General features: G+C 70.1%; 209 protein-coding genes, 2 tRNA genes and 13 pseudogenes (1 of these 224 only partly in view). 133 read left to right on the forward strand and 91 right to left on the reverse strand.

What is annotated here, in order from left to right; genetic code table 11:
- Positions 1-338: 338 nt before the first annotated feature.
- Together QA802_RS21930 and QA802_RS21935 are read left to right on the forward strand one after the other, a co-directional pair.
- Positions 339-1508, forward strand: coding sequence for a sensor histidine kinase (locus tag QA802_RS21930; protein ID WP_334525380.1), 1170 nt, complete (start codon positions 339-341; stop codon positions 1506-1508).
- A gap of 124 nt (positions 1509-1632) precedes the next feature.
- Positions 1633-1845: a DUF4287 domain-containing protein gene (locus QA802_RS21935; RefSeq protein WP_334525383.1), complete on the forward strand. Its 213-nt coding sequence runs from the start codon at positions 1633-1635 to the stop codon at positions 1843-1845.
- A gap of 42 nt (positions 1846-1887) precedes the next feature.
- Here the strand turns inward: QA802_RS21935 and QA802_RS21940 are convergent, their stop codons facing one another.
- On the reverse strand, positions 1888-3465 hold the full coding sequence (locus QA802_RS21940) for a DEAD/DEAH box helicase (RefSeq protein WP_334525386.1): 1578 nt from the start codon (positions 3463-3465) through the stop codon (positions 1888-1890).
- 103 nt (positions 3466-3568) lie between these two features.
- Positions 3569-3772, reverse strand: coding sequence for a cold-shock protein (locus QA802_RS21945; protein ID WP_057577999.1), 204 nt, complete (start codon positions 3770-3772; stop codon positions 3569-3571).
- A gap of 266 nt (positions 3773-4038) precedes the next feature.
- Between QA802_RS21945 and QA802_RS21950 the strand changes: the two genes are divergently transcribed.
- Positions 4039-4395, forward strand: a complete 357-nt coding sequence (locus QA802_RS21950) for a DUF952 domain-containing protein (protein ID WP_334525389.1) — start codon at positions 4039-4041, stop codon at positions 4393-4395.
- 79 nt (positions 4396-4474) lie between these two features.
- Here the strand turns inward: QA802_RS21950 and QA802_RS21955 are convergent, their stop codons facing one another.
- Entirely contained in the window at positions 4475-5530 is a 1056-nt protein-coding gene (locus QA802_RS21955) for an SCO2400 family protein (RefSeq protein ID WP_334525392.1), read from the reverse strand.
- A gap of 432 nt (positions 5531-5962) precedes the next feature.
- Between QA802_RS21955 and QA802_RS21960 the strand changes: the two genes are divergently transcribed.
- A complete protein-coding gene (locus tag QA802_RS21960; protein ID WP_334525395.1) occupies positions 5963-7540 on the forward strand; it encodes a right-handed parallel beta-helix repeat-containing protein in 1578 nt (525 codons plus the stop codon).
- Positions 7541-7628: 88 nt separating this feature from the next.
- Here QA802_RS21960 and QA802_RS21965 read toward each other — a convergent pair whose 3' ends face one another.
- Positions 7629-8708 (reverse strand): Rieske 2Fe-2S domain-containing protein, encoded by a 1080-nt coding sequence (locus QA802_RS21965; protein WP_334525397.1) that lies wholly within the window; start codon positions 8706-8708, stop codon positions 7629-7631.
- A gap of 209 nt (positions 8709-8917) precedes the next feature.
- On the opposite strand from QA802_RS21965, the gene QA802_RS21970 reads away from it, so the two are divergent.
- Positions 8918-9799 (forward strand): polysaccharide deacetylase family protein, encoded by an 882-nt coding sequence (locus tag QA802_RS21970; RefSeq protein WP_334525399.1) that lies wholly within the window; start codon positions 8918-8920, stop codon positions 9797-9799.
- Here the strand turns inward: QA802_RS21970 and QA802_RS21975 are convergent.
- Positions 9796-12276 (reverse strand): SpoIIE family protein phosphatase, encoded by a 2481-nt coding sequence (locus QA802_RS21975; protein ID WP_334525401.1) that lies wholly within the window; start codon positions 12274-12276, stop codon positions 9796-9798. The two genes, QA802_RS21970 and QA802_RS21975, sit on opposite strands and share 4 nt — an antisense overlap.
- Before the next feature lie 336 nt (positions 12277-12612).
- On the opposite strand from QA802_RS21975, the gene QA802_RS21980 reads away from it, so the two are divergent.
- Positions 12613-13557, forward strand: coding sequence for an RNA polymerase sigma-70 factor (locus QA802_RS21980; protein WP_334525403.1), 945 nt, complete (start codon positions 12613-12615; stop codon positions 13555-13557).
- 222 nt (positions 13558-13779) lie between these two features.
- On the forward strand, positions 13780-15051 hold the full coding sequence (locus QA802_RS21985) for an NAD(P)/FAD-dependent oxidoreductase (RefSeq protein ID WP_334525406.1): 1272 nt from the start codon (positions 13780-13782) through the stop codon (positions 15049-15051).
- Between the two features lie 481 nt (positions 15052-15532).
- Here QA802_RS21985 and QA802_RS21990 read toward each other — a convergent pair whose 3' ends face one another.
- The gene (locus QA802_RS21990) at positions 15533-15871 is read right to left on the reverse strand and encodes a helix-turn-helix domain-containing protein (RefSeq protein WP_319165949.1); all 339 of its coding nucleotides are present in this window, start codon (positions 15869-15871) and stop codon (positions 15533-15535) included.
- A gap of 318 nt (positions 15872-16189) precedes the next feature.
- Here QA802_RS21990 and QA802_RS21995 point away from each other — a divergent pair, with 318 nt between their 5' ends.
- Positions 16190-16561, forward strand: coding sequence for a GvpU-like protein (locus QA802_RS21995; RefSeq protein ID WP_334525409.1), 372 nt, complete (start codon positions 16190-16192; stop codon positions 16559-16561).
- Positions 16562-16690: 129 nt separating this feature from the next.
- Here QA802_RS21995 and QA802_RS22000 read toward each other — a convergent pair whose 3' ends face one another.
- From QA802_RS22000 to QA802_RS22010, 3 genes are all read right to left on the reverse strand, one after another.
- Entirely contained in the window at positions 16691-17011 is a 321-nt protein-coding gene (locus tag QA802_RS22000; RefSeq protein ID WP_443042161.1) for a CBS domain-containing protein, read from the reverse strand.
- Positions 17012-17135: 124 nt separating this feature from the next.
- Positions 17136-18611: a DEAD/DEAH box helicase gene (locus QA802_RS22005; protein WP_334525412.1), complete on the reverse strand. Its 1476-nt coding sequence runs from the start codon at positions 18609-18611 to the stop codon at positions 17136-17138.
- A gap of 178 nt (positions 18612-18789) precedes the next feature.
- On the reverse strand, positions 18790-18993 hold the full coding sequence (locus tag QA802_RS22010; protein ID WP_057577987.1) for a cold-shock protein: 204 nt from the start codon (positions 18991-18993) through the stop codon (positions 18790-18792).
- A gap of 609 nt (positions 18994-19602) precedes the next feature.
- Between QA802_RS22010 and QA802_RS22015 the strand changes: the two genes are divergently transcribed.
- Positions 19603-21015 carry a phosphatase PAP2 family protein gene (locus QA802_RS22015; RefSeq protein WP_334525415.1) on the forward strand — a complete coding sequence of 471 codons (1413 nt, stop codon included), beginning with the start codon at positions 19603-19605 and terminating at the stop codon, positions 21013-21015.
- A 42-nt stretch (positions 21016-21057) separates the two neighbouring features.
- Here the strand turns inward: QA802_RS22015 and QA802_RS22020 are convergent, their stop codons facing one another.
- On the reverse strand, positions 21058-22548 hold the full coding sequence (locus QA802_RS22020; protein WP_334525418.1) for an MFS transporter: 1491 nt from the start codon (positions 22546-22548) through the stop codon (positions 21058-21060).
- Between the two features lie 141 nt (positions 22549-22689).
- Between QA802_RS22020 and QA802_RS22025 the strand changes: the two genes are divergently transcribed.
- The gene (locus tag QA802_RS22025; RefSeq protein WP_334525421.1) at positions 22690-23634 is read left to right on the forward strand and encodes a LysR family transcriptional regulator; all 945 of its coding nucleotides are present in this window, start codon (positions 22690-22692) and stop codon (positions 23632-23634) included.
- 55 nt (positions 23635-23689) lie between these two features.
- A complete protein-coding gene (locus QA802_RS22030; RefSeq protein WP_443042162.1) occupies positions 23690-24151 on the forward strand; it encodes a ribosomal maturation YjgA family protein in 462 nt (153 codons plus the stop codon).
- Between the two features lie 24 nt (positions 24152-24175).
- On the opposite strand, the gene QA802_RS22035 is transcribed toward QA802_RS22030, so the two are convergent.
- Positions 24176-25402 (reverse strand): L,D-transpeptidase, encoded by a 1227-nt coding sequence (locus QA802_RS22035; RefSeq protein WP_334525424.1) that lies wholly within the window; start codon positions 25400-25402, stop codon positions 24176-24178.
- Between the two features lie 220 nt (positions 25403-25622).
- Between QA802_RS22035 and QA802_RS22040 the strand changes: the two genes are divergently transcribed.
- The 5 genes from QA802_RS22040 (at position 25623) to QA802_RS22060 (ending at position 31522) form a co-directional block, all read left to right on the forward strand.
- Positions 25623-26819 (forward strand): lipid II:glycine glycyltransferase FemX, encoded by a 1197-nt coding sequence (locus QA802_RS22040; protein ID WP_334525427.1) that lies wholly within the window; start codon positions 25623-25625, stop codon positions 26817-26819.
- The gene (gene murJ / locus QA802_RS22045) at positions 26816-28642 is read left to right on the forward strand and encodes a murein biosynthesis integral membrane protein MurJ (RefSeq protein ID WP_334525430.1); all 1827 of its coding nucleotides are present in this window, start codon (positions 26816-26818) and stop codon (positions 28640-28642) included. The genes QA802_RS22040 and murJ overlap by 4 nt, the downstream gene beginning before the upstream one ends.
- A gap of 53 nt (positions 28643-28695) precedes the next feature.
- Positions 28696-29379 carry a response regulator gene (locus QA802_RS22050; RefSeq protein WP_334525433.1) on the forward strand — a complete coding sequence of 228 codons (684 nt, stop codon included), beginning with the start codon at positions 28696-28698 and terminating at the stop codon, positions 29377-29379.
- A gap of 134 nt (positions 29380-29513) precedes the next feature.
- A complete protein-coding gene (locus QA802_RS22055) occupies positions 29514-30917 on the forward strand; it encodes an ATP-binding protein (protein ID WP_334534796.1) in 1404 nt (467 codons plus the stop codon).
- Positions 30914-31522, forward strand: a complete 609-nt coding sequence (locus QA802_RS22060; protein WP_334525437.1) for a hypothetical protein — start codon at positions 30914-30916, stop codon at positions 31520-31522. The genes QA802_RS22055 and QA802_RS22060 overlap by 4 nt, the downstream gene beginning before the upstream one ends.
- 15 nt (positions 31523-31537) lie before the next feature.
- On the opposite strand, the gene QA802_RS22065 is transcribed toward QA802_RS22060, so the two are convergent.
- From QA802_RS22065 to QA802_RS22075, 3 genes and pseudogenes are all read right to left on the reverse strand, one after another.
- On the reverse strand, positions 31538-31732 hold the full coding sequence (locus tag QA802_RS22065) for a hypothetical protein (protein ID WP_334535215.1): 195 nt from the start codon (positions 31730-31732) through the stop codon (positions 31538-31540).
- Between the two features lie 70 nt (positions 31733-31802).
- Positions 31803-32254 (reverse strand): annotated as a pseudogene (locus tag QA802_RS22070) (SulP family inorganic anion transporter); the annotation flags it as partial.
- Positions 32255-32336: 82 nt separating this feature from the next.
- A complete protein-coding gene (locus tag QA802_RS22075) occupies positions 32337-32888 on the reverse strand; it encodes a DUF4232 domain-containing protein (protein ID WP_334525439.1) in 552 nt (183 codons plus the stop codon).
- A 245-nt stretch (positions 32889-33133) separates the two neighbouring features.
- On the opposite strand from QA802_RS22075, the gene QA802_RS22080 reads away from it, so the two are divergent.
- The gene (locus QA802_RS22080) at positions 33134-34480 is read left to right on the forward strand and encodes a helix-turn-helix domain-containing protein (RefSeq protein ID WP_334525442.1); all 1347 of its coding nucleotides are present in this window, start codon (positions 33134-33136) and stop codon (positions 34478-34480) included.
- On the opposite strand, the gene QA802_RS22085 is transcribed toward QA802_RS22080, so the two are convergent.
- The gene (locus QA802_RS22085; protein WP_334525444.1) at positions 34477-35019 is read right to left on the reverse strand and encodes a DUF5990 family protein; all 543 of its coding nucleotides are present in this window, start codon (positions 35017-35019) and stop codon (positions 34477-34479) included. The two genes, QA802_RS22080 and QA802_RS22085, sit on opposite strands and share 4 nt — an antisense overlap.
- A gap of 110 nt (positions 35020-35129) precedes the next feature.
- Between QA802_RS22085 and QA802_RS22090 the strand changes: the two genes are divergently transcribed.
- Entirely contained in the window at positions 35130-35966 is an 837-nt protein-coding gene (locus QA802_RS22090) for a DUF2182 domain-containing protein (protein WP_334525447.1), read from the forward strand.
- Between the two features lie 72 nt (positions 35967-36038).
- Here QA802_RS22090 and QA802_RS22095 read toward each other — a convergent pair whose 3' ends face one another.
- Both QA802_RS22095 and QA802_RS22100 read right to left on the reverse strand, forming a co-directional pair.
- Positions 36039-36695: a DUF1326 domain-containing protein gene (locus tag QA802_RS22095; RefSeq protein ID WP_334525450.1), complete on the reverse strand. Its 657-nt coding sequence runs from the start codon at positions 36693-36695 to the stop codon at positions 36039-36041.
- Positions 36696-36863: 168 nt separating this feature from the next.
- Positions 36864-37026: pseudogene (locus QA802_RS22100) on the reverse strand (PIN domain-containing protein); the annotation flags it as partial.
- Positions 37027-37136: 110 nt separating this feature from the next.
- Here QA802_RS22100 and QA802_RS22105 point away from each other — a divergent pair.
- Both QA802_RS22105 and QA802_RS22110 read left to right on the forward strand, forming a co-directional pair.
- The gene (locus QA802_RS22105) at positions 37137-37628 is read left to right on the forward strand and encodes a hypothetical protein (RefSeq protein WP_334525453.1); all 492 of its coding nucleotides are present in this window, start codon (positions 37137-37139) and stop codon (positions 37626-37628) included.
- The gene (locus tag QA802_RS22110; protein ID WP_334525456.1) at positions 37625-37954 is read left to right on the forward strand and encodes a transcriptional regulator; all 330 of its coding nucleotides are present in this window, start codon (positions 37625-37627) and stop codon (positions 37952-37954) included. The genes QA802_RS22105 and QA802_RS22110 overlap by 4 nt, the downstream gene beginning before the upstream one ends.
- Before the next feature lie 47 nt (positions 37955-38001).
- Here QA802_RS22110 and QA802_RS22115 read toward each other — a convergent pair whose 3' ends face one another.
- Together QA802_RS22115 and QA802_RS22120 are read right to left on the reverse strand one after the other, a co-directional pair.
- A complete protein-coding gene (locus QA802_RS22115; protein ID WP_334525459.1) occupies positions 38002-39933 on the reverse strand; it encodes a glycoside hydrolase family 97 protein in 1932 nt (643 codons plus the stop codon).
- Between the two features lie 204 nt (positions 39934-40137).
- The gene (locus tag QA802_RS22120) at positions 40138-41565 is read right to left on the reverse strand and encodes an RICIN domain-containing protein (protein WP_334525462.1); all 1428 of its coding nucleotides are present in this window, start codon (positions 41563-41565) and stop codon (positions 40138-40140) included.
- 862 nt (positions 41566-42427) lie between these two features.
- On the opposite strand from QA802_RS22120, the gene QA802_RS22130 reads away from it, so the two are divergent.
- From QA802_RS22130 to QA802_RS22160, 7 genes and pseudogenes are all read left to right on the forward strand, one after another.
- Positions 42428-42688: a hypothetical protein gene (locus QA802_RS22130; RefSeq protein ID WP_334525465.1), complete on the forward strand. Its 261-nt coding sequence runs from the start codon at positions 42428-42430 to the stop codon at positions 42686-42688.
- A 96-nt stretch (positions 42689-42784) separates the two neighbouring features.
- Positions 42785-43441, forward strand: a complete 657-nt coding sequence (locus QA802_RS22135) for a PadR family transcriptional regulator (protein WP_319267623.1) — start codon at positions 42785-42787, stop codon at positions 43439-43441.
- A 186-nt stretch (positions 43442-43627) separates the two neighbouring features.
- Positions 43628-44365, forward strand: a complete 738-nt coding sequence (locus QA802_RS22140) for an ABC transporter ATP-binding protein (protein WP_334525476.1) — start codon at positions 43628-43630, stop codon at positions 44363-44365.
- Complete coding sequence (locus QA802_RS22145) at positions 44362-47229, forward strand: FtsX-like permease family protein (RefSeq protein WP_334525479.1); 2868 nt, start codon at positions 44362-44364, stop codon at positions 47227-47229. The genes QA802_RS22140 and QA802_RS22145 overlap by 4 nt, the downstream gene beginning before the upstream one ends.
- Before the next feature lie 95 nt (positions 47230-47324).
- A pseudogene (locus QA802_RS22150) lies at positions 47325-47408 on the forward strand (DUF2587 domain-containing protein); the annotation flags it as partial.
- A 613-nt stretch (positions 47409-48021) separates the two neighbouring features.
- Entirely contained in the window at positions 48022-48243 is a 222-nt protein-coding gene (locus QA802_RS22155; protein WP_037887321.1) for a type II toxin-antitoxin system VapB family antitoxin, read from the forward strand.
- On the forward strand, positions 48240-48650 hold the full coding sequence (locus QA802_RS22160) for a PIN domain-containing protein (protein WP_334525486.1): 411 nt from the start codon (positions 48240-48242) through the stop codon (positions 48648-48650). Before QA802_RS22155 ends, QA802_RS22160 begins: the two co-directional genes overlap by 4 nt.
- Positions 48651-48943: 293 nt before the next feature.
- Here QA802_RS22160 and QA802_RS22165 read toward each other — a convergent pair.
- Positions 48944-49183, reverse strand: a pseudogene (locus QA802_RS22165) (zinc finger domain-containing protein); the annotation flags it as partial.
- Between QA802_RS22165 and QA802_RS41635 the strand changes: the two are divergent.
- The 6 genes and pseudogenes from QA802_RS41635 to QA802_RS22195 all read left to right on the forward strand — a co-directional run.
- Positions 49111-49308 carry a helix-turn-helix domain-containing protein gene (locus tag QA802_RS41635; protein WP_443042288.1) on the forward strand — a complete coding sequence of 66 codons (198 nt, stop codon included), beginning with the start codon at positions 49111-49113 and terminating at the stop codon, positions 49306-49308. The pseudogene QA802_RS22165 and the gene QA802_RS41635 overlap by 73 nt on opposite strands.
- 141 nt (positions 49309-49449) lie before the next feature.
- Positions 49450-49662, forward strand: a complete 213-nt coding sequence (locus QA802_RS22175) for a helix-turn-helix domain-containing protein (RefSeq protein WP_334525489.1) — start codon at positions 49450-49452, stop codon at positions 49660-49662.
- Positions 49662-50768, forward strand: coding sequence for a tyrosine-type recombinase/integrase (locus QA802_RS22180; RefSeq protein WP_334525492.1), 1107 nt, complete (start codon positions 49662-49664; stop codon positions 50766-50768). The genes QA802_RS22175 and QA802_RS22180 overlap by 1 nt, the downstream gene beginning before the upstream one ends.
- Positions 50769-50936: 168 nt before the next feature.
- Positions 50937-51218 carry a hypothetical protein gene (locus QA802_RS22185; protein ID WP_315886719.1) on the forward strand — a complete coding sequence of 94 codons (282 nt, stop codon included), beginning with the start codon at positions 50937-50939 and terminating at the stop codon, positions 51216-51218.
- Positions 51215-51613: a PIN domain-containing protein gene (locus QA802_RS22190; RefSeq protein WP_334525499.1), complete on the forward strand. Its 399-nt coding sequence runs from the start codon at positions 51215-51217 to the stop codon at positions 51611-51613. Before QA802_RS22185 ends, QA802_RS22190 begins: the two co-directional genes overlap by 4 nt.
- Positions 51614-51862: 249 nt before the next feature.
- Positions 51863-52116 (forward strand): annotated as a pseudogene (locus tag QA802_RS22195) (arsenate reductase/protein-tyrosine-phosphatase family protein); the annotation flags it as partial.
- Positions 52117-52533: 417 nt separating this feature from the next.
- Here the strand turns inward: QA802_RS22195 and QA802_RS22200 are convergent.
- On the reverse strand, positions 52534-52890 hold the full coding sequence (locus QA802_RS22200; RefSeq protein WP_334525502.1) for a hypothetical protein: 357 nt from the start codon (positions 52888-52890) through the stop codon (positions 52534-52536).
- 466 nt (positions 52891-53356) lie between these two features.
- Here QA802_RS22200 and QA802_RS22205 point away from each other — a divergent pair, with 466 nt between their 5' ends.
- On the forward strand, positions 53357-55396 hold the full coding sequence (locus QA802_RS22205; RefSeq protein ID WP_334525505.1) for a TerD family protein: 2040 nt from the start codon (positions 53357-53359) through the stop codon (positions 55394-55396).
- 177 nt (positions 55397-55573) lie between these two features.
- Here QA802_RS22205 and QA802_RS22210 read toward each other — a convergent pair whose 3' ends face one another.
- On the reverse strand, positions 55574-55888 hold the full coding sequence (locus QA802_RS22210; protein WP_334525507.1) for a hypothetical protein: 315 nt from the start codon (positions 55886-55888) through the stop codon (positions 55574-55576).
- A 649-nt stretch (positions 55889-56537) separates the two neighbouring features.
- Here QA802_RS22210 and QA802_RS22215 point away from each other — a divergent pair.
- The gene (locus QA802_RS22215) at positions 56538-56867 is read left to right on the forward strand and encodes a hypothetical protein (RefSeq protein WP_334525509.1); all 330 of its coding nucleotides are present in this window, start codon (positions 56538-56540) and stop codon (positions 56865-56867) included.
- A 79-nt stretch (positions 56868-56946) separates the two neighbouring features.
- The gene (locus QA802_RS22220; protein ID WP_334525511.1) at positions 56947-57318 is read left to right on the forward strand and encodes a DUF5958 family protein; all 372 of its coding nucleotides are present in this window, start codon (positions 56947-56949) and stop codon (positions 57316-57318) included.
- A 166-nt stretch (positions 57319-57484) separates the two neighbouring features.
- Here QA802_RS22220 and QA802_RS22225 read toward each other — a convergent pair whose 3' ends face one another.
- Complete coding sequence (locus QA802_RS22225) at positions 57485-57970, reverse strand: DUF4265 domain-containing protein (protein ID WP_334525514.1); 486 nt, start codon at positions 57968-57970, stop codon at positions 57485-57487.
- A 362-nt stretch (positions 57971-58332) separates the two neighbouring features.
- Here QA802_RS22225 and QA802_RS22230 point away from each other — a divergent pair, with 362 nt between their 5' ends.
- A complete protein-coding gene (locus QA802_RS22230) occupies positions 58333-60798 on the forward strand; it encodes an nSTAND3 domain-containing NTPase (RefSeq protein ID WP_334525517.1) in 2466 nt (821 codons plus the stop codon).
- Positions 60799-61284: 486 nt separating this feature from the next.
- On the forward strand, positions 61285-63186 hold the full coding sequence (locus QA802_RS22235; protein WP_334534798.1) for an IS481 family transposase: 1902 nt from the start codon (positions 61285-61287) through the stop codon (positions 63184-63186).
- A gap of 33 nt (positions 63187-63219) precedes the next feature.
- On the opposite strand, the gene QA802_RS22240 is transcribed toward QA802_RS22235, so the two are convergent.
- Complete coding sequence (locus QA802_RS22240) at positions 63220-64332, reverse strand: DUF1152 domain-containing protein (protein ID WP_334525520.1); 1113 nt, start codon at positions 64330-64332, stop codon at positions 63220-63222.
- A gap of 81 nt (positions 64333-64413) precedes the next feature.
- Between QA802_RS22240 and QA802_RS22245 the strand changes: the two genes are divergently transcribed.
- The 3 genes from QA802_RS22245 (at position 64414) to QA802_RS22255 (ending at position 66687) form a co-directional block, all read left to right on the forward strand.
- Complete coding sequence (locus tag QA802_RS22245) at positions 64414-65154, forward strand: GntR family transcriptional regulator (RefSeq protein WP_334525524.1); 741 nt, start codon at positions 64414-64416, stop codon at positions 65152-65154.
- Between the two features lie 277 nt (positions 65155-65431).
- Positions 65432-65869 carry an ATP-binding protein gene (locus tag QA802_RS22250; protein ID WP_334525527.1) on the forward strand — a complete coding sequence of 146 codons (438 nt, stop codon included), beginning with the start codon at positions 65432-65434 and terminating at the stop codon, positions 65867-65869.
- Positions 65870-65958: 89 nt separating this feature from the next.
- Positions 65959-66687 (forward strand): GntR family transcriptional regulator, encoded by a 729-nt coding sequence (locus QA802_RS22255; protein WP_334525530.1) that lies wholly within the window; start codon positions 65959-65961, stop codon positions 66685-66687.
- 42 nt (positions 66688-66729) lie between these two features.
- Here the strand turns inward: QA802_RS22255 and QA802_RS22260 are convergent, their stop codons facing one another.
- Positions 66730-67134 (reverse strand): hypothetical protein, encoded by a 405-nt coding sequence (locus QA802_RS22260; RefSeq protein WP_334525533.1) that lies wholly within the window; start codon positions 67132-67134, stop codon positions 66730-66732.
- Positions 67135-67300: 166 nt separating this feature from the next.
- On the opposite strand from QA802_RS22260, the gene QA802_RS22265 reads away from it, so the two are divergent.
- The 11 genes from QA802_RS22265 to QA802_RS22315 all read left to right on the forward strand — a co-directional run bounded on the left by QA802_RS22265 (position 67301) and on the right by QA802_RS22315 (position 73847).
- Entirely contained in the window at positions 67301-67657 is a 357-nt protein-coding gene (locus tag QA802_RS22265) for an SCO3933 family regulatory protein (RefSeq protein WP_057603435.1), read from the forward strand.
- A gap of 5 nt (positions 67658-67662) precedes the next feature.
- Positions 67663-69048: an FtsK/SpoIIIE domain-containing protein gene (locus tag QA802_RS22270; RefSeq protein WP_334525539.1), complete on the forward strand. Its 1386-nt coding sequence runs from the start codon at positions 67663-67665 to the stop codon at positions 69046-69048.
- Between the two features lie 3 nt (positions 69049-69051).
- Positions 69052-69681, forward strand: a complete 630-nt coding sequence (locus tag QA802_RS22275; protein WP_334525542.1) for a DUF2637 domain-containing protein — start codon at positions 69052-69054, stop codon at positions 69679-69681.
- Positions 69682-69700: 19 nt separating this feature from the next.
- The gene (locus QA802_RS22280; protein WP_334525545.1) at positions 69701-69901 is read left to right on the forward strand and encodes a hypothetical protein; all 201 of its coding nucleotides are present in this window, start codon (positions 69701-69703) and stop codon (positions 69899-69901) included.
- On the forward strand, positions 69901-70092 hold the full coding sequence (locus QA802_RS22285) for a mobile element transfer protein (RefSeq protein WP_334525548.1): 192 nt from the start codon (positions 69901-69903) through the stop codon (positions 70090-70092). The genes QA802_RS22280 and QA802_RS22285 overlap by 1 nt, the downstream gene beginning before the upstream one ends.
- Before the next feature lie 10 nt (positions 70093-70102).
- Positions 70103-70297 (forward strand): hypothetical protein, encoded by a 195-nt coding sequence (locus QA802_RS22290; RefSeq protein ID WP_037680541.1) that lies wholly within the window; start codon positions 70103-70105, stop codon positions 70295-70297.
- Positions 70298-70311: 14 nt separating this feature from the next.
- Positions 70312-70563, forward strand: coding sequence for a SpdD protein (locus QA802_RS22295; protein WP_334525557.1), 252 nt, complete (start codon positions 70312-70314; stop codon positions 70561-70563).
- 130 nt (positions 70564-70693) lie between these two features.
- The gene (locus QA802_RS22300) at positions 70694-72007 is read left to right on the forward strand and encodes a replication initiator (protein WP_334525559.1); all 1314 of its coding nucleotides are present in this window, start codon (positions 70694-70696) and stop codon (positions 72005-72007) included.
- Positions 72004-72216, forward strand: coding sequence for an excisionase family DNA-binding protein (locus QA802_RS22305; protein ID WP_334525562.1), 213 nt, complete (start codon positions 72004-72006; stop codon positions 72214-72216). Before QA802_RS22300 ends, QA802_RS22305 begins: the two co-directional genes overlap by 4 nt.
- On the forward strand, positions 72216-73391 hold the full coding sequence (locus tag QA802_RS22310; RefSeq protein WP_334525565.1) for a tyrosine-type recombinase/integrase: 1176 nt from the start codon (positions 72216-72218) through the stop codon (positions 73389-73391). The genes QA802_RS22305 and QA802_RS22310 overlap by 1 nt, the downstream gene beginning before the upstream one ends.
- A gap of 45 nt (positions 73392-73436) precedes the next feature.
- Entirely contained in the window at positions 73437-73847 is a 411-nt protein-coding gene (locus QA802_RS22315) for a DUF6924 domain-containing protein (RefSeq protein ID WP_319171404.1), read from the forward strand.
- Positions 73848-73868: 21 nt separating this feature from the next.
- On the opposite strand, the gene QA802_RS22320 is transcribed toward QA802_RS22315, so the two are convergent.
- Both QA802_RS22320 and QA802_RS22325 read right to left on the reverse strand, forming a co-directional pair.
- Complete coding sequence (locus tag QA802_RS22320) at positions 73869-74990, reverse strand: IS630 family transposase (RefSeq protein ID WP_319171405.1); 1122 nt, start codon at positions 74988-74990, stop codon at positions 73869-73871.
- A 177-nt stretch (positions 74991-75167) separates the two neighbouring features.
- A tRNA-Gly gene (locus QA802_RS22325) sits at positions 75168-75241 on the reverse strand.
- A 513-nt stretch (positions 75242-75754) separates the two neighbouring features.
- Here QA802_RS22325 and dcd point away from each other — a divergent pair.
- On the forward strand, positions 75755-76330 hold the full coding sequence (gene dcd, locus QA802_RS22330) for a dCTP deaminase (RefSeq protein WP_319170868.1): 576 nt from the start codon (positions 75755-75757) through the stop codon (positions 76328-76330).
- Positions 76327-76857, forward strand: a complete 531-nt coding sequence (locus QA802_RS22335; protein WP_334525573.1) for a phosphoribosyltransferase — start codon at positions 76327-76329, stop codon at positions 76855-76857. The genes dcd and QA802_RS22335 overlap by 4 nt, the downstream gene beginning before the upstream one ends.
- A 145-nt stretch (positions 76858-77002) precedes the next feature.
- Here the strand turns inward: QA802_RS22335 and QA802_RS22340 are convergent, their stop codons facing one another.
- The 3 genes from QA802_RS22340 to QA802_RS22350 form a co-directional block, all read right to left on the reverse strand.
- Entirely contained in the window at positions 77003-77755 is a 753-nt protein-coding gene (locus QA802_RS22340; RefSeq protein ID WP_334525575.1) for a hypothetical protein, read from the reverse strand.
- A gap of 232 nt (positions 77756-77987) precedes the next feature.
- Positions 77988-79007, reverse strand: a complete 1020-nt coding sequence (locus QA802_RS22345; protein ID WP_334525577.1) for a Yip1 family protein — start codon at positions 79005-79007, stop codon at positions 77988-77990.
- A 240-nt stretch (positions 79008-79247) separates the two neighbouring features.
- On the reverse strand, positions 79248-81563 hold the full coding sequence (locus QA802_RS22350; protein WP_334525579.1) for a (Fe-S)-binding protein: 2316 nt from the start codon (positions 81561-81563) through the stop codon (positions 79248-79250).
- Positions 81564-81770: 207 nt separating this feature from the next.
- Here QA802_RS22350 and QA802_RS22355 point away from each other — a divergent pair.
- The 7 genes and pseudogenes from QA802_RS22355 to QA802_RS22385 all read left to right on the forward strand — a co-directional run.
- Positions 81771-82820 (forward strand): annotated as a pseudogene (locus tag QA802_RS22355) (MraY family glycosyltransferase); the annotation flags it as partial.
- Positions 82821-83227: 407 nt separating this feature from the next.
- Positions 83228-85066, forward strand: coding sequence for a molecular chaperone DnaK (gene dnaK, locus QA802_RS22360; RefSeq protein ID WP_319170873.1), 1839 nt, complete (start codon positions 83228-83230; stop codon positions 85064-85066).
- The gene (grpE, locus tag QA802_RS22365) at positions 85063-85719 is read left to right on the forward strand and encodes a nucleotide exchange factor GrpE (RefSeq protein WP_057577950.1); all 657 of its coding nucleotides are present in this window, start codon (positions 85063-85065) and stop codon (positions 85717-85719) included. The genes dnaK and grpE overlap by 4 nt, the downstream gene beginning before the upstream one ends.
- A gap of 39 nt (positions 85720-85758) precedes the next feature.
- Positions 85759-86934, forward strand: a complete 1176-nt coding sequence (gene dnaJ, locus QA802_RS22370; RefSeq protein ID WP_319170874.1) for a molecular chaperone DnaJ — start codon at positions 85759-85761, stop codon at positions 86932-86934.
- Positions 86935-86939: 5 nt separating this feature from the next.
- Positions 86940-87395, forward strand: coding sequence for a heat shock protein transcriptional repressor HspR (locus QA802_RS22375; RefSeq protein WP_319170875.1), 456 nt, complete (start codon positions 86940-86942; stop codon positions 87393-87395).
- 974 nt (positions 87396-88369) lie between these two features.
- A complete protein-coding gene (locus QA802_RS22380) occupies positions 88370-89479 on the forward strand; it encodes a sugar ABC transporter substrate-binding protein (RefSeq protein ID WP_334525584.1) in 1110 nt (369 codons plus the stop codon).
- A 466-nt stretch (positions 89480-89945) separates the two neighbouring features.
- A pseudogene (locus QA802_RS22385) lies at positions 89946-90923 on the forward strand (helix-turn-helix transcriptional regulator); the annotation flags it as partial.
- A 247-nt stretch (positions 90924-91170) separates the two neighbouring features.
- On the opposite strand, the gene QA802_RS22390 reads toward QA802_RS22385, so the two are convergent.
- The 3 genes from QA802_RS22390 to QA802_RS22400 form a co-directional block, all read right to left on the reverse strand.
- A complete protein-coding gene (locus tag QA802_RS22390) occupies positions 91171-92211 on the reverse strand; it encodes a helix-turn-helix transcriptional regulator (RefSeq protein ID WP_334525587.1) in 1041 nt (346 codons plus the stop codon).
- Between the two features lie 179 nt (positions 92212-92390).
- Entirely contained in the window at positions 92391-93239 is an 849-nt protein-coding gene (locus QA802_RS22395) for a helix-turn-helix transcriptional regulator (RefSeq protein ID WP_319170932.1), read from the reverse strand.
- 243 nt (positions 93240-93482) lie between these two features.
- Complete coding sequence (locus QA802_RS22400) at positions 93483-93926, reverse strand: hypothetical protein (protein ID WP_334525590.1); 444 nt, start codon at positions 93924-93926, stop codon at positions 93483-93485.
- 15 nt (positions 93927-93941) lie between these two features.
- Here QA802_RS22400 and QA802_RS22405 point away from each other — a divergent pair, with 15 nt between their 5' ends.
- The gene (locus QA802_RS22405; protein ID WP_054241900.1) at positions 93942-94277 is read left to right on the forward strand and encodes a Rieske (2Fe-2S) protein; all 336 of its coding nucleotides are present in this window, start codon (positions 93942-93944) and stop codon (positions 94275-94277) included.
- Between the two features lie 264 nt (positions 94278-94541).
- On the opposite strand, the gene QA802_RS22410 is transcribed toward QA802_RS22405, so the two are convergent.
- Positions 94542-94958, reverse strand: a complete 417-nt coding sequence (locus QA802_RS22410) for a pyridoxamine 5'-phosphate oxidase family protein (protein ID WP_319170881.1) — start codon at positions 94956-94958, stop codon at positions 94542-94544.
- Positions 94959-95108: 150 nt separating this feature from the next.
- Here QA802_RS22410 and clpB point away from each other — a divergent pair, with 150 nt between their 5' ends.
- The 3 genes from clpB (at position 95109) to QA802_RS22425 (ending at position 99533) form a co-directional block, all read left to right on the forward strand.
- Positions 95109-97712 (forward strand): ATP-dependent chaperone ClpB, encoded by a 2604-nt coding sequence (gene clpB, locus QA802_RS22415; RefSeq protein WP_334525601.1) that lies wholly within the window; start codon positions 95109-95111, stop codon positions 97710-97712.
- 130 nt (positions 97713-97842) lie between these two features.
- Positions 97843-98379 carry a YbjN domain-containing protein gene (locus QA802_RS22420; RefSeq protein ID WP_334525604.1) on the forward strand — a complete coding sequence of 179 codons (537 nt, stop codon included), beginning with the start codon at positions 97843-97845 and terminating at the stop codon, positions 98377-98379.
- Between the two features lie 422 nt (positions 98380-98801).
- Positions 98802-99533: a response regulator transcription factor gene (locus QA802_RS22425; RefSeq protein ID WP_334525607.1), complete on the forward strand. Its 732-nt coding sequence runs from the start codon at positions 98802-98804 to the stop codon at positions 99531-99533.
- 10 nt (positions 99534-99543) lie between these two features.
- Here QA802_RS22425 and QA802_RS22430 read toward each other — a convergent pair whose 3' ends face one another.
- The 7 genes and pseudogenes from QA802_RS22430 to QA802_RS22460 all read right to left on the reverse strand — a co-directional run.
- Positions 99544-101181, reverse strand: a complete 1638-nt coding sequence (locus QA802_RS22430; RefSeq protein WP_334525610.1) for a sensor histidine kinase — start codon at positions 101179-101181, stop codon at positions 99544-99546.
- A gap of 114 nt (positions 101182-101295) precedes the next feature.
- Positions 101296-102606 (reverse strand): ABC transporter permease, encoded by a 1311-nt coding sequence (locus QA802_RS22435; protein ID WP_334525613.1) that lies wholly within the window; start codon positions 102604-102606, stop codon positions 101296-101298.
- Entirely contained in the window at positions 102603-103325 is a 723-nt protein-coding gene (locus QA802_RS22440) for an ABC transporter ATP-binding protein (RefSeq protein WP_334525616.1), read from the reverse strand. The genes QA802_RS22435 and QA802_RS22440 overlap by 4 nt, the downstream gene beginning before the upstream one ends.
- A complete protein-coding gene (locus QA802_RS22445; RefSeq protein ID WP_334525619.1) occupies positions 103322-104593 on the reverse strand; it encodes a peptidoglycan-binding protein in 1272 nt (423 codons plus the stop codon). Before QA802_RS22445 ends, QA802_RS22440 begins: the two co-directional genes overlap by 4 nt.
- Before the next feature lie 2 nt (positions 104594-104595).
- Complete coding sequence (locus tag QA802_RS22450) at positions 104596-105189, reverse strand: hypothetical protein (protein WP_334525622.1); 594 nt, start codon at positions 105187-105189, stop codon at positions 104596-104598.
- 331 nt (positions 105190-105520) lie between these two features.
- Positions 105521-105652 (reverse strand): annotated as a pseudogene (locus QA802_RS41640) (Txe/YoeB family addiction module toxin); the annotation flags it as partial.
- Between the two features lie 120 nt (positions 105653-105772).
- Positions 105773-106213, reverse strand: a pseudogene (locus QA802_RS22460) (aminotransferase class I/II-fold pyridoxal phosphate-dependent enzyme); the annotation flags it as partial.
- 23 nt (positions 106214-106236) lie between these two features.
- On the opposite strand from QA802_RS22460, the gene QA802_RS22465 reads away from it, so the two are divergent.
- The 9 genes from QA802_RS22465 to QA802_RS22505 all read left to right on the forward strand — a co-directional run bounded on the left by QA802_RS22465 (position 106237) and on the right by QA802_RS22505 (position 114458).
- Positions 106237-107685, forward strand: a complete 1449-nt coding sequence (locus QA802_RS22465; RefSeq protein WP_334525625.1) for a recombinase family protein — start codon at positions 106237-106239, stop codon at positions 107683-107685.
- Positions 107686-107862: 177 nt separating this feature from the next.
- Positions 107863-108066, forward strand: a complete 204-nt coding sequence (locus QA802_RS22470) for a hypothetical protein (protein ID WP_062193138.1) — start codon at positions 107863-107865, stop codon at positions 108064-108066.
- Positions 108067-108478: 412 nt separating this feature from the next.
- Positions 108479-109321 (forward strand): helix-turn-helix domain-containing protein, encoded by an 843-nt coding sequence (locus tag QA802_RS22475; RefSeq protein WP_334525632.1) that lies wholly within the window; start codon positions 108479-108481, stop codon positions 109319-109321.
- Between the two features lie 9 nt (positions 109322-109330).
- Positions 109331-110020 carry a zinc finger domain-containing protein gene (locus tag QA802_RS22480; protein WP_334525635.1) on the forward strand — a complete coding sequence of 230 codons (690 nt, stop codon included), beginning with the start codon at positions 109331-109333 and terminating at the stop codon, positions 110018-110020.
- Entirely contained in the window at positions 110017-111273 is a 1257-nt protein-coding gene (locus QA802_RS22485) for a hypothetical protein (RefSeq protein ID WP_334525638.1), read from the forward strand. Before QA802_RS22480 ends, QA802_RS22485 begins: the two co-directional genes overlap by 4 nt.
- A gap of 49 nt (positions 111274-111322) precedes the next feature.
- Complete coding sequence (locus QA802_RS22490; RefSeq protein WP_334525641.1) at positions 111323-111754, forward strand: hypothetical protein; 432 nt, start codon at positions 111323-111325, stop codon at positions 111752-111754.
- A 40-nt stretch (positions 111755-111794) separates the two neighbouring features.
- On the forward strand, positions 111795-112442 hold the full coding sequence (locus QA802_RS22495; protein WP_334525644.1) for a MobC family plasmid mobilization relaxosome protein: 648 nt from the start codon (positions 111795-111797) through the stop codon (positions 112440-112442).
- Positions 112439-114160, forward strand: coding sequence for a relaxase/mobilization nuclease domain-containing protein (locus tag QA802_RS22500; protein ID WP_334525647.1), 1722 nt, complete (start codon positions 112439-112441; stop codon positions 114158-114160). The genes QA802_RS22495 and QA802_RS22500 overlap by 4 nt, the downstream gene beginning before the upstream one ends.
- A gap of 67 nt (positions 114161-114227) precedes the next feature.
- The gene (locus QA802_RS22505; protein ID WP_334525650.1) at positions 114228-114458 is read left to right on the forward strand and encodes a hypothetical protein; all 231 of its coding nucleotides are present in this window, start codon (positions 114228-114230) and stop codon (positions 114456-114458) included.
- Between the two features lie 55 nt (positions 114459-114513).
- Here QA802_RS22505 and QA802_RS22510 read toward each other — a convergent pair whose 3' ends face one another.
- Both QA802_RS22510 and QA802_RS22515 read right to left on the reverse strand, forming a co-directional pair.
- Complete coding sequence (locus tag QA802_RS22510) at positions 114514-114960, reverse strand: hypothetical protein (protein ID WP_334525653.1); 447 nt, start codon at positions 114958-114960, stop codon at positions 114514-114516.
- 122 nt (positions 114961-115082) lie between these two features.
- Entirely contained in the window at positions 115083-115832 is a 750-nt protein-coding gene (locus QA802_RS22515; protein WP_443042289.1) for an SPDY domain-containing protein, read from the reverse strand.
- A gap of 530 nt (positions 115833-116362) precedes the next feature.
- Between QA802_RS22515 and haaT the strand changes: the two genes are divergently transcribed.
- From haaT to haaN, 4 genes are all read left to right on the forward strand, one after another.
- Positions 116363-119119: a cyclophane-containing RiPP biosynthesis TPR protein HaaT gene (gene haaT, locus QA802_RS22520; protein ID WP_334525656.1), complete on the forward strand. Its 2757-nt coding sequence runs from the start codon at positions 116363-116365 to the stop codon at positions 119117-119119.
- 139 nt (positions 119120-119258) lie between these two features.
- Positions 119259-119462: a HaaA family cyclophane-containing RiPP peptide gene (gene haaA, locus QA802_RS22525; protein WP_334525659.1), complete on the forward strand. Its 204-nt coding sequence runs from the start codon at positions 119259-119261 to the stop codon at positions 119460-119462.
- Positions 119463-119475: 13 nt separating this feature from the next.
- On the forward strand, positions 119476-120645 hold the full coding sequence (locus QA802_RS22530; protein WP_334525662.1) for an FxsB family cyclophane-forming radical SAM/SPASM peptide maturase: 1170 nt from the start codon (positions 119476-119478) through the stop codon (positions 120643-120645).
- Positions 120646-120737: 92 nt separating this feature from the next.
- Positions 120738-121217, forward strand: coding sequence for a cyclophane-containing RiPP N-acetyltransferase HaaN (haaN, locus tag QA802_RS22535; RefSeq protein ID WP_334525665.1), 480 nt, complete (start codon positions 120738-120740; stop codon positions 121215-121217).
- 470 nt (positions 121218-121687) lie between these two features.
- Here haaN and fxlM read toward each other — a convergent pair whose 3' ends face one another.
- The 6 genes from fxlM to QA802_RS22565 form a co-directional block, all read right to left on the reverse strand.
- The gene (gene fxlM, locus QA802_RS22540; RefSeq protein ID WP_334525668.1) at positions 121688-122911 is read right to left on the reverse strand and encodes a methyltransferase, FxLD system; all 1224 of its coding nucleotides are present in this window, start codon (positions 122909-122911) and stop codon (positions 121688-121690) included.
- Positions 122912-122999: 88 nt separating this feature from the next.
- On the reverse strand, positions 123000-124175 hold the full coding sequence (locus QA802_RS22545) for a lanthionine synthetase C family protein (RefSeq protein WP_334525671.1): 1176 nt from the start codon (positions 124173-124175) through the stop codon (positions 123000-123002).
- The gene (locus tag QA802_RS22550; protein ID WP_334525674.1) at positions 124175-127225 is read right to left on the reverse strand and encodes a lantibiotic dehydratase; all 3051 of its coding nucleotides are present in this window, start codon (positions 127223-127225) and stop codon (positions 124175-124177) included. Before QA802_RS22550 ends, QA802_RS22545 begins: the two co-directional genes overlap by 1 nt.
- Positions 127226-127304: 79 nt before the next feature.
- Positions 127305-127508, reverse strand: coding sequence for an FxLD family lanthipeptide (locus tag QA802_RS22555; protein ID WP_334525677.1), 204 nt, complete (start codon positions 127506-127508; stop codon positions 127305-127307).
- Positions 127509-127695: 187 nt separating this feature from the next.
- A complete protein-coding gene (locus QA802_RS22560) occupies positions 127696-127872 on the reverse strand; it encodes a hypothetical protein (RefSeq protein WP_334525680.1) in 177 nt (58 codons plus the stop codon).
- Positions 127872-128279 (reverse strand): hypothetical protein, encoded by a 408-nt coding sequence (locus tag QA802_RS22565; RefSeq protein WP_334525683.1) that lies wholly within the window; start codon positions 128277-128279, stop codon positions 127872-127874. Before QA802_RS22565 ends, QA802_RS22560 begins: the two co-directional genes overlap by 1 nt.
- 268 nt (positions 128280-128547) lie before the next feature.
- Between QA802_RS22565 and QA802_RS22570 the strand changes: the two genes are divergently transcribed.
- Positions 128548-129036, forward strand: a complete 489-nt coding sequence (locus tag QA802_RS22570; RefSeq protein ID WP_334525686.1) for an ATP-binding protein — start codon at positions 128548-128550, stop codon at positions 129034-129036.
- Here the strand turns inward: QA802_RS22570 and QA802_RS22575 are convergent.
- A complete protein-coding gene (locus QA802_RS22575; protein ID WP_334525688.1) occupies positions 128932-129636 on the reverse strand; it encodes a 2'-5' RNA ligase family protein in 705 nt (234 codons plus the stop codon). The genes QA802_RS22570 and QA802_RS22575 overlap by 105 nt on opposite strands.
- 55 nt (positions 129637-129691) lie before the next feature.
- Positions 129692-131032, reverse strand: a complete 1341-nt coding sequence (locus QA802_RS22580; protein ID WP_334525690.1) for an NsdA family TPR-like regulatory protein — start codon at positions 131030-131032, stop codon at positions 129692-129694.
- A 221-nt stretch (positions 131033-131253) separates the two neighbouring features.
- Here QA802_RS22580 and QA802_RS22585 point away from each other — a divergent pair, with 221 nt between their 5' ends.
- The 6 genes from QA802_RS22585 to QA802_RS22610 all read left to right on the forward strand — a co-directional run bounded on the left by QA802_RS22585 (position 131254) and on the right by QA802_RS22610 (position 139541).
- Complete coding sequence (locus tag QA802_RS22585) at positions 131254-132135, forward strand: helix-turn-helix domain-containing protein (protein WP_334525692.1); 882 nt, start codon at positions 131254-131256, stop codon at positions 132133-132135.
- A gap of 2 nt (positions 132136-132137) precedes the next feature.
- Positions 132138-132368 (forward strand): DUF397 domain-containing protein, encoded by a 231-nt coding sequence (locus tag QA802_RS22590; RefSeq protein ID WP_334534805.1) that lies wholly within the window; start codon positions 132138-132140, stop codon positions 132366-132368.
- Between the two features lie 451 nt (positions 132369-132819).
- Positions 132820-134400, forward strand: coding sequence for a type I restriction-modification system subunit M (locus tag QA802_RS22595; RefSeq protein WP_334525695.1), 1581 nt, complete (start codon positions 132820-132822; stop codon positions 134398-134400).
- Positions 134401-134422: 22 nt separating this feature from the next.
- Positions 134423-135196 carry a hypothetical protein gene (locus tag QA802_RS22600; RefSeq protein WP_334525697.1) on the forward strand — a complete coding sequence of 258 codons (774 nt, stop codon included), beginning with the start codon at positions 134423-134425 and terminating at the stop codon, positions 135194-135196.
- Positions 135193-136428: a restriction endonuclease subunit S gene (locus tag QA802_RS22605; protein ID WP_334525700.1), complete on the forward strand. Its 1236-nt coding sequence runs from the start codon at positions 135193-135195 to the stop codon at positions 136426-136428. Before QA802_RS22600 ends, QA802_RS22605 begins: the two co-directional genes overlap by 4 nt.
- Complete coding sequence (locus tag QA802_RS22610) at positions 136425-139541, forward strand: type I restriction endonuclease subunit R (protein WP_334525703.1); 3117 nt, start codon at positions 136425-136427, stop codon at positions 139539-139541. Before QA802_RS22605 ends, QA802_RS22610 begins: the two co-directional genes overlap by 4 nt.
- Before the next feature lie 259 nt (positions 139542-139800).
- On the opposite strand, the gene QA802_RS22615 is transcribed toward QA802_RS22610, so the two are convergent.
- From QA802_RS22615 to QA802_RS22660, 11 genes and pseudogenes are all read right to left on the reverse strand, one after another.
- A complete protein-coding gene (locus QA802_RS22615; protein ID WP_334525706.1) occupies positions 139801-140967 on the reverse strand; it encodes a pyridoxal phosphate-dependent aminotransferase in 1167 nt (388 codons plus the stop codon).
- Positions 140968-141020: 53 nt separating this feature from the next.
- A complete protein-coding gene (locus QA802_RS22620) occupies positions 141021-142298 on the reverse strand; it encodes a restriction endonuclease subunit S domain-containing protein (RefSeq protein WP_334525709.1) in 1278 nt (425 codons plus the stop codon).
- Positions 142298-143482, reverse strand: coding sequence for an N-6 DNA methylase (locus tag QA802_RS22625; protein ID WP_334525711.1), 1185 nt, complete (start codon positions 143480-143482; stop codon positions 142298-142300). The genes QA802_RS22620 and QA802_RS22625 overlap by 1 nt, the downstream gene beginning before the upstream one ends.
- Before the next feature lie 311 nt (positions 143483-143793).
- Positions 143794-143985 carry a hypothetical protein gene (locus QA802_RS22630; RefSeq protein WP_334525713.1) on the reverse strand — a complete coding sequence of 64 codons (192 nt, stop codon included), beginning with the start codon at positions 143983-143985 and terminating at the stop codon, positions 143794-143796.
- Between the two features lie 231 nt (positions 143986-144216).
- Positions 144217-144573, reverse strand: coding sequence for a hypothetical protein (locus QA802_RS22635; RefSeq protein ID WP_334525716.1), 357 nt, complete (start codon positions 144571-144573; stop codon positions 144217-144219).
- Positions 144574-144858: 285 nt separating this feature from the next.
- Positions 144859-145308: a type II CBASS E2 protein gene (locus QA802_RS22640; RefSeq protein WP_334525718.1), complete on the reverse strand. Its 450-nt coding sequence runs from the start codon at positions 145306-145308 to the stop codon at positions 144859-144861.
- The gene (locus QA802_RS22645) at positions 145305-146309 is read right to left on the reverse strand and encodes a hypothetical protein (protein ID WP_334525721.1); all 1005 of its coding nucleotides are present in this window, start codon (positions 146307-146309) and stop codon (positions 145305-145307) included. The genes QA802_RS22640 and QA802_RS22645 overlap by 4 nt, the downstream gene beginning before the upstream one ends.
- 169 nt (positions 146310-146478) lie before the next feature.
- Positions 146479-147510: an ImmA/IrrE family metallo-endopeptidase gene (locus QA802_RS41645; protein ID WP_443042163.1), complete on the reverse strand. Its 1032-nt coding sequence runs from the start codon at positions 147508-147510 to the stop codon at positions 146479-146481.
- Positions 147510-148469, reverse strand: a complete 960-nt coding sequence (locus QA802_RS22650) for a hypothetical protein (RefSeq protein ID WP_334525724.1) — start codon at positions 148467-148469, stop codon at positions 147510-147512. The genes QA802_RS41645 and QA802_RS22650 overlap by 1 nt, the downstream gene beginning before the upstream one ends.
- An 81-nt stretch (positions 148470-148550) precedes the next feature.
- Complete coding sequence (locus QA802_RS22655; RefSeq protein WP_334525727.1) at positions 148551-149447, reverse strand: hypothetical protein; 897 nt, start codon at positions 149445-149447, stop codon at positions 148551-148553.
- Positions 149448-149689: 242 nt separating this feature from the next.
- Positions 149690-150445 (reverse strand): annotated as a pseudogene (locus QA802_RS22660) (aminotransferase class I/II-fold pyridoxal phosphate-dependent enzyme); the annotation flags it as partial.
- A gap of 869 nt (positions 150446-151314) precedes the next feature.
- On the opposite strand from QA802_RS22660, the gene QA802_RS22665 reads away from it, so the two are divergent.
- The 15 genes from QA802_RS22665 to QA802_RS22735 all read left to right on the forward strand — a co-directional run bounded on the left by QA802_RS22665 (position 151315) and on the right by QA802_RS22735 (position 167180).
- A complete protein-coding gene (locus QA802_RS22665; RefSeq protein ID WP_334525730.1) occupies positions 151315-151635 on the forward strand; it encodes a hypothetical protein in 321 nt (106 codons plus the stop codon).
- Positions 151636-152045: 410 nt separating this feature from the next.
- Positions 152046-152615: a DUF2617 family protein gene (locus tag QA802_RS22670; RefSeq protein ID WP_319170893.1), complete on the forward strand. Its 570-nt coding sequence runs from the start codon at positions 152046-152048 to the stop codon at positions 152613-152615.
- A gap of 148 nt (positions 152616-152763) precedes the next feature.
- On the forward strand, positions 152764-154464 hold the full coding sequence (locus tag QA802_RS22675; protein WP_334525735.1) for a polyamine aminopropyltransferase: 1701 nt from the start codon (positions 152764-152766) through the stop codon (positions 154462-154464).
- A gap of 143 nt (positions 154465-154607) precedes the next feature.
- On the forward strand, positions 154608-155486 hold the full coding sequence (locus QA802_RS22680; RefSeq protein ID WP_334525738.1) for an SRPBCC domain-containing protein: 879 nt from the start codon (positions 154608-154610) through the stop codon (positions 155484-155486).
- Between the two features lie 91 nt (positions 155487-155577).
- Positions 155578-156375, forward strand: coding sequence for an aldose epimerase family protein (locus QA802_RS22685; RefSeq protein WP_334525741.1), 798 nt, complete (start codon positions 155578-155580; stop codon positions 156373-156375).
- A 10-nt stretch (positions 156376-156385) separates the two neighbouring features.
- On the forward strand, positions 156386-156958 hold the full coding sequence (gene pyrE, locus QA802_RS22690; RefSeq protein WP_319170897.1) for an orotate phosphoribosyltransferase: 573 nt from the start codon (positions 156386-156388) through the stop codon (positions 156956-156958).
- A 132-nt stretch (positions 156959-157090) separates the two neighbouring features.
- Positions 157091-158122: a class II fructose-bisphosphate aldolase gene (gene fbaA / locus QA802_RS22695; RefSeq protein ID WP_319170898.1), complete on the forward strand. Its 1032-nt coding sequence runs from the start codon at positions 157091-157093 to the stop codon at positions 158120-158122.
- 81 nt (positions 158123-158203) lie between these two features.
- A complete protein-coding gene (locus QA802_RS22700) occupies positions 158204-159670 on the forward strand; it encodes an MFS transporter (RefSeq protein ID WP_319170899.1) in 1467 nt (488 codons plus the stop codon).
- A gap of 132 nt (positions 159671-159802) precedes the next feature.
- A complete protein-coding gene (locus QA802_RS22705; RefSeq protein ID WP_319170900.1) occupies positions 159803-160216 on the forward strand; it encodes a DUF3151 domain-containing protein in 414 nt (137 codons plus the stop codon).
- 206 nt (positions 160217-160422) lie between these two features.
- Positions 160423-161268, forward strand: coding sequence for a tryptophan 2,3-dioxygenase family protein (locus tag QA802_RS22710; protein WP_334525748.1), 846 nt, complete (start codon positions 160423-160425; stop codon positions 161266-161268).
- A complete protein-coding gene (gene kynU / locus QA802_RS22715) occupies positions 161261-162445 on the forward strand; it encodes a kynureninase (RefSeq protein ID WP_334525751.1) in 1185 nt (394 codons plus the stop codon). The genes QA802_RS22710 and kynU overlap by 8 nt, the downstream gene beginning before the upstream one ends.
- Before the next feature lie 312 nt (positions 162446-162757).
- Complete coding sequence (locus tag QA802_RS22720) at positions 162758-163642, forward strand: alpha/beta hydrolase (protein WP_334525753.1); 885 nt, start codon at positions 162758-162760, stop codon at positions 163640-163642.
- Between the two features lie 120 nt (positions 163643-163762).
- Positions 163763-165175 (forward strand): sensor histidine kinase, encoded by a 1413-nt coding sequence (locus QA802_RS22725; RefSeq protein WP_443042164.1) that lies wholly within the window; start codon positions 163763-163765, stop codon positions 165173-165175.
- On the forward strand, positions 165172-165840 hold the full coding sequence (locus QA802_RS22730; protein WP_319170904.1) for a response regulator: 669 nt from the start codon (positions 165172-165174) through the stop codon (positions 165838-165840). The genes QA802_RS22725 and QA802_RS22730 overlap by 4 nt, the downstream gene beginning before the upstream one ends.
- A gap of 122 nt (positions 165841-165962) precedes the next feature.
- Positions 165963-167180, forward strand: a complete 1218-nt coding sequence (locus tag QA802_RS22735; RefSeq protein ID WP_334525756.1) for a cytochrome P450 — start codon at positions 165963-165965, stop codon at positions 167178-167180.
- Here the strand turns inward: QA802_RS22735 and QA802_RS22740 are convergent.
- Together QA802_RS22740 and QA802_RS22745 are read right to left on the reverse strand one after the other, a co-directional pair.
- Positions 167163-167435 (reverse strand): hypothetical protein, encoded by a 273-nt coding sequence (locus tag QA802_RS22740; protein ID WP_334525759.1) that lies wholly within the window; start codon positions 167433-167435, stop codon positions 167163-167165. The two genes, QA802_RS22735 and QA802_RS22740, sit on opposite strands and share 18 nt — an antisense overlap.
- Before the next feature lie 197 nt (positions 167436-167632).
- On the reverse strand, positions 167633-168499 hold the full coding sequence (locus tag QA802_RS22745; RefSeq protein WP_334525762.1) for a diacylglycerol kinase family protein: 867 nt from the start codon (positions 168497-168499) through the stop codon (positions 167633-167635).
- A gap of 206 nt (positions 168500-168705) precedes the next feature.
- Here QA802_RS22745 and QA802_RS22750 point away from each other — a divergent pair, with 206 nt between their 5' ends.
- The 4 genes from QA802_RS22750 (at position 168706) to QA802_RS22765 (ending at position 171965) form a co-directional block, all read left to right on the forward strand.
- Positions 168706-169989 (forward strand): adenylosuccinate synthase, encoded by a 1284-nt coding sequence (locus QA802_RS22750; RefSeq protein WP_319170908.1) that lies wholly within the window; start codon positions 168706-168708, stop codon positions 169987-169989.
- An 864-nt stretch (positions 169990-170853) separates the two neighbouring features.
- Positions 170854-171117 carry a hypothetical protein gene (locus tag QA802_RS22755; RefSeq protein WP_334525765.1) on the forward strand — a complete coding sequence of 88 codons (264 nt, stop codon included), beginning with the start codon at positions 170854-170856 and terminating at the stop codon, positions 171115-171117.
- Positions 171114-171527, forward strand: coding sequence for a PIN domain-containing protein (locus QA802_RS22760; protein ID WP_334525768.1), 414 nt, complete (start codon positions 171114-171116; stop codon positions 171525-171527). Before QA802_RS22755 ends, QA802_RS22760 begins: the two co-directional genes overlap by 4 nt.
- A 144-nt stretch (positions 171528-171671) precedes the next feature.
- Complete coding sequence (locus QA802_RS22765) at positions 171672-171965, forward strand: DUF3303 family protein (RefSeq protein ID WP_334525771.1); 294 nt, start codon at positions 171672-171674, stop codon at positions 171963-171965.
- Between the two features lie 34 nt (positions 171966-171999).
- On the opposite strand, the gene QA802_RS22770 is transcribed toward QA802_RS22765, so the two are convergent.
- The 4 genes from QA802_RS22770 to QA802_RS22785 form a co-directional block, all read right to left on the reverse strand.
- Positions 172000-172650 carry a putative DNA-mimic protein gene (locus QA802_RS22770; RefSeq protein ID WP_334525774.1) on the reverse strand — a complete coding sequence of 217 codons (651 nt, stop codon included), beginning with the start codon at positions 172648-172650 and terminating at the stop codon, positions 172000-172002.
- A gap of 59 nt (positions 172651-172709) precedes the next feature.
- Positions 172710-175277 carry a glycosyltransferase gene (locus QA802_RS22775; RefSeq protein WP_334525777.1) on the reverse strand — a complete coding sequence of 856 codons (2568 nt, stop codon included), beginning with the start codon at positions 175275-175277 and terminating at the stop codon, positions 172710-172712.
- Entirely contained in the window at positions 175274-175975 is a 702-nt protein-coding gene (locus tag QA802_RS22780) for a GntR family transcriptional regulator (protein WP_319170912.1), read from the reverse strand. The genes QA802_RS22775 and QA802_RS22780 overlap by 4 nt, the downstream gene beginning before the upstream one ends.
- Positions 175976-176103: 128 nt before the next feature.
- Positions 176104-177459, reverse strand: a complete 1356-nt coding sequence (locus QA802_RS22785) for an aspartate aminotransferase family protein (RefSeq protein WP_334525780.1) — start codon at positions 177457-177459, stop codon at positions 176104-176106.
- A gap of 261 nt (positions 177460-177720) precedes the next feature.
- On the opposite strand from QA802_RS22785, the gene QA802_RS22790 reads away from it, so the two are divergent.
- From QA802_RS22790 to QA802_RS22800, 3 genes are all read left to right on the forward strand, one after another.
- Entirely contained in the window at positions 177721-178332 is a 612-nt protein-coding gene (locus tag QA802_RS22790) for a DJ-1/PfpI family protein (protein ID WP_334525783.1), read from the forward strand.
- Entirely contained in the window at positions 178329-178787 is a 459-nt protein-coding gene (locus QA802_RS22795; RefSeq protein WP_334525786.1) for a MarR family winged helix-turn-helix transcriptional regulator, read from the forward strand. Before QA802_RS22790 ends, QA802_RS22795 begins: the two co-directional genes overlap by 4 nt.
- A 93-nt stretch (positions 178788-178880) precedes the next feature.
- On the forward strand, positions 178881-180761 hold the full coding sequence (locus tag QA802_RS22800) for a protein kinase domain-containing protein (protein ID WP_334525789.1): 1881 nt from the start codon (positions 178881-178883) through the stop codon (positions 180759-180761).
- Positions 180762-180795: 34 nt separating this feature from the next.
- Here the strand turns inward: QA802_RS22800 and QA802_RS22805 are convergent, their stop codons facing one another.
- The gene (locus QA802_RS22805; protein WP_334534809.1) at positions 180796-181533 is read right to left on the reverse strand and encodes an SLATT domain-containing protein; all 738 of its coding nucleotides are present in this window, start codon (positions 181531-181533) and stop codon (positions 180796-180798) included.
- A gap of 370 nt (positions 181534-181903) precedes the next feature.
- On the opposite strand from QA802_RS22805, the gene QA802_RS22810 reads away from it, so the two are divergent.
- The 4 genes from QA802_RS22810 (at position 181904) to QA802_RS22825 (ending at position 184395) form a co-directional block, all read left to right on the forward strand.
- Complete coding sequence (locus tag QA802_RS22810) at positions 181904-182248, forward strand: YbaB/EbfC family nucleoid-associated protein (protein WP_306950241.1); 345 nt, start codon at positions 181904-181906, stop codon at positions 182246-182248.
- A 79-nt stretch (positions 182249-182327) separates the two neighbouring features.
- A complete protein-coding gene (recR, locus tag QA802_RS22815) occupies positions 182328-182927 on the forward strand; it encodes a recombination mediator RecR (protein ID WP_057577883.1) in 600 nt (199 codons plus the stop codon).
- Positions 182920-183582, forward strand: coding sequence for a DUF5063 domain-containing protein (locus QA802_RS22820; protein ID WP_334525792.1), 663 nt, complete (start codon positions 182920-182922; stop codon positions 183580-183582). Before recR ends, QA802_RS22820 begins: the two co-directional genes overlap by 8 nt.
- A gap of 315 nt (positions 183583-183897) precedes the next feature.
- Entirely contained in the window at positions 183898-184395 is a 498-nt protein-coding gene (locus tag QA802_RS22825) for an SgcJ/EcaC family oxidoreductase (protein WP_334525795.1), read from the forward strand.
- 52 nt (positions 184396-184447) lie between these two features.
- Here QA802_RS22825 and QA802_RS22830 read toward each other — a convergent pair whose 3' ends face one another.
- Positions 184448-185800, reverse strand: coding sequence for a sensor histidine kinase (locus QA802_RS22830; protein ID WP_334525798.1), 1353 nt, complete (start codon positions 185798-185800; stop codon positions 184448-184450).
- Positions 185797-186480, reverse strand: a complete 684-nt coding sequence (locus tag QA802_RS22835) for a response regulator transcription factor (protein WP_334525801.1) — start codon at positions 186478-186480, stop codon at positions 185797-185799. Before QA802_RS22835 ends, QA802_RS22830 begins: the two co-directional genes overlap by 4 nt.
- A 201-nt stretch (positions 186481-186681) precedes the next feature.
- Here QA802_RS22835 and QA802_RS22840 point away from each other — a divergent pair, with 201 nt between their 5' ends.
- The 4 genes from QA802_RS22840 (at position 186682) to QA802_RS22855 (ending at position 191288) form a co-directional block, all read left to right on the forward strand.
- The gene (locus QA802_RS22840; protein WP_319170922.1) at positions 186682-187959 is read left to right on the forward strand and encodes an aspartate kinase; all 1278 of its coding nucleotides are present in this window, start codon (positions 186682-186684) and stop codon (positions 187957-187959) included.
- A complete protein-coding gene (locus QA802_RS22845; protein ID WP_334534812.1) occupies positions 187959-189017 on the forward strand; it encodes an aspartate-semialdehyde dehydrogenase in 1059 nt (352 codons plus the stop codon). Before QA802_RS22840 ends, QA802_RS22845 begins: the two co-directional genes overlap by 1 nt.
- Before the next feature lie 415 nt (positions 189018-189432).
- Positions 189433-190116 carry a SigE family RNA polymerase sigma factor gene (locus QA802_RS22850; protein ID WP_334525805.1) on the forward strand — a complete coding sequence of 228 codons (684 nt, stop codon included), beginning with the start codon at positions 189433-189435 and terminating at the stop codon, positions 190114-190116.
- A 134-nt stretch (positions 190117-190250) separates the two neighbouring features.
- On the forward strand, positions 190251-191288 hold the full coding sequence (locus QA802_RS22855; RefSeq protein ID WP_334525808.1) for a hypothetical protein: 1038 nt from the start codon (positions 190251-190253) through the stop codon (positions 191286-191288).
- Here the strand turns inward: QA802_RS22855 and QA802_RS22860 are convergent.
- Positions 191258-192103, reverse strand: a complete 846-nt coding sequence (locus tag QA802_RS22860) for an SURF1 family protein (RefSeq protein ID WP_334525811.1) — start codon at positions 192101-192103, stop codon at positions 191258-191260. The genes QA802_RS22855 and QA802_RS22860 overlap by 31 nt on opposite strands.
- Positions 192104-192611: 508 nt before the next feature.
- Between QA802_RS22860 and QA802_RS22865 the strand changes: the two genes are divergently transcribed.
- Positions 192612-194456 (forward strand): S9 family peptidase, encoded by a 1845-nt coding sequence (locus QA802_RS22865; RefSeq protein ID WP_334525814.1) that lies wholly within the window; start codon positions 192612-192614, stop codon positions 194454-194456.
- 198 nt (positions 194457-194654) lie between these two features.
- On the opposite strand, the gene QA802_RS22870 is transcribed toward QA802_RS22865, so the two are convergent.
- Positions 194655-196691: an NAD-binding protein gene (locus tag QA802_RS22870; RefSeq protein WP_334534814.1), complete on the reverse strand. Its 2037-nt coding sequence runs from the start codon at positions 196689-196691 to the stop codon at positions 194655-194657.
- 182 nt (positions 196692-196873) lie between these two features.
- On the opposite strand from QA802_RS22870, the gene QA802_RS22875 reads away from it, so the two are divergent.
- The 6 genes from QA802_RS22875 to QA802_RS22900 all read left to right on the forward strand — a co-directional run bounded on the left by QA802_RS22875 (position 196874) and on the right by QA802_RS22900 (position 202111).
- Positions 196874-197923, forward strand: a complete 1050-nt coding sequence (locus QA802_RS22875; RefSeq protein WP_334534817.1) for a permease — start codon at positions 196874-196876, stop codon at positions 197921-197923.
- A gap of 144 nt (positions 197924-198067) precedes the next feature.
- Positions 198068-198796: a TIGR03943 family putative permease subunit gene (locus tag QA802_RS22880; RefSeq protein WP_334525817.1), complete on the forward strand. Its 729-nt coding sequence runs from the start codon at positions 198068-198070 to the stop codon at positions 198794-198796.
- Between the two features lie 113 nt (positions 198797-198909).
- Positions 198910-199326 carry a luciferase domain-containing protein gene (locus QA802_RS22885; protein ID WP_334525820.1) on the forward strand — a complete coding sequence of 139 codons (417 nt, stop codon included), beginning with the start codon at positions 198910-198912 and terminating at the stop codon, positions 199324-199326.
- A gap of 207 nt (positions 199327-199533) precedes the next feature.
- Entirely contained in the window at positions 199534-199983 is a 450-nt protein-coding gene (locus QA802_RS22890) for a hypothetical protein (protein ID WP_334534819.1), read from the forward strand.
- 25 nt (positions 199984-200008) lie between these two features.
- Positions 200009-200239 carry a ferredoxin gene (locus QA802_RS22895; RefSeq protein ID WP_334525823.1) on the forward strand — a complete coding sequence of 77 codons (231 nt, stop codon included), beginning with the start codon at positions 200009-200011 and terminating at the stop codon, positions 200237-200239.
- A gap of 435 nt (positions 200240-200674) precedes the next feature.
- A complete protein-coding gene (locus QA802_RS22900) occupies positions 200675-202111 on the forward strand; it encodes a DUF2252 domain-containing protein (protein ID WP_334525826.1) in 1437 nt (478 codons plus the stop codon).
- A 104-nt stretch (positions 202112-202215) separates the two neighbouring features.
- Here QA802_RS22900 and QA802_RS22905 read toward each other — a convergent pair whose 3' ends face one another.
- Entirely contained in the window at positions 202216-202692 is a 477-nt protein-coding gene (locus QA802_RS22905) for a carboxymuconolactone decarboxylase family protein (RefSeq protein ID WP_334525829.1), read from the reverse strand.
- 70 nt (positions 202693-202762) lie between these two features.
- Here QA802_RS22905 and sigJ point away from each other — a divergent pair, with 70 nt between their 5' ends.
- Both sigJ and QA802_RS22915 read left to right on the forward strand, forming a co-directional pair.
- The gene (gene sigJ, locus QA802_RS22910) at positions 202763-203647 is read left to right on the forward strand and encodes an RNA polymerase sigma factor SigJ (protein WP_334525832.1); all 885 of its coding nucleotides are present in this window, start codon (positions 202763-202765) and stop codon (positions 203645-203647) included.
- A gap of 86 nt (positions 203648-203733) precedes the next feature.
- The gene (locus QA802_RS22915) at positions 203734-204222 is read left to right on the forward strand and encodes an RICIN domain-containing protein (protein WP_334525835.1); all 489 of its coding nucleotides are present in this window, start codon (positions 203734-203736) and stop codon (positions 204220-204222) included.
- A gap of 67 nt (positions 204223-204289) precedes the next feature.
- Here the strand turns inward: QA802_RS22915 and QA802_RS22920 are convergent, their stop codons facing one another.
- On the reverse strand, positions 204290-204616 hold the full coding sequence (locus QA802_RS22920) for a GYD domain-containing protein (protein ID WP_334534821.1): 327 nt from the start codon (positions 204614-204616) through the stop codon (positions 204290-204292).
- Positions 204617-204757: 141 nt separating this feature from the next.
- Positions 204758-204985, reverse strand: a pseudogene (locus tag QA802_RS22925) (phosphorothioated DNA-binding restriction endonuclease); the annotation flags it as partial.
- Here QA802_RS22925 and QA802_RS22930 point away from each other — a divergent pair.
- Positions 204902-205366, forward strand: a pseudogene (locus QA802_RS22930) (DUF3631 domain-containing protein); the annotation flags it as partial. The pseudogenes QA802_RS22925 and QA802_RS22930 sit on opposite strands and share 84 nt — an antisense overlap.
- A 142-nt stretch (positions 205367-205508) precedes the next feature.
- The gene (locus QA802_RS22935; RefSeq protein ID WP_443042165.1) at positions 205509-207044 is read left to right on the forward strand and encodes an ISL3 family transposase; all 1536 of its coding nucleotides are present in this window, start codon (positions 205509-205511) and stop codon (positions 207042-207044) included.
- 105 nt (positions 207045-207149) lie between these two features.
- Here the strand turns inward: QA802_RS22935 and QA802_RS22940 are convergent, their stop codons facing one another.
- Positions 207150-207458 carry a hypothetical protein gene (locus QA802_RS22940; RefSeq protein ID WP_334525838.1) on the reverse strand — a complete coding sequence of 103 codons (309 nt, stop codon included), beginning with the start codon at positions 207456-207458 and terminating at the stop codon, positions 207150-207152.
- A gap of 167 nt (positions 207459-207625) precedes the next feature.
- Complete coding sequence (locus QA802_RS22945; protein ID WP_334525840.1) at positions 207626-208264, reverse strand: hypothetical protein; 639 nt, start codon at positions 208262-208264, stop codon at positions 207626-207628.
- Between the two features lie 720 nt (positions 208265-208984).
- Between QA802_RS22945 and QA802_RS22950 the strand changes: the two genes are divergently transcribed.
- Positions 208985-209293, forward strand: a complete 309-nt coding sequence (locus tag QA802_RS22950) for a lysine transporter LysE (protein ID WP_334525842.1) — start codon at positions 208985-208987, stop codon at positions 209291-209293.
- A 429-nt stretch (positions 209294-209722) separates the two neighbouring features.
- Here QA802_RS22950 and QA802_RS22955 read toward each other — a convergent pair whose 3' ends face one another.
- The 9 genes and pseudogenes from QA802_RS22955 to QA802_RS22995 all read right to left on the reverse strand — a co-directional run bounded on the left by QA802_RS22955 (position 209723) and on the right by QA802_RS22995 (position 218020).
- Positions 209723-210148, reverse strand: a complete 426-nt coding sequence (locus QA802_RS22955) for a PIN domain-containing protein (RefSeq protein WP_215207118.1) — start codon at positions 210146-210148, stop codon at positions 209723-209725.
- On the reverse strand, positions 210145-210423 hold the full coding sequence (locus QA802_RS22960) for a CopG family transcriptional regulator (protein WP_329471650.1): 279 nt from the start codon (positions 210421-210423) through the stop codon (positions 210145-210147). The genes QA802_RS22955 and QA802_RS22960 overlap by 4 nt, the downstream gene beginning before the upstream one ends.
- A 62-nt stretch (positions 210424-210485) precedes the next feature.
- Positions 210486-211382 carry a phosphorothioated DNA-binding restriction endonuclease gene (locus QA802_RS22965; RefSeq protein ID WP_334525858.1) on the reverse strand — a complete coding sequence of 299 codons (897 nt, stop codon included), beginning with the start codon at positions 211380-211382 and terminating at the stop codon, positions 210486-210488.
- A gap of 56 nt (positions 211383-211438) precedes the next feature.
- Positions 211439-214111 carry an ATP/GTP-binding protein gene (locus QA802_RS22970; RefSeq protein WP_334525860.1) on the reverse strand — a complete coding sequence of 891 codons (2673 nt, stop codon included), beginning with the start codon at positions 214109-214111 and terminating at the stop codon, positions 211439-211441.
- Positions 214012-215055 carry a DUF8758 domain-containing protein gene (locus QA802_RS22975; protein ID WP_334525863.1) on the reverse strand — a complete coding sequence of 348 codons (1044 nt, stop codon included), beginning with the start codon at positions 215053-215055 and terminating at the stop codon, positions 214012-214014. Before QA802_RS22975 ends, QA802_RS22970 begins: the two co-directional genes overlap by 100 nt.
- 122 nt (positions 215056-215177) lie before the next feature.
- Positions 215178-215865 (reverse strand): annotated as a pseudogene (locus QA802_RS22980) (DUF488 family protein, N3 subclade).
- A gap of 242 nt (positions 215866-216107) precedes the next feature.
- Positions 216108-216181: transfer RNA gene (locus tag QA802_RS22985), tRNA-Pro, on the reverse strand.
- 42 nt (positions 216182-216223) lie between these two features.
- The gene (locus QA802_RS22990) at positions 216224-217006 is read right to left on the reverse strand and encodes a Pr6Pr family membrane protein (RefSeq protein WP_334525866.1); all 783 of its coding nucleotides are present in this window, start codon (positions 217004-217006) and stop codon (positions 216224-216226) included.
- Between the two features lie 87 nt (positions 217007-217093).
- Entirely contained in the window at positions 217094-218020 is a 927-nt protein-coding gene (locus tag QA802_RS22995; RefSeq protein ID WP_334525869.1) for a metallophosphoesterase, read from the reverse strand.
- A 265-nt stretch (positions 218021-218285) separates the two neighbouring features.
- Here QA802_RS22995 and QA802_RS23000 point away from each other — a divergent pair, with 265 nt between their 5' ends.
- Entirely contained in the window at positions 218286-218750 is a 465-nt protein-coding gene (locus QA802_RS23000) for a GatB/YqeY domain-containing protein (protein ID WP_306950205.1), read from the forward strand.
- A 116-nt stretch (positions 218751-218866) separates the two neighbouring features.
- Here the strand turns inward: QA802_RS23000 and QA802_RS23005 are convergent, their stop codons facing one another.
- Positions 218867-221173 carry a transglycosylase domain-containing protein gene (locus QA802_RS23005; RefSeq protein WP_334525875.1) on the reverse strand — a complete coding sequence of 769 codons (2307 nt, stop codon included), beginning with the start codon at positions 221171-221173 and terminating at the stop codon, positions 218867-218869.
- 568 nt (positions 221174-221741) lie between these two features.
- Here QA802_RS23005 and QA802_RS23010 point away from each other — a divergent pair.
- On the forward strand, positions 221742-222977 hold the full coding sequence (locus QA802_RS23010; protein WP_443042166.1) for an IS110 family RNA-guided transposase: 1236 nt from the start codon (positions 221742-221744) through the stop codon (positions 222975-222977).
- Here the strand turns inward: QA802_RS23010 and QA802_RS23015 are convergent.
- Entirely contained in the window at positions 222964-223317 is a 354-nt protein-coding gene (locus QA802_RS23015; protein WP_334525878.1) for a hypothetical protein, read from the reverse strand. The genes QA802_RS23010 and QA802_RS23015 overlap by 14 nt on opposite strands.
- 475 nt (positions 223318-223792) lie before the next feature.
- On the opposite strand from QA802_RS23015, the gene QA802_RS23020 reads away from it, so the two are divergent.
- Positions 223793-224131: a WhiB family transcriptional regulator gene (locus tag QA802_RS23020; RefSeq protein WP_057577840.1), complete on the forward strand. Its 339-nt coding sequence runs from the start codon at positions 223793-223795 to the stop codon at positions 224129-224131.
- Positions 224132-224154: 23 nt separating this feature from the next.
- On the opposite strand, the gene bagB is transcribed toward QA802_RS23020, so the two are convergent.
- Together bagB and bagA are read right to left on the reverse strand one after the other, a co-directional pair.
- The gene (gene bagB / locus QA802_RS23025) at positions 224155-225597 is read right to left on the reverse strand and encodes an ATPase BagB (RefSeq protein ID WP_334525881.1); all 1443 of its coding nucleotides are present in this window, start codon (positions 225595-225597) and stop codon (positions 224155-224157) included.
- Positions 225594-226571 (reverse strand): ATPase BagA, encoded by a 978-nt coding sequence (bagA, locus tag QA802_RS23030; RefSeq protein ID WP_334525884.1) that lies wholly within the window; start codon positions 226569-226571, stop codon positions 225594-225596. The genes bagB and bagA overlap by 4 nt, the downstream gene beginning before the upstream one ends.
- 120 nt (positions 226572-226691) lie before the next feature.
- On the opposite strand from bagA, the gene sp36 reads away from it, so the two are divergent.
- The 3 genes from sp36 to QA802_RS23045 form a co-directional block, all read left to right on the forward strand.
- The gene (gene sp36, locus QA802_RS23035; protein WP_020129281.1) at positions 226692-226850 is read left to right on the forward strand and encodes a Sp36 family protein; all 159 of its coding nucleotides are present in this window, start codon (positions 226692-226694) and stop codon (positions 226848-226850) included.
- Positions 226847-227311, forward strand: coding sequence for a RidA family protein (locus tag QA802_RS23040; protein WP_334525887.1), 465 nt, complete (start codon positions 226847-226849; stop codon positions 227309-227311). Before sp36 ends, QA802_RS23040 begins: the two co-directional genes overlap by 4 nt.
- Before the next feature lie 266 nt (positions 227312-227577).
- A protein-coding gene (locus tag QA802_RS23045) for an NUDIX hydrolase (protein ID WP_334525890.1) crosses the window boundary here: on the forward strand, positions 227578-228185 show its 5' portion. The gene runs 271 nt beyond the window's last position; only the first 608 of its 879 coding nucleotides appear in the window; it begins with the start codon at positions 227578-227580; its stop codon lies off the right edge, out of view.

Genomic DNA, 228185 nt, shown 5'->3' on the forward strand with positions numbered 1-228185 from the left:
ACAGGGCTCCGGAAATGGGGTAAGGTTGATCTTGAGCCGGTCACCGGAAACAGAAACGGTGAACGACCTCTGCGTTGGTGGTCCAAGGAAAGACGCCCCGCTTCCTGCGGGGAGATGCAGGTGCAAGGCCTGCCCGGCGCTCCATGGAAACGAGCCTCATCCCGTGTCAACGGGGTGAGGCTCGTTCTCGTTCCCCCCGCCGCCCTGCGGCCCGGCGCTGAGTGCAGCGCGCGGGATCTGCCGCCACGCGGGCCGGGAACGGTAGCCGCCGTCCCGGCCGTGCCGCCTCGACCGTTCGGCCGATACCGTTCGCCGCGTCCCCGCCTACCGTGAAGAGCATGAGATCAGCCTGGCTGCGGGGCAGTGCACGGGGTGCGGTGGTCGGCGCGCTGCTGGCGGCCTGCGTCCTCGACCTGATGATCGCCGACGCGGAGGGCCGCCTGTGGGGTCCGGTGGCGCTCCTCGTCGTCGGCCTCGCCGCCGTGCTGTGGCCCGCCTCCCGCCGACCCGCATGGCTCACCCCGCAGCTGCGCACCACCGTGCCCGCGCTGCTGTCCGCCCTGTACACGGCCGCGGCGGTGGTCGAGGGCCGCACGGCCCCCTTCGGGCCGGGCGAGCTCGTCATCCTGCTGTGCCTCCTCTTCGTCGCCGTACGGCACTGTCCGCCGCGCTGGCTCCTGGCCTGCGGCGGGCTGGACGCGCTCGCCTTCCTCGCCACGCCGTGCCGCCAGTTCTGGCCGCTGTGGTCCCAGGACGGCGCGGGGCTCGCCTACGTCGTCGTCGGGCTGGTGCTCGTCCTGCTCGTCGCCGGGCTCGCCGCCTACCTGCGGTCGCTCGACTACCGCCGTACCGTCGCCGTCGAGGACACCCGCCGTGAGGAACGCCTCGCCATCGCCGCCGACCTGCACGATTTCGTCGCCCACCACGTCACCGGGATCCTCGTGCAGACGCAGGTGGCACGCATGATGACGACCGCCGGGCCGGACCGGTCCGAGCAGCTCGACCCGGTCCTCGCCGGCATCGAACGCGCCGCCACCGAGGCGCTCGCCTCCATGCGGCGCACGGTCGGGGTCCTGCGGGACACGCCCGAGGCCGACCGGCGGCCCGTCGGCGACCTGGCCGGCATCACCGGCCTCGTCGAGAACTTCGGGGGACGGCCCGGCCAGCGGGTCGTCCTCCGCCGTTCCCCCGCCGTCCACGACGACCTCCCGCACGAGGTGCAGGCCGCCGCCTTCCGCGTCGTCCAGGAGGCGCTGACGAACGTGCGGCGGCACGCGGCGGACGCGTCCGCCGTCACCGTCCGCCTCGGCCTCGACGGCGAGCGGCTCGACGTCACCGTGGTCGACGACGGCCACGGCGGCGCACCGCTGCCCGCCGAGGCGCACGGCGGCGGCTTCGGCCTGGTCGGCCTGCGGGAGCGGGTCACGGCGCTGGGCGGAGACCTGAGCACCGGCCCGCTGCCGTCCGGCCACGGATGGCAGGTCCGCGCCCTCTTCCCGGCCCACTGACAGGGTGATGCAGGTCACATACGTTTTCGTCCGCTCCGCGATCACTTTGCGCTCCGGTGCCGGTCGAAGAGGGAAAGAGCGGTTGCCGAAGCTGAGACGAAGACGACGAAGGGACGCGATCGCGATGACCGCATCCGTGCAGGGGCCCGCCAGTTACTTCCCGTCCATCGAGAAGAAGTACGGCCGCGCGATCGCCGAGTGGAAGACGCTGATCCGCTCCTCGCCGCTGACGCGGCACATGGAACTGGTCTCCTGGCTCAAGACGGAGCACGGCCTGGGCCACGGTCACGCCAACGCGCTGGTCGCGCACACCCTGGCGGAGGACGCCCAGGCGTGAGCCGGGCCGGACCCGGCGATCAGCCGGGCCCCGGGCGGACCCTCAGCGGCCGCCCGCCGTGCCGGTGCCCTTGGCGGGTGAGCGGCGGCGGCCCTGTGCGGGCCGACGGGGGCGGGAAGCCGACCCGCTGCGATCGGAGCCACCACGCTCGGAGCCGCCGCGCTCGGAGTTGCCGCGCTGGGAGCCGTTCCGGTCGCCGCCGCCGCGCTGTCCGCCGCCGCGCTGTCCGCCCCCACGGGCCGGGTTCTTGCGGGTGGCGGGACGGGCTTCGGCGGTGGGCGGCGGGGTGAGCACGACGGGCACGCCGGACGGCGTCTGCGCCCCGGTGATCCGGTTCAGCTCGGTGCCCCCGGAGCGGACCTGGGTGGTCTGCGGGGTGATGCCGGCGTCGGCCATGAGACGGGTCATCTCACGGCGCTGGTGGGGCAGGACGAGGGTGACGACGGTGCCGGACTCGCCGGCGCGGGCGGTGCGGCCGCCGCGGTGCAGGTAGTCCTTGTGGTCGCCGGGCGGGTCGACGTTGACGACGAGGTCGAGGTTGTCGACGTGGATGCCGCGGGCGGCGACGTTGGTCGCCACCAGCACCCGGACGTGCCCGTCCTTGAACTGGGTCAGGGTGCGGGTGCGCTGCGACTGGGACTTGCCGCCGTGCAGGGCGGCCGCGCGGACACCGACCGCCAGCAGCTTCTTGGCCAGCCGGTCCGCCGCGTGCTTGGTGTCCAGGAACATGATCGTCCGGCCGTCGCGGGCGGCGATCTCCGTCGTCGTGGCGTGCTTGTCCTCGTCCTCCACGTGCAGCAGGTGGTGGTCCATCGTGGTCACCGCGCCCGCGGACGGGTCGACGGAGTGGACGACGGGGTCGTGCAGGTAGTTGCGCACCAGCCGGTCGACGTTGCGGTCCAGCGTCGCCGAGAACAGCAGCCGCTGGCCGTCGGGGCGCACCAGGTCGAGCAGTCGCGTCACCTGCGGCATGAAGCCCATGTCGGCCATCTGGTCGGCTTCGTCGAGGACGGTGACGGCGACCTGGTCCAGCCGGCAGTCGTCCCGGTCGATGAGGTCCTTGAGGCGTCCCGGGGTGGCGACGACGACTTCGGCGCCGCCGCGCAGGGCGCTCGCCTGCCGGCCGATGGACAGTCCGCCGACGACCGTGGCGATGCGCAGGCGCAGAGCCCGGGCGTAAGGGGTGAGGGCGTCGTTGACCTGCTGGGCCAGCTCGCGGGTGGGGACGAGGACGAGGGCCAGCGGCTGGCGCGGCTCGGCGCGCTGTCCCGCGGTGCGGGCGAGCAGGGCGAGGCCGAAGGCGAGGGTCTTTCCGGAGCCGGTGCGGCCGCGGCCCAGGACGTCCCGGCCGGCCAGCGAGTTCGGCAGCGTCGCGCCCTGGATCGGGAACGGCGTGGTGACGCCCTCGGCGTCGAGCGCGGCCAGCAGCCGCTCGGGCATGTCGAGTTCGGCGAACGCCTCGACCGGCGGCAGCGCCGGGGTGAGGGTCACCGGCACCGCGAACTCGCCGCCGGACGCGGCGGGTCGGCTCCCGCGTCCGCTCCGTCCGGCTTTGGCCGTACGGGAGGGCGCGCCCTGGCGCCGGTCCGTACGGGAGCGGACCGAGCTGTTGCGGTTCATCTGGTGCCTTTCTCGAAACTGCCGGACGCCATGAACCGGGGCCCGCACTCAGGAGTGCGGGCCCCGGTCGTGTCGTCCGCTTGAAACAGACTCAGACGACGGTTCAGGCGGGGAGGATGTTCTCCGCCTGCGGGCCCTTCTGGCCCTGCGTCACGTCGAAGGTGACCTTCTGGCCTTCCTGAAGCTCACGGAAGCCGGACGTGGCGATGTTCGAGTAGTGGGCGAAGACGTCCGGGCCGCCACCCTCCTGCTCGATGAAGCCGAAGCCCTTTTCCGAGTTGAACCACTTCACGGTGCCAGATGCCATGCTGTATCTCCTTTGGGGCAATGCCCGGTGCCCGCACCTTGCGGAACCGGTGTCGCAGCATCAGAAAAGCCCCAAAAACAAAAAGAGTGCCCGTCGACGGAAGGTCGAAAGAGCACTCTGAAGCCTCTGGTAACCGAAACTGCCACTTTTCTCACGGTAGCACAGGTACGGATCAGGGGCCGGAACAGTTTTCCGCGTTCCGCTACGCGTCGCGTTGCGTTGCGTGGTCGACCAGCGTCGTACGGGTGCTGTTGTATAAACGGATCATGATTTATCACGTGGTGCGCCCGGACGAGTGGAATGCCGAGCCCGACCGGCCCTACGCACCCGCTTCTCTCGCCGAGGACGGGTTCGTGCACTGCTCGCCGGACGTGGAGACCACGCTCGCCGTCGTCAACGCGTTCTACCGGACCGCCTCCCGGCCCCTGCTGGCGCTGGTGCTCGACGAGGAACGGCTCACCGCGAGGTGTGCGTGGGAGGCGGCCGACCCCGCTCCGCCGCCCGGGGTCCTCGCCGGCACCCTGTTCCCGCACGTGTTCGGACCGCTCGACCGGGACGCCGTGGTGCGCGTCCTCGAGGTCCGCTGGGACGCGGACGGCCGGGCGACGGGCCTGACGGCCTGACGGACACCGGAGCCGCCGCCGGCTGCCGGACGCTGCCTCACCCACCGTCCGGCACCCGGCACCCGGCACCCGGGCAGGGTCAGCTGAGGCAGATCAGGCCCAGCAGGCAGACGTCGGACGGCGAGGTGGTCGCCGTGTCGGAGCCCTTCCCGGAGGTGGAGGACGACGAGGACGACGAGGAATCCGAAGAGGACGGCGGGGACGACGAGTTCGTGCCCGTGCCCGTGCCCGTGCCCGTGTCCGAGCCCGAGCCCGAGCCCGATGCCGATGTCGATGTCGATGTCGAGTCAGAAGTGCCCGAGTCGCCGGGCGTGGTCGAACCGGAGGACTGCTGCCCGCTCGTGCCGGACACCGTGTCGACCGTCGAGCCGTAGGTCGACGATCCGTGGTCCCGCTGATTCCCCGGGGACACCGGCGCTGACAGCGCCGCCGGGTCAGCGGGCGCACCCGCGGAGTCCGGGCGGGTGCCCGACGGCGTGCCCTGCTGCCGGGCCTGCCCGGAGCCCCGCGACCGCGACCCCGAGGTGCCGGACGGCAGGCTGAGCTGCCTGTCGGACCGGGTCACCGTGGGGACGGTGTGCTCCAGGGTCGGTTCCTCCCCACCGGCGGTGGTGGGGGTCTCGGGCGCCGAGGCCGCCTGGGTCCGGTCGCCGTTCTGCCGCTCCAGCGCGGCGACCGCCAGCCCGCTGGCGAGCGTGACGGCCGTGACGACCACGGCCCGCCGCTGGTTCTTCTTCCAGCGGGCCAGCTGCCGCCGCCGTGCCGCCCGGCCCCGCGGCGCCTCGGACACCGCCGCGACGGCCGGTGAGACCGTCTCGCCCGTGAGAACGACGTCGACGTCGGTGCCGGCGTCGGCGTCGGTGTCGATGTCGATGTCTCCGACGGCGTGGAGACCGAGGGCGACGTCGAGGGCCCGGTCGGGAACGCGCTCGGGAACCCGGGCGAAGGGGGCCGGGGCGAAGGGGGCCGGGGTGAAGGGCGCGGTGGGCGCGTACGGCGACGCGGTGCCTGCGGTCCCGGCCCGGACGGCGTGCCCGTGGGGCGGTATCGGGGCGATGTCCGGCGCGTAGGCACCGCACCCCGGACACACCAGGGCTCCGTTGAGATGCCGACGACACGAGGAGCAGTAGTCCATCTGCGGTCTTCCTAGTTGACGTGCCGTCGCTCCGCCCTGGCCGCGACCTGATCACGTTCGCACGGGAGGTCGAACGGCCACGCTAACGAGTCGTAAGCAGGACTGTGTGCAGCCTGTGTGATGCTCCTGCGCGAATGTGTTGAGGGATGTCGGCACGCGGGGGGCGCGGGGCCGGCCCACGCGGTGGACGCGTGGCCGAGCCGTGCGGTGGCGCGGGTCCCGGCGGCTGTCCGCCCGTGGTTGATACGGGGACTTTGCCTCACTTCGCCTCACTTTCGGCCACCCCCGCCACCCCCGTCGTACATCTATGTGAATTGAAATCAAGTACGCGTCTATTGACGTGCTCAGGGCAACGCCCCTAGCTTCCGGGAGAAAGCGCTTTCCGCACCTCTGGCAGACGACCCGCACCGTCCTGGAGATGGAGAGAACGACATGCTTGTGAGACCCGTCATCGCCTGCGCCGGCCTGGTGGCAGGCGCGATCGTCGCGTTGTCCGGCACCACCGCTCAGGCCGCCACCACCCGCTACGAGGCCGAGTCCTCCCCGGCGGTCTGCTCCGGCACCATCGACTCCGACTGGACCGGGTACTCCGGCAGCGGTTTCTGCAACGGATCCAACTCCACCGGCGGATATGCCCAGTTCACCGTGAACGCGGCCACGGCCGGCACGGCGACGCTGAACGTCCGCTTCGCCAACGGCACCGCGGCCGCCCGCCCGGCCTCGCTGGTCGTCAACGGCACGACGGTGCAGACGCCGTCCTTCGAGGCCACCGGCGCCTGGTCGACCTGGGTGACGAAAACGCTCACCGTGTCGCTCAACGCCGGCGCCAACACCGTCCGGCTCAGCCCCACCACGTCCGCCGGACTGCCCAACGTCGACCACCTCGACGCCGACGTGACGGGCACCACGACACCGCCGGCGGGCTCCGCCCTCTACGTGGCACCGGGCGGCACCGACGGCGCGGCCGGCACCCAGTCCGCGCCGACCACCCTCACCTCGGCGATCAGCCGGGTCGCCGCCGGCGGGACCATCTACCTGCGCGGCGGCACATACGCCTACGGTTCGACGGTCACCGTCCCGGCCACCAGCAACGGGACCGCGGCCGCCCGCACCACGCTCGCCGCCTACCCGGGTGAGACGCCGGTGCTGAACTTCTCGGCGCAGAGCGAGAGTTCGAGCAACCGCGGGCTTCAGCTGTTCGGCTCGTACTGGCACGTCAAGGGTCTCGTCGTGGAACGCGCCGGGGACAACGGGATCTACGTCGGCGGCAGCGACAACATCATCGAGCGCACGGTGACCCGCTACAACCGCGACACGGGACTCCAGCTCGGCCGGATCGCCTCCAGCACACCCGCCGCCCAGTGGCCGGCCCGCAACCTGATCCTGAGCGCCGAGTCGCACGACAACGCCGACTCCGACGGCGAGGACGCCGACGGCTTCGCCGCGAAACTCACCACCGGCACCGGAAACGTGTTCCGGTACGCCGTCTCGCACAACAACATCGACGACGGCTGGGACCTCTACACCAAGACCGACACCGGAGCCATCGGCCCGGTGACCGTCGAGGACTCCCTGTCCTACAACAACGGCACCCTCTCCGACGGGACCGTGAACTCCAACGGCGACCGCAACGGCTACAAGCTCGGCGGCGACGACATCGCCGTGAACCACGTCGTGCGGCGCAGCATCGCGTTCCACAACGGCAAGCACGGGTTCACCTACAACAGCAACCCGGGCTCCATGGCGGTGTCGAACAACCTGAGCGTCGACAACGCCCAGCGCAACTACTCGTGGGACGCGGGGACGTCGGTCTTCCGCGGCAACACGTCCTGCCGGTTCTCGGTGAGCGGCTCGAACGACAAGACCATCGGCGACGCGGACAGCTCCAACCAGTTCTGGACGGGCTCCAACGGCAGCCGGTGCGCCTCGTACTCGGGCGCCCTCGGCTGGTCCTTCGCCTCGGACGGCCGCCTGGTCGTGACGCTGGGAGGCAGGCAGGTGACGCTTTGACGGACGCCGACGCGGACGTCCACGGACAGGCACCGCCGGTCATGGACATCCGCTGACCGGCACCGCCGGCTCCGTCTTGCGTGCGGGATCAGGCCCGGGTCGAGGAGGACTCGGGCCTGATCCGCTGTTCCGGATTCTGCTGTTCCGGATTCTGGTGTTCCGGATAGAACTGGGCGTACCAGCGGCGCAGCGCCCTGATGCCCTTCTCGTGCGGGAGCAGGACCGGACGCGCCCGGTGGATCTTGTGATCCCAGATCCGCGCCTCCTGCCGTACCTCGCCCAGGGCCGCGGCCCGGAAGACGAGCTTGAGGACCGGTGTCAGGAACGGCGCCCGGCGCGGTCTGCGGACGTAATACAGCATCCGCAGTTCGCTGGTGCGGTCGTCGACGGGCGTGGAGAGGGCGACGGCGGTCACCGAGAGCACGGGCCCGTGGGTGCGCACCACCATCACCCCGGGTCCGTACATGAACGCGTCGAAGGTGTTGTCGATGTCCCACCCGAGCACGCGCCGCCGGATCCGTCCGCGCACCTCGGCGAACGGGCCGTCCGTCGTCCAGTCCTGGACGGGAGGTTCGCTCTGGCCGTGGATGTAGTGGAAGTGGGACTCGTCGACGATGTTCTCGCGCATCTCCTGGATGTGGACGCGCGCCCGGCAGGTGTCGTCGACCGGTGCGGCGTACTCCCGGGACGTGGTCTCCGGGATGCCGGGGACCTCCCAGTCCGGCTCCGCCGACCGGTCGGGGCCGACGTACACGAAGACGAGTCCGCTGTGCTCGCGGACCGGGAAGCCGCCCAGGGTCGCTTTCGGGGTGCGGACCGCGAACGGCGCGTGCACGCACGTCCCGTCCGCCGCGAACCGCCATCCGTGGAACGGGCACTCCACGGCGCCGTCCACGGTCTTCCCGCCGACGCCCAGGTGCGCGCCGTAGTGCGGGCAGTGCGCGTCCCGCACGGCGGCCCGTCCGTCGCTCCCGCGGAAGGCGATGAGCGCGCGGCCGAAGTAGTGCAGGCTGACGACCTTGCCCGCCCGCAGGTCACGGCCGCGCAGTACGGCGTACCACCCGTACGGGACGGTGGGCATCGGATACGTGTCGGCCCGCGGATCTCGCTCGGTGGGCAGCCCGGAGCGGCGGCCGTGGCTTTTGTCATGCGCGCGACGCAAGGTCATGTGCCGATGCTAGGACAGATCGTCCGCGCAGTGTTCAGCGCTCCCGCTCCCGTACCCGCCTCCGCCCCCGCCCCTGCCGCCCGGGCGCTCAGGCAGGTGAGGTGTGTGACATCCGGGTCCGCGACGGAACCCCGGACATGTGTTCGTCGTCAAGAAGGACGAAGTACGCGAACAGGTGAACGCACGGAACGACATGGGGTGGGCGCGCGGTGGACAGGCGGATCAGGGGAGCGGCGCTGGCCTGCCTCCTTCTCGCGACGGGCCTGGCGACGGGCTGCACGACCCGGTCCCACGCGGACTCCTCGTCCTCCTCCGCCACCCCCGGCGCCTCCGCGTCGGCCAAGGGGGCCGGCCGGGGTGAGGCGGGCGCGCGGGCGGGCACGGCGCCGGACACGAAGGCGGCCACCGCCGCCGCCTACCGCAAGTGGGGGCTCGAACCGCTCGCCGCGCCGCCCGCGCCGCCCGCGACCAAGCCGTCCCCTCAGCCGGCGGAGGGCGGCGGGGTGCCGGTGATCAGCGAGATACCGACCAAGGAGAAGATCGTCTTCCTCACGTTCGACGACGGTGCCGAGAAGGACCCGAAGTTCGTGACGATGATGCGGGAACTGAAGATCCCCTTCACGATGTTCCTGACGGACGCCGCCATCCGCGCCGACTACGGCTACTTCAAGCCGCTCCAGCACCTCGGCGACGGCGTCCAGAACCACACCCTGACCCACCCGAACCTGCGCACCCTGGGCGCGAGCGCCCAGAAGCGGGAGATCTGCGGCCAGCAGACCAAGCTCAAGGCCGAGTACGGCACCACGCCCAGGCTGCTGCGCCCGCCCTACGGCAACTGGAACGAGGACACCCGGGCCGCGGCGGCGTCCTGCGGCCTCGAGGCGATCGTCCTGTGGCGCGAGTCCATGCAGATCACGAACATGCAGTACCAGCGCGGCGACAAGAAACTCCACCCGGGCGACATCATCCTGGCCCACTTCCGCGGACCGTCCGAGCTCAAGGGCACGACGATGACCGAGATGACGGCGAACATGCTGCGCCACATCCGGGAACAGGGCTTCACCGTCGCCCGCCTGGAGGACTACCTCTAGGACTGCCTTCGGGACTGCCTCCGGGACGACTCCTGGGACGGCTCCCCGGGCGGCGCCGGCTCCTCCGTCCCGGCCGGAAGGGACTGTTCCGCCCAGATGGTCTTGCCGGTGGACGTCTGGCGGGTGCCCCAGCGCTCCGCGATCTGGGCGACGAGGAGCAGCCCGCGCCCGCCCTCGTCGAAGACCCGGGCCCGCCGCAGGTGCGGGGCGGTGCCGCTGCCGTCGGAGACCTCGCAGATGAGCGACGTGTCGCGGATGAGCCGCAGCACGATGGGGTCGCCGCCGTACCGCACGGCGTTCGTGACGAGTTCGCTGACGATCAGCTCGGTGGCGAACGCGGCCTCCGTCAGTCCCCACGCGGCCAGCTGTTCGCCCGCCAGCTTGCGCGCCCCGGCCACCGCCGCGGGATCGCGAGCCACCTGCCAGGTGCGCACCTTGTCGGCGTCCAGCGCGGCGGTGCGCGCCAGCATCAGCACGATGTCGTCGCCGGGACGGTCGCTCAGCACCGTGCGCAGCACGTCGTCGCAGGTCTCCTCCAACGGCGCCAGCGCCGCGGCCGGGCCGCTCAACGCCCGGTGCAGCAGGGCGAGACCGGCGTCGATGTCGCGGTCGGCGGCCTCGACCAGGCCGTCGGTGTAGAGGGCGAGCAGGCTGCCCTCGGCCAGCTCCACCTCGACGGACTCGAACGGCAGCCCGCCGAGCCCGAGCGGCGGCCCGGCCGGCAGGTCCAGGAACCGCACGCCGCCGTCGGGGGTGACCAGGGCGGGCGGCGGATGCCCGGCGCGGGCCATGGTGCACCGCCGGGACACCGGGTCGTACACGGCGTACACGCAGGTCGCCCCGACCTCCCCGGACGCGTCCTGCGCGCGCCCGCGGGCCTCCGGGCCCTCCTCCCGGTCGAGCCTGAGGACGAGGTCGTCGAGCTGGGTGAGCAGTTCGTCGGGGGCGAGGTCTACGTCCGCGAGGGTCCGTACGGCGGTCCGCAGCCGGCCCATCGTGGCCGACGCGTGGATGCCGTGGCCCACCACGTCGCCCACGACCAGCGCGACCCGGGCGCCGGACAGCGGGATGACGTCGAACCAGTCGCCGCCCACGTCGACGCCGGACCCGGCGGGCAGATAGCGGTAGGCCACCTCCAACGCCGTCAGCTCACGCGGCCGCACGGGCAGCAGGCTGCGCTGGAGCGCCAGCGCCGTGCGGCGTTCCCTGGTGTAGCGGCGGGCGTTGTCGACGCTCACCGCCGCCCGCGCGACGATCTCCTCGGCGAGCAGCAGGTCGTCCTCGCTGAAGGTGTCCCCGGTGCGGTGCCGCAGGAAGTGCACCAGGCCGAGGGTGACTCCGCGGGCGCGCAGCGGGACCAGCATCAGCGAGTGGATCATGTACTTCGAGACGGTTTCGGCGCGGGCCTGGGAGGACCTGATCCACTCCTGGATCCCCGGCTCGCCGGCCGTGTGCCGGGCGCCCCGGCCGGCGATCAGCGTGCGCATCGGCGGTGTCATGACCGGATAGCGCACGGCGTCGCCCGGGGCCGCCACCGACTCCGGGCAGCCCTCGAGCACCGACCGCTGCGCCGCGCGGCGTACGACGACGGGCTGGTCCGTGCGCACCGGTTCCGGCTCGTCGCCGAGGACGACGGACTCCAGCAGATCCACCGTGACGAAGTCGGCGAACCCCTCGACGGCCACGTCGGCCAGTTCCTCCACCGTGCGGGTCACGTCCAGGGCGCTGCCGATGCGCAGGCCGGCGTCGTTGAGGACCGCGAGGCGACGGCGCGCCCAGTGCTGTTCGGTGGTGTCGAAGACGGCCGCCGAGACGCCGAGCACCCGGCCGGCCTCGTCCTTCAGGGGTGAGATGAACATCGACCAGGCGCGTTCCCGGGTCTCGCCGGGCGCCCTGCCGTGCGCCTCGTGGAACACGGTCTCGCCGGTGCGCAGAACCTGCCGCTGCAGCCGGTCGTACTCGTCGAACGGCTCCGTGGGCTCGATCTCCCACAGGGTCCGGCCCCGCATCTCCTCGACGGTCAGGCCCATCACGTGGGCCATCGTCGCGTTGGCCGACACCAGCCGCGCGTCACGGTCGTAGACCGCCACCGGGACGGGGAGCTGCGCGAGGGTGAGGTCCCACAGGGCGGCCGTGGCCGGCTCGGCCCGTTCGGGTTCGCCCATCGGTCGCGCGCCGGTCACCAGCCAGAGCCGCCCGGGGCCGGCGTCCGCCATCGGCGTCGCCTGCAGCCGCAGCACGACCCGGTCGCCGCTGCGGTGCCGCAACGCCACCTCGCCGGTCGCCCGGCGGCCGGCGGTGACATGCCGCCGCGCCGACTCGGGCAGCCCCGCGGCGAGCAGGTCGGCGGCCGGCCGGCCCACCGCCTCGGCGGCCCCGTACCCCAGCAGCTGCTCGGCTGCCGCGCTCCACACCATGATCGCCCCACGGGCGTCGACGACGACCGCGAAGTCCTCCGGCACGCGTTCCGGCGTCATGCCCCGGGATGTGACGCCTCTACCGTTCATGGGCCGCTCCGCCTCGCTCTCGCCCGGCCGCCGCGGGCCGCGCACGCCGGCCGGGGAACATCCGTGCGGAGCCCGAACCTCCGACGCACCCGTCCGTCGCGTCCAGTCTGGCAGCGGTACGACGACTCTGCGGGCGGCTCGGCGGATCTTGGGCGCGAGGAGTGAGGCGAAGGGCCCCGCACCGCTCGCCCCCTTTCGGCTGTCATCCGTCGGGCGTTCCGGTCGGGGCGGTTGGCGGTTGTCGGTTGGCCGGTTGCCGCTGTCCGCTGCCCCCCCCCGTCGGTGGTTCGCTCTAGAATCCCGGTCATGGCCCTGACCATGAGCGAAGTGGACCGGTTCGAGGCGGCGCGACCCCGTCTGGGGGCCATCGCCTACCGCCTCCTCGGCTCGGCCAGCGAGGCGGAGGACGCCGTACAGGAGACCTACCTGCGCTGGCAGGCCGCCGACGTCGAGCGCATCGAGGTCCCCGAGGCCTGGCTGACGAAGGTGCTCACCAACCTGTGCCTCAACCAGCTCACCTCGGCCCGCGCACGGCGTGAGACCTACGTGGGCCAGTGGCTCCCCGAGCCGCTGCTCGCCGGGGACCCGATGCTCGGCCCGGCCGACACGGCCGAACAGCGCGAGTCGGTGTCGTACGCGGTGCTCGCCCTGCTGGAGCGTCTCTCCCCCAACGAGCGGGCGGTGTACGTGCTGCGGGAGGCGTTCGACTACCCGCACCGGGAGATCGCCGCGATCCTCGACCTCACCGAGTCCGCCAGCCAACAGATCTTCCACCGCGCCAAGAAGCACGTCGCGGAGGGCAGGACCCGCACCGAGATCGACGAGGCCGCCGCCCGGCGGATCATCGACGAGTTCCTGGAGGCCGCGACCAGCGGCCGCACCGAACCGCTCGTGCGGCTGCTGACCCAGGACGCCGTCTCGATCGGGGACGGCGGCGGAAAGGTCCCGGCCCGCGCCAAGGCGTTCGAGGGCGCCCTCGCCGTCGCGAAGTTCCTGCGGGGCCTGTTCAAGCCCGGCGAGGCCAAGCGCGCCCTGGTCGGCGAGTCGATCGAGATGTACGCCGCGACCGCCAACGGCGGCCCCGCCGTCGTGGCGGTCGTCGACGGACGGGTCATCGGCGTCATGTGCCTGGAGGTCAACGACGACGGCATCGCCGCGGTCCGCAACCAGGTCAACCCCGACAAGCTCGAACGCGCGACCGAGCAGTGGGTGACCGCCGACCACGGCGAACCCTTGATCGTCGCCTTCTGAGCCCGCTCTGAGCCCGCCCTGAGCCTGGTCTGAGCCTGTTGGGAGCCCGTTCTGGGCGTCCTTCGGCCTCGCTCTGGCCTGTTCTGAGGTCGTTTCGATCCGATCTGGACCGTTCCGGCCTCCCTCGGTATCGGTGTGAGCTGCTTCACATCCCATACCTGTCAGGAAACGGCGGGCCGCCCGGTTCAGGAGGCGAAGCCGCTCAAGACAGGGAGCAGAGATATGCAGCAGCACCGCATCATCGTCCTCGGAGCCGGATACACCGGAGCCATCGCCGCGGGCCGCCTCGCCCGGCGGCTGCGCCCGGAAGACGTCACCGTCACCCTCGTCAACGCCGAAACCGACTTCGTCGAGCGTGTCCGTATGCACCAGCTCGCGGTGGGCCAGGATCTCGCACCCCGGCCGCTCGACGAGATGTTCGCGGGCACCGGCGTCGAGCTGAAGGTCGCGCGGGTCACCGGTGTCGACGTCGACCGCAAGTCCGTGGCCGTCGTCGACGCGAACGGCACCGAGGAGCTGGCCTACGACACCCTCGTGTACGCCCTCGGCAGCGGCTGGAACGACCAGGGCGTCCCCGGCGTCGCCGAGCACGCCCACCAGATCGCCGGCCGCCCCGGGGCGCTCCGCCTGCGTGAACGCCTGGCCCAGCTCACGGCCGGGCAGCCCGTGGTCGTGGTCGGCGGCGGTCTCACCGGCGTGGAGGCGGTGACCGAGATCGCCGAGGCCCGCCCCGACCTCGACGTGTCCCTCGCCGCACACGGCGGCCTCGGCGACTGGCTCTCGCCCAAGGGCAGCGGGCATCTGCGGAAGGTCTTCGGCCGGCTCGGCATCACCGTGCACGAGCACACCGCCGTCACCGGCGTCGAGGCCGACCGGATCACCACCGGCGACCGCGGGTCGGTACCGGCCGCGGTCACCGTGTGGACGACCGGCTTCGCCGTCCACCCGATCGCGAAGGCCACCGCCCTGGAGGTCACCGACACCGGCCGGATCGTGGTCGACGGCACCATGCGCTCGGTCTCACACCCGGACGTGTACGCCGTCGGCGACGCGGCCATCGCGAACGGCGTCGGCGGCAAGCCGCTGCGGATGTCGTGCGCCTCGGGCGTCCCCATGGCGTGGCAGGCCGCCGACGCCATCGCGGCGCGCCTGACCGGCGGGAAACTCCCGGACACGCCGCTGCGCTACTTCAACCAGTGCATCTCGCTGGGGCGCAGGGAGGGCCTGATCCAGTACGTCACCGGCGACGACCGCGCCGTGCGGGCGGCCCTGACGGGACGGCTCGCCGCCGTCTACAAGGAACTGATCTGCAAGGGCGCGGCCTGGGGTGTCGCCAACCCGGTGCTCGGACCGTCCCGCCGCCGCCGCGTCGTGCGCGAGCAGGAGGCCGCGGCGAACACGGGAGCTCCGGTGAGCTCGCCCGTCCCGACCGGCTCACCCGTCCCGACCGCTCCGGTGGGCTCGACGGGCCCGGGGGTCAAGGCGTCGGCATGACGCGCACCCGGACCGGGCGCCGTCACCACCCGGGCGGCGCCCCCGCGGTGCCGCCCGCGTCGTGTGGGCGTCGCGCGGTTCCGGGACGTACGACCCTTCCTGTGGACTGAGCAGAGGTGGGTCCTGCTCAGCCGCACGCCCCGGACGGTCTTGGGCGCACTGGTTACCGGCGTACTCGACCCCGGGGCAGCGACACGCATCCGGTGCGTGGTCCGAACCCGGGAGGCCGGCTCCCGCACGACCTGGACATATGGATACGGCCAAAGGTGACGGGGAGGCCCCGAGTCATCTCGCTGGTGGAGCCGGGGGCCCCGCACACCGGCGCCGTACCCGGCGTCCCAGATCGCACGGTCACCGTAGCCCGAACGACCCATCGCGCCGCAAGCCCAGAAGCCGACCATCGCACGATCGAGCTGAAACGACGTTATGCATGCTCCAGAGCGAGCAGCTGACAACCCCGCGCCGGCCGGTGCCCGAGCGGTCAGTCGGAACCGCCGGGCGCCCCGTTCGCGGCCCGGTGGTATTCGGCGTTGATGCGCTGCGCCTCCTCGAGCTGGTCCTCGAGGATGACGATGCGGCAGGCGGCCTCGATCGGAGTCCCCCGGTCGACGAGTTCGCGGGCGCGGGCGGCGATCCGCAGCTGGTAGCGGGAGTACCGGCGATGTCCGCCCTCCGAGCGCAGCGGGGTGATCAGCCGCGCCTCACCGAGGGCTCGCAGGAACCCCGGGGTGGCTCCGATCATCTCGGCTGCCCGGCCCATCGTGTATGCGGGGTAGTCGTCGTCGTCCAGACGATCACCGAGAGGGTTGTCCGTTGTCATGTCACCTCGCTGTGCAACGCGTCGAGGGGCCCTGGTGCCGTACGGCACCAGGGCCCCGAGGGAAATTCAACACCATCCGTCGGCCTTGCCGCTGTGCCGACCTTCCGTTACCGCCGGTCGGCCCCTCCGGCCAGGGGCCGCCGGGAGCCGTCCGTGGCGCTCCGCGCGACCCTGCCGCACCAGCGGCAGACGGAAGCGAGAGACCGTACTCAAGCCGAAGCCCTCACGCTCTGGTGACGAGACGGACCCTCCGGGAGGAAACGTCCGGAATGCTGGAGGCCTGACCCCGGTCTCAGCAACGGCATAAAATGTGCTCTCATGTCGAACCCCGATGAGCTGCTCGTCGCCATCTCCGCCGCGGTGGAGTCCGAGCCGAGCAATCAGATGTCGCTGACCGTGGTCGTGGGCGGCGCCGTCATCACCGGCCGGCTGGCGCCGGAGGCCGTGTGGAGAGAACGGGTGGCGGAGGTCCTGAAGGACTCCGACCGGCTCGGCCCGTTCTCCGAGATCTTCGCCAGTGACCCGCGACAGGGCAGGACCGTCGGCGAGGCGCCCACGCACCTGCACTTCCATCTGGCCCGCATCCTGCAGGGCAACCTGGGGATCCCCGAGGCGGGCGGCATGTACCGGGTCGCGATCAAGGACGTCGGCGCGTGGACCGTGGGCGACTTCAGCTACTTCGACCGGTGAGCCGCGGGCCCGTCCGCGTGTCATGAGGAACATGTCATGAGGAACATGTCATGAGGAACATGTCCTGAGGAACGTGTCCTGAGGAAGCAGAGCGGCGGCCGACGGTCACGGAACCGCGCACCGGACGGATCAGTGGCAGAGGGCGAGGACGACGTCCCGCAGTCGGATCCGGTCCGTGTACGCGGAACTGTCGCGGAAGGCGGCGAGCCCGGCCAGGGTGACCATGCCCGTGCTCTGGTCGTCGCCGTCGCACACGGTCAGGTACGCGACACGGGCGCCTGTCATGACGGCCAGGGCGACCTCGACGGTCATGTCGTCGCTGACCCGGGGCGGGCGCGCGTCGACGCCGTCCGCCATGGTCTTGGTCAGGGCAGTGGGCGGGCCTGTGGGCAGGGCGGTGGGCGCGGGGGCGGGGCGTGCCGTGCGGTACTGCGTCTGAGCCGGCGTCAAAGGTGCCTCCTGCGTGCGGTGTGAGGGGTGCTGCGGGGTGTGGGTCGGGTGCGGGGCGTGCCGGGGGCGCGCCGGGGCCCGGGGAGAGCGCTGCCTCCCCGGGCCCCGGCGGCCGGCACCGGTCTCAGGCGGCCGAGTCGAGGTCGGGCCGCCGCGGCGTCCGGCGGCGTACCGCCGCGACGACCGGCCGCCCCTGGCCGGGGCGGCCCCGGCGGCCCCGGGACGGCGACGACGAGCGGCGGGGACGTTCCACCACCGGCGCGGTGATGACGACCGGGACGCCGGACGGGGTCCGGGCTCCGGTGATACGGCTCAGCTCCGCCTCGCCCGACCGGACCGGGGTGACGCGCGCGTTGATGCCGGCGTCGGCCATCAGCCGGGTCATGCCGCGGCGCTGGTGGGGCAGGACGAGGGTGACGACGGTGCCGGACTCGCCGGCGCGGGCGGTGCGGCCGCCGCGGTGCAGGTAGTCCTTGTGGTCGCCGGGCGGGTCGACGTTGACGACGAGGTCGAGGTTGTCGACGTGGATGCCGCGGGCGGCGACGTTGGTGGCGACCAGGACCGTGACGTGACCGTCCTTGAACTGGGCCAGGGTGCGGTTGCGCTGCGACTGGGACTTGCCGCCGTGCAGGGCGGCCGCGCGGACCCCGTTTCCGAGCAGGTGGCCGGTCAGCCGGTCCACCGCGTGCTTGGTGTCCAGGAACATGATCACTTTGCCGTCCCGCGCCGCGATCTCGGTCGTCGTCCGGTTCTTGTCCGCGTCGTGGACGTGCAGGACGTGGTGATCCATCGTGGTCACCGCACCGGCCGACGGGTCCACGGAGTGGACGACGGGGTCGGTCAGGTAGCGGCGCACCAGCAGGTCCACGTTGCGGTCCAGGGTGGCCGAGAACAGCATCCGCTGCCCGCCCGGAGCGACCTGGTCGAGCAGGGCGGTGACCTGTGGCATGAAGCCCATGTCGGTCATCTGGTCGGCTTCGTCGAGGACGGTGACGGCGACCTGGTCCAGCCGGCAGTCACCTCGGTCGATGAGGTCCTTGAGGCGTCCCGGGGTGGCGACGACGACTTCGGCGCCGCCGCGCAGCGCGTGCGCCTGCCGGCCGATCGGCATGCCGCCGACGACGGTGGCGATGCGCAGGCGCACGGCGCGGGCGTAGGGGGTGAGGGCGTCGGTGACCTGCTGGGCCAGTTCCCGGGTGGGGACGAGGACGAGGGCCAGCGGCTGGCGCGGCTCGGCGCGCTGTCCCGCGGTGCGGGCGAGCAGGGCGAGGCCGAAGGCGAGGGTCTTTCCGGAGCCGGTGCGGCCGCGGCCCAGGACGTCCCGGCCGGCCAGCGAGTTCGGCAGCGTCGCGCCCTGGATCGGGAACGGCACGCTCACGCCTTGCTGGCCGAGTGCGGCCAGCAACGGTTCCGGCAGGGCGAGTTCGGCGAACGACTCGACGGCCGGCAGCGCGGGCGTGACCGTCTTCGGCGGCGCGAACTCGGCCGACGCGGTCTGCCGGTTTCCATAGCCGTGGGAGCGGCGCGAAACACCGGAACGGCCGGTGGCGGCGCTTCCTCGGGATCGGCCGTATGTGCGGGTCGTGCGGTCGCGATTCATGCGGGATCTCCTCGATGCGGGCACGTATCAAGGAATTCCCGCAGCAAAGTGAACGGCGCTGAGAATCGCGAGAACGAGCCGGTGACGACAGGGCGGAATCGCCCTGGAAAACAAAACGAGCTGGGGCCCGCACCCCCAGGTGCGGGCCCCAGCTGCGAAGAACGCGTCTGTGCCGGTGTCAGGCGATGACGATGTTCTCGGCCGTCGGGCCCTTCTGGCCCTGGGCGATGTCGAACGACACCTTCTGGCCCTCGAGCAGCTCACGGAAGCCCTGGGCAGAGATGTTGGAGTAGTGGGCGAAGACGTCGGCGCCGCCGCCGTCCTGCTCGATGAAGCCGAAGCCCTTTTCAGCGTTGAACCACTTCACGGTGCCAGTAGCCATTGTGTTTCTCCTTCGGAGACGGTGTCAGGAATACGCCCTGTGCGGATTCCGTGTCGCCGTGATGATCAGCCGTCGGAAAGACCTTCTGGCAACCACACCTGCAACTGACAACGACAGTAGCACGTCGTGATCGGCCCTGTGCGGCGAATAACTTCGAGCCGTTCGCGACCCCAGAAATATTCCAGGGGCGCTGCGGCCATTTCTCATTTCGCCAAAACAGATATTGCCCTCCCGGGCCATGACGTTGTGGGCCCGGTGCACGGGCGGGCCCGGTGCACGGGCGGGCCCGGTGCGCGGGGTGCTCGACCGTGGGCCGGTCGGCGCGGACGCTGTCGAGGTGGATCGTCCGCTTGCGCACCCCGCGGCCGAGCGGGCCCTGGTGTCGAGCGGCCGTGATGCAACCATGTTCTCCGCGGTCTGCGGCCCGCGGCCCGCCCGAAATGACGACCGGAACACACTCCTGCGAAGCCCGCGCACTGCTCCGATAACATGTTCGAACTCGCGACGAACGCCCCTGCTTGTCCGTCCCTCTACCGGAAGGGCAGGCCGGACAGCGCGAAAATACCTGTTCAGCCCACATCTCACACACTGGTCAGACAATTGATATCTATGCCATCACGGGTGTTCTCGCGAATAAAGGGCAGCGTCGCGTCCTCCTCGTGGCGCCGGCCGCAGGCCGTCCTGTGGGCGGCGGCCGGTGTGGCGGCGCTCGGACTCTTTGTCGTGCTGGAGTTCGTCGCGCGTCACTACGGTCTGCCGGGGCCGATCACCAGTCAGGCGCGTGAGGTGATATTTCCGCCGAAATCGGGCGGACTGCTGTACGCCAGCATGGCGTTGATGCTGGTGGTGGTGGACTGGCGGCAACGGTTCATCGCGGTCGGCGCCGCGATCGGCATCGACGTCGGCTTCCTGCTGGTCCGGTGGGCGGCCGGCATCGAGGTGACGGAGGGTCACCCCTTCGGCAACGGGGCGCTGTGGGTGACCCTGGGCTGCGTGGTCGTCGCGCTCACGCGCCGCACCGGCCGTGACCGCGCCCTCCTGCTGAAGGGCGCCGGGCTGGCGCTGCTGCTGATGGCCGGCCGCAAGACCGGGGACACCTGGCTGCTCATCACCTCCACCACCCGCCCGACGGTGCTCGACCAGTACGTGGCGATCGCCGATCACGCGCTGGGCAACCCGTCGTGGCTCGTGGGACGGGCCGTCACGGCCACCGGCGCGATCGGCTTCAACGTCCTGGACTTCGTCTACGGCCAACTGCCGGTGGCCGCGGTCCTCGTCGCGCTGTACCAACTCCGGAACGTGGCGGCCGAGCGCCGCTTTCCGCGCCATCATCTGGTGCGCACGTTCCTGGCGATCGGTCTCCTCGGCCCGGGCATCTACATGATCTTCCCGGTGGTCGGACCGATCTTCGCCTACGGCGACGGCAGCGAGCACTGGGCCGCGGTCAGCCTGTGGCAGGAGTCGCACCCCAGCGTGCAGTGGGCGGTGGCCGATCTGTGGCCGACGACGCCGCCGCCGATCGGCCCCCCGCACCCGATGCCGTTCGACGGGGTCACCCCGCGCAACTGCATGCCCAGCCTGCACACGGCTTGGGCCACCGCGATCTTCATCCACACCCGCAGGGGCCCGCGGACGCTGCGGTACGCCGGCGCGTTCTGGCTGGTCGCCACGCTCGCCGCGACGCTGGGGTTCGGCTTCCACTACGGCGCGGACCTCCTCGCCGGCGTGGTGTTCACGCTCACGATCGAGGGAGCCCTGCGCGCCCACGACCGAGGCTGGGACCGGTCGGGCGTCCGGCTGGTCGCGTACGGGACGACGGTCTTCGCCGCGCTCCTGCTGTCGTACCGCTACCTGCCGCTGGAGATGGCCCGGCACCCGTGGTTCTACGGACCGCTCCTCGTCCTGGCGATGGTCTCCGTCATCTACGCCTACCTGCGCACCATCGAGGCGTGGCGGCCGAAGCCGGTGCTGCCCCGCCAGGCGGAACCACAGGAGCACGCCTCCGCGGTGAAACCGCTGTGACGTGCGCCTCGGGCTGAAGCCTGAGGCGCTCCGCTCCCGGTCTTACCGGCGCTTCGCAGGTCGGACCGTGGTCCGCTTGCGGAGTACGAGGCCGACGAGCAGGGCGCCGGCGAGGGCGACGGCACCGGCGGTGACCATGCCCGCGTGCAGGCCGCCCAGGATGTCGGCGCGGGACGGGACGGCGCCCGACGAGAGGGCGTCGGTGCGGGCGGCGGCGATCGCGCTCAGACCCGAGACGCCGATCGCGGCCAGGTACTGCGGCAGCTGCGACAGCCCGCCGACGACGCCCTGGTCCTCCTCGGTGACTCCGGTGGTCATCACGGTGATGAAGGAGACGACGCTGAAGACGTGGCCGAGTCCCATCACGGAGGACGTGACGAGCAGGGCGGCCAGGTCCACGTCCTGGGGCAGGGCGAACATCGCCACCGTGCCGGCACCCTGGACGAGCAGGCCCGCGGCCAGCACCCGCACCCCGCCGAACCGGCCGAGCAGCCGGGCGACGTACATACCGCCGAGCGTGGCGGCGGCGCCCTCGCCGAGGTAGCTCAGACCCGCCTGGAGGGCGGTGAAGCCCAGCACGTCCTGCATGTACAGGCTCAGCAGCACGGTCGTGCCGGCGCACATGCCGAAGGTGATGACGCCGAACAGCCCCGACCACTTCACGGACGGCCGGTTCAGCACGGACAACGGCACCAGCGGCTCCGGGTGGCGCCGCTCGACCAGCAGGAACGCGACCAGCAGCACCAGGCCACCGACGATCGGGCCGAGCGCCGCGGGCTGCGTCCAGCCCTCGTCACCGCCGGTGGAGATGCCGTAGACCAGACCGAACAGGCCGAGCGTGGCCAGGATCGCGCCGGGGATGTCCATCCGGCGGGCGGCGCCGGACTCGTGGATCGCCGGCAGGGCCAGCGCGCCGGCCAGCGCCAGCGCTCCCATCACGCACAGCGCGACCATGGTCCAGCGCCAGCTGAAGCCGTTGGTGATGACACCGCCGCCGAGCGCGCCGAACACGAAGCCGAGCGACATGACGGCGCCGTTGAGGCCCAGGGCGCGGGCACGCTTGGGGCCCTCCTGGAAGTAGCCGGTCATCAGGGCGATGGCGGACGGGGCGATCATCGCGGCGGCGGTGCCCTGGCCGATGCGGGCGGCGATCAGCATGCCGGGGCTGTTCGCGAGGGCGGCGCCGAGGGAGAACAGGGTGAAGACGGCGACGCCGAGGGTGAACAGCCGCTTGCGGCCGATCAGGTCGGCGACCCGGGCGAACAGGGGCAGCAGGCTCGCCGACGGCAGCAGGCTGGCGGTGGCCACCCAGCCCAGGGTGCCCGCGGAGGAGAAGCCGAGGGCGGTGCCGATGTCGGGCAGGGCGACGGTGACGATGGAGAAGTCCAGGCCGCACATGAAGGTGGCGCAGCACAGGGTGATCAGCGCCAGCCACTCGTGTGTGCCGAAGACGGCGCCGTCGGCGGCGGGTTCGGGCGGTGCGGCGGCCTCGCGCGTCGCGTGGACGGGCGGTGAGGATTCGGTGACGGCCATGAGGGGTCCTTCCTGGTGTCTCGCTGGCTGTCCCAGCGTCGAATGGGCGGACCTGCGCAACAAGGACGATCTGTGCAACGATCGATTCGCCGGGCTCATCGTTCGAGGTCGCAGGCGTGAGGAGGTGCGGGAGAACCGGTCATGGAACGCCAGGAGATCGAGATTTTCCTGACTCTCGCGGAGGAACTGCACTTCGGGAGGACCGCCGAGCGGGTGGGCGTCTCGCAGAGCCGGGTCAGTCAGACCATCGCCCGGCTGGAGCGCCGGATCGGCGCCAAGCTGTTCGACCGCACCAGCCGTCAGGTCGTGCTCACGCCCATCGGGGAGCAACTCGGGGACGATCTCGCGCCGGCGTGGCGGGGCGTCGAGGAGGCGGTCGCCCGGGCCATGGCGGCCGGGCGGGGCATCACCGGCTCGCTGCGCATCGGTTTCTCCGGCGCGTTCACGGGCCATCTGCTGCACAGCATCGCCGAGGGGTTCGGACGCCGGTACCCGGATGTGGACGTGCAGATCCGGCAGGTGCAGATCTCGGACCCGTACGGTCCGCTGCGCACCGGGGACGTCGAGCTCCAGGTCACCGAACCCCCGCTGGCCGAGCCGGATCTGACGCTGGGTCCGGTGTTGGTGTCACAGCCGAGGGTGCTGCTGATGGGGTCCGGGCATCCGTTCACGCGGCGGGCGACGGTGAGCTTGGAGGACCTGGCGGAGGCGACGCTGCTGACGGTCGCCGGGAACGTGCCGACGCACTGGCTGGACCACCACTTCCCGCGGCAGACGCCGTCGGGTCGGCCCATCCCGCACGGGCAGGCCATGACGCACTGGGAGGACGCGCTCTCCCTGGTTCTCGCCGGCAAGGGCGTGACGCCGGTCGCGGCGGCCGGCGCGCACTACTACAGCCGTCCCGGCCTGGTCTTCAGGCCGTTCTCGGACGCGCCGGACATCGACTACGCCTTCGTCTGGCCCACCGGCCACGAGACGGCGCGGCTGAGGGCGTTCGTCCAGGTGGCCATGGAGCGGGTCCGCGCGGTGGGCGGCCCCGCACGGGCCGTGGAGAGCCTGTGGACGGGCGGCGGGACGGGCGTCTGAGGTCATCGACCCGGGTGTGGGGCGGTGGCACGGCCGTCCGGCAGGATGAGTCCCTGTGACCCGCATATCCGAGACCCGCGGCACCGCGGCCGCCGACCCGCTGCGGACCCGGCTGGCGGCGGCCTGCGCCGCGGCGGCGACCGTCGGCGCGGGGCTGGGGCTGCGGGCCGTGGCGGCAGGGGACGTGGCCAAGTACGGCGGGGACGCGCTGTACACCGTCCTGCTGCTCACGCTCGTCGTCGCCCTCGCGCCACGGGTGACGCCCCTGACGGCCGCCGGCGGCGCGCTGGCCGTCAGTTGGGCCGTCGAGTTCCTCCAGCTCAGCTCCGTGCCGGCGGACCTCTCCCGGCGCAGCGCCGTCGCCCGCCTGGTGCTGGGCTCCACCTTCAATCCCCCGGACCTGCTCTGGTACGCGGTCGGCGCGGTCGCGGGCTGGAGCGTCCACACGGCGCTGCGGGCCGCCCGCGCGGGTCGCGCGGGCCGCGCGGGCGGAGGCCCCGGCCCTGGCCCCGGCTGAGCCGTCCGTCGGGGCGGCCGCTGCTCAGCGCAGGGCGCTCTTCTGCTGCCATTCGGCCCACGACAGGTTCCATGTGCCGAAGCCGTTCCCGGGCGCCACCACGCCCTTGGTGTCCTTGCCGGTGATCTCGAACGGGTCGCCCGGCCGCACCTGCCCGTACAGCCAGGCCGCGTTCGCGTCGCTCATCCCTATGCACCCCGAACTGTGGTTGGCGGAGCCGAAGAAGCGGGCGTTCCACGGCGCGGCGTGCGCGTACATGCCCGACCAGGTCAGCCGCATCGAGTAGTCGACCATCTTGTCGTAGGCGTTGCCCAGGCCCACCGTCTCGGAGTTCATGTTGATCGTGCCCTCCTTGGCCATGAGCACGGCGGTGCCGCGCCAGGAACGCTTGTCACCGCCGGGCGTGCCGCCGGAGACCGGTATGCGCCGCACCGTCTCGCCGTTCCGCTCGAGGGTGAGCTGGTGGCTGTCGAGGTCGACCTTGACGATCTGCCGGGCGCCGACGGTGAAACCGGTCGTGTAGTCGCGCACGAACCAGCCGCCGTCCGGGCCCGAGTCGGTGCCGTTCAGCTCGGCGTTCAGCGTGACCTTGGTGCCGGGCTTCCAGTACGCCTCGGGCCGCCAGTCCACCCTGTCCCGGCCCGACCAGTCGCGCAGCCATCCCCAGGACCCCGTGGTGCCGTTCGAGGTGGTGATCTTCAGCTGCTTCTCGACCTCGGCGCGGTTCTTGACGGGACGGTCGAAGACCAGGGAGATCGGCTGGGCGACGCCGACGGTTGCACTGCCGCCCGGTCGCCAGTCGACCTTGTTGACCTGGTCCGCCGCGGCCGTGGTGAAGGCGGCCTTCGTGCTCCCGGCGGTGCCGCCGCCGTCGGTCCGGGTCGCCGCCGTCACCGTGTACGCCGCGCCGGGCACGGCCTTGCGGTCGGATACCCATGAGCGGCCGTCGGCGGCGACCTTGCCGGCGAGCCGGTGGCCCTCGGCGTCGGTGACGGTCACCGAGGTGAGCCGGCCGCCGGAGGCCGTGACCGTCACGGGCCGGCCCGCCGGCGCCTTCCCTCCCGCCGGTGTGACGGTGACCGTGACCGGGCGGTCGGGGCCGTCGGCGGAGCCCGACGGTCCCTTGGCGTCGGAGCCGCTCGGGCCGGCGTTCGACGAACAGGCGGCGAGCGGCGTCAGCAGGGCGGCCACGACGGCGGCCACGGCGGCGGCCCGGACGCGGGCATGGGCGAATACGCGTATGCGGGGCAACAGGACCTCCGGGATGCACGGGAACGGAGTCGGTGACTCGGTGACGTCGTGACTGTAGAGCTGGAAAACCCGAGGTCAGCGGCGCCGGAGCAATGTGATGGCGTCTGGTGAGGAACGGTCATGGTCCCGTCACATTCACCGTGCGGAGCGGTCATGGGCCGCTGTGAGCCTCTGCTGTGTCCCCGCGACAGGTCCGGGGGAGAAGGAGAGGGCTCAGACTGTGTCAGCGCTGCTCGTGCCGCCCAGCCGTGTGTGCCAAGCCCGGGACCGGGGCGTGTCGTTGCGCCCCGTCACCGCCGGGACCTACCGCGCCTTCCTCGCGTCCCCCGACGGCGCGGCCCTCGGCGCCGGCTTCCTCCAGTGCCCGTCCTGGGCCGACGTCAAGGAGGGCTGGCGTGCCCAACTCCTCGGCTGGGGACCGGATCCCGAGGCGGGCGCGCTGACCGGGGTCGCTCTGGTGCTGCTGCGGCAGTTCCCCGGCACCCGCAAGTACTTCGCGTACCTTCCCGAAGGCCCTGTCGCCGACTGGAACGACCCCGACGTCGACAGCTGGCTCGGCCTGCTCCTCGAACACCTGCGCCGCGCGGGCGCGTTCGCCGTGCGCATCGGCCCGTCGCCCGCCTACCGGCGCTGGGACGCCGCCCGGCTCAAGCCGCTCACCGGTCCGGGCCGGCGCCTGGGCGACGTCCTCGCCAGCGAGGTCGACCCGCTCGGCGCCGCCGTCGCCGAACGGCTGCGGGCCCGGGGCTGGCGCCGCTGCGGCGACGACGGGACCGGCGAGGACGGCGACGCCCAGCCCCGCCACGTCTTCCAGGTGCCGCTCGCCGGACGCACCCCGCAGGACCTGTGGTCCGGGCTCAACCAGGAGTGGCGGCGCAATGTGCGCCGGGCCCAAAGGGAGGGCGTGGAGGTGGTGGTCGGCAGCGCGGCGGACCTCCCCGAGTTCCACCGGCTGCTCGGGATCACCGAGCGGCGCGACGGCTTCCGGCTGGGCCGCTCGCTCGCCTACTACGAGCGTCAGTACGCGGCCCTCAACGCCGAGGAACCGGGCCGGATGCGGCTCTACCTCGCCCGTCACCGGGGTGAGGTCCTGGCCGCCCACACGCTGATCACGGTCGGCCGACGGGCCTGGTACCAGACCGGCGCCTCCGCCGACCACCGCCGCGAGGTCCGGCCCTCCAACGCCCTGCAGTGGCGCATGCTGCTGGACGCCCACGCTCTCGGCGCCGATGTCTACGACATGCGCGGGGTACCCTCCACTCTCGATCCCGACGAACGTGCGTACGGACTGCTGCGCTGGAAGCTCGGCACCGGGGGACAGGTCGTCGAGACCCTGGGGGAATGGGAGAGACCGATGACCGGCAGCGCCAACCATGCGCTCCACCGCGCCTTCCAGGCGTACCTGAACCGCCGATGAAGCGGACGCCGATACCCGCCGAAGCGACCGACGCGGGGAGCGCGAAGGCGACGGAGACCACGGGCGCGACGGAAGCGACGGGCGCGACGGAAGCGACGGGCGCGACGGAAGCGACGGGCGCGACGGAAGCGACGGGCGCGACGGAAGCGACGGGCGCGACAAAGACGACGGGCGCGACAAAGACGACGGGGGCGACGGGGACGACAGGGGCGACAGGGGCGACGAAGACGGCCTCCGCGGGACGCAGCAGCGCCGTGATGGCCGCCGGGTCCGTCGTCTCCCGCGCCACCGGCTTCGTCCGCTCCGCCGTGGTCGCGGCGGCGGTGGGCACCATCGGGCCGACCGCCGACGGTTACGCCGTAGGCAACGCCCTGCCCACGATCGTCTACATGCTGCTCCTCGGCGGCGCGCTCAACGCCGTCTTCGTGCCCGAACTGGTCAAGGCCGCCAAGGAGCACGACGACGGGGGCGCCGCGTACACCGACCGGCTGGTCACCGTCTGCGTCGTCGCCCTGCTGGCGATCACCGCGGTCGCCGTGTGGGCGGCTCCCGCGATCGTCGACGCGTACACCGACTACACCGGCCCGCAGGCGGCCATGACCACCGCGTTCGCCCGCTACTGCCTGCCCCAGATCTTCTTCCTCGGGCTGTTCACCCTGCTGGGACAAGTCCTCAACGCACGGGGCCGGTTCGGCGCGATGATGTGGGCGCCGGTCCTGAACAACGTCGTCGTCATGGCCGTCTTCGGCGGGTACCTGGCCCTGGCCCTAGGCGGCGGTGACACGCTCACCGCGACCGAGACCGCCGTGCTCGGCTGGGGCACGACCGCCGGCATCGTCGTCCAGGCGCTCGCCCTCGTGCCCGCGCTGCGCGCGGCCCGCTTCCGGTGGCGGCCCCGCTTCGACTGGCGCGGCAGCGGACTGACCCGCCCGCTGCGCTCGGCCGGCTGGCTGGTGCTGCTGGTGCTGGCCAACCAGGCCGCGTACTGGGTCACCACCCGGCTGGCCACGACCGCGGGCAGCGAGGGCGGCCCCGGATACGGCGCGTACAACAACGCCTATGTGCTGTGGGTCGTCCCGCACGGCATCGTCACCGTCTCCGTGGTGACCGCGCTGATGCCCCGGATGAGCGCGGCCGCCGCCGACGGGGACACCGCCGCCGTGCGGCGCGACGTCTCCCACGCCCTGCGCGTCAGCGCCTCGGCCGTCGTCCCCGCCGCCTGCGCGCTGTTCGCGCTGGCCCAGCCGGTGATGGCCCTCGTCTTCGGGTACGGCAGGACCAGCGCCGACGACACGGTCGCCATGGCGGGCATCCTGATGGCCTTCGCGCCGGGACTCGTCGCCCTGTCGGGCCAGTACGTGCTGTCCCGCACCTTCTACACGCTCTCCGACACCCGTACGCCGTTCCTGCTCAACCTCGTGATCGTCGCCCTCAACGCGGCACTGTCGCTGGCCGCCGCACACCTGCTGCCGGCCCGCTGGGCGGTGACCGGCATGGCGGCCGCGTACTCGCTGGCGCTGTGCGCGGGCTGGGTGCTGACCGGCCTCGTGCTGAGCCGCCGGCTGGCCGTCGCCCACCCCCTGCGCTCGTCCGCCGTCGGCGCGCACGGCCGGCTGCTGCTCGCCGCCGTCCCCGCCACCGCCCTCGGCCACCTGGCGGCGCTCGGCGCGGCGGCGGCGGGCTCCCTGGCCGCCGCAACTGCGGGCGCGGTCGTCGTCGTCCTCACCTTCGCCCTGCTCGCCCGTCCGCTGCGGCTCGCCGAACTCGAGACGCTGCTGCGCGGCCTGCGCCTGCGCCGGCGCAGGCGACCGCGCCGGACCTGACCCGAGCAGACCGGACCGACCACGACCCGACCACCATCGAGGGAGAACCGCCGATGCCCCGCGTGCTCCTCATCGAGGACGACCCCTCCGTACGCGAGGGGGTCGAACTCGGTCTGCGCCGCCGCGGCCACGAGGTACGGGCGGCCGCGACCGGCGAGGCCGGCCTCGCCGCGCTCGCCGAGTTCCGCCCCGACCTGTTGCTGCTGGACCTGATGCTGCCCGGCATGAACGGCGTGCAGGTCTGCCGGCAGGTCCGCGAGCGCAGCCAGCTGCCGATCATCATGCTCACCGCGCGCGGCGACGACTTCGACGTCGTCATCGGCCTGGAGGCGGGCGCCGACGACTACATCGTCAAGCCCGCCCGCACCGAGGTGATCGAGGCCCGGATCCGGGCCGTGCTGCGCCGCCTGGACGACGGCGGCCCGGGCCGCCCGGCCATCGAGGTGTACGGCGCGCTCACCGTCGACCGGACCGGACTGACCGTCGCCAAGAACGGCCGGCCGCTCGCCCTCGCCCCCTCGGAGCTCAAGCTGCTGCTGCACCTCAGCGCCGCCCCCGAGCAGGTCTTCAGCAGGCAGCAACTGCTGGAGCACGTCTGGGAGCACAGCTACCACGCCGACGCCCGGCTGGTCGACGCGTGCGTGGCACGGCTGCGCGGCAAGATCGAGGACGAGGCCGGCAGCCCGCGTTACGTCCAGACCCTGCGGGGCTTCGGGTACCGCTTCGGGCCGCTGTGACCACCGGCCTCCGCCGCGACCGACCGCGCCTCGACGACGACGGCGACGAGCGACGTGGCGGCACGCCCGCCGAAGAGCGTTCGCGGTCGCGGGTCAGGGCGTTCGGCCTGCGCACGCGCCTGCTGCTCGCCTTCATGCTGGTCGCGGCCGTCAGCGCCGGCACGACGGCCGCGCTGACCTACCGTGAGGCCCGCAACGCGCTGCTGGAGACCGCCCAGGACACGGCGGTCACGTCGTTCCGCGACCAGGTCCAGCAGACGGGCTTCTCGCTGCCCGTGCGGAGGGAGGGCCTGCAGGAGGTCCTGCGGGACATCGCCCGCAAGGGCAAGCCGCACCCCTGGGTGGTGTTCGCCGAGTACGGCTCGCTGCGCGCCTCCTCGGGAGAGAACCCCGTCTCCACCGTCATCACGCCCGAACTGCGGCGCGCCGCGACGGCCGACCCGCACGGCAGCTTCGAGCGGGTCGTCAAGGACGGCGTCCCCTACCTCACCATCGCCATGCCCACCGTCTTCAAAGCGAGCGCGTCGAGCGTGCTGCCCAGCGGTCTCGTCCTGTACGCCGTCATGCGGATGACCGACGAGCAGCTCAACGTCGACGCGCTCCTCACCGCCGCCCGGGACGGCGCCCTGCCCGGCCTCGTCGTCGCGCTGATCCCCGCCCTGCTCGCCGCCCGCAGCGTGCTGCGCCCGGTGCGGGAACTGAGCCGGGCGGCCCGCAGCATGGGCAGCGGCAGACTCGACACCCGCATCCCGGTGCGCGGCAGCGACGAACTGGCGGACCTGGCACGCACGTTCAACGAGTCGGCGGCCCAGCTCGAGCGTTCCGTACGGGAATTGCGTGCGGCAGAGGAACGCGCCCGTCGGTTCGCCTCCGACGTCTCGCACGAACTGCGCACCCCGCTCGCCGGGATGCTCGCCGTCACCGAGGTCCTCGACGAGGACGCGGACGGCCTGGACGCCGACACCGCGCGGGCCGTACGGCTGGTCAGCGCGGAGACCGGAAAGCTCGCCGTGCTCGTCGAGGACCTGATGGAGATCTCCCGCTTCGACGCCCGCGCGGCCGAACTGAACACCGACGAGGTCGACGTCGCCGAGGCCATCGGCAAGACGCTGCAGCACCGGCACTGGACCGACGGCCGGGTCCGCGTCGAACTGCCCGGCGGCATCCGGGCCCGCCTCGACCCGCGCCGCTTCGACGTGGTGGTCGCCAACCTCGTCGGCAACGCCCTGCGGCACGGCGGCGCGCCCGTCACGGTGCGCCTGCGCACCGAGGAGCGTCCGCCGGGCCCGCCCGTGCTGGTCACCGAGGTCGCGGACAGCGGGTCCGGCATCCGCCCCGAGTCGCTGCCGCACATCTTCGACCGCTTCTACAAGGCCGACGCGGCCCGTACCCGCTCGGCGGGCAGCGGCCTGGGACTGGCGATCACCCAGGAGAACGTGAAGCTGCACGGCGGAACGATCCACGCGGGGAACCTTCCGGGCGGCGGCGCCGTCTTCACCGTCGAGATACCGCTCCAGGCGGAGGAGGCCGGCGGATGAGGCGTGCGCGGATGCGCTGGCGTGCCGCGGCCGTCGCGGTCGCTCTCGTGCTCGGTGCTCCGCTGCTCGGCGGCTGCGGCATCCCGGAGACCGACGTCATCGAGGCGGGCGGTCCCGCCACCGTCCAGGCCTTCCTCACCCACAGCACCGACGTACTGCTCTTCTTCCGCTCCCCCGACGGCGGGGTCCGCCCCGTGATACGGACGATCAAGGTCTCGACCGTGACCGTCGGGGCGGGTTCGGCGGACGAGAGTTCCGGCACGCCGTCGGCACCGATGCCGACGGAGAAGCTCGTCATGATGCTGCTCGCCGGCCCGCGCGAGGAGGACCGGGCCGCCGGCCTGGACACCGCCCTCCCCGCCGCGCTCCCCGGCGTGCCGGTCCGGATCGGGCGCCCGACGGCCGGCAGGGCCACGGCCCGCATGCCCCTCGCCCTGGACGCCCTGGCCGCCACCGCCCTGCGCCAGCTGACCTGCACGATCGCCTACAGCCTGGACGCCGACGGCCGGACCGTCGTCGAGTTGACGGGACAGGACGGCGCGACGACGTCCGGCACCTGCGGACTCGCCCCCGGCAGCGCCGGCGCGGATGCCGTCACCCGCTGACGAGCGCGCCCGCGGTCACCGCTCGCCGGCGGGCGGCCCCGCCTCGGCGTCGGGGTCGGTGTCGGGGTCGGGGTCGAGGTCGGCGTCGGGGGACGTCCACCGTGCTCCGGTGCGCAGCCGGAAGGCGGCGACGGCGGCCTCCAGGGTGGGGAAGAAGTGCCGGGCGCCGATGGCGCCGGTCAGTCCGTACCGCTCCAGTTTGCGCCGCACCGGGTCCTTGAGCTCGGCGAACACCAGATGCACGCCCCGGGCGTCGAGGACGCGGCGGAGCCCATGACCTCGCCCCGTCGGCGAGTTCGCGCACGAGGCCGGCGCACTCGCCGATCAGGTTGTCCGCCCCGACCTTGAAGCCGAGCAGCTTGGGCAGCCATGAGCGCGAGCACCGACGCCAGGGCGACGGCGCGGTCCGGGTCCCCGTCGGCCGCCACCAGGGGCAGCACGGTGGCGGCGGTCATCGGCCCCAGCGAGGAGTCGGGGCCGAGCACCAGGATCCGGGACGGCCCGCACACCGCGTACCCGAGCAGGCAGAGCATCGTCGTGTACAGGCCGGTGATGGGCGGCAGGCCCGCCAGCTCGGCGTACGCCATGCCCTGCGGCACCAGCAGCATGGTCAGGACGACCCCGGCGACCAGGTCCTTGACCAGCCACTCGCGCCGGTAGGACGACACCGCGCGGATGCCGGGCACGCCACCACGGGGAGGACGGCCCGCGGCCGGTGTGCCGGCTCGTCACGGGCCGTCCTTCCGTTCACCGCGAGCACCGACCGGGTCGGCGCGGGACGGTGATCGGCGGCCCGGGATGCGACGCCTTGCGGTTACCAGGCGAGGGCGTCCGCCGCGTTGTCCTGCCAGTAGGTGACGGTGGCGGCGCTGTTGAAGAAGACACCGCCGTTCGGCAGGTTCAGGGTCTTCTCCTGGTCCGTCGCGTGGCCCTTCCGGTCGGCGAGGAACACGCCGAGGGTTTTCTCCGTGGCGCCGCCTTCGCCGTCGGGGGAGTAGGTCAGGATGCCCGCGTACGCGCTCTGGCCGGGCTTGAGCGTCACCACGGCCTGCGGCGTGCTCTCGTCGGCCCACGGCAGTACGGCCTGGGCGTCCGCGCCGGCCCGCAGGTAGGGGGCGCTGTACGCGTAGCAGGACTTGGTGCCCGTGTTGGTGGCCTTGAGCAGCAGGTGGCTGAGGGGGCGTGCCGCCTCGGTGACCGTCAGCCTGGTGTTGGCCGTGGTGCAGGTGACGATCGAGGAGGCCTCCTTCGTGGCGGCGGTCGCGGTCTGCCCGGCGGCCTGGACGCCGACGAGCGCGAGGGCGGCGGCGACGACCACGGAGGAGGCGGAGGCGCGGCGGGAGACGGAACGAGGAGCGGTACGCATGAGGAACTGCTTTCTCCAGTACGCGACGTGCCGCTGGGCACGCCGGAAGTGCGGTCTGCGCAGGCGGAGTTGCGCGGGCCCGATCACCGGGTCCGGCGAGATGCCGTGCTTGGATGGCCCAAGCCTGTGCCGTGCGGCGTCCCATCCGCCATTCCACCGGGATTTTCGGGATGACGGGATGCGCGAACCGGCTCTCACCTGGAGAAACGTGAACCTCCTGGGATGTCGAACGGAATGGAGGACCGGTGGCGGCGGAAGAGATCGCTGATTTCGCGGCGCTGATGCGCGAGTTGAAGCAGCGGTCCGGCCTGAGTTACGAAGCTCTGGCGAAACGGGCGCACATGAGCACCTCGACGCTGCACCGGTACTGCAAGGGGGAAGGGGTCCCGGGTGACAACGCCGCCGTCGCCCGTTTCGCCCGGGTGTGCCGGGCGACCTCCGAGGAGCTGGTCGAGTTACACCGGCGCTGGGTCCTGGCGGACGCGGCCCGCGAACGCGCCAGGCGCGCGACGGCGACCGCGGCCGCGGACGTGAACGCGGAAACGGAAACAGAAACGGACGCGGCACCGGAAACGGACGCGGAACCGGACGCGGCACGGAACCCCGCGGACCGACCCGAAGCACTCCCATCGATCCCGGCCCCCGCACCCATTCCCGTTCCCACACCCGAATCCGTGCCCACCGCCACCACGCCCTCCCCCGCTCGCCGTCTGCCCAGGCTCGTGCGGGCCGCCCGCAGACGGTGGGCCTGGACCCTGATCGCGGCGAGCACCGCCGCCGCCGTGGCCGTGACCACCGCGCTCACCCTCGACCTGAAGGGCTCGGGCACGGGGGCGGGGGCGAGAGCGGGTGCGGAGAACGGCCGGTCGGCCGACGCCGTGACCTCCTCCGGACCGCACTCCGCCGCCACCTCCCCGACACACCCGTCGGCGCGGCCGAGCCCTTCCCAGGACCCGTCCGCGTCCCCGCGGAACGGGGACGCCGTCCCGCTGACGGTGAGCACCCGCACCTATGCCTGGGAAGACCCGCAGTGCGAGGGGAAGTACCTGATCGACCGGCCTCCCGGCCAGGTCTCGCCGCCGGTGATGGGGCAGGACGTGCCGGGCTGGGTGAGGGCGCACGGCGCCGTCGCCGCCGACGGGCAGCGCGTGGCGCTGACCGTACAGGGCACCGGGGACGACACCGTCGTCATCGAGTCCCTGCACGTCCGTGTGGTCGACTCGAGCGCGCCCCCGGCCTGGAACGCGTACGAGGGGTCGTCGGGCTGCGGCGGAGGAGTGGAGACGAGGTCGTTCGCCACGGACCTCGACGCCGGTCACCCCACCGTCGTGCCGAGGGCCGGCCAGCGCGGTGTGCCCTACAAGGTCAGCCGGTCCGATCCCGAGGTGCTGTACGTCACCGCCCGTGTCCGTGCCCACGACGTGAAGTGGTACGTGGAGCTGCAGTGGTCCAGTGGCGGCCGTCAGGGCACCGTACGGATCGACGACCACGGGAAGCCGTTCCGCACCAGCGGCAGCCGGGACCGCCCCCTCTACCAGTACCTGCTCGGCGACACCGAATGGCGTCGCTTGACGGAGGAGAACACCGCTTAGGGGGCGTCCTGGCCGCCGGGTGCGCCGGGTGGGCCGGGTGCGCCGGGTGGGCCGGGTGCGCCGGGTGGGCCGGGTGGGCAGGGTGCGGCGGTCCAGGTGATGTGCGGGGGCTCGACCCGTGCGCACAGGGGCCCGCCGTGCGCGTCGGTCAGGCCGAGCCGTCCGACCAGCAGCCCTTCGCGGGCCGCGGCGGCGAGTACGTCGGCGGGGACGGCGTCGAGCATGAGCTTGGCGCGGCGGAACATGGTGAAGACGCCCGCCTCGTCGACCGTCCCCCACGACAGGTAGACGAACCGCCGGCCCAGCCGGTGCTGCACGTACGGCCCCGCGACCTCGATGCCGGCCGGCGTGGTGCTCGTGGTGCACTCCAGGGTCCAGGTCGCGGACGGCGCGTCGCCGGGCTGCGGGTCGAGGAGTTCGGCCGGACGGTCCCGGCGCTGCACGGCGACGTGGATGTTGCCGCAGGCGGGCGTCGCACCGTCGGCGGAGGCGGGGCGGGTGAGTCCGGGCAGGTCGAAGGCGTCGACGCGGATGCGCATGCCGGCCATCCTCCTGCACGCCGCCGTCCGGGGACAGGGATTCGGTGAATGCGCGGTCGCGTCGCGGAGGGATGCGTGCTGTCCTGGACACATCCGCAGGAGACACGCCGATGCGACACATCCGCAGTTCCCTCTTCACACCCGCCAGGTCACCCGCGCCGACCGGAGCGGGCGGAGGCCTGTTGCCGGCGCGGGATCTCGCGGTCGCCTGGCTCCTGGTCGTCCTGATCGCCGTCCCCGCCTGGGCGCTGACGATCGGGCAGGCGCGGGACATGGGGGTCGAGCCCGGCACGATGGGGATGGCCCTGCCGCTGTTCCTGCTGCTGTGGGTGACGATGATGGCCGCCATGATGCTGCCGTCCATGGCGCCGGTGGCCATCACGTGGGTGCGGGGGATCGGCCGGCAGTCCTCCGGCTGGACGCGGACCGTGCGTACCGCCGGGTTCGTCTGCGGATACCTGCTGGTGTGGACCGCGTTCGGACTGCTCGCCTACGCGGCCCTGGCCTACACCGGCGGCCTGGTGGACGACCGTCCGGGCGCCGGACGCTGGATCGGCGCGGCCGCGTTCCTGCTCGCGGGCCTGTACCAGCTCGGCCCCCTCAAGTACGTCTGCCTGCGGCACTGCCGCGACCCCATGGGTCACCTCGTGCGCTACGCGGGGTTCCGGCAGCCCGCCCGCGACCTCCGGGTCGGCTGCCACCACGGCGCCTACTGTGTCGGCTGCTGCGCGGGACTGATGGTCGTCCTGGTCCCGCTCGGCGTGATGAACGTGGCGGCGATGGCCCTGCTGGCCGTGGTGATCTTCGTGGAGAAGCTGTGGTCCCGTGGCGCTTGGCTGGGCCGGGTCGTGGGCGTCGCGTTCCTCGTGCTCGCCGTGCTCGCCCCGTTCCAGGACTGGCTGCTGCCGGGGCTGCAGGGGTCGATGCCGTCGATGGACGACATGTGACGCACTCGCTGTGACGCCCGCCCGATCAGGACCGCTCCTCGTCAGTCGGATGTCGGTCCGGACCGTTCCTCGTCAGTCGGGACCGCTCCAGTCGAAGCTGAAGTGCTTGCTGGACTTCCCCGAGCGTTCCCAGGAGAAGCCGAACGCGTCGGCGCGGTCGACGGTGGCCCGTCCCCAGGTGGCGACCTGGCCGGGGCCGACCTCGGCGCCCGGCGCGTTGTGGACCTGGACCCGCGCGCCGTCCGGGGTCGTCGGGCCGGTGAGCGCCTCGGCCTCGGCCGTGACCCGGCCGGGAATCTCGGCCCGCCAGGCGCCGAGGTCCTCGTCGATCTCCACGTGGACGGGGGCGAAGTCCATGCCGCGCATCTCGGGGTGGAACATCGCGCCGAACTGCGCCGGCCACCCGCCCGCCTCGCCGCCGAAGATCGCTCCCAACGCTCCGCGCTGCCGTTCGTCGGCGCGCTCGTCGAGGAAGACCGCGGCGTACGGGTCGGTGTGCGTGCCGGCCCAGGGGTTGCCGACGAAGGAGCCGAGCATCAGGACGTTGAGACCGTCGAGCGGCACGTCGCCGAAGCTGCCCTCGCGGATGTGCCAGACCAGCACGCCTTCGCAGTCGCCGTAGGTCGGGGGCTGCGCGAACGTGCAGGGGCACGGTATGGCGCACTTGCACACATCGAACCAATCACCGGACAGGCGCCAACGCGTACCGGTGGTGACCTGCTCTGTCATCCCGCTTCCCTCCTGCCGGGCCCGAGGGGCCCACTCGGAGTGGCGAGACCGCGTGTCCCGAGCCCGCTCCGGGATCGCGAGGCGGCCTCCCTTCCAGCTTGCACCTCACATCCCGGCAGGGGAACCCGGTATCGGATCACGGAGGGGTGGCCGACGCCCGCACCGGGCCTACTTGCCGGCTTCGGGGCCGTACCACTGGAGGGCCTGGCCGGTGACGGCGGTGATGCACTCGAAGTCCCGGTCGCGGTGGAGCAGCGTCAGCCCTGCAGCTCGGCGTGGCGGCCACCACGAGGTCGGCCGTCCCGGCGCTGCGGTGCGGTCCGCGCTGGGTGCCTGTCGCTGCTCTCGGCGACGTCGGACGCGTGGACGCCGAGCCGGTCACTTGCCGTGCCGGAAACTCGTCTCTTTCCATATCGGAAACTGTCCGCTACTCTTTCCGACATGGAAACTCACGGGGTACGACCGACGCCGGAGCAGGCACATGCCGCCCTGGCCGACACCGCGCACATCCGATCGTCCGCTGCGGCACTGGCGTCCACGCCGTGGCCGAACTGGTTCTTCGTCACGCTCACGCTCTACATCGCCGCGCTTCCGATCACCTACGGGGGCGTCATGGCCGAGGCGGACTGGCTGCTGCCGCGCCCCGCCTGGCTGGCCGTCCTGCTGACGAGTACCGCGGTGTACGTGGCGCTCTTCGTCGTCGCGGCGAGGGCGTGGCGGGACAGGACCGGGGTGGCGCTGCGGTTCGACGTGCTGCCGAAGCGGGCGACCGTGCCGCTCGCGGTCGGCCTGCCCGTGCTGCTGGTGGGGGCGGCGCTCGCCTTCCGCTTCACGGGACGGCCGGCGTGGCTGCTCGCGGCCTCGCTGACCGGCGCCGCCGTGTCCGTCGGCTTCCACCTCGCCTTCGTCCGCCTGCACCGGAAGACGTCGTGAGCGCCGAGAGCGCCGAGAGCGACGACCGGCTGGAGCGTTTCGACGCCACCGTCCACGCCCCGATCCGGCTGCGCGTCTGCGCTCTCCTGGACGCCGCGGGCGAGGCGGAGTTCGGCCTGGTCCAAAAGCAACTCGACCTCTCTGCCTCCGTGTTGAGCAAGCACGTCACCGTGCTGATGGACGCCGGTTACGTCGAGCAGCGCAAGGCCGTGCGCGACACCCGGCAGCGGGTGTGGCTCCGGCTGACGCAGCAAGGCCACGACGCATATCAGGGCCACCTCGCGGCACTGCGGGCCATCGTGGGCCCGTCGGACCCGGCTCCCTGATCACGATCGGAGAGCCGGGACGGGCGGGACAGCCAGGGCCGTCGGGATCAGCTCGGCCTGAGGATGACGGCCTGGCCGCCGGCGGGGGCCAGGGCCACGGTGAGGGTCGTGTCGGCGGTGACGGTTCGGGTGCTCACGACGACGGGGGTCTGGTAGGGGCTGGTGCCCGGGGTGCCGTCGGCGTAGACCGTCGCCGTGTAGGCGCCGGCGCCCAGGAAGGACAGCGGCAGCGACAGGGTCCGGGCCGTCTCGTCGGTCATCGCGCCGAGGTACCAGGTGGAGCCGCGCCGACGGGCCACGGCGATGTGCCGGCCGATCGATCCGGTGAGGGTGCGGCTCTCGTCCCAGCTGGTGGGAATGGCGTTGAACCAGGGCAGCCCGGGCCAGTTGGCGGTGTTGGCGTACTTGGACGGCTTGTCGTACCAGAAGAGGAAGTTGAGCGGCTGGTAGTACACGGCGGCCATCGCCATCTGGTGGGCGTTGGTCGTCTTGTTGCGGGACTGGCCGTAGCAGATCGTGTAGTCCAGGGGGCCGCCGATGTTGCGGGCGAAGGGCAGCGTGACGTTGTGGGTGGCCGTGGGGAAGTTCTCGTTGCCGCGGACGCCCTCCAGGCTGATGTAGTTGGGGTAGGTGCGCTCGTAGCCGAACGGCCGGACGTCGTCGTGCATGTCGATCAGCAGGCGGTGCTCGGCGGCGGTCCTGGCCCAGCCGGTGATCTGGTCGGTCATCGCCTGGGTGCCGTCGTTGATGAAGCCGAGCTTGATACCCGTCACGCCCCAGCTCCTGTACAGGGCGAAGAGGGAGTTCGCGTCGGACAGCGCGATGCGGTTGACGTAGAGGAAGACCCCTACGCCCTTGCTCGTGGCGTAGGAGAGGACGGACGGCAGGTCGATGGCGGCGATGGGCTTCGTCGCGTCCGAGGTGCTGAACTCGGGCCCGTACCAGCCGGCGTCGTACTCGACGTAGTCGAGGCCGCGGGCCACGGCGAAGTCGACGCCCTCGATGCCGGCGGCGGTGGTGAGTTCGCAGCGGAATACCTTGCCCGGCTTGATCCATGAGGTGTCGGCGACGGCGCCGGGCGGGGCCAGGTTGAGGACGAGTTCGGCGTTGTCGACGAGCTCGGCGTGGGTGGAGCCGATCACCACCGCGCGCCACGGGGTGGTGAACGGTGTGGTGACGGTGGAGGTCGTCGCGACCGGGCCGCTGCCCCGGGCGGTGTGCTCCATCAGGAAGGCGGAGAGGGCGCCCGGCTGCCCGGACACCGAACTGAGCATCAGCCGGGGGAAGTTCAGCCGGGACGACTCACAGATACATGCGATGACACCGCTGGAGAGGGCGGCGGTCAGGGGCAGGTCGGTGAGGGGGCCCTGGTCCGTGCTCGAGGTGCCGGTGACCGGGATGGAGCCCGGCGCGACGGGGAGGTACTCGTTCTCGTCACGTGCGCTGTAGACGGTGGTGCCGTCGGGGAAGACGAACGTCGTCAGTTCGTCTGCGACAGTGGCGGTGCCCGTGTCGAGCAGGACGTAGCGGAGCGCGACACCGGCGTCGTAGGCGCGGGCCTGGACGCTGAAACGGATTCCGGAGACGTTGTCCTGGAGTTTCCAGCGCTGCTCCTGGTAGTGGTCGGTGACGGTCCCGTTGCGGCCGTAGACCGGGTTCCAGACGGAGTTGAGGGTCCAGTGCTGGTTCTGGATCACGGTGACGTCGGTGCCGAGGGTGGTGCCGTTGCTCAGCCTGAGGCCGAGGGCCGAGGTGTCGATCACCTGGCCGCCGCTGCGCAGGACGGACCACCGGAGCGCTCCGCCGACCACGGACAGGGTGACGGACGTCCTGCCGTCGGGCGAGGTCGCCCGGACGGAGGCGTCCGCCGCGTAGGCGGGCCGCATGGTCGCGAGCCCCGCCGCGGCCAACCCGAGGGTGACGGCTGTGCCCTTGAGCATCCCGCGGCGGGACAGCGCGCTGACCTGCTCGTCTCTCATGGGGCCCACCTCTCCGTTCTGTTCCGTACGCCGAATCTGCTCGGTACACCGATTCTGTTCGGTACGTCGATGTCGATGGCGGTCGCAAGGCGGTGACCGCCGAGTGGCCCGGCCGGAGGAAGCGGGAACCGGAAACCGGAAACCGGGAGCCGGGAGCCGGGAGCCGGGAGCCGGCCGGGCCGTCGGGGCGGAGGACGTCGGTGCTCAGGCGCCGCGCTTGAACTGCTGGTTGGTGCCCGTGCCGCAGGTCCACTGGATGAGCTTGGCGCCGTCGGCGGTGGACTTGTCCGAGACGTCGAGGCACTTGCCGCTGTGCCGGGAGACGAGGCGCACCCAGCCGTCACCGGCGTCCTGGAGCTGCCACTGCTGGTTGTTTCCGGTGCCGCAGGTCCACTGGATGACCGGGTTGCCGTTGGCGGTGGAGTTGTTGGCCACGTCGAGGCACTTGCCGCTGTGCCGGGCCATGAGCTGGACGTATCCGCTGCCCATGTCCCTGAACCACCACGACTGGTTCAAGCCGCCGTTGCAGGTGTACTGGGTGATCTGCGTGCCGTCGTCCAGGGACCTGCTGGGGACGTCGAGACACTTGTTGCTGTGGCGCGCGGCGACCGTTTCCCAGGGGCCGCCGACGCCGTCGACCTTGCCGGCCGCGGTGTCGATGCTGATCTGCGCGTGCCAGTCCATGGACATCGTGGTGTTCGTGGGGAACTCCAGCGGCAGCCAGACGTACTTGGACGCGTTGACGTTCTGGTTGAAGGAGTTGCCCCACCGGTCGCCCATGTAGAGGTACTCGGTGCCCGCGGTGCCCTGGACGGGCAGGACGAACGTGGTCTGGGAGCCGTAGGCGGTGGCGTCTCCGACGTTCTGCAGGTCGCCCCAGGCGCCGGTGATGCTGGAGGCGGTCGCGTACATCTGCTGGTTGGGCCGCCAGCCGGTGGCGCCGGAGGTGAGCAGGAAGTACACACCGTTGCGCTTGAACAGCGCCGGGGCCTCGCGCAGCCCGCCGGGCCAGAGCAGCTGCACGCGGCTCTCGACGGTGAGGTAGTCGGGGCTGAGGCGGTAGATGTGCAGGTCGCGGTTCTCGCGCGCGGCGGAGATCATGTAGCCGGTGCCGTCGTCGTCGACGTAGGCGGTGATGTCACGGGACATGTGGCCGAGCGGGCGGAAGCTGCCCTGCCAGGTGTAGTCGCCGTCGACGGTGTCGGATACGGCGACGGCGGCGCGGGCCTGGGTGTAGTCGGTGGCCAGCTCCTTGTGCATCCACATGACGAACTTGCCGGTGGACGCGTTGTAGATGACCTTGGGCCGCTCGATGTTCGCGGACGCCAGCTCGGGGTCGGACTCCTGGGTCAGGACATGGCGTCGGAACTCCCAGGTCTTCAGGTCGGTCGAGCGGTACGCGGACACGTACCGGAAGGAGTTGTCCGCGTTGCGGTTCTCACCGAACCAGTAGTAGAAGGAGCCGACCTTGATCACACCGCCGCCGTGGGCGTGCACCACCGCTCCGGTGGTGTCGGTGAACTGGGTCCCATTGAGGATCGCGACGCTCGCCGCGTGCGCGGTGCCGGTGACCAGGGCCTGAGGAACCAGGCTGAGGATCACGGCGACGAGAAGTAGCCAGAAACGGCGCATCGAGGGTCTTTCCTTCCGTCGACTGCCTTGGCCGTCCCGTGAAGGAAAGAAACAAGGCACACCACAACCGATCAAAAAGTGGCCGAAACGAACGCCGTCGCACATCAGACTGCCTGTTACGGCAAGGCGTCAAGGGTGTGAACATGGCTGATCTTCCTCACAGTCGACACCGGAGCGCGGTGCGGCCGGGGCACCGCTGTCGGACCCGCCGCAGAAGGTCGCGTCGCCCGCGGTGCGGGACATCGCCGGCCGCCCGGCCGAAGAGAGTGCTGCACGACCGGGACATCAACGCCGCGATCAATGTGAAGACGGCCGCCGGACTGGCGGTATCGGCCTGCGGAGCGCCGGTAAGACCTGGAGCAATCCCGGCACAGCGCGAAGAAACAGGAAGCCACGGATTCCCGACCGCACCCTGTGCCGCGGCGGCACAGCAACGATCGAGAAGGCCAGAATCCTCGCCCTTCAGGGTGAGGTGCCATCAAATCTGGGCGCGGGTCACCACCGCCTGGGACGGCGACCTCGTCGCATCCCCGCGGCGTCCCGTAGCGAGCTTCCTGACCTGGTTCAGTCGGTCGTGGCTCAGGAGCACGATCGTGCAGGCCCGCCGACCGTCCGCGGAGGACCTGCGACTGGAGGGCGCGCAGGGGACGCCGGGAGCCCGTAGTTCCTGTCGTGGTGCGGCACCCACCGACCGGCTCAAGCAACGCAAGAACCCCCGGGTCGCGGCCCCCGAGCCGTCGGGGCCGCCCGGCGCGCTCGCGCCCAGCGACTCCGCCTCCCTCGGGGGGCGCCGGCGGGGGAGGGCCGGGAGCGGCCCGGCCGACCGGCCGACCCCTCCGGCTCGCCGTCCTCCACGAGCCCGGTGAAGCCCGCTCGTACTAAAACGGCAACAGAGGAGGAGCCCGCCGAGGAGTCGGACGATGGGGTCGAGGCGGTACCCAAGACGGACGCCCCGGCCGCCGAGAGCTCGACTGCGGAGCTGTCGGTGGCCGCTCACCGGACCGGCACCGAGGCCCCCCTCGACCTCTCCGACCGGCGGATTCCGGTGTTCGCACTGGGCGTGGGGCTGGCTCTGGCGGGCCTCGGCATCGGCTTCCTCGGGGTGCGGATGCGCCGCCGCTGAGCGGCTCGCGACGGCCCGGGTCCCCCTTGAGTCGGACCTCCGGCGTCCGCCTCAGGACGCTTGTCCGCGCGGACTTACTCGGTATACATACTCGGTATGTCCATCCGCCACGGGCTTCTCGCCCTCCTCGAACACGGCCCGCGCTACGGCTCACAGCTCCGTACGGAGTTCGAGTCCCGCACCGGCTCCACCTGGCCGCTCAACGTGGGTCAGGTCTACACGACGCTCAGCCGGCTTGAACGCGACGGCATGGTCGTGCAGGACGGCGAGGACGAGGCCGGCCACCCGCTCTACGCGATCACCGACAGCGGTCGCGTCGAACTTCGCAGCTGGTTCGAGAACCCCGTCGACCGCACCAGCCCGGCCCGTGACGAACTGGCCATCAAGCTGGCCATGGCCGTCGGGGCGCCCGGGGTCGACATTCGTGACGTCATCCAGTCCCAGCGCCGGCACACCGTGAAGGCCATGCAGGACTACACCCGGCTGAAGGCGCAGGCCCTCACCGCCGTGGAGAAGAACGGGGTCCGGGAGCGGGACGACATCGCCTGGCTCCTCGTCCTGGAGCAGCTGATCTTCCAGACCGAGGCCGAGGCGCGCTGGCTCGACCACTGCGAGTCCCGGCTGATCCGTCTCTCGTCGACCGCCCCGGCGGCGGGGCCGGAGCCGGCCTCGCCGGGGGCGGCAGCGGGAGCGGCGGGGATGGGGGCGCGGGCGGGGGCCGGGGCAGAGGGGGCCGCACGCCACCGCCCGTGATGTCCGCCCTTCACGACCGGCCTTGAGCACCCGAACGACCGAGTCCACCGGCTCCACCCGACCCACCCGTAGCACCTGAAGACTCCGAACCACCCGACCAGACCCATACCGTACGCACAGCGCCGCTAACGACCGTCCGTCGCACCGACGTCCGGCCGTTCGCCGGCGTACGCCCGAGGGGGAACCATGTCCACACAGCAGCAGCCCGTGCTGCGTCTGCAGAACCTGACCCGCGTCCACGGCTCCGGCGCCACCGAGGTGCACGCCCTGCGCGGCATCGACCTCGACGTCCACCCCGGTGAACTCGTCGCCGTCATGGGCCCGTCGGGCTCCGGCAAGTCCACCCTGCTCACCATTGCCGGCGGCCTCGACACCCCCACCTCCGGGCAGGTCTTCGTCGAGGGCACCGACGTCACCGCCCTCGGCGTCAAGGGGCTCGCCGCCCTGCGCCGCCGCAGCATCGGCTACGTCTTCCAGGACTACAACCTCATCCCGGCCCTCACCGCCGCCGAGAACGTGGCCCTGCCCCGCGAACTTGACGGCATATCGGCCCGCAAGGCCCGCACCGAGGCCCTCGCCGCCCTCGCCGAGATGGACCTCGGCCATCTCGCCGACCGGTTCCCCGACGAGATGTCCGGCGGCCAGCAGCAGCGCGTGGCCATCGCCCGCGCCCTCGTCGGCGACCGCCGGCTCGTCCTCGCCGACGAGCCCACCGGCGCCCTCGACTCCGAGACCGGCGAGTCCGTGCTGGCCCTGCTGCGCTCCCGCTGCGACGCCGGAGCCGCCGGCATCATGGTCACCCACGAGCCGCGGTTCGCCGCCTGGGCCGACCGGGTCGTCTTCCTGCGGGACGGCGCCGTCGTCGACCAGACCCTACGCAGCGACGCCGAGTCGCTCCTGACCGGCCGGGCGGCCCAGCGGTGACGACCTGGTTCCACTCCTGGCGGGTCGCGGTCCGCATCGCCCGCCGTGACGCCTGGCGCTCCAAGGGCCGCAGCTTCCTCGTCCTCGCCATGATCGCGCTGCCGATCCTGGGCGTGAGCGCCCTGGACCTGACCGTGCGCAGCGCCGAACTCACCCCCGCGCAGCGGATGGAGCGCACCCTGGGTGCCGCCGACGCTCGCTTCTCCGACGCCCGGACGGCCGGCGTGGCCATCCTGCAGGACCCCATCGGCGAGCAGCACGCCCCGGCCGGGGACTACGACTCGCCGGGCAAGTCCTGGCCCGACGGCCCGACCGATGTCACCAAGACCATCCCGGCCGGTTCGACGGTGCTGACCGACAGCAGGGGCAGTGCCAAGCTGACCACCAGGCACGGTCTGCTCCAGGCCGAGGTCCGTGAGCTGGCCGCCGCCGATCCCGTCGCCCGGGGCATCATGCGGCTGCAGGAGGGCCGCTTCCCCGAGGAGAACGACGAGGTCGCCGCGACCACCCGGTTCCTGGAGAACAGCGGACTGTCCGTCGGCTCCACCCTCACCGCCCGCGGCTTCGACCGCACCTATGTGATCAGCGGCTCGTACGAGCTGCCCAGCGACCTCACGGCACAGCAGGTCAACGTCCTGCCGGGGGCCTTCCTCGCGCCGTACGCCAAGGCGGTCGAGAAGGCCGGACTGCCGAAGCCCGACGTCTCCACCACCTACCTGGTGAAGAAGTCCGGTGGTTTCACGTGGAACACGGTCCAGGCGATCAACGTTAAGGGTGTCCTGGTCACCTCGCGCGCCGTGGCCCTCGACCCGCCCGCCGACTCCGAGGTGCCGCTCTACCAGAAGGAAGGCTGGGCCAACTACGAGAGCAGCGGGGCCGCCGACGCCGCCGATCTCGCCGCCGTGGGCACGGTCGTCGGTCTGGCTATGCTGGAGATCTGCCTGCTCGCCGGTCCCGCCTTCGCCGTCGGTGCCCGTCGTTCCCGCCGCCAGCTGGGCCTCGTCGGCGCCAACGGCGGTGCCCGCAGCCACATCCGGGCCATCATGCTGAGCGGCGGCCTCGTCATCGGTGTCGCGGCGGCCCTGGTCGGCACGGTCCTCGCCCTGATCCTGACCTTCGCCCTCCGGCCGCTCCTCGAGGACTATATGGGGCAGCGGTTCGGCGGCTTCACCGTCAAGCCTCTGGAACTGCTCGCCATCGCCGCGCTCGCCGTCCTCACCGGCCTGCTCTCCGCGATCGTCCCGGCCGTCACCGCCTCCCGGCAGACCGTCCTGGCCTCCCTCACCGGCCGTCGCGGCGTGCGCCGCAGCAACCGCGTGCTGCCGCTGATCGGCCTCGGCGCCTTCCTGCTCGGCGCGGCCATCGCCCTGTACGGCTCGGTCGTCTCCGACCAGTTCGTCCTGGTCGCGGGTGGCTCGGCCATCGCCGAGCTGGGTGTGGTCGCCATGACGCCCGCCCTGGTCGGCCTGTTCGGCCGGGCCGGCCGCTGGCTGCCGCTCTCGCCGCGCCTCGCCCTGCGGGACGCCGTCCGCAACCGGGGCCGTACGGCACCCGCTGTCGCCGCCGTCCTGGCCGCCGTCGCGGGCACCGTCGCCGTCTCGACGTACGCCGCGAGCCGCGACGCCCAGAGTCTGGCCGAGTACCGGGCCAGCCTGCCGTACGGGGCCGTCGCCACGCTCGTCACCGAGGAGGGCGGCCGGGACGTCCCCGAGGTCCGCGACGCCGTGCAGCGGACGCTGCCCGTCGACGTCCGCGCCGACGTGTTCCGGATCGCCGTCGGCAAGCCCGGCTGCGCCCCGTATGGCGAAGGCGAGGGCTGTGGCCGCTTCGAGGTCGTCATCCCGCCGGCCAACGAGTGCCCGCTGTGGGTCAGCACCCCCGACGGCTCCGACCCGGCGGAGAAGTACACCAAGGAGCAGCGGCGCGCGCTCGCCAAGGACTGGCGCTGCCTCTCGCGCGACAGCAACGGCATCTACGTCGAGAGCGGTCTCCTCATCGCCGACGCCCCGCTCCTGAAGGTCCTCGGCATCGACGACCCGGGCGCGGCCAAGGCCCTCGCCGACGGAAAGCTCCTCAGCTTCCACAAGCCCCAGGTCGGCAGGAACGGCACCGTCGGCATCAAGCTGATCACCGACCTGAAGGCCGCCGACCGCGCCGCCGAGCAGAACAAGCCGGTCCCGGGCGAGCTGAAGTCCTTCCCCGCCTACCAGGTGGCCGGCTCGCCCGACTCCTACGGACTGCAGAGCGTGCTCAGCCCCGCCGCCGCCAAGGCCGCCGGGCTGACCACCGTCCCCCTCGGCGCCTTCTTCAGCACCGACCGGATGCCCAGCACCGAGGAGCGGCAGAAGCTCGACGCCGAGATCGCCAAGCTCGGCAGCGACGTCGAGCTGACCGTGGAGCAGGGCTGGGTCGACGAGAACGGGCTCGTCCTGCTCGCGCTGACCGTCTTCGCCGGCCTGGTCACCATCGGTGCGGCCGGCATCGCCACCGGTCTCGCCCAGGCCGACGCGGAGGCCGATCTCAAGACGCTCGCAGCGGTCGGCGCCCCGCCCCGGGTGCGCCGCACGCTCAGCGGCTTCCAGTGCGGTGTGGTCGCCGCGATGGGTGTGGTCCTCGGCTCGGCTGCCGGTGTCCTGCCCGCGGTCGGGCTGCGGCTCACCGAGGAGCGCGAGCAGATGCGCTTCTACCAGGAGGCTCTCGACCATGGCTGGGGCGGAGCCGGTGACGCCCCGCCGTACGTGCCGATCGTCGTCCCCTGGGAGACACTCGCCGCCCTCCTGGTGGCCGTGCCCCTCGGCGCCGCCCTGCTGGCCGCGCTGGTGACCCGCTCGCGCGGGGCGCTGGCCCGCCGCGCCGCGCACTGAGCCTCCGTCGCCGGACCGTGCTCCTGGACGAGGGTGGATCACCCTCGTCCAGGGGCACACCGTGTGGGAAAGCATGCGTGCGAGAGAATGGCGGCATGGAGATGCCGAGGAATGACAGGTCGCAGGAGAGCCCCCAGGTCCTCATCCTGGGCCAGGACGGGACGGCGCTCGGCGGCACTGACTAGGGATCACCTTCCGTCCCGGCCGTACTCCTTGGTCGGTCTGCACGCTGTCGCGAACCAGGTAGGCCGACAGGGCACGCCACGTGGTGATGACGAGGTAGTCCCCGTCCGGAGGGATGCTGCTCGAAGCTGGCCAGCGCTTCCGGGCATCTCTACCTCTGGGCGCGGCGACCGTTGCGCGGGGCCCGATCTCGGGGTGCGGGAGTACTCGCAAACCGCAGCAACGACACCCCTATGGAACAAGCCCCGGGTCGCTGACCTGGGGCTTGAAGAAGAGCGGGTGACGAGAAGCGAACTCGCGCTCTCAGCTTGGGAAGCGATGGCGCTTGCACGGCCGGATGGTCGCTGACCTGCGCGGATTCATCGTGCCGACACCGTGGCACGGGCCCGTTCACACCGCGGCTGACCGTGGGGGCACGCTATGGGCAGGCCACCACCAGCGATCGAGTCATATGTGCGTGCGGCGCTCCGCACCGACCGGTCGGCGTCGTCTGCCGGGCTGACCTGGAATGTCCGTTGCGAGTGCAGATCCGACACCAAGGCGTGGCCGCGTCGATGTTGGTGAAGTATTCTTCTATGTACATCACCAACATCGTGCGGGAGGTGCCACATGTCTGTGACCCAGATCGACATCGATGACGACGCCTTGGAACGCGCCATGGCTCTGGCCAGGGTCAGGACCAAGAAGGAGGCGGTCAATCTCGCTCTGCATTTCTACGCCGAGCAGCAGGAGCGTGCGGCGCGCATCAGCCGTCATTTCGAGCGTGCGCGTGAGTGGGGTGCCGTCGAGGACGCCGAGCGCCTGCACCGTGCGGAGAAGCACAGCCGGTGATCTACTTGCTCGACACGTCCGGCCTGGTCCGGCTGCTCCGTGATTCAAAACTGCAATCGGCCTGGTACGACGCGATCGATGCCGGGGCCATCGCATCCTGCTATGCGCAACGCACCGAGTTTCTTCACAGCGCCCGGACCGGACGCGAGTACGACGAGATCGTGGAGATGTTCACCGATCTCTACCCCGACGTGTCGGTGCCGAAGAACGCGGGGCGCTGGATCGGCGGGGTGCAACATCGTATGGCCCAGGCCGGGGAGCATCGCAGTGCCTCGGCGGTGGACCTCGTGATCGCTGCCACCGCTGCCCACCACGGCTTGGCCGTCCTCCACGACGACGCCGACTACCGTGCCATCGCTCGGCACGCGTCCGACCTGGCCGAGCACAACATCCACGACGTCTCCTGAGGCGGCGTGGAGGGCCGGATCTCGCCAGCCCTCCCTCCGAGGACGGCGAGGCCCTGCAGGGCGTCATGCCCCTACAGCCGGACCTCGACGAAGCCCGCGGTCCTACCGGATGACGTATGGACGCACGCCACGACTCGACAGCACTGGGCTACGGCGCTGCGTCGCAGGTCTTGCCAGGTTTCACGCTCACCACGGCCGTCCATGGCAACGAGACTTTGCCGTCCGTCTCGGAGCTGATCTCCACGTGATGCTCGTCAGCGACGATCAGCTCGCCACACAGCACATCGGTGTTCGTCCGCACTACGACCGGTTGCACGATGCGTCGACGGGGCGGCCATTCCGGCGGCGACAGCGTTCCGGGCACGGAGCAGCTCGGCACACCAGGCGGCTGGATCGTCGGGGTCGGCAGGTGGAGTGGGGTCGGTGTGCCGGTCGAGGCGGTCGCGTCGGTGGGCACGCCATCTGCGGGCGACGTCCACGGGCAGGATCGGGTACGGCGAGTCGAGGATGTGGGACCGTATCGCTTCGCGGACGTAACACGATGCTGTCCCGCATCGAACGCGCTCAACGCCGCTGCGACATCGACGACCTTGTCGCCCTCGCCCAGGCCCTCCGGGTCTCGCCGCTGGCCCTCCTCCAGGGGATCCGCGCCGCGTAGCCCGGGCGACGCCCGCCGAACGGCCTGCCACGCCGAACCACTCCCGAGTAAAGGACCCAACGGCCTTGCGCCGACCCGCAATACCCTCTGCTCTTTCCCGCTCCCAGCGCACCGCCCACACCGCGCAGGAGGTGACCGCGAATGGCTGACCGCCTCCTGACCGTGGCCGAAGCCGGCGAAATGCTCGGCACGGGCGAGCGCTTCGTCCGCCGCCTGATCGCCGAGCGCCGCATCCGCTATGTGAAGCTCGGCCGCCCGGTCCGTGTCCCCGAGAGTGCGATCGCCGAGTACGTCGAGGCGCGCACCGTCGCGCCGGTCCGCCGTGTCCGTACCCGCTTCGGGAGGGCGGCCTGATGGCGGCACGCAAGCCGCAGCGGCGGCGCGAGTTCGGCACGGTACGCAAGCTCGCCTCTGGCCGGTGGCAGGCCCGCTACCTCGGCCCGGACGGACAGCGGTACACCGCCCCGGAGACGTTCGAGACCAGGTCCGATGCCCAGGACTGGCTCAACCTCGTCCGCGCCGACATCGAGCGCAACGTATGGCGCGACCCGGATGCCGGCGCGGTCAACTTCGGGAAGCACGCACTCCGTTGGATGGAGGAGCGCGGCCTGGCCCTCACCACCGTCGACCGCTACGACGGCCTGCTGCGCCTGCACCTCCTGCCGACCTTCGGTGGCAAGGACCTGGACGAGATCACCCCGCCCTCCGTCCGCACATGGCGAGCCGAGCGCCTGAAGGCGACCGGCGCCACCACGGTCGCCAAGTCGTACCGCCTGCTGAAGGCCATCCTGCAGACCGCGGTCGGCGACGACCTCCTCCGCAGCAACCCATGCCGCATCAAGGGCGCCGGCAAGGAGGAGGCCGACGAGCGGCCCACCGCCACCATCGAGCAGGTCTTCGACCTGGCGGACGCAATGGGTCCCCGCTGGCGCCTGATGGTCCTGCTCGGCGCCTTCGCCTCCCTCCGCCCGGAGGAGCTGGCCGAACTGCGCCGTCGCAGTGTCGATCTCGACGAATGCTCGCTGCGCGTCACGCAGGCTTCCCCGGAGCTGACCAACGGCAGGCGCGTCACCGGCGACCCCAAGACCCGGGCGGGCAAGCGCACCGTCTACCTGCCCGACTTCATGCTCCCGGAGCTGCGTCGCCACCTGCAGTGGTTCGCCGAGAAGGGGTCGGACGGCCTCCACTTCATCGGCGAGAAGGGCGCCCCCTTCCGTCGCTCGACCTTCGGTCGGAAGTGGCGCAAGGCCAGGGCCAAGGTCGGGATGCCGGACAACTTCCGCTTCTACGACCTCCGGCACACCGGCAACACCCTGGCCGCCGACACTGGCGCCAAGTTGAAGGACCTCATGGTCCGCGCCGGCCAGTCCTCGGAGCGGGCCCAGCTGATCTACCAGCACTCGACGGTGAAGCATCAGCGCAGGCTGGCGAAGGGCATCGACGCCGAGGTGCGGCAATAGCTGCGCGGGACGGCAGCAGGCCCGCGAGGCGTAGTCGCCCCGCCAACACGGGAGCCTGGGGCTCCAGTAAGTGCCAAGCCGGAGCCCCGCGCCCTGCACCGCCTGCATGGCAGATCGGAGACCGACCACATCACTCGCAATAGCATTTCCAATGGCATACTTGGAGTCATGTCTGATGACGACGTGGATTTCCTCCCTGGTGACGGTCCCACCAGCGGCATCTCCGTGACCCTGACCGCTGGCACCCTGCAGGCGATCCGTGAGCGGGTCGGCAAGCGGGGTGTCTCGGCCTACCTGGAGAAGGCGGCGCAGCAGCAGATCGAGCGGGAAAACCTGGACGAGCTGATCGCCGATTTCGACAGGGTGCATGGTCCGGCCGACCCGGAGGCTGTGGCGGCCAAGCGTGCCAGGCTTACCGGCGGTGCCTTGGGTGCCGGGGCCGCCGCGTGAGCGGTGCCCTGGTCCTGGACAGCGAGGGCTTGGCCAAGGCGGTGCAGCGGGACCGGGAGGTTCACGACTGGCTGACGGCCGCCCGTGACGCCGAGCTGCCGGTCGTCACCTCCGCTGCCGTGCTCGTCGAGGTCATCCACCCGAAGATCAACGATGCCGCACTGAAGTGGACTCTCTCCCGGCTCCGGGTGGAGCCGGTCACGCAGGGCGTGGCGCAGGCTGCCGCCGCTCTGGTGCGAGCAGCGGGTCTGCACGGTCACAAGTACGCCATCGACGCCATGCTGTGTGCGACCGCCCTCCAGCATCCCGGGCGGGTGACCATCCTGACCTCTGACGTCGAGGACATCGGTCTGCTCGCAGCCGGGCACCCCCGCGTGCTGGCCGAAAAGGTTTGAGGGTAGACCGAGTCGCCGTCGGTCCGGCTGCGCTGATCTGCCGTCGAGGCGTGAGTCCGTACGGTCGTCGGGGACGGACGATCACGATGTGTGGTTTGAGGTCGAGCGGCGCGGCATGCACAGCTCGCCCACTTTGCGGACCGACGGTGTCGATCCGCTCGACGCGAGCCACGCGGGTCCACTCTGGCAGCCGCATCCGGAAGCGGCCTTCGCTTCGGCCACTGCGGTCGGGGGGTCGGTGACGTGCTCATCCCCGGTAGCGATCGAATCGCAAGGCTCAGCGGCGTCGGAGAGCTTGACCGCTCGGATTTCCTGACGCACCTCGCCGGCGACGCGGTGGAGGTCCGCTCGGCCGGCTCGGCCCCGGCCGACACGGTCAACCCCGCTGTCATCGAGCGATGAGCGAATCGGGCATCGACGTCTCCGCAGGGATCCCGAAGATGCTGACAGCCGAAGCCGCCCAGGCGCTGGACCCCGTGATCACGATGGGGTGCGGTGACACTTGAACGGTCTTCCCCGGCAAGAGGTACCTGGTCTGCCTGCCGACCTCGGTGTGAAGCCGCGCGTATGACGGCCGGTACGTGTGTCACGGTTCGTGAACTTTCGCTCTGCGTAAGCGACTTCGCAGGCACTGAACGCGATAGCGGCGCAGGTCACACGAAATGCGTCTCGTCATTTGAGACGCCGGGGACGGAGTCGCTCAAAGTGGCACCCGAGCACCCCTCGCGTGGCCACCCGATCTCGACTTAGGGCACGCCACCCTCAAATTGGACTAGATGACAGACAAACCCCAGGTCACTGACCTGGGGTTTCATCATGGAGCGGGTGACGAGAATCGAACTCGCGCTCTCAGCTTGGGAAGCTGCGATCAGGCGAGGCCCACTCAGGCACTGAGCTGGGCTGATGCCCAGGACGAGGTCTCATTGCTTTTGGCCGCATTCCCCGTTGTTCCCCGTTGTTGCCCGCTCTATCTGGTGCGCTTGTGGTGCGGTGGCGGCCGCGTCCTCGCTTGATGCCGCCGACTCGTCTGCTTCTCCGTACATGCTGATCCGGAGGCGCTCCTGGGCAGCCTCAAGCCGCTGGGCGTAGTCGGGCATGAAGACCTCGGCCAGCGTCCCGTCCAGCGTTCCTGAGATCGTGTGGATTGGTGACCAAACGGCTCGGTCGCGAATAATCCCCTCAAGGTCGTCGGACCGGAACATCACTTGGTACAGCCAGTCCGACAGCACGAACGCTTGATCGTGCGTGAGCCTGATGGTGATTGCGTCATCGTCCACGGCCTCAACCTAGCTGCCTTCACTCGTGATGTCGGGGTCCAGGTGTCCGCTCCACCACCACGCTTTCCAACTGTGGTGGTGGGACGGTGGGCGTTCGTTCGAGGGCGTTCACCTGGGTTCATGGGCGGCTTGCCGTCGCCACTGGGACGGTTTCGGGTCTTGTCTGAACGGCCGTGAACGCAGGTGAATGAGACGGAAAGTGAGACGGCGGGGCCGCGTCGGCAGGTTCCTGAGCGATGCTCCTTGATCCGCGTCCGAGGTGTGTCCCCTCGGTCGGGGCTAACGGGGCTTGTGGAGCTGCTCTGTTGACCCTTGGCTCTCGCTGCTTGTTATTTCCGGACGCTCCCACGGTCTCACTATCGGGTACTACAGTCCTTTGTTGTGCCATACGTCACATGACGGCGGCGTGGAGTGGCGGCTTGGGTGGGGCAGCCAAGTGCCCGAGTTGCGAGATCTGGGGGGTTTCATGCATGAGATGGTCAAGGGCTCGAACGTGGCGCTGGCGGCACTGAGCGAGAACGCCGGTTCGGTGATTGTGAGTTTGAGTTGGGTCAGCCCGACTGGTGAAGGCGATGCGGACGTGTCCGTTCTGCTGCTGGATGCCAATGGCAAGGTGCGCAGTGACAGCGACTTCTACTTCTACAACAACCCGGTTGCCGCTGACGGGAGTGTGCAACTGCTGGGGAAGACGCCGACGGAGAGCGGCGACGAGGACCGGATCAGCTTCGACCTGACTGCGGTCCCGTCCGGCATCGACCGGATCGTCGTGGCGGCGAGCCGCTACGAGGGAGCCGGCTTCGGGGAGCTGGAAGACCTGAAGATGACACTGGCCGATGGGGGCGGGGAGAGCCTTCTCCGGTTCGCCATCGATGACGCCGGGACGGTGAGCGCGATCATCTTCGGTGAGTTGTACCGGCGTGGGGAAGAGTGGAAGTTCCGTGCTGTCGGACAGGGCTACGACGCCGGCCTGGCCGGTCTGGCGGCGGACTTCGGCGTCGACATCGATGACGACGCGGACGCAGAGGAAGCACTGAACGATACAGAGAGCAGCGACCAGGCTGATACGGCTGTTCCGGCTCCGGCCGTTGAGCAGGAACAGCAGGTGACGCCAGGCTTGGTTCCGGCTCCCCGCCCGCCTGGCGACGAGGTGAAACCAAAGAAGGCGGCACGGCCTCGCACTGCGAAGAAGAAGGTCACTGTGCCCAGGGTGGCCAGGAAGTCTCTGGCGGACAATGAGTCCTGGAAGCAGGCCAGACTCTTTCCGGTGTCGGTACTCAAGAGCGACCGGGACCGGGAAATGCGCGCTACGTCGGTACTGCTGTCGGTGATGGCGCAGGTGCCCGAGTTCGGCCGGAGAATCACGGCGGCGTTCGGAGCACCGTCGGGCCGTATGGAGACGTTCACCGAGGTCTCCCTGCCGCACGGCGATACACCGCGACGCCCCGACGGGGTGGTCCGTGTCGAGCGGGCCGGCAAACTGTGGACCGCGCTGGTGGAGACCAAGACCAACGGCAACGCCCTTAAACCTGAGCAGGTGCAGGCATACGCGGACATCGCCGCACGCCGTGGCTACGAGGCCGTGATCACACTGTCGAACGACGTCGCGCTGGAAGGCAGCCCGCTCGTCGACGTCAAGATCGACGGACGGCGCAAGCACAAGGTGGCTCTCTGGCACCTGTCCTGGGCCGAAGTCACCTACCAGGCACAGATGTTGATCCGGCACGAGGGCGTCGGAGACAAGGCACATGCCTGGCTGCTCCAGGAACTGCTGTACTACCTGAGGCATGAGAACTCCGGCTGCCACGGCTTCCAGAACATGGGGGCGGCCTGGGTCCCTGTACGCAACGGAATCGATGACGAGACCCTGTGTCAGGGCGATCCGCGTGCCCTGGACGTGGTCGAGAGCTGGGAACGGCTCATCCGTCAGATGTGCCTCAGCCTCGGTGGCGAACTCGGACAGAAGGTACTGCCTGTCCAGCGCGCCAAGCGTGGAGCTGATCCAAAATCTCGCCGCAGCCTCTTGGCCGATCAGCTTTGCGTCGACGGCAGGCTTCAGGCAGAGCTCAGGATCGAGGGCGCACCCGGAATTCTGGCGATCAGCGCCGACCTGCGCACCGGCAAGCTCCGCAACTCCATCGAGATCCCCGCACCCGAGCAGGGTTACCCGTTGACCTGGGCCAAACGCCTCATCCGCCGCCTGGCCGAGGCACCGGCAGACCTCCACATCGAAACCCTGATCGAAGGAGAAACCGGGGGGCCACGGGGCACGCTGGAACGGCTCCGCCCGGAGCCGGCGGACATGCTCCCGAAGAGCAACGACACCCACATCACCGGCTTCCGCCTGTCCCTGTTCAAAAGCATGGGAAGCAGTCGTGGGAACGCCGAATCCGGCTTCATCCGCAGCGTCGACGACGCTGTGCACCGCTTCTACACCACCGTGGTAGTCCACCTGGACCGCCCGACGCCCCGGCAAGCATCAGCGAAGGAACGTGCCGGAACAGGGTGACGACCGTGGACGAAGCCACGTGCTTGCAAACGGGATGAGCGCCCTGAGCTTGGGAAGCTAGGGTTCTCCGCCCTCGATAGACGCGCTGACCTGCTGCGCAGCGGCGTCGCGACATGTGGATGTGCTCGGTGAGCGACCGCTGTTCCCCGTGGCTCCCCGCGCTATCTGGCACGGCCCTTACCGCGGCCCTGGCCGCTTGGGGACATCCTTGTCCATCAGCGCGTTGGTGAACTCAACCGCGAACCGGTGTGTCTCTGGTGACACGTCGGTGGGTTCGCTGGCGTACCAGCGGAAGGTGGCCGGGTTCCGCTCAGCCTCCTTCAACCAGTGGGCCAGGCGGTGAAGCTCTCCTTCGCTGAGCCTGGTGGCGGCCTGATGAACCCACGTCTCATCTGGCCCGGTGTACGTCCCCAGAGCAATAACGGCCAGCTCCACCACGTCCGGCGCGAAGACGGACCGGCAAAGATCACGGGTATCAGGAGAGACCGGCATACGCCGAGGATGCGGTGTCCAAGGTGGCAGGGCAATGGAGAGTCGTCGCCGACTTCGCACCCCTGACGCCGCCGGACTGCACAAGTGACCTCTTCGTTCCGAAGCAACTTGGGCGGAAGCTGGGCCTTGAGCCGGTGGGCCTCGGACCTGCCCTGATGGTCCGCAGACGTTCGTGGGCGTCCGCAGTTGTGCGTCTGCGTTGTCACTCAGTTAGACACTCACCCGCTCAACGGTCGATCGCCGACGGGTGCGTTGTCAGTGCTTGCGTCTATGGTCTCAAGCGCGCGGTCGGCTTCCGGGGGTTCCAGCTCTGAAGGGATGGCTTCATCCCCGGCCTGTCTGGGGGCGGCTCGGAGACTCGTCCGGGACCTAACCGACGGTCGGGCTTTGTCGATGGCCACGAGGTGACCTGCCAGCGCCGGCCGCGCGCCCCCTTCTCGCGGGGGCGGACGCACGCTTTCCAACTGTGGTGGTGGGCTCGGGGGTCTCGGATGGGGCCGTTCACCTGCGTTCATGGGCGGCCGGTCGTCTGAGTGGCTACCGCCTCCGGTCCGGTCTGAACGTCCGCGAACGGCGCTGAATGAGACGGAATTGGGGACGGGCGGCGGGGCCGGGCTCGCCAGCATCGTGGCTGTTGAAGGGGAACGCTATGGCACTGGTCCGCAAGGGATCACGACGGATAGTTGTTGACGGCACGGCCTACCGTTGGCGGCTGCGAGGCAGGCCGACGTACTTCCAGGGCTTGGCCTGGTCGCCGTGCACGTTCGCGATCGAGCACGCGGACACCCCGGGGGCGGCGCTCGTGGTCACCACCAACCAGCCGCATCCGAGCAACTGGATCGGTCGCGAGGCTGAGCCTGTACTGCCCTCCGGTGTCGCCGCGGCTGTTCGGCTTGCCCTGCGTGAGGGTTGGACTCCGACGGCTCCGGGCTCCGCGTTCCACCTCGACCAGTCCGTTGGTTTCACGCCTTCACACTGAACACCAGGGAATCGGTGAGCGTACTGTCGGCCTGCACTGACTCGGGAGGTAACCGATGTTGTACGCCCACGAGGTGGTCGTGAACGAGCTCGCGCAGGGACTCAGGCCGACGGCCGAGGGTGTCGAGTGGTTCGAGGGCCTCTCGGAGGATGGCCAACGCAAGGTCCTGCACTCACTGGTGGAGTTCTGCGGGCAGGCCCGCGCCTGCGAGGACGATGTGCCGGAGAGCATCGCGCGTTCTGGCATTCGTCCCACTCACACGCCGGCGGTGATGCTCACGAAGTGGCGTTTCGGGATGGCGGCGCTACCGGCCTATGAACTCACCAAGTCCTTCCGCCTGCTCGTCGCCCTCTTCAGCATTGCGGACACTCGCAGGCGGACGCGGCATTGCGCCGATGGGTGCGGTCACGAGTGGCACAATCTGTCGGGTTCGCTGCGGGATGCAACCTAGGTGTCTTCTTGCCCTGGGTCTTGCCGGGGATCTTGGTGAGCTGGGTTTTTGCTGGTCAGGGGCGGTGGAGTCGTGTGCCTGGTGGTCGTCGTTGGTCGTCATTGGCCACTGTTGAGTAGCGTCGGACGGCCCAGGGACGGCCCAGCCATGGGTCGCGTGGACGGCGTCAGTCGGCGGAGGCGGTTCGCCATTGCGCGGTGATGCACCCTTCTTCCATGTCCCACCACTCCTTGGCCACACCGTGGTTGAGCAACCGTTGCACCTTGGCGAGATCGGCGGTGGGAGGGACGTCCAAGGCGACCATGCGGAAGCGTTCTATGCCCTCGCCGCAGACGCCGAGTTCGTGAAAGGCGTTGAGCACGCTCTGCCGTGCGGCTTCCGAACCGCTGTCACGAAGCACGATGAGGCGGATGGTGCAGTTCTCCGAACGCCGAACGACCTCGCCGGCCCACCGCACGCCCTCCTCGTCGGGCTCCGTGGCCACGATGTCCCCGCAGGCAATGCCTCGGACGAACCAGGGGATGTTATCGAGCCGCGCAGTGCCGTCGCCTTGGTCGACCGCCCACAGACTCTCCACCGATGCCGGGGGCCAGTCGTCCTTGATCTCGAGTCGGAAGTGCACCTTCACGTACTGGCCCTCGGGGTTCGTCATGGTGCCCAGGATGCACAGCCCTGTCGCGCCGGCCGCGGGCGGGTGACGATGACATCTGCTCAAGCTGAATACGAGTTCGTCTGTGCCTCAGCCGACGACAGCCAGCCACGGCGTCGGGTGCGCCGATCGATCACGCACGCGTATGTCTCGCTGCACCCCCACCGGCCTCCGCCACGCTGCCGGTGCCGTCGACCAGAGCAAGCCACGACGGCCGACCCGCAATGAAGCTGCCTGAGCCCTCAGCTTGGGGACTGCGAGCACCAAACACGTCGCTCCTGGGGCCCTCAGACGTAGCACCTTGGTTGCGTATTCCGACCACTAACAGACACACTTCGCGTCAGGGTTCGGGGAGGCGTTCCAGGATGTACCAGTGGGGGAAACTTTCGGACCGCGACGCGGAGGAGATCGTTTGCGATCTCCTGTCCGCAGAGTGGGGCGTTCACGTAGAGAGGTTCCAAGCAGGGGCGGACGGGGGCGTTGATCTAAGGGTCAATGGACCGTGCGCCCCTCCCCTGAAGCTGCCGGAGGGAAGTTATGCGGTAGCACAGGTTAAGCACTATCCGACGGCAGCCCTAGCTCGCCTAAGGGCAACTTTTCAAAAAGAGGCAAAGCGCGGCGTCCATCGCCTCAGCTTTCGCTATTTTGCCGTCACAACTGCGCCTCTCAGCATCCATGGAAAGAACGAAATTGCCAAGCTATACAGTGAAGAGTTTCCCGTCTCTCAAATTCTAGGCCGGGAAGATCTTGAGTCCATGCTGGCCCGGCATCCCCGAGTGGAGCAACGTCATTTCAAGCTCTGGGTGGGCAATACGCTGAATCTGCAGCGCGTCCTTCGCTCAAAAGAAATCAGGCGAAGTAAGCACCTTGTAGAAGAACTTGCCAGGGACAGCGCTTATCTCGTTAACACCCGTGACGTCGACAGAGCAAGAAGCATTCTTGAATCGGAGGGTGCAGTAATTCTGTCGGGGCCGCCAGGCGTGGGAAAGACTTCGGCTGCGAAAATTCTGATAGGCGAGTGCATTTCGGCTGGGTGGGATCCTGTCGTCGCAGTCAACAACATCGATGAGGCGGAAGAGATTCTGGACGATGAAAGACGGCAGGTTGTCTTCTACGATGACTTTCTAGGATCCTCCCTCCGGACCGCCTTCCTGAATGGAAAGAATGAAGACGCCCGCATCGTCAGACTGCTCCAGGACGCCCGCCGTTCAGACAGTTTGCGTCTGATCCTGACTACGCGGGAATACATCCTGACGAATGCGAAAATGCACCATCAGAGACTTCAGGATACTAGCGTAGATCTATCTCGCCTTATCATGGACTCCTCGGATATGACGGCGCTGGAGAGGGCGGAAGTTCTATATCGGCAGATCTTTTTTTCCGGAGCCAATCCAGTGTTGCAGCAACCTCTAGCAGAGGCGGAATGGGTTGAGGTTATCAAGCATCGAAACTTTAACCCACGGTTGTCGCACTTCTATATCGACCGTGTGGCGAGCGTTGCACGTGGAGAAGATGCGTCGGCTCTAACCAGTCGAGAGCTTGCGCTGGGGCTTCTGCAGTCGTTCGAGTCGCCTCTGGATCTATGGAAGGGGATCTACGATGATCAGCTTACCGAGCTCCAGAGGTGCGTTCTGCAGGTGCTTAGCACGTTTCGCACACTGCTTTTCGATGACGCGGTGGAGATTGCGACGCGATACACGCAAGAAATTGGCGAGCCAGCCACCAAAAGTGAAATTCGTCAGGCTATGCGTGCGATAGATGGGGACTTCATCGAAATAAGCGACTTCTATAGTTTGCCACTGGTGGGGTTTGCCAACGCGTCCATCGGTGACTACGTGGCCTTTCGGCTCTCTGCCGACACTGCAGCCATCGAAGGGCTTCTGGCCAGTGCTGTCACGTTTTCGCAAGTGGAAGTGCTGGCAGGCCTCGTGACTCCAACAAGCGAGAAGGAGGCCTGGCTGGATGATGGGTCAGTGGATGAGACGGCCCAAATTAGCATCGACCGGTTCGCTTCTCCCGTAGCTATTTCGGGCCCGAAAGGGAAGGCGACGCGCAGGGCATTCGTCGAAGCTATGCTACGACTGTTCCCTTCCGGGATTTATGAATTTCATCCCGCTTATGGCAATGGATCGCAGCGGTGGAAAGTCATGCCGCCGTTGTCTGCTGAGCGCAGGATGAAAGCCATCTGGGATTTCGTCAGGAGCCATCGAATGGAGCAAGAGGCTTGGATCCCAGAGTCGCTGACCCAAGCCTTTCCCTCCGCACGCATTGCGAGCAAGGAAGGGATGTTGTCCCACCTATGGTTCACGCGCGGCATGTCTGATCATTCGCGCTGGAGTGAATTTCGCGAATGGCTCATAGATCATCTACGCGATTACTTCTTCAGTCAGGTGTTTGCTCCGGCCCACTTCTCTACTGCTCGAATCTATGCCCAGCGATATCGGGCACCGGGGCAAGTCGAGAGAGCCTCCCTTCGTCTTAATCTAGGACAAGCAGCATGGAAGTTTCTCGATGATCTGGAACATGAAGTGATTCGGATTAGCCAGAGTGACCTCCATGAAGATGTTGATTGTCTTATCACTGCGGCAGAATGGCTGGGTGTAGATATTGGGCAATTGGTTGCAGGTATTCGAGAATTTGAGGCCGCAACTTACGCTCGCGACTCAGCTCTCAAGGATCATGGGTCATCGCTGGAATTGGAAGCCGATGACCTCTTTCTCCAGGGTGATGACTTGCAGGGTGATTATTCGAGTGCACCTATCCGAATCTACCCGGCCAGCATTAGCAATCATGGCCTAGTTGTCGCGGCCAGAATTCTGGGGCGGCCATGAGAGGTCGGCGGAGCGGCTTTGGGGTGGCGCTGCTTTGGCGCGAGTGCTCATGGCCCCGTAAGCTTGCGGCGCGTCGGGCAGTCTGTGGACCTGCCCGGTAAAGCACGACGTTGGGGCCATGATCTTCGAGGCTCGCGCCAAAGTGGCTTCGTAAAGCCGTGTAGCCGACCGCCCCAGCCACGACGTGCCCCTTCTCTGAGGGCAAGCGGCTGATTGCTGTGCGCGCGGCACGGGCGCCGGCCGGGCTGGAGCGGGGCGGAGACAGGAGCGCAGGCCCGGCCGGGGGCCGGGCCGCGCGCGGTGAGCGGAGCGAGCCGCCTTGAACCCGTGAAGAAGGTTGTTACTCAGTCGCGGATAAAATGCTGTCCGGTCCCGGGAGATGCTTGACACTTCGGTCCCAGCTGATGGTTGACAGTGGCCGTGATCGGCTTTTCTGTGCACGTCGTTGCGGCGTGTGGCAGGAGGCCGGGATTGGCGCTGGTGGAGTTGTCGGTTGTCGAGCAGAGATACCGGGCTGTCCTGGCCGTGCTGGCGGGTGCGACGGTGACGGAGGTCGCCGCCCGGCTGGGTGTGTCCAGGCAGACGGTCAGCGGGTGGAAGTCCCGGTATGAGGCCTCGGGTCTGGCGGGGCTGGCGGATCGTTCCCGTAGGCCGGCGTCGTGTCCGCATCAGGCCTCTGCCGAGGCCGAGGCGGCGGTGTGCGAGCTGCGGCGCAAGCACCCGAAGTGGGGTCCGCGGCGGATCGCTCATGTGATGGAGCGGTCCGGGACAGTCACGCCGGTGCCGTCGCGGATGACCGTGTATCGGGTCCTGGTCCGTCATGGGCTGGTGGAGCCGGGGGTGCGGCGCCGGAAGCGGTCGGATTACAAGCGCTGGCAGCGGGATCGGCCGATGCAGCTGTGGCAGATGGACATTGTCGGCGGCGTGATGCTGGTCGACCCGGTGACCGGGGAGCTGACCGAGGCCAAGGTCGTGACGGGTGTGGATGACCATTCCCGGTACTGCGTGATCGCGTCGGTGGTGGAGCGGGCGACCGGGCGGGCGGTCTGCGCGGCCTTCGTCCGGGCCTTGCAGGCGTTCGGGGTGCCGGAGGAGGTGCTGACCGACAACGGCAAGCAGTTCACCGACCGGTTCGGGCAGGGCGGTGAGGTGCTGTTCGACCGGATCTGCCGGGAGAACGGGATCGCGCACCGGCTGACGCAGCCGGCGTCGCCGACCACGACGGGCAAGGTCGAGCGGTTCCATCAGACACTGCGGCGCGAACTTCTGGACGACTGCGGCGCGTTCGAGAGCATCGAGGCGGCTCAGGCGGCGCTGGATCGGTGGGTGCAGGAGTACAACTCGATGCGACCGCATCAGGCCCTGGACATGCAGTCTCCTGCCGATCGGTTCACGCCGGCGCCCGAGGAGGAGCGGGACGTCCTGGGCCTGAAGATTCCCGGAGTGCTGGCGCTGGTGCCGCAGCAGCGGACACCTCCAGCGGACCCGGACCCGGACCCGGAGCCGGACCCGGAGCCGGACCCGGACCCGGAGCCGGAGCCGGAGCCGGAGCCGGACCCGGAGCCGGACCCGGAGCCGGAGCCGGTTCCGGGTGAAGCCTCGGCTGTGCCCGCCGCCCTGCCTGAGGTGGTCCCGGCAGTGGTGCCGGTGGAGCCCGGTGGGCCGGTGGAGTTCGAGCGGGTGGTGCCGGCGAGTGGGAATCTGCAGGTCGCGGGCAAGCAGTTCTGGCTTGGCCCGGCCCGCTCAGGGCTGACGGTGACGTTCTGGGCAGACACCTCGGTGATCCATCTGCTGATCGCGGGAGCACGGATCAAGACCGTGCGGTCGCACTTGTCGGTGGCGGATCTGGGACGGCTGGCTGCCCGGGGCGGACGTGCGGCGGGACCGGCCCCGCTTCCGGCCGGCGACGGGGCGGCGGTCGAGGTCGACCGGGTGGTGAACAACAGCGGTCTGGTGGGCCTGGGCGGGCGCCAGGTGCTGGCGGCGGAGATCCTCGGAGGCCGTCAGGTGGGCATCCGCATCGACGACGAGACGCTGTCGTTCTTCGACCTGTCCTCGCGGGAGCTGCTGCGGGTGCGGCCCAACCCGCTCAGCCCCGACGAGGTCCAGCGTCTGCGCGGTCTGCGGCCCGCAGGCCCGCCGCCCAGGCCGAGCGTGGAGCCGGTCCGGGTGCAGCGGCGGGTCAGCGCTGTGGGCACCGTCATGGTCTGCCGCCAGACCGTCTCCCTCGGCCGCCCCTACGCAGGGCAGACGGTGACCGTGCATGTGTCGGACACGACGATCAGCGTCGACCTGGACGGCCAGGTCCGGGTCATCCGGCGGACCACCGACATCCCCGTCCGCCACGTGAAGGCGAACAAGCCCCACAAGATTTCCGATGTTGTCTAGGCCCACCGTCAAGCAACAGCTGGGACCAGAACGTCAAACATCACCTGGGACTAGACACGCGGATAAAATGCTCCAAAGTGGTGCATAGTACTTCTCCGGCCGGCTGCTGATGAGCATCTGGCGTAGTTCGTCTCGCTGGTTGCCGTTGAGGTTGAGGACCTCTGTGAGGTGGCGGAACGTCGTGTGGGTGACTCCGCGGCTACGGGCCTCGTTCTCGAACTCGTCGAGCTGGGGCAGCACGGTGCCAGGATCCAGCTCCACCGCTGGCTGATCCTTGAGCCATGCGGCCTTGTTGCGCTCGTAGTCGATTTCCGAGTAGCCGCAGATCTCGCGGCTGTGCGCCTCGGCCTGGTCCAGGGTGGTGGTCTTCAGGATGGCGCGGGCCAGTTGGTTGCGGTTCAGCGCGTCGTCCAGGTCGACTTCGTGGACCGTCGGGCCGGCGTCCGTGAGCGGGATGGGTAGTCCTGCGTCCCGTACTTGGCAGATGCCTCGGGTCCCTCGTGCTGTCGCAGCGAGCATCCCCGTTGCCTCGGACGGGTGCCACTCCAGGACTGAGCTGACGCGCTCCGCGTCCTCCGCGTTGAATGTGTGGATGAGGGGGCCGAGCAGACTGCGCACCTCGTCGAGCGGAAGTTCGCCGTCGAGGCCGGGTCCCGCCACCAAGAGCCGCACGGGAGCGTTCACCTGGCAGCACGCGCCCAGTGTCAGAGCGTCGGCAAGCGGGCTCTTGAGGGTCGGCTCATCGCCCCGCGCGAGGATGTCACCCCCCACGTCCAGGAGATCAATCGAAGACGGTGCCAACAGGCCGATCAGCTCGTTGAGTTGGCGCGTGATGCCTTCGGCGCCGTGGTGTGGGTCGATCAGGGCGAAGGTGTGTGGGAGCTCTGCCGCAAGTTGGGGGAGCGTGGAGCCTGCTGGAGCGATTGGGCGGGCTGCGGCCGGCACTGACCGGACGGATGTGGTGAGGGGCGAGAGTCCTGTGAAGTCGGAAGGGGCGCGGGGGCCCGGCACTGGGTCGACCAACAGGCGGTCCCATGCGTACGTAAGGATCACCGCCTGGCCGTCGTCGCCGTACAAGGCGGCGTCAAGCATTGCGGCGGCGACTGCGTCGCCCCCTCCTCCTGCTGCGACGATCAACCGCGTCATGTGCTCAACATTACGGGTTCCGGGTCTGGCCACCGACCCTATAGTGGCGAGTGGCCATAGCCACTTGGATGAGGAGGGGACATGCCTCAGATCGAAGAGGCGCAGCCGAAGTATCTCCAGATCGCCCACTACATCCGCGATCAGATCCTTCGGGGCGACCTGAGGCCGGGGGATGAGGTCCCCTCGGAACGGCAGCTTGCGGCCAATTGGAAGGTGTCCAGGCCGACGGCGGCGCGGTCCCTGGAAGCGCTGAGCCACCAGGGACTCGTGGAGAAGCGGCAGGGCTCGGGCACCTATGTGCGCAGTCTCGAAGTGAACCGGCGCGCACGGGAGTTGTACGGTCGGGCGCGGCAGACCGGGAAGATCTACACGCCTGGTGAGTACGCGGTCATCACGTCGGCCGGGTGGCTGGATGCGCCCGACTACGTCGCTGAGGCGCTGGGGCTGGTGAAGGATCGTCGGGCAGTGCACCGCCGGCGTGTGACCAACAACCAGGACGGGCCCATCACGCTCTCCACATCGTGGTTCGCGCCTGACGTCGGGCAGCGGGCGCCCAGGCTCCTGGACCCGGAGCGGATCCAAGAGGGCACGCTGATGTACGTCGAGAACACGACCGGTCGGCAGGGGAGTTACGCCGAGGACCGCATGTGTGCTCGGCAGGCGACCGACGAGGAGTCGGCGGACCTGCAACTTGAGCCTGGCTCACCGGTCCTGGTCGTGCACCACGTCGTCTTCGACCTGCAGGACCGGCCGTTGGAGTTCGCGGAAGCCACCTACCCGCCGCAGCGCTGGGCGTTCGAGCAGGGCTACCCCCTCACCTGATGAAGCACGCCATTTCAGCGAACGGCTTGCACAGCCCAAGTGGCTAATGCCACTATCCACTCAGTGGCTAAGGCCACTTGGAGAAGGGGGCGTGGTCGTGACGAGTCAGAGGTCGGTGCAGGGCGGGCACTTAGCTTGCCGGGCGTGCCGTGGTCGGGGTTGGAAGCGGGTCAGCTCGCGCTCCGCCCTGGCACTCTCCGCCGTCAACGACCGTGCCCGTGCCGCATCGAAACGGCGCTGCCTCGACTGCGACGGTAGCGGCAAGGAGTGAGCACGGATGGCCTACATGATCGACCGCTATCCCTCTGAGGACTCACCGCGACTCGGGGCGATGACCTTGTACCCAGTCGCGGAGTCCGCGGCCCTGTCCCGGCGCTGGTTCCGCAAGTTCATCGCCCCGTACAACCCGGCCTGCTCGGTCGACGACTGCGTGCTGATGATCTCGGAACTGGTCACCAACGCCATCCTCTACGGCGAGTCGGACGAGGTGTGGCGGGTGCGAGTGGAGTGGTTCCGGGAAGGCGCCTCGCTCAAGGTCGAGGTACACAACGCCGGCTTCCCGGCGAGGGTCCGCCTACGGCGACCGGACGCGGCCGACGCGCACGGACGCGGGCTGCTCCTCGTCGATTCGATCGCCGACTCCTGGCGCTGTGGGCCCAGTCGATTCGGCGGAACGGTCGTCTCCTTCGTGATGGCCGATGCCTGGCCTTCCTGAGGCGGGAGCGGGCACCCGGTACTGCGCCATCGGATTCCTCGCTAGTCTGGTTGACCAGTTGACTTGGCCAATCCCGACGGGCGGCGTTCATGGCGTATGAAGTGGAGGCACCCAAGTATGTACGCCTCGCCCAGACGATCCAGGGCCGCATCGAGGACGGCACGTACCCACCGGGCTCGAAGGTGCCCAGTGAGAATCAACTGGTGCAGGCGTTCGGCATGTCCCGGCCGACCGTCGTGCGGGCCCTTGAGTTGCTGAAGCGGGATGGCTGGCTGGAGTCCCGGCAGGGATACGGGACGATCGTGCGCGGTCGGCCGGCAGGTGTCGAGGAGAGGGACCGCCGTGGGCGGGAAGTGCTGGAGCGCGATGAATCGCAGAGTTCAGGACGCCTGATCGCTGTCGATCAGGTACCGGTTCCCGCGCGCGTTGCTTCAGTGCTCGGTCTGCCTAAGCGAGCCAAGGTCCTCATGCGCCGTTTCCTGGTCGTGGAGGACGGTGAACCCGTCGAACTGGTCTCGTCCTACTTCCCCGCCGGCCTGGTCGAGGGCACCGCCTTGCAGAGTGCCGATCTCCTGACCGGCGGCACCCGTGCGCACCTTGAGACGCGGAAGAAGGTTCGCTTCGATCATGTGACGGAGCGGGTGTCGGCCAGACTGCCCGAGCGTTCTGAGGCCGATCTCCTGGAGCTCCCGGACGGTGTGCCCGTCCTCAGCGTCCTGGTCGTCGCGTGCGACGCCTCAGGTCAGGCTCTGCAAGTCTCTGACGTGCTGCTCCCGGCTGACCGGCAGGAACTCGAAGACACGTACCGACTCGGCTGAACCTGGGGACGCCCACCGTGGCTTGGCTGGGACGGCTGATGCTCACGCGCGTCGTGTGGCGAGCCGGTACACCAGGTAGGTAAAGCCGAGGATGGCGTCGACCGCAGCCCATAGGCCGATCATGAGTCCCACGCCGATTGTGGTCCCGACGTCGTCGGCGTCCTTGCACAACTTCAGGTTGTCGCCCGTCAGCCCCTGGCAATCGTCGGGCGTACCGCTGCCGCTCGCGGCTCCCATGATCACGCCGATCAGAAACAGGATCTGGATGGCTAGGAAGATCCAGAGGAAGACTCGATGTCGCTTCTTTGGTCGGAGTGCCCCGCTCTCGTGTGGACTGCTTGCCGGTGCTTGCGGCTGTGCTGACCAGTCATCCGGCTGCTTTGCGGGTGTCTGTGGCTCGCGTGGATCCCACGACTGCGGCTCCTGAGCGCGGTGTTCTCTGCCCATGTCCGCCCTCCTCGTGTGGCTGGCTTCATGGTGCGCTTGCGTTAGCGCGTCCGCTCGTTGACGACCGCCAAGCCACTTGACAAGTCAACTTGGCATCCCTAATTTCGAACTTGCTAAGTCAACCTGTCAGGTGATGGGTTGGTTCATCTCAGAAGGAGAACTCTCAGTGCGTGTGATCCGCGTTGACGCCTCGACCGCGACGATCCTGCTCACCGAAGCGCCGGCGCCGAAGGTGCGCGACCGGCAGACCGGTGAGATCGCCAAGGACGCCGTGAGTGGTGAGGCGCTGATGACCGTCGGCGTCGTCTTCATCGACGAGGGGGACTCGTCGCTCATCCAGGTCACCGTTCCCGAAAGCGGTGTGACGGAGGGCCTGACCGTCGGCGCTCCCGTGTCCCTGCCGGGGCTCATCGCCCGGCCGTGGGAGAGCGTGTTCAACGGCCAGCAGCGGCACGGCATCGCCTACCGCGCTACCGCGATCGCGCCGGGTGCTTTTCCGGTCCCGGTCGCTCAGGCGGGCTGATCGTCGTGACGGACCTGATCACGTTGGCCGAGTTGGGCGCACCCCTCGCTGCGATAGGCGGCGCGGCCTACGTCCGGCACGCCAACCCGGCCGCGTACTGGTCCACGGTCGGGCTGCCGGTTTCGGTGGCCCGACTGCTGGCCTCGTACTCCTCGACCATGGACGCCTGCGGTCTGACCGTCGAGCCGTCCCGGTTGCGGGTGTTGGCCATCAAGGCGACCAGCCGTCGGGAGATCCGGCCGGTCCCGCCTCGGCGGGGCATCATCCGGCCCACTACGACCGGCCTGCGCGTCCGGCTCCGCCTCGCTCCCGGCCAGGAACCGGCCGACGTCGCCGCCTCGGCGGAACGACTCCGCCACGCCTGGGGCGTGCACGGCGTGTACGTCAAGGACGTCAAGCCCGGTGTCGTCGAATTGCGCCTCATCGGCTTCGACGTCCTGCGCAAGGTGCGCATGCCGCGGCGGACCGAGGGCGGATTCCTCAAAGTGCCGGTGGCCTTGAGGGAGGACGCGACCGCGTTCTTACGGGACTACCGCGCTGTGCCGCATGGACTCGTCCTCGGCGCGACGCTGTCGGGCAAGTCCATGTACCTGCGGAACCTCATTGCCGGGCTCTCGCGGCAGCCTGTCGCCCTGGTCGGCGTCGACTGCAAGCGGGGCGTCGAGCTGGCCCCGTTCGCCTCCCGCTTCACCGCGCTGGCCACCGACCCGGACGAGGCGGCCGAGCTGCTGCCCCTCCTGGTCAAGGAAATGGAGGACCGATACGACCTCATCAAGGCCCGGCAGGGCATCGCTCCCGGTACCCGCGACGAGGAGATCACCTCAGACATCTGGGGCCTGCCTGACAGCGAACGGCCTATCCCCATCGTGCTGTTCGTCGACGAGGTGGCCGAACTCTTCCTCGTCGCGACCCGCAAGGACGAGGAACGTCGCGACGAGATGGTCACCCACCTCATCCGCCTCGCCCAGCTGGGCCGGGCGGCCGGCATCTACCTGGAGGTCTGCGGGCAGCGCTTCGGTGCCGAGCTGGGCAAGGGCGCCACCATGCTCCGGGCCCAACTCACCGGCCGCGTCTGCCACCGCGTCAACGACGAAGCGTCGGCCAAGATGGCTTTGGGGGACATCGCCCCTGAAGCGGTCGACGCCTCCTGCGCCATCGCCGCCGAGCTGCCGGGCCTGGCTGTGGCCGGTGACACCTCCGGCGGCTGGTCCCGCATCCGCACCCCGTACCTGTCCCTCGCCGCTGCTGCGGCCACCTGCCGCGAAACGGCCCACCTCGCCCCACACGTTCCGGCGCTCATGCCCTTCCGGCCGTACGTCCCGCCTGTCGCCCTCGACCGCCCCGAACCGGCTCCCGCCGCGCGCCGCGCCTCCGACACACAGGGGGACTGATCGATGCGCACCCCCAGCATCCGCATCGACCCCATCCTCATTCAAGCGGCCATCGCTGCCGCGCTCTCCTTCGCCCACCTGCACGACCTCGCTGCGGCGGCCGGGCAGGACGGTTGGAAGGCGTGGGCCTATCCGATCAGCGTTGACCTGCTCCTCGTTGCGGCCTGGCGGCGGCTGCGCTTTGGTACGGCGAAAGCCGCCGGCTGGTGCTGGTTCGTCGTCGCTTTGGCCGCGTCGCTGGGCGCGAACGTCGCCACCGCCGGCCTGCTCGACCTCGGCGACGTCCCGGCCTGGCTGCGCATCCTCGTCGCCGGATGGCCCGCCGTCGCCTTCCTCGGCGGAACACTCCTCGCGCACGGCACCCCGGACCGCGACGAGGCGCCGGTGTCGGACCAGGACGAGACACCCGCCACGCCCGTCACGACGACCGCCCCTGAGCTGCCCGCCGCCGCTCCACAGCCGGCCGCACCGCCCACCGCCGCCCCCGTCCCGCCCGCGCTCGTCGCCCTCGCCCGCAAGGTCGCCGACGACCACCGCACCCGGACCGGGACGGACATCGACACCCCGACCCTTCGCACCCGCCTCGGCGTTCCGCTCCCGCTCGCCGAAGCCATCGCAGCCCAACTCACCTGATCTCGGAGGACTTTCCACCTTGCGCCCGTCCACGCTCCGCACGCTCAACCGCGCCGCCGAGCTGACCCGTCAGAACCGCCTCACCGAAGCAATGCTCATCGCCGAACCCGTGATCCTCACCGCCGACGAGTACGAGGGCGCAGAGATCCGGCGCTGGCTGCTCGACCACGTCGCCGACTTCACCGGCGAGAACCACGACGAACCGAAGGAGCTGCCCTGATGCCCGCCAACCGCCGCTTCCGCCGAGTCGTCCGCATCGGACCCGTCCAGGTCGGCACCGCCTATGACGGCCGCGGCCGCGAGAAGCACACCGTCGTCTGCACCGCCCCGCGCTGCGGCTTCTCCAACGACTTGGACACCCGCGCCGCCGCCGAGCTCGCCGCCCGCACCCATCGCTGCCGCGTCCGCTGAGGAGACCCCTGTGACCGTCTCGCTCCCGCTCGTCTTCGTCCTGGGCGTCATCGCCTGGGCCGCGATCAAATTCCTCGGCGTGCGCATGTGGGTCGCCGTCGTGATCGCCCTGTTCGGCTTCTGGCTCTCCCATACCTTCCTCGCCCCCGCCATCGAGTCCGGCACCCGCTCCGGGGTCGGCGTCGTCAACGGCGACAACCGCTGAAAGGGAGCTCCGCCATGTTCCGTCCCAAGCTGCCCGACGTCCCCACTCCGCCGCCGACCCTCATCCCGCAGCAGCACCACCAGCACAACCCGGCTCCGACCTCCGCCGGCCGCTCGCTCAGCCCCTACGCGGGCCCGGTCGCCGCCGTCCTCGTCGGCGGAGTCGTCCTCACCGCGCTCCTGGCGGCCGTCGCCATCACGGCCATCTCCGTGGCCATCGCCGCCGTGGTCCTGCGCTCCCTGCTCAACAACGCCAGCAGGCGCTGACCGGCCGCCGGGGCGGCAAACGCCGCCAAGCATCCCGCCGCCCCGGGGCCGTCCCTCCCAACCGCAGAAACAGCCGAAAGGAACCACCATCATCACCCGGCAGACTCCGCCCCCGCTGGCGGAACTCTCCATGCTGGCCTCTCTCGGCACCATGCCCGAGCTGGCCCGCCAACTCTCCGGCCTGGGTGGCTGCACCCATCCCGTCCGTCTCGACGGCCACCGCACCGAATACGCCGTCGACACGGCAACCGGCGAGATCGGCCGAACCCTGCACCACCTCGACTCGACCGCCCTGCCGGCCGGCCAACTCCTCGTCCGCTGCAACAACCGCCGTGCGACCCGCTGCCCGGCCTGCGCCGAGACCTACCGCCGCGACACCTACCACCTGATCACCGCCGGACTCCACGGCGGCAAAGGCACCTCGGACCAGGTCGCCACACACCCACGCGTCTTCGCCACCTTCACCGCCCCCAGCTTCGGCCCAGTCCACAACCGCCGCACCGACGGACGCCCCTGCCGCTGCGGCGCCCGGCACGACGAGAACGACGGCGCGCTCGGCACACCCCTCGACCCGGACCGCTACGACTACGAAGCGGCCGTCCTCTGGAACGCCCACGCCGGGCACCTCTGGCGGCGCTTCTCCATCTACCTCCGCCGGGAGATCGCCAAGCGCGCCGGCCTCACCCAACGCACCTTCCGCGACCATGCACGCATCTCCTTCGCCAAGGTCGCCGAGTACCAGAAACGCGGTGCCGTGCACTTCCACGCGGTCATCCGCATCGACGGCCCGGAAGGCGGCGACACCCCACCACCCACCTGGGCGACGGCGGAACTCCTGACGGACGCCGTCCAGGCCGCAGCCACTGCCGCCCGCGTCGACGGTCCGACCATCGACGGACGCGCACACACCTTCGCCTTCGGCCGCCAACTCGACGTCCGCACGATCCGATCCGCCGACTTCGACCACGGTCAGGAGCTCACCGAACGAGCCGTCGCCGCCTACATCGCCAAGTACGCCACCAAAGGCGCTGAGACGGCGACCGGCACCCTCGATCGCCCGCTCAAGTTCCTCGCCGAGCTCGCCCAGGTCCGCATCTCCGACCACGCCCGACGCATGATCCGCGTCGCGTGGACCCTCGGCGCACGTCCCGATCTCACCGAGCTCCGCCTGCGCGCCTGGGCCCACATGCTCGGCTTCCGCGGCCACTTCTCCACCAAGTCCCGCCGCTACTCCACCACCCTCGGCGCACTCCGCGACGCCCGCGCTGAATGGCGCCGCGCCCAAGTCGCTGCGGCCGTCGAGGCAGAGCCGATGGAGCCGACGGAAACCACCCTCGTCCTCTCGCACTGGGTCTTCGCCGGAACGGGCCTCTCCCGCGCCGAAGCCTGGCTATCCGCATCCCTCGAACCCGCCCCCGGAACGGAAGGAGAGCCCACCCGATGACCGACCGCTACCTGTCCGTCGACCAGGTCGCCGAGCTGCTCGGCACGACCGCCCGCTTCCCTCGGCGGCTGATCGAGGAGCGGCGCATCCGGTACGTGAAGGTCGGCCGGCACGTCCGCATCCCCGAGAGCGCGGTCGAGGAGTTCATCCGGTCCCGCACCGTCGAGCCGATCCGGCTTCGTCGCACTGTCATTCGGAGGGCTGCCTGATGGCCAACAAGAAGGGGAGGCGTCGCCGCTTCGGTGCGGTGCGCCAGTACCGGTCTGGCAAGTGGACGGCCTCGTACCTCGGGCCCGACGGTGAGCGCATCCGTGCGGAAGAGACCTTCGCTACCAAGAAGGACGCGGAGATCTGGCTGTCCCAGGTTGAGGCTGACCTCAGCCGCGGGGATTGGCGCGCTCCCGACGCTGGTGCGGTCAACTTCCGGATCTACGCCGAGAAGTGGGTCGAGGAACGGGAGTTGGCTATTCGCTCCGTCGATCTATACGAAGATCTGTTCCGGCTCCACATCTTTCCGACGTTCGGGACCCTCGACCTGGACGAGATCACGGCTCCTCGTGTCCGGGAGTGGCGTGCTGAACGCCTGCGCACCACGGGCGCGAAGACCACGGTCGCCAAGGCGTACAGGCTCGTGAAAAGCATCATGGAAACCGCCGTCGACGACGAACTGATCAGCCGCAATCCCTGCCGCATCAAGGGCGCGGGTAAGGAGTCGGCTGCCGAGCGTCGTATCGCTACCGTGGCCCAGGTCGATGCCCTCGCCGAAGCGATCGGTATCCGTTGGCGGCTCATGGTCTACCTCGGCGCCTACGGCCCGATGCGCCCCGAGGAGCTGGCCGGCCTGCGCCGCCGGGACGTCGACCCCGACGACATGGTGATCCGCGTCCGAGTCGCCGAACCCGAGCGGACCAACGGCAAACGCGCCCCTGGCGAGACCAAGTCCGGCGCAGGGGTCCGGGCCGTCGTACTCCCCACCTTCCTGCACAAAGAGGTGAAGCAACACCTCGCCTGGTTCGCCGAGAAGGGGCCTGACGGCCTGGTCTTCGTCGGTGAGAAAGGGGCTCCCTTCCGGCGCACCTCCTTCGGCCGCAAGTGGCGGCGCGCCCGCACCGCCGCCGGTCTCCCGGACGGATTCCGCTTCTACGACCTTCGTCACACCGGGCACACGCTCTCGACTCGTTCGGGCGCCACCCTGAAGGACACGATGGTCCGCGCCGGCCAGTCCTCCGAGAAAGCGGCGCTGATCTACCAGCACTCCGACGAGGAGCGGCAGCGGGACCTCGCGGCCGGGCTCGACGACCTGGTCCGCGCCGAGCGTGCGAAGCACCACAAGGGCAAGGATCACGACCCCGCGCACCACGACGAGAAGGCCACGGGCAGCTAGTGCTGTGACCGGATTGGTTCACCGGGTTGGCGGTACTGTCCGCGCATGAATCAGCTCCCCTGCACTTTGGAAGCCCTCGTTGTGCGCACCGACTTCTCGGCAGACGGTGCGTGGGACGCTCTGCGTTCGTCGCTGTTCTCGCCCAGCAAGGACGGTTTCTTGGCCAACGTCGCAGTCGTCGATGACCGGATGTACGGGGGTTTGACATCCAACCAGGCCCTCGACCTGATCCCCGCGGCGTACCAGCATCCGCTTCTTGTCTTAGCGGACTCTGTAGCCCTCGCCTCGACTGAACGGCCACTCCTCGTGCTGGACCTGCAGGGTGAGCGTGGGCGTGGTGTCCGCGTTGTGGCAGCCCAGCTGTGGAGCATTGAGAACAACCTCTCGGGCGCGAACATGGACTTCGAGGAGTTCGCCGGCGCCGTCGACGAGGACGGCGTCTTCCGAGGTTTCTGAGTCACTGGCCGTGGGGCGGTTTTAGGCTGCGGACGCGCTGGGGCGCCCGCCCCAGCGGATGCCCTTCTCGCTGCGGCTGCGGGCGCGTTCCTTGCGTTCTGCGGCCAGGACGTCGCGGTGGCGGGCGTTGGCGTTGCGCCAGCGCAGGTAGGCGTGCAGGGCCCGTGTCTGCACGGTGTGGTTGGGGTGGTGGGAGTTGGCGATGGTGAACTGCCGCAGTGGTCCGAAGTGAGCTTCGATCGGGTTGGCCCAGGAGGCGTAGGTCGGGGTGAAGCACAGTTCGACCTTGTGGTTCCTGGCCCAGCGGCGGATGTCGGCGCCTTTGTGGGCGGACAGGTTGTCCAGGATCACGTAGATCGGGGCGCCGTCGGGCCGGGCGGCGCGGATCGACTTCAGTGCGGCCAGCGTGTTGGCGGCGCCCTTCCTGCGGCGGTTGACGCCCCACAGGGTGTCGTCGCCGACCGAGTAGCAGCCGTGGAAGTACCGCACACCGTGGGTGCGATGGTAGGTGGCCGGCACCCGGTCGGGTCTGGTCTGCGTGGCCCAGCAGCTGCCGCCGGTGGGTCGGATCCCGAGGGGGCCGAACTCGTCGAAGGCGAAGACCCGGTCCGGGAAGCGGTCAAGGACCTCCTCGATCCGGTCTAGCTTCCCCTCGCGCTCGGGGTCGGGGGATTCCTTCCATGTTTTGGTGCGCTGGAAGGTGACACCGCGGCGGGCGAGCAGGCCGCGTAACGCCTCACGGCCGATGCGAATCACCCGGCCGTGGACTTTCCGCAGGTAGGCGACGAGCTTGCGCAGCGACCAGCGGGTGAAAGGCTGGCCGAGTTTGGTGGGGCGGGTGATGGCCGTCTGGATGACGAAGTCCTCGTCGTCACGACTGAGCAGGCGGGGACGGCCTCCCGCCCACCGAGGGTCCAGACAGGCCAGGCCGATCTCGTTGAAGCGGTGGATCACATTTCGGACAGTGTCTTCGTCGGCCTGCACCAGCTGGGCGATCACCGGCACCCGGTTCCCGCCGGCCGAGGCCAGCAGCATCATCGCGCGCCGATAGCGCACCGAGTTGGTGCTGCCCCGACGAACGATCTGCTGCAGCTTCTGCCCTTCCTGGTCGGTCAGTCTGCGCACACGGACAGGCTCGGCCACCGCGCCTCCAGCGGTCGGATCGGACGTCACTCCACATCCAACCGCCACGACCACCGACCCGGCGAACCTATGCGGTCAGAGCACTAGCTGCGCCCTTATGGTGCGGATGTGGTGCGCGCCCCGCTAGCCGGTCTAGACAACAAAGAACCCCCGGGTCGTCGACCTGGGGGTTTCGTGTGGAGCGGGTGACGAGAATCGAACTCGCGCTCTCAGCTTGGGAAGCTGATGTTCTACCATTAAACTACACCCGCGTAAAACGCCGGTCCGAGCCGGTGTCGGAACGCTCCGTCACTCTACCTCATGCCGGGCCCCGGGCGTCGAAGCCTCGGGGCCCGCTTGCGTCGGCGGGGCGGGATCGCTGTGTGGGCGACCGGAGTTGGGGCGTACGGTGGTCGCCTGGAAGTGGGGTCGGGCGGGGTCGGGGTGCCGCCTGGAGGGCCGCCCCGTTCGTCCCGTAATGTGGCTTTCAGTGTCCGGCGAGCAGCAGCCGGACGCGGCTCTTGGGGAAGGGACTCATGGACTTGATGGAGCGCACCGTCGTCCGTTGTGCCGATGGGCATGTGTTCAGCACCGCTTCGTTCCCGATGCAGCAGGCCGAGCGGCTCGGTCCCGGACGGCTCGTCCGGTGCCCTCGTTGCGCCCGGTTGCGCAGTGCCGTGCCGGTGACGCTCGAGAAGCGGTAGTGGCGGGCGCAGAACGGTAAGCCCTGGCGCGCGGAGTCGTCCGATGGTGGTCGCTCCGCGCGCCTTGCGTATCCTCGGGACGTGCTTCTCTCAGACAAGGACATCCGGGCCGAGATCGACGCCGGGCGGGTACGGATCGATCCCTACGACGAATCCATGGTGCAGCCGTCGAGCGTCGACGTGCGACTCGACCGATACTTCCGGGTGTTCGAGAACCACCGCTACCCGCACATCGACCCCTCCGTGGAGCAGGCCGACCTGACCCGGCTCGTGGAACCCGAGGGCGACGAGCCGTTCATCCTCCACCCCGGGGAGTTCGTGCTCGCCTCCACGTACGAGGTCGTCAGCCTTCCCGACGATCTCGCGTCGCGGCTCGAGGGCAAGAGTTCGCTCGGGCGGCTCGGACTGGTCACCCACTCCACGGCCGGATTCATCGACCCCGGCTTCTCCGGGCACGTGACCCTCGAGCTGTCGAACCTCGCCACCCTGCCGATCAAGCTGTGGCCCGGTATGAAGATCGGGCAGCTGTGCATGTTCCGGCTCAGTTCGCCGGCCGAGTACCCCTACGGCAGCGACCGCTACGGGTCGCGGTACCAGGGGCAGCGCGGGCCGACGGCGTCCCGCTCGTTCCTGAACTTCCACCGGACCCAGGTGTGAGCGGCGGCACGGACGGCGCGGGGCCGGCCCGCGAGAACCTCAGCTACGAGCAGTTCGGGACGGCCGTCCGGGAGCTCGCGCAGACCATCGCGGACGACGGGTACGTCCCGGACGTCGTGCTGAGCATCGCCCGTGGAGGCGTCTTCGTCGCCGGCGGGCTCGCCTACGCCCTCGACTGCAAGAACATCCATCTGGTCAACGTCGAGTTCTACACCGGCGTCGGGACCACGCTCGACATGCCCGTCATGCTCGCGCCCGTTCCCGACGTCATCGACTTCTCCGACAAGAAGGTCCTCATCGCCGACGACGTCGCCGACACGGGCAAGACGCTGAGGCTCGTCCGCGACTTCTGCCGGGACGCCGTCGCCGAGGTGCGCAGCGCCGTCGTCTACGAGAAGTCGCAGTCGCTCGTGAAGTGCGAGTACGTGTGGAAGCGGACGGACGACTGGATCAACTTCCCTTGGAGTGTCCTGCCTGTGGTGCGTAGGTCGGGGGAGCCGGGCGCGCCCTCGAAGGACGCCCTCTGACAGGGCGTGACTCGCGCGGACACCGCATCCCCGTCCCCGTCCCTATTCCGTCCGCAATGGTTTCAGGGGGCCCTGGAGGGAAGGTCCTCCGAAGCCCCCTGCGGAGGGCCCTCATGGGGAGGGCCGTGTCGGTGGCATCTCTCGGTCAGCGCTTGTGCAGCGTCTTCACGCCGTCCGGTTCGAAGTCGTAGACGTAGTCGTTGAGCCGGAGGCCGTCGACCGCACCGATCCACATGAAGTCACGGCCCTTGCCCACCGCGACCGTCAGGACGGTCGGCTTGGCGTTGCGCGACGTGAACGCGGTCTTGAGCGCGCTGAAGGTGCACGGGGTGGCCAGAGCGCAGCCAGTCACCGTGCCCGCGTTGCCCGTGAGGAACCAGCCCCCGGTGGTCGTGGCGTCGAGGAACGGGCTCCAGCTGTTCACGGTCGGGGACGCCGCCGGCAGCCACACCAGGGAGGAGTAGTCGGAGCTGCTGTTCAGGTTCGGGTCGATCTCGAACCTGATGTTCGGCATGTTCGTCACGCCGCCGTACGAGATGTTCTCGCCCGTCTGGAAGACGTGGAATCCCACTCGGCGCAGGCTCAGCAGCGACTTGCCGTAGAAGTCCACCTCGTTGCCGAAATCGACCTTCTCGACCACCTGAGGGTTCACCGTCTGCGTCGCGCCCAGCACCTCGATGCCCAGGCTGCCCCGGCCGTACGGCGGCCGTGCGGACGTGCCGGTCACGCCGAACGAGCCGAACGGCCCGTTGCGCAGCGCGGCGACGGGGGAGCCGATCGTGTTGCGGGTGATCACGCCCCAGTGGTCCGCGCGGGCCCGGACGTCGTCCGTGCCGGCGACGGCGGTTCCCGGAAGGATCATGGCGATGACGGCGACCAGCAGGGCGGCCACGAGCACCGGTCCCCGCCTCAAGCCAAAGCGAGCTTTCACGCACACTCCCAGTACGAGGTGGTAGGGAGCAGTCACGTTATCTGACACTCTGTAGTCGAAGTGATGCGACATGCGGTTGATGTGACATTTTGATGGGTTTCGAATGGGTCGTGTGTGTCGCTCTCCGTCAGGTGCGGGGACGTGGAAGGGCCCCCGCCTTTTCGTTGGCGGGGGCCCCTCACGTGACTGCCGTGGGCTGTTAGAAGGTGCCCAGCTTCACGATCGACAGCAGGGCGATCAGCTGGATCGACGACGCGCCCAGCGCCTTCGGCCACGGCAGGTCGTGGGAGCGGCTGACCATCATGGTCAGCAGCGCGCCGGCGGCCACCCACGTCACCCAGCCGAGCAGCTGGACGAACGACGCGTCGCCGCCGAAGAACATCGCGACGACCAGGCGCGGTGCGTCCGTCAGGGACATGATCAGCATGGAGAGGCCGACGGTGGGCTGCCACGCGCCGTTGCCGCCGAGCTGACGGGCCAGCGTGTGGGTGACCACGCCCAGCACGAGCGAGCTCAGCACCATCGCGACGGCCGTCGTCAGGACGATCGGGATCGCGTTGGAGAGCGTCGCGTTTATGGCGTCCGAGCGCGCGCCGTCGAAGCCGAAGACCGCGAGCAGGCCGTAGAGGAACGTGACGACGAGGGCCGGGCCCCACATCGTGTAGTCCCGCATCTGGAGGAAGGTCTGCTGCGGGGCGAGGACGATGCCCTTCAGCAGTGCCTTCCAGGGCAGGCGCGGACCGACCGGGCCGGCGGGCGCGGACCCGGCGTGGTAGGTGCCACCCTGGTTGTACGGGTCGTACTGCTGGTGGTCGTCGATCGAGAAGGCCTGGGTGTGGCCCGGGTTGTTCGCGGCGTACGGGTCGTGCGGGACGCCGCCGTGTCCGCCGGGACCACCCGGGGCGCCGTACGGGGCGTCGCCGCCGAAGTACTCCGGCTCGTCACCGCCGTGTCCGCCGTGGCCGCCGCCGTTCGCCTGCGGCCACTGACCGCCGCCCGCGCCGCCGTACTGCGGGCGCTGCGGGTACGGCTGCTGGGCCGACGGGTAGCCGTAGGACGGCCCGGAGGGACCCGCCGGACCCGACGGCCCCGAGGGACCCGACGGTCCTGAGGGCCGCGACGGTCCCTGGGGCGCCTGCTGCCCGTACGGAGGGTGTTGCGGTCGCGTTTGCGGGGCGCGGTTGTCCCGGGCGCCGCGTCCGATCCTGAATCCAGCCACGTCTTCGAACGTACCTGGTCCCGCGGAGTGACGTGCCAAGGCCGCCGTCCGCACATGGCTTTGCTGCCGAGCTGTGACATCCCCTAAGGGGAGTAACGGGGCTGGATCGGGGGGTTCTTCAGGGGTGTCACGGGGTGGCGAAGGGGTGTGGGGTGCGAGGTGCGGGTGGAGGGGAGGGGAACGGCGACGCCCCCGTGTCCGGGGACACGGGGGCGTCGGTACGGCGTCCGGGCTACGCGGTCACTTCACCGGCTGGGGCTCCGGCTCGCTCTCGGTTTCCGTCTCGCCGGCCGGGGGCTCGTCGTCGACCGGTGTCTTGACCGACTCCAGGAGGAGCTGGGAGACGTCCACGACCTGGATGGACTCCTTGGCCTTGCCCTCGTTCTTCTTGCCGTTGACCGAGTCGGTCAGCATGACGAGGCAGAACGGGCAGGCGGTGGAGACGATGTCGGGGTTGAGGGAGAGGGCTTCGTCGACGCGCTCGTTGTTGATGCGCTTGCCGATCCGCTCCTCCATCCACATCCGCGCGCCGCCCGCGCCGCAGCAGAAGCCGCGCTCCTTGTGGCGGTGCATCTCCTCGTTGCGCAGGCCCGGGACGTTGGCGATGATCTCGCGCGGCGGCGTGTAGATCTTGTTGTGCCGGCCCAGGTAGCAGGGGTCGTGGTAGGTGATGATGCCCTCGACCGGGGTCACCGGGATCAGCTTGCCCTCGTCCACCAGGTGCTGGAGCAGCTGGGTGTGGTGGATGACCTCGTAGTCGCCGCCGAGCTGCGGGTACTCGTTGCCGATGGTGTTGAGGCAGTGCGGGCAGGTGGCGACGATCTTCTTCGCCGACCTGGGCTTCTTCGACTCGGGCGTCACGTTGCCCTCGTCGTCCGTCTCCTCGCCGAACGCCATGTTCAGCGCCATGACGTTCTCCATGCCGAGCTCCTGGAACAGGGGCTCGTTGCCGAGGCGGCGGGCGGAGTCACCGGTGCACTTCTCGTCGCCGCCCATGATCGCGAACTTGACGCCCGCGATGTGCAGCAGCTCGGCGAAGGCTTTCGTCGTCTTCTTGGCGCGGTCCTCGAGGGCGCCGGCGCAGCCGACCCAGTACAGGTACTCGACCTCGGTGAGGTCCTCGATGTCCTTGCCGACGACCGGCACCTCGAAGTCGACTTCCTTGAGCCACTCGAGGCGCTGCTTCTTGGCCAGGCCCCAGGGGTTGCCCTTCTTCTCCAGGTTCTTGAGCATCGTGCCCGCCTCGGACGGGAACGCGGACTCGATCATCACCTGGTAGCGGCGCATGTCGACGATGTGGTCGACGTGCTCGATGTCGACGGGGCACTGCTCGACGCACGCGCCGCAGGTGGTGCAGGACCACAGGACGTCGGGGTCGATGACGCCGCCCGCGGCGAAGCCGCTGTCGGATACCGCTTGGGCGGCGCCGATGAGGGGACGCTCGGCCTCGGCGAGAGCGGCCGCGGGGACGTCCTTGAGCTGCTCCTCGGAGGCCTTCTCGTTGCCCTCCATGTCCTTGCCGCCGCCGGCCAGCAGGTACGGGGCCTTGGCGTGCGCGTGGTCGCGCAGGGACATGATGAGGAGCTTGGGGGAGAGCGGCTTGCCGGTGTTCCAGGCGGGGCACTGCGACTGGCAGCGTCCGCACTCGGTGCAGGTGGAGAAGTCCAGCAGGCCCTTCCAGGAGAACTGCTCGACCTGGGAGACGCCGAAGACGTCGTCGTCGCCGGGGTCGGTGAAGTCGATCGGCTTGCCGCCGGACGTCATCGGCTGCAACGCGCCCAGCGCCGTCCCGCCGGTCGCCTCGCGCTTGAACCAGATGTTCGGGAACGCCAGGAAGCGGTGCCAGGCAACGCCCATGTTGGTGTTGAGCGAGACCACGATCATCCAGATGAACGAGGTGCCGATCTTCACCATCGCGGTGAAGTAGACCAGCGTCTGGAGGGTGGGGACGCTCAGCCCCTTGAAGGCCAGCACCAGGGGGTACGAGGCGAAGTACCCGGCCTCGTAGTGGTCCACGTGGTGGAGGGCGCCCTCGAGGCCGCGCAGCGTGTAGATCGCGAGGCCGATGGTGAGGATGACGTACTCGACGAAGTACGCCTGGCCCGCCTTGGAGCCCGCGAAGCGGGACTTGCGGCCGGGGCGCGAGGGCAGGTTCGACAGCCGGATCGCGATGAGTACGACGATGCCGAGGATCGTCATCACACCGATGAACTCGGTGTACATCTCCAGCGGCAGCCAGTCGCCGACGACCGGCAGCGTCCAGTCGGCCTGGAAGAGCTGGCCGAAGGCCTGCGCCAGGGTCGGCGGCAGGGTGAGGAAGCCGATGGCGACGAACCAGTGGGCGAAGCCGACGATGCCCCAGCGGTTCATACGCGTGTGGCCGAGGAACTCCCGTACCAGGGTCACGCTGCGCGCGTAGGGGTTGTCGGTCCGGGCGCCGGCCGGGAGCGGCTGGCCCAGTTTGAAGTACCGGACGAACTGACCGATGGCGCGTGCGAGCAGCGCGACGCCGACCACGGTCAGGACCAGCGACACGATGATCGCGGCGAGTTGCATTTGGGGGCTCCTCGGGCCTGCGAGGGGACTTCGATCGAGATTACTAAGCGGTAACTTATGCAGTCCGTCTGAGAGTACCCCTTATTCTGCGTCGCACTGTAGCGGGGAGCGGAGTGATCTGAGTCGCTCAGGGTTCCCTCGGAATCAGGGGACAATCCGGCCGTGTTATTCGTACCAAATTGGTACATTTATGACTAATTTATATCCGTGCTCTACGGGATCGCTGCCGCCACCGCCGCCCTGTTCCTCGCCGCCGTCCTCGCCGCGCTGCTGCGCGTGCCCGCCCTGCGCCTCGGTCTGATCGACCGACGGCAGCGACAGCGGCGGGTGCCCCTGTCCGGGGGCGCCGCCGTCGTACTCGCCACCTGTGCCGTCGCCGTCGTCGGCGACCGGACGGGCGTCGCCCCGCTCGGGGACGGCGTCGGGGTGCTGCTCGTCGCGGGCGGCGCCGTCGCCGCGCTCGGGCTGGTCGCGGACGTGTGCCGGCTCAAGACGCGCTTCCTGGCCGTCGGCACGGCCGTCGCGGCGGCCTTCGTGGTGCCGTACGGGGAGACGTACGGGGAGATGGGAGGGATGCACGGGGACGCCTGGACCGTCGCCGGGGTGGTCTCCGCGGCCATGGGCGTCGGCTGGATCACCTTCGTCGCCCTCGCCTTCCGGGCGCTCGACCATGCCGAGGGCGTCGCCGGGACGGTCGGCGTGCTCACCGCCTTCGGGGTGGCCGCGTGTGTCGCCGTCGAGGTCATGGGCGGACTGGTGGTGCTGCTGAGCGTGCTCGCCGCCGCGCTGACCGGCTTCCTCATGCACAACTGGCCTCCCGCGCGTGTCGCCCTGGGGGCCTGCGGCTCGCTCTTCGCCGGCTTCCTGCTCGCCGCGGCCGCCGTCTTCGCCCGCGCGGGGCACGATCCGCTCGTCGGCACCGGGGTGCTGTTCGCGCTCACCGCGGTCGGCGCGGCGGACGTCCTGCTGGTGACGGTGTCGCGGCGGCTGGCCGGACGGCCCCTGCTGCGCGGCGCGCCCGACCATCTCGCCCACCGGCTGCGCCGGCTCGGGCTCACCGCACAGGGGGCGGCCGTCCTGCTCGGCCTCGCGGCCTTCGGTGCGGTGCTCGTGGGGGTGCTGGTGCACGCCGGGGTGGTCGAGGTGCGGGCGGTGTCATGGGTCGTGGGCGGGGCACTCGTCGTCGCGCTCGGGCTGTCGCGGGTCCAGGTCTACGGGCCGCCACGCGCGCGTGGACGCCTGTACGGGCAGCCGGGCGGGCCTCCCGGTGGGCCGCCCCGCGCGCGTGGGCGCCGGCTCGGCGGGCCCGACCGGCGTGCCCGGCGGGCGCCGGAGGCTCAGGCTTCCCGGGAGGCTCAGGCATCCCGGGATGTGCGGGAGGCCCGGGAGGCCCGGGAGGCCCGGGAGGCCCGGGAGGCCCGGGAGGCCCGGGAGGCGCGGCGGGCGCCCGTGTATGCGCCTCGGCGTCAATCCGAGGGCGGTGCGCATCACCCGGAATCCGGTGAACGACGGCCTGGGCGCGCGGTGTCGACGCAGGTCAACGGATCCTTGCGTGTAAGGAACGGATAAGAGTTGAGCGGGCCCGACTCAGGTCTGTTGACCGCGCGGTGAGCTTCGTGCACACTTGAGTCCGTTCCACTCAAGTCAGCTGGAGGAAGATCACCATGGCACGTGCGGTCGGCATCGACCTGGGCACAACCAACTCCGTCGTCAGCGTTCTGGAGGGCGGCGAGCCCACCGTCATCACCAACGCCGAGGGTGCCAGGACCACGCCGTCCGTCGTCGCCTTCGCGAAGAACGGTGAAGTCCTCGTGGGTGAGGTCGCGAAGCGGCAGGCGGTCACGAACGTGGACCGGACCATCCGTTCCGTGAAGCGCCACATGGGCACGGACTGGACCATCGAGCTGGACGGGAAGAACTTCAACCCGCAGCAGATGAGCGCCTTCATCCTGCAGAAGCTCAAGCGCGACGCGGAGGCCTACCTGGGCGAGAAGGTGGCCGACGCGGTCATCACCGTCCCGGCGTACTTCAACGACTCCGAGCGCCAGGCGACGAAGGAAGCCGGCGAGATCGCCGGCCTCAACGTCCTGCGCATCGTCAACGAGCCCACCGCGGCCGCGCTCGCGTACGGCCTCGACAAGGACGACCAGACGATCCTCGTCTTCGACCTCGGCGGCGGCACCTTCGACGTGTCCCTCCTGGAGATCGGTGACGGCGTCGTCGAGGTGAAGGCCACCAACGGTGACAACCACCTCGGCGGCGACGACTGGGACCAGAGGGTCGTCGACTACCTGGTGCAGCAGTTCAAGGCCGGCCACGGCGTGGACCTCGCCAAGGACAAGATGGCGCTGCAGCGTCTGCGCGAGGCCGCCGAGAAGGCGAAGATCGAGCTGTCCTCGTCCACCGAGACCTCGATCAACCTGCCCTACATCACGGCGTCCGCCGAGGGCCCGCTGCACCTGGACGAGAAGCTCACCCGCGCCCAGTTCCAGCAGCTGACGGCCGACCTGCTGGAGCGCTGCAAGACGCCGTTCCACAACGTCATCAAGGACGCCGGCATCAACCTCTCCGAGATCGACCACGTCGTTCTCGTCGGCGGTTCGACCCGCATGCCCGCCGTCGCCGAGCTCGTCAAGGAGCTGACCGGCGGTCAGGACGCCAACAAGGGCGTGAACCCGGACGAGGTCGTCGCCATCGGCGCCGCGCTCCAGGCCGGTGTCCTCAAGGGCGAGGTCAAGGACGTCCTGCTCCTCGACGTCACCCCGCTGTCCCTCGGCATCGAGACCAAGGGCGGCATCATGACCAAGCTGATCGAGCGCAACACCACGATCCCGACGAAGCGTTCGGAGATCTTCACGACGGCCGAGGACAACCAGCCGTCGGTGCAGATCCAGGTCTACCAGGGTGAGCGCGAGATCGCGGCCTACAACAAGAAGCTCGGCATGTTCGAGCTGACCGGTCTGCCGCCGGCGCCCCGCGGCGTCCCGCAGATCGAGGTCGCCTTCGACATCGACGCCAACGGCATCATGCACGTGACCGCGAAGGACCTCGGCACGGGCAAGGAGCAGAAGATGACCGTCACCGGCGGCTCCTCGCTGCCGAAGGACGAGGTCGACCGCATGCGCCAGGAGGCCGAGCAGTACGCGGACGAGGACCACCGCCGCCGCGAGGCCGCCGAGGCCCGCAACCAGGGCGAGCAGCTCGTCTACCAGACGGAGAAGTTCCTCAAGGACAACGAGGACAAGGTCCCCGGCGAGGTCAAGACCGAGGTCGAGGCCGCCGTCGAGGAGCTGAAGGCCGCGCTCAAGGGCGAGGACACCGCCGAGATCCGCACGGCCACCGAGAAGGTCGCCGCGGTCTCGCAGAAGGTCGGCCAGGCCATGTACGCCGACGCCCAGGCCGCGCCCGGCGCCGACGCCCCGCACGGTGACGCCCCGAAGGCCGACGACGACGTCGTGGACGCCGAGATCGTGGACGACGAGCGCAAGGACGGTGCCGCGTGACGGAGGAGACCCCGGGCTTCGAGGAGAAGCCCGACGTCCCCTCCGGCGCCACCCCTGAAGACGCCGAGCCGAAGGCCGCCTCCTCGTCCGCTCCGGCGGACGGGGCGGCCCCGGCCGGGGACGCGAACCAGACAGCCGGTCTCGTGGCCCAGCTGGACCAGGTGCGCACCGCCCTCGGCGAGCGCACCGCCGACCTCCAGCGCCTCCAGGCCGAGTACCAGAACTACCGCCGCCGGGTCGAGCGCGACCGGATCGCGGTCAAGGAGATCGCCGTCGCGAACCTCCTGACCGAGCTCCTGCCCGTGCTCGACGACATCGGCCGCGCGCGGGAGCACGGTGAGTTCGTCGGCGGCTTCAAGTCGGTGGGCGAATCGCTGGAGACCGTCGCGGCGAAGATGGGCCTGCAGCAGTTCGGCAAGGAAGGCGAGCCCTTCGACCCGACGATCCACGAAGCCCTGATGCACAGTTACGCGCCCGACGTCACCGAGACGACGTGCGTGGCGATTCTGCAGCCGGGGTATCGGATCGGCGAGCGCACCATCCGTCCCGCGCGGGTGGCCGTCGCCGAGCCGCAGCCCGGCGCGCAGGCGGCGAAGGGCGACGAGGCGGAGGCGGGCGACGACAAGGAGAGCGGTGGCCCGGACGAGGGCTGAGCTTGATCGGATGAGCGGACGGAAGGAGGGACGTCGAGGATGAGCACCAAGGACTTCATCGAGAAGGACTTCTACAAGGTCCTCGGCGTCCCCAAGGACGCCACCGAGGCCGAGATCAAGAAGGCGTACCGGAAACTCGCCCGCGAGTACCACCCGGACGCCAACAAGGGCAACGTCAAGGCGGAGGAGCGCTTCAAGGAGATCTCCGAGGCGAACGACGTCCTCGGCGACCCCAAGAAGCGCAAGGAGTACGACGAGGCGCGCGCCCTCTTCGGCAACGGCGGCTTCCGCCCGGGCCCGGGCGCGGGCGGCTCCTTCAACTTCGACCTGGGCGACCTCTTCGGAGGCGGCGCTCAGGGCGGCGGCGCCCAGGGCGGCTTCGGCGGCGGCATCGGGGACGTGTTCGGCGGCCTGTTCAACCGCGGCGGTGCGGGCACGACCCGCACCCAGCCCCGGCGCGGTCAGGACATCGACACCGAGGTCACGCTCACCTTCACGGAGGCGATCGAGGGCGCGACCGTCCCGCTGCGGATGTCCTCACAGGCCCCGTGCAAGGCGTGCTCGGGTACGGGCGACAAGAACGGCACACCGCGCGTGTGCCCGACCTGCGTCGGCACCGGCCAGGTGGCCCGGGGTTCGGGCGGCGGCTTCTCGCTGACCGACCCCTGCCCCGACTGCAAGGGCCGCGGCCTGATCGCCGAGCACCCCTGCCTGGACTGCAAGGGCAGCGGCCGCGCCAAGTCCTCGCGGACCATGCAGGTCCGCATCCCCGCAGGGGTCACGGACAGCCAGCGCATCCGCCTGCGGGGCAAGGGCGGTCCGGGCGAGCGCGGCGGTCCGTCGGGCGACCTCTACGTCGTCGTGCACGTCGGCGCCCACCCGGTGTTCGGCCGCAAGGACGACAACCTGACGGTGACCGTGCCGGTGACGTTCACCGAGGCGGCCCTCGGCGGCGAGGTCAAGGTGCCCACGCTCGGCGGCCCGGCGCTGACCCTGAAACTCCCGCCCGGCACGCCCAACGGCCGCACCATGCGGGCGCGCGGCAAGGGCGCGGTCCGTAAGGACGGCACCCGCGGCGACCTGCTGGTCACCGTCGAGGTGAGTGTCCCGAAGGACCTGTCGGGGAAGGCTCGTGACGCACTGGAGGCGTATCGCGAGGCGACCGCGGGCGAGGATCCGCGGGCGGAGCTGTTCGAGGCCGCGAAGGGAGCTTGAGAGTGATGGACGGCCGTCGGCGTAACCCGTATGAACTGACTCAGGAGACCCCGGTCTACGTCATCTCGGTGGCGGCCCAGCTCTCCGGTCTGCACCCGCAGACGCTGCGTCAGTACGACCGTCTTGGCCTGGTCTCTCCCGACCGCACCGCCGGCCGGGGCCGCCGCTACTCGGCCCGTGACATCGAACTGCTGCGCACCGTCCAGCAGTTGTCGCAGGACGAGGGCATCAACCTGGCCGGCATCAAGCGGATCATTGAGCTGGAGAACCAGGTCGCCGCGCTCCAGGCCAGGGCCGCGGAACTGGAGGCCGCGCTGGACGGCGCGGCGGCGGCCATGCAGCAGCGGGAGGCCGCGGTGCACGCCTCCTACCGGCGGGACCTGGTGCCGTACCAGGAGGTGCAGCAGACCAGCGCGCTGGTGGTCTGGCGGCCGAAGCGGCAGCAGCAGAAGTCCGACTGAGACGCACCGCGAGGCACGGATCGGGGCCCGGAGGTTTCCTCCGGGCCCCGATCTCGTGCACCGGTGGGTCACCGGTGAGGTCCCGGCTGCTGTCCGTGCCAGTTCCCGGGCGGGCCCTGGGTCCAGTCACCGCCACCGCCACCGCCACTGGCACCGGGGTGCTGCGGCTACCACTGCGGCTGTCCCTGCGACGGTTGCTGCGGTTGCTGCGGGGTGGGCCGCGGGCGCATAAGAGTGCTGAGGCGCGGCGCGGCGGGGTACGGGTGCTGTGGCGCGGGGTGTGCGGTGCCGGAAAGGCGACCGTGCCGTCGCCGACGGACAGCTCCCGGCACACCAGGGTCTGCGTCAGGTCGACGACGATGACCGGCCGGTCCTGGAGCGCGGAGGCGCCGAAGACGGTGAGGAAGCCCTCGCGGCCGCGCTGGCCGCCGTCGATGCCGGCGCGGCGCGTGACGTCGTCCCGGATCGGCTGGAGCACGGTCAGTTCGGCGCCGGTGGGCGGACGCGTCTTGAACAGCAGCCTCGCGAGGCCGCGGCGCGCCGCGAAGGGTGCAGACCGGCCAGGGAAGCATCGGCAGCGACGACTGGTGCGTCGTCCTGAAGAAGACCGACTAGGACCGAGCCGGTTGCCGAGCCGGTTGCCGAGGGGCTGCCGAGGGGCTGCCGACGTCTTCGGGAGTTCTCGGCTCCCCTCGCCGGCCTTCGCCGCCCCTCGCCGGCCCGCCGCGGTCCGTGTCGGCCGGGTCGTTCCTTGAGCCCGGCCTTGGACCGATTTGTCCGGTCAGACCTTTTCAGGGCCTCCGCTTCGTCTCCATGTGTCTTCACGTCCTGAGCGCAGTGTGACGTTGCTCCTTCGTTAAGCGGTTCTGCTTGACGGCGGCGGCCGCCGCCGCGTTGGCTGCACAGATACCCGGGTCACCAATGCCGCACCCCGGTCCGCAACGCCCCGAACGCACCTGAAGTGAGCACCCGAAATGCGTCGTATCGCCATAGCTTGTGTCGCCTCCGCGATGTCCCTCTCACTCGCCGGGTGCGGGATGCTGGGGGCCTCGGAGAAGACCAGCAGCGCGACACCGACGCGGACCAACGCGATCACTGTGGGTGTACTGATGCCGGAGGAGACGAACACCCGGTACGCGGAGTTCGACTACCCGATCATCAAGAGGAAGGTCGCCGCGCTCACGGACAACCAGGGCAGGACCGACTACGCCAACGCCGCCTCGGACGAGAAGACCCAGGACCGGCAGATGCAGAAGATGATCGACGACAAGGTCGACATCATTCTGCTGGACGCCGTCGACGCGAAGGCGATCGCGCCCATGGTGAAGAAGGCCAAGGAGGCGAATATTCCGGTCATCGCCTATGACCGTCTCGCCGAGGGCCCGATCGACGCGTACGTCTCCTTCGACAACGAGCTCGTCGGCGAGGTGCAGGGGCGCACCCTTGTCGAGGCCATCGCCAACGCCGACACCTCCGACAAGATCGTCATGGTGAACGGCTCGCCCGCCGACCCGAACGCCGCCCAGTTCAAGGAGGGCGCGCTCAGCGAGCTCAACGGCAGGGTCACGATCGCGAAGTCGTACGACACCGACAAGTGGAGCCCCGACGTCGCCCAGGCGAACATGACGAAGGCGATCGCGGCGATCGGCAAGGACGACATCGCCGGCGTCTACTCCGCCAACGACGCCATGGCCGGCGGCATCATCAAGGCCCTGGAGGCGGCCGGCGTCAAGGACGGCGACCTGCCCCCGATCACCGGTCAGGACGCCGAACTGCCGGCCGTGCAGCGGATCATCACCGGCGAACAGTTCATGAGCGTCTACAAGCCCTACCCGGCCATGGCCGAGGCCGCCGCCGAGGCCGCCGTCGCCAAGGTCCAGGGCCGTGACCTCCAGTTCGAGGCCCTCACCCGTGACACCGTCGACAGCCCGACCGACAAGGCGATTCCGGCCAAGCTGGTCACGGTGGTCGCGCTGACGAAGAAGAACATCAAGCAGACCGTCATCGCGGACGGCATCTACAAGGTCTCCGACATCTGCACCGCCAAGTACAAGGCCGCCTGCCAGGCCCTCAACCTGGCCTGACGCACCGGCCAACGCCCGCGACCCGCGGGACCCCGCGAAGACTCCGGAGTTCCACGAAGACCTCGCAGGCGGAGTTCCGCGAAGGCCTCGGAGAGAAGACCACCGGCTCGGCGCGCCTACCGCGCCGGGCCGGTGTCCGTGTTCCCCCGTATCCCTCGTATCCCCCTCGTGGTGCCCCCGTGATGCCCCCTCGGGCTGCCCGGCCGGACTCCCCCGTGGCCCGGCCGGGTCGGTTCTGCCTCCCCCGTGTGCGACGCACCCGAGGGGAAGCGGAATCAACGATGCACCGCCGCAGGCGTCCTGCACCACCGTCAGCTTGTTGCAACGTGAGGGGAGGAGGCCGGGAGAAAATCGCACAGACGGGTGGTTTTTCCAGCCTTCGGCCGGAGGAGCCGTGTTGCGGACCTGGTCCGGGCCGCGCATAGTTGCGCTCCGGAAGCGGCGTACGGCGGGGGTGAGATGCGCGATGGCCAGGCACGGGGCAAAGGAGCATCCACACGGCGCCGACCGACTGTGCGAGGCCGGGGATCGCGTGTATTCCCGGGCCGTACGGCGCGGTCGGGTGGCGCGTACCGACTCGGAGGCGGTTCCCTGCCTCCTGGAGCTGGCCCTCCTGCACCCCGACCCCGACGACATGGACTGGCTGGTACCGACCTCCCCGCAGGAGGTCATGACCCGTCTGCTGCGCGGGGTCTACGACGAGGTGAGCGCCGGTCAACGGCGGATGGGCTCGGCGGTCGCCGCCTTCGAGTGGTACGCCGGTCTGGGCAGTTCCGCGCGCGGCACCGGCGCAGGCGAGGGCGCGGCGATCCGCGTCCTGGACGGCGACTCCCGCATCCAGGCCGCCCTCGACGCGGCGACCGAGGCGTGCACGACCGAGGTGCTCACCGTGCAGCCCGGCGGCATCCGGCGTGAACACGAGCTGTCGGAGGGACTGCACCGTGCCCTGGAGTTGCGCGGCCGTGGCGTGCGCATGCGGGACCTCTACAACCACGTCGCCCGGCACGGCCAGGGTCTGCTCAACTACCTGGAGCTGATGGGCGACACGGTCGAGGCCCGCACCCTGGACGAGGTCATCGACCGGCTGATCCTCTTCGACCGGACGGTCGCCTTCATCCCCGCCAACACCGACCGCACCATGGCCCTGGAGCTGCGCCACCCGGCCCTGATCTCCTACCTGGTGACGGTCTTCGAACGGCTCTGGCGGCTGGCCGTCCCGCTGACCGCTCCGCTTCCCGACACCCGGATCGAGGGCATCTCGCTCCGAGAGCAGTCCATCGCCGCGCTGCTGGCGGAGGGCCACCAGGACGCGGTGATCGCCGAGCGGCTCGGCATCAGCGTCCGCACCTGCCGGGCCCACATCGCCCGCCTCTCGGAGACGCTGGGCGCGGCGAGCCGGACCCAACTGGGCGTGCGCATCGCCCAGGTGGGCCTCGACGGTCCGTCGGAAGAGGACGCGAGGGGCCCGCGGGAGAGCGGGTCGTCGGACGGGGCGGCGGAGAACGCCCCGCACGGGGTGGCGGAGACGGTCGTTTCGGGCCCACCGGCCCCCTCACCGGACGCCGCTCCGGTTCCGTCACCGGCCCCCTCACCGGACGCCGCTCCGGTTCCGTCACCGCCGCCGTCATCGGACGCCGCTCCGGCCCCCTCGCAGCGGCCCTCGTCGCCGCCCTCGCAGGCCGCCGCTCCGGCTATCGCTCCGGTTCCTCCTCCTGCTCGGGCCCCTGGGCCCGGTTCCGGCGCTGGTCCCGGTCGAGGATCCCCGACTGCCCGATGAGGTAGCCGAGTTGGGCGCGGCTCTCGCTGCCGAGGGTGGCGGCGAGCTTGGCGATGTGGACGCGCGCGGTGCGGATGTTCATGCCGAGGCGGTCGGCGATGACGGCGTCGGTGTGGCCCTCGACGAGAAGCGCCGCGATGGCCTGCTGCCGGGGCGTGACGCCGCCCCGGGACATCCGGTGCACCGCCTGCGGGTACATCGGGAGGGCCAGCCGCCAGAGCCGGTCGAAGGTGGTGGTGAAGTAGGTGAGGAGGGCGGGGTGGCGGACTTCCAGGGCCAGCCGGCCGTCCTCGCCGGCGGGGATGAAGGCGACCGTGCCGTCGATGACGATGAGGCGGTCGGTGACCTCGTCGAGGGTGCGGGCCTCGGCGTCCCCGCGGAGCTGCTCGTAGCGGGCCAGGACCAGCGGCTGGTGGCGCTGGGTGTGCTGGTAGAGGGTGCGGATGCGGCAGCCCCGGTCGAGCAGTGCCTGGTCGCGGTCCATGGCGACGGGCTGCGCCCGCTCGCCGCGCGGGCCGCTGTAGTGGACGTGCGGCTGGATGCAGAGCACCTCGCTCGTCGCCTCGGCCATCGCCTCGGTGATGGCCTCGTTGATCAGCTCCGTGCCGCTGAGGATCCGCAGCGAGGCGGGGTCGGAGGGCGCGGCGCTCCGTCCGTCGATGTGCATCAGGGGTGCGAAGAGCGTCGACAGACGTTCCTCACGGCGTCGTTCGTCGGCGATCCGGGCTCCCGAGGCGCGCAGCAGCCGGTGCAGGGCGACGGCCGGGGCCACGGGCTCGAGTTGGGCCAGGTCGTCCACGGTGGGGTGGAGCAGGCCGTGGGAGAGCAGGCACGGGGCCGCCGTCCTGGCCTCCTCGGTCTTGACGCGTCCGCGGCGGAGGGCCTGTTCGTAGAGCCGTGTGCCGGCGGCGCACAGGTCCTCCACGCCGTGGTCGGGGTGCGGCGGCGCGCTCACTGCGGTGCTCCCTGCGGTGTTTCCAGAAGTGCTTGCTGCGGTGTCCCCTGTAATGCTTCCCGCAACGCTTCCTGCGGACGCCCGGCGTGCGGGTCCCGGCCCGTCGCCGTGCACGGTTCCTCCGGGCCGTATCGGTGCTCCGGTGTCGTCATGCGTGACCTTTGTTCTTCAGGCGGACGTCAGGGCTGTTGCTTGAGGATCCCCGACTGGGCGATGAGGAAGCCGAGTTGGGCGCGGCTGCCACTGCCCAGAGCGGTGGCGAGCTTGGCGATGTGGGCACGGCAGGTGCGTACGTTCATGCCCAGCCGACGGGCGATCGCCTCGTCGACGTGCCCCTCGACGAGGAGCTTGGCGATGGAGTGCTGGATGTCCGTGATGCCGTCGGGCGCGGTCTCGTAGGGGGCGCCGGTGGCCAGCGGGACCGCGCGGCCCCACATGAACTCGAAGACCTTGATCAGGTAGCGGACGAGCCCGGGGTGCCGGAGCTCGAGGGCGACCTGGCCGTCGTCCCGGGTCGGAATGAAGGCCACGGTCTCGTCGCAGATGATCAGCCGCTCCACGAGTTCGTCGATGGTGCGGTACTCCACCTTGCCGTCGGTGAACTGCTCGACGTACGCCAGCGTCTCGGGGCTGTAGCGGGCCGTGTGCTGGTAGAGCGTCCGGATGCGGCAGCCGCGGTCGATCAGCGGGCGGTCGCGTTCGAGGCCCTGGACGAGGGTGTGCTCGAGGCGGCGCCGGCTCGGCTGGACGGTGAGCATCTCGGTGTGGCACTGGGACGTGGCCAGGTCGAGCGACGCGTTGATCCGGTCGACGCCCTCCAGCACGGTGATGGAATGCGTGGTCGGCGTCGGCTGGGCGCTGAGGGCCATGAACGGCTCGAAAGCGTCGGCGAGCTCCACCGACAGCCGTCTGCGCTGGGTGATCTCGCGCTCGATCGGGTTGAGCAGCTGGGACAGAGCGATCGACGGGGGAACCGGACGGAGCCAGTTCGCGTCGTCAGGGTCGGCGTGGAGCAGGGCGAACTCCATCAGACACGGGGCCGGCTCCACGTCCGCACGGGCTACCCGGCCCGTCCGAAGTGCGTTCCCGTAGAGACGGCGACCTTCCTCGCACAGCTCAGTAGTCGCATGAGGATGTGTCGGCTTTGCCTCATTTTTCGTCAAATCTCCACCCCCCAGGGTCCTGAACGTGCAGGAACATGATGCATCGATTGTGTGGCCATGACGTGCCCGAATGGGCCATCGTCGTAGTCGACGGGGGAGAGGTGACCTTCAAATGAGGACGAAGCCGACTATGCATAAGAGAATGCTTCGCTCGGCGCTCGCCGCCGCCTTCTCCGCCGCCTTGGCCTTCGGAGCACTGAGCGGCCTCGCGGGGACGACGGGCGACACAGCGGGTGACAGTACCTGGAGCCCGGGTGCCGGCACCGTCGTGACGGCCGGTGACAGCACCTGGTCCGCTCCTGCCGACAGCACCTGGGTGGCTCCGGCGGACAGCACCTGGTCCGCGCCGGCGGACAGTACGTGGGTCGCACCTGCGGACAGCACGTGGGTGGCTCCGGCGGACAGCACGTGGGTCGCTCCTGCCGACAGCACCTGGGTGGCTCCGGCGGACAGTACGTGGGTCGCTCCTGCCGACAGCACGTGGGTCGCTCCGGCGGACAGCACGTGGGTGACGCCCGCCGACAGCACCTGGTCCGCTCCTGCCGACAGCACGTGGGTCGCCGAGTCATGACCACGCCACCCGACGACCGCTCCTTCCGCCGTGAAATGGCCACCGCCTACCGCTCCGGCTGGCACTTCATCGACCTGGTCACCGCCATCCCCCACAGTGGTGACTCGTTGATGGTGACGGTGTTCGGCGAGCCGGTGGTCGTGACCCGCGACGAGGACGAGGACGTACGGGCCTACCGGTGCCTGCGCAAACCCCGGGGGGCGCCACAGCCCGTGCGGTGCGCCATCCGGTACGGAATGATCTTTGTGAATCTTGACCAGCGTGACCACAGGCTGGTGGAGCCCGAGACTCCGCCCCTGAAGACCATCTCAGCCACCCCCCGCAGTGCCTGACGCGATTCCCCCGTCGTAACAAGATCGCTCAGGTGCTTCCCCCCGCAGCGGCGTCACCGTGACCTGAACACGGTGACGCCGCTGCAGTTTCCGGGGATATTTCCGGTATGTGCCCACCAGGCCTTGGCCGGAATTCGACGGGTCTACTTTCGGTCAACCGGCCGCTCGAGCCCCGTACGCCCCGTCTGCCCCTTCCGGTGTCTCGGTGCCGTCCGGTGACGCGGCCCGTCCCGTCGCCGGGTCAGCCCCGTCCCATCGTCCGGCTCAGCCCCGTCCCATCGCCCGGGTCAGCTCGATCTCGATCACCACGCGCGTGGGGTTGGGCCTCGGCTCGCGCCCGTAGCGCTGCGCGTACCGGCGCTCCGCCTCCGCGACCCGCTCGCGGTCCGTGCGGACGAAGGCCAGGCCCTCCAGCGTCGCCCAGCGGCGGCCCTCCATCTGGCACACCGCGACCCGCGCCCCGGCCGGCTCCGCCGCCGCCAGGATGTTGCGCACCTTCCTGCTCGCCCCGTCGGAGATGACCCGGGCGAGACGGTGCTCGGGGTCGTAGGTGACGCCGACCGGAACCACGTGCGGACTGCCGTCAGGGCGGGTCGTGGTCAGCGTGCACAGGTGTCGTTCACGCCAGAAGGCGAGGTACGGCGCGTCCGGCGCGCCCGGGTCCTGCGGAGGTGCGGCCATGCCCCGGAACCTACTGCCTCCCGGTTCCGCCGCGCACACCAGGGGAACACGACAGAACGGAGCAACACCTTGAGCGGAATAGACTCAACTTTGTGTACGCTGACTGAGTCAGCACCGGGAGAGCGCTGACGCAAGGAGGAGACAGCGAACGTGGACGCCGAGCTGACCAACCGGAGCCGGGACGCGATCAACGCGGCCAGCAGCAGGGCCGTGTCCGAAGGGCACGCCGACTTCACCCCCGCCCACCTGCTGCTCGCGTTGCTGCAGGGCCAGGACAACGAGAACATCACCGACCTGCTCGCCGCGGTCGACGCCGACCAGGCCGCCGTACGCGCGGGGGCCGAGAAGGTGCTCGGCTCGCAGCCCAGTGTGGCCGGGTCGACCGTCGCGCCCCCGCAGCCCAACCGCGACATGCTGGCCGTCGTCGCCGACGCGCAGAGCCGCGCCCGCGACCTCGGCGACGAGTACCTCTCCACCGAGCACCTGCTGCTCGGCATCGCCGCCAAGGGAGGCCCGGCCGCCGAGGTGCTCGCCCGGCAGGGCGCCACCCCGAAGAAGCTCCAGGAGGCCTTCCAGAAGGCCCGCGGCGGCCGCCGGGTGACCAGCGCCGACCCCGAGGGCCAGTACAAGGCCCTGGAGAAGTTCGGCACGGACTTCACCGCCGCCGCCCGCGAGGGCAAGCTCGACCCCGTCATCGGACGGGACACCGAGATCCGGCGCGTCGTGCAGGTGCTGTCCCGCCGCACCAAGAACAACCCGGTCCTCATCGGCGAGCCCGGCGTCGGCAAGACGGCCGTCGTCGAGGGGCTCGCCCAGCGGATCGTCAAGGGTGACGTGCCCGAGTCCCTCAAGAACAAGCGGCTCGTCGCGCTCGACCTCGGCGCCATGGTCGCCGGAGCGAAGTACCGGGGCGAGTTCGAGGAACGGCTGAAGACCGTCCTCGCCGAGATCAAGAACTCCGACGGCCAGATCATCACCTTCATCGACGAGCTGCACACGGTCGTCGGCGCGGGTGCGGGCGGCGACTCCGCCATGGACGCCGGCAACATGCTCAAGCCGATGCTGGCCCGCGGCGAGCTGCGCATGGTCGGCGCGACGACGCTCGACGAGTACCGCGAGCGGATCGAGAAGGACCCGGCGCTGGAGCGACGCTTCCAGCAGGTGCTGGTGGCCGAGCCGACCGTCGAGGACACCATCGCCATCCTGCGCGGCCTCAAGGGCCGCTACGAGGCCCACCACAAGGTGCAGATCGCGGACGCGGCCCTGGTCGCGGCCGCGACCCTGTCCGACCGCTACATCACCTCCCGTTTCCTCCCCGACAAGGCCATCGACCTCGTCGACGAGGCCGCCTCCCGCCTCCGCATGGAGATCGACTCCTCCCCCGTCGAGATCGACGAGCTCCAGCGTTCCGTGGACCGGCTGAAAATGGAGGAGCTGGCCCTCAGCAAGGAGACCGACGCCGCCTCCCGCGAGCGCCTGGAGAAGCTGCGCCGCGACCTCGCCGACCGCGAGGAGGAACTGCGCGGACTCACCGCCCGTTGGGAGAAGGAGAAGCAGTCCCTCAACCGCGTCGGCGAGCTGAAGGAGAAGCTCGACGAGCTGCGCGGCCAGGCCGAGCGCGCCCAGCGCGACGGCGACTTCGACACCGCCAGCAAGCTGCTGTACGGCGAGATCCCGACCCTGGAGCGCGACCTGGAGGCCGCGTCCGAGGCCGAGGAGGAGGCCGCGAAGGACACCATGGTCAAGGAGGAGGTCGGTTCGGACGACATCGCGGACGTCGTCGCCTCCTGGACCGGCATCCCGGCCGGCCGCCTCCTGGAGGGCGAGACGCAGAAGCTGCTGCGCATGGAGGAGGAGCTGGGCCGCCGCCTCATCGGCCAGGCGGAGGCCGTCCAGGCGGTCTCCGACGCCGTACGACGCTCCCGCGCGGGTATCGCCGACCCCGACCGCCCGACCGGCTCGTTCCTGTTCCTCGGCCCGACCGGCGTCGGCAAGACCGAGCTGGCGAAGGCCCTCGCCGACTTCCTCTTCGACGACGAGCGGGCCATGATCCGCATCGACATGTCGGAGTACGGCGAGAAGCACAGCGTCGCCCGCCTGGTCGGCGCGCCGCCCGGCTACGTCGGATACGAGGAGGGCGGCCAGCTCACGGAGGCCGTCCGCAGGCGCCCGTACAGCGTGGTCCTGCTCGACGAGGTGGAGAAGGCGCACCCGGAGGTCTTCGACGTCCTGCTCCAGGTCCTCGACGACGGCCGGCTCACCGACGGCCAGGGCCGCACGGTCGACTTCCGCAACACCATCCTGGTGCTGACGTCCAACCTGGGCAGCCAGTACCTGGTCGACCCGCTGTCCACCGAGGCGGAGAAGAAGGAACAGGTCCTGGAGGTCGTGCGGGCCTCTTTCAAGCCGGAGTTCCTCAACCGGCTCGACGACCTGGTCGTCTTCTCGGCGCTGCACAAGGACGAGCTGCAGCGGATCGCCCGGCTCCAGATCGACCGCCTCGCCAAGCGGCTCGCCGAACGCCGTCTCACCCTGGAGGTCACCGAGGCGGCCCTCGGCTGGCTCGCCGACGAGGGCAACGACCCGGCGTACGGCGCCCGCCCGCTGCGCCGCCTGGTGCAGACGGCCATCGGCGACCGGCTGGCCAAGGAGATCCTGGCGGGCGAGGTCAAGGACGGCGACACGGTCCGCGTCGACACCTTCGGCGAGGGCGAGGGCCTCCTCGTCGGCCCGACGACGGGCAAGACGCTGTAGTCGCTCTTCGGCCCCGTGCCGAGCCTGTCGGCCAGGCAGGTTGCCGCGCACGGCTCCGGGGAGAGAGGGTGGGTGGTGCGTCTGTCGCAGTGACGGCCGGACGAACCAGACGACCGCAGGAGTGCTCAGTATGTCCATCGACCCGTCCTCGATTCCCAACTTCGGGGGCCAGCCAGAGCCGGAGCCCCAGGGTGGACCGGCGGGCCCCGTCGTCCCGGATCAGGACCTCGTGAAGCAGCTCCTCGACCAGATGGAGCTGAAGTACGTCGTCGACGACGAGGGTGACCTCGCGGCGCCGTGGGAGGAGTTCCGCACGTACTTCATGTTCCGCGGCGAGGGTGACCAGGCGGTCTACTCGGTGCGGACGTTCTTCGACCGGGCCCACAAGATCGACGACAAGGTGCAGCTGCTCGAGTCGATCGACGACTGGAACCGCCGCACCCTGTGGCCCAAGGTCTACACCCACACCCACGACGACGGCACCGTCCGCCTCATCGGTGAGGCGCAGCTGCTGATCGGCGCCGGGGTCAACATCGAGCTGTTCGTCAGCTCGACGGTGAGCTGGGTGCGCGCGGCCATCGAGTTCGACAAGTGGCTCGTGGAGCAGATGGGCCTGGAGTCGGCCGTCAACGAGGCCGAGGAAAAGCCCGAAGACGGCGCCGAATAGCACCGGCGACCTCCCCGTAGTGCACAGACGGGCGTCCGTCCACACCCTGTGGACGGACGCCCGTCGGCGTTCGGCCCCCTCTTCGCCGGAGCCGGCCCGAGCGCCTCAAGACGCCCGGAGTCACGGCACAGCAAGATCCCGCACGGCCCGGCATCCGCGAGCGGCAGGCACCAGCCATCGGTCTCGCCGAGCGGGCGCGCCGGGTCCTCCGGGGCCGGCCGTCACCGAGGGGGCGCACCGGGCCCACTCCCGTCCCAGGCGGACCATGACGGCGAGAACGTGCCGCCCACGCCGAGGGTGGTCCCGCTCGCGGTACCGTGCGGCGAGTGCGGTCGCCCCGGGAATTTCCGGAGGTGGGAATTCCGGAGGTGCGTTGATATCAACGGTGCTGGAATCGTGCAGGGCCTCGCTGGGGAGAATCATTGAGCGCGCGCATCCTGGTCGCCGAAGACGACGAAAAACAATCTCGTCTCATCCGGATTTATCTGGAACGGGAAGGCAACGCGGTGCAGGTCGTGGCCGACGGCCGGGCAGCGCTGGAACGGGCGCGTGCGGCGGGGCTGGATCTCCTCGTTCTGGATGTGATGCTGCCGCTCGTCGACGGACTCGACGTATGCCGCATTCTGCGTGCCGAGGCCTGCGAGGTGCCGATTCTGCTGCTGACCGCCCGCAGCACCGAGGAGGACATGCTCCTCGGCCTCGACCTGGGGGCCGACGACTACCTCACCAAGCCGTACAGTCCCCGCGAACTCACCGCGCGGGTACGGGCGCTGCTGCGGCGCTCCAGGAAGGGCGGCGCGGCCGGGAGCGAGGTGCTGCGGGTCGGCGCGGTCGAACTGGACACCGCCCGCTTCGAGGTCCGGGTGGCAGGCCGTCCGGTGGCGCTGACCTCCAAGGAGTTCTCGATACTGGAGGCTCTGGCCCGCGAGCCGGGGCGGGTGTTCACCCGGGCCAGAATCATCGAGCGCGCCTTCGGCTTCGACAGCGACGTACTCGAGCGCACGGTGGACGCCCATGTGCGCAACCTGCGCCGGAAACTGGGGGACGACCCCGCCCGGCCGCGCCATCTGGAGACCGTGTACGGCCGGGGGTACCGCCTGGCGGACGGTTCGGCGCCCACCCAGGCGCCCACCCAGGCGCCCGCGGGGTCCTGACAGCGGTCGATCAGCCGGCGTCGGGCGGCGACGGCCGGGTCGTGGCGAGCGTGACGGTGAAGGTCGTGCCGACGCCGACGGTGCTCGCCACGGCGATCGTCCCCTGGTGGTCGGTCACGATCTGGCGGGCGATGGACAGCCCCAGGCCACTTCCACCGGTGGCGCGGCCCCGTGCCGTGTCCGCCCGCCAGAAGCGGTCGAAGAGATGGGGCAGGTCCTCGGCGGGTATTCCCTTTCCGGTGTCCCGCACCTGGATGAACGCGAGATCGCCGTGCTGGGCCAGGGCCAGTGTCACCGTGCCGCCCGCCGCCGTGGCCCTCAGCGCGTTGCCGACCAGATTGCCGACGACCTGGCGCAGCCGGTCGGCGTCGGCGATGACGTCCACAGGTCGCGGCGCCTCCAGCCGCAGCGCGACACCTGCCGCGTCGGCCTGGGCACGGTGAGCCGTGCCGGCGGCTTCGAGGAGCTCGCGCAGGTCGACGCGGACCCGGTGGTAGGTGAGTGCACCGGCCTCGGCCAGCGCGAGATCCTGCAGGTCGTCCACGATCCGCTGCTGCAGCAGTGCCTCCTCGTGGAGGGAATCGAGCAGCTCGGGGGTCGGCTCGACGACCCCGTCCCGCAGAGCCTCCAGATAGCCGCGCAGATTGGCCAGCGGGGTGCGCAGCTCGTGGGCGATGTCACCGGTGAGGCGGCGCTGGCGTTCCTCGCCGGCCTGGATGGACTCCGCCATCCGGTTGAAGGCGCGGCCGAGTTGGGCGATCTCGTCCCGGCCGGAGACGGGCACCCGCCGCCCCAGGTCTCCCTCACCCAGCCCCCCGGCGGCCAGCGTCATGGCACGGACCGGGCGCAGCACCGCCCGGCTCAGGAGCAGGGCGCCGAGCACGGCGGCGAGGGCGACACCGCCTGCGACGGCCACCGTGGGGGCTGCGGCCACGGTGGGCGGGGACTCGTCCCGGACGCCGAGACGGATCACCAGGCGTGGCGGGGCCGCGGAGCCCACGCGCTCGTTGAACACCCGCTGCAGGCAGGTGACGAACTGCTGCCCCGACTCGCATGTCCGGATCACCTCGAGGTCCTGCGGAGTCTGCGGGTCCGAGTCGCCTTTCGGCTCCTTGCACTGTTCCGGCCGGCGCTCCGTGCTGATCCGGGGCACGCCGGTGTCGTCCGGCCGGGCCGTCACCTCGGCCCCCGCCCGGGTCAGACAGGCCGCGTACGCCGCTTCGGCGCGGTACTGGGCGATCGCGGTCGCCGTCCGCTTCATCGAGGCCCGCGGTATCTGTCCCGCGGGGATCCGCAAGACGGGACGCGGGTCGACCAGCACGGGCGGCTGGTTGCTCACCGGGCGCGGGGTACGGCCCTCGAGCGCGTCGGAATCGGCGAGCAGGACGTCGTTCTCGGTGGCGACCCGGATGCGCTGGCCGGTGTCCTCGGTCAGGCGGTCCACCGTCGGCGAGAGACCTTCCCAGGTGCCGTGCGCGAACCCGTACGCGCGCAGCTCGCCGGTGATCCGGGAGACCTCCTGCCGCCCCGCCGTGACACTCTCCTGGACCTGACGGTTCGCCTGACGCAGGGTCAACCAGGCGGTGGCGGCGGTGGCGGTCAGCGCGACCAGCATCAGCAGGCCGAGTACCCGGAGCCGGAAGCTCATCGCGGGCCACCCCGCCTACCTGCCAGGACGTGTGTGCTCAACGGGACTCCTCTGATGGTGCGTCAGGGGCGGTCTCGCCGAGGCCGCCCCTGACCCGTACGACGGACGGGGCGCTCAGGAGCCGGACAGGGCCTCCGTCGGTGACAGTCGGCTCGCCCGTACCGCCGGATACAGTCCGGCGATCACGCCGATGACCAGGGTGCAGCCGATCCCCGCCGCACTCGCCCACACCGGGACGACCGTCGGCCAGTCGCGGCTGAGGGCGTAGGCCGCCGTGATCGCGGTCCCCAGCACCGTCCCGCCGAGGCCGCCGATGAGCGACAACAGCAGCGACTCCGTCACGAACTGGGTCCGGATCTGGCCGCGGGTCGCCCCAAGCGCCCGGCGCAGGCCGATCTCGGGGCGCCGCTCAAGGACCGAGATGACCATCGTGTTGCCGACTCCTACGCCACCGACGAGCAGTGCCACGCCGCCGAGGCCGAGCAGCAGCCCGGTGAGCGCCGACTCGGTGGCCTCGCGGGCGGCGAGCGCGTCGGAGGGCCGGGAGATCCGGACCTCTCCCGGTTTCTCCGGGTACGCCGTGGCAGGCAGCACGGCCCGTACCTCCGCGATCTGGCTGTCCTCGGCGCGGACGTAGACCGTCGACGGATGGCCGTCGAAGCGCAGGTACGTCCGGGCCGCCGGCCAGCCGACCAGCGCCGCGCTGTCGAGCTCCGGCGCGAGCGGTACGGGGTCGAGGACGCCGACGAGGGAGAACCAGCGGTCGTCGAGCCAGACCCGCGTTCCCGGTGTGTACACGTCGAGCCGGCCCGCGGCCGTGGAGCCGAGTACGACGGCCGGGTACTGCTCGGTCGCGGAATCCAGCCAGCGGCCCCGGCGGACGTGGCCGCCGACAGCAGGAAGCAGGCGCCTGTCGGCCGCGAGGACCTCGAGGGAACCGGTGCGTCCGACGGCGATGTGCTCATTGCGGTAGATGTGTGCGCCGGTTGCGCCGGTGGCGGCGACCTGCTGCACGGGCGGAACGCGGCCGATCATCGCGACGGCCTCGTGGGGCAGCTCTGCCTCGGTGCCGTCGAGTGAGTCGCCGGGGGCGACCCGCAGCAGGTTGGTGCCGAGCGCGTCGAGCCGGCGGTCCACCTCCGCCCGGCCGGAGCCGGAGATTCCGACCACCGCGATCATCGCGGCGACGCCGATCGCGATCCCGAGCGCGGAGAGGAAGATCCGCAGGGGACGAGTCCGCAGCCCGGTCCCGCCGAGCCGCACGATGTCCTGAGGACCGAGGCGGGCGGCCCGCAGTCGGCCGCCCGTGCCACCGACGCCGCCGCTCGCTCGTCCGCGGCCACGTCCGTCGCCCCCGCGGGGGCCGGGCGGCAGGGCCGGTGGGGCGTCGTCCACGGGTGGGCCGTTCGTCGTGAGGTCGGTCATCGGACCGCCTCGCCCGGCGCGGCCGTGGTCGCGGTCGCGGTCGCGGTGTCCGCCACCACGCGGCCGTCGCGCATCTCGATACGACGGGGCAGCCCGGCCGCGATCTCACGGTCGTGGGTGATGATCACGACCGTCGTCCCGGCGGCGTTCAGCTCGCGCAGCAGACCGAGTACGGCCTCCCCGGAAGCGGAGTCCAGGTTGCCGGTCGGCTCGTCCGCAAGCAGAACCGCGGGTCCGCCGATCACCGCCCGGGCCACCGCCACCCGCTGGCGCTCGCCGCCGGACAACTGGTGCGGGAGGTGGTGGACGCGGTGGCTGAGACCGACCCGTTCCAGCGCCACCGCCGCCCTGGCCCGGCGGCGGCGCAGCGGTACCCCGGCGTACAGCAGCCCCTCGGCCACGGAGTCCAGGACCGGAACCCCCACCGCCAGATGGAACTGCTGGAAGACGAAGCCGATCCGGGTGGCCCGCAGCGCCGACACCTCACGGTCTGTCAGCTTCGCCACGTCATGGCCGTCGACCAGCACCCGCCCGGCGGAGGGCCCGTCGAGGCTGCCCATGAGGTTCAGCATGCTGGACTTGCCCGAGCCCGAAGGGCCGACGACCGCGACGAGTTCGCCGCGTCCGATGCTCAGGTTCACGTCCCGTACCGCCGCCACGCCACCGGGGTACGTCTTGGAGACCGCGTCGAACTCCACGACCGTCGATGCTCCGCTCACTCGGGGATCCTCACGTTCATGCCCTCGCGAACCGCGCTTCCGCTCACTTCCACCCGGCCGTCCGCGAAGAGCCCGGTCTTCACCGCGACGAACCGGCCGTCCGCGGTCTCCAGGCCGTGGCCGCCCTCGGCAAGGGCGACCAGCGCGGCGACCGGCACGGTGAGGACGTCCGCCCGTTCCCGCCCCGCGTACTCGACGGTGACCGGCGCGCTCTCCAGCCGTCCCACGGATTTCTGGTCCTTGACGGTGATGGTCACCGGAACCGTGGGTGCCGCGGAGCCACCCTCCCCGCCTCGGTCCTCGGGCGCGGTCGCGCTCTTTCCCACCGAGGCCACCTCGCCCTTCACCGATGTCCCGGCGGGCAGCCCGATCGTGACGGCGGCGCCGCGCACGGCCCAGGAATCCTCCGCCGCCGAGGCGTTGACGACGACCTTCCGCGACGTACCGGTGTACGTGAGGGCGTCATCGGTGGCCGGCGAGCCGAGCCGGACACCCGCGTGGCCGATCCGTACGTTGCCGGCGGAGTAGACGACGTCGCCGATGCCGACCGTGCCGCTCTGGGGAAGTCCCAGGGACTTCTGCCAGCGCTTGACCGCGCGGGCGGTGAGGCCGGTGAACTCCTCGTCGACGGTGAAGCCGGTGTAGCCCAGAGCGGCGAGATTGCTCTCGAACTGCAGGACGTCCATCCCGCGCAGCGTGCCCCCTGTCCCCCCGGCCCCGCCTGGCGTCGGCGATGCGGAGGGGTCCGGAGCCCCGGAGGTCTCGTCCGCGCGGCCCTGGTCGCCCGAGTCCTGGGTGCCCCCCTCGGTCCCGGCCCCCTGCCCGGTGCCCTGCCGGGCGCCCACGGTCAGGCCCAGCTCCCGGTACATCGGCAGCGCCCCGTACAGCAGAACCACCGGCCGGTCGTCGACGCGCAGCAGAGTGCCGCCGCGCCCCATGGTCGTGCCCTCCGCGGGCAGCCAGGTCACGGTGCCGGTCGCCTTGACCGGCAGTGGTACCTCAGTGCCGTAGCCCAACCGGCCGTCCACCGTGGTGCGTTCGGTCAGCGTGGTCCGGGTGACCGGGACGGTGGAGCCTGAGCGGGGCGGGGCGGAGGAGCCCTCCTGGGCCCCGCCTCCGCCGAGGCCCAGTGCACCGACCACGGCGACTGCCGCCACGACGACCAGAGCCGAGGCCACCAGGGCCGTACGCCGTCCGCGCCGACCGCGCGGCGGCGGCGCGGGAGCAGCCCCGCGCTCGTGATCGGTCTGCACAGCCGTCTCCGCCATCGTCAGCCCTTGCCCGCGGGCTGGTCCGCCGGGTCGCCGATGATCGGAGCGCAGACACGGGTGGCACGCTTGGCTCCCGCCGAGGTCTGGTTCCACTCGGAGCCCTGCGCGGTCCCGTCGGGGCCGGGGTCGGGAAAGTCGGGGGCGCCGTTCTTCTGCATGCAGTCGGCGTAGTCCCGCTTGACCTTGATCTGCTCGGGCGTGAGTTTGGGCTGGTTGGCGTTCTCAAGGCTCTCGGGGACGGCCCCCTTGAGTGAGGCGCACTTCTCGGAGGCGTCCAGGAACTTCGTGTTCTTCTTCAGCGTCGCGTTGTCGCCGAAGTCGACCTGCCCCTCGGCGTCCGGGTCGGGGGCGTCGACGCCGTTGTCCCGGAGGCATTTCACCCACTCGCGCTGCGCGGTCACATACGCGGCCACGTCGTCGTCACCACTCGGCGCGGTCGTCTTGCCGGACGTCTTGCCGGACGCCTTGTCGGAGGCCGTGTCGCCGCCGGCCGTCGGGACCTTCGGGGCGTCGCCCTCGCCGCCGCAGCCGGCCAGGGTGATCGCCATGACCGACGCCGTCACCACGGCCATCAGCACCCGGTTCGTCCTCATCGGTTCTCCCGCCTCCTGTCGCGCCCGACCGCGGGCGCGGCGGGCGTCCCGACCGTAGGCCGGAGGTGATGAAGAACCTTTGAAGAACCTGTCATCCGATGACGAGCGGGCCACTCGCCCAGGCGACACCTCGTTGGCCTACCTGTTCCCATGTCGTGCGACAGGCCCCGCTGCGGATCTCCGGCACCGGCGGTGAGCTGGCCGCAGGGCCTGTCCGGACCGGTCTGCTTCCCGGCTGCCGGTAGCCCAGCCCACTCCGTGTTCGCACACCTATTCATGTGCGGCGCGGGTCAGTTGCGAGAAGGGTGCTGTGCCCGGCCCCCGAGTCCCGTCAGCTTTCGTAGTGATAGCGGCACTGTGCGATCAGGACGCCGTCCTCGGTGGCCTTGTAGATCAGCCGGTGCTCGTCGTTGATGCGGCGTGACCAGTAGCCCTGGAATCCTTGCTTGAGCGGTTCCGGTTTGCACGTCCGTCCCTGTCGGTGCGGCAGGCGCCGAAATGACGGCCTGCGGCGCGAAAGTGCCGGGCGGGCGAGGCGCGGCAGGCGGCGGGGGACGCGTCGACCAGTCCCGCAGGGCGGCGATCAGCCCGCGAACGCCTTGCGGAGCCGTTCCGCCGCGTCCGCCAGTACCTCGACGCGTTTGCAGAACGCGAACCGGACGTATGGTGCGCCGGCCTCTTTGTGGTCGTAGAAGACGGCGTTGGGGATGGCGACGACACCCGCCCGTTCGGGGAGGGAGCGGCAGAAGGCGATGCCGTCGCTCTCGCCGAGGGGCCGGATGTCGGTGGTGATGAAGTACGTGCCGGCCGGGCGAAAGACCTTGAAGCCCGCCTGCTCCAGGCCGCCCGCGAGCAGGTCCCGTTGGGTCAGCATGTCCGCGCGGAAGTCCGCGAAGTACGAGTCGGGCAGGCGCAGGGCCTCGGCCACCGCGTATTGGAAGGGCCCGGAGGCGACATACGTCAGGTACTGCTTCGCCGAGCGGACGGCGGCGACGAGACCGGGGGCGCCGGTGACCCAGGCCACTCCTCGTTCGTACACTCATTCACATGTCGCGCAACAGGCCCACCAGGGGCAACTCCAGCACCACCGCCGCCGGTGAGCCGGCGGCGATCTACTGCCGCATATCCCAGGCGGACGATGACGACCAAACGGGCGTCGACCGTCAGGAGCGCATCTGCCGCGAGATCGCCGAGCGCCGGGGCCTGGTCATCAACCCCGCCCATGTCTTCGTCGACAACAGTCGCTCGGCGTGGAGCCGCAAGCGGAAGCGGCCCGGCTGGGACCGTCTGCTGGAGGAGGCCCGGAACCGAGGCTTCCGCCACATCATCGCCTACCACCCCGACCGGCTCATGCGGCAACCCCGGGACCTGGAGGAGCTGCTCCAGGTCTCCGACGACCAGGCAATCACCCTCCACGGCGAGGCGAATCGGCGGGACCTCGCCGACCCCGACGACCGCTTCATCCTTCGTATCGAGGTCGCGCACGCCTGCCGCTCCTCGGACGACACCTCGCGGCGGCTGAAGTCCGCGATGCAGGACCGGGCGCGGGAGGGCAAGCCGCAGGGCGGCGTGAGGCGGTTCGGTTACGCCAAGGACGGCATGACGATCGTCGAGGAGGAGGCCGAGATCGTCCGGGAGGTGTTCGACCGCTACCTGAAGGGGGAGGGCCCGGCACCGATCGCGAAGGACCTGCACAGCCGGGGCATCTACACGGCCGGCGGCAATGCATGGACGGGCGGCACCGTCCGCGCGCTGCTCGACTCCCGGCACGTCGCCGGAATCCGCATGCATCAGGGGGAGGAGGTGGGCCCCGGCACCTGGCCCGCGATCATCGACGCGGGCGTGTGGGCGGAGGTACGGACGCGGCGCGAGTACCGGTCGGCGGTGTACCGGGAGGCGCTCAGCAAGCCCGCACAGCGCTATTACCTGCTGCGCGGCCTGGTGATGTGCGGGCGATGCGGGACGCTGATGTCCGGGACGGCCAAGGGCACCGGGCCGGTCTATCAGTGCAACCGCCGGGGCCGGAACGACGAGAAGAAGTGCACCCGGTCGATCATGGCCCAGACGCTGGAGGACTTCGTCGCCGACGCCGCGGTCAAGCTTCTCGGCGAACTGCGGGTGGACGGCCGACTCGCCAGCAGCAACCTCTCCGAGAGCGTGACCGAGGAGCTGGAGGACGACCAGCGGCTGCTCGGCGAGCTGAACCAGATGTGGACCGCGAAGGAGATCTCCACGGCGGAGTACCGCAAGATGCGCAAGGAGATCACCGACCGGATCGCCAAGGCGCAGCGCAAGGTCGTCGTCCGGCCGATGGTGCTCCTCGACGGTCTGACGGGCGCGGGCGCGCGGGCGGCTTGGAACGCTGAGGACATGACGGACGAGCGGCGCAACGCGGTGCTGCGGTTCCTGTTCTCCGGGATTGTCATCGACGAGCCGAAGAAGTTCGGCCGGTACATGGACTGGGACCGGATCGGCATCGAGCAGAACCCGCTGTAACGGGGCGAGGCCGGTGGAATTCGCCCTGCCGACCGAGGCGATGAAGGGCGCAACATAGCCGACGATCGCCGGTTAGCCTAACCGGCGATTCTCCGGACCATGGACCTCCCCAGCCAACCCGCCGGCCCTCACCACACACCGGTGGGTCGCCGACCGAACGCCGCCCTGAGGACGCCCATGCCCCAACGCCAGACCGAACCCGCCGTCATCCAGCCCGTCATCGCCCCCGAAGGAGCCCGCGCCGTCCGTCAGAAGGTGGACTCGGCGAGGGACGCCGCTCTCCAGCGCGTATGCGCGGGGTTCACGACGACGATCAGCCCACAGAGCGCCGCGCGGCTCGCGGACCTGCTCTCCACCTCGACCTACGTCCAGGCAGCCTGAGCGGAGCCGGAGGAACGGTCCCGCCTCGTCGCGGATCCGAGGGCGGCCGGCACTAGCTCGCAGGGCGGCCCTGCAGCCGCTGGCAACCGGCATCAGCGCACCGGCTGGCAGCTTCGGATACGCAGCCAAGGACGCGTTCGCCGTGAGCTGTGTGGTTCCTCGGCCGAACGCTGGATCTTCGCGCGCGGGTGTGGCTGTCTTGGTGTTCCGCCTGGAGCGCTGGCCCGCGCGGACAGGAACTCCAGCACGCCCTGGGCCAAGGAATCACCTGTGGCCGGGTCTCATCCCTCCCCGCGCCCTCGCGGCCCTCACCGACACGTCGGCACCGGGGACGGTGCCCCACCCCCACCCTGTGCACCGCCCGAAGAGGGCCCGTCGCACCCGCCTGCCCTGATGAAGGAGCCGCCACCCGATGAGCTACGACGCCCGCGAATGGGTGTGGGACCACAGCAACAGCAAGGGCACCGCCCGCATGGTCCTCGCCCTGATCGCCGACCGGTGCCGCGATCGCCGCTGCATCGCGTACGCGTCCGTGCCCACCCTCATGAAGCGCGCGAACGCCTCCCGTACGGCCGTGCGCGACGCCCTCACGAAGCTGATCGCCAGCGGGGAGCTGACGCAGCTCGCGGGCCGCAAGGGGCCGCGCGGAGAGACGTATTACCACCTCCCGATCGCCGCCTCCTTCCTCGCCGGCCAAGCAGACGAGGGGGACCGGAATTCGGCCCCTCCGGGGGGTCGGATTCCGACCCTCGGAGGGGCGGAATCCGACCCTGCCGACGTCTTCGAAGGGGAGCGGGATAACGGCCCCGGGGACCGGATTCCGACCCCTGGGGGGACCGGATTCCAGCCCTCCGGGGGCACGGATTCCGACCCCCAGAACGGTAGTGAACCGAAGGTGAACGGTAAGAGCAGCAGCTCTGCCGCCCTCATCACCGCCGCCCAGTGGGAGATCGACGACGCCACCTGGGCCTGGCTGCGGCACGACGGGCACCTCGCCCGACTTGGCGAACACGGCCTGCGGGCGGCCGACGAGAAGTGGCGCACCTACCGGGCGACGTGGGCGCCTCGCCCAGCCGCCGCGTGGGGCGCCGACTGGCGCACATGGATCGCCCGGGAACGCACTCCCACCCCGGAACGGCCGAACCTGCGCGCCCTGCCCGGCGGTGCCGCCCCACTCGCAGGCGGCATGACCCGCGCCGAAGCACACACCGCCGCCCTCCTCGCCGCCCTCGACGAACCGACAGGAATGGAGTAACCCACCCCCTTGGAACGCCGCGAAGTCGCCGCCGTCCTCGCCTACATCGGCCGCCTGGACCCCCGCACGATCCGTACCGACCCAGGCGAGGCCCGCGACCAGCTCGCCCAGTGGCACGAACTGCTCCACGACGTCCCCTTCGCCACGGACTACGGCTGGGATGTCCGCGAGGTGATTCGGGCGCACGTCCTCGACTCGCCCTACCCGATCCTGCCCGTGGACGTCGCCCGCGCGTGGCGCACGTACCGCCGCGACCGTATCGACCGGCACACCGACCCCGCGCCGGCCGCCGACCCCGACGACCCGACCGCATGGCGGGCCGAACTGCTCGGCACCCGGCAGGCCGTGGCCACCGGAACGGCTGCGCCCTCGACGCACCGGCAGCTCACCAACGGTGGCCCGCACCCCGACGTGGAGGCCCGCGTGCGCGCCATCGGATCGTGCGTCCCACCGACAATCCGCGCCGCGCTCGCCCCCTACCGTCCGGCCCGTGCCGCACGCGAGGCCGCCGTCGCCGCAGGGCTCCCGGACGCCCTTGGCGTCCGGTGCCCGTGGTGCCATGCCCGCGAGGGCGAACCCTGCCGCAGTCGACGCGTGGGCCTTGACGGCCGAGCCCGAGGCAATGCGCCCCGCACCACGCCCCACCCGACGCGCCTCGACCTCGCCGCCGCGGAAATCACCCGACAGGGAGCTGCGTGACTTACCCCTTCGAACCCTCGTCCCTGCTCGCTATCGGCGCGCCGTTCCTCGTCGTCGCCTTGCTCGCTGGATGGCTGCTGCGCCGACGCGCCCAGAAGCCCGGGGTCGGGCAGCGGCGTGGTAGCGCCGCCATCCCGGTCGCCGCTGTCGCCGCGATCGGCTGCACCGCCTACAGCGCGGACACCAGTTGGCGCTTCGCCGCCGACTACCTCGACATGGGCAGCACCGTCGAGCGCGGCTTCATGTTCGCCACCGCTGAACTGGCCTTGTTCGCAATGGCCTTGATGGCGCGCCAGAACCTGAAGGGTCCCAGGCAGGCGCCGGGGCCGCCGGGCGTCCTGGTATGGGTGATCACCGGAGGCCAGATCATCCCCGCCTACGCCGAGTCCGGTCCCGTCGGCGGCACGGTCCGCGCCCTGATCGGCCCGGTCATGGCCGCAGTCCTCTGGCACCTGGCCATGGGAATCGAGCTACGCCACCACACCCCCGAGGCCGCCTCACGCAGCCTGCTCGCGATCCTCGGCCGGCAGGCACGCGAGCGCCTCCTGGCACGCCTGGGCATCCACGACCAGGACGCCGATGCCGCACGACTCATCCGCGAGCGCGCCATCAGCCGGGCCGTCACGTTGATCCTCCGCATCGAAGCGATGCCCGAGACGAAGCGCAACAAGGGGCGTGGTCGGCGTGCGACTCGGCGCCTGCACGAAGCGCTGGAGAGGGCCGACGTCGACGGTGATCTTCGCCAGGACGAGCTGCTGCTGCGGAAGCTCGGGACCCGACAGCAGGCCACACGGTTGGCCTCGCTCCCGCTGCCCGAACGGTGGGAGACGCCCGGAGACCGAGTCAGCCAGCCCCGCACTGCCGCGACGAAGCGGGCAAGGCCCGAGCGCCCGGAGGCCGTACCGAATCCGGGCGACGAAGGCGTACACCGCTCGGACCGCCCGGAATCCATCGTCCGCCCTCAATCCGCTACTGATGCGGGCGCGGAGGTGAGTACGGGCAGAGACGCGGGTGCCGAGCCCGGCGAAAAGCCGGAGCCGAAACGCCCGGGTCGCAAGCCCGACCTGCCGCGGGATGCCCTCATCGCGTACGCGGAGCGCATCTACGACGGGACGGGTCGCCTCTCGCGTGACTCCCTCAAGGCAGCCGTCCGTGCCGACGGCCACCAGGTCGGCACCGACCTTGCCCAGAGCGTCGTCAACGCGGTCAAGGCCGAGCACCAGGCGCCCGCCCGTACAGGCCACCCCCACTGAACGCTCTCCCCGCACCTCTAACCACCCATCGCTGAAAGGCACTTCTGCCATGCCCCGTTCGACCGTGCCCGCCTGGACCTGCGACGACGGCTGCCCGATCTGCACCGCTCCGGAACGCGACGAGATGAGCATGCTGCGTTGCGCCATCCTCACCCTGCTCGACCAGGGCCGTTGGATGGCCGGCGACGACATCCCCCTGCCCGACATCCTGTCCGCCGGCGGCGACTACCTGAGCCGGCTCAGGGGCTCGACCGGTGAAGGGACCCCGGTGCCCGCGACCGAGCACTGGGCCTGGCTCGCGGCCGAACTGCGCCTGGTTGTCGCCCGCGCCGCCGGACTGGATGCCGTCAGCACCCTCGACCCGCGCATCGACGACGCCCTGGCCACCGCCGCTCGCCTCCCGGAGCGGCGTCTGGTGGATCTGCTCGACCTCGCAGCCGAGCAGTTCGCCGAGCTCAACACGCAACCGCGTGCCGCCTGAACCCACCACCCCCGCAACCCCGACACAAGGACATCTCTTCGTGCGCGACCTGTACGCCGAACTCCCCATCCCCCAAGAGCAGATGGTCACCACTCCCGTCACACGCGCAGCAAGCAATGGCGATGGACCGTCCATAGGCCGGTCCATCGCGAACACCTCCGCCCCGGGGGTGGCGGAGGAGCAGCTCCGGCACGAGGGCGTGCCAGAGCAGGAGTGGGTGAGCGCCGGCGAACAGCCGACCGGTCTCGTCACGGGGGCCAAGCAGCGTACGCCGCACCGCCGCGCGAACCTCGACGCGCAGCGTTCCGAGCACGTCACCGCCCGCTTCGCGCCCCATGAGAAGCACGACATCCAGTCGGCGGCGAAAGCCGAGCACGTGACCATGGCGCGATACATCGCCGACGCCACCATGGCCCGCGTCCGCGGTGAGATCACCGTCACCGCTCCTCGCACGGTCTACGACGATGCGGTCGACGAGCTAGCCACCCAGCGGGCGCAGATCGCCCGGATCGGCAACAACGTCAACCAGATCGCCCGGCGCCTCAACTCGGGCGGCGATCCACACCCTGTGGACGCCGCGATCCTTCAGCGGGCGGAGCGCCTGCTCGCCACCGCCCACGACACGGTCCGGGCGATCGACGACGCGGCCTTCCGGGCAGCCGGGCAGAAGGCGGGCGGCCTGAGTTGATCGCGAACATCGTCAAGCCGGGCAACAACACCTACGGCGTCCTGGCGTACCTCTTCGACAAGGGTCGCGCCAACGAACACACCGACCAGCACATCGTCGCTTCCTGGGATGACTTCGTTCCTGACCCCGGCCCGTATGACAGCCCCGGGCACAAGCAGCGGCTCGGCCAGCTCACCAAGGCGCTGGATCTGCGGGTCGAGCAGGCCGGCGACAAGGCGCCCGAGGGGCACGTGTGGCACTGCTCGGTGCGCGCCGCGCCCGAGGACCGCATCCTGACCGATGCCGAGTGGGCGACGATCGCCAGGCGCATGGTCGATGCGACCGGCATCGCACCGGAGGACGATCCGGACGGTTGCCGGTGGGTTGCCGTGCGCCACGCGGACGACCACATCCACATCGTCGCCACCAAAGTCCGCGGCGATCTGCGCCCGCCGCGGAACTGGAACGACTTCCACCGCGCCATGGCCGAACTCGCCAGGGTCGAGAAGGACTTCGGCCTCATTCAGGTTCCGCGCGGCCCCGAAGCCGCCACCGGCACTCCGGCGGCGAAGCGCCCCACCCGCGCCGAGCAGGAGAAGGCCCAACGGCTGGGCCACCACAGGACGGCTCGTGAGCAGCTGCGGCACACCGTGCGCACCGCGCTCTCCCACGCGAAGGACCTGGACGAGTTCTTCAACCTGCTCGCCGACGCCGGCCTTCAGGTCGAAACACGCACTCTGCCCTCCGGCGACCTCGGCGGCTACAAGGTCGCCCTGCCTGACGACGGCACACCCATCTGGTACTCCGGCTCCAGCCTCGCCACCGACCTGTCCCTCCCGCAGATCCAGCAGCGTCTGGCCGCCACCGAAGCGCACACCGCCACGGCAGCCTCACCAGCCGGCCACGACCGCCGCAGCCCTTGGCATCAGGCCACCGCCGCCGCAGAACGCATCCCACACCACCTCGATCACGCCGACGACAGCGCTGCCCAAGCCCACCTGACCATCTTCAGCGAAGTCCTCTACGCCCTGCCCGCCCACGCCCCCGTCCCCCTCAAGGCCGAACTCCACCGCGCCGCCGTCGCCTTCGAGCACGCCGCCCACACCCGTGCCCACGCCGACCACCAACACGCCCGCGCCCTGCGCGGCGCTCTGAAAGCCATGCGCTACCAGCCCGCGGACCACACCGGCCTGGCCATGCTCCTGGACGTCGCCATTCTCGTCGTCCTCGCAGCCCAGCGCCGCAGCGCGCTGCACCACCACGACCGGCAGGTGGCCGCCGCCCGCCAAACGCTCATCCATCTCCAGACCGCCTACGACCAGATCGCCCCCACCAGCCTCGCCGTACTCGCAGGGCGCCGCCCTTCCGACAGCACCGTCCACCGGTACGCCCGCACCCTGCACGAGGTCCTGCCCTCCCACTCCGGACAGATCCTCACCGAGGCTGCCTGGCCCGCACTCACAGCCGCCCTCGCCGCTGCCGAAGCCGCCGGCCACAACCCCGCAGCCGTCCTCCGACAGGCAGCCCAGCAACGCTCCTTGAGCGACGCCAAATCGGCATCCGAAGTTCTCGTCTGGCGCATCCAACGCCTCGGCGACCGGCACGCCCCCGGCCCAGGTGCACGAGCCGCACAAGCCCGTAGCCCCCACATCCCCCACGTCCTGTCCACAGCGCGGGCCACCGCCGCGACACCCCCCACATCCGCGCCACCGCCATCCCGCACTCACCGGCCGCGGTGAGCACCAGCCCCCTCACGCAGCGGCCGAGCACGCCTCGCACCCACTACCGAGAGCACCGAAAGTCCCGATGACAACCGATCAACGACAGCCCGGCCCCAGATCTGACGACGCTGCGGGACATCTGCGGCGCGCCACCGGCACCCCATCCGACAAGGAGCACATCATCCAGACCCACCCCACCGCCGACATGTTTCCGATGCTCAGCGCCGACGAGCTGCACGACCTGGCCGAGTCCATCAAGACCGAGGGCCAGCACCAGGCCATCGTCCTGACCGTGCCTGCGAAACGGACGGTCTGACCAGGCCGGCCCTCTGGGAGCCGGCAGTACGAAGGGGAGCGGGGGTTTCGGGGGTTCAGTGGCCGAGGTGGCGCAGGCCCTCTTCGAGGGTGGGGTGGAACCGGTCGACGGGACCGGAGTTGCGGTTGTACCAGGCCGCATCCAGGCCGGGCTCCTTCGTCTCGTGGCCCGCCCGACAACGCAGCCACACCGAGTCGTCGCGCATGCAGAAGACGATCCAGTCCCGATACATGCCGCACCCGGGGCACGTACGGACCTCACCGTCGACGACGAGCGGCTGCAGCCAGCGCATTATCACCCCGGCCACCTCATGGCGCGACGGCGCCCGCAACTCCGGCGGCAGGAAATGAGGCACCACCGTTTCCTCTGCGGCAGGGGCCTGTGTGGTCGCCTCGGGGCAGTCGGGCCACAGTCGTGCGGACTGCAGCCGCAGGAGCAACTCGTGGCCCGCACGCTGGGCTTCACGGAACGCGCGGTCCTCGCGAGTGCGTCGAAAGAACAAGACTCTCTCCTTCTCTGTCATAGGGCAGGCGCGGGGGACGCTCCTCATACGTCTGGCCGGCTGCAACTCGGGGAGATTCGGTGACGGGCCGCACACCAGCAGCTCCTCTGCGGCAGGTGTTGTCAGCTGCGGCGGACGATAGTGAGCCGCCCCTCCGCGATCTCGGGCACAGTGTGGCGAGGCACCGGCACCGGGGAGGCGAGCGAGGAGGCGAACGCGGCGACCAGGTCATGGGGGACGCTGGCGCTGAAGCTGGCGCACCACAGATACGGCGCACCGGGCACGGGCTCCGCCCACGCCTGCCAACCCATCAAATCCGGCCGCGGGTCGGCGTCCTCGATGAGCGGCGGCAGCATCTCCAGAGAGACGCAGGAGGAGAACCCTGGGTCCGTGGCAGTGGTGTGGGGCCGGTCCACGTCGCGGATCCAGCCCCGGACACTGAGCGCGTCGAGGACCGTCTCGGGCTCCTTGAAGGCGACGTCGGGCCCCTCACAGGCGTCGAGCGCCATGAGGAGATCGGCGAGCGCCTCGTAGGAGACGCCGGTGGTGAAGTACGCGTTCCACTCCGGCATCGCGGAGGCGGCATGCGCGCGGGCGCTCAGCTGCCAGGCGACGGGCAGACCGCCCAGCTCGAACGGGTAGGCCGCGAGGATCCACTCGGCGCCACGCAGCCCGTCCGGGCTTACGTACAGAAGGGTGTGACGGGAGGTGGGCCACATGCGCCAGCCGAGGTCGGACAGGATGTCGCCGGTCCGTTCGGCGAGCACACCGTCGTCGCCGGCCAGATGACGCGGGGTGACCCAGTACACCGGGTCCGGCAAGTCCGGTCGGGAGCGGTCGCTGGAGTGGTGCGGGAGCAGGGGCGCCTCCATGAGCTCGTGGGGTAGAAACTGGCCGTCCAGGATCATCGGCATCACTTCGCTGACCAGGTCTTCCGGCAAGGTGTTGGAGGGTGACATGGCTGTACGGCTGTTCGCCAGTCGTTTCGGGATCTTTCCTGTCTGCCTGCGGCGAAATAGTGGAAATATGGACAGGATTGCCCAAAGAGGCGGGCCGCGCCCATCGCAGCTCCGGCGTGTGATCGCCAGCGGCATACGTTGCAGTGGCCCTCGACGGGCGGCCGCCGATGGTACGCAGCGCGGTCAACATCCCGCACTTGATCGACTAGCCTGAGAGTCCTAGCCCTGCCGTTGTCGTAGCCGACAGCGCGCCTTGCGGAAGCTGGTGCACCCCATGGCGCAGACGCGCCCTTGACCAAGGTCTACGAGGACTGTTCCGTTAGGGAAGTTGGGGCGTCGTACTCGGGGGTTGCCTTCGTGACCAGGTCGGTTGGCAGTGCGTGGTGTCTCATCAGCGGCACCAGGGGGGAATCGGCCGCTCCCTCGGCTGCTGGGGCCTCTGTATGAGACTCCGGCGCGGGATCGCGATCGCCGTCGTCGCTGGAGGCGGCGCTGTGACCACCATGCTGGTCGGGCTCGTCACGAACGCCGTGTCCGATGAGTCGCGGTGGCCCGGCTGGCTTGGGTGGTTACAGGAGCACGCCTGGTTCTCGTTCGTCGTGCTGGGCGTGACGATGGCGGGGCTGACGGCCCTGCTCGCCGGACTCTCCGAGACTCGGCCTCCCACCCCTCCGGGGCGACCGGAGGATGGAACGGGGCCGCCGGGGGCAGCCCAGGTGCTGCGTTCGTTGCCGCGCGACACCGCCGCGTTCACCGACCGTGCCGCGGAGCTGGAGCGGCTGGTGGGCTCGGTGCGGGCCTCACAGGAGCGCGGCGAGGGGCTGCCCGTTCACGTGATCGACGGCATGCCCGGCGTCGGGAAGACCACCTTCGCCGTGCACGCCGGCCACCTGCTCTCGGAGCGGTTCCCCGACGGACAGCTCTTCGTGAATCTCAACGGACACACGCCGGGGCGTACTCCGGTACAGGCCGGCGAGGCGCTCGCCTCGCTTCTCGCGGCCGCCGGCGTGCCGACGCAGCAGATTCCCGTCGGTGATGACGTCGGAGCGGTCACGGAGGCCCGGGCCGCCATGTGGCGGAGCAGGTTCGCGGACAAGAAGGCGCTGCTGATTCTCGACAACGCGGCCAGTTACCGGCAGCTGGAGCCGCTGCTCCCCGGTGGGAGCGGGTGCCTGGTGTTGGTGACCAGCCGCAAGCGGCTGGTGGCGAACGAGGAGGTGGTCATGTCGGTGGACGCACTGCCGCCGGATCACGCTGTCGACCTCTTCGTACGGCTCAGTGGGCGACCGGCCGACGCTCTCGGCCGGGATGTGGTGGACCCGTTGGTGCGGCTGTGCGGGTGTCTGCCGCTGGGGGTATCGCTGCTCGCGGCACGGCTGCGGCACCATCCGTCCTGGAGCGCCGAGGACCTGCGCGGGCGGCTGCTGGCGGCGCGGGACCGCCTGGGAGAGCTGCGCGCCGGGGAGCGCGCCGTCACCGCGACGTTCGATCTCTCCTATCGGGATCTCGCGCCGGAGCGGCAGCGCTTCTTCCGGCGGCTCGGGTTCTTCCCCGGCACCGATCTCGACCCGCACGTCGGTGCGGCTCTGGGTGACGTCTCGGTCGTAGCGGCCCGTCTGCACCTCGAGGCGCTCTACGACGACCACCTGATCGACGAACAACCGGGGAGTCGCTACCGGCTGCACGATCTCCTGCGGGACTACGCTCGCGGTCTCGCCGCCGAGGGGGACAGCATGGACCACGCACAGGCCGTACAGCGTGTGTGCGCCTACTACCTGGCCGCTCTCACTGTCGTGAACGGGCACATCGGGCGCAGTGGTGCCGTAGTGCCACCGGCGCCGGACGGCGCCTCGCGGGTGGAGACTCCGCCCCTGGAGTCGCGGGCGGACGCGTTGAGCTGGCTGGAGACCGAGCGGGCCAATATCCTGGCCTGCGTCCGACGGGCGAACGGCCTCGCCCTGTACGACCTCGTGGTCCGGCTCGCCGCCGCCATGGCGCCCTTCCTGCGCCAGGCCGGCCCCTGGGACCAGGCCGTTGGGCTCCATCGGACCGCCGCCGAGGCCGCCCGCCATACCGGCGACCAGAGGGCCCGGGGCGACGCTCTCGCCGAACTCGGCGTCGTACGCCGTTTCATGGCTGCCTACCCACAGGCGATCGAGGCCCTCAACGACGCGGTGACGGCGTACGAAGCGGTCGACGAACGGCGCGGCAAGGCGGAAGCTCTAAACCAGCTCGGCATCGTCTGGTACCTGACCGCGGACAACGAGGACGCGGCCCGCGCCCAGACCGAGGCCCTCGCCCTCTACCGTGAGCTGGGATACCGGCTCGGACAAGCGAACGCGCTCGCCGATCTCGGGATGACGCACCGGCAGATGAGCCGGTTCGACGCGGCAGTGGAGGCGCAGAGCGAGGCCCTGACGATCTACCGAGAACTCGGCGACCGGTACGGGGAAGCGAACTCCCTGCGAGACCTGGGCGTCGTGCACTGCCTCATGGGCGCGTACGACATCGCCGCGCGGCATCACCAGGAAGCGTTCGACATCTACCTGGAGCTGGACGACCGTGTGCACCAGGCTTACGCACTGAACGAGTTGGGCGTCATCCGACGGCTGACCGGAGACATCGAGGCAGCGCGGACGGCACACAGCCAGGCCCTGACGCACTTCACCGAGCTCGGTGAACGGTTCGGCCACGCGACCAGCGTCCGTCACCTTGGCGTCGTGGACCGCATTTCCGGGGATGCGACAGCGGCCATCCGGCTTCTGGAGGAGGCGCTGGACGCCTACCGCGAACTCGGCAGCCGCGGAGGTGAGGCCGCCTCGCTGAGCGAGCTGGGCGTGGCGCGCGGCATCGTCGGTGAGCGCGACGGCGCGACCGAGGCGTTCCAACGCGGTTTGGAGATCCTTCGGGGCCTGGACGACCGGTGCGGCGAGGCAGAGGTACTGAACCACTGGGGGATGCTGTTGTTCACCTCCGATGAACCGACGGCCGCCCGTCGGCACTTCGATCAGGCGCTCACGCTTGCACGGGACATCCAGTGCCCGCTGGAGGAGGCGCGGGCACTGGAGGGCATCGGCCGCTGCGACTGGACGATTGACGGGCCTGGTCACGGCGTGGGCTCGCTGCGAGCCGCCGTGACCGTGTACCGGCGGTTGGGAGTGAGCGCGTCCGTGGACGACATCGAACGGTTGCTGGTGTAGCGGTCCGACTGACGCCGACCATGTGGCCGAATTTCCTGTGCCAGGTGGGTGGTTGAGGATGCTACGTTTCCGGCTGATCTGTCGCTTCAACCCCGTCGCACCGTGCCACCTCCGGCACGTACCTCACGAGGAGCGTTGGATGCCGTCACCCACGTCCGTCACCGAGCCACGCACCATCACGCCCGTCGGCCCGGCGTCCACGGAGCCGACGGTGGCCGGCACCGCCGTCCTGGACCACGTGGCCGCCCGCGTCCGGCAGCGGCTGGAGGCCGAGGAGGGCGCGACGAGCCGGGTCGGTGACGGTGCCCACGCGGCCTCGCTCATCTGGCCCTGGCCGCTGTGAGCACGTCCGCTCGATGACAGAACCCGAAGAACCCGAAGGCCCCGTACCTTTTCAGACGTTCATCCTCAAGGTCGCCAACCGCTGCAACATCGACTGCGACTACTGCTTCGTCTTCAACTCCAAGGACCAGGCGGCGCGGCGCCTGCCCGCCCGAATGGACCTTGCTGTGGCCCGGGCTGCGGCCCGGCGGATCGGTGAGCACGCGTCCGCACACCGCCTTCGGACCATCCACGTCGTCCTGCACGGCGGGGAGCCGCTTCTCGTCGGCGTCGGGCACATGGCCGGTCTGTTGGAGGCCGTCCGGGAGGAGGCGCCGACGGGGACCCGGGTCCTCTTCGAGCTCCAGACCAACGGGACTCTTCTGTCCGGTGCGTGGCTGGACCTCTTCGAGCGGTACGAGGTCGCGGTCGGCGTCAGCCTCGACGGGCCGCCACCTGCGAATGACCGGCACCGGCTGACCCACACTGGGCGGTCGAGCGCCGCCTCCGCCGTGCGCGGCATCGAACTCCTGCGGTCGCGGCCACACCTGTTCGCGGGGCTGCTCGCCGTCGTGGACCTGGCCAACGACCCCGTGGAGGTCCACGACTACCTGGCGGCGTTCGAACCGCCCGTGATCGACTTCGGCCTGCCGCACGCGACCCACGACGACCCGCCGCACCGCTCCGACCCGAGCGTGCCCGAGTACGGGCTGTGGATGAGCAGGGTGTACGACGCCTGGCTCGCCCGGCCCGAGTACCGGCACAGCGTCCGGATGCTGGAGGACATCGTGGCCCTCAGCTCTGGCGTGCGCGGCTCGGTGGAGACGCTCGGCCTGGCCCCGCCCACGAGCGTCGTGATCGAGTCCGACGGCTCCATCGAGGCCGTGGACACCCTGCGGTCGGTCGAGGAGGGTGCCACCTGGCTCGGCCTCGACGTCCTCCGCCACTCCGTCGACGAAGCTCTGTCCCATCCGAAGCTGCTGCACCGGCAGCACGGCAAGGAAGCGCTCGCCGAGCAGTGCCGCGCCTGCCCACTCGTGGACGTGTGCGGCGGTGGCTACCTCCCACACCGCTTCAGCGAAGCCCAGGGCTATCGGAACCCGTCTGTCTACTGCGCGGACCTGGAGTACCTCATCCGACACGTCCAGGGCTCCCTGCGGCAGCACGGCTGGAACCCGTGTGCGCAGGCCGCCTCGTCGCCGTAGACGCGTGTGCCGTACCGCCAGGAGGGGATCACGCGTTGGAACGAACGAGTGCAGCAGCGACCGAAGCAATCGAGGAAGGACAGGAGGCACCGATGACCGTGACGATCCGTCCCGCAGAGAAGCGGGACGTCCCGGCCATGGCCGAGCTGATCGAGGATATCGAGCGGTTCTACGGGGCGACCGACACAGATATCCAGCCGATCGAGGAGCGCCGCCTCCAAGTGGAAGAAGCCCTCTTCGGCGTGCCACCGCTGGCCTCCGCCCTGCTCGTCGAGGACGAGACCGGGGACATCGTTGGCCTCGCCGCCTATTCCTTCCTCTGGCCGGCCGCCGGCTCCTCGCACTCCCTGTTCCTGAAGGAGCTCTACGTCCGCGACACCCTGCGTCGGCAGGGCATCGGAGCTCGCCTCATGGACGAACTCCGCGCTTTGGCCGCCGCGCGCCCCGGGTGCAGCCGGATGGAATGGATGGCTGACCGCGACAACCCAGGCGCACGGGCCTTCTACGAGTCGCGCGGGTTCGCCGAGTCCGAGGGGAAGATTGTTTACCGGGTCGACTCCGGCACCGCGTGAGGGTGGTACAAGACCAGTGGAAGTAGAGCGCTGCGAGGAGTGCGGCAGCAGGATCGTCATCGGGCTCGGATGCGAATGTCCGCCGGGCTCGTCCGCCTTGGCGCCCACGCGTTCCGTAGGCACGTTCGTGAAGAGGGACTGGCGTACTCACCCGGATGACACGATCCTGATCTCCCCGGCTCGGTGCGCGCACAGGCCCGGCTGGTGCGACCACATGACCGAGGACGACGTACGGTCGCCGCGGTGGGGGTGGATCACGAATCCTCCACCTGGGCTTTGGGAGCGGTTGAGCACTGCTTCTCCGGCGACTGCCACCGCGGGCAACCCGAGCCGACGGGCCGTACGGCGGTGCACCGACTGCGAGTTGAACCTCGCGCAGGGCTGATCACAGCGCTCCGCTGCCGCGCTGATCCCGTTTCGTCTCGTGTCGGTGGCGCGGCCGTGACTGCCTACGGCCGCGCCCGCCTGCGTCAGTAGGTGATGACGAGCCGCACGGAGGGCCGGTCGATCACAGCTCCGTGGGGGAGGCCGTTGTCCGGTGTGTCCGCGGGGTAGGCGGTGATCGAGGGTTCGACGGTTCTGGCCGGGCTCCAGGCGCGGATCTGTGCGCAGATCCGCTCGGCGAGATCGGCGCCGGCCGGGCCATAACCGACGGCTCCGAGTCGGAACCGGGGTTCGGCAGCCGGGTCTTCGGCGGTGCGCTCCACGGTGAGGTACGCGATCGAGTCGCCCTCGACAAGGGCGGGGCTCAGGGCGGGTGAGGCGGGGCGGTGAAGGTCGGCCTCCATCGCCGCAGGTTTCGCTGTGATACGGCAGGTCGCTCGCTCTGTGGCGCTCAGGCGAAGCCAGACGCCGTCGAAGGACTCGACGGGGCCGACCGTCGTGTCGGTCCAGACGACCGATTTCGGCTGGGTGAGGGCGTCGCGCAGGAGTTCTGGGGCGATGGGTTGGTCCTCGTCCCAGTAGAGCCTGACGAGCCGGTCGTCGTCGATGTAGTCGTTCCGCTCTCCGTCCTGGCCGATCACCGGGAGGAAGCCACACATCTTCACGGAGTCGGACGTCATCCGGTCCTTCTCGCGTCGGAACGCCACGGACCGCGACAGCCCGCGCCATCGCAGAGGGACCACGAGGCGTCCGCCGACGGCGAGCTGGTCCCACCAGGCTCCGGGAAGGTCCCACATGCCGACGGCGGCGATCATGCGGTCGTAGGGGCTGAACTCCTCGGCGCCGAGGGCACCGTCCCTGGTGACCACGCGAACGTCGTCGCATCCGTTCGCGTCCAGCATGCGGCGGGCGTAGGCCGTCACGTCGGGGTCGATGTCGCACGTGGTGACGTGTCCCGACGGTCCGGCGAGGTGTTTGAGCAGGGCGGCGTTGTAGCCGGTGCCGGCCCCGATCTCGAAGACGTTGTCGCCTTCACGGACTGCGAGTTGGACCAGCATGAAGTGCACGACGTCGGGCTGGGAGGCGCAGCTCAGCGGGAGTGCGTCCTCGTCGGGGTTCTCCTTGATCGTCACGCTCTTGTTGGCGTACGCCTCCTGGAGGGGCGCGTCTGGGAGGAAGGCGTGGCGGGGTACGGTCCGCATGGCGGTCTCGACGCGTGCGTCGCGGAGGCCGGAGGGGTCCTGTTTCAGGATGGCGTCGACCAGGCGGTTGCGCAGGTCCTCGGGAGAGGCGCCGGTGTCCGTGTTCATCGCGTCCTTTCGGAAGGTGCCCGGCCGTGCGTACGGCGAGGGCAGATCGTACTCATGTGCTCTGGTGGGCGGGGTGCGGTTCGCGACGTCATCCCGCGAGGAGCATGCAGCGGTCCCAGGGAACGGTGAGCGCCGTGTTGACGGGGGCGGTGAGACGGACCAGGTGGATGCCTGCCGTGCCGTCCATGAGACCGGCTCCGTGCGGTAGTCCGCTCTGGTCCAGGTGCTCGTCGAGCCGGGCGTGCAGGTCGGGCAGACGCGCCGCGAGTTCGTCGTCGATGGCGTCGGCGGCGGCACGGGAGACGGTCTGTATGAGTCCCGCCCAGCCGTGGCAGAGGGACGCGTCGGTGAGCTGGGCGAGCTGCCGGTCGTCAGCCAGACATCCGGCGAGGGCTTGTTCGGCCTGGTGTTGCCGGTCGCGGTCGCCGAGGGCAATGCCGGCGAGTTGTTGGGCGCGGGCGATGCCGGGGGTGCCGTAGCACCAGGACGGGCGTGCCGGTCCTGGGCTCTGGAGCTTGCCGCGTCGGTGTTCGTCTCGGGTGATCAGGCCCGGCCACCAGGTGTACGAGCCGGTACCGGTGCGCCAGTGGTCGAGCCAGTCGCAGATCCGGGTGATGGCCTGCGTCTGTCCTGACACCGTGTGGCCGTGGCGCAGGGCCGTGGCCAGCAGCGCGAGCGGTCCGGCGATGCCGTGGGCGAGGCCGAGGTTGCCGTGTCCGCCGGGCCATCGTGGCGATGGGCGCAGATCGGGGCTGTCGCTGGTCCACCAGCCGGGCAGGGGTTGCGCGTCGAGGGTGATCGGTTCGGTCAGTCGCACCAGGTAGGCGAGGGTGTCTCGCAGTTCCGTCTTGTGGCCGCGGTGCAGGTGGTACGCGCCCAGCCCGGTCAGTCCGCTGATGAGGTCGTACTCGCCCATCGTGGGCAGCGCGCTGCGGTCGATGCGGGCGTGTGCCTGCCCGAGGCGGTGGCGCGTGACGTCGGCGACGTGTCTGTCCAGGGTCGCCAGGGCGCGTGCGGCGGTGTTCGTGTGCGAGAAGCTGAGGACGTAGGCAACGGCTGCGGCGCCCTCGTACAGTCCGCATGCTTCGGGGGTGGCCTGGATCGGGCCCTTGACCATGGCGGCGGCCCACGGCCGGAGCGCGTCCCGGTCTTCATCGTCGGCGCGGGCCCTGACGGCATGCAGCAGTGCGACTCCCGCCGCGCCGGAGTACAGCGACTGTCCCCAGCCGGGCCTGGTGGGTGTCGGCAGTGCGTCGTTGTTCATCAGCGGCTCTCTCCCGGCCAGGCGGCCCACGCGACGGCGGACTGACGCGCCAGGTGTCGGCAGATCCTCTCGTCCTCTCGGTCCAGGCCGCGCAGGCGGTTGTGGTGCATGTGGAGGAGAGACTCCAGGACGGAGTCGAGGTCCATGCTCTCGGCGATGCGCTCGCAGTACAGCGCCAGGGCCACGGCGCGGCGGTGCCAAGCCTGGGCGAGCGCGTCGCCCCAGCCGCGGGCGCGAGGCGTCGTGCGGCGAACGAGGTCGATGGCTTGGTCGCTGACGCCTCGCTCGACATGGGCGGGAGGCGCGGGGCGGTTCGTCAGCCATCGCATGCCCTCGTCGGGGCCCAGCAGGGCGCAGGCGATGTCCACCATGCCGACCGCCACCAGCGCGCGTCCGTCGATGGGGTCGGCTCCCAGGCCCTGCAGGGCGGCGAGGGCGTAGGCCGAGTCGGCCGTGAACACCGCCTCGGCACCCCGCAGGGCGGCGGCGGGGCCGTAGCGGCCGATCTCCGGGGTGTACGTGTCGAACACGAGCCTGCTGGTGAGTCCCTCGCGGCATAGTCCGGTGGCCCATCGGGCGACCAGCTCGGTGTAGGCGGTGTGCTGCCCGGGGCTGCGGGTGCGGATGCGCAGGCGCAGGTGGTCGAGGTCGTGCGGGGTGCGGTAGCGGACAAACCACCACTCGGGTGCGTCCGGCAGCTGGACCACGAGCCGCGCGAGGTGGGTGCCGATCAGCTCCTCGAACTGGTCGGGGTGGGTGTAGATCTTGGCGTTCAGCCAGGGTGCCTGCGCCGCCCCCGGTACGGGTCCGAGGGTGCCGTTGGTGAGAACGGGCAGGAAGCCGGAGAGCGGGTCGGGGGCCGGCGGGCGGGTGCTGGTCATCGGCAGGGCGATCTCGTGGACGTGGCCGCCGATCCAGCCGTAGCTCTCCTCGGGCGGCGCCTCGGTGAGCACGGCTTGGCCTTCCCGGTCCAGGTGGGCGCGCAGGATTACGGCGTGGGCTGGCACGTCGAGCTGCAGCCGCCGTGTCCGGTCGTCCTCCCGCAGCTCGACGGCCCCGTGGCAGTGCCACAGTTTCCGCCACCGGCCGAGGGCGTCCGCCCACTCCCGTGCGTCCGCACCACGGCCCGGCAGCGCCTCGGCGGTCAGGTTCCAGCGGCTGGGAGAGAGGATCACGCGCCCGTGGCGCACGCGCGGCAGGAACGGCAGCCGTGCGCCATGCGGCCCCCAGTCGAAGCCGGTCCAGGCGGGGCCGAAGGCGCGGGTCAAGTGAGCGAGGAACCGGGCCAGGGGCGGGGGTTGCTTGTCCAGGGCCATGGCGTGGAAGACCTGCGGGTCTACCACGCGGCGGCGGGAGATGCTGACCAGGTAGAGGCGGGTGTGCGTGGCCGTGACCGCGAGGTCGTCGACGTCGATGAACGTCGGATCGTTGTCGTCGGGGCCGCGGTGCTCGCCCAACGGGATCACGTGCGGGAGATACGCGGGGACGCGGGCGACGTTCTCTGTGTGCGGGTACAGCGGCGGGAAGGACAGCTGCGCGGTCAGCGCGTTCTCGACGCCCGCGGGGACTTGGCGGTAGATCTCGTCCAGTCCCGTGCCGGTGGCGACCGGAGTGAACCGGGAGGTGAGCGTTCCCGCGGAGCGGGCCGGTGTCACCGTAAGCGTGAAGTTCCCGCGTTCCAGGGCGGACAGGCTGTCGGCGTGCAGGCGCGCGCACATCTCCACGTGGGGCGGTGCCGCCTGCCCGGTCGGCTCGTCGTCGGCCAGGTGGTCGATCAGGTCGTCGGTGAGGACGATCTCCCCGCTGCCGTCGGCCAGTGTCTGCCAGGCCAGTGCCAGTAGCCGCTCGTCACGCTCGGAGAGCGCCGGTGGCGGCGCGGTCATGCGGCTGCCGGGGTACTCGGCCGGGTAGCCGAGCCCGGCCGCCGGGTCGACGACCTCCTTGACAGGCACGAGCGTGCCGGTGCCGTACCGCTCCCAGAACGCGACCTGGTACTCCTTCCACACGCCCTGGCCCGTCGGCCGACGCGTCAACCGCAGCAGCACATCGGCCGCCCTCTCCATCTCCTGCGCGACGCTCTCGGGGATGCGCGCCTCCGCGTCCAGCAGCAGATCGACAGCCAGAGGGCTTCGGCCCGCTTCGGAGAGCCGACGCAACTGCGCTGTCAACGCCTGCCGTTGCGGCTCCTGGCGGTTCGCAGGCAGTCGGTTGTGCTCGTGTACGGCGCGTTGCACCGCTTCGAGCTCGTGCAGAACCTGTGCGACTTCGGGGACCGTGCCCGCGTCAGCGCCGTGCAGCCGCTCGATCAGGTGGGAGAGCGGATCGCTGTCGGTCATTGGCGCCCGCAGGCTGGTGATCAGGAACTTCTCGCGTACCAACGCGCCGAGCAGTGCGCCGATGGCCTTCGGCTTGGTTCGGGCAAAGGAGGCGGCCAACAGCTCGGCGAGGGCGGCGAAGCGGACCGGCCGACGTGCGAGGCCCTCGATCACACGGACCGCGCTGGTGCGCCGGACGGTGGCGCCCATCGGTCCGCCGTGCGGGACGTGCAGGCGTCCGCCGCGACGCACCGCCAAGTTGTTCAGGACCACGTCCAGGCGCTCCAGCAGGTCGGGGCACCCCTCCAGACGGACGATGACGTCGTCCAGCCACTCGGTGTCTACCCGCGCCACGGCCCGGTGCGCGTCTCCCCACCTCGTGTACGGCGTGGAGCCCACGCTGACCGGGGCCACTCCTGCGAAGAGGCCGAACGGAGTCGGTCGCCCGGCGGCGCGCAGCACGTAGCGGACGGTGGCCATGGCGGCGCGCCGGACCTGCTTGGGGCGTGCCGACTGTCCGGCGCAGATCGCGTCGACGCGCGTGGCGAGATCGCCACTCGCCTGCCGGACCGCGTCGGCGAACCGCACGTCGGCCCACACCTGCTTCAGCCACCTGCCGCACGCCTCCGTGTCGGACGGATCGGGCCACCATCCCGGGAGATCCGTCAACGGCATCGCGGCGGCCCGGAGCAGGGCCACGCCTGTGTGCTGGTAGAGCTTTCCGTCGCTTCCCATTTCCAGTGCCTCCGCCATCAGTGCTGTGAACGGGCGGGGTCGGGAGCGGCAGCGCCCCCGACCCCGTGCACGAGCGCCGTCAGACGGCGCTCGTGCAGGACGAGGCGCAGGACGGCTTGCACCCGTCACCGGTGCCGCACGCCTTGGGAAGCAGGTCGGCGTCGACCTCCGTGACGATGGTCAGGTCGATGTCGAACGGGTCGGCGGGCACCTCGGGGACGGCCGTCGCGGTGGACGACTCGGTGGTGGTCTTCGTGATCGGGCTGAGCGTGGTGACGGTCATGGCACTTCCTCTTCTGTCGGAAGGATCCGAACGGTTCGTCGTGCTGCCCGGCCGGCGCGTGGCATCGCCGCGCGGCCAGGTCCTGCGTTCGCACCCTGCGGTGCGACCCCTCTCCGGACTGACCGGATTCCGTGGGGGAAATGGATTCGGAGCATCCGGAGAGGGGAGCCGAGGACACGGGCCGGAGCTACAGGAGCTGGCCCGTGTAGAGCATGGTCAAAGTGGTGCCGGTCACCAGGACGGGCAGGAGGAGCACCTGGAAGGCGCCGAAGCCGAACCGGCCGACGTACTTCGCCGGATGCCGCAGCACCCATCCGACCTGGCCCAGCAGCTGCCGGAGAAACCCCTGCCGCATAGTGGTCATCACGCCGCCGACCGCCGGAGGTCCGTGGAGTCGGCGGCGTCGACGACCGCCCACGGCGTCGTGATCAGCGCCCCGGTCCGAGCCTGCCAGGCAGCGAGGTTCGCCCTGTCCTCCTCCAGATGGCCCAGCATCACGAGCAGAGGGGTGACGATCCCGGCCGCCCTCCCCTGCTCAACCGCGGCCAAAGCGTTGTGCCAGCCCTCACACAGGGCGCGGCTCTCGAACGGTGCCGCCCGGTCGACGTACGTCTCGACCGCCTCCCAGCCGGCATCGGCCACGTACCGCCGTGCGCTGGCCACGCTGTGGTCGGCGACCTCACCGAGCGACGCGGGCAGGCAGGCGTACAACACCAGGTGCGTGCCCGGGGGCACCTCGTGTGGTGCGGTCTGCCTCGCACTGCCGCTCATTCCGCGTTACCTCCAGCCAGGTGAGCCGAGACGCCAAGGACCGGCGCCTCGACGAAGAGCCTCGCCGGGTGCGGTCGGCGGCGGTACGCCGTCAGCACGCCGTTCGTCCGCCGTCCGGCGGCGCGCGAAGAGGCGGAGCCGCGGCGTACCGCCGCGGCTCAGGCGTGGCGAGGCTGATCGGTCCAGTACCAAGCGGAAACGAGAAGCGGCGATGGACGCGGTGGACGAAGAGCGCCTCTGCAGGCGGACGCCAGCACGGCGTCATTGGGTGAAGCTGGCCGATTGCCCCGAGCCTTCGGGCCTCGCGCGCAGACACGTACGAGAGTTCCTCGAGGGACGTGCCGCGCCGGAGCGGGTCGACGACGCCGTTCTGATCGCCTCGGAGCTCGTGGGCAACGCCCTCAGGCACACGGCCGGCGGACCGGACTGCCTGTGTGTGGAGGTCTACCGGGACGTGGCGGTACTGCGGGTCCATGACGCGGGACGGGATGTCTCCAGGGTCCGGGCACGCTCCGCGGAGGAGTCGGTGAAGGAGTTGACGGGCAGTGGTCTCGGACTGCTGCTCGTCGGGGAGTTGGCGTCCGCGTGGTCCGCCCGGCCGACCGCGATCGGCAAGGAAGTGGTCGTAATTCTCGCCCTGGACGCCAGCGGGCTACCCGAGCGCGACGTTCCTCCGCACATCCCAGCGGTACGTCCGCCCCTCACGGCGGAGTTCCACCAACTGGACGGCGGACACGGAGAGTTCGACAGCCGGTAGAGCGCGAAGCCCTGAGACCGTCTCCACAACGGGCGCGGCGGGGCGCCGGCAGTTGTTGTACGCGAGGCTCAGGTGCGGCCGGAATGCGGACGTCGGCTTCTTCGGGGCCAGACCGACGCTGCTCCCTGCTTCGGCCAGCGCGTGGTGCAGCCGGAGCAGGGGTTCCCAGGGGCCGAGGGACAGGCGGACGGCGCCGCGGGAGCCGGCCAGCGGCATGGCGCGTACGGAGAACGCGGAGGGCAGCAACGCCTCGGCGTCCCGCGCCAGGCTGTCCAGCTGGCCCGCGGTGACGACGCCCGGCGTTCCCACTCGGGCGAGGGTGATGTGCAATCCGTCCGCCGGCACCGGGTCGAGGCCGAGGGGTGCCAGCTCCTCCTGGCAGTGCCCGGCGAGAGTCGCCAGCCGCTGATCATCCGGGAAGGTCAGCATCCAGTAGTACGCCCGGCTGCCGTCCGACCAGCCGGGGCGTGCCCAGTGGTCGGTCATCTCGTCGAGTGCGCTGAACGCCGCCCAGTCGTGGGCAGCGGTGACCGCCGGATCATGCGTGTCGGCCGGAGGCTCGGCGGGGAACGCGGCGGGATCGGCGCTGAGCAGGGGCACCCGACGTACTCCTTCGGCTTCACACTGCCCCGGAGTACGACGTCCCCCTCGGCGCCTACGACGCGGATGACGCCACGGCCAGGGCCGCTGGCTGCGAGCTCCAGGTCCGGAACTCGTCGCCATAATCGCGTACCGCCGGGTGATCACGCCACGGCCCGGCCTGCTCGTGCAGGTCGCGGGAGCGTTGGTAGACGGAGCTGATCGGTGTGTCTCCGCACAACCGCAGGGCCTCACGGCCCAATGCCATCGCGTGGTCGACGTCGGGCGTGCGCTGCTGCAGCAGCGCGGTGGCGACGTCGAGGCGTACGAGCGAACGGCTCCAGGAGGAGGGCGAGTGCTCCACCAGATCGTCGATGTGCTCGGCGTCGCGCAGTACCTGGGCCGTGTTGCGCAGCGCGACGTGTGATGTGACGGCGTTGGCCAGCGTCCTGGCCCGTCCGTACGGCTCGAAGGAGATGCAGGAGGTCAGACCGACGGGCACCTCGTGGAGGTCGGAGAGGCGGAGTGCCTGTCCGATGGTCTGCTCGACGGCACGCCGGTCGCCGGTCTTGCCGAGGGCCCGGGCCCGGCCGTTGGCGAGCAGGCGGATGCACTGGGCGTGGCGCGGGGCTCGCTCGACGGCCGCGGCGGCGCAGGCGTCCGCCTCGTCGTACCGGCCGGCGTAGTAGAGGCTGAAGGAGAGGGTGCCGCACGCCCAGAGGTCGGTGTCCAGGTCGCCGATCTCACGGCTGAGTTCCCGGGCTTCGGTGCAGTACGCCTCCGAGAGCGCGAAGTCGCCCGTGTTCACCGCCATGTAGCCGAGCAGGCCGGAGGCGCGGGCGGCGACGCGGAAGAGCTCCCGGCGCGTGCGTGGGGGCTGGCGGCCGTCGAGGAGGGTGTGGGCGAGCTGCCGCACCTGGCGGGCCTGGGGGCGGAGGACGTACGGCCCGTCCTGTTCGTACCGGCTGGCGATGCCCTCCAGGGAGGAGTCGAGGAAGGCGAGCGTCGCGTCGTCGGCGTTGCTGGCCGTGAGCTGCCGGGTCCGGGTGACGATGTCCAGCGGGTTCTCGTCGTCCTCGCGTGGCGGAGCAGGACTCGTCACCTGCTGGCGCGTGCGCGGTTCCTCGACGCCGTCGTGCGCGGAGTCGCCGTCGTCCCCCGTGGAGAACAGCTCGGACACGGGTCTGCCCAGCATGTGCTCCAGCACTCGGCAGGCGTCAGGACGGGGCAGGGTCAGCAACTCTCCGCCGTACCAGCGGTCGAACTGGCGTGGGGAGACCTGGAGGGACGCCAGGCGGGGGTCTCGGTCGAGCTCTGCTAGCCGGGCGGCGGCCCGCTCGTACTGGGCGGCGAAAGCCTCGTGCGTCGTCAGGTGCCGTTGCTGGAGCAGCTGCCGGAGCAGCGTTGTCCGTGGCATGGCCCACCCTCCTGGTACGGCGTGCAGAACCGACGCGAAGGCGCGTGCCGGTAGCGAGGTCGTGGCCTGCTCGCCCATCGGTCGGCTGCGGCGCACGCCCGTACGAACGCGCGCCGCGACTCCTGACAGCATGCCGACGCAACCACCAACTGGGCAATATGTCTGGTGAAGTTGACCCGTATGGGTTGTAGAGGTGTCGCCGGTACGGAGAGACTTCCGGCATGGCCTTGAAGAGAAGCCTGGTCCCGCAGTCGGTGTACCGGCGACAGCTCGCGGCACGGCTGAAGGAACTGCGTGATGCGACCGGGCTCACCCTCACCGAGGTCGCCGACCAACTGGAGGTCAACCAGGGGTCGCTGAGCCGGATCGAGAACGGCGAACGCGGCACGACGCCGGTACTCGTCCGGGCACTGCTGGACCTGTACGGCGTCAAGGACGACGACCGGCGCGCCGACGCGCTCGACCTAGTGCGAGCGGACAAGGAGCAGCAGAAGCCCTGGTGGCGGAAGTACTCGACGGTGCTCACCCCGACGCGCTACGACGGGTACCTCGCGCTGGAGGCTGGCGCGACGCACCTCGCCAGCTACCAGCCGATGCTCGTGCCGGGGCTGCTCCAGACCGAGGACTACGCCCGTGCCGTGATCACCCAGATGAGGAAGGACCTGTCCCCGCCGCAGGTCGAGTCCCTGGTCAGGGTCCGCATGGAGCGGCAGAACAGCCGCCTGGGCGGTGAGGCCCCTGCCAGGCTCTGGGCGATCCTCGACGAAGCCGTGCTGCGTAGGACGGTCGGCTCCGTCGAAGTGATGCGCGACCAGATGCGGAAGCTGGTGGAGGCGAGCGAGCGGCCGAACGTCACCGTGCAGCTGCTGCCGTTCTCGCTCGGCGCGCATCCCGGGCTGTACGGCCCGTTCGTCATCCTGACGTTCCCGTCCCCCACGCCGGACCTGGTGTGGCTGGAGAATCCCAAGAACTCCGTGTATCTCGAGTCCCCACAGGATGTGGAGAACTACACGGACATCTTTGACCAGTTGAGGAGCACCGCCCTCGACCCGTCGGAGACCCGCACCCGCATCGCACGCATCAGCAAGGAGCTCGAAGAGTGAGCATGCCCAGCATGGCCGCCCTGCACGACGTCGATCTTGCGCAAGCGCGGTGGCGGAAGAGCTCGTACAGCGGGGGTGCGAACGACTGCGTGGAAGTCGCGGAAATGGGCGGACACGCCGCAGTGCGCGACTCCAAGAACATCAGCCGTGGGCCGTTGCTTCTCTCGAACGCGGCGATGCGCGCGCTGGTCAGCGGGATCGCCAGTGGGGCAATCGGTGGGCATCGGAGCTGAGCAGAGAGCTGGGGTGTGAGGAGAAAGTCGTGACGGTCGTCGTGGGCGCAGGCATCTCGGGTCTCACGACCGGCGGGGCGCTGTCAGAAGCCGGGCTCTCCGCGCGGGCGGTGGCCGAGGGGGTTCCCGTGCGCACGGCGGCAGACTCGGTGATCACCCTCGGAGGCCGCCCCGCCGCTGTCACTATCTGCGGCGTTGTCGCACGATCGAGGGGCGGTCTCCGCGAGACCGCCCCCGCACGACCGGAGCCCCGCTACACTCCCGCCACCCGGCGAAAAGACCAGGTCAGACAGCGAAGTCCTGCTGGAGTACTAACCGAACCTGTCACCCATAACTGCAGTCACCCCACCATGATCGTAACTACAGCTGCCGCGACTGTGTCGCCGGTACCCTAGGTGCGCACTTCGAGGCAACATGATCGCGCCGTGGCGCGGAGGAGAATAGCTGCAACATGGCACCGACCACCAAAGAAGGCCAGCGGGCAGAGCTGCACAAGACGATCTGGCGTATCGCGAACGACCTGCGCGGCAGTGTCGACGGCTGGGACTTCAAGAGCTACGTGCTGGGCATGCTCTTCTACCGCTTCATCTCCGAGAACCTAACGGCGTACATCAACCGCGGCGAACATGAAGCTGGAGATGAGTCGTTCGACTACAAGGTGCTTCCCGACGCGCAGGCCGAGTTCGCTCGTGACGAGGTGGTGGCAGAGAAGGGCTTCTACATTCTGCCGTCGGAACTGTTCGCCAATGTCCGCGAGCGCGCTGCACGGGACGAGAACCTCAACGAAACGCTCGCTCGGGTCTTCAAGAACATCGAGGGCTCGGCACTGGGAACCGACAGCGAGGACGATCTGAAGGGGCTGTTTGACGATCTTGACGTCAACAGCAACAAGCTCGGAGGAACGGTCGCCAAGCGCAACCAGAAGCTCGTGAAGTTGCTCGACGCCATCGGCGATCTGCCGCTGGGGCGGTTTGAGGACAACTCGATCGACCTGTTCGGCGATGCCTACGAATACCTGATGCAGATGTACGCGGCCAACGCGGGCAAGTCCGGTGGCGAGTACTACACGCCGCAGGAGGTCTCGGAACTGCTGGCGCGCATCACGGTCGTCGGCAAGAAGCAGGTTAACAAGGTCTATGACCCGGCGGTCGGGTCGGGCTCGCTGCTGCTGAAATTCGACAAAGTGCTCGGCAAGAACAATGTCCGCCGGGGTTTCTACGGTCAGGAGATCAACCTGACCACGTACAACCTTGCCCGGATCAATATGTTCCTACACGACGTGAACTACTCCGACTTCAACCTCGCGCACGGCGACACTCTCATTGACCCGGCGCACTGGGACGATGAACCGTTCGAGGCGATCGTCTCCAACCCACCGTACTCGACCAGGTGGGAAGGTGACGCGAACCCGCTGCTGATCAACGATGAGCGGTTTGCGCCGGCGGGCGTGCTGGCGCCGAAGTCGAAGGCCGACCTGGCCTTCACGATGCACATGCTCAGCTGGCTCGCCGTCAACGGTACGGCCGCGATCGTCGAGTTCCCTGGGGTCCTGTACCGCGGGGGTGCGGAAAAGAAGATCCGTCAGTACCTGATCGACAACAACTACGTCGATACGGTCATCCAGATGCCTGCCGACCTGTTCTTCGGAACCACGATCGCCACGTGCATTCTAGTGCTGAAGAAGTCGAAAAACTCCAGCGACGTACTCTTTATCGACGCCTCAGCCGAGTACAAGCGTGTTGGCAACAAGAACAAGCTGTTCGAGGAGCACCAGGCAAGGATTCTCGATGCGTTCACCGCGCGAGAGCCGGAAGATCACTTCTCCACGCTCGTCAGCATCGAGGACATTGCCGCGAACGACTACAACATCGCTGTGTCCTCTTATGTGGAGTCGGAGGACACGCGCACGGAGGTCGACATCGTCGAGTTGAACGCCGAGATCGCCCGCATCGTGGCGCGGCAGGCAGAGCTGCGCACGTCGATCGACGCGATCGTTTCCGATCTGGAAGCGGGGGGAAATGCGCTTGTCTAAACTCCTCTCCGACGCTCCCGCTGTGGCAACTATGCAAGTGGATGGTTTTCTCGACGGCCACGTACTGAAGTGGGGTAAGCACAAAAGGATCAAGGTAGGGAAGGTCCTCCGGAACTTCCATTGTCGCGCCTGTGATGCTCAGCGAACCTTCATGTCTGGAGATGAGCTGTCATGTTTGGGCCTTGGCAACAATCAGATCAGTATCGACGCCACACTGCAGTGCATCGAGTGCCGGTCATCCGTGGAGATATGGTTCCTGATCGGCAGCAACAGCGATATTTCCAGTTTCGCGCCGGAAGTGCGTGTCGAGCGCTACACGGAAAATCTTCGTGACCGCGCCGACAGAGTCGATAGCCATCGTGGCCCATTCTCGGATCTGGTCAAGCGAGCGCAGCTCGCGTACGAGAATCAGCTCGGTGCTGGGTCGATCATCTACCTCCGGAAGATCTTCGAGCTCGTTACGTTCGAAGTGGCCGATATCGCCAAGATTGACACAAAGAAGCCTAACGGACGAAATGCCCCTTTCTCCGTAGTATTGGAAAAGGTGAATCAAGTTCGCAACATCATTCCGCGACGTTTCTCAAGTGACGGCTATCAACTATTTCGCGAGCTCAGTGAAATTATTCATGGCGAGTCAAGCGAAGAGGAAGCGCTCCAGAAATTCAAGCCCTGTCTCCAGTTGGTCCTAGGCGTTGTTGACGAGGTTAGCCGGGACAACGAATATGCGCGAGCGATCGAAGAGCTAGGCTGGAACGTCGAGAATATTAGCGAGATCACGGGAGGAGGCGCCGCGTGAGTGGCATCAGCGAAATTTCTCAGGAGTTGTCTTCCAACGGAGTCGAGTACCGCGCGCTCGGTCAAATCGGCGAGTTTATGCGCGGGCAGGGACTGCAGAAAGCGGATCTGCGCGATAAGGGCGTCCCCGCAGTGCACTACGGCCAGATCCACACCTCCTATGGCGTATGGGCGACCGAGACAAAGTCATTTACCGACCAGGTCATCGCAGCCAAGCTTCGCCACGCGAAGCCGGGAGACCTCTTGATCGCGACAACTAGCGAGGACGACGACGCCGTTGCCAAGGCAACCGCTTGGCTTGGCAAGGTGGAGGCCGTGCTGAGCGGAGATGCTTACATTTTTCGTCATGGACTTGATCCGAAGTACGTCTCGTACTTCTTCCAGTCGACGTTTTTCCAGAAACAGAAGCGTCGCTTTATCTCTGGGACGAAGGTCCGTCGCATCTCCGGCGATTCGCTCTCGAAGATCCTAATCCCCGTCCCGCCCCTTGAAGCGCAGCGGAAAATCGTGGGGGTTCTCGATCATTTCAGTCAGCTGGAGGCGGAACTGGAGGCGGAACTGGAGGCGGAACTGGAAGCGCGCCACCGCCAGTATCAGTACTACCGAGATAAGTTGGTGAGCGAGGCTGTCGGGGCGGAGTATACTCGCCTAGGTGACGTTGGTTCCTTTGTGCGTGGACGTCGTTTCACCAAGAACGATGTGGTCGATTCTGGAATCCCAAGTATCCATTACGGTGAGATTTATACCGAATATGGAACCTCCACTAACGAGGCCGTTAGGCAGGTCCGTGTTGAGCTTCACGATCAACTCCGGTATGCAGAGCCTGGGAGCGTAGTATTCGCCGGTGTTGGCGAAACGGTTGAAGACGTGGGTAAAGCTGTTGCGTGGCTAGGAAATGAACCAGTAGCGACACACGACGACACGTTTGTCTTTACCTCTCCGTTGAATCCTAAGTATGTCGCTTATGCAGTGCAGACAAGGGATTTTCATCGCCAGAAGGAACGCCATGTGTCTCGGGCTAAGGTGAAGAGGCTGTCAGCGGCTGGTCTCGCCGATATCAGGATCCCAGTCCCGAATCTGGCAGTGCAGGAGAAGATCGTTGAGACGCTCGACGATTTTGATTCTCTCGTCAGGGGCATCAGTCTCGAGCTACCTCCTGAGATCTCATTTCGCCGCAAGCAGTACGAGCACTACCGTGATCGGCTCTTGACGTTCAAAGAGGCTGCGGCATGAGGGAAGCGCAGGCGCGCAAGTACGACCCGGTAGCCGTCTCGGCTGAAAGTACCGTCGTTGCTGAGTACGTCCCTGATGCCTCTGGAGCCGCGGCATACCAATCGGAGGCGGCGCTTGAGCGGGAGATGATCCGTCTGCTGGAGGCGCAGGCGTATGAGTACCTCCCGATCACATCGGAGGCGCAACTGGTCGCGAACCTGCGGACCCAGCTTGAGGCACTAAACCACGTGTCGTTCTCGGATTCTGAGTGGGAGTCGTTCTTCTCCACCAAGATCGCCGGACAGAACGAGGGCATCGTGGAGAAGACACTACGGGTCCAGGATGACCACGTTCAGCTTCTGAAGCGTGACGATGGTTCGACGAAGAACATCACTCTCATCGACAAGAAGAACGTCCACAACAATCGTCTGCAGGTCATCAACCAGTACGAGGTTGACCGGGGCGAGGGCGGTGCAAGTTTCGCTAATCGGTACGACGTGACGGTGCTAGTCAACGGTCTGCCGATGGTGCATATCGAGCTCAAGCGTCGTGGGGTGGACATCCGTGAGGCGTTCAACCAGATCAACCGGTACCAGCGCGATAGCTTTTGGGCAGGCTCTGGGTTGTTCGAGTATGTGCAGTTGTTCGTGATAAGTAACGGCACGCTGACGAAGTACTACTCCAACAGCACCCGCTCAAAGCACTTGAAGGACAACCAGAAAGCTGCCGGCGCGGGAAAGGGCAAGAAGTCAAGCAACTCGTTCGAGTTCACGTCGTGGTGGGCGGACGCGCAGAACAAGCCGATCGCGGAGCTGACCGCGTTCGTCAAGACGTTCTTCGCCAAGCACTCGCTGTTGAACGTGCTGACGAAGTACTGCGTGTTGACAGCCGACCGTGACCTGCTAGTGATGCGGCCGTACCAGATCGTGGCGACGGAGCGGATCTTGCGGAAGATCGAGTGCTCGACGAACCGCAGGACGCTTGGCACCGTCGAGGCGGGCGGGTACGTCTGGCACACGACCGGGTCGGGCAAGACGCTGACGTCGTTCAAGGCTGCGCAGTTGGCATCGAAGCTACCCGATGTCGCGAAAGTGTTGTTCGTCGTCGACCGCAAGGACCTCGACTACCAGACGATGCGTGAGTACGACCGCTTCGAGAAAGGCGCCGCCAACTCGAACGCGTCTACGGCGATCTTGAAGAAGCAGCTCGAGGATCCGAACGCAAGCATCATCATCACGACAATCCAGAAGCTGTCGACGTTCATCCAGGCGAACCGGGGACACGAGGTGTTCTCGGGCCACACTGTGATCATCTTCGACGAGTGTCACCGGTCGCAGTTCGGCGACATGCACACCGACATCACGCGAGCCTTCAAGCGGTACAACCTGTTCGGCTTCACCGGTACCCCGATCTTCCCGGTCAACTCCTCGAGCGGCGGGAACCCGCTGCTGAAGACCACTGAGCAGGCTTTCGGTGACAAGCTGCACACGTACACGATCATAGACGCGATCACGGACAGGAATGTCCTGCCGTTCCGAATTGACTACATCAACACGATCAAGGTCGGCAACCCAGACGATAAGCAGGTCTCGGCGATCGATCGGGAGCGCGCTCTGTTGGATGTGCGCCGACTCAGCGAGATCACGACGTACATCTTGGAGCACTTCGATCAGAAGACGAAGCGGCAGACGAGCTATGAGCACGCGATTGTCGTCAATGTTGCGGAATCGACCCGGACGAGGCGCCAAGTAGAGGCGCTTCGTGAGAAGAAGCGAGTCCGCGGCTTCAACGCCCTGCTCGCCACCGCCTCAATCGAGGCAGCGCAGCGCTACTACTTGCAGTTCAAGCATCAACAGGAGGCGCTCACCCCGGATCAGCGGCTGAAGGTGGGGATCATCTTCTCCTACGGCGCGAACGAGGCCACCGATGACGGGATCCTTGACGACGAGGCGTTTGACACCGACGCACTGAGCGGAGATGCGCGCACATTCCTGGAAGATGCAATCCGGGACTACAACGCGATGTTCGGCACCAGTTACGACACCAGCACCGACAAGTTCCAGAACTATTACAAGGATCTGTCGCAGAGAATGAAGAACCGCGAGATCGACTTGGTCATCGTGGTGAACATGTTCCTCACCGGCTTCGACGCGACAACGCTCAACACGCTGTTCGTCGACAAGAACCTGAAGATGCATGGTTTGATTCAGGCATACTCGCGCACCAATCGGATACTCAACTCCGTCAAACGCCACGGGAATATCGTTGTCTTCCGTGACCTTGAAGAGGAGACGAACGCGGCGCTCGAGCTGTTCGGGAACAGGGACTCCAAGGGCATCGTCATCGTGCCGTCCTACAGCGAGTACTACAGCGAGTACGTCGAGAAGGTCACCGAGCTGCTACGGACCTTCCCGCTTGGCACCCCTATCATCGGGGAGCAGGCCCAGAAGGATTTCATCAACCTTTTTGGTGCCGTATTGCGGCTGCACAACATCCTGACCGAGTTCGACGACTTCGTCGGCCAGGACCTGTTGACAGAGCGCAAGCACCAAGACTACCGCAGTGTATATCTCAACTTGTACGCCGAGTTCCGTGCGGAGACCGCCGCGGAGAAGGAACGCATCAACGAGGATGTTGTCTTCGAGATCGAGCTGGTCAAGCAGGTCGAGATCGGCGTTGACTACATCTTGTTGCTCGTTGAGAAGATGCGGGCCGAGCGTGGGGTCGGTGAGGACAGAGAGATTCGTGCCCAGATCTCGCGTGCGGTCGACGCTAGCCCGAGCCTGCGGAGCAAGCGCGACCTTGTTGAAGACTTCGTGAACTCGCTGTCTGTGCACGGTGCTGTCGATGAACAGTGGCAGGCGTACGTGGAGGCGAAGCGAGATACTGAACTCGCGGCGATCATCGAGGAGCAAAAACTCAAGCCCGAGCAGACGCGGGCGTTCATCACGGCCGCGTTCCGTGACGGGCAGATCCGTACGACTGGTACGGAGATTACGAAGATCCTGCCCCCCGTCTCTCGTTTCAGTCGCGATGGCGGCCACAGCGACAAGAAGAAGAGTGTGATCGAAACATTGACACAGTTCTTCGAGCGGTTCTTTGGGCTGGGCGCTGGAGGGAACGACTACCAGTAACGGCTCTTTCGTCTTTGCCGAGCAGGGGCAGCAGAGCCGCGACAAGTTCATGTCCTCTGGCCAGAACGTCGCGATCAAGGGGGCAAACCGTTGGCTGAGGCATGCCTCCCCCGGCGACGTCCCGTACTGGGAGCCGCCTGGGAGCCGCCTGGGAGCCAACCCGCCAGACCACAGCACCCCGCGCCCTGACCAGGCAAAACAGCAAACCACCTGGTGCCGATCTTGATTGAACCTGATTCGGGACGAAGGGGCTGTGAGTTCAGGACGCCAGTTGTTGCAGGCGGCCGATGGCCTCGCGGAGAACGTCGTCCCTCTTGCAGAAGGTGAACCGAACTTGGCTGCGGCCGGCGTCCGGGTCGTCGTAGAACACGGAGTTGGGGATGGCGACGACTCCGCACCGTTCGGGAAGCACGCGGCAGAAGGCATAGGCGTCCTTCTCCCCGAAGGGCGTGATGTCGGTGGTGATGAAGTACGTGCCCTGGGGCTGGTAGACCTCGAACCCGGCCGCGCGCAGGCCGTCGCCGAGCAGGTCGCGCTTGCGGCGGAGGTCGGCGCGGAAGTTCTCGAAGTACGAGTCCGGCAGGCGCAGTGCCTCGGCGATCGCGTACTGGAACGGCCCCGCACTGACGTACGTCAGGTACTGCTTTGCTGTCCGGACGGTGGAGACGAGGGGACCGTTCGCCGTGACCCAGCCAACCTTCCATCCGGTGAAGGAGAAGGTCTTGCCGGCCGAGCCGATGGTGACCGTGCGTTCGCGCATCCCGGGCAGGGCCGCGATGGGGCTGTGCGTGCCCTCGAAGACCAAGTGCTCGTACACCTCGTCGGTGACGACGAGCAGGTCGTGCTCGATGGCGAGCGCGGCGATGGCGCTCTGCTCGTCGGCGGTGAGGACCATCCCGGTCGGGTTGTGAGGGGTGTTGAGGAGCAGGAGGCGGGTCTGCGGGGTGATCTTGGCGTGCAGCTCGTCGAGGTCCGGGCGGAAGGACGGGGCACGCAGGGTGAGCGGCACGCGCTTTGCGCCGGCCATCGCGATGCAGGCGGCGTAGGAGTCGTAGAAGGGCTCGAAGGCGATGACCTCGTCGTCCGGCTCCAGCAGCGCCAGCATGGTGGCGGCGATGGCCTCGGTGGCGCCGGCGGTGACCAGGACCTCGGTGTCGGGGTCGAAGGAGACGTCGTAGAAGCGCTGCTGGTGGTCGGAGATCGCGGCACGCAGTTCCGGGATGCCGGGGCCGGGCGGATACTGGTTGCCCTTGCCCTCCCGCAGGGCGCGGACTGCGGCCTCGCGGATCTCCTCGGGGCCGTCGGTGTCCGGGAAGCCCTGGCCCAGGTTGATCGCGCCCGTCGCGGTCGCCAGCGCCGACATTTCCGCGAAGATCGTCGTCCCGAGTCCGTCCAGCCTTCGGTTCAGCAGCGGCCTGGCGTTCATGTCTCCACCGTTCTCACGCGGATGCTTGTCGGTTCTCCGGGGACCATCCTGACTCATTGCCGGTCATACCCCCGTGGTGAGGGGGCCGCAGTGGGGCGAGGAGCAGGAGCGCCCTGCTCTTCCGGCTCGGTTGTCGGTTCTCGGAGGACGCCGGCCTTCGCTGAGATGTCGCGCAGTAGTGCGTCCCGCAGAGTGTGCAGCGTTGTGATCTTGGCGACCACGAGTCGCGCCGCGGCATGCAGGGGCTCGGCCGTCGCGTGGAAGTCGGTGCGCGTGAACCGGTCCGGCCAGGTGACCTCCAGGCGCTTGAGGGCGCCGGCGGAGATTTCCCGGCCGTTCTGGCCCTGCGCAAGCCGTGCGATGTCGCTGCTCCTGCTCCTGAGTTCGTGGAGCAGCCACCAACCGTCTTCTTCGTCATTAGGTCGTACGGCAACGACGCCTCTGAGAGGTGTTGCTGGTCGGCTCGGCACGGCGATGTGCGCGCCGTCGGAACGGGTGCTCAGCATTAAGGTGCCGGGCGGATGCACCTCGACGTTGTTCGCAGGACTGCTCAGGCGGAACCTCTGGACGTGGGGCACGGGGAGGTCGTAGAGATCTTTAGGGGCCACTACATCGGTTACGTCGGTGGTGGGTTCTGCGGGCAACGGGGGAAGCGAGCGTTCAGAACCTTTGCCCGTCTTCGGTTTGGCGACATTCGCAAGCGATCGTGTCTCCCAGGGCGGAATCGTCGACGCCCAGTCGTCATGGAGGGCGTCCGCCAGTTCCACCGCCTTGCGGGCGGTCTCCTGATAGAGGGCGGTCATCTCCTCGATGAGGCCGAACGTCTGGTGGTACGCATTGATTACGTCTGCCGGAGGAAGCGGAAACGGCATGCGGTGGAGGGTGTCGAGGCTGACGGTGGGCTCGACGTGTGCCGTCACGTCCTCGTCGATGCGAGCCTTCGCCGTGGGTGTCTGTAGCCAGATACGCAGCCACCGCACTATGTGCGGTTCAGCGCGGATGATGCCGATCGACCTGGTCGCTGTACATCCTGCGTGCTCGGCGGTGACTAGTGCGGAGTCGCCCACCCGTCGGACGAGTACGACGGCCAGGTCGCCCTCCCTGAGGGTTGCCCGGCTGGGCGGGGAATCACCCGGCCGACACTCGTTGGCCCTGGGCGCGAGGATTCTGCCGTTCTGGACGAACGTCGAGCTGACGACTCCTGCAGTCTGCTCGGCGGTCGCGTCGTCGAGGAAACCGGAGGTGGTGTAGATGCGGGGCCGCTCGATCTTGATGGAAGTCGTCCTCCAAGCCGCCCCATCCGAGGCGACCTGGTGCGCATTGGCTTCCATCAGATCTCCTCCAAGACGTCCAGCAGCCGGAGTTCCAGGACGCGCATCTGGTCGAGCTGATCGACCAGTTCGAGCTTGAGTTGCTCGACCCGGCTTCGCGTGTCCCGTTCGGGGCTGGGGGGCTCCACGGCGTACGAGGTCGGCATCAGGCTGGACTCGTGGTCGGCGATCTCCTTGGTGGAGCAGCTTCGGGACCAGCCGGCTGCGTCGTTGTACGGCGAGGCCGTGGCACCGTTCTCGGAGAGGCCACGCCAGGCCGCCAGAGTGGTCAGGATCAATGCCGTGTTCTTGTCGCCCAGCCTTCGCGCTCTCGAATCCGGGACCGGTTCGAAGGCTCGCCGCGCGTTGACGAACAGCACCTGCTGGCGACGGTCCCGGGTACCCCAGCCGGGGCGCGCGCTCTTGTCCCTGTTGAGCACCCACAGACAGGCGGGGGCTTTGGACTGACCGAACACGCGAGGCGGCAGAGCGATCACGCACTCGACAAGGTCGTCACGCAGGAGACGTTGGCGGAGCCTTCGGGTGACGGGCTGCCTGCTGTTGGCCATCTTGTCGGCCATCAGGAAGACGGCACGTCCGGAAGGAGCAAGCGCGTGCGCGATGTGCTGAATCCACGCGGGGTTGGCGGACCCTCGGGACGGCGGTTCCTCCGGCCAGCGGGGATCGACAGGGACTGCAAAGCCCGACCGGCGAGTTTGCTCTGCCTCGCCCTCCAACGCCCAGTTGCGCTGGTTGAAGGGAAGGTTGGCCAGGACGATGTCGTACGGCTCGGGTTCGGGCTCCGCGAGGCTGTCTCCGGGCGGGAAGACATGGGCCGTGATCCCCCGCACCGCGAAGTTCATGCGGGCCACCTGCGAGGTGTGGGCGTGCTGCTCCTTCCCCTGCAAGGACATGGTCGGGTCCAGCCCGACGCGTTCGCGGACGTAGCGGTGACTCTCGACAAGCAGTCCCCCTGAACCGCAGACCGGGTCCAGCACTCTGTGCCCGTCGCGAGGGACGGCCGCACCGACCATGAGGCGGGCCATGTCGTCCGGCGTGAAGTAGTGGCTGCCGTCAGCCTGGGCCTGGTCCGCCGAGAGGTCACGGAGGCAGTGGTCGAGCAGGGGCCTGACCAGCTGAGTGGAGCCGATGGCTTGGATGAGAGCGTGCAGTGATCCTTCGGAACCGGAGGGCGGAACGGGCATCAGGCTCCTCGTGCCCACGTCTGGGTCCTGCTCGTCGGCTGCGGGAAGCCAGTGGCTCAGACACTTGCTCACGGCAGCGCGGATTCCCGAACCGCGCTCTGCCGACTGCCCCAGCAACCACGACCATGTCGGTACGCCGGCGCCGGGATTGGCGTGTGCTTTTCGGCTCAGGTACAGCAGTCCGAGGATGAGGCGAGTCGCGTCGTGAGCGTTCATCAGCCGCGAGAGGTGCGCGCGGTGCTGGTGCACCTTCGCGAGCACCTCGTCGAGCGAGGAGGCATGTACGTACCCTCCAAGGGCACCTACGTCGCTCACGAGCCCACCACACCCAGGGCGCCCATGACCACGATGAGGAGCGTCAGGGAGCCGGCGAAGGTCACTGCCCCAGTCTTGAAGGCCGCAGCGGGCCGCCCTCCCTCGATGACGGTCAAGACGCTGCCGGCCAGAGCGGCGACAAGCGCCACGAGGACCGCAATGATCACGTACATCAGCCTCAGCTGCACGACATGGTTCCTTCCTGATGTCGCGGGATCTCCCAGCGGACGAGTGAGCCGGTGATCCCTGGCTTCAGGAAGGACAGTAGAAGACGTAGGCCGCGCGCTGCTGAGTGCACGCCGTTTGGGATTTCTCTAGGAGCGCGCCACGGAATTGAGGCACTGTCAGCGAGTGCACGCTGTTTGGGATTTGAGACGGTGATCCGCCGGATCTCACCACGCGTGGAAGCCTCATGGGGGTCAGGAGCGCAGGCGTTTCCACCACGGTAGGAGCTCGTGCAGGTGGGCGCGGACGGCATCGAGGTATGCGGTCTCGTATTGGACGAGTTCGCTGAGGTCGATGACGGCCGGTGGGATGTTCATCTGAGTGTCGCTGGTGATGGCGGGAGCTTCCCACGCCTCGTGCATTGCAATGCCAGCCGTCCGGCGGAGGTGTTGAACGAGGTTCTTGTAGGCGTCGCCGACGGCGGGTGACTCCAGGGCGGTCCAGGCGAGATGGTAAGCGAGTTGGGCTTGGGTCTCGCGGAGGATTTCCGAGAGACGGACGCGTTCTTCTGCGGCTTGATCAGCGTGGCGGCGACGGATGGCGTACGGCATCTCCTTGTAGGTGGTGTAGGCGACGAAGGCTTCCGCGAAGGCCGCGCGAAGGCGTCCGCGCTCTTCTTCACGGGACCTACTCCGGGCCAGCCACAGGTTGATGGTTGCGGCGATGGCGGCAGCGAGGACGGCCCCGGAGACTAGCGCCGACGTCAGTGCCCCGGGTCCGGGGGACGGGGATGTGGAAGCTGGAGTCGGGTGGACGGTGTCGTCGCCGTGATCATGCTGGGCGAGGGAAGGGCTGGTGGTGGCGGTGGCGTGGTCACGCTGCCCTCCCTGATTCGGCTAGCTGCGGGCCTCGGGTGTGTGGTGGGGAGCCTCTTGTCCGGGCCACTCGCCGGTGAGGCGCCACCACTCTTCCTTGAGCAGGTGCGCGACGATCAACCCGAGTAGGATCGCCGGTCCGTCACGGCGTGTCCACTGCTGCTCGGCCGGGTCGTACGGGTACCAGATGCACAGGGCTCCCTCGGCGTAGCGGTGCGGTGATTCGTTTGGGCCGTCACTGTAGATGTGTGGTGTATGGGGGAAGTAGTGGCTGAAGACGATGGTGACGGTCTGCTCGGGGATGTCGGGCAGGTCGAGGTGTACGGCCAGCGCGAAGCCGCCCGGGTACCGGCGGGGAGGTCTTACGATCCTTGCCGTCGGGCCGCAGGCTTCGATGCCGCGCTGGAAGGCGAAGCGGAGAGCCGGTCTGGTGAACCAGGCCGGCTCTCGCCACGCGACGGGCCGACTCACCGGCTGTCGGCCGGGGCGCCGTACGAGCGGACTGCGGGGATCGCTACGGGTGGACCGCTCAGCCCCAGGAGGGCGCTTGAGACCGGGCCCGATTGGCGCAGCGCCCCGATCTTCTGCGCGAGACCGCGAGAAGACGGGTCGTCGATGTACTTGTAGAAGACCCGAGACAGTGCCGAGAGGACGGCGTCACGATCGTCATCGTGGGCGAGCGCTTCATCCAGCCCAGCGGCCGCCGTATGCAGCCTGCGGGACGCGGTGTCGCGCGGGACGAGCAGCCGCACGTTCGGCGATACCCCGGCCGGGTCAACCGTGGCGTTTCCGGAGTCGACCCGTCGGGCCGCCTTCGTCAGTACGGTGCTCAGCGCGGTCGCCATTCCCATGCCGGGCTCGATGAACTCCCAAGCCCAGACGGTCAGGTTGTGGGAGGAGAAGCCCGGGACGCTGTACTGCTTGTTCCACGCCTTCAACAGGCGTACGACCCGACGCCGGGTGCGCTGCAAGGAAAGACTCCCGGAGGTGAACAACTCGACGTGGCGCTCGGGGTCGGAAGCCTCCCATGTGTCGTTCTTGAGGTTGGGAATCCACAGGCCCGCTGCGTCCTTGCGGGTCAACGCGACGACCAGGTCCACGGTGGGGTCCTGGCCGTCCGTCGGCTGGCCGAATGTCAGCTTCGGGCCGCGCTTGGAGGTCCCGCAATGGGCGTTCGGGTACACCTCGCGAACCGCGGAGCCCAACAACCCGCAGAGTTCTGCCGTAATGTCGGCAGGAGTCTCACCGCCACCGTCGGGTCCGAGCCGAGGGTAGATGCGGCGGTCGAGGACTAGGCCGCCGTCTCCGTCGCCGACCGGGTGAATGAAGGTGTGCTGGGCCAGTGATCCACTCGCGTAGGTTCGCAGGGATCCGGGGAATGCCGTGGCTGCGGAGCGGACCAAGGCCAACCGGTTGCGGGCCTCTGCCAACGGCTCGGCGTGGGCGTCGATCTGGGAGCGGATGTCGTCCAAGACGTCGTGGGTATATCCCATCTGTTTCTCGATTCCTCTTGTGGGGCGTCAGACCCGGCTGTCAGGCCCGCCACAGCGGGCCGAGCAGCCCTGTAGCTGCTCACCAGTACCTGACGTCACACCGCGGGAACCGTCCGGCCGAGGGGGCATCGGCATCCCGAGAGAGTGCTCAAGCGCAGTCGCGGCAGATGCGACGGGTGCCGTCGAACCGGCTCGGCGCCAGTACCAGGAAGCACCGGTCGCAGGCTCGATCCCTGCTCATGCGGGCGCTTGTGCAGGCACAATGCCCTTCGGGGCATGTAGCGTCGCCGCACTGCTCACATGGTGGGGCGCTGACCTCGAACGCCTCGCCGCATGTCTCGCAGACTGACTGGCTGCCGTACCAGGTACCACCGGTCCCCGGTCGTGGTGCCGAGTACTTGAGCCAGGGGGCATTGTCCGGGACGAGGACCGCGACCAAGTACTGCTCGTCGCACCAAGCTGCCTGCCCGTACACGACATCCCCCGCCCTGCCGGAGCGGTACTCGACGTACGTCTTGTCGTGCTGTGCCATGGCTCCGGTTCGCAGTGCCCTCTCGATCAAGGGGGTTCTCGACTGGTCGGAACCACGCGCCGGCGGGATCAGGCTTCGGGAGGAACTGAAGACTGCGCTGCCAGCACGGTCGAGTAGGACGACCGCGCCGCCTGAAAGGTATTCCGCTGCCCGGACGCAGCAGGCTTCACGCGACGCCTGGGAGCGCTGGAACAGCTCGACCACGTCCGTAGCGGATGGTCCCCGTAGGCGCACGTTCTCGGGAATCTCCCCCTCCGGAAGCAGCACCCGGGCGGCGAAAGCGTCGCATGCCGCGTCCTCGAAGGCTTCCGAGTCCTGCGTAGCAAAAAGTGCCTGACCCAGGCCAGGGTCCGTCTGCTGCAGGTGATGCCCCAGCTCGTGCAGGCCAGTGAACCCGCGGCGCCGGTACGACCGGGAAGCGCCAACCACAAGCGTTGGCGGATCGGTCCTGTCCCTGTAACTTCCGGCGACAGAACACCGTCCTTCCCCGACCTCGGGTTCCATTACCACCTGAACATCAGGCCAGCGGCCCAGCTCACTCAGGGGGTCATCGCGGAGCGCAGCGAGACAACCCGGGTGAAGCCGTTCGATGACACCGAGCATGGCCTGCGCCTGCCGAGGCGCTTCCTCCACGAAACGCCGCCGCATCACGCATCCGATCCGGCGAGGTCCTCACCACGCAGAAACTGCTGGAGTCGCCCTTCCCAGTCCGGTTCCGCACCGCCGGTTTCGCGTGCAGCAATGGCGAGCGTCCCATAACCGCCTGAAAGGCGAGCTTCCTCTTCGCTGACTCCCAACCGCTTCGCTCTACGAATCCACGTCTCTCGCCAACGGGGATGCTCGGCCGCTGCCACCAGAGCCGCGGGAAGGGGGCGCACGGTCTTGGCAACGGCATCAACGGAAAGTCCCGTCGCACTCGCGACCGCTTCCACCTGTCCCGGCTTCAGAGGAACTGAGCCCCGCAAGATCCTCATCACCTCCGGTTGAGGGACCCCCAACGCTGCTCCCAGCACCGGCAGATCGGGGAGACCGTTCAACAGTGCTCCCAGCGAGACGACCTTTTCTGTTCCTTTCGCTTCAGGCAGGCCAGGCGCTGCCCGCAGGGCGTCGAGGTCGTCTTCGAGCTCGGCTCGCACCTCTTCGGAAGGGTCGAAAACCGACGCGGGCACGGTGCCCTGTCGAGCTCCTGTTGGCACGGACGGCGCCCCCCCGTCCGCCGTCTCGGCAGCCCAAGCGACGAGGTCAGGCTCCCAAAGGTCCACCACGCGGTCGAGGACACGCAGAGGGACTGGACCGGCCAGTCCTGCCCACACGGTCGACTCCACGCCGAAGGCGGTCCGGGTGCCGTCTACCACCAGGCTGGCTGCGTCCTCCCCTGGAGGATCGATCGTCACGGGGACGGCGTTCACTTCGCGGTCAGTAATTGCCAGGACCAGTACGAGGAGACTGGTCTCCTCCCATCGTGCACGCCACACCTGTCCAACCGCGAGACGTACCTCTGCCGGGTCGCCGAACCTTGCTCGCAAGCCTCCAGCCGACAGCTCTTTCGGAGCCCGGACCGCAGCGGCCAGATCAAGGAAACGCTGGGGCACCACTGGTTCACTCATGGAGTCCTCCCGGGTGACATGGCTGAACGGGTCCACCCATGTCTGACGTCACAACCGCCGTGGCGTCCGACCGCCCGCGCGTCACTCCTCCTGCTGAGTTTCGCTGCACAGCCTGATCACCTCCAGCCCTACACCGTGAACGTCGTGATCTCCGACCAGCTGCTTCAGCCGCTCTCGGAGGCGCTTCACCTTCAAGGACGCTTGGCTCCGGCCGCATCCCAACAGCTCCCGGACCTTAGCCTGCTGGTCCGCGATAGGCACGATGCGGCGTTCCTCCGGGGAGAGCATCCCCACGATCTCCGCAGCGGTCACTGCTGCATCGAGCTCCTCCTCGGCGGCCACTACGGCCTCCTCGGGTGTCAACGCTGTGTCTCGGTAGATGCCGTCGGAACCCTCGTCCGTGCTCACGATCACCGGGTCCAGCACGATCGGGAACCGCGCAACGAAGACTTCGACCAACTGTGCGATCTCCAGGGAGCCACCAGCTGCGCTCAGGACTGCGCTGGCCACGGCCACGATCGACGCCCGGTCGGCAATCGGCGCCCGGCGCGTGGTATTGGACCACTTCGGGATCCGCACAGCAGAGACGGCCTGAGCGGCCTCCACCAGCTTGGCAGTGTCACCGGACCATGGAGCCCAGCCGCTGCCCGGCAGCCTCCATCGCTTGGCGCCGGGCTGCCCTTCCGGGACCTGCTCGAACTCTGGCTCGGCGGAGAGCACCTCCTCCAAGCGCCGCCGCAACGCGCCCGGGCCTGTTTCACGTGCTCTGTCGATCAACCAGTTCCGAATCGACCTGCGCAGGAGCCGCCCCATGGACGCGTCGTCGGTCGCCAGGCTCTGCAGGTTGGAAGTGACAGCCTCGGCCCGTTCCTCGAAGAAGTCGCCGAACAGATCCTCCCAGTCTGCCGGCTGCCACCCCGCTACAGGGGCGAGCACGGGGAACCGTCGCGCCTCCTCCTTCAGAAGCTTGTAGACCAAGCTCAGTCCATCACGCCCCAGGTAGCCCAGGTCATGAAGCTCTTCGAACTCGGAGATGGCCAGCCTCCCTCCACGGTTGACGGAAACCGTACGCCCGAAATGAGCCCCCTGTCCGGCTAGTAAGTGATCTGGCGAAGAATGATCTCGCCCGGAACCTCGGATCGAAGGTGATTCTCAGCCGAAGAAGACGGGCGACCTCGCGGGCATCGGCCCGTTCGCCCTCAGCTCGCCAGTAAATAGGTGGGCGAAAAATCCTTGACCCAGCCGACCTTCCATCCGGTGAAGGAGAAGGTCTTGCCGGCGGAGGAGATGGAGACGGTGCGCTCACGCATGCCCGGCAGGGCGGCGATGGGGCGGTGCGTGCCCTCGTAGACGAGGTGCTCGTACACCTCGTCGGTGACGACGAGCAGGTCGTGTTCGACGGCGAGTGCGGCGATGGCGCTCTGTTCGTCGGCGGTGAGGACCATGCCGGTCGGGTTGTGGGGGGTGTTGAGGAGAAGGAGGCGGGTCCGCGGGGTGATCTTGGCGCGCAGTTCGTCCAGGTCGGGGCGGAAGGACGGGGCGCGCAGGGTGAGCGGTACGCGCTTCGCGCCGGCCATCGCGATGCAGGCGGCGTAGGAGTCGTAGAACGGCTCGAAGGCGATGACCTCGTCGTCCGGCTCCAGGAGCGCCAGCATGGTGGCGGCGATGGCCTCGGTGGCGCCGGCGGTGACCAGCACCTCGGTGTCCGGGTCGAAGACGAGGTCGTAGAAGTGCTGTTGGTGGTCGGAGATCGCGGCGCGCAGTTCCGGGATGCCCGGACCGGGCGGGTACTGGTTGCCCTTCCCCTCCCGTAGGGCGCGGACCGCGGCCTCGCGGATCTCCTCCGGCCCGTCGGTGTCGGGGAAGCCCTGACCGAGGTTGATCGCGCCCGTCGCGGTCGCCAGTGCCGACATCTCCGCGAAGATCGTCGTTCCGAGTCCGTCCAGCCTTCGGTTCAGCAGTGGCCTGGCGTTCACGTCTCCACCGTCCTCACTCGTGTACCCGTCCCCGTGGATTCTCCGGGGACCATCCTGACTCATGGCCGGTCCTGCCCCCGCGTGGCGCGGGAACCTCAGCGGGGCGAGGAGCAGGAGCGCCCCGCTCTTCCGGCCCGGGGGTCGGCTCTCGGAGGACGCCGGCCTTCGCCGAGATGTCGCGCGGCAGCGCGTCCCGCAGGGCGTGCGGCGTCGCGATCTCGGCGACCAGGAACCGCGCCATGGAGTGCGGGGGATCGGTCAAGGTGTGGAAGTCGGCGCGCGTGAACCGGTCCGGCCAGGTCGCCTCCAGGTGCTTGAGGGCGCCGGCGGGGATTTCCCGGCCGTTCTGGCCCTGCGCCAGCCGTGCGATGTCGCCGCTTCTGCTCCTGAGTTCGTGGAGCAGCCACCAACCGTCCTCGTCCTCAGCGGGTGTGGTGGGCGCGGCCGCCTGCGGCGACCCGGGCCTCCGCCAGGCGGGTGGCCGGCATCCGCCGCGCCGGGCGGCAGCCGTTCCCTGGACCGCCGACTGCGCGCGTGGCAGCCGGACGTTGTGTGAGGATCCGATGCCTGCAACGGCCGAAGTGCCGGGCCCTGCCCGACACTTCGATCTGATTGAGCGTGTTTCATCTCGAAGCTGCAGGTCATGGGGCTGGCGTGGGTCGTACGCGGGCGAGAACATCAAGCCGACGGCCCCTGACCTGCTCCTCCTCGCAGGTCAGGGGCGTCTTTCTCGGGAGAACCCTCTGAAGTTCCTCAACTCCGCTTTGGCCGCCGGCCGGGGCGGGCATTCCCCGGTCACGCGGCGCTCGGACGTCGCGCGAGGCGCCCACGGGGGGCCGCTTCGGGGGACAGGGAAGGAGGGTGACGCCATGTTCTTCGGCATCGTCCTGGCGGTGATCGTCATCGGGTTCGTGGTGGCCGTGGCGGCCAACGCGCGCAGTCACAGTTCCGCGCGGTCCTACCGCGGCGGCAGGTCGCGCGGCCGCTCCTCCAGCAGCTCCGGCAGCTCCAGCGGCTCCGACAGCTGGTGGGTCGGCGGTGCGGCCGGCGGGGGCGTCTCCTGCAGTTCGGGCAGCTCCGACAGTTCCGGCGGGCACCACGGGGGGCACTCCTGCGGCGGTGGCTCGTCGTCGTCCTGCGGGGGCGGGTCGTCCTGCGGCGGAGGCGGCGGATGCGGCGGAGGCAGCTGACACGGGGCAGCTGAGCTCCCCGCGGGGGGAGCCGCATCCGGACCGCGGGGCCCGCTCGACCACGGGCTCCGCGGTCGCACCATGTCGCGTGGGCCGGAGCGTCTACCCGCGTTCGTGCGGGTCATGCGGGGCGCGTTGACGCACGTCACGTCGCATGGCGCACGTCGTGGTTGAACAGTTGAGCTGTGGACCCCCCGAGGGATGGAAACCCCACGAAGTTGGGTAAAAACGCTGTGGCGGCACCACACTTCATGATTCCCTCTAAAACACCAACACTGCCCCTCACACCCCTCCGGGCGTCCCGAGCGGACGACCTCCCCCAGACCGGGCTGACCGGGGCGGTTCCCGGTGTCTGGCCGGGGTGCGCCGGACCTTCCCTCCCTTTCTTTGCGTCTCCGCGGAGCCGACCCATGCTCACGACCCTGAACACCTCCTACACCGACACCCGCGCGGCCGACCTCGCCTGGGCCCTGGGGCGTGAACCGCTGCCCGCCCTCGCCGCACTCGACCTCGAACTGAACGGCGTCAAGCTTCAGTTGAGACTGCTCGGTGCGTCGCACCAGGTGCTGCTGGAGGAGGGGCAGGCCAGCTGTTCGGAGACGGTGGCCTGTATCCCCGGCAGCAGCACCCCGCTCCCGCTGGGCGTCGCCAAGCGGATCGGCGGCTGGGACTACGAGTTCGCGGCGCGCGTCGAGGAGCTCTCGCCCGACCAGTTCGCGGGCCGCGCCCAGGAGCTCCTGGCGCTCGTCTCCGAGCATCCGCACGGCCTGGTCGGCGTCTTCCCCGGCAGTCCGCACGCGTTCACCGCACTGCTCGCCCAGCGCCACGAGGGCCACGTCCACTGGCGCACCTGGCACGCGTACCCGCAGGACGGGCAGTTGGTGGCGACGAGGACACGGGTGGGCATGCGGGTGCCGGTGAGCGGGGAGACGGCGGTGCCGGTGGCAACGGGGTCAGGCGGTAACGGGATCCGACGGTAACGGGATCCGACGGTAACGGGATCCGACGGTAACGGGCATGGCGGCAACGGGGTCTGGCGGTGCCTCAAACGTGTGACCGCCGGAGCGTCGCGAGTTCCACACGTGTGGGTGACGAAGGGTGACCATGCCGTGACGTAACGTCGCAGTCGTGATCGAACCGTACGCACCGGCCCCGCCCGGCGCTCAGCCTGGTGCCCCGCCCGGCGCCCCGCCTGGCGCCCCGCCGCCCTGGCGGGGTCCCGCGCGGCTCTCCGTCCGGCCGGACACCGGGCGGCTGCTGGTCCTCGCGTGCGTGTTCGTCTGCGCGGCCTGCGGTCTCGTCTACGAACTCGAACTGGTCGCCCTGGCCTCCTACTTGATGGGCGACTCCGTCACCCAGGCCTCCGTCGTGCTGTCGGTCATGGTCTTCGCGATGGGACTCGGCTCCCTCGTCGCCAAACGGCTGCGCCGGTTCGCCGCGGCCGGCTTCGGCGTCCTGGAGGCGACCCTCGCCCTGGTCGGCGGGTGCAGTGCCATGGCGCTGTACGCGGCGTTCGCCTGGACCGGCGACCGGGGCGGCCTGTGGGCCGACGGCTCCCGCATCCTCCTCGTGGCGTTCTCCCTCGCCATCGGCCTGCTCATCGGGGCCGAGGCGCCGCTCCTCATGGAGCTGATCCAGCGCATCCGGCGGCAGGACGCGGGCGGCGCGGTGGCGGACCTGTTCGCCGCGGACTACGTGGGCGCGCTGGTCGGCGGCCTCGCCTTCCCGTTCCTGCTCCTGCCGTTCCTCGGCCAGCTGACGAGCTCCCTGCTGGTGGGCGCGGTCAACGTGGTCGCCGGGGCCGCCCTGGTGCTGGGCCTGTTCCGGCGCGACCTGACCTGCCGGGCCCGCTGTCTCCTGCTCGTCGCCGACATCGCCGTCCTCGGGGTCCTCGCCTCCGCCGCCGTCCTCGTCGACGACTTCGAACGGGCGGCCCGGCAGGCGGTGTACGGGGGCGACGTGCGGGTCGCGGTGCAGACGGGCGTCCAGGAGATCGTGCTCACCGGCGGCGCCGACGGCCGTCCCCTCGACCTCTATCTGGACGGCCGCCTCCGTTTCGCGGGCCGTGACGAGCGCAGGTACCACGAGGCCCTCGTCCAGCCGGCGATGAGCGGCCCGCACGCGCACGTGCTGATCCTCGGCGGCGGCGACGGTCTGGCCGCCCGCGAGGCCCTCGGCCGTCCCGGCGTACGCCGCGTGGACGTCGTCGCGCCCGACCCCGGACTGGTCCGGCTGGCCCGCACCGACCCGGCCCTGGCGGGCCTCAACGGCCACGCCTTCGGCGACCCGCGCGTCCGCGTGGCCGCCGAGGACGCCTTCCAGTGGCTGCGCGAGGCCCCTCCGGCGACGTACGACGTGGTCGTCGCGGACCTGCCCGACCCCGGCATCACGGCGAGCACCAAGCTCTACTCCCAGGAGTTCTACGGTCTTGCCCGCCGCGTCCTGGCCCCCGGCGGCCGTCTGGTGGTGCACGCCGGGCCGCTCACGAGCCGGCCGCGGGTGTTCTGGACGGTCGAGGCGACACTGCGCGCGGCCGGCCTGCACACCGCCCCCTACCGGGTGGACGGCCGCGGCACCGGTCACGGCACCGGGCGTAGCGGCGACCGCATCGCCGGCCCCGACCGCATCGCCGGCGACGCGTCCCGGGCCCCGCGCGACTGGGGCTTCGTCCTGGCCGGCGCCGACGCCCGCCCGCCGATGCGCCTCGACGCCCACGCGCGCCCCCCGCGCACGCTGACCCAGGCGGCCCTGACCGCGGACGCCCGGGCGGCCGAGGCGAACCGGGTCGCGGGCGTGCCCGCCTCGACACTGGTGCATCCGCGGTACTGACGCGCCGCCGGCAGCAGGAAGGTTCCGGTGCGACGCCGGTGCGGCCGCGGGTCCTACGCGACGCCGGTGGCGCCGTGCCGGGGGAGGCGGAATCCCGGTTTCGCCGGGTGCGTTCCGGTCCCGCGTGGGTAGGCTCGGGACTTATGGAGCAAGAGGTGTTCGTTCCGGTTCCGGCCGAGCGACTGAGGGCGGCCCTCGCCGATCCCGCGCAGGTGGCCCGTGCGGTTCCCGGGCTCCAGCAGGACGTGGGGACCGAGCCCGTCGCGGGCCGCCTGAAGGTGCGGATCGCCGGTCACACCATCACCTACCGGGGAACGGCGCGCGTCTCGCCGCGCGAGGACGGCGGCTACGCCGTGGAGGGCGACGGGACGGAGGCCCGCGGCAGCGGGTCGGTCAAGCTGACCCTCGCCCTCCAGCTGCGGGAGGCCGACGCGGGCACCACGCTCCGCTTCGAGGGGACCGCCTCGGCGGACGGCCGGGTCGCGGAACTGCCCTCCGAGGCGGTCGGCTCGGCGGTGGCCCGATTGCTCAACCGATTCGCGGCGAACCTCGGAGCCATGGCCGCCGACCGCGACGACCGGCCCGGAGCCGGGAGCAGCGCCGCGGGCGACGGCCCGGCGGTCACCGACGCCGACGCCCCTGACGCCGACGCCCCTGACGCCGACGCCCAGGAGGCCGGTGCGCCCGACGCCCCCGACATCGCGGACGACGTCGACGAACCCGTCGTCCCAGCGACCGTCTTCGAGGCGCCGGCGTTCCCCTCCTCCGAGGACGACGACGAGGACCTCACGGGCCCCGCGCAGCCGCCCGCCGAGGCCGCGCACGCGCGCCGCACGATGATCGGCCGCAGCGCCGAGGAGGTCGACCACGCCCCGCCGCGCGGGCGCTACGCACCGGTCCCCGCCCCCCAGACCGTCATGCCGAACAGCACACTGCGCTGGGCGGCCCCCGCGGCCGCGCTGGTCGTGGCGTCCGCGATCGTGGTCGGCAGGGCGCTGCGCCGACGCGGTTGGCCCACCTGACCGAACCGGTCCTGGGCTGAGCCGGGCCGGTCCGGGCGGTCCGCGGGACCTGATCCTCGGGTGCCGCCGACCGCCCCAGTAGGGTCGTCCCGTGAGTGACGAAGAGATCACGCTGACCGCGGGCGACGCGGAGGTGACCGTGCAGCCGGGCAACGGCGGCCGGGTCGGGGGACTGCGCGTCAAAGGCCTCGAACTGCTGCGCCAGGGCGAGCGGTTCGGCTGCTTTCCGATGGTCCCGTGGTGCGGCCGGATCCGCGACGGGTACTTCCGCAACGGCGCGACCGTCCACCGGATGCCGCTCAACGCCGCGCCGAACGCCATCCACGGCACCGCCCGTGACGGCGCCTGGAAGGTCGCCCGGCGCACGGCCGACGAGGTCGTGCTGACGTACGAACTGGTGGCGCCCTGGCCCTACCCGGGCCTGGTCACCCAGGTGGTCGCGCTGGCCGAGGACGCGCTGACGATCCGGATGTCCGTCGAGACGTACGACTCCTCCTTCCCGGCGCAGATCGGCTGGCACCCCTGGTTCAACCGCAACCTCGGCGGCCGGGACGCCCAGGAGGTGCGGGTCGCCTTCGACCCGGCCTGGCAGGAGGAGCGCGGCGACGACCATCTGCCGACCGGCGAGCGCATCGAGCCGAAGCCGGGCCCCTGGGACGACTGCTTCGGCATGCCCGGCGGCGTCGACGTGACCCTCGTCTGGCCAGGGCAGCTGGAGCTGAAGGTGACCAGTCCCGAGAAGTGGGTCGTCGTCTACGACGAGCAGGAGGCCGCGGTGTGCGTGGAACCGCAGACCGGACCGCCGAACGGGCTCAACACCCTCCCGCGCCTGGTCACGCCCCTGGAGCCGCTCGAGGCCGCCACGACCTGGACCTGGACGCGGCTCTAAGCTGAGGGGCATGACGGACGTCAACGGAACAACGCCGCCCGGCGCTCGCGGCGCGCTGCTGCAGCTGATCAAGGACAAGGCCGTGGTGCACGGCAAGGTCACCCTGTCGTCGGGGCTGGAGGCGGACTACTACGTCGACCTCCGCCGCGTCACCCTCGACGGGGAGGCCGCCCCGCTGGTCGGGCAGGTGTTGCTCGACCTCACCGCGGACCTCGACTTCGACGCGGTGGGCGGTCTGACCATGGGCGCCGATCCGGTGGCCGGCGCGATGCTGCACGCGGCCGCCGCCCGCGGCCGCAGGCTGGACGCCTTCGTCGTGCGCAAGGCGGCGAAGGCCCACGGGCTGCAGCGGCGCGTCGAGGGCCCGGAGATCAGGGGCCGCCGGGTCCTGGTCGTCGAGGACACCTCCACCACCGGCGGCTCGCCGCTGGCCGCGGTGGAGGCGGTGCGCGAGGCGGGCGCCGAGGTCGTCGCCGTCGCGACGATCGTGGACCGGGCAACCGGAGCGGACGAGAAGATCCGTGCGGGCGCGGGCGTGCCGTACCTGTTCGCCTTCTCGAAGGACGAGCTCGGCCTGGACTGACCCGCCCTGTGGACAGGGCCTGGACCATTCGTGCAGGTCTGGAAAGATGGGGCCGACAACGGCGTCGAACCCCAAGGTCTAGGTCAGGGCCGCAGCACGCATAACCCGACCGCACAATCAAGGAGCCGACAGATGCCCATCGCAACCCCCGAGGTCTACAACGAGATGCTCGACCGGGCGAAGGCAGGCAAGTTCGCCTACCCGGCCATCAACGTCACCTCGACGCAGACCCTGCACGCGGCGCTGCGCGGCTTCGCCGAGGCGGAGAGCGACGGCATCATCCAGATCTCCACGGGTGGCGCCGAGTTCCTGGGCGGCCAGTACAGCAAGGAGATGGTCACCGGTTCGGTGGCCCTCGCCGAGTTCGCGCACATCGTCGCCGAGAAGTACCCGGTCACCGTGGCGCTGCACACGGACCACTGCCCGAAGGACAAGCTCGACGGGTACGTGCGTCCGCTGCTCGCGGTCTCCGAGGAGCGCGTGAAGGCGGGCCGCAACCCGCTGTTCCAGTCGCACATGTGGGACGGCTCCGCCGAGACCCTCGCCGACAACCTGGCCATCGCGCAGGAGCTGCTCGCCCGCGCCGCCGCCGCGAAGATCATCCTCGAGGTGGAGATCACCCCGACCGGCGGCGAGGAGGACGGCGTCTCGCACGAGATCAACGACTCCCTGTACACGACGGTCGACGACGCGGTGCGCACCGTCGAGGCGCTCGGCCTGGGCGAGAAGGGCCGCTACCTGCTGGCCGCGTCCTTCGGCAACGTCCACGGCGTGTACAAGCCGGGCAACGTCGTGCTCCGTCCCGACCTGCTCAAGGAGCTGAACGAGGGCGTCGCCGCGAAGTACGGCAAGCCGGCCGGCTCCCAGCCGTTCGACTTCGTCTTCCACGGCGGCTCCGGCTCCACCGCGGAGGAGATCGCGACCGCCCTGGACAACGGCGTCGTCAAGATGAACCTCGACACGGACACTCAGTACGCCTTCACGCGTCCGGTCGCCGACCACATGTTCAGGAACTACGACGGTGTCCTGAAGGTCGACGGCGAGGTCGGCACCAAGAGCACCTACGACCCGCGCACCTGGGGCAAGCTGGCCGAGGCGGGCATGGCCGCCCGGGTCGTCGAGGCCACGCAGCACCTGCGCTCCGCGGGCCAGAAGATCAAGTAACACACCGCACCCGCACCGCACCGGGCCCGGCGTTCGTCAGCATCCTGTCTGACACGCCGGGCTCGCTGTATACCTGGGGGCATGCCCGACGTCCGGCTGGCCTCACCCCGCGGCAGATGGATCCTGCTGACCACGGTGCTCGGCTCCAGCATGGCCATGCTGGACTCGACCGTCGTCAACGTGGCGCTGCCGCGCATCGGCCGTGACCTGGACGCCGACCTCGCCGCCCTGCAGTGGACCGTCAACGCGTACATGGTGACGCTGGCCGGGCTGATCCTGCTCGGCGGCTCCCTCGGCGACCGCTACGGGCGGCGCAAGGTGTTCGTGGTGGGAGTGGTGTGGTTCGCCGTCGCTTCACTGCTGTGCGGGATCGCGCCGAACGCGGGCGTGCTGGTCGCCGCACGGGCGCTGCAGGGCGTCGGCGGGGCACTCCTCACCCCGGGGTCCCTCGCCCTCATCCAGGCGTCCTTCCACCCCGACGACCGGGGGCGGGCGGTGGGACTGTGGTCCGGGTTCGGGGGCGTCGGCGCGGCCGTCGGGCCGTTCCTGGGCGGCTGGCTGGTGGACGGTCCGGGCTGGCGGTGGGTGTTTTTGCTGAACGTGCCGCTGGCCGCGGTGTGCGTGCCGGTGGCGCTGCGGCACGTTCCCGAGTCGCGGGACCGGCTCGCGCACGGCCGGTTCGACGTCCTCGGCGCGTCGCTCGGGGCGCTCGCCCTCGCGCTGGTGACGTACGCGCTGATCGAGGCCCCGGGCGGTTCGCCGGCCGTCGTGGCGGCGGGCGGCGCCGGGGTGGCGGCCGGGGTGGCCTTCGTCGTCGTGGAGCGGCGGCGGCCGGACCCGATGATGCCGACGGACGTCTTCGCCTCCCGCCAGTTCACCGCCGTCAACCTGGTCACGCTGTGCGTGTACGCGGCGTTCGGCGGCTTCTTCTTCCTGTCCGCGGTCCAGCTGCAGACGGTGGTCGGCTGGTCGGCCCTCGGCGCCGGCACGGCGCTGCTGCCGACGACCGTGCTGATGCTGCTGCTGTCCGCGCGCTCCGGCGAGCTGGCCGAGCGGATCGGGCCGCGCCTGCCGCTCACCGTCGGGCCGCTGCTGTGCGCGGCCGGGATGCTGCTGATGCTGCGGGTCGGGCCGGACGCCTCCTACGTCGCGGACGTGCTGCCGGCGGTGCTCGTCCTCGGCGTCGGCATGGTGACGCTGGTCGCCCCGCTGACCGCGACCGTGCTGGCCTCGGTGGACGTCGGCAGGGCCGGTCTGGCCAGCGGCGTCAACAACGCGGCGGCGCGGGCGGCGGGCCTGGTCGCGGTCGCCGCGCTGCCCCTGCTGACCGGCATGGGCCCGGAGACGTACCGCTCGGCGGACGCCTTCGACGAGGCGTTCGGGCAGGCCATGGTGATCTGCGCGGCGGCGCTGGCGGCGGGCTCGCTGACGGCGTTCCTCACCGTGCGGCGGCCGCCGCCGGACTGCCGCAGGCCGGAGTGCAGGACCCACGGCAGCGTCCTTGCCCCGCCGCTGGAGGGGCAACGGTCGCGCAAGCGCCTCGGGTAGGGGACACCGGGTCAGCGCGGTAGGGGATTCCGGTCAGGCGCGCGGTAGGGGATTCCGGTCCGGGACATCCGGGGACACCGGGTCCGCGCACGGGCGTCTGGCGTGGGGCGGGGAGTGGAGGAGACTGGAGCCATGTCGATTCACGAGAACCTCCTCGGGGGCCCGCCCCCGACCCACCTGCCCGACGACCCCGAGCCGCGCGAGCTCCTCGCGAACGGGACGGCGCCCGCCGACGTCGCCGCGAAGTACCCGACGTCCTCGCTGGCCTGGGCCCGGCTCGCCGACGACGCGTTCGAGCGGGGCAGTGTGGTGGAGTCGTACGCGTACGCCCGTACGGGGTACCACCGCGGCCTCGACAGCCTGCGCCGCAGCGGATGGAAGGGGCACGGACCGGTGCCCTGGGAGCACGAGCCGAACCGCGGCTTCCTGCGCGCCCTGCACGCCCTCGCCCGCGCCGCGCAGGCGATCGGCGAGCAGGAGGAGCACGAGCGCTGCTCGCAGTTCCTCAAGGACTCCTCCCCGACGGCCGCCCAGACCCTGGGCTAGACCCGGGGCTGGCCCCGGGGCCAGCCCCTGGGACAGTCGATCACCTGCGCGTTCGTCCGTGTGTTCGAGCGCAGCCCGTCCGGTGTGACCGGACGGGCCTTGCGTTTTCGGGATGCTGTTGCGCACTATGTGGCCGTGGGGACCGGGGCCCCCGTGTCGGTAACGGCAGGGGCGGACCGCTACCCGGAGCACAACAGGAGACAGCGATGTCCCAGCAGGCTCAGCCCGACGAGGCTTCGGAGCCCGAGACCCCGCATCTCGACTTCGCCGGCACGACGCCGTACGAGGACTACGTCAAGGCGGACGTCCTCACCCACCTCCAGCAGACCCTCTCCGACGATCCCGGAGAGATGGTCTTCCTGGTCACGACCCAGGTGATGGAGCTGTGGTTCACGGTCATCGTCCACGAGTGGGAGACCGCGGCGCAGGCGCTCCGCGAGGACCGGGTGCCGGTGGCCGTCGACGCGCTGAAGCGTTCGGTCCGTGAGCTGGAGGCGCTGAACGCCTCCTGGCGGCCGCTCGCCCAGCTGACCCCCGCCCAGTTCAACTCGTACCGCTCGGCGCTCGGCGAGGGCTCCGGGTTCCAGTCCGCGATGTACCGCCGCATGGAGTTCCTGCTCGGCGACAAGTCCGCGTCCATGCTGGTCCCGCACCGCGCCGCGCCGCGCGTGCACGCCGAGCTGGAGAAGGCGCTGCACGAGCCGAGCCTGTACGACGAGGTGCTGCGGCTGCTGGCCCGGCGCGGCCACGCGATCCCCGCCGCCGTCCTGGAGCGGGACGTCTCCCGGCGCTACGAGCCCTCGGCGGAGGTCGAGGCGGTGTGGACGGCCGTGTACGCGGGCGACGAGTCCGACGAGGTCGCCCGTCTGGGCGAGGCGCTGACGGACGTCGCCGAGCTGGTGTGGCGCTGGCGCAACGACCACCTCGTCGCCACCCGCCGCGCGATGGGCGCGAAGGCCGGCACCGGCGGTTCGGCCGGCGTGGCCTGGCTGGAGAAGCGCGCGCAGAAGAACGTCTTCCCCGAGCTGTGGACGGCGAGGTCCCATGTCTGACCTCGCCCGCACCGCAGAGCAGTTGGACGCGGGCGACGAACTGGCCGTCAAACGCGCCCAGTTCGTGCTCGACGACGGCGTGTACCTGGACGGCAACTCGCTGGGCGCGCTCCCGCGGTCCGTCCCCGGCCGTGTCGAGGACGTCGTGCGCCGCCAGTGGGGCACCCTGAAGATTCGTTCCTGGGACGAGAGCGGCTGGTGGACGGCGCCCGAGCGGATCGGCGACCGGATCGCCCCGCTGGTGGGGGCGGCGGCCGGGCAGATCGTGGTCGGCGACTCGACGAGCGTCAACGTCCTCAAGGCGCTGGTGGGCGCGGTGCGCCTGGTGGACGACGCCCGCGACGAGATCCTCGTCGACGCCGCCACCTTCCCCACCGACGGCTACATCGCCGCGTCGGCGGCCCGGCTGACCGGCCGCACGCTGCGCCCGGTGCACCCGGGGGAGGTCCCCGGGGCGCTGTCCGGGCGCACGGCCGCCGTGCTGCTCAACCACGTCGACTACCGCACCGGCCGGCTGCACGACCTGCCCTCGCTCACCGCCGCGGTGCGCGCGGCGGGCGCGGTCTCGGTCTGGGACCTGTGCCACAGCGCGGGCGCCCTGCCGGTCGGCCTCGACGAGCACGGTGTGGACCTCGCGGTCGGCTGCACCTACAAGTACCTGAACGGCGGCCCCGGTTCGCCGGCCTACCTGTACGTCCGGCACGGTCTCCAGGACCGTTTCGACTCCCCGCTGCCCGGCTGGAACTCGCACGCCGAGCCGTTCGGGATGCGGGAGGCGTACGAGCCGGCGGCGGGTGCGGCGCGAGGGCGCGTCGGCACCCCCGACATCCTGTCGATGCTCGCGCTGGAGGCGGCCCTCGAGGTGTGGGACGGCGTGTCGATCGCGGCGGTGCGCGCCAAGTCGCTGGCGCTGACGGACTTCTTCCTGGAGTGCGTCGCCGCCTATGTCCCCGAGGGGCGGGTCGAGTCGCTGACACCGGTGCGTCACGAGGAGCGCGGCAGCCAGGTGGCGCTGCGCTGTGACGACGCCGGCGACGTCATGAAGCGGCTGATCGAGCGCGGGGTCGTCGGCGACTTCCGCAGCCCGGACGTGCTCCGGTTCGGCTTCACCCCGCTGTACGTCGGGTTCGCGGACGTGGAGCGGGCGGCGCGGACGCTGGCGGCGGAACTGGGCTGACCTGACGGACGCGGCAGCGGCAGCGGAAAGCGGACGCGGACGCGGGAGACGCCGGCGTGGAAACCGGGTCGACCCGGCGGAGCGCCCCGGTCGGCTGATGAACCGGCCGGGGCTCCGGGGCGTACCTAGGGGTACGCCCAGGGGTTTCCCGGCGGGCGGGCCTGCCGGGGTGACGGAACAGCAGAACCGTTTACCTCTCACCGTGCGTGACATCCGCGTGTCCGCGCACGTCACGGGCCTGATACCGTCCCGGCCAACGGCCGAATTCTCTCCTGGTCCGCCAAATCTTCTTCGCCGCTGAGAGGTTGGAGCATGCCGGACGACGTTGTCGCAGCCCGGGCCGCCGCCGAGGAGGCGTCGGCCTTCGCGCATCCGCCCGTCGAGCCCGACGTCATCACCGCGTACGGCGATCACCCCGACCAGGTGATCGACTTCTACGTCCCGCGGGTACAGGCGGGCCCGGGCGGTCCCGTTCCGCTCGTCGTCGTGCTGCACGGTGGAGCATGGCGGGCGCCGTACGACCGGCGGCACATCACGCCCTTCGCGGACTTCCTGGCGCAGCGCGGCTTCGCCGTGGCCAACGTGGAGTACCGGCGGGGCGCCGAGAGCCCGGCCCCGGAGGGGACATCCCCGATCGCGGGGCGCTGGCCGGACACCTTCGACGACGTCGCCGCCGCCCTGGACGCGCTTCCCGGCCTTGCCCGGACGGCCGTGCCGCAGGCCGACGCGCGCCGCACGGTGCTGACCGGCCACTCGGCCGGCGGCCATCTCGCGCTGTGGGCGGCCGCCCGGCATCTCCTGCCCGTCGACTCCCCGTGGCGCACCGGTGACCCGACCTCGCTGCGGGGCGTCGTCGCGCTGGCTCCGATCGCCGACTTCGCGGTCGCCGGGAAGCTGGATGTGTGCGGCGGTGCGACCCGCCAACTCCTGGGCGGCGACGAGTACTTCGAGGAGCGGCGGACGTACGCCGATCCCGCGCTCCTGTTGCCCACGGGCGTCGCGACGACGCTGGTCCAGGGCCGCGGCGACGACGTCGTCCCGCAGGCGGTCGCCGAAGCGTACGCGGACGCGGCGGCGAAGGCGGGCGAGGTGGTGGGCCTGACCCTCCTCGAGGACGTCGGCCACTTCCCGCTGATCGACCCGGCGGCGGACGCGTGCGCGGTGGTGGCGGAGGAGATCGCCCAACTCGCGTGGTGAGGACGTGAGGTGCGTTCACGGCCTCCCGCTCCCTCGGACGCGTAGTACTTGAGGGGGATCCACCGGGACCCTTCTCACTGGTGACGACCGCGCCCCCGCGATGCACCTACCGTCTTCCTCGTGACCGAGACGACGCAGCCGCACACCACGCAACCCGGCGACCCGGACGACTCCTTCGAGGCCTACCGGCCGCGCAGCCCGGAGTTCCGGGCGGCGATGGACGCCCTGCGCGGACTGCGGACGGACCTGTTCCACGACGCCTTCGCCTACCGCCCGCTGCCCCGCAAGGAGAAGGCCGGCCCGCTCGCCCGCAAATGGAAGGGCCGCAAGCGCGAGTACGCGGCCTGGTCCCGGCACGCGACGGTCGGGGCGGGCGGCGCGCTGGCCGCGCTGACCGCCTTCGCCGACGGCGGCAGCGGCATGCTGGGCTTCCTGACCGGCCTGCTCGTCCTGGCGCCGGTGCTGATGACGCTGGTACGGCCGGTCGGCGCGTTCTGGCTGTCACTGGCCTCGACCTCTGCGGTCGCCGTGATCGGCACCACGTACGGCAACTGGCCGTGGCTGCCCGGCAGTTACGTCTCCCACCTGGTGGTGCTCACGGTCGTGGCGATACGCACCCGGCCGCGCACGGCGGCATGGATGTGGCTGCTCACGGCGTTCTACGGCTTCTTCGCCGAGACCGTCTTCGGCTGGGACCACTACGCCACGAACACCGCGTCCATGCTGGTCTTCTCCGCGATCCTGCTGCTCGCCGTCACCGTGTGGCACATCCGCCGGCAGGCCGAGCAGGAGGTCACGGCCCAGCAGACGGTGACCGCGCACGAGCGGTCCCGGCGCACCCTCCTGGAGGAGCGCACCACGATCGCCCGTGAGCTGCACGACGTGGTCGCCCACCACATGTCGGTGGTCGCCATCCAGGCGGAGGCCGCCCCCTACCGGGTGGAGAACCCGCCGCCGGAGCTGGAGAAGGCCTTCGCGACGATCCGGGAGAACGCGGTGGCGGCGCTCACCGAGCTGCGCCGGGTGCTGGGCGTGGTCCGCGCCGAGGACTACGACGTCCCGGACGCCCCACAGCCCACGCTGGCCGAGCTGGACGCGCTCCTCGCCAACGTGCGGGGGGCCGGTCTGGAGGTGGAGAAGGCGGTCACGGGGGCGGTGCGCGAGCTGCCGCAGGGGGTGGAGCTCTCGGCGTACCGGATCGTCCAGGAGGCCCTGAGCAACACGCTCCGCCACGCGTCGGGCGCGAGCGCCCGGGTGGAGGTCGGGTACGTTCTGGGCGGGCTCGGCCTGCGGATCGTCAACGGCGCTCCGCCCAACCCGACCCTGATCAAGCCCTCGCCCGGCGCCGGGCACGGCATCACGGGCATGCGGGAGCGGGTCACCATGCTGAACGGCGAGATGACGGCCGAGGCGACACGCGAGGGAGGGTACGAGGTGACGGTGTTCCTGCCGGTGCCGGTGTCTGTGCCGGCGGCCACGGAGTCCGCCGCCGCCGACGCCGCCCGGTCCTCTGCGGGCGGGGGTGGAGCATGACGATCCGGGTACTGATCGCCGACGACCAGATGATGGTCCGCGAGGGCTTCTCGGTCCTGCTGAACGCGATGCCCGACATCGAGGTGGTGGGCGAGGCGGTGAACGGCCGGGAGGCGGTGCACCGGGTGCGCGAGCTGGCGCCCGACGTGGTCCTGATGGACATTCGCATGCCGGAGCTGAACGGCATCGAGGCGACGCGGGAGATCGTCGCGGCGGACGGCACGGCGAAGGTCCTCGTCCTGACCACCTTCGACCTGGACGAGTACGTCTACCAGGCACTGCGCGCGGGAGCCTCCGGCTTCCTCCTGAAGGACGCCTCGGCCCGCCAGTTGGCGGACGGCGTGCGGGTGGTGGCGGCCGGCGAGGCGCTCCTCGCCCCGTCCGTCACCAGGCGTCTGATCACGGAGTTCTCCAAACTCTCGGACACCCCTGGGGCGGTCCGCGCGGCCGTCCAGGCGTCCTACGGCGACCTGACCGAACGGGAGACGGAGGTCCTCGTCCTCATCGCCCAGGGCCTGTCGAACTCGGAGATCGCCGAGCGGCTGGTGGTCGCGGAGTCGACCATCAAGACGCACGTGAGCAGAATCCTGGTGAAGCTGGGCCTGCGCGACCGCACCCAGGCGGCGGTGTTCGCCTACGAGGCGAGACTGGTGACCCCGGGATGACCGCCTTGCGGGTCCGCGCCCCCGGCCTTCGCCCCCGGTCTCCGGCCGAGCAGCGTACGGTCAGGCCCCCCTGGTCAGGACCCCCCTGGTCAGGACGCCGGTGCACGGGCTAGCGTCCGTCCATGGCAGCAGCTGACGACCTCTCGTTCACCCCCTGGGACCCCGCGTTCCTCGCGGACCCGTACCCGGCGTACGCAGAGTTGCGGGAGCGCGGGCGGGTGATCTTCTACGAGCCCACCGGTCAGTGGCTCGTGCCGGGCCACGCGGACGTGTCGGCCCTGCTGCGGGAGCGGCGACTGGGGCGGACGTACCAGCACCGGTTCACGCACGAGGACTTCGGGCGGACCGCGCCGCCCGCCGAGCAGGAGCCGTTCCACACGCTGAACGACCACGGGATGCTCGACCTGGAACCGCCGGACCACACCCGGATCCGGCGGCTGGTGTCGAAGGCGTTCACCCCGCGCACGGTGGAGCGGCTGAAGCCGTACGTGCACAGGCTGGCCGGCGAGCTGGTGGAGGGGCTGGCGCGGGCGGGCGGCGGCGACCTGCTGAGCGACGTCGCCGAGCCGCTGCCGGTGGCCGTGATCGCGGAGATGCTGGGGATCCCGGAGGCGGACCGGGGGCCGCTGCGGCCCTGGTCGGCGGACATCTGCGGGATGTACGAGCTGAACCCGTCCAAGGACACGGCGGCGAGGGCGGTGCGGGCGTCCGTCGAGTTCACCGCGTATCTGCGCGAGCTGATCGCCGAGCGGCGCAAGGAGCCGGGGGACGACCTCATCTCAGGGCTCATCGCTGCGCACGACGAGGGCGACCGGCTGACCGAGCAGGAGATGATCTCGACGGCGGTGCTGCTGCTGAACGCCGGTCACGAGGCGACCGTCAACGCCACCGTCAACGGGTGGTGGGCGCTGTTCCGCAACCCGGAGCAGCTGGCCGCGCTGCGCGCCGACCACTCGCTGGTGCCCTCCGCCGTCGAGGAGCTGATGCGGTACGACACCCCGCTGCAGCTCTTCGAGCGGTGGGTGCTGGACGACATCGAGATCGACGGGGTCACCGTGCCGCGGGGAGCCGAGATCGCCATGCTCTTCGGCTCGGCGAACCACGATCCCGCGGTGTTCGCCGAACCCGAACGGCTGGACCTCACCCGGGCCGACAACCCGCACATCTCCTTCAGTGCGGGCATCCACTACTGCATCGGCGCGCCACTGGCCCGCATCGAGCTCGCCGCGTCGATGACGGCCCTGCTGGAGCGGACCCCGACGCTGGCCCTGGCGGCGGAGCCGCGACGCAAGCCGAACTTCGTGATCCGGGGTCTGGAGGGCCTACCCGTCACCGTCTGATCTGCCGCGCGGCGCGTGCCCGCGGCGCCGCTCCCGCCGCTCCCGCCGCTCCCGCCGGTCGTGGAGGAGGCCGGCGATCGCCGTGTAGGCGAGGACCGGCAGGGCGGCACCCGCGAGGAACACCAGCGGCAGCTCGGTGCCCAGCACGCTCAGATCCATGCCCTGCTGCTCGAAGCCGTTGCCGAGGTGGATCCGCGTGCGGTCCGAGGAGAGCCACAGGGAGACGGCCGTCAGCCCGGCCGCCGCCGAGATCACGCACCCGCCGCACCCCACCGCTCTTCGCCCCATGCACCCAGAGACGCCCCAGGCTCCGCCCCGGTTCGCCGTCGGCCAACGGCCATGGCCCCGCCGGCCACTACCGCCGCAGACGAAGCCACCGTCACAAGCACCGCACCCGCCACGAGCACCGCACCGGCGGCAAGCACCGGCACCGGCGGCAAGCACCGGCACCGCTACCGCACCGGCAGCATCAGCCCCAGGGCGCCTTCCCGCACGGTCCACGTCCGCCGCCGTACCGGGCCGGCCACCGCGGCGTCCGCCCGGTAGTGGAAGTCCGCCCCCGAGACGGTCACCGTCCGGCCGTACGCCTGCAGCGGCGCCCCCTCCGCGCCCACCGACGACGGCCGCACCACGACCTCCGCGGTCCCCGAGGCGCGGGGCGTCACCGACACCGTCTCCACCGGCTGGTCCAGGTCGACCAGGGTCGCCCCGTCCACCTCGACCCGCAGCCGGGCCGGGCCGTGCGGGAGCGGGGCGGCGACGTCCGGCCGGGCGGGCCGCCGGGAAGACCGGGAAGACCGGATGGGGGCGAGGGTGCGGACCAGCGACTGAAGCCAGGGCCGCCCCGAGGGATCCGGCGGCAGGACGTCCCACGCCGTCGGCAGCGCGGGGATCCGCAGCGACCCCAGCACCACCCCGTCGCTGTCGTCGACCAGCAGGTCCAGCCGCCGCTCGGCCCCGTCCAGGACGGCCCGTGCCGCCGCGACCGCGCCCGTGGGCACGCCCAGGGCGTGCGCGACGGACAGGGAGCCGCCCACCGGCACCACCGACAGCACGCACTCGGCCAGCGCCCGCTGCCGGTGCAGGAGTGCCACCGCCCGGGTCAGCGCACCGTCGTCGCCGACGACCACCGGCCGCCGCGAGCCCCGCCGGGCCAGCGCCCTGGCGAATTCCTCCGGGTCCTCCGGCAGGCACACCTTGGTGCTGGCCGCACCCGCGCTGAGCACGTCTTTCGCGATCCGCACGGACTCCCCGTCCGTGCGCCGGGCGACCGGATCGATGATCACCAGCAGCTGATCGGACGTCGCGAAAGTCGCCACCTCGGTCTTGCCTCGCTTCCTCGGGTAGCATCTTTGTGCAAGAGCCCCTTGCGCTATTGCGCCAGGGGCTTCGTCTATTCCGGGGCATCCGGGTCCGACAACGGGCGACCAACGACGGTCGCGGCGCTCGCGGTGAACGCGGTGGAACGATCCATCACGTACGCCCCTGACCTTGGACATGCCCCACCCGGAAGGGGTGTACGCGCGTGCCCGCACTTGTGCTGCTCGGTGCTCAGTGGGGTGACGAAGGCAAGGGAAAGGCCACCGACCTGCTCGGTGGCTCGGTGGATTATGTGGTGCGTTACCAGGGTGGCAACAACGCCGGCCACACGGTCGTCGTGGGCGACCAGAAGTACGCACTCCACCTGCTCCCTTCCGGAATCCTGTCCCCCGGCTGTACGCCGGTCATCGGTAACGGTGTCGTCGTCGACCCGTCGGTCCTGCTCTCCGAGCTGAGCGGTCTGAACGAGCGCGGCGTCGACACGTCGAAGCTGCTGATCAGCGGCAACGCGCACATCATCACTCCGTACAACGTGACTGTCGACAAGGTGACGGAACGCTTCCTCGGAAAGCGCAAGATCGGCACCACCGGCCGGGGGATCGGTCCGACTTATGCCGACAAGATCAACCGGGTCGGCATCAGGGTCCAGGACCTGTACGACGAGTCCATCCTGACGCAGAAGGTGGAGGCGGCGCTCGACGCCAAGAACCAGCTGCTGACGAAGCTGTACAACCGTCGCGCGATCGCCGTCGACCAGGTCGTCGAGGAACTGCTCGGCTACGCGGAGAAGCTCGCTCCGTACGTCACCGACACGGTCCTCGTCCTCAACCAGGCGCTGGACGACGACAAGGTCGTCCTCTTCGAGGGCGGGCAGGGCACGCTCCTCGACATCGACCACGGCACGTACCCCTTCGTCACCTCGTCCAACCCGACCGCGGGCGGCGCCTGCACCGGCGCCGGCGTGGGCCCGACGAAGATCAGCAGGGTCATCGGCATCCTGAAGGCCTACACGACCCGCGTCGGCTCGGGCCCCTTCCCGACCGAGCTCCTCGACGAGGACGGCGAGGCGCTGCGCCGGATCGGCGGCGAGCGGGGCGTGACCACCGGCCGCGACCGGCGCTGCGGCTGGTTCGACGCGGTCATCGCCCGCTACGCGACCCGCGTGAACGGCCTGACGGACTTCTTCCTGACCAAGCTCGACGTCCTGACCGGCTGGGAGCAGATCCCGGTCTGCGTGGCGTACGAGGTCGACGGCAAGCGCGTCGAGGAACTGCCGTACTCGCAGAGCGACTTCCACCACGCGAAGCCGATCTACGAGAACCTGCCCGGCTGGTCCGAGGACATCACGTCGGCGAAGTCGTTCTCCGACCTGCCGAAGAACGCCCAGGCGTACGTGAAGGCGCTGGAGGAGATGTCCGGCGCCCCGATCTCCGCGATCGGCGTGGGCCCGGGCCGGGACGAGACGATCGAGATCAACTCGTTCCTGTAGTCCCGGCGGCGGTACGTGTCGGCTGCGGGCCGGTCCTGGACACTCTGGACCGGCCCGCAGCCGCATCGCCCCGGTGACCTGCCCCCGGTTTCGACCGGGGGTTTTTTGCGTGAACCCCCGGGTTTCTCGGCCCGGTTCCCCAACGCGGGCCCGACGGCGGTCTTCTGACGGACGCCGTTTCACTCCCCGGAGTGAACTACGCGAACTTCTGCCCGGTATGCACCGGTTCAGTTTTGCTCTCGTCGCTCTGTGTGCCTCTACAGTCACGACACCCAGAGAAACGCCCCCGCGGTGCGCCAACACCCGGGGGCTCGACACCCCGAGGAACACACTCCGGATGCGCATTCATCGTACGACGCCCACGCCCGCGGTCTCCGTCTTCTCCAACGCCCTTGTCCGCCACGGGAGTCCGTCCCGGCGCGCGGTAGCCGTACTGGCGTACCTCTTCGGCCCTCCGCGCGGCGCCCACGCCATGGCTCGGACCCTCGCCGCGAGAGGCGAGGCGGACGGCGCCCGGATCGTCGCGGCCCCGCGTGACCTGGACGAATCCCGGTATCCGCGGCGGGCGGTGCGACGGGATCCGCCGGGGCGTCGGTTTTCCGGGGAGTGCGGGGTTTTCGACACCGCGTACGACGGCGAACCCCCGTCGGGTGAACCCGAAAAAGTTCAGGCCCGGGCCTCCGACGTGTCGCCGACGCAGGCCCCCACGGCGGCCGCAGGGCTCGCACTTCGCAAGCCCTCACGACCTTCTGCAGACCACCGGCCGCACGTCCGTGACGTGCCGGGTTTCCAGTAACCGGAAGGAACACGATGACAGCATTGCTCGAACGGGCCGAAGCGGTATACTAGAGGTATACTGTGGTCATGGCTGACACCACCGTCAAGGTCGACCCCGCCGTCCGTGACCGCCTCATGGTGCTCGCCCGTGAGCGCGGGATGACCATGCGCGACCTGATCGCCGAACTGGCGGGGGCCACGCCGACGCAGGAGGAGCTGCGCAAGCGGTACGAGGAGACGAAGGCGTACTGCGAAACGCACTTCGGCGTGACGCTCACCGACGAGGATCACGACCGGGTGGAGAAGGTCTGGCAGGACCTCGAGGCCGGCCGTCCCGTGGACGGCCTGTGAGCGCCGCGAGGGCCGGTTCGACCGGCGTCGTCTTCGACGAGTCGGCCCTGCTTGCGCTGGGCTCGGGGAATTCGCTCGCCTCGCAGTTCGTGGCGAACACCGAGCACGGACCGACCCGGCACGTGTATGTGCCAGCTCTCTGCCTGGCCGCCGCCGACGGGATGCGTAGGGGACTGGCGGAACACGTCGGCTCCCTGCCGGCCGTCGAGATCGTCGAGTTGGACTTCGCGGCCGCGTCCACGGTGGGGGCGCTGCTCCGTGACGGTGTGGAATGGCGGCTCGGGCACGCGGTCCACCTGTCCCGGCCGACGGTCGACTGGCCGGACGGACGGCATGTGTTGACCGTGGACCCGGACCTGTACGCGGAGATGCCCCTCGTCCGCACGATCAGGTTGCCGCGCCAGCGGTGACCGCAGGGAGGTGTCCGCTCGTGTCACCGGGCGGACACCTCCCTCAGCCCCTCCCTCGGCCCCTCCCTAAGAAAGGGAGAAATGCCGCATACGGGACTACTCTGAGGGTGACATCCGTGTGCCGACCAGAGGAAGGTGACAGCGATGCGCATGATGCTCAGGGCGTCCATGGACACCGAGAAGGCGAACGAGGCCATCCGGAACGGGACCCTCACGAAGCTGATCCAGGAGTCGGTGGAGCAGATCAAGCCCGAAGCGGCCTACTTCACCTCCGACCACGGCAAGCGCACGGCCTTCTTGGTCTTCGACATGGAGGACAGCTCGCAGATGCCCGTGCTCAGCGAGCCGTTCTTCCTCAACCTCGGGGCCGAGATCACCTACACCCCGGTGATGAACATGGAGGACGTGCAGAAGGGGCTGTCCCAGCTCGGACGCTGAGCCGACCCGCGGTCGGTGCCGGTGGAGCGGCGGCTCAGCTGAAGACGATCATCGACCCCTGCGCCAGACTCCGCGTCGCCGCCGCGTGCAGCCCGAGCCACACATGCCGCTCGCGTGCGAAGGGGCTGGGATCGTACGGCGCCGGAACAGCCGGCTCCTCCAACTCCGTCGGTCCGGTGGGCGGTTGGGGAGCCGCCGGGGGATTGGCCGGATCGATGCCGATGGACGGGGCCACGAACTCCAGTTCCCGCAGCAGCGACTGCGCGGAGCCCAGCGGGCCGCCGCCCGCGAGGAGTTCGTCGTTCGACAGCGGCTGCGGGAAGTCCACCGGGACGTACGCGCCCGCGTGGTCGTAGTGCCAGACCAGGTGGGACTGCTGGGCCGTCGCCTGGAACATCTCCAGCAGCTGCTCGTAGTCGCCGCCGAGCTCGTCCACCGGCGTCACCGGCAGCTGGCACACCTGGAGCAGGTAGGCGCGGCGCAGGAAGTGCAGGGCGTCGTAGTCGAAGCCCGCGACCGGGGCGACCTCGCCGGACAGGCCCGGCATGTACTGGTACACCGGCACCGGTGGGAGTCCCGCCTCCGCCAGCACTTTGTTGTACTGGGCGAGTTCGTCCGCGAAGGGGTTGTCGGGGGTGTGGCACAACACGTCGACGAGCGGCACCAGCCACAGGTCACAGGCCAAAGAGAGCTCCTCACTCAGTGCGTTGACCGGTCAGGGAAGACTAGTCGGTGCGGCACGCGTCAGCTCCCCTCGTGCAGATCCCATACCCACACTCCGGCCACCCGCCTCCCCGGACGGCCGACCAGTTCGTCCACCGTCTCACGCAGCCGGTCCACGTGCCGTCGGGGGACCAGCACCAGCGCGCCCGCCCGCCAGTACGCGAAGTCCTCGCGGGCCTTCGCGCGGGCCTGCGCGTCGACCACCGGGACCACGCCGCTCTGGCGCACGTCGCGCAGCAGACTCGCCGTGAAGCGCAGCGGGACGCCGTAGACGCCGGTGCGGTCGCCGTCTCCGTAGGGGCCGTTGAAGTAGCCGCCGGGCATCCGGAAGCCGAGGCCGGACGCCGTCTGCCAGTGCAGGGCCTCGGCGTCCTCCGGTTCGGCGAGCGGCACCGGAACCAGCGTCTCGCCGGGCCGGACGTACGCCTTCCACGCGCCGTCCGCGAAGAAGGCGGGCGTCTCGGCGCGCGGCTCGGACCTCAGCGGCGCCGGGACGAGGGGGAGCAGGGCGACGCAGACGGCGAGCAGCCCGGCGTACTGGGTGCCGAGCCGGCGGGCGTGGGCCAGCCGGTCGACGGCAAGGGCGAGCAGCATGCCGAGCGGCGGGGCGCAGACCAGCGCGACCCGGCTCTCGATGACCGACTCGAAGAGCGGGAGGCCGGCGAGGGGGGCCCAGGGGCCGGGCACGGTGACGCCGGTGAGGGGCACGGCGACGCGGGCGCCGAGGGACAGCACCGCCGCGGCCGCCGCCGTGCAGGCCAGCGCCTTGACCGCGGGCCGTCGCCACAGCAGTGCGGTGATCGCCAACGCGAGCAGGACCAGCGGCCAGCCGTAGAAGGCGTTCTGCTCGGTCGCGTTGAGGGAGAGCGCGTCGGCGCGGGCGGCGTCGCCCGCGATCAGCGAGCGCTCGGCGAACGAGAGCAGCCCGCGCAGCGAGTTGGCGACCCCGGGCGCGGTGCCGTGGTCGATGCTCGTGTAGCTCTGCGGTCCGGAGAACTGCCAGGCCAGCGGATAGAGGACGAGGGGGAGGCAGACGGCGGCGGCCACCGCCAGACCCTTCAGCAGCGGGCGGGCCGTCGTGCGCGCCACGTCGGGGCGCGCGGCGGCGTAGGCCACGGCGAACAGGAGCATGCCGAGGACGGCGAGCAGCAGCGCCTCCTGGCCCAGGAAGAACTGGTAGGCCGTCATCAGGCCGAGGACGACCGCGTCGCGGGCGGTCCGTTGACCGGTCGTCAGCCGCAGGGCGCGTTCGATGATCGGCGGGATCATGAAGAGGACGACGAAGTTCGGGTGGGCGTTGGCGTGGCTGACCATCGGCGGGGCGAACGCGGCCAGCGCGGCCCCGGTGAACGCGGCCGCCCGCTGGGTGACGAGTCGCCGCACGATCAGCCGGTACCAGGCGACGGCGGTGGCGGCCAGGCCGAGCGTCGTCACCAGGCTGAGCGCGACGGCCGGCCCGAACAGCAGGGTCACCGGCGTCAGCGGCACCGACAGGCCCGGCATCGTCGTGTTGGCCATCAGGTTCACGCCGCCGGGGAAGCCCTGGAGGTCGGTGAGCAGGGGATTGCGCAGGTGGGCGATGTTGTCGGCGGTCACCGCGAAGAACCACTCCCACTGGTTCTGGTCCTGGAGGGAGTCGGTGAGGTAACGGTGCGCCGGGTCGAAGAAGCGGCCTGAGAAGAGGACGACGGACATCGCGAGGAAGAGGACCGCGGCCAGGACGTCCGCGGGTCTCGGCGCGGGGAGGCGCAGCCGGACGAGGTCGCGCAGGAAGCGGAGGTAGTCCGTCGGGCGGACCTTCGAGCCGGGCTGGTGCGACCAGTGCACGGGGACCTCGGCGACCGGCCAGCGCGCCTGCCGGAAGTGGCGCAGCACCTCCACGTCGATGGCCCAGCCGTCGAGGCGGGAGGCGGCGAACGCGGTGCGGGCCTTGTCGCCGTCGAACAGCTTGAACCCGCACTGGGTGTCGTGCGTCCCGGGCAGCGTCGTCCGGCGTATGAGCAGGTTGCCGGCCGCGCCGAGGAGTTCGCGCAGCCGGTGCTGGCGGCTGCCGAGGGTCGCGCCGGGGACGGCCCGCGAGCCGATCGCCGCCGCGTGTCCGTCGGCGAGCGCCCGCTCCAGGCGCGTCAACTCCTCGACGGGCGTGGCGAGGTCGGCGTCCGTGACCAGCACCCGGCGGCCCCGGCTGGCGGCGACGCCGAGGCGCAGCGCGTGGCCCTTGCCCCGGCGGCCCGTGCCGGAGCCGGTGACGAGCCGGACGCGCGAGTCGCGGCGGACGGTGACGAGTTCGCGGGTGGCGTCGGTGGAGCCGTCGTCGGCGACCACGATCTCCCAGCTGCCCCAGTGGCTCCCGGGGGCGTCCAAGTGGCGGCTGATCGCGTCCAGGGTGGGGCCGAGCCGTCGTTCCTCGTTGTAGGCGGGGACGACGACGGACAACTCGACGGCCGGGACGGCGGACGGCGCGATGGCGGGCGTCGTGCCCGGGACGGCGGACGGCGCGATGGCGGGCGTCGTGCCCGGGGCGGCGGACGGCGCGGTGGGGGAGTGGCCGGCCGGGGGGTGGCCGGCCGGGGCGTCCGCCCGGCTCATTCCGCCGCCAGCCGCTCGAGCAGGGCGATGGACTCGTCGTTGTACGCGGCGAGCATCCTGCGGGCGGTGGCGCTGTCGCGGCGGTACAGGGCGTCGACGAGTTCGGTGTGGCCGGACCACAGGAACCCGCGCAGATCGCTCACCCTGCGCAGATGCTGCACCGTGCACACCCAGGACTGCACGCGCAGCCGGTGCAGGAAGTCGGCGAGATAGACGTTGCCGAAGAAGGCGCTCAGTTCGCGCCAGAAGCGCAGGTCGTAGCCGATGAGGACGGTGAGGTCGCCGGCGGCCGCGGCCCGTCGCGCCTCCTCGCCGCGCCGGCGCACCCCTGCGATGGCGGCCGCGGTCCGCGGCTCCTCGAAGTCCCGCCCGTCCTGGCGGCCGTTGTCGAGGGCGCTGAACATGCCCTCGATGATCAGGTTGCGGGCCTCGATCATGCCGCGGTAGTCCTCGACGGAGTACTCGTGGACCCGGAAGCCCCGGTGCTGGTCGGCGTCCAGGAGGCCCTGCGCGGAGAGGTCGACGAGCGCCTCCCGGACGGGGGTCGCGGAGACGCCGTACTGCTCGGCGATCTCCTTCACCGTGAACTCCTGCCCGGGCTGCAGCCGTCCCGACAGCACCTCGTCGCGAAGCGCGTCGGCGATCTGCTGGCGCAGGGTGCTGCGCGTCACGGCGCCGTTGCCGGTGCTGCCGGGCATGGTCGAGGCGTCTCCTCGTCGGGTGCGGAAAAGCGGCGTGGTCGTCGTTATGTACGAGCACGCCAGCTTACGCGTTCGACGAAATCAAGCCCCTTCCGGGAACTGCGGGAATTCCGCCCGGACACCTCCTACTCGGTGAACTCGTCGGCCGCCGAGAGCGCCGTGTCGAGGGCCGCGAGGCCGTCCTCGACCTCCGACTCGGAGACGTTGAGCGGCGGCACGAAATGGGTGCGGTTCATGTTCACGAAAGGCCACACGCCGGCCTTCTTCGCGGCCGTGGCGAAGGCGGCCATGGGCGCGCCCGCCTCTCCGGCGGCGTTGTACGGCACCAGCGGTTCGCGGGTCTCGCGGTTCTTGACCAGTTCCACCGCCCAGAACATGCCCACCCCGCGCACCTCGCCGACGCTCGGGTGCCGCTCGGCCAGCGCCCGCAGCCCCGGCTCGACGACGGAGGCGCCGAGGCGCGCGGCGTTCTCGACCACGCCCTCCTGCGCCATGACCTCGATCGTGGCGACGGCGGCCGCGCAGGCCAGCGGGTGCCCCGAGTACGTCAGACCGCCCGGGTAGGGCCGCTTGCCGAAGGTCTCCGCGATCGCGCCGGAGATGGCCACGCCGCCGAGCGGCACGTATCCGGAGTTCACGCCCTTGGCGAAGGTCATCAGGTCGGGCACCACGCCGGACAGGTCGGCGGCGAACCATTCGCCGGTGCGCCCGAAGCCGGCCATGACCTCGTCGAGGATGAAGACGATCCCGTGCCGGTCGCAGATCTCGCGGACGCCCGCGAGGTAGCCGGGCGGCGGGACCATGATGCCGGCGGTGCCCGGGATCGTCTCGAGGATGATCGCGGCGATCGTCGCCGGCCCCTCGAAGGCGATCGTCGTCTCGAGGTGCTCGAGGGCGCGGGCGGTCTCCTGCTCCTCGGTCTCGGCGTAGAAGCGGGAGCGGTAGAGGAAGGGCGCCCAGAAGTGCACGACGCCGGCCGTCGCGGTGTCGGAGGCCCAGCGGCGCGGGTCGCCGGTGAGGTTCACGGCCTGCTGGGTGCCGCCGTGGTAGGAGCGGTAGGCGGAGAGCACCTTGGCGCGTCCGGTGTGCAGCCGGGCCATGCGCACGGCGTGCTCGACGGCGTCGGCCCCGCCGTTGGTGAAGAAGATCTTGTCGAGATCGCCGGGGGTCCGCTCGGCGATCAGCCGGGCCGCCTCGGAGCGGGACTCGATCGCGAAGGCGGGCGCGAAGGTGGTCAGGCGTGCGGCCTGCTCCTGTATCGCGGCGACGACCTTCGGGTGCTGGTAGCCGATGTTCGTGTAGACGAGCCCGCTGGTGAGGTCGAGGTACCGGTTGCCGTCGTAGTCCCAGAAGTACGACCCCTCGGCGCCGGCCACGGCGAGCGGGTCGATGAGCTCCTGGGCGGACCAGGAGTGGAAGACGTGCGCGCGGTCGGCGGCCTTGACTGCGGCGCCGGCCCGGGGGTCGGTCTGAGGGGTCATGACAGTGAGCGTAAATGTCCGCGATGCGGAAGCGGTATCGGCGTCCTGTTCCGTGGACGGGGCGATTCCGCGACAGGTTGTCGGGCGTGGGGGGAGCGGCGACGGCTGCCGGGAGGCGGGAACCGGGGGCCGAAAGTCAGGAAGGGGCCGGGGGTCGGGAAGGGGGCCGGGAGCGGTGAGTCTTGACAGTCTACTGTCGAAATGGCAGGATGCTGTCATGAATCTCGCGGACGGGTGAGGTTCCAGGCCTCAGGAGGAACCATGAGCGGCAAGCCCGTGCATCTCGCCGTGTACGACACGTTCGCCGACTGGGAGACGGGGTTCGCGACGGCGTACCTCGCCCGGGGCGGCCACCGGATCCGGACGGTCGGCGCGTCCGCGGCGGCACCCGTGGCCGGCATCGGCGGTCTGCGGGTCCTGCCAGACCTGGCGCTGGACGACGTACGGCCCGAGGACAGCTCCCTGCTGATCCTCCCGGGCGCCGACCTCTGGGACACCGGCGACGACCTCGCGCCCTTCGCCCGCAAGGCGCGCGAGTTCCTCGCCGCGGGCACCCCTGTCGCCGCGATCTGCGGGGCCACCGCCGGGCTCGCCCGCGAGGGCCTCCTCGACGAGCGCGACCACACGAGCGCGGTCTCCTTCTATCTCGCCGCCACCGGCTACCGCGGCGGCCACCGGTACACCGAGGCGGACGCGGTGACGGACGGCGGGCTGGTCACCGCGGGCCCGACCGAGCCGGTCGCCTTCGCCCGCGAGATCCTCGGCCTGCTCGGCGTGTACGAGGGCGAGGTGCTGGACGCCTGGTACCGGCTGTTCCACGACTCCGACCCGCAGGCGTACGCCGTCCTGGAGAAGGCGACGGCCGGCCGGTGAGCGCGCGGCGCCAGGAGCTGCTGAGCCGCAGCGCCCTCGGGGTCTTCCGGCTCAACGGCCAGTTCCTCGCCGTCGCGGAGGAACTGGCCGGCCCCTCCGGGCTCTCCGCCGCCCGGTGGCAGGTGCTCGGCGCGGTCCTCGGCGACCCGCTGCCGGTGTCCGGCATCGCCCGCGCGATGGGCATCACCCGGCAGAGCGTGCAGCGGATCGCCGACCTGCTGGTCGACCGCGGGCTCGCCGAGTACCGGCCCAACCCCGCCCACCGGCGCGCCAAGCTGCTCGCCCCCACCGAGGCGGGACGGGCCGCGATCGCCCGCATCGAACCCGGTCACGCGGCCTTCGCCGACCGGTTGGCGCAGGCCTACGGGGAGAGCGAGCTCGCCGAGGCCGTACACGTCCTGGAACGCCTGTCCAAGGTGCTGGACGGACTCGAGCAGCCCGTTACGCAACCGTAGACATCGCGCCGCCCAACTCCCCGAACGGCCGGATTATTCTCGGCTGGATTGCACATGTCCCGATCACACATGTGCGGGAAAGGCGGCGCTGCGATGGAGAAGCTGGGCCAGGGGGACCCGCAGCGCATCGGCGGTTACCGGCTGCTCGCACGGCTGGGTGCGGGCGGCATGGGCCAGGTGTACCTCGCCCGCTCCGACCGTGGGCGGACGGTCGCCGTGAAGCTGGTCCGGCCCGAGCTGGCGGCGCGCGAGGAGTTCCGGGCGCGGTTCCGGCAGGAGGTGCGCAACGCGCAGCGGGTCGGCGGGTTCTGGACCGCGCCCGTCCTCGACGCCGACACCGAGGCCGCCGTTCCCTGGGTCGCCACCGGCTATGTCGCCGGGCCGAGCCTCCAGCAGGTGGTGAGCCAGGACCACGGGCCGCTGCCCGAACGGTCGGTGCGCATCCTTGCCGCCGGGCTCGCGCACGCCCTCACCAACATCCACGCCGCCGGCATCGTCCACCGCGACCTCAAGCCGTCCAACGTGATGGTCACCATCGAGGGGCCGCGCGTCATCGACTTCGGCGTCGCGCGGGCGCTGGAGAGCGTGACCGGCGACAGCCGGCTGACCCAGACCGGCGCGGTGATCGGCTCGCCCGGCTTCATGGCCCCCGAGCAGCTGCGGGGCGCCCCGGTCACGCCCGCCAGCGACGTCTTCTGCCTCGGCTCGGTCATCACCTACGCCGCCACCGGCGCCCTGCCCTTCGGCTCCGCCGACAACGGCGTGCCCGCCCTGATGTTCCGCATCGCGGAGAACGAGCCCGACCTCGCGGGCGTACCCGAGGGCATCGCCGACCTGGTCCGCGGCTGTCTGCGCAAGGACCCGGGGGCCCGCCCCTCCCTCGACCGCGTCCTGGAGCTCACCGGCGTCGACGACACCGTCTCCGACGGCCGCTCCCGCGACCCCTGGCTGCCCGGCGCCCTGGTGGCCCAGCTCGGCCGGCACGCCGTGCGGCTGCTGGAGGTGGAGGACCCGGAAGGCACGGACGCGACCGAGAGCACCACCGTCCGATGGAACCCCACCGCCCCCTCCGGGGCCGCCCCGCAGCATTCCGGCCCGCGCGACGACGCGCTCACGCCGGACCACCGGCCCACGCTGGTCGCGGGACCCGGCGGCGTCCCGCGGCAGACACGTCCGTCCGGCGCGGGCGGCCCCGCCCCCGCCCACCCGGCCTACGGCTTCCCCCAGCAGCATCCACAGCAGCCCGCGGCCCCCGCCCCCGGATACGGCCACCACCCGACGCCGGGCGTGCCCGCCCCCTACAACCCGTACGCGGCGGACGCCGGCGGCTCCGGCGGCCCGTCCGTCCCGTACACCCCTTACGGGCCCTACGGGACGGACGAACCCGCCGGTCCGCAGGACCCGCCGGGCCGCAGCCGCCGTACGACGGTCCTGCTCGTCCTGGTCGCCCTTGTGGTCGCGATCGCCGCGGGCGGCTCGGTGTACGCGCTCATGAACGGCGACGGGGACGACGCGGCCGGCCCGTCGCCCAGTCCCTCGGTCTCCCGCACGGCGGGCTCCTCCTCGCCGGACGCCGACCCCTCGCCGTCCCCCTCCGGTTCCGCGTCCCCGTCCCCTTCCCCGTCGAAGGAGGGGCAGGTCCCGGTGTCCTACCTCGGCGCCTGGACCGCCACGATCACGAACGAGACCGGCACCAACAAGCGCCGGCTGACCATCTCGCAGGGCGAGGTGGGGGACACGGTGCTCGCCCTCGCCGCGGACGGCGACTCCTACCACTGCGAGTTCAGCGCCACCCTCGCCGAGCGGCCCGGCGGCGACGGCCCGCTGCGTATCGGCCCGTCCAAGGTCACCGCCGGCCGGCCCCTCTCCTCCTGCACCCCGGGCGCCGCCTCGGAGGTCACCCTCCTCCCCGACGGCAGCCTGCAACGCGTCAACACCGGCACCGGAGAAAAACTGACGTACACCCGCGACTGAAACCGACACCGGGGAAAGCGGGCCGTCGGCGGGGTCAGCGGGGTTCTGGTGGGCGTTGGCGGGGCATGTTGGGGCGGGCGTTCGCTCCCGGGGGTGCGGGGAATCTGCCCGGGCCGCCGCCGGCGTCCACCCGTCCGCCGACGGCGACCGCCGTCTGGATGCCCAGGGGCGCGGGACCGGTGCGGAACTCCACCATCCAGTCGGCCGTCTCCGTGCGCACCAGGTCGGCGACGTCGTCCGAGAACCGGCGCAGCACCGCCAGGCACCGCTCGGCGGCCTCGCTCGCCGTGCCCTCGGCCGGGCCCAGCACCTCCCGGACGCTCTCCGAGGCCCAGTCGAACTGCAGCACCTGCAGCCTGCGCTGCACGGCCTGCGCGGTGGCCACGTCCCGCATCCAGCCCGACGTCACCCCGAAGAACCGGTCCACGGCCAGGCACGCCACCGCCAGCAGCAGCGCCAGATACCCCCAGGCAGCGACGCCGCCCATGACCCGGGTCAAATCCAGCAGCGGCAGCGCGGCCCCGCACACCGCCCCGGCGGCCGCGCCGGTGCGCAGAACCCGGGCGCCCCGGCGTTTCCACACCCGGTCGGCGAGGTACCAGGCGGCGGTCTCCAGCGCCCCCCGCTCCACCCACCGGTACAGCTCGTCCAGCCGCTCGGCGGGCTCGCCCCAGTCCCCCAGGGGAAACGCCCGTCCGGTCAGGTCGCCCGGCCGCAGCCCGGCCGCGCCGCCCTCGCCCCGCCCGTCCTGAGGCGGACCCTCGGGCTGCATCTCCGGCTGCTGAGCCACCCGCACTCCCTCCCGATCCCGACTGATCCGACTGATCCGACTGATCCGCTGATGCGGCCGATCCGACCCCGAGCGATCACGTTGCGTGACGCCGTAACGTCCGCGATGCCCTGCGACGCGCGTGGTGCCCGGTGCTGATGCGCCGGACCTTTCCTACCTCCCAATGGGTGGCGAAGAGGAAGGTTTCACCTCTTTTACGCCTGGAAGTGGGCCTTGATCAGGTATAGGACTCACGCATAACTCACTCGAAAGAGTGCTGGGGCGACACCCGCACAGACCACGTAGGCTCGTGCCGAGCGGCAAGAAACCGTTCGAAGGCGTGCCCGACAGTCGTAGAAAACAGGAGTTGACCGTGATTCCCGGTGGTGGCCAGCCCAACATGCAGCAGCTGCTCCAGCAGGCCCAGAAGATGCAGCAGGACCTGGCCCGCGCCCAGGAGGAGCTGGCGAACACGGAGGTCGACGGGCAGGCGGGCGGCGGACTGGTGAAGGCCACGGTGACCGGCTCCGGCGAGCTGCGCGGGCTGAAGATCGACCCGAAGGCGGTCGATCCGGAGGACACCGAGACCCTCGCCGACCTGATCGTCGCGGCCGTCCAGGCGGCCAACGAGAACGCGCAGACCCTGCAGCAGCAGAAGCTCGGTCCGCTGGCCCAGGGCCTGGGCGGCGGCAGCGGCATTCCGGGCCTGCCTTTCTAGGGCCGGACCGCCTTACGCGGACCGGCCTCGGCCGACTACGGTACGTACCGCAAGGAACCCCAGGAAGGACGGCAGTCCGTTGTACGAAGGCGTGGTCCAGGACCTCATCGACGAGCTGGGGCGGCTGCCCGGCGTCGGTCCCAAGAGCGCGCAGCGGATCGCCTTCCACATCCTTCAGGCGGAGCCGACGGACGTACGGCGGCTCGCCCACGCCCTCCTGGAGGTCAAGGCCAAGGTCCGCTTCTGCGCGACCTGCGGCAACGTGGCGCAGGAGGAGTTGTGCGGCATCTGCCGCGACCCGCGCCGCGACCCGAGCTGCATCTGCGTCGTGGAGGAGCCGAAGGACGTCGTCGCGATCGAGCGCACGCGCGAGTTCCGCGGCAAGTACCACGTGCTGGGCGGCGCGATCAGCCCGATCGAGGGGGTCGGCCCCGACGACCTGCGGATAAGGGAACTCCTCGCGCGGCTGGCCGACGGCACGGTCACGGAGCTGATCCTGGCCACCGACCCGAACCTGGAGGGCGAGGCCACCGCCACGTACCTCGCCCGCATGATCAAGCCCATGGGCCTGAAGGTCACCCGCCTGGCCAGCGGCCTCCCGGTGGGTGGCGACCTGGAATACGCGGACGAGGTGACCCTCGGTCGCGCCTTCGAGGGGAGACGACTCCTAGATGTCTGACGCCACGCTGCACGCGACCGGCCCGAACCCGGACGACTTCGCGGTCCAGATCGCGGACCAGGTGGAGAGTTTCCTGGTGGCCGTCACCGAGGTGGCCAAGGGCGACGAGCCGGGCTCGGCGGTTCCCTTCCTCCTCCTGGAGGTCTCCCAGCTCCTGCTGGCCGGCGGCCGTCTCGGCGCCCACGAGGACATCGTCCCCGACGAGCGCTACGAGCCCGACCCGGGCTTCGAGCCCGACGCCGACGAGCTCCGCGAGAACCTGGCCCGACTGCTGGACCCGGTCGACGTCTACTCCGAGGTCTTCGACCCCTACGAGCCCCGCAAGGCCCCCGTGCCGGCCCGGATCTCCGACGACCTCGCCGACGTGATCGCCGACCTGCGCCACGGCATGGTCCACTACCGCGCGGGCCGCATCACCGAGGCCCTGTGGTGGTGGCAGTTCTCCTACTTCTCCAACTGGGGCTCCACGGCGTCCGCGACGCTGCGCGCGCTGCACTCGGTCCTCGCGCACATCCGCCTGGACCAGCCCCTGGAAGAGCTGGACGGCCTCGACACCGACCAGTCCCCCCTGGGCGACGAGACGCTGGAGTTCGAGGCGGGCCGTGTGATGGCCGAGGAGATCGGCGGCCAACTGGGCGTCCGGCCCCGGCCCTAGGGCCGCCCCGCCCCTGAGGGCGAGTTTCGACAGGGCACGAAGACCTCCGTGCGGTGTGTTCCCGGACAGGGCTTCCCGGACAGGGCCACCGCACCGGAGGTCTTCGCCATGTTCAGGACCGTCGGTGTCCACCGGTGCCAACCAATGCCACCGGCATCGACCGGTGTCGACAACGCTCGTGATCAATGACGGGCGGGGCGCCGCCTGAGAATTGGAAGGGTCTTAAACGTCCCCTGTACGGCGGTTGCACGGGCCCTAACCGGCCGGACGCGAGTCTTGAGTCATCCAACCGCGCCAAGCCGCACAGGAGTTGCGATGACCCGCAAGACCCGCATACGTGCCGCCCTCGTCACCGCCACTGTCGTCGTCACCGCGGCCACCGTCTCGGTCGGAGTCAGTGCGGCCGGTCCCGAGAAGTCCTCGAAGCCCGGCAAGAAGCAGATCGCCGCCCTGTTCGACGGCTGGAACGCCGCGCTGCAGACCCACGACCCGGACGTCGTGGCCGACCGCTACGCCAAGGACGCGGTCCTGCTGCCCACCCTCTCCAACAAGGTCCGCACCGACCGCGCCGGCATCGTGGACTACATGGAGCACTTCCTCGAGAAGAAGCCGGTCGGCAAGAAGGTCGAGACGCACATCAACATCCTCGACAGCAACTCCGCGGTGGACAGCGGCGTGTACCGGTTCACCCTCACCGACCCGGCCACCGGCAAGAAGAGCGTCGTCGAGGCCCGCTACACGTACGAGTACGAGAAGCGCGGCGGCAAGTGGCTGATCGTCAACCACCACTCGTCGGCGATGCCCGAGAGCTGACCGGCCCGGCTCCCCTCCTCCGCGGCGCGGCTCACCCCGTCCGCGGCGCGGTTCACCCCGTCCGCTGCGCGGCCCGCAGCGTGAAACGCACGCACAGACCGCCCCCGGGAGCGTCCTCGAGGCTCACCGTCCCGCCGTCGTCCGTCACCAGTTGTTTGACGACGGCGAGGCCGAGCCCGGAACCGGAGCGCCCGGTGAGGCCCTGACCGCGCCAGAAGCGGTCGAAGGCGCGGGACTTCTCCGCGTCCGACATGCCCGGACCCTCGTCCGCCACGGACATGACCACGTCGCCCGCCCCGGACTCCAGCCGGACGGTGATCCTCCCCCCGTCCGGCGACACCTCCAGGGCGTTCGAGAGCACGTTGTCCAGCACCTGGTCCAGATGACCGGGGCTGGCCAGCACAGACGGCCGGCCGTCGACACCACTCCCCCTGAGCGCGATGGTGACTCCGCGCTCGTCGGCGGCCGGTCTCCACACCGTCAGCCGTTCGGCCACGATGTCCTTCAGCGACAGCGGCTCCGCGGCCGTCACCTTGGCCTCGGCACGGGCCAGCACCAGCAGACCGTTCACCAGCCGGCTCATGCGGACCACCTCCGCCGTGGCCTGCTCCACGTCCTCGCGGACGAATTCGTCGTCCACCCCGTCGGCGATGTTGTCCAGCGACAGCCGCAGCGCCGTGAGCGGTGTGCGCAGCTGGTGCGAGGCGTCCGCGACGAAGATGCGCTGCGCGGCGACCAGCGTGTCCAGGCGTTCCGCGCCCTGGTTGAGGGTGCGCGCCAGCGTCTGCGTCTCCGGCGGGCCCGTCACCGGGGAGCGCGCGGTGAGGTCGCCGTCGCTGAACCTGCTCGCCATGTCGTTGAGCGCGCGCAGCGGCGCGGTGATCCGGCCGGCGGCGTACGCGCCGACCGCGGCCGCCGCACCGAGGACGAGGACGGCGAGCCCGGCCCGGAAACCCCAGATCGTCCACAGCCGCCGGGTCATGTCCGAGGTGGAGTAGACGATCCGTACGGCCGCCTCGCCCTGGGCGGGCACGGTGACGGTCAGGTACCTGCCCCAGATGAAGTCCGAGCCCCAGTCGGTCGTCGGCTCGTTCTCCCGCACGGCCCGGGTCAGCGCCGCACCCGGGCCGGGCGCCGGCAGGTCCGGGGCGCAGGCGCCGGTCGGGGTCACCTGGACGTCGCCGGGCGTCTTGACGCCGTACGCCTCGGCCACCTCGGCCAGCGCCTTGCACGAGATGGGGTCGCCGTTGCCCAGCAGCAGCGCCATGGTGTTGGCCTCGCGCATGACGGACAGTTCGGTGTCGTCGCGCAGTTGCTTGGTGAGCGTGAAGGCGACCGGCACCGTGAACAGCAGGATGGCGACCGCGACGAGCAGGATGTAGCTGCGGATGAGCTGGCGGTTCATGCGGACTCGGCGTCCTCGAGGATCTCCAGGCGGAAGCCGACGCCGCGCACCGCCGCGATGGCGACGATCCCGGCGAGCTTGCGCCGCAGGGCCGCCACGTGCACGTCCAGCGTCTTCGTCGGGCCGAACCAGTTCGCGTCCCAGACCGCTTCCATGATCTGCTCCCGCGACATCAGCGCGCCCGGCTCCTCGGAGAGGAAGGCGAGCAGGTCGTACTCCTTCGGCGCGAGCGCGATCTCCGCGCCGTCCACGTGGACGCGGGCCGCCTTGCGGTCGATCGTCAGGCGCGATCCGTACCGGTCGGCGGGGGCGCCGGACGTCGTGCGCGGCTGCACGCGCCGCATGACCGCCCGGATCCGGGCGATGACCTCGCGCACCCCGAACGGCTTGGACACGTAGTCGTCGGCGCCCAGCTCCAGGCCGACCACCCGGTCCGTCTCGTCGCTGCGCGCGCTGATCACGATGATCGGCACGCTGCCGCGCTCGCGCAGCGCCTTGCAGACGTCGAGGCCGTCGGTGTCGGGCAGGCCCAGGTCCAGCAGGACCACGTCGTAGGGGTCGGAATGGGCGAGGGCGGCGGCGCCGGTGCTCACCCAGTCGACCGCGAAGCCGTACCGTTTCAGCCCGCGTCTGAGCGACTCGGCGACCGGCTCGTCGTCTTCCACCAGGAGTACGTGCACGCTCGCACACTAGTCCTCCACGTCCTTGAAACTTAATCCACAGCTATCACCGGCGCGTAAGTGGGCAGGGACCACCGGAGCGAGCGTCCGGCATCTCACCATGCGGTACCCCGGAGGTGGATTTCGGACGCTCGTTAGACTGAGCCGACCGCAGTACAAGGGCGTATGTGCGGAAAGAGACAAACTGAGCGAGGAGCGCACGTGGGCCTTGTCGTGCAGAAGTACGGAGGCTCCTCCGTCGCCGATGCCGAGGGCATCAAGCGCGTCGCCAAGCGGATCGTGGAAGCGAAGAAGAACGGCCACCAGGTGGTCGTCGTCGTTTCCGCGATGGGCGACACGACGGACGAGCTGATCGATCTCGCCGAGCAGGTGTCACCGATGCCCAGCGGCCGGGAATTCGACATGCTGCTGACCGCCGGCGAGCGGATCTCCATGGCCCTGCTGGCGATGGCGATCAAGAACCTGGGGCACAGCGCCCAGTCGTTCACCGGCAGCCAGGCAGGCGTCATCACCGACTCGGTCCACAACAAAGCCCGGATCATCGACGTCACGCCGGGCCGTATCCGGACCGCGCTGGACGAGGGCAACATCGCGATCGTCGCCGGGTTCCAGGGCGTCAGCCAGGACAAGAAGGACATCACCACGCTGGGGCGCGGCGGGTCCGACACCACGGCCGTCGCCCTCGCCGCCGCGCTCGACGCCGAGGTCTGCGAGATCTACACCGACGTGGACGGCGTGTTCACCGCCGACCCGCGCGTGGTGAAGAAGGCCCGCAAGATCGACTGGATCGCCTTCGAGGACATGCTGGAGCTCGCGGCCTCCGGCTCCAAGGTGCTGCTCCACCGCTGTGTGGAGTACGCCCGCCGCTACGACATCCCGATCCACGTCCGTTCGTCCTTCAGCGGGCACGAGGGAACGTGGGTCAGCAGTGAGCCGATCGAGCAAGGGGACAAGCCGGTGGAGCAGGCCATCATCTCCGGTGTCGCGCACGACACCTCCGAGGCCAAGGTGACGGTCGTCGGTGTGCCGGACAAGCCGGGCGAGGCCGCCGTGATCTTCCGGACGATCGCCGACGCCGAGATCAACATCGACATGATCGTGCAGAACGTGTCCGCGGCCTCCACCGGTCTGACGGACATCTCGTTCACCCTTCCCAAGGCCGAGGGCCGCAAGGCCATCGACGCCCTGGAGAAGAACAAGGCCGGCATCGGTTTCGACTCGCTGCGCTACGACGACCAGATCGGCAAGATCTCCCTGGTCGGCGCGGGGATGAAGACCAACCCGGGCGTCACGGCCGACTTCTTCAAGGCGCTGTCCGACGCGGGCGTCAACATCGAGCTCATCTCGACCTCCGAGATCCGCATCTCGGTGGTGACCCGCGCCGACGACGTCAACGAGGCCGTGCGCGCCGTGCACACCGCCTTCGGGCTCGACTCCGACAGCGACGAGGCAGTCGTCTACGGGGGCACCGGGCGTTGATCTCGGCAACGCGCCGGCCGACGCTCGCGGTCGTGGGGGCGACCGGGGCGGTCGGCACGGTCATGCTGCGGATCCTGTCCCAGCGGGCCGACGTCTGGGGTGAGATCAGACTCGTCGCCTCGGCGCGCTCGGCCGGCCGCAAGCTGGCCGTGCGCGGCGAGGAGGTCGAGGTGCTGGCCCTGTCGGAGGAGGTCTTCGACGGGGTCGACGTCGCCATGTTCGACGTGCCCGACGAGGTCGCGGCGCAGTGGGCGCCCGTCGCCGCCGCCCGGGGCGCGGTGGTGGTGGACGACTCCGGCGCCTTCCGGATGGACCCGGAGGTGCCGCTGGTGGTGCCCGAGGTCAACGCGCACGCGGTGCGGGTCCGGCCGCGCGGGATCGTCGCCAACCCCAACTGCACCACCCTGTCGATGATCGTCGCCCTGGGCGCGCTGCACGCCGAGTACGGGCTGCGCGAGCTGGTGGTGTCCTCGTACCAGGCGGTCAGCGGGGCCGGGCGGGCCGGGGTGGAGACGCTGCGGGAGCAGATCGCCATGGTCGCCGGCACCGAGCTGGGCACCCACCCGGGCGACGTGCGGCGGGCCGTCGGCGACCGCACCGGGCCGTTCCCCGACCCGGTGGCGCTGAACGTCGTCCCGTGGGCGGGGTCGCTGCGCGCGGACGGCTGGTCGTCCGAGGAGATGAAGGTGCGGGACGAGACCCGCAAGATCCTCGGCCTGCCCAAGCTGCCGGTGGCCGTGACCTGCGTCCGCGTTCCGGTGGTCACCGGGCACTCCGTCACCGTGCACGCCCGCTTCCAGGACACGGTCACCGTCGAGGGCGCCCGCGAGATCATCGCGACGGCCCCCGGCGTCGTGCTGTTCGACAACCCGGCGGCGGGGGAGTTCCCCACGCCCGCCGACGTGGTCGGCACCGACCCGACCTGGGTGGGCCGGGTACGACGGGCCCTGGACGATCCGACGGCGCTGGAGCTGTTCGTGTGCGGGGACAACCTGCGCAAGGGGGCCGCGCTGAACACCGCCCAGATCGCGGAACTCCTCGCGGCGGAACTGACCTGAGGCGGCCGAGCCGACTTGCTGATGCGGCGGTCGAGCGGGCCTGCGGCAAAACCGACGGCCGGGGCCGTCGCGGAATTGTAGGATCTTTCAAGCAATGTGAGCCGGTCGACGGTCCGAACCACTTGTAGCGGACACCTTGCGCATCCGAAGATTTTCTCCCCGCCCTCCGCAACCGTGCGCAGGGCGGGGAGCGTCTTTGCCGTCACCCTCAGGGGTGCGCAGAGGTGTGAACGATCACAGCGTCCCGGGCGCGGTGGCAGCGACGGGGACGCGGTGGTCCGGGCGTGGGGACGCCCGTTCCTATGGGACACAGGGGAAGAGCGGGACACATGAGACGGGTACGCGTGACCGTGGCCGACGCGAACAGGACGCCGGACGCGTACAACCCCTCAGGGGGGACGTGCGTCCAACTGGCGTGGCAGAGGTACTCGAACTCCCAGTGGCGCCCCGCGGCGCGGCCCTGCGGCCGCCGCTCGGCGTCCTCCGTCCGCGTGCGTCCGGCACGGCCGGCGGCATGCCGGTGATCGCGCCCATGCCCGCAGCGCGGCCCACCCGCGTCCCCGGTCAGCGCGACGGCGTCGAAGATGCCGAGGGCGCGGCGGCCGTCGGCACCACCGTCGACCACCTCACCGAGACCTACCGGGCGCACTACCGCTCGCTGCTCGGCCTCGCCGCCCTCCTCCTCGACGACACCGCCTCCTGCGAGGACGTCGTCCAGGAGGCCTTCATCCGCGTCCACTCGGCACGCAAACGCGTCCGCGAGCCCGAGAAGACCCTCGCCTACCTGCGTCAGACGGTCGTCAACCTCTCCCGCTCCGCGCTGCGCCGCCGCATCCTCGGCCTGAAGCTGCTGTCCAAGCCGATGCCGGACATGGCCAGCGCGGAGGAGGGCGCCTACGACCAGCTGGAGCGCGACTCGCTGATCAAGGCGATGAAGGGTTTGCAGCGCCGTCAGCGTGAGGTCCTCGTGCTGCGCTACTTCGCCGACATGACGGAGGCGCAGGTCGCCGAGACCCTCGGCATCTCCCTCGGCTCGGTCAAGGCGTACGGCTCGCGCGGCATCGCCGCCCTGCGCATAGCCATGGAGGAGCCGGCGTGAGCGGGGAAGCCGAAGGGCGCGGCTCCCACGGGGGCCACGACGGTCACGAGCGCGACGACCCCCTCGCGCGGCGGCAGCCGACGACCTCGCCGCGCACACCTGAGCCGAAGCCATCGCACGCTGGGAACTCAACCGTGAACCACCACCTCGACGACCAGGGCCCCGAAGGGCTCGACTCGGACGAGCTGGCACTGCGCCGGATGCTCCACGACGTCGTCCAGGAGATGGAGCCGCGCGACGGCGCTCTGGACCACCTCCGCCGAGCCGTCCCCGTCCGCCGGGCCCGCAAGCGGCAGGCGGCCGTCGGCATGGCGGCCGCCGCCCTCTTCCTCGGCACCGCCGTCCCCGCAGTGCTGCACGTCTCGAAGGCGGGCGGCTCCGACGCCAACCCTTCGATCGCCGGCCAGGCCTCACAGGCGCAGGGGGGCACCGATCAGGGCAAGAACCCCGACGGCGGCTCCTCGGGCGAGGTCGGCGACTCCTCCGGCGGCGCCGGTGAACAGGACAAGGGCAGCGCCACCGACTCCGGCCAGGGCAAGGAGTCCGCGGCCGGCGCCGCCTCCAGCGGCGCCGGGCCCGCCGCCTCGGCCCCGGCGACGGCGCCTCCCTGCACGCCGGCCCAGCTCGAGGGCGGCGCACCCGACGTCGCCGTCCCCGACGCGGCGGGCATCGTGTACGGGGTTTTCCGGGTGCAGAACTCCTCCGCCGCCGGCTGCAGCGTCCGCGGCGCCGTCGCCCTGACGTTCGACGCCCAGGGCGCGGCGGACGGCGCCAGGATCACCGTGGTGGAGCACGCCTCCGGGGACGCGGCGGCCGGCTTGCCCGACCCCTCCCTGTACGTTCCGCAGCTGACTCTCGCACCCGGCTCCGCCTACGAGGTGAAGTTCGCGTGGGCGCCCTCCGAGACCTGCCCCACCACGGGCGGCTCCGGCGGCGACAGCGGCGGCACGGCGTCCCCCTCGCCGACCGCCTCCGAACCGGCCGGCAGCACCGGTGAGACGACGTCCGGCGCCTCGGCCCAGCTGTTCACCGAGGACGGCACGAACGGCACCGCCGAGGGCAGCGTCGTCGTGTCCTACACGACCGGGGCCGGTGCGCCGACGCTCAAGGCGACGGTGCCGAACGCCTGCACCGGGACGATCTACCGGACGGGCGTGCTCGCCTCCTCCTGAACCGCCGGCCCGGCGACCTTTTCGGCCACCTCTGCCTCCTTGGCCTCCTCGGCCTCCTCGGGAACGATGCCGAGGGCCGCGTCCCGGGCGGCCTCCACCTCGCGGCGCAGCAGCCGGAACCACATGAACACCACGAACCCGGCGAAGACGAACCACTCGCCGGTGTAGCCCAGGTTCTGGAACGCCTTCAGGTCGAGCCCGCTGTTCGGGGCCGCGCTCACCGGGACCGTCGTCATCGGCGCGTCGGCCGTGTCGAGCGTGACCCAGGCGTCGTAGAGGTCGTAGGGCACCAGGTTGATCAGGGACGCGGCGCTGATCGCGGCGGTCTGCCCGGCCGGCAGGCCGCCCCGTGCGCTCACCCCGTTGTCGCCGGGCTGCTCGGAGGCCTGCAGCGCGCCGCTCACGGTTACCTCGCCGGCGGGCGCGGCCGGCGCCTTCGCCGGGTCGGCGGCGCCCGGCAGCCAGCCGCGCACCACGGGCAGCGCCTTGCCGGCGTCGGTGCGCAGCAGGGTCAGCACGTAGAAGCCGTTCCTGCCGTCCAGCTCCCGGTCCGGTACGAGCAGCTGGTCGGCGTAGTGTCCGCGGGCGGTGACCTGCCTGCCGGAGGTCTCCTGGTCGACGGGAAGCAGCTCGGCCAGCGGACGCGCGGCCTCGGTGCGGGCCGAGGCGGCCTGCGCCTTCGCCTCGCGATGGCCGTCCACCCGCGACTCGAACCGGCTCAGCTGCCACGACCCCATGAACACGCAGAAGGGGATGGCCAGCAGCACGAAGACGTTGATCCCCCACCAGCGGGGCGTCAGCAGGAACCGGTACACGCCGTCCACGGTACGGGGCGGGCGCGGGCCCCCGCCGGGCGGGGGTTGTCAGCTGCTCGCTCTGGAGCATGTATAACGTCGTTTCAGCTCGATCGTGCGATGGTCGGCTTCTGGGCTTGCGGCGCGATGGGTCGTTCGGGCTACGGTGACCGTGCGGTCTGGGACGCCGGGTACGGCGCCGGTGTGCGGGGCCCCCGGCTCCACCAGCGAGACGGCCCGGGGCCTCCCCGTCACCTTTGGCCGTATCCATATGTCCAGGTCGTGCGGGAGCCGGCCTCCCGGGTTCGGACCACGCACCGGATGCGTGTCGCTGCCCCGGGGTCGAGTACGCCGGTAACCGGTGCGCCCAAGACCGTCCGGGGCGTGCGGCTGAGCAGGACCCACTTCTGCTCAGTCCACAGGAACGGTGAGGCCCAGGAGTGCGAACCAGGTGGGAAGTCGGTGGGAAGTCCCGCACGGGTGACGACGGTGGCGTCTCATTGCCTGCGCGGGCGGGCAATATGGGGCCATGACTGAGAGCAACGGGTCCGACGCACCCGAGCCGTACGAGGAGACGCCGGACATGGCGACGCCGGACGCGCAGAGGCCGGACTGGGAGCAGCGGTTCCGCGCCGCGCGCGTCTCCCTGCCCGACTGGGCGGAGGACGCCCCCGACCACTGCCTTTTCGTGTCGAACGCGACCGGGACCTACGAGCTGTACGCCTGGGACCGCGCCACGGGCGACCAGCGCCAGGTGACCGACCGGGCCAACGGCACGACGGACGGCGTGCTCTCCCCGGACGGCGCCTGGATCTGGTGGTTCGACGACAAGGACGGCGACGAGTTCGGCGTCTGGCGCCGTCAGCGCTTCGAGGGCGGCGAGGACGAACTGGCCGCGCCGGGCCTGGACGCCTCCTACCCGGCCGGCCTGGCGCTCGGCCGCGACGGCCGCACGGCGGTGGTCGGCCGCTCCACGGACGAGGAGGGCACCACGATCCATGTGGCGCGGGTCGGCGAGCCCCCCTTCGAGCTGTACCGCCACCGCGAGTCGGCGGGCGTGGGCGACCTCTCCCACGACGGCTCGCTGATCGCCGTCGAGCACACCGAGCACGGCGACGCGATGCACTCGGCGCTGCGCGTCCTGCGCCCGGACGGCACCGAGGTCGCCGAGCTGGACGACACCCGGGGCGGGACCGAGGAGCTGGGCCTGGAGGTGCTGGGCTTCGCGCCGGTCGACGGCGACACCCGGCTGCTGATCGGCCACCAGCGCCGCGGCCGCTGGGAGCCCCTGGTCTGGGACGTGGCCACCGGCTCGGAGACGGACCTGGCCCTGGACCTGCCGGGCGACGTCAGCGCCGAGTGGTATCCGGACGGCTCGGGGCTGCTCGTCGCGCACAGCTTCGAGGCGCGCAGTGAGCTGTTCCGCTACGACCTGGCGAGCGCGCGGCTGGAGCGGATCCCGACCCCGCCGGGCACCGTCTCCGGGGCGACCGCCCGGCCGGACGGCAGCGTGGAGTACCTGTGGTCGTCGGCCGCGCAGCCGCCGGCGGTCCGCTCGACCGCCGGCGGCGTGGTCCTCGACCCGCCGGGGGCGAAGTCGCCGGGCTCGGTCCCGGTGCGGGACGTGTGGGTGGAGGGCCCCGGCGGCCGCATCCACGCCCTGGTGCAGCGGCCCGCGGGCGCCGACGGCCCGCTGCCCACCGTGTTCGACATCCACGGCGGCCCGACCTGGCACGACAGCGACGCCTTCGCGGCCGCGCCGGCCGCCTGGGTGGACCACGGCTACGCGGTCGTCCGCATCAACTACCGCGGCTCCACGGGATACGGCCGGGCCTGGACGGACGCCCTGAAGCACCGGGTGGGCCTGATCGAGCTGGAGGACATCGAGGCGGTACGGGAGTGGGCGGTGGGCTCGGGCCTGTCCGACCCCGCCCGGCTGATCCTCACCGGCGGGTCCTGGGGCGGCTACCTCACCCTGCTCGGTCTCGGCGTCCAGCCCGACGCGTGGACCGTGGGCATCGCGGCCGTCCCCGTCGCCGACTACGTCACGGCCTACCACGACGAGATGGAGGCCCTGAAGGCGATGGACCGCACGCTGCTCGGCGGCACCCCGGAGGAGGTCCCGGAACGCTTCGAGGCCTCGTCCCCGCTGACGTACGTCGACAAGGTCCAGGCCCCCGTCTACATCTCGGCCGGGGTGAACGACCCCCGCTGTCCCATCCGCCAGATCGACAACTACGTCGACCGCCTGAAGGCCCGCGGAGCGGTGCACGAGGTATACCGCTACGACGCCGGACACGGCTCCCTGGTGGTCGACGAACGCATCAAGCAGGTACGCCTGGAACTGGAGTTCGCAGAAAAACACGTGAAGTAGCCCGCTTCAGCCCTTGCGGGTGCGGGGGCAGAGCCCCATAGTCGGCCCCTCCGGCGTTTGAGGAGCGGGGATGCGGGGGCAGAGCCCCCGAGGACGGGACGGGACGGGAAGGGACGGGAAGGGACGGGAAGGGGCGGCGGGGGCGAAAACCTGGCCGGCGGAGCCGGCGAGGAGGGGGTGGGCCCAAAGGCCTACCCCCTACCCACCTCGCCGCCGCCGCCGCAACAACTCCGCCAGCCCCCGCCGCGTAGCAGCCAGCACCACCCGGTCCGACCCCCGCAGCACATACGTGTCCGGCAGGTCCCACACCAGCCCCGACCCCTCGACCTCACCCGGCCCCCCGGCCCCGCCCGACCCTCCGACCGCACCCGCCCCCCCGGCCTCGTCCGCCCCACCCCGCCCGGCGTCCAGCGCCAGCACCCGCCAGTACCCGGGCCGGAACGCCTCCCCGACGGTCCTGCCCTCCAACTGCGCCCGCCCGCCCACGTCCAGCGCGGCGAACAGCAGCACCCGCCGCTCCACCGGGATCGCCCCGAGGATCTGCCGCCCCATCATGGCCCCCGCGAACGACGGCGCGGCGAGGTGCGTCACGCTCCGGCTGCGGGTCAGCGCCTGCGGATGCGCGGCCCGCAGGGTGCGGTACACGGCGGTCGCGAAGTCGTCGTCGTACAGCCGTAGCACCACCCGCACGTCGGGCCGCAGCGACCGCGCGTACAGGGCGGCCTCCAGGTTCGTGGTGTCGGAGCTGGTGACCGCGAGCAGCGCGTGCGCCCGGTGGATCTTCGCGGCCTCCAGCACGCCCTCCTGTGTGACGTCCCCCAGCACCACCGGCACCCGCAGCCGCCGCGCCACGGCGAGCCCCCGCGCCTCGGGCCCGGCCTCGACGCACACCACCGGGATGTTCAGCTCCCGCAGCCGGATCAGCACCCGGGTGCCGATCTTCCCGAGGCCGAGCAGCACGACATGCCCGCCCAGTCCGCGGGGCGGCCGGCGCAGCGACCCCGCCCCACGGAACGTGCCCAGCGCCTCCAGCACCGCCGCCAGCAGCACCGGCAGCAGCAGCAACCCCATCAGCCCGGTCAGCAGTTGCAAGACCTGCCGCTCGGTGGAGGCCCCGATCGCCGGGTCGTTGACGGCGAACAGGTCCAGCAGCGTCAGGTACAGCGCGCCCAGCGGATGGATCCCGGTCACCAGCCACAGGGCCACCGCCAGCGCGAACACGCAGCCGACCAGCCCGGCCACGGACCACCGCAGCCGCCGGGAGAACAGCGAGGACAACGGCGCCCGCACCCCGACCCCCCGCCCGGACGGCTGTGCCGTCCCGGCGGAGTAGGCGACCTGCTCCAGCACGACCGAGCCGCGCCGGCCGGTCGCCGCCGCCTCCCGCACCGCGTCGTCGTCGGGCAGCAGCAGCGGCCCCTGGTCGCCGCTGGTCTCGGAACCGTATGTGAAGGCCGGGTCGCCGCCGTTCGCGGACAGCAGCGCGAGCGTGGGGCGGCCAGGCTCACCGGCCTCGCCCGGACCGTGCGGAGGGCGTTCGACGGCCCGCAGCAGCAGCCCGTTCGTGTGGACGACCTTGCTGGTGCCGACGACGGCGGTTGCGGCGAGCGCGGGAGCGGCGGTGTCGGCGTCGGACAGCACGGTGGTCGACGCGTCCCCGCCGGCGAACCCCGTACGCCCGGAGCGCCCCGACCGCCCGTCGCTCCCGGACGATCCGTCGCCTCCGGACGACCTGTCACCCCCGGAGCCGGGATCGCTCGCCGCGGCCAACGCGGCGGCCTGGTCCAGGAGTTCCTCGATGTGCTGGCCCAACCGCCGGTTGTAGAGCCGCAGGACGAGCCGCAGCCGGGGGTTCAGCCGACGCGCCGTGAGAGCCGCCCGGATGTTGGTCTCGTCGTCGTCGTACACCAGCGCCAGGGCGGCGGCCCGCTCCACGCCCGCCTCGGCGAGGACCGCCTCGGTGGCCTCGACGGCCTCCAACGTCCGCTGCCCGCCCACTGGTTCACCCGGCGCGGCGGGCGTGACGGGCGGCATGCCGCCGGCCGCCGCCCGGTTGACGGCCGCGTTCACCACCCGGTCGAGCAGCGCCGCCGACACCGCCCGGGCCCGACCGACGACCGGCGGCCGCACCGTACGCTCGGAGGGCGGCACGACGAGCGTGACCTGCTCCTCGTACACGCCCCGCAGTTCGGCGGCGAGCCGGTGCGCCAGGCCGTCGTCCCCGCACACCACCATGTGCGCGCCGGCGACCCCCGGCGGCTGACCCTGATTCGGAAGGCTTACCACGAGGGAGAAGACTGCCTCACCGGTACGCCGGGTTCCACGAACTCGGTGAACACCAGGTGCCGGACTTCCGTAGGAAAGGGGAGGGAATGCCAGAAACATACCCGGAACCCGGAGGTGCCCGACCCGTGGCCATCGTCGAAGAGGCCGAAGACGCCTCGCCGACCGGCGAGCGCACAGGTGAGCGCACCGGCCGGCGCACCCCGGAGAACCCCGAGGACAAGCGCCTCACCTCGCCCCTCGTCCTGACCCTGCTGCTGCTCCTCATGGTGCTGCTGCAGAGCCCGATCCGCCGCGCGCTGTCCGCTCCGGTGATGCAGAGCTGGATGACGGTGTTCGTGGCGGTGGTGGTGCAGGCGCTGCCGTTCCTGGTCCTGGGGGTGCTGCTGTCGGCGGCGATCGCGGTGTACGTGCCGCCCTCCTTCTTCGCCCGCGCCCTGCCGTCCCGGCCGGCGCTCGCCGTCCCGGTCGCCGGGGTGGCGGGCGCGGTGCTGCCGGGCTGCGAGTGCGCGTCCGTTCCGGTGGCCGGAGCGCTCGTCCGCCGGGGCGTGACCCCGGCCGCGGCCCTCGCCTTCCTCCTCTCCGCGCCCGCGATCAACCCGATCGTGCTGACGGCGACGGCCGTGGCCTTCCCGCGCGATCCCGAGATGGTGCTGGCCCGTTTCGTGGCGAGCCTGGTCGCGGCGTGCGCGATGGGCTGGCTGTGGCAGCGCCTCGGCCGCACCGACTGGCTGCGGCTGCCGGCCCACGCGCCGCACGAGGGGGAGAGCAGGGGGGCCGCCTTCTGGGACTCGGTCCGGCACGACGTGACGCACGCGGGCGGTTTCCTGGTCGTGGGCGCGATGGCGGCGGCGACCCTGAAGGCCGTCGCCCCGCAGAGCTGGCTGCGCACCGCGGCCGACAACCCGGCGCTCGCCGTCCTGACCCTCGCCGTGCTGGCGGTGGTGCTCTCCATCTGCTCGGAGGCGGACGCGTTCGTCGCCGCGTCCCTCACCCAGTTCTCGCTCACCGCCAGACTCGCGTTCCTGGTGGTGGGCCCGATGATCGACCTCAAGCTGTTCGCGATGCAGGCGGGCACGTTCGGCCGGGGCTTCGCGCTGCGCTTCGCTCCGGCGACCTTCGCGCTGGCCATCGTGTCGGCGGTCCTGACGGGATGGGTGCTGCTGTCGACTACCCGGCCCTGAAGGGCCAGGCTTGCAGGCAGAGTGAGAGCTGATGTCCCACTGTGGTTCCCTGCGTCCGGTACCGCTAGGCGGTACCGGGGCGGTTGACTGCGCCCCGCTGCCACCCCCCGACCTGAAGGACGGGGCATCCTCGAAGGAGATCAGGTGAACCGACAGTCCCAGTCGGCCGTGCTGTTCCTCCTCGGCGCGGCCCTGCTGCACGCCGGCGCCACCGACCTGTACCTGCGGTACGTCAAGGCCGGCCTGCGCCCGCTGCTGCTGGCGGCCGGCGTGGTTCTGATCGTCACGGCGCTGGCGACGGCGTGGTACGAGCGCCGCAGGGCAGGCCGGCATCAGGGGGAGGGGCAGCGGCCAGGAGACGCGCACCCCGAGCCCCGTGTCTCCTGGCTGCTGATCCTCCCCCTTCTCGCGCTGATCCTCGTCGCCCCGCCCGCCCTGGGCTCGTACAGCGCGACCCGTACCGGCACGGCTCTGCAGGAGCCCCTGGCCTACCCGCCGTTGTCCGCCGCCGACCCGCTGCCGCTGAGCGTCGTCGACTACGCCGGCCGCGCCGTCTACGACCACGGCCGCACCCTCGCCGGCCGCACGGTCCGGCTGACCGGCTTCGTGGCCCTGGACCACGCCGGCACCCCCTACCTGGTCCGCATGGCCCTCAACTGCTGCGCGGCCGACGCCCAGCCGGTCAAGGTCGGCCTCACCGGCCGTGTCCCGCCGGTCCTCCAGCCGGACACCTGGCTGGCCGTCACCGGCGTCTACACGCCCCGCACCGTCCACGACCCGGTGAACGGCGGCCCGATCCCCTTCCTCGAGGTGACCGACGCCCGCCCGGTCCCGACCCCGCGCGACCCTTATGACGAGTCCTGGAACAACTGAGCGTGGCCGCCGCGGTACCCGGTGGAACGTCCGAAAGGATCCTTGACCGGCCGGGTCGGCGAACCCTTCCGCAACCCCTGGTGGCCGGGCGGTGAGCGCCGCATGATGGGGCCATGACGGCGGCCTTGCGTGCCATGGCACGACTGGTGACCTGGCGGGACCTCGCGGAGGACCGCCCCAGCTGCGGTACCGGACGGGCACTGCGCTCGGCCGGGGCGGAGATCGTGCACTTCCACTCCGCCCGCAGCGTCGACCTGCATCTCACGGCCCGCGCGATCCGCCGGTTCGAGAGCGACCTGAGACACTCCACCGCGATCCGGCTGCAGCCGGGCTCGCACTGGGTGACCGTCCGCCTGGAGTGCGAGACGGACATCGACCTGCTCATGACGCTGGTCAGCGCCGCCCTCCAGGCACACCAGAGGCATCCGGCCGCCGGGGACGCCCCGCTCCCGCGCTGCAACGAACGCCGGGAGGCGACGCTCACCCGCGAGGGCGCGGACGACGGCGCCCCCCGGCCCTGCGTCCAGTGAGCCTCAGCGGACTGCGGGACTGCGGGACTGCGGGACTGCGGGACTGCGGGACTGCGGGGCTGTACGCCTGGTTAGCTGACGGTCCGTCAGATATGGTCGCCCTACCGTGCCGTGTTGTGCCGTTACGGAAGGGTGAGCGTCATGGAGACCCGTTCGGCCCGTCCTCCCCGCAGTCCGCGCCCGCCGGGGCCGCCTCGCTGGGTGGCCATGTTCCACGACGCGTCCTCGGGATCCTGGCGGCCGGCCGCCGAATCCCCCGACCGCACACCGGTGCTGTACGCGATCGGCGAGATGACCCAGGTCAAACGCGCGCGGGGCGAGGAGGCGGCCGTCGACCTGTGGGGCCCGGCGAAGAACGGGGAGTGGGCGCGGTTCGATCCGCCCCCGACCACATCGGCGGCCGCTGAGGCTCCTGCGGTGTCCGAGGCTTCCGCGGCTTCGGCGTCGGGCGGCGGCCGCCCGGGGCACGCCCGGCACGCGGAGCGCATGGAGGACCGTCGGCACCAGGTGGTCATGGCGGGCCTGAGCAGGGCCGGCCTCCACGACCTCACGACCGAGGACGTGACGGCCGTCCGCACCCTGGTCGACCACGTCGACGAGGCCACGCTGCGCCGGATCGCGCACTGGATGGCGGTGGCGGGCGGGCCGGTTGAGTGACCCGCCCACCGGGCAGGCAGAACGTATGCAGACGGAGCGGGGGCGGGCCGGAGGCGCGAGGGTGTCCGTGGACCCCGAGGTGTGTTACGGATCCGGCGAGTGCGCCTTCCGCGTGCCCTCCGTCTTCACCGTCGACGGCGGTTTCGGCGCGGTGATCCCGGGCCGAGAGGACACGGGCGACGAGCCGGAGGTGCGGTCCATGGCCGAACGCTGCCCGTCGCAGGCGATCAGCGTGGACGGCCCTCAGGGGCCTTAGGGGACGTCCGCGGTTACCGGGCAAGCAAAAAGGCCCGGCCGCTGGCGACGGGGGATGCACCAGCGACCGGGCTGTGGCCAAGGCTAACAAGGCTGCTGGTCCGGCGGGAGCCTCCTTCTCAGCTGCCTCGCCGTTGTGATCGGGATCACTGTTCCGGCGTGGTCGAGAGGCGGGGCAGGTGGAGACCGCAGACCACACACCGCAGACCGCCGAGCCGCCGACTGCCAGCCGCTGAGTCGCCGGAGGCCCGGTGCGGCGATACGTTGGAGGGCGGGCGCGTCGGCAGCCTGACCGGCCCGCGGTCCCTCCCCCACTGACGAGGACCGCACTGACGGGGACCTCGCTGACGAGGACCTCACTGACGAGGACCGCGTCGGCGAGGGACCGCGCTGACGAGGACCCCGCGCCCCGTGTGGAGCGTCTGCGATGTCTGAGATGAGCGAGAGCAGCACGACCCGTAAGACCCGTGACGGCCACGACGACCGGCGCCACCGCACCCCGAGGGAGCGGGCCGAGCGCGGCAGGGCCGCGAGGGCCGACGTACCGAGGTCCGCGCACGCCGAGTTCACGCCGCCGCCGAAACGCACCGACCCGGTGGACGTCATCGAGGCGCAGTCCGCGCAGCGCGTCCCCGAACTCGTCCCGATCCGCTACGGGCGGATGAGCGAGTCGCCGTTCCGCTTCTACCGGGGCGCGGCCGCCATCATGGCCGCGGACCTGGCGGAGACTCCGCGCACCGGCATCCGGGTCCAGCTGTGCGGCGACGCGCACATGCTCAACTTCCGGCTGCTGGCCTCTCCGGAACGCCGTCTGATGTTCGACATCAACGACTTCGACGAGACGCTGCCCGGCCCCTGGGAGTGGGACGTCAAGCGGCTGGCGGCCAGCCTCGTCATCGCGGGCCGGGCGAACGGCTTCAGCTCCAAGGAGCGGGCGTCGGTGGTCCGGTCGGCCGTGCGGGCCTACCGCGAACGGATGCGCGGCTTCGCGAAGATGGGCAACCTCGAGGTCTGGTACAGCCGCTTCGACGCGGACGAGCTGCAGGAGACGTACGCCCCGGAACTCGGCGCCAAGAACCGCGAACGCTGGCGGCAGGCCAGGGAACGGGCCCGGCAGCACGACACCTTGCAGGTCGTCGAGAAACTCACGCACATGGTCGACGGCCGGCGGCTGATCGCCAACGACCCCCCGCTCCTGGTCCGGCTGGCCGACCTGCTGCCGAGCGGCGAGAGCGACGTGATGGAGAGAGAGATCGGCAGGATCGTCGGAGGATACGCCGGGTCCCTGCAGTCCGACCGCCGGTTCCTCCTGCAGGGGTACCGCGTCGCCGACATCGCCCGCAAGGTCGTCGGCGTGGGCAGTGTGGGCACCCGCTGCTGGATCGTGCTGCTGCTCGGCAAAGACGACGACGATCCGCTCTTCCTCCAGGCCAAGGAGGCCGACGAGTCGGTGCTCGCCCCCTACGCGGGCGCCGGCGAACACCGCACCCAGGGCGAACGGGTCGTCGCCGGCCAGCGGCTGATGCAGGCGACCAGCGACATCTTCCTGGGCTGGGAACGCACCACCGGCCTCGACGGCCGCCGCCGCGACTTCTACGTCCGCCAGCTGCGGGACTGGAAGGGCATCGCCGTGCCGGAGAACATGTCGCCGCATCGGATGTCCCTCTTCGGCCGGCTCTGCGGCGCCACCCTGGCCCGCGCCCACGCCCGCTCCGGCGACCGTATGGCGATCGCCGGCTACCTGGGCTCCCGTGACGTCTTCGACCGCGCCCTGACCACGTTCGCAGAGCTCTACGCCGACCAGAACGAATCCGACCACCAGGCACTGCTGCACGCCATCGCCACGGACCGAGTCCGCGCCGAGGCGGCTTGAGAGACGTGCGCCGGGGTGCCGGGGGGCCGGAGTATCCGGTGTGCCGGGGTGCCGAAGGACTCCCGAGCGCGGGAGTTCACGATGCGCAGCCGAGGCGGCGCTGGTCACCAGGTGGTGCCGGCGGGCTCCTCGATGGTGGCGTTGATGCGGTTGAAGAAGTTGGTGAGTCCGATCATCAGGATGATCGCGGAGAGCTGTTCCTCGGTGAAGTGGTCCGCGGCTTCGTTCCACAGTTCGTCGGGGACGGCCTTGCCGGAGCGGTCGGCGACGCGGGTGGCGGCCTCGGTCAGGGCCAGGGCCGCGCGCTCTTCGTCGGTGAAGAACGGCGTCTCGCGCCAGGCGGCCACGGCGTGCAGGCGCTCGTCGCTCTCGCCGTGCTTCTTCGCGCCCGCCACACCGGCGAACACGCAGGCGCTGCAGCCGTTGATCTGGCTGGCCCGCAGGTGGACCAGCTCCAGGATCTGCGGCGAGACGCCGCCCGCGTACATGGCCTTGTAGATGTTCTGGATGCCCTTCATGGCGTCCGGCAGGACCAGCGCGGGGTTCTTCATCCGGGCGGTGGCGGTGATCGCGGCGTTCATCTGCTGTTCTCCTCGTGATCCGTTAGCGTCTGTCACTGGACCGACGGATCCGGACACGGGGGTGTGACAGGTGAGCGGGAACATTTTTCTGGCCGACCGTTTCGAGGCGGAACGACCCGGTCTGCGGGCGGTGGCCTACCGGATGCTGGGCTCGCTCGCCGAGGCCGAGGACGCCGTCCAGGAGGCGTGGTTGAAGCTCAGCCGCACCGACACGAGCGACGTGAAGAACCTGGGGGCCTGGCTGACCACCGTCGTCGGCCGGATCTGCCTGGACATGCTGCGCTCACGCACCTCCCGCCGCGAAGACCCGATGCCCGAGCAGGAGGGATCCCTCCGCCTTCCGGACCCGGTGATCACCACGCCGGCCCAGGTCGACCCCGAGCAGGAGATCCTGATCGCGGACTCGGTGGGCATCGCCCTCATGATCGTGCTGGAGGCCCTCTCCCCGGACGAACGGCTCGCGTTCGTCCTCCACGACATGTTCGACCTGCCCTTCGACGACATCGCCCCCGTCCTCGGCCGGACCACGGTCAGCACCCGTCAGCTCGCCAGCCGTGCCCGCCGTCGCGTCCAGGGCGCCACCCCGGCCGCCGACACGGACAACGCCCGCAAACGCGACGTCGTGGACGCCTTCCTGACCGCCTCCCGCGGTGGCGACTTCGACGCGCTCCTGGCCGTCCTGCACCCCGACGTGATCGCACGCTCCGACGGCGGCACACGCGTCCCGAGCATCCTGCGCCGCGGCGCGGGTGACGTGGCGTCCCAGGCCGTCACCTTCGCCCGCTTCGCCGCGAACGCGCGTCTGGTGCTGGTCAACGGCACGCCCGGCGTCGTGGCGTTCGCCGAAGACCGGGCCCTGTCCGTCATGTCGTTCACCATTCAGGACGGCCGCATCACCCACCTCGACATCCTCACCGACCCCGACCGCCTGCCCGCCCTCGACCTGACCACCTGACCACCTGACGGCCTGCTAGCGTCCCGCACATGGTGAACATACGGCTGAGCCTGGGGGCTCTCGGGCTCCCCGGGATCTCCGTCGGGGTGGAGGACATCTCCCTCCCGACGCGGCGTAAGAAGAAGAACGATCCGGCCGGACCGTTCCTGATCACCGCCCGAGACTGCGGGCTGGCACTGGACACGGCGCTCGGCAATCAGTCGGGCAAACGGCCGCACCTTTGGCCACCGCATGCGGACCGCCATCAGCTGTGGTTCCTTCACCCGACCGGAGTCCAGGGTGAGGTGCTCATCGTCTCGGCTGCCAATGGACTCGCCCTCGACTCCACGACCGATTCGCACAACCCCAAGCTGTTGATGTGGGAACCCCACGCGGAACCCCAGCAACGCTGGCGCCTGAAGAAGTCGCCCGACGGGGCAGCGTTCGAGGTGCAGGCAGTGCACAGCCGACGGTGTCTGACAGCCCATGACAAAGCCGAGCGCGGATGGCGGCCTTGGTTCGAGGAGCGTCGCTCTACGTGGTCCCAGCAATGGATCTTCGCCATCCCGCACGGCGGCGACCCGACCGACAGGTGAGCCGGCGTCGGCAGGGAGGGCGCAGCCGAGTGTGAACCGGCCGGGGTTCCTGGTGCACAACGGTCCGCTACGCGCCGGGAGCCCGGTACTGGACCTGCCCGGCTCTGTGCAGGGCATCCATGGTTTCGTCGACGGTCAGGAGAACGGTCGTCTCGAACGAGCTGAGTGCGCCGCCCGAGCTGATCGCCAGGGCGACCGCGGCCATGGAGACGTTGTCCGGCGCCTCCCACAGGTTGTAGCCGTCGCGGGTGCCGAACGCGTACCAGAAGCCGTGGAGCTTGCCGCCGACGGACTCGATGTACGACTGAGCGGCCTTCGCGCGGTCCTCGGGGTGGCCGACGAGTCTCGCCCAGGTCTCCGGCGTGTAGCTGAACCTCGACAGATAGAGCGGCATCATGTCTCCCTTTCCTCCCAGCAAGGGATGCCCCCGCGGGTCGGACATGCCTCCGAGGCCGCCCGCGTATCCCCCGAACGGCCGCGACGACGGCCGACCAGTTCCAGGAGCCGGTCCCGGTCCCGCGCCGACAGGCCCCGCTCAGGACGCCGTGGCGGGGCGTGGGCTGCCGTGGAAGACCCGGCTGGTGTGCCAGGAGCGGTGCGCCGCCGCGACGGGGCGGGCGCCGGGCTGAGGACCGATGAGCGGTCGGCCGGAGAGCACGACGACGTGTTCGCGGGCGGCGCGGCTGTGGCCGACGAAGCGCTGGGAGACCAGGATGCGGTGGCCCTCGCCGACACCGAGCACGCCCTTGTCATCGAGATGGTGAACGCGGCCAAGACCAGCGATAAGGGCAGCATCGGAATCCGTCTGCTCACGGACCTGCGCGACTACGTGTTCAACGGCATCGACCGTCTGCCGACCGTCGCCATTCTCGACAGGCTGCACAGCCTCGAAGAGGCGCCGTGGGCCGACATGAGCGGCAAGCCGCTTGATGCCCGCGGGCTGTCGCGGATGCTGCGGGAGTACATGACCGCGGACAACACTCCCATTGCGGCCCGCAACATCAAGGCTGGCGGGAGCGTCATGAAGGGCTACTACGCGAGCGATCTGCACGACGCGTGGCAGCGCTACTGCCCACCCCCCGCGGAAAGTGCGCTACTTCCGCTACCTCCGCTACCGGGCAGCTCAGAGGCGGTTTCCGGGTAGCGGCAAGCCACTCCGCATCCGCTACCGCAAAACCCATCCGCTACCTGCCCCGCGGCCACGAACCCGAGCGGGGTCTGTGTAGCGAACGGCCCTGTCTCACATTCGGTGGTGACGGAGAGTCTTGAGGGTCGTTGACATTCGTGTGAAGGATGTCAACGAGCGTGTGCAGACGGTGTTTTCGGGTCTTTCCCCGCTGGTCGTCGAGGATGTGGTCGACGAAGGTGAGCGGATCGTGGTGCGGGCACGGACTCCGCGGGTCACTGCGGTCTGCCCGGTGTGCGAGGCCCCGTCGGAACGCGTGCACGGCTATCACTGGCGGACAGTCGCGGACGTGCCGGTCGATGAACGACGGGTGGTGGTCCGTGTGCGAGTGCGGCGTCTGGTGTGTCCCACGCGCGACTGCCGCCACACCTTCCGCGAACAGGTGCCCGGCGTCCTGGACCGGCACCAGCGGCGTACGACCCGCCTGACCAGGCAAGTCAAAGCCGTTGTCGAGGAGTTAGCGGGCCGAGCCGGGGCACGTCTGCTGGCGATATTGGCGGTGAGCCTGTCGCGTCACACGGCCCTGCGCGCCCTGCTGCGGATTCCGTTGCCCACCGGGCGGGTGCCTCGTGCGATCGGCGTTGACGACTTCGCGCTGCGCCGGCGGCACCGCTGCGCCACCGTGATCATCGATGCCGAGACTCATGAGCGGATCGACGTGCTGCCCGACCGCACCGCCGACACCCTGGAGGCGTGGCTGCGCGAGCATCCGGGGATCGAGATCGTGTGCCGTGACGGCTCGGCGACCTATGCTGAGGCGATCCGGCGCGCTCTGCCTGACGCGGTGCAGGTCGCGGACCGGTGGCATGTGTGGCACAACCTGTGCGAAGCCGCTCTGAGCGAGGTCAAGGCGCACAGCGCCTGTTGGGCCACCGTGTTGGACGCGCCCATTTACGACGGGCCCCGAGCCCAGACCACCCTGGAACGCTGGCACCAGGTCCACGGGCTGCTCGACCAGGGCGTCGGCTTGCTCGAGTGCGCCCGCCGTCTCCAGCTGGCCCTGAACACCGTCAAACGCTACGCGCGGGCCGATCGGCCTGAGCGCATGCTCCGCGTCCCCAAGTACCGCGCCAGCCTCGTCGACCCCTACCGCGAGCACCTGCGCAAACGCCGAGCCGATGACCCCGGCGTCCCCGTCAAGCACCTCTTCGAAGAGATCAAAGCCCTCGGCTTCACGGGCTGCCTGAACCTCCTGCACAAGTACATCAACCAGGGCCGCGCGGACGCCGACCGCAGCCATATCTCCCCGCGCAGGCTCGCCCGGATGCTGCTGACCAGGCCCGACAACCTCAAGGCCGAGCAACACGAGCTCCTGGCCAAGCTCACCACCGCCTGCCCCGAGATGACCCAACTGGCCGCCGATATCAGGGACTTCGCCCCGCTCCTTACGCCGCACGCCGACAACGCCGACGCACTCACGCGCTGGATCACCCAAGTCCGAGCAGCCGACCTGCCTCATCTCCACGCCTTCACCCGGGGCCTGGAACGAGACCGCGACGCCGTGAACTCCGCGCTCACGCTTCCGTACAGCAACGGCCCCACCGAGGGCGTCAACACCAAGACCAAACGGATCGCACGCCAGATGCACGGACGAGCAGGCTTCACCCTGCTTCGGCACCGCATCCTCCTCGGATAGCGGCACGCTCCGTCACCACCGAATGTGAGACAGGGCCGCTCACCGTACAGACCCGTCGGCCACTCCCGCGCAGCGGGGGAACCTCACCTCAGCGATTGAAGATCTCTAGCGTCCCACGGTGAGGGCCCAGTGAACCTGCGAAGGGGCGGTCACCTTGACGGTAGCGTGTTCGCGGGAACTCTGCAGGTTCAGTTGGTTGAAGGTGCTGCTGACCTCGCCGTCCACACATTCGAGGGGAAAGCTCAATCCGACCGGTTCCACGGAGACGGTCAGTGTTCCTTTGCCCTGACAGTTCACGAGGACCGACAGTTCCCCGGGTTTGATCCCGTCCCGGATCTCCAGCTCTTTGTTGCCGCTGGCGTTCGTAGCCTGCGCCACAACTTCTCCCCCCGGAAGGACCGGCGCCTTGGTCACGGTCTCCCCTGCGACCTGCTCGGCGCGAGTTGATGACGGCGAGACTGTCGGGGAGACGGTGGAACGGGCGGGGGACGTGTGAGGAGAAGGCTTGGCGTGGTCCTGGCCGCTCGTGCAGCCTGCAAGCACGACCGTTGCTGCCATTCCTCCGATTGTTGCGAGGACCCTTAGCTTTCCCACAGGTACCAGCCCACCCGGTAGGGGGAGTAACTGACGATAGTCTTCTTCGTCGACGTCTTGCAGTTGCTGTAGAGCACGTAACTGACCCCCGTGTGCTTGAGCCGCCAGACACCATACGTGGCGTTCGTGGTCCTGTGGGACGGGGTGTCTACGGAGATGGAGTTCCCTAGCTTGGCCGTGAGTTTCGCCGAAACGGTGATGTTGAACTTGGCCTTGATCTTGAGCAGCATTGTGTTGACCGACGCTTGCAGGTCGCCACTCACGGAGACACCTACCTCGCCCGTAACCTCCGACGTGAAGGTCGACTTTGCTGTTCTGGAGGTGGCGTTGTAGTTCGCGTTCGTGGGCCCGACCGCCCTGTGGTATTGCGCGCCCTGCGAAGTGGGGCTGTACACGGCAGCACGATCGCAGATCTCGGCGTTGGGGGTGTCGCCAGGAACTGGCTTGCCCGTGTACGTGGGCTCATCCGTGACCGGGTCGTTGGGAACTTGGGTGACCGAGGCGTCGGGAACGTCCGTGACGCTCTCCTCGGGCTCCTGTGGCGGTGCCGTGTTGATGACAAGGTCTTCTTCTGAGGCAACCGAAACAGCCGGAGACTCCTCCGTAGCCAGCGCGGGTCCGCTCATGATCGCGCACATCAGAAATGTGGCGGAGGTGAGAAAAGCGGCGCGACGTGCAGATGTATCCACAACGGCACCCATCCGGCCGGGACTGCCCTCTCGGCAGTCGAACACGGTGACCGTATGTCAGGAGCATGGCGGTAGCGGAGATTCCGGAGATTCTCTGAGGTTGAATTGAGGTAAGCGGGCGCGGACGATGATGAGAGGTCAGTGGACCCTCAATAATCTCGGTGAGTTGGGGTTTTTGCAGGTCAGGGGTAGTGGGGCCGTGCGCTTGTCTGCCTGCGTCGGCCGGCCCGCTGTAGACCCGCAGCACCGGCCGGTTGTGGAGGGGGCCAGCCCGTTCGAGCCGGGCCAGGTGGGCTGACACCCGCTTTAGGAGTTCGGTCCGAAACCACTTCGGCTGCGGTCGGCGGCTGGTGCGACGGCCGGGCAGAGCCGCTGGTGTACGTCCCTGTCCGGCGTCGTTGATGTCAGCCGTGGATGTCAGAGGCACCCGGGATTCGTAGCTCTGTGGGGACCCGGCACCTGGTCGTATAAGTCGATGCCGGGCGCCCGCTGTTCCTGGCCTTCGTGGTGGATGTGGGTCGTGGCGCTGCTGCGCTGCCGAACAGGTGGCTTTGATCACTCTTCCCCGACGCGTCGCGATTTCGTAGGGTCCGATCATTCGAGACTGGCTCTGGGGGGCGTGTGGCTGTTCCTGTGGCTCGGAGTCGTGCCCTGCGCGTGATCCGCGGCGTGGGCTCGTTCTTGAAAGAACCCTTGGGGGAGCTCGCCGGGGAAGTGGTGCTGACGGTTGTTGCCTGCCTTGTCGTGGCCGGTCTGGCTCTGGCGTTCGTCTGGGGATGGGAGCGCAGCCCGCTCGTCGCCGGCGGTGTAGGTGGTGCCTTGCTGGCCTTCCTCGGCTATGGCGGCTGGGAGCTGTTTCGTCCCGCCAGGCCAGGGCGGCGCGGGCGACTGGCCGGCGTGGCGGCCGCTACGTTTGCCGTGGCAGCCTTGTTCGTCACCTACGCCTGGTCCTGCAATTGCTCCTGAACGCCAGGCTGGGCACAGGCTTGCCATCGCCGTAGCGGATGGAGCGCGGACTTCTTCGTCCCGAAGCAACTTGAGTGGGGGCGCCACCTTGAGGTTGTGGGGCTCTCACCTGTGCGGATCGTCCGTTGGCGTCCGTGCTTGTTCGTCGCTGTTCGTCGGCGTTGTCACGCAGTTAGACACTCATTGCTGCGGCATGTCAGCTGCGTGCTCTGCGACTTGGCCAGGGCCGTCCATCGGGAGATTGGTCCGCAGGCCGGCCCGCTCGAACGAAGTCACCGTATTCGTCCTGGACCTCGTTGACCCAACTCCCGCGCACTGCGCCCGTGGCCTTCAGTCCTGGCCAGGATCCTGGGCTTGAAGCCGTGCGGGATGTCCCACTCCCGGGCTGGTGCCATCCCAGCTGCGGGCCCTTGAGGGGCGCGGGTAGGGTCACACCTTCTTGACGACGATGGTGTCCGGGACCAGCTTCTCCAGGTCGTCGACGTCCGAGGTGAAGATGGTGACTTGTCCCTTCTGCTGTCGCGCGATCACGGCGAGCACGGCGTCGATCGCGTACTTGTGGCCGTGCAACTTGGCGTCGGCCAGGAGACGGCGGGCCTGGCGGGCCTCGTCCTTCCCGATGTCGGCGACCTGGAGCCGGGACAGTACCCAGTCCCAGCGCTGTTCGGTCGTTCTGCCGTCGTACGCCTCGACCAGGGTCATTGGCGACGTCACCACTTCGGCCTCCCCTCGCGCCGCGAGGTCGAGCCAGGCGATCATCGTCCGATCACCGCGCACGGCCAGGGAGAGGGCTTCACAGTCCAGGACGAAGACACGGAGCGGCCTCTGCCCGTGCTCACCAACTCGCTTCTTCACGCAGCCTCTCCGGCGTTGTGTTGTCCGGAGGCGCGGCGCCGCTCGTGTTCGGCGTCGAGATCCTCCAGCTCGTCGAGGGCTGCCACACGCTCGTCCTCAGTCACGGGGCCGTGTTCTTCCTGCAGCCAGTCGACCAGTTCCAGGAGCCGGTCCCGGTCGCGCTTGAAGCGCAGCGCCTCGGCGACGTACGCCGACAGGCCCCGCTCGGCCGCGTCCGCGCGGATCTCGTCCAGGAGATCCTCGGGGATCGTCACGGTTACCTTCTTCGTCACCATATAAGAGACCATACTCTTGGTATCGCACTCCTTACCAGTGGGCGCGGTCGACGATTCGACGGTCAGGTGGCCGTGGCGGGGCGCGGGCTGCCGTGGAAGACCTGGCTGGTGTGCCAGGAACGGTGGATCGCGGCGACGGGGTGGGCGCCGGGCTGAGGTCCGACGAGTGGTCGGTCGGCGAGCGCGATGACGTGTTCGCGGGCGGCGGGGCTGTGGCCGACGAAGCGCTGGGAGACCAGGATGCGGTGGCTCTCGCCGACACCGAGGACGCCCTTGTCGAAGAGCTTGTGGTGAAGGGAACACAGGCACAGTCCGTTGTCGACGTCGTCGGGGCCGTCGAACGCCCACCAGCGCACGTGTGCGGCCTCCAGCCCGACCGGCACCGCGCCGATCCTGCCGTCGTAGCCGCAGAAGGCACACCGGTACTCGTAGGCCGTCAGGACCCGCTCCCGCATCTGGGGATCCCGCCGCCTCCGCACGGCGGCCGAGAGCTGTCCGGTCTCCGCCGGCTCCAGCTCCAGGCCGACAGATTCGCACAGGTCGGCGTGGAGCGAAGGCGGGAAGTGCAGGTCGAGCAGGACTCGTGCCATCCGGCCGAGTAGCTCCGGCTCACGCCGCAGCGCCGCCCGCAGCTCCGGCGCCAGCCGCCCAGCGGCCTCCGCGGCCCGCAACTCCCGCACCCCGCTGCCGGGGCTGCCCGGTCCGCGATCGGTGCGCACCTCCCACACGCCGTCGCTCACCAGGTGGTGGAACGGGTAGGCCGGAGTCGTCCTGTTCGGCGGACCGTACTCGGTCAGCAGCCGCTGCAGATCCTCCTCCACCGCGCTGTACCGCAGTTCGCCAGCGGCATCCTGCTGGAACCGACCGAGGGCGTACAGCAACAGCAACGGCTTGTGCGGAGCGCGGGTCCCGCTTCTGGTCCACTGCCTCAGTTTCGCGGTGCGCTCAAGCCAGTCCATGACCGGCGATCGTAGTCGCGCCTCGTTGACCAGCGATCTGCGCATGTGTGGAAAGCCTAACGAGTCGTGGCGAGGTGATTGCGACGTGTCGTAACCAGGCGGCGCCATCGTTCGCGGGTCTGTTGTTCTCCGTCGATCCACCGTGCTCGCGCGGTGTGCTCGGGAAGCGGAAGGCCGGCCATGAAGTGCGCGATCTCGACGTAGTAGACGTAGTCGCCGCTCTGCGTGAGTTCGCGCAGGCGTGTGATCGCGGTGGCGAGGTCGTCCTGGGCGTCGAGGACGGCGTGGTGAAAGCACAGGGCCAGTTGCAGTTTCGCCGCGGCGTAGGAAATGCCAGAGACACCGATTTCGGCGAGCAGTACGGCCGCCCGGCCGGGCAGGTCGGCGGCGAACCCGGCGTCGCGTACGAGCACGGCGATGCGAGCGGTCATCTCGCTGGAGCGCAGGCTGAGGTGGGACAACAGCCGTTCCGCCAGATCGAGTTCGTCATCGGCCCGAAGCGGATCGGAGAAGGAGACGGCGAAGGCGAGATGCGCCTGCACCATGGCGGTCTCGCCGACTACACCGTGCTCCTCGGCTTCGCTCCGGCCCGCCAGGTAGGCGGCTACCGCCCGCTCCATGTCGCCCTGCACCCACCACACGTCTCCCAGCACCCGATGGCGCCGCCCCTCCCAGCCCAGCCTCCCCGCGGCTTCGACCGCGGTCGGGAAGTCTCCGGACAGTCGGCTCAGGTGTGCCAGGCCGCGCCGAGCCGCGGAAGCGAGCCGACCGTCGGCGGAGGCGACGCGCTGCATGCCGCGACGCGATTCATCGGTCAGTCCGAGGTCTCGCTGGGCCTTCGCCAGGTAGTACGTGGCCAGTTCGACCAGGCCATCGGGGAGCAGCTCCGACGCGAGGACGGCTGTAAGGCGGCTGGCTGTGCGTTCACGATGTTCGTGTTGGCGCCTGGCGATGGCGCTGAGCGTTTCCACCAGGGCGTCCGCGGCAGTCTGTAGGCCGCTCGACGACGTGTCGTCGGCGGCGGGGAGTGCCAGCGGTTCCCAGATCGAGTCTCCTACGTACTGGAACGCGGCATCGGCGAGCCAGTCGAGATCGAGATGGAAGTCCCGCGCGAGGAACAGCCCTTGCTGGAGGCAGCCGACCAGGACGGTGCGCTCGCGTCGTAGGTCCTGGCGCCACTGTGATTCCAGGGCGCGGAAGGCTCGCCGGGCCGCGCGCTGCCAGTCCTGCTCCGACCAGCGGTCGTCGCTGCCGTCGTCCGCGTTGCGGATGGCGGAGCGGATCAGGTCGTGGATATGGAAGGGCCACACACCGGCGGTGGACTCCCGGATGAAGGGGCGCTCGGTCAGCCGCAGGGCGGGCGCGTCGTGGTCCATGCCGGCGGCTTGGGTGGCCAGGGGCACGGAGAACGCGCTGAGCAGGCTGACCGAGCGGAGCACGTGGCGCTCATCGGCGGTCAGGTCGCTGAGGGTACGGGCGATCAGGGCGGGGAAGTCGTGGTCGAAGTCGGTGACCTGCGGTTGTCTGCTGCCGCGTCGGAGTTCCAGGTAGCGCATGACCGACAGGTCTAGGTACAGGGGCAGCCCGTGGGAGCGCTCGGTGATGATCCGGCGGACCGGTTCGTCGATCAGTGGCTGCCCGTCGCGGCTCAGTCTGCGGAGCAGGTAGTCCTCGCAGTCTTCGGGAGAGAAGTCGCCGATCAGGACCTGACGGCCCGATACAGCTCGCCCCACATGTGCCGTGTCGGCTGCGAGACCGGGCCACGCGTGCGGCCCAGTCCAGTCGAGCTGCCCCTCCAGGCTCGTCTCCGCCCACTGGAGGCGGTTGCGTCCGGTGATGACGAAGAACGCGTTGGGCATCAACCACACGATGCGTTGGAGCAGACGTTCGAAGTCGCGGTGCGTGCGGTCGCCGGTGTCCTCGAAGGTGTCCAGCAGGATCACGGGCAGTGCGCCCTTGTCGGTCGGGAGTTGGGCGAGGTCCCAGGCGAGAAGGTGCGGGTAGAAGCTGAGGGCTTCCAGGTCGGGCTCGGCCTCCAAGAGGTCGGCCAGGCGGGAGCAGCCGGCGAGGGCGCGTACGGACTGGCGCCGTTCGCGTAACGCCTTGATGAGCGCTCCGGCCCCGTGACCGAGCGCACTGCCGACGGTGCCGGGCAGGAGCAGGGCTTGGGCGACGTCGCTGAGGGCGGACTGCATCTGCTGGGGCAGAGCGGCAGCGGCGCTGAAGCGGCCCAGCAGCCCGCCCCGGCGCAGGTGGTCCTCGATCGGTTCGCCCGGGTGGTTGTGCTCCCAGTAGCGGCGCAGGGCGAGGTCGAAGGCGGGCATCGGCCGGCCGAGCGCGGCGACGGCAAGGCGGATGGTGAGGACGGCACGCTCGAAATCCATGCCCGCGGTGCGCGCGAGGTCGATGCGGACGGGCAGCGTCCGTTCCTCGAGGTGGGACGGCGATTCCCACTGCACGGGGCGGTGCTCGCTGCGGGCGAGCGACGCCTCGATCTTGCGGGAGAGCGTGGACTTGCCGATCCCGCCCACGCCGTGGAAGACGAGGATGTTGCGGCGGGGACTCTCCAGGTCCTCCACGGCGAAACTCGCGCTGTTCACGTGCCGTATGTGCTCTGCGAGTCCGGCCGTCACCGCTCGCCACTGTGCCTGCCGGTTCGTGAACGCCTCACTGGCGGAGATGCTCCGGTCGTTCGAGCTGAACAGCGTTCGAAGGTCCCGCCCTGCCACCGCTCCCCCTGACGATCAACTGAGGCCAAGCCAAGCTCCGTTGACGACAGCATGGCACGCTCACATTCAGGCAGGTCCGCAGGCCGCATCCGGCAGTTGAGCCGACGGCCTCGGTCAGGGGACGGTGGCCACGGGTTTCCCCATTCTGCGTACTCACCCTCACAGGTCGAACAGGCTCTCCTGGAAGTTCTCGCCGATATTCCGTCGTGGGTAGAACAGGCCCAGCAGCAGGAACGTCTTGGGGCGGGCCGCGACGTTCCGACGAAGCAGTGCACGGCCTTCTCCGGAGTGACCATCCGGTCGAACCAGCGCTCGCGAAGCTTCTCCTCCACGCCGTCCTTCCCGTAGTGACGAACGAACTTGCGGTACGACTCGCCCGCCTCCCAGTCCCTCAGCCCCATGTCGTGACCACCGCACTCCTGATCCGCGCATCGGAAGCTGTACCGGAACTCAAGTGGCACCCACTCCAGTTGGCGAAGGTCCTGCGCGAGTAGATCCAACTGATCTGCCAGGGCCGCCTTCGAAGCTGGCCAGGGCTCAGCAGGAGCGAAGCGGAAGCCGGTGAACTCCTCTGGGCGGAAGACACCAAGCGACGTCCCTCGCAGCTCCTGGTCCCGCTTTACGGAGCACAGGGACGGCGCCACGAGGGGCTGAACATGCGAGAAGCGTTCGCGCCAGCCGTCCGCTGTCCCGAGGCGCTCGATGACCTTGAGGGTCTGCAGGTTGGGGCGCAAGCTCTCGGGACGGCGGTCCCCATGGTGTCGCTGCACGTCGACCTCGACGATCGAGTACTTGGCGAACTGGCTTTCTTCGTTCAGTAACCGGAACGGAACCGGGAAGAGCCGCACATGCTGGGGCGTTCCCTGGTCGAGCCGTATGCCGGCCACGCAGCTCGTCTCGTGGTATTTCGCGGACAGTTCCGGATAGGTCTTGACCGTGATCATGATCCGTGCGCGCTGTCGACTCCCCGATCCCATGGTTGCCCCCTCCACAGATCTCCCGATCTGCTGATTGGAGGAGAGGCATGCGCTACGGGCAAGAGCGCGTGCAGGAGCAAGGGGCGAAGTCAGGCCAGGGGAATTACCGGCACGGCGGCCCGCTTGCGAACCGTCTCCAGGACGACCTGCCGGTGGCAGCGGCTCTCGTCCTTCTCGAAGCACAGCACCGCCACCCGCGACTGCCGGGCGTGCTCCGCGACGCGGTCAAGATCGGACTGGGCCTCCTCGGACTGCAGCAGGCCACGGAAGCGTGCCCGCCCTACTTCGAGGCGGCCGTCCCAGAAGGGCTCCCGGTTGTCCTTCGGATTGCCCAGGCCACGCAGGTGCGTACTCAATACCGGCCTCCGCCAGGGCATCTCCGAGGCGGGTCTTGCTGAAGCCCTTCTTGCGGCTGATCGGCGTGAGCCGTACATCCGCCACGACACCGATGCGGCTGTCGACGAGCGCGGCGACGAACGAGTCGATGTCCCGCCCTTCGTATCCGGCGGACCACAGACCGGGCGTGACGGGCGCGACCTGGGCCGCCCGGAACAGATCATCGAGAGAGACCGCAAGAGCCTCGGCCACTGCGCCAACGGTCAGGAAACCTGGCTGGATCGCTCCCGCGCTCTCCAGGCGGCCCAGCGTCCCGACGGCGATGCCTGCCTCCTTCGCCAGCCGTTCCCGCGTCCACCCACGGTCTTCCCTTAACGCACGTACCCGCTGGGCGAGCGCACGGGCCCGGTCGTGAGAAGGGGCTGAGCGATGACCTGCCATATGCGGTGTTCCTAACGACCGTTGGGGCGGCCCGCACGGTATTACTGGTCAGCTACGAGCCCGGGATTCGCGAATGCGCAGGTCATCGGGCGCGCGGGCGCCGCTGTTCCTGCGGCACTGGAGACTGCTCCTGGGAGAAGCCGACCAAGATCTTCTCCCAGATTTCTCCCAAGCGATCTCCAGGAACCACTCAGGGGCCCGATCCGCTAAGCGGATCAGGCCCCTGACCTGGTACTTCACTGTCGGGGTGGCGGGATTTGAACCCACGACCTCTTCGTCCCGAACGAAGCGCGCTGCCAAGCTGCGCTACACCCCGATGTCGCTGCTTGTCCTGCTTGTCGCGGCGACGTCGTTTACTTTAGCCCACCGGTGGCCGGAGACGAAATCCGGTTTTGGCGCGGTGGCTGATGGGATTCGGGCGGGCGTGGTCGAGGGCCACGAGGAGGACCGCGAGGGCGTAGAAGGAGAGGCCGAGGAGCAGAGCGTTGGCCAGGGCGTGCTTGTAGCCGTGGGCCTCGGCGTCGAGGAAGGGGTACAGATAGCGGCCCGGTGTGCCGGGTGCGATCAGCTGGGCGCGGGTCAGGCAGAAGGCCAGGTAGAGCGTGGGATACAGCATCCACGTCGCGGCCCGGCGCAGGCGCAGCCGGCCCGGTGCGGTCAGTAGGAGCCAGTCGAGGACGGCGGCCACCGGGGTCACGGTGTGGAGGAGATGGACGGCGACCAGGTGCCGGCCCGTGGGGGCCGTCGTGCCGGTCAGTGAGAAGGGGACGGCCGCGTCCGCCAGAAGCAGGTGGTAGACGAGGCCGGTGATCATGACGTACAGGAGGGCCGCGCCTGTCAGGGCGGCGGGGAGCGGGCGGCGGGCTGTCCATGCCTGGCGGGCGGACAGCAGCGTGACCAGGGCCAACAGGATGTTGCTCTGGATCGCGAAGTGGCTCAGCATCCGCAGCGGGCTGCCCGACATGAACGCGAGCGTCACGCCGGCAACCGCCGCGCCGGCCAAAAGCAGGCGGAACGCGGCGGCCAGCGGGCGGCGGACGGGTGTCACCACCGCCGACGCTGGGACGGAGGAGAGCAGAAGCGCGTGGGTCCGCGGTATTGCGGGCAGGTCCGGGAGGTCCCTGGGTATCGGCGCGGTCATGCCCTCACGCTAGGCGGGCGGGACATATGGGGCGATACGGGTGGGCCGTTCGAGGGATGCCCGCAGGTGCCGGAAGGGCGAAACCCCTTACTCCCGCTCCACCAACGTCAGCAGCGTCACCTCGGGCGGGCAGGCGAAGCGGACCGGGGTGTAGCGGCTCGCGCCGCAGCCCGCCGAGACGTGCAGGTAGGAGGTACGGCCCTCCGCCGTGTGCGTCGACAGCCCCTTGACGCGGTCCGTGTCCAGGTCGCAGTTGGTGACGAGGGCACCGTAGAAGGGGATGCAGAGCTGGCCGCCGTGGGTGTGTCCGGCCAGGATCAGGGGGTAGCCGTCCGCCGCGAAGGGGTCCAGGACCCGCAGGTACGGGGCGTGCACCACGCCCATCGAGAAGTCGGACGACTCCGACGGACCGCCCGCCACCTGCGTGTAACGGTCGCGCTTGATGTGCGGGTCGTCCAGTCCCGTCAGCTCGATAGACGCGCCCTCGACCTTCAGTACGCCCCGGGTGTTCGTCAGGTTGAGCCAGCCCGCGGCGTCGAAGCCGTCGCGCAGGTCCTCCCACGGGTTGTGGACGACGTCCACCGCGGGCGCGTTTCCGTTCAGGCCGTGCCGGCCCTGGGCCTTCTCCAGCAGGTAGCGGGCGGGGTTGCGCAGCTTCGGGCCGTAGTAGTCGTTCGAGCCGAAGACGTACGCACCTGGGAACTCCATCAGGGGCCCCAGCGCGTCCAGGGTCTCCGGGATGCCCTCCGGGTCGGACAGGTTGTCGCCCGTGTTGATCACGAAGTCGGGGCGCAGTCCGGCCAGCGAGCGCAGCCAGCGCTGCTTCTTGCGCTGGCCGCCGACCATGTGGATGTCGGAGACCTGCAACACGCGCAGGGGGCGCATTCCGGCGGGGAGGACGGGGACGGTGACCCGTCGGAGGCGGAAGGAGCGGGGCTCGAAACCCGCCGCGTACACCAGGCCGGCGGCGCCGACCGCCGCAATGGACAGTGGTACTCCGTATCGCGCGCGCATACGTCCATCGTCTCAGACCGCGCTGCTGCCTCCGTCCGCACGTCCCCGGAAGTGGAGGTGCGGGAGGAGGGGAGAGGGGGGAGGGGGACGAGAACGGGGGCGGGGGCGGACTCCATGGCCGTGCACGGCGCTGCCTCGCCGGTCTGCAACGGGTGTGCGTTCGGCGGCCGTTGAGGGCTGCGGGGCCCAACTGTCCGGTGGCCTTCCCGCAGCGCCCGGTAAATGACCGGGCGTCGGGCCGTCCGCACCTGCGACAATCAGCCCCATGACCACGCTCAAGTCGAAGCTGCAGGAAGACCTCAACGCTGCGATCAAGGAGCGCGACGAGCTCCGCTCCTCGACGCTCCGGCTGACGCTCACCGCGATCACCAAGGAGGAGGTCGCGGGCAAGGAGAAGCGCGAGCTCTCCGACGACGAGATCCTCAAGGTGATCGCCAAGGAGGCGAAGAAGCGCCGGGAGGCGGCCGACGCCTTCGCGCAGGGCGGCCGCCCCGAGAGCGCCGAGCGGGAGAAGGCGGAGGGTGAGCTGCTCGCCGGCTACCTGCCCAAGCAGCTCAGCGACGACGAGCTGAACGACATCGTCGGGCAGGCCGTCGAGGAGGCGAAGGCGGCCGGTGCCGAGGGGCCGCGGGCCATGGGCGCCGTGATGAAGATCGTGAACCCGAAGGTGGCCGGTCTGGCGGAGGGCGGCCGCGTCGCTGCCGTCGTCAAGAAGCTGCTCGCGGGCTGACCTTTGGCGGGGCTGCCCCGCAGGTGCTCAAACGGACGGTCCCTGACTCCTCCTTACGGGAGTCAGGGACCGTTTTCACGTCTTGGGCTCAGTGGGTTCTCTTGGGCCCGGTGGGCTCAGCCGCGTCCGCCGCTGTTGTCGTTGCCGTTGCTCTGACCCTGGAAGAAGCCGCCGTTCGTGCCCCTGTTCGCGTTGCCGCCGTTGGTGTTTCCACCGTTGGTGTTGCCGCCGTTGGTGAGCAGTCCGCTGAGGAAACCGCCGTCGTCCCCGTTGTCGTCCCCGTTGTTGTCGCGGTTTCCGTTGCCGTTTCCATTGCCGTTGTTGTCGCCGCGGTCCTTCTCCGGGGGCTTCGGGATGAAGACCCTGTTGAACGGTGTGGCTTCCTTGCCCTTGAGCGCGCCGGTCATGGCGTCGCGCCAGATGGGGCCGGGAGTGTCGCCGCCGTAGACCTCGCCGTGGTAGCGGCCGCCGATGTAGATGTTGGTCATCTCCACCTTCTGGGTGGCGCTGCCGACCCAGACGGCGCCCGAGAGGTTCGGGGTGTAGCCGACGAACCAGGCGTTCTTGCGGGAGTCCGTCGTACCCGTCTTGCCGGCGTTGTCGCGGCCGGACAGACCGGCCTGCTTACCCGTACCGGAGTCGACCACGCCGCTCAACAGGGTGTTGATGGTGTCCGCGGTCTTCTCGCTCATCGCGCGCGAGCAGGTCGACTTCGGGACTTCGAGCGACTTCTTCGTGCCGCCCACGGTCTGGGTGATCGACTCGATGGCGATCGGGGTGCAGTACATGCCGCGGCTGGCGAAGGCGGCGTAGGCGCTCGCCATCGTCAGAGGGGAGAGACCGGTGGAGCCCAGGGTCATCGAGGAGGGAACCTCGGGGACCTTGGTGCCGTTGCCCTGGACCACGCCCAGCTTGTCGGTCATCTTCACCACGGGGCACATACCGATGTCGGCGAGCATCTGCACGAAGTACGTGTTGACCGACAGCTCCATGGCCTTCTGCAGCTGGTACGGCCCCTTCTCGGACTCGCTCTCGTTCTCCAGGGTGTACTTGGGCCTGCCGTCGTTCGTCCACGGCTTGCTGCTGCACGTCTGGACCGTGTCCGGGTACGGCATCTGGTACGGCGCCGAGTAGGACTGGTTCGCCGGCCGCCCCTCCTCCAGCGCGGCCGCGGCCACGAAGGGCTTGAAGGTCGAACCCGTCGGGAAGCCGAAGTTCGAGCCGCCCATGGAGGCGTTGACGGAGTAGTTGTACTCGGTCTCGTTCTTGCCGTAGCCGTACGGCTTCGACTGGCCCATGCCGAGGATCTTGCCGGTACCGGGCTCGACGAGGGTCGCGGCCGCGGCCACCTTGTCCGACTTGTAGACGTGGTCCTTGAGCGAGCTCTGGACGGACTTCTGGGCCTGCGGCTCGAGCGTCGTCCGGATCGTCAGACCGCCCTGGTTCCAGACCTTCGCCCGCTCCTCCTTGGTCTTGCCGAAGACCGGGTCGTTGCGGAAGACGCGTTCCACGTACTTGCAGAAGAAGCTGGCGCCCTGGACGGCGGTGATGCAGCCGTTCTTCGGCTTCTTGACCTTCAGGCCCAGCGGCGCCTGCTGCGCGGTGGCCGCCTCGGCCTCGGAGATGTCGCCGACCTCGGCCATGCGCTTCAGCACGGTGTTACGGCGCTTGGTGGCCTCGGCCTCGTCGTTGACCGGGTCGTAGCGGCTGGGCGACTGGACGATGCCGGCCAGCAGCGCGGCCTGGGGGAGCGTGAGGTTCTTGGCGTGCGTGGAGAAGTAGCGCTGGGAGGCCGCTTCGACGCCGTAGGCCTGCTCGCCGAAGAACGTGATGTTCAGGTAGTTCTCGAGGATCTTCTTCTTGCTGAGCTCTTCCTCGAGCTGGATCGCGTACTTCAGCTCTTTGATCTTGCGTCCGATGGTCTGCTGCGTGGCCTGCGCGACCTTCGTCGGATCGTCGCCCGCCTCCTCGACGGCGACGTTCTTCACGAGTTGCTGCGTGAGCGTGGAAGCGCCCTGGGACACCCCGCTGCTCTGCACGTTCTTGTTGAGCGCGCGCAGGACGCCCTTGAGGTCGACTGCGCCGTGCTCGTAGAAGCGCGAGTCCTCGATCGCGACGATCGCCTTCTGCATGTAGGGCGAGACGCTCTTCAGGTCGACCACCGTGCGGTCACGTGAGTAGACGGTGGCGATCAGGCCGCCCTCGGAGTCGAGGATCGTGGTGCGCTGGCTCAGTGGCGGCGTCTTGAGATTGGCCGGGAGTTCGTCGAACGACTCCACCGACCCCTTGGCGGCCAGGCCCAGCGCCCCGAAGGCGGGCAGGGCGATGCCGGCCAGCACCGCTCCCGCGAGCACACTGACACCGAGGAACTTGGCGGCCTGTTGCGTTGGCGACAGACCACCGCCCGAGCGCTTCTTTGGCATGAGGGCAGCCTAATCCGTAGTTATGAGCGTTCCGCAGGAGCATGGGCTTCTCGGAGCGTTCGAGTACCAGACCGTGACATCCAAGTGCAGCCGGGCCGTGGAGGCCTCAACGTAGATCGGTGCGTGGTCTGGTGCGAACGGTGGTGGCGGTCACGTGGGCGTCGGGCGGATGCCTGTCACACACCGGGCGCTTGACGCCTATCGCAAGAGAGGCAGCGCCTGGCGTCTCCGTGGCCGCCACCGCCTTCGTTGGCACCGGACGGATTCCTGAAGCCAGCCTGGCTCATGAGACCTCGACCGAGACCTGGTGCCGTCCGGCGTCGTCAATTTCAATCTGCTTGCTCACTCGTTGACGTTGGTGGTGCGAGCCCGTCGCACGGTGACCTCTTGATACGCCCGAGCCGTCTGAGCTCCCGCGCAGACCGAGGCCCGTGGGGCGTGCTGGTGCCACGAACGGCTAGTGAGGTGGCGGCCCGGCCGCGGTGCGGTCGAGGCCTGGGATTAGGTCGCTGCGTGGCCCGCATGCGCTCGTGACCAGCGCAAACACCCAACTCTGGGGAGGGTAATCTTGATCTACTGCGGAATCGACTGGGCGGAACGAACGCACGATGTCGCTCTGGTCGACGACACCGGTCAGCTGCTGGCCAAGCGGCACATCACCGACGACGCGGCCGGCTACAAGATCCTGCTGGAACTGCTCGCCGAGTACGGCGACACCGAAGAAGACCCGATCCCGGTGGCGATCGAGACTTCCCGCGGTCTGCTGGTGGCCGTGCTGCGGACTGGTAAGCGCAAGGTGTTCGCGATCAATCCGATGGCCGCCGCCCGCTACCGCGACCGGCACAGCGTCTCCCGCAAGAAATCCGACCCCGGCGACGCCCTGGTCCTCGCCAACATCCTCCGCACCGACATGCACGCCCACAGGCCTCTGCCCGACGACTCCGACCTCGGCCGCGCCATCGCCGTCCTGGCCCGCGCCCAGCAGGACTCTTTGTGGAACCGGCAGCAGCTCGCCAACCAGCTCCGGTCCATACTGCGCGAGTACTACCCCGTCGCGCTGGCCGCCTTCGCCGCCTGGACCAACGGCCTGTGTCGGCCCGAGGCCCGCGAGCTCCTCAAGGCCGCCCCGACCCCTGCCCGGGCCGCACGGTTGACCCGCACCCAGATCCAGGCCGCGCTCAAGCGAGCCGGTCGCCAGCGCGGCATCGAAGCCGAGGCCGAACGCCTCCGCGAGGTCTTCCGGGCCGATTGCGCCCACCAGCCGCCGCTGGTCGAGGACGCGCTCGGCAAGCAGATGCTCGCCCTCCTCATCCAGCTGGATGCGGCCTGCACGGCCGCTGACCAGCTCGCCGAGGCGGTCGAAGAGGCCTTCCCTCAGCACCCGGACGCCGAGATCCTGCTGAGCTTCCCCAGGCTCGGCATCCAGCTCGCCGCCCGCGTCCTGGCCGAGATCGGCGACGACAGAACCCGGTTCGCCGATGCCCGCGGCCTCAAGGCATACGCCGGCTCGTCTCCCATCACCCGTGCCTCGGGCAAGAAGTCCGCCATCACCAGACGGTGGGTGAAGAATGACCGGCTCAACCACGCCGGCTACCTGTGGGCCTTCTCCGCGTTCCGCCACTCGCCAGGAGCCGGAGCCCACTACCGGCGCCGACGCGAACAAGGCGACTGGCACGCAGCTGCCCAGCGCAACCTCTTCAACCGCATGATCGGACAGCTCTACCACTGTCTTCAGAAGCGCGAACTCTTCGACGAGGAGTCAGCGTTCCCACGACTGCCTGAACTCGCAGTCAGCGCCGCTTGACGGGCAGCAGCCCGTTCACCCAGCCCGGCAGCTCTGGATCCTCGCGCCAGGCCGCGGTGATCGTGAGGAGTGCATCCCACGATGCTTGGGCGATGGGGCCAAGGTGACCACTCTCAAGCTCGTCATACAGCCGACGGCACAGATAGGACGTGACTTCGTAGAGGGCCCCGTTGACCTCCGCCACGCGCGCCAGGGCGGAACCTGGGGCATGAGGCGGCTCCCCGTTGAGGCGGATGGTTGGAACTGCGGCCGCGTACGTCCGTCCGTCGATGAAGTCCCGCAGCGCGGCCACCTGGTCCCACGTCGGCAAAGAGTGCTGGACAGAGGCCGATTCGGTCATGCGGCGAGGCTATCCGCGAGGGCCGCGTTGTTCGAGGCCCCGACCCCGCCAACTTGACGGCATAGCAACGTGAGGTGTCTACGTTCTCATTCGCCGGACACGCGTCAATGCCTTGGCCTAAGCTGCTCGCAACTGTCACAGCAGCAGGGCTACGTATCAATACGTCCGGCGACCCCGAATCGTTCCGGAGGTTCCCGACTTTTTTGGTGGGGGCGTGCCCGAATCCGCCTTGTGTGTCACCCGGCGTCCGTTGTGACTCAGCTGAACTGTCGCGTTCGCCGGGAAAGTCGCACATGTCGCAGGCTCACTCCCCCGGGTGATCTGCCGCTTACGCATAGTCCGTTCGGGCCATTCAAGATTGGGCCCGAAGGGGGTGTTGCGCTGTGCCCGCCTTCCGTAACGTCCTCAACTGGCGGCGGTGAATATGCCGCTGCCGCCGTGGGGGAGCCTCGATTCGGGAGAGGACGGCGCCGGTATGGGCTGGGTAACCGACTGGAGTGCGCAGGCTGCCTGCCGCACTACCGATCCGGATGAACTGTTCGTTCAGGGAGCAGCGCAGAACAGGGCCAAGGCGGTGTGCACCGGATGTCCGGTACGCACTGAATGCCTGGCTGACGCGCTCGACAACCGCGTCGAGTTCGGCGTGTGGGGAGGCATGACGGAGCGCGAGCGCCGGGCACTGCTGCGCAGGCGGCCGACGGTGACCTCCTGGCGTCGGCTCCTGGAGACGGCGCGTTCGGAGTACGAGCGTGGGGCGGGCATCCTGCCGCTCGACGACGACCAGATGTACGAGACCTTCGCGGCGGTGGGCTGAGGGGGCTGAGGAAAACCCTCGGCTCAGGATCCGGTGGTCTCGGGCAGCTCCGGCCGGTCGGCCGCGAGGCGCTGTCCGATGTCGCGCAGCCCTGTGAGGTCGTGCACGTCACCGGGGAGTGCGGCCACTTCGGCCACCGCCACCTCCGGGTGGAGCGCGGTGAAGCGGTCCCGTGTGCGTTGCTCGCGGGAGAGCAGGTGCATGCGTTCCGCATGCAGTCTGAGCAGACCCGCGGTGAGGTCGTCCACGGTCCGGTCCGCACGGTCCACGTCCGCGCCGGTGTGCGCGTCGGTGGTCGCTGTCCTGTCGGTCTCAGTGGCTCCGGTTGCCCGGGGCCGGTCCGGGTGGGCGTCCGAGTGCGTGGCCCGGTCCGCTTCGGTGGGGGCGTCGCGCTCCGGATCGAGTGCTGAGGGCGCTGCGGGTGCTGAACTGCCGTAGGTGTCGGGAGAGTTACGAACTCCAGCTTTCCCGCCGTCCTGATCCACAATGCCGGGCTCTTCAAGATTTTCCGCAGCGGCGAGCGCCCGCTCGGCGGACAGCTGGGCGGCATCGCTGCCGTGGACCCGGTTGAGCACCAGGCCGGCCAGCGGCATGTCCTCGGCGGCCAGCCGCTCCACGAAGTACGCGGCCTCCCGCAGCGCGTCCCGCTCGGGAGCCGCCACCACCAGGAACGCCGTGCCGGGTGCCTGGAGCAGCTTGTACGTGGCGTCCGCGCGCGTACGGAAGCCGCCGAACATCGAGTCCATCGCCGCGACGAACGTCTGCACGTCCTTCAGCAGCTGCCCGCCGAGCAGCTTGCCCAGCGCGCCGGTCATCATCGACATCCCGACGTTCAGGAACTTCATCCCCGCGCGGCCGCCGACTTTCGCCGGCGCGAGCAGGACGCGGATCAACTTGCCGTCCAGGAACGAGCCGAGCCGCTTCGGCGCGTCCAGGAAGTCCAGCGCCGAGCGGGACGGCGGGGTGTCGACGACGATCAGATCCCACTCGTCCCGGGCCCGCAGCTGGCCCAGCTTCTCCATCGCCATGTACTCCTGCGTGCCCGCGAAGCCCGCCGAAAGCGACTGGTAGAAGGGGTTGCCCAGGATCGCGGCGGCCCGGTCGGGGTCCGCGTGCGCCTCGACGATCTCGTCGAAGGTGCGCTTCATGTCGAGCATCATCGCGTGCAGCTCGCCGTCCCCCTCCACGCCCTTGACGCGGCGCGGGGTGTTGTCGAGCGAGTCGATGCCCATGGACTGGGCGAGCCGGCGCGCCGGGTCGATGGTGAGGACCACCACCTTGCGGCCGCGCTCGGCCGCCCTGAGCCCCAGAGCGGCCGCAGTGGTCGTCTTGCCGACACCGCCCGAGCCGCAGCAGACCACGATGCGCGTCGCCGGGTCGTCGAGCAGCGGATCGAGGTCGAGCACGGGCGCGGGGGTGAGACGGCGACGGGTGTTCCCCTCGTCGTGATTCCGGTCCGCGCTCATGCGATCCCCTGCTTCCGCAGTTCGTTGGCGAGCTGGTACAGGCCCGCGAGGTCCATGCCCTCGGCGAGCAAAGGCAGTTCGTGCAGCGGCAGATCCAGCTCGCCGAGGACCGCGCGCTGCTCACGCTCCAGGGCGTACCGCTCGGCGTACTCCTCGGCCTGCCGCAGGAGCGGGTCCACCAGCCGTTCGGCGTGCCCGCCGCGGCGCGCCCCGCCGAGCCCTGCGGCGGACAACGACCGGGCCACTGAAGAACGCGTCGCGGTCCGTGCGAGTTCCAGACCGTCCTCGTCCAGCATCTCCGGCCGCACCATGTTGACGATGACCCGCCCCACCGGCAGTTTCGCCGCCCGCAGCTCGGCGATGCCGTCCGCGGTCTCCTGGACGGGCATCTCCTCCAGCAGCGTGACCAGGTGCACGGCGGTCTGCTCCGACTTCAGCACCCGCATCACGGCCTGCGCCTGATTGTGTATCGGGCCGATCCTGGCCAGCCCGGCGACCTCGTCGTTGACGTTCAGGAAGCGGGTGACGCGACCGGTGGGCGGCGCGTCCATGACGACGTGGTCGTACACGAACCGCCCGTTCTTGTCCTTGCGCCGAACCGCCTCGCACGCCTTGCCGGTGAGGAGCACGTCCCTCAGGCCTGGCGCGACGGTGGTGGCGAAGTCGATCGCGCCCAGCTTCCGCAGGGCCCGCCCGGCGCCTCCCAGCTTGTAGAACATCTGGAGGTAGTCCAGAAGGGCCAGTTCGGGGTCGATGGCGAGGGCGTGGACCTCACCTCCCCCCGAAGCGACCGCGATCTTGCGTTCCTCATAGGGCAACGCCTGTGTCTCGAAGAGCTGTGCGATGCCCTGCCGGCCCTCCACCTCGACGAGAAGCGTCCGCTTCCCAGCCGTGGCGAGGGCCAGCGCGAGGGCCGCGGCGACCGTCGTCTTGCCGGTCCCGCCCTTGCCGCTGACGACCTGGAGCCTGCTCACGTCTTCGAGCGTAACCAGTCGGCGCCCGAGGCAATCGGGAGGCTGTGGACAACGGGGGCGGCAATCGGCCACATGGCCTGTGAAACCGGGCCCCGGGCACCAGCCGATACAGTCGCCCCCATGACCAAGTGGGAATACGCAACTGTGCCGCTGCTCGTCCACGCCACGAAGCAGATCCTGGACACCTGGGGCGAGGACGGCTGGGAACTCGTCCAGGTCGTGCCCGGCCCGAACAACCCGGAGCAGCTCGTCGCCTACCTGAAGCGGGCGAAGGCGTGAGCGCGGTCGAGACGAGGCTCGCCGAGCTCGGCCTGAAGCTGCCGGCGGTCGTGCCGCCCCTTGCGGCCTACCAGCCTGCGGTGCAGTCCGGCCCGTACGTGTACACCGCCGGCCAGCTGCCCATGGTCGACGGCAAACTGCCCGTCACCGGGAAGGTCGGCGCCGAGGTCACCGCCGAGGAGGCCAAGGCGCTGGCCCGCACCTGCGCGCTGAACGCCTTGGCCGCCGTCAAGTCGGTCGCGGGCGACCTGGACCGCGTCGCGCGCGTGGTGAAGGTCGTCGGCTTCGTGGCCTCGGCCTCGGACTTCACCGGCCAGCCCGCCGTGCTCAACGGCGCGAGCGAGCTGCTGGGCGAGGTCTTCGGCGACAAGGGCGTGCACGCGCGCAGCGCGGTGGGCGTCGCGGTGCTGCCGCTGGACGCGCCGGTCGAGGTCGAGATCCAGGTGGAGCTCGCTCCTTAGGGCCTGCCGGTCCGGCGGTCTGGTCCCTGGCGGTCTGGTCTCTGGCGGCCTGGTTCCTGGTGGCCCGGCTCCCGGCGGTCTGGTCCCTGCTGTCCGCCTGCCCGCCTGCCCGCCTGCCCGCCTGTCCGCCTGTCCGCCCAGGTGTCCGCCCGTCCCGCCGTCCCGTCTGGCGCGATGTTCCCCGGCACCGGGCAGGCGTCCCGTCGGAGCGCGCTGACCTCGGGGAGCTCTCGAACATTCGCCCACCACGGGATAGCCTCGCGCCCATGGCGAATGGGCAGTGGTTTCCCCAGGACTGGCCGGAACGCATCCGCGCGCTGGCGGACGGTGACCTCACTCCGGTCGTCCCGAAGCGCGCGGCCACCGTCATGCTCCTGAAGGACACCGACGCCGGCCCCGTCGTGCACATGCTGCGCCGACGCGCGTCCATGGCCTTCGCCGGAGGCGCGTACGCCTATCCCGGCGGCGGTGTCGACCCCCGCGACGACGACCGGCACGTGCGCTGGGCGGGCCCCACGCGCGCGTGGTGGGCCGAACGGCTGGGCGTCGACGAGACGGCGGCGCAGGCGATCGTCTGCGCGGCCGTGCGCGAGACCTACGAGGAGGCCGGCGTCCTGCTCGCGGGGCCGACGCCCGACTCGGTCGTCGGTGACATCACGGGCGCCGACTGGGAGACGGACCGGGCCGCGGTGGCCGCCCGTGAGCTGTCCTTCGCCGAGTTCCTCGACCGCCGCGGCCTCGTCCTGAGGTCGGACCTGCTGGGTGCCTGGACCCGCTGGATCACCCCGGAGTTCGAGCCCCGCCGCTACGACACCTGGTTCTTCGTGGCCGCGCTGCCGAAGGGGCAGCGCACCCGCAACGCGTCCACGGAGGC

The sequence above is a fragment of the Streptomyces sp. B21-105 genome (assembly GCF_036898465.1).
Classification (GTDB): Bacteria; Actinomycetota; Actinomycetes; order Streptomycetales; family Streptomycetaceae; genus Streptomyces.

Coding starts and splice junctions, on each gene's coding strand:
- QA802_RS21930 (WP_334525380.1), top strand. CDS start 339: ATGAGATCAGCCTGGCTGCGGGGCAGTGCACGGGGTGCGGTGGTCGGC.
- QA802_RS21935 (WP_334525383.1), top strand. CDS start 1,633: ATGACCGCATCCGTGCAGGGGCCCGCCAGTTACTTCCCGTCCATCGAG.
- QA802_RS21940 (WP_334525386.1), bottom strand. CDS start 3,465: ATGAACCGCAACAGCTCGGTCCGCTCCCGTACGGACCGGCGCCAGGGC.
- QA802_RS21945 (WP_057577999.1), bottom strand. CDS start 3,772: ATGGCATCTGGCACCGTGAAGTGGTTCAACTCGGAAAAGGGCTTCGGC.
- QA802_RS21950 (WP_334525389.1), top strand. CDS start 4,039: ATGATTTATCACGTGGTGCGCCCGGACGAGTGGAATGCCGAGCCCGAC.
- QA802_RS21955 (WP_334525392.1), bottom strand. CDS start 5,530: ATGGACTACTGCTCCTCGTGTCGTCGGCATCTCAACGGAGCCCTGGTG.
- QA802_RS21960 (WP_334525395.1), top strand. CDS start 5,963: ATGCTTGTGAGACCCGTCATCGCCTGCGCCGGCCTGGTGGCAGGCGCG.
- QA802_RS21965 (WP_334525397.1), bottom strand. CDS start 8,708: ATGACCTTGCGTCGCGCGCATGACAAAAGCCACGGCCGCCGCTCCGGG.
- QA802_RS21975 (WP_334525401.1), bottom strand. CDS start 12,276: ATGACGCCGGAACGCGTGCCGGAGGACTTCGCGGTCGTCGTCGACGCC.
- QA802_RS21980 (WP_334525403.1), top strand. CDS start 12,613: ATGGCCCTGACCATGAGCGAAGTGGACCGGTTCGAGGCGGCGCGACCC.
- QA802_RS21985 (WP_334525406.1), top strand. CDS start 13,780: ATGCAGCAGCACCGCATCATCGTCCTCGGAGCCGGATACACCGGAGCC.
- QA802_RS21990 (WP_319165949.1), bottom strand. CDS start 15,871: ATGACAACGGACAACCCTCTCGGTGATCGTCTGGACGACGACGACTAC.
- QA802_RS21995 (WP_334525409.1), top strand. CDS start 16,190: ATGTCGAACCCCGATGAGCTGCTCGTCGCCATCTCCGCCGCGGTGGAG.
- QA802_RS22005 (WP_334525412.1), bottom strand. CDS start 18,611: ATGAATCGCGACCGCACGACCCGCACATACGGCCGATCCCGAGGAAGC.
- QA802_RS22010 (WP_057577987.1), bottom strand. CDS start 18,993: ATGGCTACTGGCACCGTGAAGTGGTTCAACGCTGAAAAGGGCTTCGGC.
- QA802_RS22015 (WP_334525415.1), top strand. CDS start 19,603: ATGCCATCACGGGTGTTCTCGCGAATAAAGGGCAGCGTCGCGTCCTCC.
- QA802_RS22020 (WP_334525418.1), bottom strand. CDS start 22,548: ATGGCCGTCACCGAATCCTCACCGCCCGTCCACGCGACGCGCGAGGCC.
- QA802_RS22025 (WP_334525421.1), top strand. CDS start 22,690: ATGGAACGCCAGGAGATCGAGATTTTCCTGACTCTCGCGGAGGAACTG.
- murJ (WP_334525430.1), top strand. CDS start 26,816: ATGAAGCGGACGCCGATACCCGCCGAAGCGACCGACGCGGGGAGCGCG.
- QA802_RS22050 (WP_334525433.1), top strand. CDS start 28,696: ATGCCCCGCGTGCTCCTCATCGAGGACGACCCCTCCGTACGCGAGGGG.
- QA802_RS22055 (WP_334534796.1), top strand. CDS start 29,514: ATGCTGGTCGCGGCCGTCAGCGCCGGCACGACGGCCGCGCTGACCTAC.
- QA802_RS22060 (WP_334525437.1), top strand. CDS start 30,914: ATGAGGCGTGCGCGGATGCGCTGGCGTGCCGCGGCCGTCGCGGTCGCT.
- QA802_RS22075 (WP_334525439.1), bottom strand. CDS start 32,888: ATGCGTACCGCTCCTCGTTCCGTCTCCCGCCGCGCCTCCGCCTCCTCC.
- QA802_RS22085 (WP_334525444.1), bottom strand. CDS start 35,019: ATGCGCATCCGCGTCGACGCCTTCGACCTGCCCGGACTCACCCGCCCC.
- QA802_RS22090 (WP_334525447.1), top strand. CDS start 35,130: ATGCGACACATCCGCAGTTCCCTCTTCACACCCGCCAGGTCACCCGCG.
- QA802_RS22095 (WP_334525450.1), bottom strand. CDS start 36,695: ATGACAGAGCAGGTCACCACCGGTACGCGTTGGCGCCTGTCCGGTGAT.
- QA802_RS22105 (WP_334525453.1), top strand. CDS start 37,137: ATGGAAACTCACGGGGTACGACCGACGCCGGAGCAGGCACATGCCGCC.
- QA802_RS22115 (WP_334525459.1), bottom strand. CDS start 39,933: ATGAGAGACGAGCAGGTCAGCGCGCTGTCCCGCCGCGGGATGCTCAAG.
- QA802_RS22120 (WP_334525462.1), bottom strand. CDS start 41,565: ATGCGCCGTTTCTGGCTACTTCTCGTCGCCGTGATCCTCAGCCTGGTT.
- QA802_RS22135 (WP_319267623.1), top strand. CDS start 42,785: ATGTCCATCCGCCACGGGCTTCTCGCCCTCCTCGAACACGGCCCGCGC.
- QA802_RS22140 (WP_334525476.1), top strand. CDS start 43,628: ATGTCCACACAGCAGCAGCCCGTGCTGCGTCTGCAGAACCTGACCCGC.
- QA802_RS22155 (WP_037887321.1), top strand. CDS start 48,022: ATGTCTGTGACCCAGATCGACATCGATGACGACGCCTTGGAACGCGCC.
- QA802_RS22175 (WP_334525489.1), top strand. CDS start 49,450: ATGGCTGACCGCCTCCTGACCGTGGCCGAAGCCGGCGAAATGCTCGGC.
- QA802_RS22180 (WP_334525492.1), top strand. CDS start 49,662: ATGGCGGCACGCAAGCCGCAGCGGCGGCGCGAGTTCGGCACGGTACGC.
- QA802_RS22185 (WP_315886719.1), top strand. CDS start 50,937: ATGTCTGATGACGACGTGGATTTCCTCCCTGGTGACGGTCCCACCAGC.
- QA802_RS22205 (WP_334525505.1), top strand. CDS start 53,357: ATGCATGAGATGGTCAAGGGCTCGAACGTGGCGCTGGCGGCACTGAGC.
- QA802_RS22210 (WP_334525507.1), bottom strand. CDS start 55,888: ATGCCGGTCTCTCCTGATACCCGTGATCTTTGCCGGTCCGTCTTCGCG.
- QA802_RS22215 (WP_334525509.1), top strand. CDS start 56,538: ATGGCACTGGTCCGCAAGGGATCACGACGGATAGTTGTTGACGGCACG.
- QA802_RS22225 (WP_334525514.1), bottom strand. CDS start 57,970: ATGACGAACCCCGAGGGCCAGTACGTGAAGGTGCACTTCCGACTCGAG.
- QA802_RS22230 (WP_334525517.1), top strand. CDS start 58,333: ATGTACCAGTGGGGGAAACTTTCGGACCGCGACGCGGAGGAGATCGTT.
- QA802_RS22240 (WP_334525520.1), bottom strand. CDS start 64,332: ATGACGCGGTTGATCGTCGCAGCAGGAGGAGGGGGCGACGCAGTCGCC.
- QA802_RS22245 (WP_334525524.1), top strand. CDS start 64,414: ATGCCTCAGATCGAAGAGGCGCAGCCGAAGTATCTCCAGATCGCCCAC.
- QA802_RS22250 (WP_334525527.1), top strand. CDS start 65,432: ATGGCCTACATGATCGACCGCTATCCCTCTGAGGACTCACCGCGACTC.
- QA802_RS22255 (WP_334525530.1), top strand. CDS start 65,959: ATGGCGTATGAAGTGGAGGCACCCAAGTATGTACGCCTCGCCCAGACG.
- QA802_RS22260 (WP_334525533.1), bottom strand. CDS start 67,134: ATGGGCAGAGAACACCGCGCTCAGGAGCCGCAGTCGTGGGATCCACGC.
- QA802_RS22275 (WP_334525542.1), top strand. CDS start 69,052: ATGCGCACCCCCAGCATCCGCATCGACCCCATCCTCATTCAAGCGGCC.
- QA802_RS22285 (WP_334525548.1), top strand. CDS start 69,901: ATGCCCGCCAACCGCCGCTTCCGCCGAGTCGTCCGCATCGGACCCGTC.
- QA802_RS22295 (WP_334525557.1), top strand. CDS start 70,312: ATGTTCCGTCCCAAGCTGCCCGACGTCCCCACTCCGCCGCCGACCCTC.
- QA802_RS22300 (WP_334525559.1), top strand. CDS start 70,694: ATGCTGGCCTCTCTCGGCACCATGCCCGAGCTGGCCCGCCAACTCTCC.
- QA802_RS22305 (WP_334525562.1), top strand. CDS start 72,004: ATGACCGACCGCTACCTGTCCGTCGACCAGGTCGCCGAGCTGCTCGGC.
- QA802_RS22310 (WP_334525565.1), top strand. CDS start 72,216: ATGGCCAACAAGAAGGGGAGGCGTCGCCGCTTCGGTGCGGTGCGCCAG.
- QA802_RS22315 (WP_319171404.1), top strand. CDS start 73,437: ATGAATCAGCTCCCCTGCACTTTGGAAGCCCTCGTTGTGCGCACCGAC.
- QA802_RS22350 (WP_334525579.1), bottom strand. CDS start 81,563: ATGCAACTCGCCGCGATCATCGTGTCGCTGGTCCTGACCGTGGTCGGC.
- dnaK (WP_319170873.1), top strand. CDS start 83,228: ATGGCACGTGCGGTCGGCATCGACCTGGGCACAACCAACTCCGTCGTC.
- dnaJ (WP_319170874.1), top strand. CDS start 85,759: ATGAGCACCAAGGACTTCATCGAGAAGGACTTCTACAAGGTCCTCGGC.
- QA802_RS22375 (WP_319170875.1), top strand. CDS start 86,940: ATGGACGGCCGTCGGCGTAACCCGTATGAACTGACTCAGGAGACCCCG.
- QA802_RS22380 (WP_334525584.1), top strand. CDS start 88,370: ATGCGTCGTATCGCCATAGCTTGTGTCGCCTCCGCGATGTCCCTCTCA.
- QA802_RS22395 (WP_319170932.1), bottom strand. CDS start 93,239: ATGGAGTTCGCCCTGCTCCACGCCGACCCTGACGACGCGAACTGGCTC.
- QA802_RS22405 (WP_054241900.1), top strand. CDS start 93,942: ATGACCACGCCACCCGACGACCGCTCCTTCCGCCGTGAAATGGCCACC.
- QA802_RS22410 (WP_319170881.1), bottom strand. CDS start 94,958: ATGGCCGCACCTCCGCAGGACCCGGGCGCGCCGGACGCGCCGTACCTC.
- QA802_RS22420 (WP_334525604.1), top strand. CDS start 97,843: ATGTCCATCGACCCGTCCTCGATTCCCAACTTCGGGGGCCAGCCAGAG.
- QA802_RS22430 (WP_334525610.1), bottom strand. CDS start 101,181: ATGAGCTTCCGGCTCCGGGTACTCGGCCTGCTGATGCTGGTCGCGCTG.
- QA802_RS22435 (WP_334525613.1), bottom strand. CDS start 102,606: ATGACCGACCTCACGACGAACGGCCCACCCGTGGACGACGCCCCACCG.
- QA802_RS22445 (WP_334525619.1), bottom strand. CDS start 104,593: ATGGCGGAGACGGCTGTGCAGACCGATCACGAGCGCGGGGCTGCTCCC.
- QA802_RS22450 (WP_334525622.1), bottom strand. CDS start 105,189: ATGAGGACGAACCGGGTGCTGATGGCCGTGGTGACGGCGTCGGTCATG.
- QA802_RS22465 (WP_334525625.1), top strand. CDS start 106,237: ATGTCGCGCAACAGGCCCACCAGGGGCAACTCCAGCACCACCGCCGCC.
- QA802_RS22470 (WP_062193138.1), top strand. CDS start 107,863: ATGCCCCAACGCCAGACCGAACCCGCCGTCATCCAGCCCGTCATCGCC.
- QA802_RS22475 (WP_334525632.1), top strand. CDS start 108,479: ATGAGCTACGACGCCCGCGAATGGGTGTGGGACCACAGCAACAGCAAG.
- QA802_RS22490 (WP_334525641.1), top strand. CDS start 111,323: ATGCCCCGTTCGACCGTGCCCGCCTGGACCTGCGACGACGGCTGCCCG.
- QA802_RS22505 (WP_334525650.1), top strand. CDS start 114,228: ATGACAACCGATCAACGACAGCCCGGCCCCAGATCTGACGACGCTGCG.
- QA802_RS22515 (WP_443042289.1), bottom strand. CDS start 115,832: ATGGAGGCGCCCCTGCTCCCGCACCACTCCAGCGACCGCTCCCGACCG.
- haaT (WP_334525656.1), top strand. CDS start 116,363: ATGAGACTCCGGCGCGGGATCGCGATCGCCGTCGTCGCTGGAGGCGGC.
- haaA (WP_334525659.1), top strand. CDS start 119,259: ATGCCGTCACCCACGTCCGTCACCGAGCCACGCACCATCACGCCCGTC.
- QA802_RS22530 (WP_334525662.1), top strand. CDS start 119,476: ATGACAGAACCCGAAGAACCCGAAGGCCCCGTACCTTTTCAGACGTTC.
- haaN (WP_334525665.1), top strand. CDS start 120,738: ATGACCGTGACGATCCGTCCCGCAGAGAAGCGGGACGTCCCGGCCATG.
- fxlM (WP_334525668.1), bottom strand. CDS start 122,911: ATGAACACGGACACCGGCGCCTCTCCCGAGGACCTGCGCAACCGCCTG.
- QA802_RS22545 (WP_334525671.1), bottom strand. CDS start 124,175: ATGAACAACGACGCACTGCCGACACCCACCAGGCCCGGCTGGGGACAG.
- QA802_RS22550 (WP_334525674.1), bottom strand. CDS start 127,225: ATGGGAAGCGACGGAAAGCTCTACCAGCACACAGGCGTGGCCCTGCTC.
- QA802_RS22555 (WP_334525677.1), bottom strand. CDS start 127,508: ATGACCGTCACCACGCTCAGCCCGATCACGAAGACCACCACCGAGTCG.
- QA802_RS22560 (WP_334525680.1), bottom strand. CDS start 127,872: ATGACCACTATGCGGCAGGGGTTTCTCCGGCAGCTGCTGGGCCAGGTC.
- QA802_RS22565 (WP_334525683.1), bottom strand. CDS start 128,279: ATGAGCGGCAGTGCGAGGCAGACCGCACCACACGAGGTGCCCCCGGGC.
- QA802_RS22580 (WP_334525690.1), bottom strand. CDS start 131,032: ATGCCACGGACAACGCTGCTCCGGCAGCTGCTCCAGCAACGGCACCTG.
- QA802_RS22585 (WP_334525692.1), top strand. CDS start 131,254: ATGGCCTTGAAGAGAAGCCTGGTCCCGCAGTCGGTGTACCGGCGACAG.
- QA802_RS22590 (WP_334534805.1), top strand. CDS start 132,138: ATGCCCAGCATGGCCGCCCTGCACGACGTCGATCTTGCGCAAGCGCGG.
- QA802_RS22595 (WP_334525695.1), top strand. CDS start 132,820: ATGGCACCGACCACCAAAGAAGGCCAGCGGGCAGAGCTGCACAAGACG.
- QA802_RS22610 (WP_334525703.1), top strand. CDS start 136,425: ATGAGGGAAGCGCAGGCGCGCAAGTACGACCCGGTAGCCGTCTCGGCT.
- QA802_RS22615 (WP_334525706.1), bottom strand. CDS start 140,967: ATGAACGCCAGGCCGCTGCTGAACCGAAGGCTGGACGGACTCGGGACG.
- QA802_RS22620 (WP_334525709.1), bottom strand. CDS start 142,298: ATGGAAGCCAATGCGCACCAGGTCGCCTCGGATGGGGCGGCTTGGAGG.
- QA802_RS22625 (WP_334525711.1), bottom strand. CDS start 143,482: ATGCCCGTTCCGCCCTCCGGTTCCGAAGGATCACTGCACGCTCTCATC.
- QA802_RS22635 (WP_334525716.1), bottom strand. CDS start 144,573: ATGCCGTACGCCATCCGTCGCCGCCACGCTGATCAAGCCGCAGAAGAA.
- QA802_RS41645 (WP_443042163.1), bottom strand. CDS start 147,510: ATGCGGCGGCGTTTCGTGGAGGAAGCGCCTCGGCAGGCGCAGGCCATG.
- QA802_RS22650 (WP_334525724.1), bottom strand. CDS start 148,469: ATGAGTGAACCAGTGGTGCCCCAGCGTTTCCTTGATCTGGCCGCTGCG.
- QA802_RS22665 (WP_334525730.1), top strand. CDS start 151,315: ATGTTCTTCGGCATCGTCCTGGCGGTGATCGTCATCGGGTTCGTGGTG.
- QA802_RS22670 (WP_319170893.1), top strand. CDS start 152,046: ATGCTCACGACCCTGAACACCTCCTACACCGACACCCGCGCGGCCGAC.
- QA802_RS22680 (WP_334525738.1), top strand. CDS start 154,608: ATGGAGCAAGAGGTGTTCGTTCCGGTTCCGGCCGAGCGACTGAGGGCG.
- pyrE (WP_319170897.1), top strand. CDS start 156,386: ATGACGGACGTCAACGGAACAACGCCGCCCGGCGCTCGCGGCGCGCTG.
- fbaA (WP_319170898.1), top strand. CDS start 157,091: ATGCCCATCGCAACCCCCGAGGTCTACAACGAGATGCTCGACCGGGCG.
- QA802_RS22700 (WP_319170899.1), top strand. CDS start 158,204: ATGCCCGACGTCCGGCTGGCCTCACCCCGCGGCAGATGGATCCTGCTG.
- QA802_RS22705 (WP_319170900.1), top strand. CDS start 159,803: ATGTCGATTCACGAGAACCTCCTCGGGGGCCCGCCCCCGACCCACCTG.
- QA802_RS22710 (WP_334525748.1), top strand. CDS start 160,423: ATGTCCCAGCAGGCTCAGCCCGACGAGGCTTCGGAGCCCGAGACCCCG.
- kynU (WP_334525751.1), top strand. CDS start 161,261: ATGTCTGACCTCGCCCGCACCGCAGAGCAGTTGGACGCGGGCGACGAA.
- QA802_RS22720 (WP_334525753.1), top strand. CDS start 162,758: ATGCCGGACGACGTTGTCGCAGCCCGGGCCGCCGCCGAGGAGGCGTCG.
- QA802_RS22730 (WP_319170904.1), top strand. CDS start 165,172: ATGACGATCCGGGTACTGATCGCCGACGACCAGATGATGGTCCGCGAG.
- QA802_RS22735 (WP_334525756.1), top strand. CDS start 165,963: ATGGCAGCAGCTGACGACCTCTCGTTCACCCCCTGGGACCCCGCGTTC.
- QA802_RS22755 (WP_334525765.1), top strand. CDS start 170,854: ATGGCTGACACCACCGTCAAGGTCGACCCCGCCGTCCGTGACCGCCTC.
- QA802_RS22765 (WP_334525771.1), top strand. CDS start 171,672: ATGCGCATGATGCTCAGGGCGTCCATGGACACCGAGAAGGCGAACGAG.
- QA802_RS22775 (WP_334525777.1), bottom strand. CDS start 175,277: ATGAGCCGGGCGGACGCCCCGGCCGGCCACCCCCCGGCCGGCCACTCC.
- QA802_RS22780 (WP_319170912.1), bottom strand. CDS start 175,975: ATGCCCGGCAGCACCGGCAACGGCGCCGTGACGCGCAGCACCCTGCGC.
- QA802_RS22785 (WP_334525780.1), bottom strand. CDS start 177,459: ATGACCCCTCAGACCGACCCCCGGGCCGGCGCCGCAGTCAAGGCCGCC.
- QA802_RS22790 (WP_334525783.1), top strand. CDS start 177,721: ATGAGCGGCAAGCCCGTGCATCTCGCCGTGTACGACACGTTCGCCGAC.
- QA802_RS22800 (WP_334525789.1), top strand. CDS start 178,881: ATGGAGAAGCTGGGCCAGGGGGACCCGCAGCGCATCGGCGGTTACCGG.
- QA802_RS22805 (WP_334534809.1), bottom strand. CDS start 181,533: ATGCAGCCCGAGGGTCCGCCTCAGGACGGGCGGGGCGAGGGCGGCGCG.
- QA802_RS22820 (WP_334525792.1), top strand. CDS start 182,920: ATGTCTGACGCCACGCTGCACGCGACCGGCCCGAACCCGGACGACTTC.
- QA802_RS22825 (WP_334525795.1), top strand. CDS start 183,898: ATGACCCGCAAGACCCGCATACGTGCCGCCCTCGTCACCGCCACTGTC.
- QA802_RS22830 (WP_334525798.1), bottom strand. CDS start 185,800: ATGAACCGCCAGCTCATCCGCAGCTACATCCTGCTCGTCGCGGTCGCC.
- QA802_RS22865 (WP_334525814.1), top strand. CDS start 192,612: ATGACTGAGAGCAACGGGTCCGACGCACCCGAGCCGTACGAGGAGACG.
- QA802_RS22870 (WP_334534814.1), bottom strand. CDS start 196,691: ATGGTGGTGTGCGGGGACGACGGCCTGGCGCACCGGCTCGCCGCCGAA.
- QA802_RS22885 (WP_334525820.1), top strand. CDS start 198,910: ATGACGGCGGCCTTGCGTGCCATGGCACGACTGGTGACCTGGCGGGAC.
- QA802_RS22890 (WP_334534819.1), top strand. CDS start 199,534: ATGTTCCACGACGCGTCCTCGGGATCCTGGCGGCCGGCCGCCGAATCC.
- QA802_RS22895 (WP_334525823.1), top strand. CDS start 200,009: ATGCAGACGGAGCGGGGGCGGGCCGGAGGCGCGAGGGTGTCCGTGGAC.
- QA802_RS22900 (WP_334525826.1), top strand. CDS start 200,675: ATGAGCGAGAGCAGCACGACCCGTAAGACCCGTGACGGCCACGACGAC.
- QA802_RS22905 (WP_334525829.1), bottom strand. CDS start 202,692: ATGAACGCCGCGATCACCGCCACCGCCCGGATGAAGAACCCCGCGCTG.
- QA802_RS22920 (WP_334534821.1), bottom strand. CDS start 204,616: ATGCCGCTCTATCTGTCGAGGTTCAGCTACACGCCGGAGACCTGGGCG.
- QA802_RS22945 (WP_334525840.1), bottom strand. CDS start 208,264: ATGAGCGGACCCGCGCTGGCTACGGAGGAGTCTCCGGCTGTTTCGGTT.
- QA802_RS22960 (WP_329471650.1), bottom strand. CDS start 210,423: ATGGTGACGAAGAAGGTAACCGTGACGATCCCCGAGGATCTCCTGGAC.
- QA802_RS22965 (WP_334525858.1), bottom strand. CDS start 211,382: ATGGACTGGCTTGAGCGCACCGCGAAACTGAGGCAGTGGACCAGAAGC.
- QA802_RS22975 (WP_334525863.1), bottom strand. CDS start 215,055: ATGATCACGGTCAAGACCTATCCGGAACTGTCCGCGAAATACCACGAG.
- QA802_RS22990 (WP_334525866.1), bottom strand. CDS start 217,006: ATGACCGCGCCGATACCCAGGGACCTCCCGGACCTGCCCGCAATACCG.
- QA802_RS22995 (WP_334525869.1), bottom strand. CDS start 218,020: ATGCGCGCGCGATACGGAGTACCACTGTCCATTGCGGCGGTCGGCGCC.
- QA802_RS23000 (WP_306950205.1), top strand. CDS start 218,286: ATGACCACGCTCAAGTCGAAGCTGCAGGAAGACCTCAACGCTGCGATC.
- QA802_RS23005 (WP_334525875.1), bottom strand. CDS start 221,173: ATGCCAAAGAAGCGCTCGGGCGGTGGTCTGTCGCCAACGCAACAGGCC.
- QA802_RS23015 (WP_334525878.1), bottom strand. CDS start 223,317: ATGACCGAATCGGCCTCTGTCCAGCACTCTTTGCCGACGTGGGACCAG.
- QA802_RS23020 (WP_057577840.1), top strand. CDS start 223,793: ATGGGCTGGGTAACCGACTGGAGTGCGCAGGCTGCCTGCCGCACTACC.
- bagB (WP_334525881.1), bottom strand. CDS start 225,597: ATGAGCGCGGACCGGAATCACGACGAGGGGAACACCCGTCGCCGTCTC.
- sp36 (WP_020129281.1), top strand. CDS start 226,692: ATGACCAAGTGGGAATACGCAACTGTGCCGCTGCTCGTCCACGCCACG.